Source organism: Tessaracoccus zhenghani, from assembly GCF_054552775.1.
On record NZ_CM137275.1, the window covers coordinates 2047792 to 2272144 of the forward strand.

At 68.6% G+C, this 224353-nt stretch carries 211 protein-coding genes, 2 tRNA genes and 1 pseudogene (2 of these 214 running past the window's edge); 113 read left to right on the plus strand and 101 right to left on the minus strand.

Annotation, left to right across the window (positions count from 1 at the left end; translation table 11 throughout):
• The 6 genes from ACX1DX_RS09720 to ACX1DX_RS09745 form a co-directional block, all read left to right on the plus strand.
• Positions 1-141, plus strand: partial view of an ABC transporter substrate-binding protein gene (locus ACX1DX_RS09720; RefSeq protein ID WP_459396442.1) — the end only. It extends 1152 nt beyond the left edge of the window; 141 of the gene's 1293 nt are visible here — the last part of the coding sequence; the start codon falls outside the window, past its left edge; it ends in the stop codon at positions 139-141.
• A gap of 73 nt (positions 142-214) precedes the next feature.
• Complete coding sequence (locus ACX1DX_RS09725) at positions 215-1153, plus strand: carbohydrate ABC transporter permease (RefSeq protein ID WP_459396443.1); 939 nt, start codon at positions 215-217, stop codon at positions 1151-1153.
• Positions 1150-1962, plus strand: coding sequence for a carbohydrate ABC transporter permease (locus tag ACX1DX_RS09730; protein ID WP_459396444.1), 813 nt, complete (start codon positions 1150-1152; stop codon positions 1960-1962). The genes ACX1DX_RS09725 and ACX1DX_RS09730 overlap by 4 nt, the downstream gene beginning before the upstream one ends.
• 2 nt (positions 1963-1964) lie before the next feature.
• On the plus strand, positions 1965-3116 hold the full coding sequence (dgoD, locus tag ACX1DX_RS09735) for a galactonate dehydratase (protein WP_459396445.1): 1152 nt from the start codon (positions 1965-1967) through the stop codon (positions 3114-3116).
• 5 nt (positions 3117-3121) lie between these two features.
• A complete protein-coding gene (locus ACX1DX_RS09740; RefSeq protein WP_459396446.1) occupies positions 3122-3751 on the plus strand; it encodes a bifunctional 4-hydroxy-2-oxoglutarate aldolase/2-dehydro-3-deoxy-phosphogluconate aldolase in 630 nt (209 codons plus the stop codon).
• Positions 3748-4668, plus strand: a complete 921-nt coding sequence (locus ACX1DX_RS09745) for a sugar kinase (protein ID WP_459396447.1) — start codon at positions 3748-3750, stop codon at positions 4666-4668. The genes ACX1DX_RS09740 and ACX1DX_RS09745 overlap by 4 nt, the downstream gene beginning before the upstream one ends.
• Before the next feature lie 15 nt (positions 4669-4683).
• On the opposite strand, the gene araA is transcribed toward ACX1DX_RS09745, so the two are convergent.
• The 5 genes from araA to ACX1DX_RS09770 form a co-directional block, all read right to left on the minus strand.
• Positions 4684-6201 carry an L-arabinose isomerase gene (gene araA / locus ACX1DX_RS09750; protein WP_459396448.1) on the minus strand — a complete coding sequence of 506 codons (1518 nt, stop codon included), beginning with the start codon at positions 6199-6201 and terminating at the stop codon, positions 4684-4686.
• Positions 6202-6259: 58 nt separating this feature from the next.
• Complete coding sequence (locus ACX1DX_RS09755; RefSeq protein ID WP_459396449.1) at positions 6260-6970, minus strand: L-ribulose-5-phosphate 4-epimerase; 711 nt, start codon at positions 6968-6970, stop codon at positions 6260-6262.
• Between the two features lie 62 nt (positions 6971-7032).
• Positions 7033-8052: a LacI family DNA-binding transcriptional regulator gene (locus ACX1DX_RS09760; protein WP_459396450.1), complete on the minus strand. Its 1020-nt coding sequence runs from the start codon at positions 8050-8052 to the stop codon at positions 7033-7035.
• Between the two features lie 19 nt (positions 8053-8071).
• The gene (locus ACX1DX_RS09765) at positions 8072-8443 is read right to left on the minus strand and encodes an FKBP-type peptidyl-prolyl cis-trans isomerase (RefSeq protein ID WP_459398204.1); all 372 of its coding nucleotides are present in this window, start codon (positions 8441-8443) and stop codon (positions 8072-8074) included.
• 19 nt (positions 8444-8462) lie between these two features.
• On the minus strand, positions 8463-9716 hold the full coding sequence (locus ACX1DX_RS09770) for a glycosyltransferase 87 family protein (RefSeq protein ID WP_459396451.1): 1254 nt from the start codon (positions 9714-9716) through the stop codon (positions 8463-8465).
• A 54-nt stretch (positions 9717-9770) separates the two neighbouring features.
• Between ACX1DX_RS09770 and ACX1DX_RS09775 the strand changes: the two genes are divergently transcribed.
• From ACX1DX_RS09775 to ACX1DX_RS09785, 3 genes are read left to right on the plus strand one after another with little or no spacing between them, the layout of a single operon-like run.
• Entirely contained in the window at positions 9771-10898 is a 1128-nt protein-coding gene (locus ACX1DX_RS09775; protein ID WP_459396452.1) for a lipid II:glycine glycyltransferase FemX, read from the plus strand.
• A 1-nt stretch (position 10899) separates the two neighbouring features.
• Positions 10900-11925: an alanine racemase gene (locus tag ACX1DX_RS09780; protein ID WP_459396453.1), complete on the plus strand. Its 1026-nt coding sequence runs from the start codon at positions 10900-10902 to the stop codon at positions 11923-11925.
• A 32-nt stretch (positions 11926-11957) separates the two neighbouring features.
• A complete protein-coding gene (locus tag ACX1DX_RS09785; protein WP_459396454.1) occupies positions 11958-12740 on the plus strand; it encodes an NAD-dependent epimerase/dehydratase family protein in 783 nt (260 codons plus the stop codon).
• Positions 12741-12743: 3 nt separating this feature from the next.
• On the opposite strand, the gene ACX1DX_RS09790 is transcribed toward ACX1DX_RS09785, so the two are convergent.
• The 3 genes from ACX1DX_RS09790 to ACX1DX_RS09800 all read right to left on the minus strand — a co-directional run bounded on the left by ACX1DX_RS09790 (position 12744) and on the right by ACX1DX_RS09800 (position 17517).
• Positions 12744-14099 (minus strand): glycosyltransferase 87 family protein, encoded by a 1356-nt coding sequence (locus ACX1DX_RS09790; protein WP_459396455.1) that lies wholly within the window; start codon positions 14097-14099, stop codon positions 12744-12746.
• A 25-nt stretch (positions 14100-14124) separates the two neighbouring features.
• Positions 14125-16458, minus strand: a complete 2334-nt coding sequence (locus ACX1DX_RS09795) for a transglycosylase domain-containing protein (protein WP_182763218.1) — start codon at positions 16456-16458, stop codon at positions 14125-14127.
• Between the two features lie 183 nt (positions 16459-16641).
• Positions 16642-17517: a mechanosensitive ion channel family protein gene (locus ACX1DX_RS09800; protein ID WP_459396456.1), complete on the minus strand. Its 876-nt coding sequence runs from the start codon at positions 17515-17517 to the stop codon at positions 16642-16644.
• Positions 17518-17592: 75 nt separating this feature from the next.
• Here ACX1DX_RS09800 and ACX1DX_RS09805 point away from each other — a divergent pair, with 75 nt between their 5' ends.
• The 3 genes from ACX1DX_RS09805 to ACX1DX_RS09815 all read left to right on the plus strand — a co-directional run bounded on the left by ACX1DX_RS09805 (position 17593) and on the right by ACX1DX_RS09815 (position 21313).
• On the plus strand, positions 17593-19002 hold the full coding sequence (locus ACX1DX_RS09805) for a CCA tRNA nucleotidyltransferase (protein WP_459398205.1): 1410 nt from the start codon (positions 17593-17595) through the stop codon (positions 19000-19002).
• A 178-nt stretch (positions 19003-19180) separates the two neighbouring features.
• A complete protein-coding gene (locus tag ACX1DX_RS09810) occupies positions 19181-20629 on the plus strand; it encodes an HNH endonuclease (RefSeq protein ID WP_459396457.1) in 1449 nt (482 codons plus the stop codon).
• A 24-nt stretch (positions 20630-20653) separates the two neighbouring features.
• Positions 20654-21313: a (4Fe-4S)-binding protein gene (locus ACX1DX_RS09815; protein ID WP_459396458.1), complete on the plus strand. Its 660-nt coding sequence runs from the start codon at positions 20654-20656 to the stop codon at positions 21311-21313.
• Positions 21314-21433: 120 nt separating this feature from the next.
• Here the strand turns inward: ACX1DX_RS09815 and ACX1DX_RS09820 are convergent, their stop codons facing one another.
• The 4 genes from ACX1DX_RS09820 to ACX1DX_RS09835 form a co-directional block, all read right to left on the minus strand.
• Positions 21434-21805 (minus strand): hypothetical protein, encoded by a 372-nt coding sequence (locus ACX1DX_RS09820; RefSeq protein ID WP_459396459.1) that lies wholly within the window; start codon positions 21803-21805, stop codon positions 21434-21436.
• Complete coding sequence (locus ACX1DX_RS09825; RefSeq protein WP_459396460.1) at positions 21802-22209, minus strand: hypothetical protein; 408 nt, start codon at positions 22207-22209, stop codon at positions 21802-21804. The genes ACX1DX_RS09820 and ACX1DX_RS09825 overlap by 4 nt, the downstream gene beginning before the upstream one ends.
• 52 nt (positions 22210-22261) lie before the next feature.
• Positions 22262-23548, minus strand: coding sequence for a citrate synthase (locus tag ACX1DX_RS09830; protein ID WP_182763212.1), 1287 nt, complete (start codon positions 23546-23548; stop codon positions 22262-22264).
• A gap of 181 nt (positions 23549-23729) precedes the next feature.
• On the minus strand, positions 23730-23972 hold the full coding sequence (locus ACX1DX_RS09835) for a DUF6458 family protein (protein WP_182763211.1): 243 nt from the start codon (positions 23970-23972) through the stop codon (positions 23730-23732).
• Between the two features lie 150 nt (positions 23973-24122).
• Between ACX1DX_RS09835 and ACX1DX_RS09840 the strand changes: the two genes are divergently transcribed.
• From ACX1DX_RS09840 to ACX1DX_RS09855, 4 genes are all read left to right on the plus strand, one after another.
• The gene (locus tag ACX1DX_RS09840; protein WP_182763210.1) at positions 24123-25499 is read left to right on the plus strand and encodes an MFS transporter; all 1377 of its coding nucleotides are present in this window, start codon (positions 24123-24125) and stop codon (positions 25497-25499) included.
• A 45-nt stretch (positions 25500-25544) separates the two neighbouring features.
• The gene (locus ACX1DX_RS09845; protein WP_459396461.1) at positions 25545-27080 is read left to right on the plus strand and encodes an alpha/beta hydrolase; all 1536 of its coding nucleotides are present in this window, start codon (positions 25545-25547) and stop codon (positions 27078-27080) included.
• Between the two features lie 174 nt (positions 27081-27254).
• A complete protein-coding gene (locus tag ACX1DX_RS09850; RefSeq protein ID WP_459396462.1) occupies positions 27255-27857 on the plus strand; it encodes a TetR/AcrR family transcriptional regulator in 603 nt (200 codons plus the stop codon).
• A 133-nt stretch (positions 27858-27990) separates the two neighbouring features.
• Positions 27991-28485 carry a hypothetical protein gene (locus ACX1DX_RS09855; RefSeq protein ID WP_459396463.1) on the plus strand — a complete coding sequence of 165 codons (495 nt, stop codon included), beginning with the start codon at positions 27991-27993 and terminating at the stop codon, positions 28483-28485.
• 250 nt (positions 28486-28735) lie between these two features.
• Here the strand turns inward: ACX1DX_RS09855 and ACX1DX_RS09860 are convergent, their stop codons facing one another.
• Genes ACX1DX_RS09860 through ACX1DX_RS09880 form a run of 5 tightly spaced genes read right to left on the minus strand, consistent with a single transcriptional unit; the run spans position 28736 to position 33911 of the window.
• Positions 28736-29905 (minus strand): TIGR04053 family radical SAM/SPASM domain-containing protein, encoded by a 1170-nt coding sequence (locus ACX1DX_RS09860; RefSeq protein WP_459396464.1) that lies wholly within the window; start codon positions 29903-29905, stop codon positions 28736-28738.
• A 49-nt stretch (positions 29906-29954) separates the two neighbouring features.
• Positions 29955-31025, minus strand: a complete 1071-nt coding sequence (locus ACX1DX_RS09865) for an ABC transporter ATP-binding protein (protein WP_459396465.1) — start codon at positions 31023-31025, stop codon at positions 29955-29957.
• The gene (locus ACX1DX_RS09870; protein ID WP_459396466.1) at positions 31022-31840 is read right to left on the minus strand and encodes an ABC transporter permease; all 819 of its coding nucleotides are present in this window, start codon (positions 31838-31840) and stop codon (positions 31022-31024) included. The genes ACX1DX_RS09865 and ACX1DX_RS09870 overlap by 4 nt, the downstream gene beginning before the upstream one ends.
• Positions 31837-32724: an ABC transporter permease gene (locus ACX1DX_RS09875; protein WP_459396467.1), complete on the minus strand. Its 888-nt coding sequence runs from the start codon at positions 32722-32724 to the stop codon at positions 31837-31839. Before ACX1DX_RS09875 ends, ACX1DX_RS09870 begins: the two co-directional genes overlap by 4 nt.
• On the minus strand, positions 32724-33911 hold the full coding sequence (locus ACX1DX_RS09880) for an ABC transporter substrate-binding protein (RefSeq protein ID WP_459396468.1): 1188 nt from the start codon (positions 33909-33911) through the stop codon (positions 32724-32726). The genes ACX1DX_RS09875 and ACX1DX_RS09880 overlap by 1 nt, the downstream gene beginning before the upstream one ends.
• Positions 33912-34113: 202 nt before the next feature.
• Here ACX1DX_RS09880 and ACX1DX_RS09885 point away from each other — a divergent pair, with 202 nt between their 5' ends.
• Positions 34114-35094, plus strand: a complete 981-nt coding sequence (locus ACX1DX_RS09885) for a ribose-phosphate diphosphokinase (protein ID WP_459396469.1) — start codon at positions 34114-34116, stop codon at positions 35092-35094.
• A gap of 16 nt (positions 35095-35110) precedes the next feature.
• Here ACX1DX_RS09885 and ACX1DX_RS09890 read toward each other — a convergent pair whose 3' ends face one another.
• Both ACX1DX_RS09890 and ACX1DX_RS09895 read right to left on the minus strand, forming a co-directional pair.
• Complete coding sequence (locus ACX1DX_RS09890; RefSeq protein WP_459396470.1) at positions 35111-36424, minus strand: MFS transporter; 1314 nt, start codon at positions 36422-36424, stop codon at positions 35111-35113.
• A 23-nt stretch (positions 36425-36447) separates the two neighbouring features.
• Positions 36448-36891, minus strand: a complete 444-nt coding sequence (locus ACX1DX_RS09895; protein ID WP_459396471.1) for an SRPBCC family protein — start codon at positions 36889-36891, stop codon at positions 36448-36450.
• Positions 36892-37083: 192 nt separating this feature from the next.
• Between ACX1DX_RS09895 and rocD the strand changes: the two genes are divergently transcribed.
• Positions 37084-39177, plus strand: a complete 2094-nt coding sequence (gene rocD, locus ACX1DX_RS09900; protein WP_459396472.1) for an ornithine--oxo-acid transaminase — start codon at positions 37084-37086, stop codon at positions 39175-39177.
• 7 nt (positions 39178-39184) lie between these two features.
• On the opposite strand, the gene ACX1DX_RS09905 is transcribed toward rocD, so the two are convergent.
• Positions 39185-40246 (minus strand): NAD(P)-dependent alcohol dehydrogenase, encoded by a 1062-nt coding sequence (locus ACX1DX_RS09905; RefSeq protein WP_076061531.1) that lies wholly within the window; start codon positions 40244-40246, stop codon positions 39185-39187.
• Positions 40247-40256: 10 nt separating this feature from the next.
• Positions 40257-41090, minus strand: a complete 834-nt coding sequence (locus tag ACX1DX_RS09910) for a hypothetical protein (protein WP_459396473.1) — start codon at positions 41088-41090, stop codon at positions 40257-40259.
• 205 nt (positions 41091-41295) lie between these two features.
• Here ACX1DX_RS09910 and ACX1DX_RS09915 point away from each other — a divergent pair, with 205 nt between their 5' ends.
• The 7 genes from ACX1DX_RS09915 to ACX1DX_RS09945 all read left to right on the plus strand — a co-directional run bounded on the left by ACX1DX_RS09915 (position 41296) and on the right by ACX1DX_RS09945 (position 48893).
• Positions 41296-41940 (plus strand): SAF domain-containing protein, encoded by a 645-nt coding sequence (locus ACX1DX_RS09915; RefSeq protein WP_459396474.1) that lies wholly within the window; start codon positions 41296-41298, stop codon positions 41938-41940.
• Entirely contained in the window at positions 41940-42740 is an 801-nt protein-coding gene (locus tag ACX1DX_RS09920; protein ID WP_459396475.1) for a P-loop NTPase family protein, read from the plus strand. The genes ACX1DX_RS09915 and ACX1DX_RS09920 overlap by 1 nt, the downstream gene beginning before the upstream one ends.
• The gene (locus tag ACX1DX_RS09925) at positions 42737-44188 is read left to right on the plus strand and encodes a TadA family conjugal transfer-associated ATPase (protein WP_459396476.1); all 1452 of its coding nucleotides are present in this window, start codon (positions 42737-42739) and stop codon (positions 44186-44188) included. Before ACX1DX_RS09920 ends, ACX1DX_RS09925 begins: the two co-directional genes overlap by 4 nt.
• 188 nt (positions 44189-44376) lie before the next feature.
• Positions 44377-45036: a type II secretion system F family protein gene (locus ACX1DX_RS09930; RefSeq protein WP_245244033.1), complete on the plus strand. Its 660-nt coding sequence runs from the start codon at positions 44377-44379 to the stop codon at positions 45034-45036.
• Complete coding sequence (locus ACX1DX_RS09935) at positions 45033-45908, plus strand: type II secretion system F family protein (RefSeq protein WP_459396477.1); 876 nt, start codon at positions 45033-45035, stop codon at positions 45906-45908. Before ACX1DX_RS09930 ends, ACX1DX_RS09935 begins: the two co-directional genes overlap by 4 nt.
• Before the next feature lie 110 nt (positions 45909-46018).
• Positions 46019-46201 (plus strand): hypothetical protein, encoded by a 183-nt coding sequence (locus ACX1DX_RS09940; protein ID WP_182763397.1) that lies wholly within the window; start codon positions 46019-46021, stop codon positions 46199-46201.
• 1 nt (position 46202) lies between these two features.
• On the plus strand, positions 46203-48893 hold the full coding sequence (locus tag ACX1DX_RS09945; RefSeq protein ID WP_459396478.1) for an AfsR/SARP family transcriptional regulator: 2691 nt from the start codon (positions 46203-46205) through the stop codon (positions 48891-48893).
• 54 nt (positions 48894-48947) lie between these two features.
• On the opposite strand, the gene ACX1DX_RS09950 is transcribed toward ACX1DX_RS09945, so the two are convergent.
• From ACX1DX_RS09950 to ACX1DX_RS09970, 5 genes are all read right to left on the minus strand, one after another.
• The gene (locus ACX1DX_RS09950; RefSeq protein WP_459396479.1) at positions 48948-52433 is read right to left on the minus strand and encodes a PIG-L family deacetylase; all 3486 of its coding nucleotides are present in this window, start codon (positions 52431-52433) and stop codon (positions 48948-48950) included.
• 117 nt (positions 52434-52550) lie between these two features.
• Positions 52551-53717, minus strand: coding sequence for a carbohydrate kinase family protein (locus tag ACX1DX_RS09955; RefSeq protein ID WP_459396480.1), 1167 nt, complete (start codon positions 53715-53717; stop codon positions 52551-52553).
• On the minus strand, positions 53714-54523 hold the full coding sequence (locus ACX1DX_RS09960; protein WP_459396481.1) for a carbohydrate ABC transporter permease: 810 nt from the start codon (positions 54521-54523) through the stop codon (positions 53714-53716). The genes ACX1DX_RS09955 and ACX1DX_RS09960 overlap by 4 nt, the downstream gene beginning before the upstream one ends.
• The gene (locus tag ACX1DX_RS09965) at positions 54520-55434 is read right to left on the minus strand and encodes a carbohydrate ABC transporter permease (protein WP_459396482.1); all 915 of its coding nucleotides are present in this window, start codon (positions 55432-55434) and stop codon (positions 54520-54522) included. The genes ACX1DX_RS09960 and ACX1DX_RS09965 overlap by 4 nt, the downstream gene beginning before the upstream one ends.
• 3 nt (positions 55435-55437) lie before the next feature.
• On the minus strand, positions 55438-56820 hold the full coding sequence (locus ACX1DX_RS09970) for an ABC transporter substrate-binding protein (protein WP_076061561.1): 1383 nt from the start codon (positions 56818-56820) through the stop codon (positions 55438-55440).
• A gap of 104 nt (positions 56821-56924) precedes the next feature.
• Between ACX1DX_RS09970 and ACX1DX_RS09975 the strand changes: the two genes are divergently transcribed.
• Together ACX1DX_RS09975 and ACX1DX_RS09980 are read left to right on the plus strand one after the other, a co-directional pair.
• Positions 56925-57692 (plus strand): DeoR/GlpR family DNA-binding transcription regulator, encoded by a 768-nt coding sequence (locus ACX1DX_RS09975; protein ID WP_459396483.1) that lies wholly within the window; start codon positions 56925-56927, stop codon positions 57690-57692.
• Positions 57689-59056, plus strand: a complete 1368-nt coding sequence (locus tag ACX1DX_RS09980) for a family 4 glycosyl hydrolase (RefSeq protein ID WP_459396484.1) — start codon at positions 57689-57691, stop codon at positions 59054-59056. Before ACX1DX_RS09975 ends, ACX1DX_RS09980 begins: the two co-directional genes overlap by 4 nt.
• A gap of 63 nt (positions 59057-59119) precedes the next feature.
• Here the strand turns inward: ACX1DX_RS09980 and ACX1DX_RS09985 are convergent, their stop codons facing one another.
• Positions 59120-59998: a fructose bisphosphate aldolase gene (locus ACX1DX_RS09985; protein ID WP_459396485.1), complete on the minus strand. Its 879-nt coding sequence runs from the start codon at positions 59996-59998 to the stop codon at positions 59120-59122.
• Positions 59999-60096: 98 nt separating this feature from the next.
• A complete protein-coding gene (locus ACX1DX_RS09990) occupies positions 60097-60837 on the minus strand; it encodes a phosphatase PAP2 family protein (RefSeq protein ID WP_459396486.1) in 741 nt (246 codons plus the stop codon).
• 11 nt (positions 60838-60848) lie between these two features.
• On the opposite strand from ACX1DX_RS09990, the gene ACX1DX_RS09995 reads away from it, so the two are divergent.
• From ACX1DX_RS09995 to ACX1DX_RS10005, 3 genes are all read left to right on the plus strand, one after another.
• The gene (locus ACX1DX_RS09995; RefSeq protein WP_459396487.1) at positions 60849-61016 is read left to right on the plus strand and encodes a hypothetical protein; all 168 of its coding nucleotides are present in this window, start codon (positions 60849-60851) and stop codon (positions 61014-61016) included.
• A gap of 9 nt (positions 61017-61025) precedes the next feature.
• Positions 61026-61259, plus strand: coding sequence for a hypothetical protein (locus tag ACX1DX_RS10000; RefSeq protein ID WP_459396488.1), 234 nt, complete (start codon positions 61026-61028; stop codon positions 61257-61259).
• 424 nt (positions 61260-61683) lie between these two features.
• Positions 61684-62730, plus strand: a complete 1047-nt coding sequence (locus ACX1DX_RS10005; RefSeq protein WP_344677178.1) for a TerC family protein — start codon at positions 61684-61686, stop codon at positions 62728-62730.
• 501 nt (positions 62731-63231) lie between these two features.
• Here the strand turns inward: ACX1DX_RS10005 and ACX1DX_RS10010 are convergent.
• On the minus strand, positions 63232-63660 hold the full coding sequence (locus ACX1DX_RS10010; RefSeq protein WP_459396489.1) for a deaminase: 429 nt from the start codon (positions 63658-63660) through the stop codon (positions 63232-63234).
• On the minus strand, positions 63657-64262 hold the full coding sequence (locus ACX1DX_RS10015) for a hypothetical protein (protein WP_459396490.1): 606 nt from the start codon (positions 64260-64262) through the stop codon (positions 63657-63659). The genes ACX1DX_RS10010 and ACX1DX_RS10015 overlap by 4 nt, the downstream gene beginning before the upstream one ends.
• Before the next feature lie 72 nt (positions 64263-64334).
• On the opposite strand from ACX1DX_RS10015, the gene arfB reads away from it, so the two are divergent.
• Positions 64335-64775, plus strand: a complete 441-nt coding sequence (gene arfB / locus ACX1DX_RS10020; RefSeq protein WP_076061576.1) for an alternative ribosome rescue aminoacyl-tRNA hydrolase ArfB — start codon at positions 64335-64337, stop codon at positions 64773-64775.
• Between the two features lie 282 nt (positions 64776-65057).
• A complete protein-coding gene (locus tag ACX1DX_RS10025) occupies positions 65058-66329 on the plus strand; it encodes an ATP-binding protein (protein WP_459396491.1) in 1272 nt (423 codons plus the stop codon).
• Positions 66330-66683: 354 nt separating this feature from the next.
• On the opposite strand, the gene ACX1DX_RS10030 is transcribed toward ACX1DX_RS10025, so the two are convergent.
• Complete coding sequence (locus tag ACX1DX_RS10030; protein ID WP_187720191.1) at positions 66684-67436, minus strand: ATP-binding protein; 753 nt, start codon at positions 67434-67436, stop codon at positions 66684-66686.
• Positions 67433-68986, minus strand: a complete 1554-nt coding sequence (gene istA, locus ACX1DX_RS10035) for an IS21 family transposase (RefSeq protein WP_459396492.1) — start codon at positions 68984-68986, stop codon at positions 67433-67435. The genes ACX1DX_RS10030 and istA overlap by 4 nt, the downstream gene beginning before the upstream one ends.
• Before the next feature lie 301 nt (positions 68987-69287).
• On the opposite strand from istA, the gene ACX1DX_RS10040 reads away from it, so the two are divergent.
• The 6 genes from ACX1DX_RS10040 (at position 69288) to ACX1DX_RS10065 (ending at position 71939) form a co-directional block, all read left to right on the plus strand.
• Positions 69288-69635 (plus strand): type II toxin-antitoxin system HicB family antitoxin, encoded by a 348-nt coding sequence (locus ACX1DX_RS10040; RefSeq protein ID WP_076063651.1) that lies wholly within the window; start codon positions 69288-69290, stop codon positions 69633-69635.
• A 182-nt stretch (positions 69636-69817) separates the two neighbouring features.
• The gene (locus ACX1DX_RS10045; protein ID WP_076063562.1) at positions 69818-70060 is read left to right on the plus strand and encodes a type II toxin-antitoxin system Phd/YefM family antitoxin; all 243 of its coding nucleotides are present in this window, start codon (positions 69818-69820) and stop codon (positions 70058-70060) included.
• Positions 70057-70308, plus strand: a complete 252-nt coding sequence (locus tag ACX1DX_RS10050; protein WP_459396493.1) for a Txe/YoeB family addiction module toxin — start codon at positions 70057-70059, stop codon at positions 70306-70308. Before ACX1DX_RS10045 ends, ACX1DX_RS10050 begins: the two co-directional genes overlap by 4 nt.
• Before the next feature lie 99 nt (positions 70309-70407).
• Positions 70408-71328, plus strand: a complete 921-nt coding sequence (locus ACX1DX_RS10055; RefSeq protein WP_459396494.1) for a tyrosine-type recombinase/integrase — start codon at positions 70408-70410, stop codon at positions 71326-71328.
• A 58-nt stretch (positions 71329-71386) separates the two neighbouring features.
• On the plus strand, positions 71387-71710 hold the full coding sequence (locus tag ACX1DX_RS10060; RefSeq protein ID WP_459396495.1) for a hypothetical protein: 324 nt from the start codon (positions 71387-71389) through the stop codon (positions 71708-71710).
• Positions 71694-71939 carry a YlcI/YnfO family protein gene (locus ACX1DX_RS10065; RefSeq protein ID WP_143571043.1) on the plus strand — a complete coding sequence of 82 codons (246 nt, stop codon included), beginning with the start codon at positions 71694-71696 and terminating at the stop codon, positions 71937-71939. The genes ACX1DX_RS10060 and ACX1DX_RS10065 overlap by 17 nt, the downstream gene beginning before the upstream one ends.
• Before the next feature lie 661 nt (positions 71940-72600).
• Here the strand turns inward: ACX1DX_RS10065 and ACX1DX_RS10070 are convergent.
• The 4 genes from ACX1DX_RS10070 to ACX1DX_RS10085 form a co-directional block, all read right to left on the minus strand.
• The gene (locus ACX1DX_RS10070; protein ID WP_076063571.1) at positions 72601-73626 is read right to left on the minus strand and encodes a lactonase family protein; all 1026 of its coding nucleotides are present in this window, start codon (positions 73624-73626) and stop codon (positions 72601-72603) included.
• A gap of 48 nt (positions 73627-73674) precedes the next feature.
• Positions 73675-75534, minus strand: coding sequence for a N,N-dimethylformamidase beta subunit family domain-containing protein (locus ACX1DX_RS10075; protein ID WP_459396496.1), 1860 nt, complete (start codon positions 75532-75534; stop codon positions 73675-73677).
• Between the two features lie 82 nt (positions 75535-75616).
• Positions 75617-76693: a M23 family metallopeptidase gene (locus ACX1DX_RS10080; RefSeq protein ID WP_459396497.1), complete on the minus strand. Its 1077-nt coding sequence runs from the start codon at positions 76691-76693 to the stop codon at positions 75617-75619.
• Between the two features lie 117 nt (positions 76694-76810).
• On the minus strand, positions 76811-78025 hold the full coding sequence (locus ACX1DX_RS10085) for a YibE/F family protein (protein ID WP_459396498.1): 1215 nt from the start codon (positions 78023-78025) through the stop codon (positions 76811-76813).
• 37 nt (positions 78026-78062) lie between these two features.
• Here ACX1DX_RS10085 and ACX1DX_RS10090 point away from each other — a divergent pair, with 37 nt between their 5' ends.
• Together ACX1DX_RS10090 and ACX1DX_RS10095 are read left to right on the plus strand one after the other, a co-directional pair.
• Positions 78063-78254 carry a DUF6767 domain-containing protein gene (locus tag ACX1DX_RS10090; RefSeq protein ID WP_076063579.1) on the plus strand — a complete coding sequence of 64 codons (192 nt, stop codon included), beginning with the start codon at positions 78063-78065 and terminating at the stop codon, positions 78252-78254.
• A gap of 21 nt (positions 78255-78275) precedes the next feature.
• Positions 78276-79103 carry a rhomboid family intramembrane serine protease gene (locus tag ACX1DX_RS10095; RefSeq protein WP_459396499.1) on the plus strand — a complete coding sequence of 276 codons (828 nt, stop codon included), beginning with the start codon at positions 78276-78278 and terminating at the stop codon, positions 79101-79103.
• Positions 79104-79112: 9 nt separating this feature from the next.
• On the opposite strand, the gene ACX1DX_RS10100 is transcribed toward ACX1DX_RS10095, so the two are convergent.
• The 4 genes from ACX1DX_RS10100 to ACX1DX_RS10115 all read right to left on the minus strand — a co-directional run bounded on the left by ACX1DX_RS10100 (position 79113) and on the right by ACX1DX_RS10115 (position 83308).
• On the minus strand, positions 79113-80474 hold the full coding sequence (locus ACX1DX_RS10100) for a TIGR01777 family oxidoreductase (protein WP_459396500.1): 1362 nt from the start codon (positions 80472-80474) through the stop codon (positions 79113-79115).
• A gap of 37 nt (positions 80475-80511) precedes the next feature.
• The gene (locus tag ACX1DX_RS10105) at positions 80512-81075 is read right to left on the minus strand and encodes a NifU family protein (protein ID WP_459396501.1); all 564 of its coding nucleotides are present in this window, start codon (positions 81073-81075) and stop codon (positions 80512-80514) included.
• Complete coding sequence (gene feoB / locus ACX1DX_RS10110) at positions 81072-82946, minus strand: ferrous iron transporter B (protein WP_459398206.1); 1875 nt, start codon at positions 82944-82946, stop codon at positions 81072-81074. The genes ACX1DX_RS10105 and feoB overlap by 4 nt, the downstream gene beginning before the upstream one ends.
• Positions 82947-83017: 71 nt before the next feature.
• The gene (locus ACX1DX_RS10115; protein WP_083665666.1) at positions 83018-83308 is read right to left on the minus strand and encodes a FeoA family protein; all 291 of its coding nucleotides are present in this window, start codon (positions 83306-83308) and stop codon (positions 83018-83020) included.
• A gap of 109 nt (positions 83309-83417) precedes the next feature.
• Here ACX1DX_RS10115 and ACX1DX_RS10120 point away from each other — a divergent pair, with 109 nt between their 5' ends.
• The 4 genes from ACX1DX_RS10120 to ACX1DX_RS10135 all read left to right on the plus strand — a co-directional run bounded on the left by ACX1DX_RS10120 (position 83418) and on the right by ACX1DX_RS10135 (position 86084).
• Positions 83418-84158, plus strand: coding sequence for an SIR2 family NAD-dependent protein deacylase (locus ACX1DX_RS10120; protein WP_459396502.1), 741 nt, complete (start codon positions 83418-83420; stop codon positions 84156-84158).
• A gap of 53 nt (positions 84159-84211) precedes the next feature.
• Positions 84212-84553 (plus strand): MGMT family protein, encoded by a 342-nt coding sequence (locus ACX1DX_RS10125; protein WP_459396503.1) that lies wholly within the window; start codon positions 84212-84214, stop codon positions 84551-84553.
• 50 nt (positions 84554-84603) lie between these two features.
• Complete coding sequence (locus ACX1DX_RS10130; RefSeq protein WP_459396504.1) at positions 84604-84801, plus strand: hypothetical protein; 198 nt, start codon at positions 84604-84606, stop codon at positions 84799-84801.
• Between the two features lie 83 nt (positions 84802-84884).
• The gene (locus tag ACX1DX_RS10135) at positions 84885-86084 is read left to right on the plus strand and encodes an ROK family protein (protein WP_459396505.1); all 1200 of its coding nucleotides are present in this window, start codon (positions 84885-84887) and stop codon (positions 86082-86084) included.
• On the opposite strand, the gene ACX1DX_RS10140 is transcribed toward ACX1DX_RS10135, so the two are convergent.
• The gene (locus tag ACX1DX_RS10140; RefSeq protein ID WP_459396506.1) at positions 86081-86509 is read right to left on the minus strand and encodes a thiol-disulfide oxidoreductase DCC family protein; all 429 of its coding nucleotides are present in this window, start codon (positions 86507-86509) and stop codon (positions 86081-86083) included. The genes ACX1DX_RS10135 and ACX1DX_RS10140 overlap by 4 nt on opposite strands.
• A gap of 78 nt (positions 86510-86587) precedes the next feature.
• Entirely contained in the window at positions 86588-87550 is a 963-nt protein-coding gene (lgt, locus tag ACX1DX_RS10145; protein WP_459396507.1) for a prolipoprotein diacylglyceryl transferase, read from the minus strand.
• Positions 87551-87661: 111 nt separating this feature from the next.
• Between lgt and ACX1DX_RS10150 the strand changes: the two genes are divergently transcribed.
• Positions 87662-87973, plus strand: a complete 312-nt coding sequence (locus tag ACX1DX_RS10150; protein ID WP_459396508.1) for a hypothetical protein — start codon at positions 87662-87664, stop codon at positions 87971-87973.
• A 7-nt stretch (positions 87974-87980) separates the two neighbouring features.
• Here ACX1DX_RS10150 and ACX1DX_RS10155 read toward each other — a convergent pair whose 3' ends face one another.
• A complete protein-coding gene (locus ACX1DX_RS10155) occupies positions 87981-88895 on the minus strand; it encodes a MurR/RpiR family transcriptional regulator (protein ID WP_459396509.1) in 915 nt (304 codons plus the stop codon).
• Positions 88896-89157: 262 nt separating this feature from the next.
• On the opposite strand from ACX1DX_RS10155, the gene ACX1DX_RS10160 reads away from it, so the two are divergent.
• On the plus strand, positions 89158-89829 hold the full coding sequence (locus ACX1DX_RS10160) for a metal-dependent transcriptional regulator (protein WP_182763159.1): 672 nt from the start codon (positions 89158-89160) through the stop codon (positions 89827-89829).
• A gap of 1 nt (position 89830) precedes the next feature.
• Here ACX1DX_RS10160 and ACX1DX_RS10165 read toward each other — a convergent pair whose 3' ends face one another.
• Complete coding sequence (locus tag ACX1DX_RS10165; RefSeq protein WP_459396510.1) at positions 89831-91087, minus strand: Nramp family divalent metal transporter; 1257 nt, start codon at positions 91085-91087, stop codon at positions 89831-89833.
• 169 nt (positions 91088-91256) lie between these two features.
• Between ACX1DX_RS10165 and ACX1DX_RS10170 the strand changes: the two genes are divergently transcribed.
• Both ACX1DX_RS10170 and ACX1DX_RS10175 read left to right on the plus strand, forming a co-directional pair.
• Positions 91257-92039: a GNAT family N-acetyltransferase gene (locus ACX1DX_RS10170; RefSeq protein ID WP_459396511.1), complete on the plus strand. Its 783-nt coding sequence runs from the start codon at positions 91257-91259 to the stop codon at positions 92037-92039.
• A gap of 24 nt (positions 92040-92063) precedes the next feature.
• Positions 92064-92690, plus strand: a complete 627-nt coding sequence (locus ACX1DX_RS10175; RefSeq protein ID WP_459396512.1) for a GNAT family N-acetyltransferase — start codon at positions 92064-92066, stop codon at positions 92688-92690.
• Here ACX1DX_RS10175 and ACX1DX_RS10180 read toward each other — a convergent pair.
• Positions 92687-94108 carry a phage tail sheath family protein gene (locus tag ACX1DX_RS10180; protein ID WP_459396513.1) on the minus strand — a complete coding sequence of 474 codons (1422 nt, stop codon included), beginning with the start codon at positions 94106-94108 and terminating at the stop codon, positions 92687-92689. The two genes, ACX1DX_RS10175 and ACX1DX_RS10180, sit on opposite strands and share 4 nt — an antisense overlap.
• A gap of 113 nt (positions 94109-94221) precedes the next feature.
• Between ACX1DX_RS10180 and ACX1DX_RS10185 the strand changes: the two genes are divergently transcribed.
• The 3 genes from ACX1DX_RS10185 to ACX1DX_RS10195 all read left to right on the plus strand — a co-directional run bounded on the left by ACX1DX_RS10185 (position 94222) and on the right by ACX1DX_RS10195 (position 97496).
• A complete protein-coding gene (locus tag ACX1DX_RS10185; RefSeq protein ID WP_459396514.1) occupies positions 94222-95196 on the plus strand; it encodes an aldo/keto reductase in 975 nt (324 codons plus the stop codon).
• The gene (locus ACX1DX_RS10190) at positions 95193-96437 is read left to right on the plus strand and encodes a ferredoxin reductase domain-containing protein (protein ID WP_459396515.1); all 1245 of its coding nucleotides are present in this window, start codon (positions 95193-95195) and stop codon (positions 96435-96437) included. The genes ACX1DX_RS10185 and ACX1DX_RS10190 overlap by 4 nt, the downstream gene beginning before the upstream one ends.
• Before the next feature lie 72 nt (positions 96438-96509).
• Complete coding sequence (locus ACX1DX_RS10195) at positions 96510-97496, plus strand: aldo/keto reductase (RefSeq protein ID WP_459396516.1); 987 nt, start codon at positions 96510-96512, stop codon at positions 97494-97496.
• A gap of 13 nt (positions 97497-97509) precedes the next feature.
• Here the strand turns inward: ACX1DX_RS10195 and ACX1DX_RS10200 are convergent, their stop codons facing one another.
• Genes ACX1DX_RS10200 through ACX1DX_RS10215 form a run of 4 tightly spaced genes read right to left on the minus strand, consistent with a single transcriptional unit; the run spans position 97510 to position 103742 of the window.
• Positions 97510-98580 carry an ABC transporter ATP-binding protein gene (locus ACX1DX_RS10200; RefSeq protein WP_459396517.1) on the minus strand — a complete coding sequence of 357 codons (1071 nt, stop codon included), beginning with the start codon at positions 98578-98580 and terminating at the stop codon, positions 97510-97512.
• Entirely contained in the window at positions 98577-100112 is a 1536-nt protein-coding gene (locus ACX1DX_RS10205; RefSeq protein ID WP_459396518.1) for an ABC transporter permease, read from the minus strand. Before ACX1DX_RS10205 ends, ACX1DX_RS10200 begins: the two co-directional genes overlap by 4 nt.
• Positions 100096-101133 (minus strand): extracellular solute-binding protein, encoded by a 1038-nt coding sequence (locus ACX1DX_RS10210; protein ID WP_459396519.1) that lies wholly within the window; start codon positions 101131-101133, stop codon positions 100096-100098. Before ACX1DX_RS10210 ends, ACX1DX_RS10205 begins: the two co-directional genes overlap by 17 nt.
• Positions 101130-103742: an AMP-binding protein gene (locus ACX1DX_RS10215; RefSeq protein ID WP_459396520.1), complete on the minus strand. Its 2613-nt coding sequence runs from the start codon at positions 103740-103742 to the stop codon at positions 101130-101132. The genes ACX1DX_RS10210 and ACX1DX_RS10215 overlap by 4 nt, the downstream gene beginning before the upstream one ends.
• Before the next feature lie 61 nt (positions 103743-103803).
• On the opposite strand from ACX1DX_RS10215, the gene ACX1DX_RS10220 reads away from it, so the two are divergent.
• On the plus strand, positions 103804-104310 hold the full coding sequence (locus ACX1DX_RS10220; protein WP_459396521.1) for a 4'-phosphopantetheinyl transferase family protein: 507 nt from the start codon (positions 103804-103806) through the stop codon (positions 104308-104310).
• Between the two features lie 138 nt (positions 104311-104448).
• Here ACX1DX_RS10220 and ACX1DX_RS10225 read toward each other — a convergent pair whose 3' ends face one another.
• From ACX1DX_RS10225 to ACX1DX_RS10255, 7 genes are all read right to left on the minus strand, one after another.
• Entirely contained in the window at positions 104449-105255 is an 807-nt protein-coding gene (locus ACX1DX_RS10225) for an LmeA family phospholipid-binding protein (protein WP_459396522.1), read from the minus strand.
• Positions 105242-107482, minus strand: a complete 2241-nt coding sequence (locus ACX1DX_RS10230; protein WP_459396523.1) for an MMPL family transporter — start codon at positions 107480-107482, stop codon at positions 105242-105244. Before ACX1DX_RS10230 ends, ACX1DX_RS10225 begins: the two co-directional genes overlap by 14 nt.
• Complete coding sequence (locus tag ACX1DX_RS10235; protein WP_459396524.1) at positions 107479-107886, minus strand: hypothetical protein; 408 nt, start codon at positions 107884-107886, stop codon at positions 107479-107481. The genes ACX1DX_RS10230 and ACX1DX_RS10235 overlap by 4 nt, the downstream gene beginning before the upstream one ends.
• Positions 107887-108063: 177 nt before the next feature.
• Positions 108064-108774 (minus strand): MgtC/SapB family protein, encoded by a 711-nt coding sequence (locus tag ACX1DX_RS10240; RefSeq protein WP_076063644.1) that lies wholly within the window; start codon positions 108772-108774, stop codon positions 108064-108066.
• Positions 108761-110035: a glycoside hydrolase family 125 protein gene (locus tag ACX1DX_RS10245; protein ID WP_459396525.1), complete on the minus strand. Its 1275-nt coding sequence runs from the start codon at positions 110033-110035 to the stop codon at positions 108761-108763. Before ACX1DX_RS10245 ends, ACX1DX_RS10240 begins: the two co-directional genes overlap by 14 nt.
• A gap of 10 nt (positions 110036-110045) precedes the next feature.
• On the minus strand, positions 110046-111584 hold the full coding sequence (locus ACX1DX_RS10250; protein WP_459398207.1) for a beta-N-acetylhexosaminidase: 1539 nt from the start codon (positions 111582-111584) through the stop codon (positions 110046-110048).
• The gene (locus ACX1DX_RS10255) at positions 111581-112204 is read right to left on the minus strand and encodes an HAD family hydrolase (protein ID WP_255362929.1); all 624 of its coding nucleotides are present in this window, start codon (positions 112202-112204) and stop codon (positions 111581-111583) included. Before ACX1DX_RS10255 ends, ACX1DX_RS10250 begins: the two co-directional genes overlap by 4 nt.
• A gap of 149 nt (positions 112205-112353) precedes the next feature.
• On the opposite strand from ACX1DX_RS10255, the gene ACX1DX_RS10260 reads away from it, so the two are divergent.
• Entirely contained in the window at positions 112354-113316 is a 963-nt protein-coding gene (locus tag ACX1DX_RS10260) for a carbohydrate kinase family protein (RefSeq protein WP_459396526.1), read from the plus strand.
• On the plus strand, positions 113313-114698 hold the full coding sequence (locus ACX1DX_RS10265) for a metallophosphoesterase (protein WP_459396527.1): 1386 nt from the start codon (positions 113313-113315) through the stop codon (positions 114696-114698). The genes ACX1DX_RS10260 and ACX1DX_RS10265 overlap by 4 nt, the downstream gene beginning before the upstream one ends.
• A gap of 7 nt (positions 114699-114705) precedes the next feature.
• Here the strand turns inward: ACX1DX_RS10265 and ACX1DX_RS10270 are convergent, their stop codons facing one another.
• Genes ACX1DX_RS10270 through ACX1DX_RS10285 form a run of 4 tightly spaced genes read right to left on the minus strand, consistent with a single transcriptional unit; the run spans position 114706 to position 120975 of the window.
• Positions 114706-115722 (minus strand): alkaline phosphatase family protein, encoded by a 1017-nt coding sequence (locus ACX1DX_RS10270; RefSeq protein ID WP_459396528.1) that lies wholly within the window; start codon positions 115720-115722, stop codon positions 114706-114708.
• Positions 115719-118835, minus strand: a complete 3117-nt coding sequence (locus ACX1DX_RS10275; RefSeq protein WP_459396529.1) for an alpha-mannosidase — start codon at positions 118833-118835, stop codon at positions 115719-115721. Before ACX1DX_RS10275 ends, ACX1DX_RS10270 begins: the two co-directional genes overlap by 4 nt.
• A complete protein-coding gene (locus ACX1DX_RS10280; RefSeq protein ID WP_459396530.1) occupies positions 118835-120223 on the minus strand; it encodes a 6-phospho-beta-glucosidase in 1389 nt (462 codons plus the stop codon). The genes ACX1DX_RS10275 and ACX1DX_RS10280 overlap by 1 nt, the downstream gene beginning before the upstream one ends.
• The gene (locus ACX1DX_RS10285) at positions 120220-120975 is read right to left on the minus strand and encodes a DeoR/GlpR family DNA-binding transcription regulator (protein WP_459396531.1); all 756 of its coding nucleotides are present in this window, start codon (positions 120973-120975) and stop codon (positions 120220-120222) included. Before ACX1DX_RS10285 ends, ACX1DX_RS10280 begins: the two co-directional genes overlap by 4 nt.
• A gap of 317 nt (positions 120976-121292) precedes the next feature.
• Between ACX1DX_RS10285 and ACX1DX_RS10290 the strand changes: the two genes are divergently transcribed.
• Genes ACX1DX_RS10290 through ACX1DX_RS10300 form a run of 3 tightly spaced genes read left to right on the plus strand, consistent with a single transcriptional unit; the run spans position 121293 to position 124491 of the window.
• Positions 121293-122615, plus strand: a complete 1323-nt coding sequence (locus tag ACX1DX_RS10290) for an extracellular solute-binding protein (RefSeq protein WP_076061799.1) — start codon at positions 121293-121295, stop codon at positions 122613-122615.
• Positions 122612-123592, plus strand: coding sequence for a carbohydrate ABC transporter permease (locus ACX1DX_RS10295; RefSeq protein ID WP_459396532.1), 981 nt, complete (start codon positions 122612-122614; stop codon positions 123590-123592). The genes ACX1DX_RS10290 and ACX1DX_RS10295 overlap by 4 nt, the downstream gene beginning before the upstream one ends.
• Entirely contained in the window at positions 123589-124491 is a 903-nt protein-coding gene (locus ACX1DX_RS10300) for a carbohydrate ABC transporter permease (protein WP_459396533.1), read from the plus strand. The genes ACX1DX_RS10295 and ACX1DX_RS10300 overlap by 4 nt, the downstream gene beginning before the upstream one ends.
• Positions 124492-124551: 60 nt before the next feature.
• Here ACX1DX_RS10300 and ACX1DX_RS10305 read toward each other — a convergent pair whose 3' ends face one another.
• From ACX1DX_RS10305 to ACX1DX_RS10320, 4 genes are all read right to left on the minus strand, one after another.
• Positions 124552-126486 (minus strand): acyl-CoA dehydrogenase family protein, encoded by a 1935-nt coding sequence (locus ACX1DX_RS10305; RefSeq protein ID WP_459396534.1) that lies wholly within the window; start codon positions 126484-126486, stop codon positions 124552-124554.
• Between the two features lie 193 nt (positions 126487-126679).
• Positions 126680-127900: a tryptophan synthase subunit beta gene (gene trpB, locus ACX1DX_RS10310; protein ID WP_459396535.1), complete on the minus strand. Its 1221-nt coding sequence runs from the start codon at positions 127898-127900 to the stop codon at positions 126680-126682.
• Positions 127901-127971: 71 nt separating this feature from the next.
• A complete protein-coding gene (locus ACX1DX_RS10315; protein ID WP_459396536.1) occupies positions 127972-128235 on the minus strand; it encodes a serine hydrolase domain-containing protein in 264 nt (87 codons plus the stop codon).
• A gap of 504 nt (positions 128236-128739) precedes the next feature.
• On the minus strand, positions 128740-129672 hold the full coding sequence (locus ACX1DX_RS10320; RefSeq protein WP_459396537.1) for an AEC family transporter: 933 nt from the start codon (positions 129670-129672) through the stop codon (positions 128740-128742).
• Positions 129673-129773: 101 nt separating this feature from the next.
• Here ACX1DX_RS10320 and ACX1DX_RS10325 point away from each other — a divergent pair, with 101 nt between their 5' ends.
• From ACX1DX_RS10325 to ACX1DX_RS10335, 3 genes are all read left to right on the plus strand, one after another.
• Positions 129774-130535, plus strand: coding sequence for a nucleotidyltransferase family protein (locus tag ACX1DX_RS10325; protein WP_459396538.1), 762 nt, complete (start codon positions 129774-129776; stop codon positions 130533-130535).
• 173 nt (positions 130536-130708) lie between these two features.
• A complete protein-coding gene (locus ACX1DX_RS10330) occupies positions 130709-131293 on the plus strand; it encodes a phosphatase PAP2-related protein (protein WP_459396539.1) in 585 nt (194 codons plus the stop codon).
• Between the two features lie 43 nt (positions 131294-131336).
• A complete protein-coding gene (locus tag ACX1DX_RS10335) occupies positions 131337-132215 on the plus strand; it encodes a 2-oxo acid dehydrogenase subunit E2 (RefSeq protein WP_459396540.1) in 879 nt (292 codons plus the stop codon).
• Positions 132216-132322: 107 nt separating this feature from the next.
• Here the strand turns inward: ACX1DX_RS10335 and ACX1DX_RS10340 are convergent, their stop codons facing one another.
• Positions 132323-133726, minus strand: coding sequence for a glycoside hydrolase family 15 protein (locus tag ACX1DX_RS10340; RefSeq protein WP_459396541.1), 1404 nt, complete (start codon positions 133724-133726; stop codon positions 132323-132325).
• A 483-nt stretch (positions 133727-134209) separates the two neighbouring features.
• Between ACX1DX_RS10340 and ACX1DX_RS10345 the strand changes: the two genes are divergently transcribed.
• The 6 genes from ACX1DX_RS10345 (at position 134210) to ACX1DX_RS10370 (ending at position 138747) form a co-directional block, all read left to right on the plus strand.
• Entirely contained in the window at positions 134210-134653 is a 444-nt protein-coding gene (locus ACX1DX_RS10345; RefSeq protein WP_459396542.1) for an aldo/keto reductase, read from the plus strand.
• A 35-nt stretch (positions 134654-134688) separates the two neighbouring features.
• Positions 134689-135177, plus strand: a complete 489-nt coding sequence (locus tag ACX1DX_RS10350) for an aldo/keto reductase (RefSeq protein WP_459396543.1) — start codon at positions 134689-134691, stop codon at positions 135175-135177.
• Between the two features lie 145 nt (positions 135178-135322).
• Complete coding sequence (locus ACX1DX_RS10355) at positions 135323-136399, plus strand: oxidoreductase (protein WP_459396544.1); 1077 nt, start codon at positions 135323-135325, stop codon at positions 136397-136399.
• Positions 136400-136516: 117 nt separating this feature from the next.
• Positions 136517-137221: a hypothetical protein gene (locus ACX1DX_RS10360; RefSeq protein WP_459396545.1), complete on the plus strand. Its 705-nt coding sequence runs from the start codon at positions 136517-136519 to the stop codon at positions 137219-137221.
• 114 nt (positions 137222-137335) lie between these two features.
• Entirely contained in the window at positions 137336-137893 is a 558-nt protein-coding gene (locus tag ACX1DX_RS10365) for a type IV toxin-antitoxin system AbiEi family antitoxin domain-containing protein (protein ID WP_459396546.1), read from the plus strand.
• Positions 137890-138747: a nucleotidyl transferase AbiEii/AbiGii toxin family protein gene (locus ACX1DX_RS10370; protein WP_459396547.1), complete on the plus strand. Its 858-nt coding sequence runs from the start codon at positions 137890-137892 to the stop codon at positions 138745-138747. The genes ACX1DX_RS10365 and ACX1DX_RS10370 overlap by 4 nt, the downstream gene beginning before the upstream one ends.
• A 37-nt stretch (positions 138748-138784) precedes the next feature.
• Here the strand turns inward: ACX1DX_RS10370 and ACX1DX_RS10375 are convergent, their stop codons facing one another.
• The 4 genes from ACX1DX_RS10375 to ACX1DX_RS10390 all read right to left on the minus strand — a co-directional run bounded on the left by ACX1DX_RS10375 (position 138785) and on the right by ACX1DX_RS10390 (position 142420).
• A complete protein-coding gene (locus tag ACX1DX_RS10375; RefSeq protein ID WP_459396548.1) occupies positions 138785-139015 on the minus strand; it encodes a helix-turn-helix domain-containing protein in 231 nt (76 codons plus the stop codon).
• 71 nt (positions 139016-139086) lie between these two features.
• Positions 139087-140289: a site-specific integrase gene (locus ACX1DX_RS10380; protein WP_527252158.1), complete on the minus strand. Its 1203-nt coding sequence runs from the start codon at positions 140287-140289 to the stop codon at positions 139087-139089.
• A 147-nt stretch (positions 140290-140436) separates the two neighbouring features.
• Positions 140437-140509: transfer RNA gene (locus ACX1DX_RS10385), tRNA-Ala, on the minus strand.
• A gap of 201 nt (positions 140510-140710) precedes the next feature.
• The gene (locus ACX1DX_RS10390) at positions 140711-142420 is read right to left on the minus strand and encodes a glycerol-3-phosphate dehydrogenase/oxidase (RefSeq protein WP_459396550.1); all 1710 of its coding nucleotides are present in this window, start codon (positions 142418-142420) and stop codon (positions 140711-140713) included.
• A 141-nt stretch (positions 142421-142561) separates the two neighbouring features.
• On the opposite strand from ACX1DX_RS10390, the gene ACX1DX_RS10395 reads away from it, so the two are divergent.
• Both ACX1DX_RS10395 and ACX1DX_RS10400 read left to right on the plus strand, forming a co-directional pair.
• A complete protein-coding gene (locus ACX1DX_RS10395; protein WP_459396551.1) occupies positions 142562-143536 on the plus strand; it encodes a sugar-binding transcriptional regulator in 975 nt (324 codons plus the stop codon).
• A 69-nt stretch (positions 143537-143605) separates the two neighbouring features.
• On the plus strand, positions 143606-144541 hold the full coding sequence (locus tag ACX1DX_RS10400) for an enoyl-CoA hydratase/isomerase family protein (RefSeq protein ID WP_459396552.1): 936 nt from the start codon (positions 143606-143608) through the stop codon (positions 144539-144541).
• A gap of 55 nt (positions 144542-144596) precedes the next feature.
• Here ACX1DX_RS10400 and ACX1DX_RS10405 read toward each other — a convergent pair whose 3' ends face one another.
• The gene (locus ACX1DX_RS10405) at positions 144597-144938 is read right to left on the minus strand and encodes a hypothetical protein (protein WP_076061672.1); all 342 of its coding nucleotides are present in this window, start codon (positions 144936-144938) and stop codon (positions 144597-144599) included.
• 156 nt (positions 144939-145094) lie between these two features.
• Between ACX1DX_RS10405 and trxB the strand changes: the two genes are divergently transcribed.
• From trxB to ACX1DX_RS10435, 6 genes are all read left to right on the plus strand, one after another.
• Positions 145095-146039 carry a thioredoxin-disulfide reductase gene (gene trxB / locus ACX1DX_RS10410; RefSeq protein ID WP_076061670.1) on the plus strand — a complete coding sequence of 315 codons (945 nt, stop codon included), beginning with the start codon at positions 145095-145097 and terminating at the stop codon, positions 146037-146039.
• Positions 146040-146129: 90 nt separating this feature from the next.
• Entirely contained in the window at positions 146130-146447 is a 318-nt protein-coding gene (gene trxA, locus ACX1DX_RS10415) for a thioredoxin (RefSeq protein WP_459396553.1), read from the plus strand.
• Between the two features lie 80 nt (positions 146448-146527).
• On the plus strand, positions 146528-147034 hold the full coding sequence (locus tag ACX1DX_RS10420) for a hypothetical protein (protein WP_076061666.1): 507 nt from the start codon (positions 146528-146530) through the stop codon (positions 147032-147034).
• Positions 147031-148335 (plus strand): aminotransferase-like domain-containing protein, encoded by a 1305-nt coding sequence (locus ACX1DX_RS10425; RefSeq protein ID WP_459396554.1) that lies wholly within the window; start codon positions 147031-147033, stop codon positions 148333-148335. Before ACX1DX_RS10420 ends, ACX1DX_RS10425 begins: the two co-directional genes overlap by 4 nt.
• Positions 148336-148349: 14 nt before the next feature.
• Entirely contained in the window at positions 148350-149282 is a 933-nt protein-coding gene (locus tag ACX1DX_RS10430; RefSeq protein WP_459396555.1) for a D-alanine--D-alanine ligase family protein, read from the plus strand.
• Positions 149279-149962 carry an SURF1 family protein gene (locus ACX1DX_RS10435; protein WP_459396556.1) on the plus strand — a complete coding sequence of 228 codons (684 nt, stop codon included), beginning with the start codon at positions 149279-149281 and terminating at the stop codon, positions 149960-149962. Before ACX1DX_RS10430 ends, ACX1DX_RS10435 begins: the two co-directional genes overlap by 4 nt.
• Before the next feature lie 19 nt (positions 149963-149981).
• Here ACX1DX_RS10435 and ACX1DX_RS10440 read toward each other — a convergent pair whose 3' ends face one another.
• From ACX1DX_RS10440 to rpmH, 9 genes and pseudogenes are all read right to left on the minus strand, one after another.
• Positions 149982-150371, minus strand: coding sequence for a DUF3817 domain-containing protein (locus tag ACX1DX_RS10440; protein ID WP_459396557.1), 390 nt, complete (start codon positions 150369-150371; stop codon positions 149982-149984).
• Positions 150372-150425: 54 nt separating this feature from the next.
• On the minus strand, positions 150426-151313 hold the full coding sequence (locus ACX1DX_RS10445; protein WP_459396558.1) for a ParB/RepB/Spo0J family partition protein: 888 nt from the start codon (positions 151311-151313) through the stop codon (positions 150426-150428).
• A complete protein-coding gene (locus ACX1DX_RS10450; protein WP_459396559.1) occupies positions 151313-152296 on the minus strand; it encodes a ParA family protein in 984 nt (327 codons plus the stop codon). Before ACX1DX_RS10450 ends, ACX1DX_RS10445 begins: the two co-directional genes overlap by 1 nt.
• A gap of 155 nt (positions 152297-152451) precedes the next feature.
• Positions 152452-153096 (minus strand): 16S rRNA (guanine(527)-N(7))-methyltransferase RsmG, encoded by a 645-nt coding sequence (gene rsmG, locus ACX1DX_RS10455; RefSeq protein ID WP_459398208.1) that lies wholly within the window; start codon positions 153094-153096, stop codon positions 152452-152454.
• Between the two features lie 92 nt (positions 153097-153188).
• A complete protein-coding gene (locus ACX1DX_RS10460; protein ID WP_182763099.1) occupies positions 153189-153662 on the minus strand; it encodes a Jag family protein in 474 nt (157 codons plus the stop codon).
• Between the two features lie 73 nt (positions 153663-153735).
• Entirely contained in the window at positions 153736-154845 is a 1110-nt protein-coding gene (gene yidC, locus ACX1DX_RS10465; protein ID WP_459396560.1) for a membrane protein insertase YidC, read from the minus strand.
• Between the two features lie 56 nt (positions 154846-154901).
• Positions 154902-155129: pseudogene (yidD, locus tag ACX1DX_RS10470) on the minus strand (membrane protein insertion efficiency factor YidD); the annotation flags it as partial.
• Between the two features lie 5 nt (positions 155130-155134).
• Positions 155135-155482, minus strand: a complete 348-nt coding sequence (rnpA, locus tag ACX1DX_RS10475; RefSeq protein WP_459396561.1) for a ribonuclease P protein component — start codon at positions 155480-155482, stop codon at positions 155135-155137.
• A 4-nt stretch (positions 155483-155486) separates the two neighbouring features.
• Complete coding sequence (gene rpmH, locus ACX1DX_RS10480) at positions 155487-155624, minus strand: 50S ribosomal protein L34 (RefSeq protein ID WP_076061646.1); 138 nt, start codon at positions 155622-155624, stop codon at positions 155487-155489.
• Positions 155625-155979: 355 nt separating this feature from the next.
• Here rpmH and dnaA point away from each other — a divergent pair, with 355 nt between their 5' ends.
• Both dnaA and ACX1DX_RS10490 read left to right on the plus strand, forming a co-directional pair.
• Positions 155980-157335 carry a chromosomal replication initiator protein DnaA gene (gene dnaA, locus ACX1DX_RS10485; RefSeq protein ID WP_370585835.1) on the plus strand — a complete coding sequence of 452 codons (1356 nt, stop codon included), beginning with the start codon at positions 155980-155982 and terminating at the stop codon, positions 157333-157335.
• A gap of 38 nt (positions 157336-157373) precedes the next feature.
• Positions 157374-157649, plus strand: a complete 276-nt coding sequence (locus ACX1DX_RS10490; RefSeq protein WP_459396562.1) for a metal-sensitive transcriptional regulator — start codon at positions 157374-157376, stop codon at positions 157647-157649.
• Positions 157650-157715: 66 nt separating this feature from the next.
• Here the strand turns inward: ACX1DX_RS10490 and ACX1DX_RS10495 are convergent, their stop codons facing one another.
• Positions 157716-159317 carry an FAD-dependent oxidoreductase gene (locus ACX1DX_RS10495; RefSeq protein WP_459398209.1) on the minus strand — a complete coding sequence of 534 codons (1602 nt, stop codon included), beginning with the start codon at positions 159315-159317 and terminating at the stop codon, positions 157716-157718.
• 127 nt (positions 159318-159444) lie between these two features.
• On the opposite strand from ACX1DX_RS10495, the gene ACX1DX_RS10500 reads away from it, so the two are divergent.
• From ACX1DX_RS10500 to ACX1DX_RS10555, 12 genes are all read left to right on the plus strand, one after another.
• Positions 159445-159609, plus strand: coding sequence for a DUF8730 family Cys-rich protein (locus ACX1DX_RS10500; RefSeq protein ID WP_459396563.1), 165 nt, complete (start codon positions 159445-159447; stop codon positions 159607-159609).
• Between the two features lie 330 nt (positions 159610-159939).
• On the plus strand, positions 159940-160290 hold the full coding sequence (locus ACX1DX_RS10505; RefSeq protein ID WP_182763092.1) for a hypothetical protein: 351 nt from the start codon (positions 159940-159942) through the stop codon (positions 160288-160290).
• A complete protein-coding gene (locus ACX1DX_RS10510; protein ID WP_459396564.1) occupies positions 160287-161453 on the plus strand; it encodes a glycosyltransferase family 4 protein in 1167 nt (388 codons plus the stop codon). Before ACX1DX_RS10505 ends, ACX1DX_RS10510 begins: the two co-directional genes overlap by 4 nt.
• Positions 161450-162523, plus strand: a complete 1074-nt coding sequence (locus ACX1DX_RS10515; protein ID WP_459396565.1) for a hypothetical protein — start codon at positions 161450-161452, stop codon at positions 162521-162523. Before ACX1DX_RS10510 ends, ACX1DX_RS10515 begins: the two co-directional genes overlap by 4 nt.
• A 6-nt stretch (positions 162524-162529) precedes the next feature.
• Positions 162530-163396 carry an ABC transporter ATP-binding protein gene (locus ACX1DX_RS10520; protein WP_459396566.1) on the plus strand — a complete coding sequence of 289 codons (867 nt, stop codon included), beginning with the start codon at positions 162530-162532 and terminating at the stop codon, positions 163394-163396.
• A 3-nt stretch (positions 163397-163399) separates the two neighbouring features.
• Positions 163400-165964 carry an ABC transporter permease gene (locus tag ACX1DX_RS10525; protein ID WP_459396567.1) on the plus strand — a complete coding sequence of 855 codons (2565 nt, stop codon included), beginning with the start codon at positions 163400-163402 and terminating at the stop codon, positions 165962-165964.
• 73 nt (positions 165965-166037) lie between these two features.
• On the plus strand, positions 166038-167198 hold the full coding sequence (gene dnaN / locus ACX1DX_RS10530) for a DNA polymerase III subunit beta (protein WP_182763087.1): 1161 nt from the start codon (positions 166038-166040) through the stop codon (positions 167196-167198).
• A 1-nt stretch (position 167199) separates the two neighbouring features.
• Positions 167200-168393, plus strand: coding sequence for a DNA replication/repair protein RecF (recF, locus tag ACX1DX_RS10535; RefSeq protein WP_459396568.1), 1194 nt, complete (start codon positions 167200-167202; stop codon positions 168391-168393).
• A 63-nt stretch (positions 168394-168456) separates the two neighbouring features.
• Positions 168457-168909 carry a NanQ anomerase/TabA/YiaL family protein gene (locus tag ACX1DX_RS10540; RefSeq protein ID WP_459396569.1) on the plus strand — a complete coding sequence of 151 codons (453 nt, stop codon included), beginning with the start codon at positions 168457-168459 and terminating at the stop codon, positions 168907-168909.
• Positions 168910-168969: 60 nt separating this feature from the next.
• Entirely contained in the window at positions 168970-169221 is a 252-nt protein-coding gene (locus tag ACX1DX_RS10545; RefSeq protein ID WP_459396570.1) for a hypothetical protein, read from the plus strand.
• A 31-nt stretch (positions 169222-169252) separates the two neighbouring features.
• Positions 169253-170653, plus strand: coding sequence for a serine hydrolase (locus ACX1DX_RS10550; RefSeq protein ID WP_459396571.1), 1401 nt, complete (start codon positions 169253-169255; stop codon positions 170651-170653).
• A 41-nt stretch (positions 170654-170694) separates the two neighbouring features.
• Complete coding sequence (locus tag ACX1DX_RS10555; RefSeq protein WP_459396572.1) at positions 170695-171219, plus strand: DciA family protein; 525 nt, start codon at positions 170695-170697, stop codon at positions 171217-171219.
• On the opposite strand, the gene ACX1DX_RS10560 is transcribed toward ACX1DX_RS10555, so the two are convergent.
• Positions 171210-171737: a metallophosphoesterase family protein gene (locus ACX1DX_RS10560; protein ID WP_459396573.1), complete on the minus strand. Its 528-nt coding sequence runs from the start codon at positions 171735-171737 to the stop codon at positions 171210-171212. The genes ACX1DX_RS10555 and ACX1DX_RS10560 overlap by 10 nt on opposite strands.
• A 46-nt stretch (positions 171738-171783) precedes the next feature.
• On the opposite strand from ACX1DX_RS10560, the gene ACX1DX_RS10565 reads away from it, so the two are divergent.
• Positions 171784-172407: an SIMPL domain-containing protein gene (locus ACX1DX_RS10565; protein WP_182763080.1), complete on the plus strand. Its 624-nt coding sequence runs from the start codon at positions 171784-171786 to the stop codon at positions 172405-172407.
• A gap of 160 nt (positions 172408-172567) precedes the next feature.
• A complete protein-coding gene (locus ACX1DX_RS10570) occupies positions 172568-173932 on the plus strand; it encodes a M23 family metallopeptidase (RefSeq protein ID WP_459396574.1) in 1365 nt (454 codons plus the stop codon).
• Between the two features lie 18 nt (positions 173933-173950).
• Here ACX1DX_RS10570 and ACX1DX_RS10575 read toward each other — a convergent pair whose 3' ends face one another.
• Positions 173951-174568, minus strand: coding sequence for a DUF2461 domain-containing protein (locus ACX1DX_RS10575; protein WP_459396575.1), 618 nt, complete (start codon positions 174566-174568; stop codon positions 173951-173953).
• 167 nt (positions 174569-174735) lie between these two features.
• Here ACX1DX_RS10575 and gyrB point away from each other — a divergent pair, with 167 nt between their 5' ends.
• The 6 genes from gyrB (at position 174736) to ACX1DX_RS10605 (ending at position 183938) form a co-directional block, all read left to right on the plus strand.
• Positions 174736-176871, plus strand: a complete 2136-nt coding sequence (gene gyrB / locus ACX1DX_RS10580) for a DNA topoisomerase (ATP-hydrolyzing) subunit B (RefSeq protein ID WP_459396576.1) — start codon at positions 174736-174738, stop codon at positions 176869-176871.
• Positions 176872-177024: 153 nt separating this feature from the next.
• Positions 177025-179625 (plus strand): DNA gyrase subunit A, encoded by a 2601-nt coding sequence (gene gyrA, locus ACX1DX_RS10585; protein WP_182763077.1) that lies wholly within the window; start codon positions 177025-177027, stop codon positions 179623-179625.
• Positions 179618-180496 carry a DUF3566 domain-containing protein gene (locus ACX1DX_RS10590; protein ID WP_459396577.1) on the plus strand — a complete coding sequence of 293 codons (879 nt, stop codon included), beginning with the start codon at positions 179618-179620 and terminating at the stop codon, positions 180494-180496. The genes gyrA and ACX1DX_RS10590 overlap by 8 nt, the downstream gene beginning before the upstream one ends.
• Positions 180497-180673: 177 nt before the next feature.
• Positions 180674-180750 (plus strand) — tRNA-Ile (locus tag ACX1DX_RS10595).
• Positions 180751-181454: 704 nt separating this feature from the next.
• The gene (locus ACX1DX_RS10600; protein WP_459396578.1) at positions 181455-182693 is read left to right on the plus strand and encodes an IS256 family transposase; all 1239 of its coding nucleotides are present in this window, start codon (positions 181455-181457) and stop codon (positions 182691-182693) included.
• Between the two features lie 75 nt (positions 182694-182768).
• Complete coding sequence (locus ACX1DX_RS10605) at positions 182769-183938, plus strand: site-specific integrase (protein WP_459396579.1); 1170 nt, start codon at positions 182769-182771, stop codon at positions 183936-183938.
• Between the two features lie 88 nt (positions 183939-184026).
• Here the strand turns inward: ACX1DX_RS10605 and ACX1DX_RS10610 are convergent, their stop codons facing one another.
• On the minus strand, positions 184027-185514 hold the full coding sequence (locus tag ACX1DX_RS10610) for a multicopper oxidase family protein (RefSeq protein WP_459396580.1): 1488 nt from the start codon (positions 185512-185514) through the stop codon (positions 184027-184029).
• Between the two features lie 181 nt (positions 185515-185695).
• Between ACX1DX_RS10610 and ACX1DX_RS10615 the strand changes: the two genes are divergently transcribed.
• Positions 185696-186889, plus strand: a complete 1194-nt coding sequence (locus ACX1DX_RS10615) for a YVTN family beta-propeller repeat protein (RefSeq protein ID WP_459396581.1) — start codon at positions 185696-185698, stop codon at positions 186887-186889.
• A 101-nt stretch (positions 186890-186990) separates the two neighbouring features.
• Here ACX1DX_RS10615 and ACX1DX_RS10620 read toward each other — a convergent pair whose 3' ends face one another.
• The 3 genes from ACX1DX_RS10620 to ACX1DX_RS10630 form a co-directional block, all read right to left on the minus strand.
• The gene (locus ACX1DX_RS10620) at positions 186991-187422 is read right to left on the minus strand and encodes a hypothetical protein (RefSeq protein ID WP_028705558.1); all 432 of its coding nucleotides are present in this window, start codon (positions 187420-187422) and stop codon (positions 186991-186993) included.
• Between the two features lie 9 nt (positions 187423-187431).
• Positions 187432-187644, minus strand: a complete 213-nt coding sequence (locus tag ACX1DX_RS10625) for a hypothetical protein (RefSeq protein ID WP_076061689.1) — start codon at positions 187642-187644, stop codon at positions 187432-187434.
• A 114-nt stretch (positions 187645-187758) separates the two neighbouring features.
• Positions 187759-188610, minus strand: a complete 852-nt coding sequence (locus ACX1DX_RS10630) for a prolipoprotein diacylglyceryl transferase (RefSeq protein WP_459396582.1) — start codon at positions 188608-188610, stop codon at positions 187759-187761.
• A 212-nt stretch (positions 188611-188822) separates the two neighbouring features.
• Here ACX1DX_RS10630 and ACX1DX_RS10635 point away from each other — a divergent pair, with 212 nt between their 5' ends.
• From ACX1DX_RS10635 to ACX1DX_RS10660, 6 genes are all read left to right on the plus strand, one after another.
• The gene (locus tag ACX1DX_RS10635) at positions 188823-191615 is read left to right on the plus strand and encodes a heavy metal translocating P-type ATPase (protein WP_459396583.1); all 2793 of its coding nucleotides are present in this window, start codon (positions 188823-188825) and stop codon (positions 191613-191615) included.
• 22 nt (positions 191616-191637) lie between these two features.
• Positions 191638-191934 carry a metal-sensitive transcriptional regulator gene (locus ACX1DX_RS10640; RefSeq protein WP_233120764.1) on the plus strand — a complete coding sequence of 99 codons (297 nt, stop codon included), beginning with the start codon at positions 191638-191640 and terminating at the stop codon, positions 191932-191934.
• Positions 191935-192084: 150 nt separating this feature from the next.
• Complete coding sequence (locus ACX1DX_RS10645; RefSeq protein WP_459396584.1) at positions 192085-193140, plus strand: type II glyceraldehyde-3-phosphate dehydrogenase; 1056 nt, start codon at positions 192085-192087, stop codon at positions 193138-193140.
• Positions 193141-193219: 79 nt separating this feature from the next.
• On the plus strand, positions 193220-195631 hold the full coding sequence (locus tag ACX1DX_RS10650; RefSeq protein WP_459396585.1) for a heavy metal translocating P-type ATPase: 2412 nt from the start codon (positions 193220-193222) through the stop codon (positions 195629-195631).
• Between the two features lie 10 nt (positions 195632-195641).
• Complete coding sequence (locus tag ACX1DX_RS10655; protein ID WP_459396586.1) at positions 195642-196565, plus strand: DMT family transporter; 924 nt, start codon at positions 195642-195644, stop codon at positions 196563-196565.
• Positions 196566-197753: 1188 nt separating this feature from the next.
• Complete coding sequence (locus tag ACX1DX_RS10660) at positions 197754-198353, plus strand: DUF305 domain-containing protein (RefSeq protein WP_459396587.1); 600 nt, start codon at positions 197754-197756, stop codon at positions 198351-198353.
• Between the two features lie 156 nt (positions 198354-198509).
• Here the strand turns inward: ACX1DX_RS10660 and ACX1DX_RS10665 are convergent, their stop codons facing one another.
• Genes ACX1DX_RS10665 through ACX1DX_RS10675 form a run of 3 tightly spaced genes read right to left on the minus strand, consistent with a single transcriptional unit; the run spans position 198510 to position 200429 of the window.
• On the minus strand, positions 198510-199148 hold the full coding sequence (locus ACX1DX_RS10665; RefSeq protein WP_459396588.1) for a peroxiredoxin family protein: 639 nt from the start codon (positions 199146-199148) through the stop codon (positions 198510-198512).
• Positions 199145-200122, minus strand: a complete 978-nt coding sequence (locus ACX1DX_RS10670) for a cytochrome c biogenesis CcdA family protein (RefSeq protein WP_459396589.1) — start codon at positions 200120-200122, stop codon at positions 199145-199147. The genes ACX1DX_RS10665 and ACX1DX_RS10670 overlap by 4 nt, the downstream gene beginning before the upstream one ends.
• A 1-nt stretch (position 200123) precedes the next feature.
• Positions 200124-200429: a glutaredoxin gene (locus tag ACX1DX_RS10675; protein WP_459396590.1), complete on the minus strand. Its 306-nt coding sequence runs from the start codon at positions 200427-200429 to the stop codon at positions 200124-200126.
• A gap of 122 nt (positions 200430-200551) precedes the next feature.
• On the opposite strand from ACX1DX_RS10675, the gene ACX1DX_RS10680 reads away from it, so the two are divergent.
• The 3 genes from ACX1DX_RS10680 to ACX1DX_RS10690 all read left to right on the plus strand — a co-directional run bounded on the left by ACX1DX_RS10680 (position 200552) and on the right by ACX1DX_RS10690 (position 203098).
• Positions 200552-201256: a response regulator transcription factor gene (locus tag ACX1DX_RS10680; protein WP_459396591.1), complete on the plus strand. Its 705-nt coding sequence runs from the start codon at positions 200552-200554 to the stop codon at positions 201254-201256.
• Entirely contained in the window at positions 201256-202383 is a 1128-nt protein-coding gene (locus ACX1DX_RS10685; protein WP_459396592.1) for a sensor histidine kinase, read from the plus strand. Before ACX1DX_RS10680 ends, ACX1DX_RS10685 begins: the two co-directional genes overlap by 1 nt.
• 94 nt (positions 202384-202477) lie before the next feature.
• Positions 202478-203098, plus strand: a complete 621-nt coding sequence (locus ACX1DX_RS10690; RefSeq protein ID WP_459396593.1) for a DUF305 domain-containing protein — start codon at positions 202478-202480, stop codon at positions 203096-203098.
• Positions 203099-203274: 176 nt separating this feature from the next.
• On the opposite strand, the gene ACX1DX_RS10695 is transcribed toward ACX1DX_RS10690, so the two are convergent.
• The 3 genes from ACX1DX_RS10695 to ACX1DX_RS10705 are packed head-to-tail and all read right to left on the minus strand — an operon-like array spanning position 203275 to position 206587.
• On the minus strand, positions 203275-204189 hold the full coding sequence (locus tag ACX1DX_RS10695) for a cation diffusion facilitator family transporter (RefSeq protein WP_459396594.1): 915 nt from the start codon (positions 204187-204189) through the stop codon (positions 203275-203277).
• The gene (locus tag ACX1DX_RS10700; RefSeq protein ID WP_459396595.1) at positions 204186-206174 is read right to left on the minus strand and encodes a heavy metal translocating P-type ATPase; all 1989 of its coding nucleotides are present in this window, start codon (positions 206172-206174) and stop codon (positions 204186-204188) included. Before ACX1DX_RS10700 ends, ACX1DX_RS10695 begins: the two co-directional genes overlap by 4 nt.
• The gene (locus ACX1DX_RS10705) at positions 206171-206587 is read right to left on the minus strand and encodes an ArsR/SmtB family transcription factor (protein WP_459396596.1); all 417 of its coding nucleotides are present in this window, start codon (positions 206585-206587) and stop codon (positions 206171-206173) included. Before ACX1DX_RS10705 ends, ACX1DX_RS10700 begins: the two co-directional genes overlap by 4 nt.
• A 458-nt stretch (positions 206588-207045) precedes the next feature.
• Between ACX1DX_RS10705 and ACX1DX_RS10710 the strand changes: the two genes are divergently transcribed.
• Positions 207046-207273 carry a hypothetical protein gene (locus ACX1DX_RS10710; RefSeq protein WP_459396597.1) on the plus strand — a complete coding sequence of 76 codons (228 nt, stop codon included), beginning with the start codon at positions 207046-207048 and terminating at the stop codon, positions 207271-207273.
• Between the two features lie 756 nt (positions 207274-208029).
• Here ACX1DX_RS10710 and ACX1DX_RS10715 read toward each other — a convergent pair.
• A complete protein-coding gene (locus ACX1DX_RS10715; RefSeq protein ID WP_459396598.1) occupies positions 208030-208263 on the minus strand; it encodes a hypothetical protein in 234 nt (77 codons plus the stop codon).
• A gap of 60 nt (positions 208264-208323) precedes the next feature.
• Here ACX1DX_RS10715 and ACX1DX_RS10720 point away from each other — a divergent pair, with 60 nt between their 5' ends.
• A complete protein-coding gene (locus ACX1DX_RS10720) occupies positions 208324-208488 on the plus strand; it encodes a YHS domain-containing protein (RefSeq protein ID WP_459398210.1) in 165 nt (54 codons plus the stop codon).
• 409 nt (positions 208489-208897) lie between these two features.
• On the opposite strand, the gene ACX1DX_RS10725 is transcribed toward ACX1DX_RS10720, so the two are convergent.
• The 8 genes from ACX1DX_RS10725 to ACX1DX_RS10760 all read right to left on the minus strand — a co-directional run bounded on the left by ACX1DX_RS10725 (position 208898) and on the right by ACX1DX_RS10760 (position 218502).
• On the minus strand, positions 208898-209191 hold the full coding sequence (locus ACX1DX_RS10725; protein WP_459396599.1) for a hypothetical protein: 294 nt from the start codon (positions 209189-209191) through the stop codon (positions 208898-208900).
• A 20-nt stretch (positions 209192-209211) separates the two neighbouring features.
• Complete coding sequence (locus ACX1DX_RS10730; RefSeq protein WP_459396600.1) at positions 209212-209637, minus strand: hypothetical protein; 426 nt, start codon at positions 209635-209637, stop codon at positions 209212-209214.
• A gap of 4 nt (positions 209638-209641) precedes the next feature.
• Positions 209642-210502, minus strand: coding sequence for a prolipoprotein diacylglyceryl transferase (locus ACX1DX_RS10735; protein ID WP_459396601.1), 861 nt, complete (start codon positions 210500-210502; stop codon positions 209642-209644).
• Between the two features lie 281 nt (positions 210503-210783).
• Positions 210784-212817: a heavy metal translocating P-type ATPase gene (locus ACX1DX_RS10740; RefSeq protein ID WP_459396602.1), complete on the minus strand. Its 2034-nt coding sequence runs from the start codon at positions 212815-212817 to the stop codon at positions 210784-210786.
• Positions 212818-213764: 947 nt separating this feature from the next.
• Complete coding sequence (locus ACX1DX_RS10745) at positions 213765-214010, minus strand: metal-sensitive transcriptional regulator (RefSeq protein WP_459396603.1); 246 nt, start codon at positions 214008-214010, stop codon at positions 213765-213767.
• Between the two features lie 168 nt (positions 214011-214178).
• Positions 214179-215570, minus strand: a complete 1392-nt coding sequence (locus ACX1DX_RS10750) for an IS1380 family transposase (protein ID WP_459396604.1) — start codon at positions 215568-215570, stop codon at positions 214179-214181.
• 293 nt (positions 215571-215863) lie between these two features.
• Positions 215864-217360 (minus strand): arabinosylfuranosidase ArfA, encoded by a 1497-nt coding sequence (gene arfA, locus ACX1DX_RS10755; protein WP_182763072.1) that lies wholly within the window; start codon positions 217358-217360, stop codon positions 215864-215866.
• A gap of 110 nt (positions 217361-217470) precedes the next feature.
• Positions 217471-218502, minus strand: coding sequence for a LacI family DNA-binding transcriptional regulator (locus tag ACX1DX_RS10760; protein WP_182763071.1), 1032 nt, complete (start codon positions 218500-218502; stop codon positions 217471-217473).
• Positions 218503-218725: 223 nt separating this feature from the next.
• Here ACX1DX_RS10760 and ACX1DX_RS10765 point away from each other — a divergent pair, with 223 nt between their 5' ends.
• The 5 genes in view from ACX1DX_RS10765 to ACX1DX_RS10785 are tightly spaced (at most 15 nt apart) and all read left to right on the plus strand, a layout consistent with a single transcriptional unit that may run on beyond the window.
• Positions 218726-219643, plus strand: coding sequence for a sugar phosphate isomerase/epimerase family protein (locus tag ACX1DX_RS10765; protein ID WP_459396605.1), 918 nt, complete (start codon positions 218726-218728; stop codon positions 219641-219643).
• On the plus strand, positions 219640-220527 hold the full coding sequence (locus ACX1DX_RS10770) for an NAD(P)-dependent oxidoreductase (protein ID WP_459396606.1): 888 nt from the start codon (positions 219640-219642) through the stop codon (positions 220525-220527). Before ACX1DX_RS10765 ends, ACX1DX_RS10770 begins: the two co-directional genes overlap by 4 nt.
• A gap of 15 nt (positions 220528-220542) precedes the next feature.
• Positions 220543-222483, plus strand: coding sequence for a right-handed parallel beta-helix repeat-containing protein (locus ACX1DX_RS10775; RefSeq protein ID WP_459396607.1), 1941 nt, complete (start codon positions 220543-220545; stop codon positions 222481-222483).
• Positions 222480-224198 (plus strand): dihydroxyacetone kinase family protein, encoded by a 1719-nt coding sequence (locus ACX1DX_RS10780; RefSeq protein WP_459396608.1) that lies wholly within the window; start codon positions 222480-222482, stop codon positions 224196-224198. Before ACX1DX_RS10775 ends, ACX1DX_RS10780 begins: the two co-directional genes overlap by 4 nt.
• An 11-nt stretch (positions 224199-224209) precedes the next feature.
• Positions 224210-224353 carry the 5' end (the start) of a ribose-5-phosphate isomerase gene (locus ACX1DX_RS10785; protein WP_459396609.1) on the plus strand. It continues 327 nt past the right edge of the window, so only the first 144 of its 471 coding nucleotides appear in the window; its start codon is at positions 224210-224212; the stop codon falls past the right edge of the window.

A 224353-nucleotide genomic window follows, 5' to 3' on the forward strand; every position in this document is an offset into this window, starting at 1 on the left:
CCGCTGGTCATCCAGGTCGCCAAGGCCCGCGAGATGGTGGGCCAGCCCATCGTCGACGGGATCACCGGTAAGGACCTGGAGGCGTCGATCACCAAGGCCCAGGAGGACTTCCAGAAGTTCCTGGACGACGAGAACGCCTGACCCTGACCCTGTCCTGAGTGTGGAGGGCCGCCCCTGCGGTCCTCCACACGGCTCGTCCTGAATCGAGGCATCCATGACACACGCTGCTGCCGACACCGGCTACCGCGCCGCGATGAAGCCGACCTCCCCGGCCTACAGATGGGCCAACAAGCACCGCAAGTGGCTGTTCGCCGCCCCCGCGATGGTGTTCGTGGCCGCCATGATCATCTTCCCCCTGGCCTGGACGGCGTACCTGAGCCTCACCAACGCCAGCGGCTCCGTGCAGGCCAGCCGCGACTTCATCGGCGTGCGGAACTTCACCGAGATGCTCACCGACACGGACAGGTTCTGGCCAGCCGTGTGGCGCACCGTGCTGTTCACTGCGGTGGTGCTGATCGTCGAGGTGGTCCTCGGCATGATCATCGCGCTCCTGCTGCGCCGCCCCTTCCGCGGCGAGCGCTGGGTGCGGGTGGCGATCCTGCTGCCGCTCGTGGCGACCCCCGTCGCCGTCGGCATGATGTGGCGTCTCATCTTCGACCCGAACATCGGCGTGGTCAACACCATGTTGGGCTGGGTAGGCATCCCGCCGCAGCCCTGGCTCGCGGGCGAGTCGACAGCCCTGTGGACCACGATGTTCATCGACATCTGGCAGTGGACGCCCATGGTGGCGCTGATCCTGCTGGCCGGGTTGTCGTCGCTCTCCGACGAGCCGGACGAGGCGGCGCAGATCGACGGGGCCAGCGCCTGGCAGCGGTTCTGGCACATCACCCTGCCGCTGATGCGCTCGACGGTGATCGTCGCCATCCTGCTGCGCGGCATCGACGCGCTGAAGACCTTCGACATCCTCTACGCGACGAAGGGCCGGGGCGGCGGTTCGTTCAACGAGGTGGAGACCCTCAACGTCTACGCCTACGGCCTCAGCTTCGACTACAACGAGTACGGCCTCGCGTCGGCAGTCCTGATCTTCTTCTTCCTGCTGATCGTGATCCTGATGTTCTTCCTCTCCCGCGGTAACAAGAAGGTGACCTCATGACCTCTCGTGGCTACAAGATCTTCAGGGTCGTCGCCCTGGTCCTCATCATCTTCTTCCTGCTGGCCCCCCTCGCCTGGATGGTCATGGCGTCGTTCAAGACGACCGTCCAGATCTTCGACACGGCCAACATCTTCAACTTCGCCCCCACGCTGGAGAACTACGAGCGGGTCTTCGCGCAGGCCAACTATGGCGAGTTCATCTGGAACAGCTTCGTGGTGGCGGCCGTGTCGACGCTCCTGTCGCTGATCATCGGCATCCCGGCCGCCTACGCGATGAGCCGGTTCACCATGAACAAGTCGTCCATCGTGGTGCTGATGGCCCGGATCATCCCGGGCGTCTCGCTTCTGGTGCCGTGGTACTACGTGTTCAGCATCATGGGGCTGGTGGGCGGCTACTCGGTGCTGATCCTGTCGCACATGTTCGTCTCGCTGCCGTTGATCGTCTACATCATGATGGGCTTCTTCGACGGCCTCCCCACGGAGATCGAGGAGTCCGGCGAGGTGGACGGCCTGACCCCCATCGGCGCCTTCTGGCACCTGACGCTCCCGCTCTCGACCCCCGGCATCGCGACGGCGGCGATCCTGTCGTTCATCTTCAGCTGGAACAACTTCATGTTCGCCCTGGTGCTGTCCGACACCGACACCAAGACGCTGCCCGTGGCCATCTTCGACTTCATCGGCTACGCCAGCATCGACTGGGGCGGCCTGATGGCGGCCACCACCGTCGTCACCGTGCCCATCATGGTGGGCTCGCTCTTCGTCCAGAAATACATCGTCAGCGGCCTCACCGCCGGCGCGACGAAGGGCTGACGATGGCGGACGTGATCGAGCGGATCGAGACGTTCCTCGTGGCGCCGCGCTGGCTCTTCGTCCGGGTCGAAACCCGCGACGGGGTCGTCGGCTGGGGCGAGGCCACCTGCGAGGGCCGCTCGGAGACGGTCCGCACCGCAGTGGAGCAGTTGGCCGAGATCGCCGTCGGTTGGGACCCGGGCCGCATCGAGGACCTGTGGCAGCGGCTCACGAACGGCTCGTTCTACCGCGGCGGGCCCATCCTGGCCAGCGCAGTCTCGGGGATCGACCAGGCGTTGTGGGACATCCTCGGCAAGCGGCTGGGGGCACCCGTGCACCAGTTACTCGGCGGGGCGGTCCGCGAGCGGGTCCGGGTGTACGGCTGGATCGGTGGAGACCAGCCGGACGCCGTGCGTGATTCGGCGGAACGCGCCAGGGCCAACGGCCTCACCGCGGTGAAGATGAACGCCACTCCGGCCTTCGGCAAGCTCGCCACCCGCGCGGAGATGCTGGCCGCGGTGGAGCGGGCCGAGGTGGTGCGCGAGGTGATGGGGGACGACGGCGACCTGGCCATCGACTTCCACGGCCGGGTGTCGTTCCCCGCCGCCCGCCGCCTGATCCACCTGCTCGAGGACGTCGGCCCGATGTTCATCGAGGAGCCGGTGGTGCCGGAGAACTCGCACCTGTTCGCGGATCTCGTCTCGCACACCACCCTGCCCATCGCCACCGGCGAGCGGCTCTACAGCCGGCAGGAGTTCCTCCCCGTGCTGAGGGCCGGCATCGCGGTGGTCCAACCGGACCTCTCGCACGCGGGTGGCATCACCGAGACCCGGAAAATCGCCTCGCTCGCCGAGGCACACGGCGCCCTGCTGGCGCCCCACTGCCCGCTGGGGCCCATCGCCCTGGCCGCCTGCCTGCAGGTGGGTTTCGCCACCAGCAACCACATCATCCAGGAGCAGAGCCTCGACATCCACTACAACGTGGGCGCGGATCTGCTCGACATGCTGCTGGACCCGAGCCCCCTCACCAGCACCGACGGCCACATCGCCCTGTGGAACGCGCCGGGCCTGGGCATCGACTTGGACGAGGCGGCCATCCGGCGCGCGGATCAGGAGCCGCACGCCTGGCGCGGCCCCATCTGGAACCATCCCGACGGTTCGTTCGCGGAGTGGTGAGCCGCATGGATCAGGAGCGCTTCCTCGCAGAACTGAAGCAGAGCGGCCTGTGCGCCATCATCCGCTGCCGGGAGGCCGGCTTCGCGGAACCGATCGCCCGCCGGCTCATCGAGGCCGGCGTGCGCATGCTGGAGGTCACACTCACCACGCCGGACGCCGAGGAGACCATCCGGGCGCTTGCCGCCGAGGCGCCGGCCGAGGTCTGGGTGGGCGCCGGCACCGTCATCAGCGCTGAGGATGGGGAGCGGGCCCGAGCGTCCGGTTCGCGGTTCATCGTCACCCCGGGGCTCTGCCCGGCCATCGAGGCCGCCGCCTCCACCGGGCTCCCCAGCCTGGGCGGGGCCTGGACGGCCAGCGAGGTGATGGAGGCCCACCGCCGGGGCGCGACAGCGGTGAAGATCTTCCCCGCCAGTTCGGGCGGCCCAGCGCACCTGAAGGCGCTGCGGGACCCGCTCCCCCACATCCCGCTCGTGGCCGTCGGTGGCGTGGGGCTCGACGACATCGCGCCTTACCGCGCGGTCGGGGCGATCGGCTTCGGCATCGGCGGGCCCCTCATCGGCGACGCCGCCCGGGGCGGCTCGCTGGACGCGCTGGGCGAGCGCGCCGAGGAGTTCGTGAGGGCCTGCCGCTCATGACCGACGTCTGGACCTTCGGCGAGACGATGGTCAGCCTCCGCACGACCGCGGTGCTCAGCCCCGGCGTCACCTGGAGCACCCATGTGGCCGGCGCCGAATCCACCGTCGCGATCGGGCTGGCGCGCCTCGGGCACTCGGTCACCTGGTGCAGCCGGCTGGGCGACGACGCGTTCGGCCACCTGGTGACGCGGGAACTGCGGGCCGAGGGGGTCGCCGTCGACTGCGCGCTGGATCCGGAGCGGCCCACCGGTTTCATGTTCCTGCGGCCCACCGCGTTCGCCGCCGAGGTCGCCTATCACCGGGCCGGCTCCGCGGCGTCTGCGCTGGGCGTCGAGGTGGTCGATTCGCTGGTGGCGACAGCGCCCCGCGTCGTGGTGCTGTCGGGGATCACTCCGGCCCTGGGCCCGGGCCCGGCGGAGGCGACAGCGAGGGCCGTGGAATCTGCCCACGCGCTGGGCGCGACGGTGGTCCTCGACGTCAATCACCGCTCCAGGCTGTGGTCGCGCGACGCCGCGGCCCGGTTCCTCCGGCGGATCATCCCCGGGGTGGACCTGGTGGTCGGCTCGCCCGAGGAGTTGGAGCTTCTGGCTTCGACACCGCAGCGGTTGCTGGAGCTGGGGCCGTCGCAGGTGGTCGTGAAACTCGGCGCCCAGGGGGCACGCCTGCACACAGACGGCTCGGTCGTCGACGGCCCGACGACGCCCGTACCGGTGCTTGATCCCGTGGGTGCCGGCGACGCGTTCACCGCGGGTTACGTCTCGGCGCTGCTCGAGGGCGCTGGGTCAGCGGCCCGGCTGCGCCGCGGCAACGTCATGGGCGCGGCCGCCGTCCGCCATCGCGGTGACTACGAGGGCCTGCCCCTGAGGGACGAGCTGCTCGCATGGGAACGCGAGGGCGGAGCGGACGTGCTGCGCTGAGGGCGAACCCTCCGGTCAGAGGCCCTGGGCCAGGCGGTAGTAGGCCTGGTTCCAGCGGACCAGCTGCTGGAACTCCGGCAGCGTCGTGGCGTCGTCGATCACCAGGAGCTCCACCTGGGCCATGTCCGCGAAGTCGCGGAACGCCTCAATGCCCACGGCCGTCGACATCACGGTGTGGTGCGCGGCGCCGGCGGTGAGCCACGCGGCGGCGCTGGTCCTGAAGTCCGGCTGCGGCTTCCAGACGGCGCGGCCCACCGGCAGCTTGGGCAGCGCGGCGCGGGGCTCGACGTTCTCGACGACGTTGGCGGTGAGGCGGAAGCGGTCGCGCATGTCGCTCAACGCGACGACCACGGCGGGCCCCGGGTCTGCCGTGAAGACCAGGCGCACCGGGTCCTCCTTGCCGCCGATGCCGAGCGGATGGATCTCCAGGGTGGGCTTCGCGGTGGTCAGCGACGGCGACACCTCCAGCATGTGCGCCCCGAGGATGAGTTCGTCACCCGGCGTCATGTCGTAGGTGTAGTCCTCCATCAGGCTCGCCCCGCCGGGCAGGCCGGCGCCCATGACGTTGGCGATCCGCACCAGGATGGCGGTCTTCCAGTCGCCCTCGGCACCGAAGCCGTAGCCCTCGGCCATGAGGCGCTGCACCGCCAGCCCCGGCAGCTGCTTGAGGGCTCCGAGGTCTTCGAAGCTGGTGGTGAAGGCGCCGAAGCCGCCCTCCTCGAGGAAGGAACGCAGCCCGAGTTCGATCGCCGCGCCGTCGCGGAGCGACTGGTGCCGCTCCCCTCCCTTACGCAGTTCCGGAGCGACCTCGTACAGCTCCTCGTACTCGGCGACCAGCGCATCGACGGCATCCTCGGACACCGCGGCCACGGCGTCGGCCAGTTCATTGACGCCCCAGGTGTTCACCTGGACGCCGAAGCGCAGCTCGGCCTCGGTCTTGTCACCCTCGGTGACGGCGACGAAGCGCATGTTGTCGCCGAAGCGGGCGAGCTTCAGGCTGCGGGAGGCGGCGAGGCCGGCGGCCGCGCGCTGCCAGGTGCCCAGCTCGCGCTGGACCTGCGGGTCGGAGGCGTGCCCGACGATCGTCTTGCGCGGCACGCCCAGCCGGGTCTGGATGTAGCCGAACTCACGGTCGCCGTGCGCGGCCTGGTTGAGGTTCATGAAGTCGAAGTCGATGTCCGCCCAGGGCAGCTCGACGTTGGCCTGGGTGTGGAGGTGGGCCAGCGGCTTCTGCAGCGCGTCGAGGCCGGCGATCCACATCTTCGCGGGGCTGAACGTGTGCATCCAGGCGATCAGGCCGATCACCCGGTCGTCGGCGTTCGCCTCGAGAGCGACGCGCTTGATCGCGGCGGAGTCCGTGAGCACGGGCTTCCAGACGATCGAGACCGGAACGTCCCCCGCCTCGTCGAGTACCCGGGCGATCTCCTTGGACTGCTCCGCCACCTGGGCGAGCGTTTCGGGCCCGTACAGGTGCTGGCTTCCGGTGAGGAACCAGACCTCGTAGCCGTCGAGGGAAGTGGTGAGCTTGGGCATGCGGATGGACCTTTCGGTGGCTGAGGGCTGCGTCGGTGCGCGGTGGTGGGGTGGGGTGTCAGCGGCGAGCGTCGGTGCTCTGGCCGTAGACGTTCTGGTAGCGGTCGAAGAGGCTGTCGATCGCCTCCTGCGGGATGGGGACGAGCGGTCCGGCCTCGCGCGCGTAGTGCACGGTGCGGGCGACGTCCTCCACCATGATCGCGGCCTTGACGGCGTCCTTCGCGTCCACGCCGATGGTGAAGGGGCCGTGGTTCTGCATGAGCACGGCGCGGCTGCGGTGGCCCCGGAGGGTCTCAACGATGCCGCGGCCGATGGAGTCGTCGCCGATGATGGCGAACGGGCCCACGGGGATGGGGCCGCCGAACTCGTCCGCCATGGCCGTGATGACGCAGGGGATCTCCTCGCCGCGCGCCGCCCAGGCGACGGCGAACGTGGAGTGGGTGTGCACGACGCCGCCGACGTCGGGCATGTTGCGGTAGACGTAGGCGTGCGCCGCGGTGTCGCTCGACGGCGAGCGCTCGCTGCCCTCGGAGCCGGCGATGACGTTGCCGTCCAGATCACACAGGATCATGTTCTGAGGGGTCAGGTCGTCGTAGCTGACGCCGGACGGCTTGATGACGAACAGGTCCGCCCCGGGCACCCGGCCGGAGACGTTGCCGCCCGTCCAGACGATCAGGTTGTAGCGCACGAGTTCGCCGTGCAGCCGGGCGACATCAGCCCGGACGCTGCTGATGGCGGCTTGGACCTCGGCGGAGAAGGGTGTGCTCACGGGTGACCTCCCAGAGTCGACTGTGACCGGTCACACAAGCGTATCCCCAACAGCGCCGTAGGTCAAGGACCCAGGCGGTCAGCGATGGGGCGGGCGACCGACGCGCGCGGGATCAACACCGGCGCGACGGGTTCCAGTGCGGGCGCCGCCGCATCCGGACCCGCGATGAAGGCTTCAACGGCCCGGCGGCCGAGTTCCTCGAAGTCCTGGCGCACCGTGGTGAGCTGCGGCCAGTAGTACGCCGCGTCGGGGATGTCGTCGAAGCCGACGACGCTGATGTCGCCCGGCACGGTGACCCCCGCCTCGTGCAGCCCGCCGATGAGACCGAGCGCCATCTGGTCGTTGGCGGTGAAGACGCCGGTGGCACCGGATTCGAGCACCGCCGCGGCCGCCTCGTAGCCGGAGCGCGCCGTCCAGTCGCCCAGGTGGAGGACGACGCCGTCGAGGCCCCGGGCCTGCGTCTCTGCGGTGAAGCCGGCGGCCCGAGCCTCGGCCTCCAGCCAACTCGCCGGCCCGGCGAGGTGGGCGATGCGCACGTGCCCGGCATCCGCCAGCGCGTCCACCGCCAGGCGGGCGCCCTCGGCCTGGTCCACGGAGAGCCAGGGCGCGCCGTGCCCGGCCGAGTGCAGGGTGAGGACACGAACGCCCGTCGCCAGCGCGTCGATGGTGCGCAGCGTCTGTTCGTGGGGGGCCACGACGACGATGCCCTCCACCCCCTGAGCCACGAGGTGCTCGATGGCGGCGGCCACGGCGGTGTCGTCGTCGGCCTGCGCGAACGCGGCGCTGATCCAGTAGCCCGCCACCCGCGCCGACGCCTCGATGGCGGCGACCGAGCGGGAGGGGCCGTACAGCAGCGCGTCGGAGGCGAGGATCCCGAGCGTGCGGGAGCGGCGCGTGCCCAGGGCGCGGGCGGCGTTGTTCATCCGGTAGCCGAGCTCCTCCATCGCCCGGACGACGCGGGCCTTGGTGGCCTCCGCGACGTCGGGGTTGTTGTTGAGGACCCTCGACACCGTCTGACGCGACACGCCCGCGAGGGTGGCGACGTCGCGTACGCCGACCACCCGCTTGCCCCCGGGAGTCACTTCGCCCAGCCGTGGGTGATCAGTTGACGCCGATGAGGTCGCAGACGAAGATCAGCGTCTCGCCCGGGGCGATGACGCCACCTGCGCCACGCTCGCCGTAGGCCAGGTGCGACGGGATGACCAGCTGACGGCGGCCGCCGACCTTCATGCCCTGGATGCCCTTGTCCCAGCCCTGGATGACCTGGCCGATCCCGAGCCGGAACGAGAGCGGCTCGCCGCGGTTCCAGGAGGAGTCGAACTCCTCGCCGGAGCTGAAGGCGACACCCACGTAGTGCACGTGCGCGACGTCGCCGGCCGCGGCCACCGCGCCGTCGCCCTCCACGATGTCCGTGATGTCCAGATCTGCCGGGGGCTCGCCACCGGGGAAGTCGATCTCGGGCTTCTCATTCATGTTTGCCATGGTGTCGACCCTACAAGCTCGACGGCCTGCTGCGTGGGCTGCGGCGGTGGACGAACGCCGCGAGGCCCAGGACGACGAGCGCGCCGAGGACCCACCAGAAGTAGGCGCCGCCCACCACCTGCTGGAAGGGCGTCCAGTTGGGGTTCTGCTCGGGCGGGTGCGGGAAGTCCCAGTGGGGTGAGTGGCGGAAGACCCAGAGCCCGGCGGCCCCGGTCAGGGCCGTCAGCCAGGCCGCCCACACCGGGCCGAGCCGCCACGCCCATGCCGTGACGACGACCAGGGCGGGGGCCGCCCAGACGAAGTGGTGGCTCCACGACACCGGGGAGGCCACCAGCGCATAGAGCCCCAGCACGACGGCGGGGGTCACGTCGTCGCCCTGCGCGAAGAGGACACGGACGAGCGCCAGGCAGGCCAGGCCGATCAGCACGCAGGCCACGAACCAGATCCAGGTGGCGGCGTCCCCGCTGAGCGCGCGGTGCACCATGCCGTTGAGGGACTGGTTGGCCGGGTAGGCCGGCTCGCCGATGCGCTCGGAATCCGGCAGCACCCGCGTCCAGTAGGCGATGGAATCGCGCGGCCGCAGCGCAAACCCGATCCCCGTGTACAGCAGCGCGGAACCCACCCCGACGATGAGCGGGCGCCAGTCCCGCCGCATCAGGAACCAGGCGAGGAACACCACCGGCGTCAGCTTCACCGCGAACGCGAGCCCCACCAGCGAGCCCTGCCACCACCTGCCCCTCCCGGCCAGCAGGTCGACCATCACCAGCGCCATCAGGACGGCGTTGATCTGGCCGAACTCGACCGTCTCGGCCAGCGGGTCGAGGTGCAGCGCGAGGCAGCCCAGCGCGACGGTGAGCCACAGCGCGTCGCGTCGGTTGCTGCCCAGTTCGCGCACCACCAGGTACAACACGCCGAGCATCGCCGCCACCGTCAGCGCGGACAGCGTCACCGAGCCCACCCGCCAGGAGACGAACGTGAAGGCGGAGAAGATCGCCGCCGCGATCGGCGGGTAGGTGAACGGGAGGTTCGCACCGATGATCGTGTCCGGCATGCGGCCGTAGAGGTCGCCGCCGTCGCGGAACACCTGGCCGCCGATGCGGTAGACGTCGAAGTCGATGCGGTACGGGATGAAGTCCTCGCCCGGGAAGCCGTAGAGCCAGCTGTAGGTGAGGTAGCCCAGCCACCCCAGCGCCAGTAGGCGCAGCACCCAGGAATGCAGATAGGTGTCGACGGCTCGTAGGACAAGGGTACGGACGTCGGGCATGGAGAGATCCTACGGTGGCACGGTCTGCGGGCCGACTTGGGTAGCCTGTGGTTCGTGAGCATCGAGTGTCGTCCCATCCCGGCCGAGGAGCACCTCGCCTTCATCGAGGCGCGCGGTTCCGCGTCGTTCCTCCAGACCCCGGCGTGGGGGAAGGTGAAGCCGGAGTGGCGCTCCGAGTCCGTCGGGTTCTTCGCCGACGGCGAGCTGACGGGAGTTGGCCTCATCCTCTACCGGCAGCTGCCGAAGGTGAAGCGCTACCTCGCCTACCTCCCCGAGGGGCCCGTCCTCGACTGGGCCCGCCCGGACGTCGACGAGCACATGGACGCCCTGGTCAGGCACGCGAAGCAGCGCAAGGCGTTCGCGGTGCGGATCGGGCCGTGGCTCACGCACCGGCGCTGGGTGGCGCAGACCATCAAGGACGCCGTCGCAGACGACAACGTCACGCTCCTCTCCCAGCAGGAGCCGGACGAGACCAGCCTGGTGGGCACCCGGGTGCGCAACGCCCTGCTGCACGCCGGCTGGGTCACCGACGAGAAGGGCGAGGGCTTCGCGGCCGGGCAGCCCACGTTCAACTTCCACCTCCCGCTGCGCCACGGGGACGGCACGCAGAAGAGCGACGACGAGCTGCTGAAGGGCATGAACCAGCAGTGGCGCCGCAACATCAAGAAGGCCGACAAGGAGGGCGTCACCGTCCGCACCGGCACCCGTGCTGACCTGGCGGCGTTCCACCGGATCTACCTCGAGACGGCGCAGCGCGACGGCTTCACCGGCCGCGGCCTCTCCTACTTCGAGGTGATGTGGGACGCGCTCAACGCGGAGGCCCCTGAGCGCATGAAGGTCTACCTGGCAGAGCACGACGGCGACCTCGTCGCCGCCACCACCATGGTCACCGTCGGCGAGCACGCCTGGTACTCCTACGGCGCCTCCACCACCGCCAAGCGTGAGGTGCGCGGCTCCAACGCCGTCCAGTGGCAGATGATCCGCGACGCGAACGCCGCGGGCTGCGCCGTCTATGACATGCGCGGCATCGTCGAGGGCGTGGGCGCGGACCATCCCGAGATCGGCCTGATCCAGTTCAAGGTGGGCACCGGCGGCGAGGCCGTGGCGTACCTGGGCGAATGGGACTACGCCATCAACAAGCCCATCCACTGGGCGTTCAACCAGTACCTCAAGAGGCGATGACATGACGCTGACGCTGAACATCGACGCGCACCGCTGGCGCGCACACCTCGACGGCTTCCAGCGGCAGGTGGGCGGGCTCGTCCCCGTGGCGAAGGGCAACGGCTACGGTTTCGGCCTCGGCACGCTGGCCGCGGAGGCCAAACGGCTGGGCACGCAGACGCTTGCCGTCGGCATCGCCCAGGAGGTCGCAGCCGTGCGGGCGGGCGGCTGGGACGACGACATCGTGGTGCTCAACCCCTGGCGTCCCTTCGACGCGGCGGCCACCGCCCTGTTGAACGACCCGAAGGTCATCACCACCGTCTCGCGCGCCGAGGATCTCCGCGCGCTGACCCAGTCGCATCCGAAGGCCAGGGTCATCGTCGAGATCGAGACCGCGATGCACCGCCACGGGCTGGATCCGCGCCAACTGACAGCAGACGCGTTCGGCGACCTCTGGTTCGAGGGCTGGGCCGTCCACCTCCCGGCCGACGGCTCGCTCGCGGAGGCGAACCGCCTCGCGCAGACGAGTCTGGCCACCCGCACCGGCCCCGTGTGGCTGTCGCACCTCAGCGTCGACAACTACCGCACCTTCGCGGCGAGCGTGAGCGTGCCCACCTATCTGCGCGTCGGCACCCGCCTCTGGCTCGGCGACACGCAGGCCTACCGGACCACCGCCACCGTGCTCGACGTGCACCGCATCAAGAAGGGGCAGGTGCTGGGCTACCACGGAGTGCCCGCGCCGAAGGACGGGTGGATCGTCATCGTCTCCGGCGGCACCGCCCACGGCGTGGCCATGGCGGCTCCCGTGCCCCAGCGCTCCTTGAAGCAGCGCGGCGTGACGCTCGCTCAGGGCCTGCTGGACGCCGTCGGTCGCACGCTGTCGCCGTATGAGATCGGCGGGAAGAAGCGGAGTTTCGCCGAACCCCCGCACATGCACTCGTCGATGGTCTTCGTGCCCGGCGAGTACCCGCTCACGAAGGTCGGCGACGAGGTGCCGGTCACCACGCGCATGACGACGGCGACCCCGGACGAGATCTTCTGGACCTGAGCGGTTGGCCCGGTCATTTGTGAAGATGGATCATGGCTGACAACAAGCGCAGGATTCTCATCACCGGTGCCACCGGCGGGATCGGGCTGCTCCTCGAGGAGCGCCTCATGCCGGATTACGACGTCGTCTCCCACGGCCGCACCCCCGCCAACGACGAGCAGGCCAAGCGCCTCCGCACGGCGGACCTCGAGAACTACGACGAGGTGCGCGCGCTCATGGACGGGGTCGAGGTGGTCCTCCACCTCGCCGGTCAGGCCTCCCCCGAGGCCGAGTGGGACGAGGTGGTGGGCCCCAACATCATCGGTTTCCGCAACGTCCTGGAGGCGGCCCGCGACGCGGGCGTGCGCCGGTTCGTGTTCGCCTCGTCCAACCACGCGATGGGCATGTACGACCGCGACGAGGACTGGCCGGTCTACCCCCACCACCTCCCGCGGCCTGATTCGCTGTACGGCGTGTCCAAGGTCTTCGGCGAGGCGCTGGGCCGGTACTACCACGACAAGTACGGCATCGAGTTCATCTCGCTGCGCATCGGCTGGTCCACGGAGGACCCGCTGGCGGCAGAGGAGGAACTGCTCCACGCCATGTGGCTGAGCAGCGACGACACTGAGCGGGTGTTCCGGCGCGCCATCGAGGCGGAGAACGTCGGCTACGGCCTCTACTACGCCATCTCGGACAACCCGAACCGCCGCTGGGACCTCACCAACACCATGCTGGAGCTGGGCTACCGGCCCGAGGATTCCGTCGCGAACCTGAAGAAGGAGGATGTGGTGGAGGGCGGACGGGAGTCGCCGGACAACTGGCCCGAGGGGAGCTGAGGCTCAGACCGTCGCGGCGGCGGTGGGGCGCTCGAAGCCGGCGAGGTAGTCCTTCTCGTCGGGGAGCACCGGGTCGCGGAGCGGATCGCGGGAAGGGCGCACGATGTCGGCAACCACCTCGGCCAAGATCCACACCTCCACCGCGACGTGCAGGAGGATGGCCGCCCAGTAGAGCATGAACGGGCCGTTCTGGTTGGTGGTCAGCCACCCGCCGAGCCACCCCCAGATGGCGATGTAGTAGGCCACCTGGGTGATGGACAGGGCGATCAGTTCAGGCTTGTACGGGCGGGCCAGCACGAGCGCCAGCAGCAGCCAGAGGGCGGACTGCGGCGGGAACGCGGGGCCCATCAGCAGCGTGGCGAAGACCACCACCGCCACCATCGAACCCACCCGCGGCCGCTTCCGAGCCACGTACAGGTAGGCGATGAAGGCGCCCAGCGCCAGAAGCAGCACCACGAAGAGCAGCGGCCCGGACTCCCGCAGCTGCAGGCCGAACATCAGCTCGAGGACGTACCAGAGCGAGCCGTAGCTGGTGCCCTTGTTGATCTCGCCGTGGTAGTACAGGTAGACGCGGTCGAAGTTCTGGAGCAGCAGCGGCAGGTGCACGGCGAAGAACGTGACCAGGGCCGGCGCGATGAACGCGGTGGCCCTGCGCCAGCCTCCCCGAAGGCCCAGGCTGACGAGTACCGCCAGGATCACGCCGATCGGCATCGTGCCGGCTGAGGCGGCCAGGCCGAGCACGATGCCCGCCTCCAGCAGCCGCCCGCGGGCCACCTGCACCAGGCCGAGCGCGGTGAACGCCACCGGGACCAGGTCCCAGTTGACGAGCCCCACGGCCAGCACCACCGGCGAGGCGGCCACGATCAGGGCGTCCCAGGACGGGCGTCCGGGCCGGCGACGACCCAGCCAGGCGACACACGCCACCAGGATCAGGAAACAGACGAAGAGCCCCAGCACCGTCAGGCCGAAGAAGACGACGCTGGAGTCCACCTCGTCGGCGAGGCTGGCGCTGCGGCGGATGGGCGCATCGAACAGCACCGTCGCCGTCTTGCGCGTGACCAGGATGGCTGCGGCGATCAGCGGCGCGAACAGCATCGTCGCGCTGCCCAGTGGCGAGTTGCCCCGCCCGAAGCCCTGCCCCAGCCACGACGACTGGATGTCGGTGTAACAGAGCACCTTGTACATGTCGATCTGCTGGTGCGCCGTGGTCTGGACGCACGGCACGTGACGCACGAACAGCACCAGGAACACGGCCGTTGCCAGCAGGAAGGCCCACGGCAACGGGTTGAACCAGATACCCCGCGGGTTGGCATGACGGCCCATGGGGCCCCCGAGGCCGGGCAGCAGCGCGTTCTTCACGCGCTCACTGTAGCCGCCCCGACGTTTACGGCTCCGTCGTCACCGCGTCCTGCACAGCCGCGGTGACCGTCGGCGACGGCGCCACCGTCGGCTCCGCGGTGGGTTCCGGCGCCACGGTGGGGGCCGGCTGTTCGGTCTCCTCCTTGGTGGGCTTGGGCTTCGGCTTCGGTTTCGGAGCCTGCGTGGTGGCCGGGGGCGTCGTCGCCGGCGCCTCCGTGGTCTCCGCGACGGTGGGCGTGGGCGACGGCGTGGGCTCCACCGTCGGCTCCTCCGAAGGGGTCGGCGACGGCGTGGGGGTGGGGGACGGCGTCGGCGACGGGGTGGGTGACGGCGAGGGCTCCTCGCTGGCCGGCGGCTCGGACTCGTCGGTCGTCTCGCCCTTGTCCGCCTTGATGTCCTTGGGCTCGTCGAACTCCTCCACCGGCATGCCCTCGGTGGCGCGGGCCATGTAGGACACCCAGGTCATGAGCGGATAGCTGGAGCCGAAGAACGTCCGGTCCTGGGGGCGCTTGTAAGGCTCGAGGTCCTCGTTGCCCCCGTCGCCGGCGACGTACATCACCGCCGTCGAGATCTGCTTGGTGTAGCCCACGAACCAGGCCGACGTGATGGCGTCCTCGACGCCGTTGGTGCCGGTCTTGCCCGCTACCGGGCGGCCCAACTCCTGGGCGCGACGACCCGTGCCCTCCTGGACGACGGAGCGCAGGGAGTCCGTCACGTTGGCGGCCACGTTGGCGTCGATGGTCTGTTCGTTGGCGGGCTTGGCCTCGTAGACCACCTGCCCGTCGCGGTCCAGGACCTGCTTCACGATGTGGGTGGCGTTGCGCTGGCCGGAGTTGGCGAGCGTGGCGTAGGAGTTGGCCATGTCGACGGGGCTGACCTCGCCGAAGCCCAGCGCGATGCGGTTGCCGGACTCCTCCCAGGCGGGCCCGGTGGGGGCACCCGCGTCGTTGGCGGCCTTGATCACTTCCTGCTGGCCGTTCTCCATCTGCTCGGTGAGGTCGACGAACGCGGTGTTGATCGAGTCCGCCGTCGCCTTGCGCAGCGTGACCGGGCCGTACTGGTTGCTGAACTCGTTGCGGACGGGCTGGGTGTCGCCGCGGGGGGTGAAGGTGTCGCCCTTGAGGATGGACTGCAGGGAGAACCCGTTGCGCAGGCCCGCGATGGTGGCGAACGGCTTGAAGGTCGACGCGGCGGGGCGCTTGGTCAGCGACCAGTTGCGGGAGCTCTTCACGTAGTCGGCGCCGCCGTAGAGCGACAGCACGCCGCCGCTGGCCGTGTCGACGGAGGAGATGGCCACGTGCAGCTTCGACGGGTCAGGCGTGCCCTCCGCGTCGGCCGCGGCCTGAGCGGTGTAGCGCTGGGCCTCCTGGATGGCGGCCTCCTGCATGGGTTTGCTGAGCGTGGTGACGATCCTGAGGCCGCCGCCCTGGATCTCCCCCTCGGAGAAGCCGTTGGCGAGCAGTTCGTCCTCGACCATCTTGATCAGGAAGCCCTTGGGGCCGCCGTAGCGGTCGTTGACCGGCACCTCGGGGAACGTGGGCAGCGCGGGGCGCGCCGCGTCGTGCTCGGCCTGCGAGATGGCGCCCATCTCGAGCATGCCGTCCAGCACGTACTGGTAGCGACCCAGCAGCCTGTCGAGCTTCTCCTGGCCGCCCGAGGGGTTGAACCCGGCGGGGTTGTTCAGGATGGCCGCGAGGGCGGCGGACTCGCCGACGGTGAGGTCCTTCGAGTCCTTGAGGAAGTAGGACTTCGCGGCGGCCTGGATGCCGTACGCGCCGCGGCCGAAGTAGATGGTGTTGAGGTAGCCCTCGAGGATCTCCTCCTTGGGCATCTCACGGCCCATCTTGGTGGCCAGGAACAGCTCGCGCACCTTGCGCGACATCGTCCGGCTGGAATCGAGGTAGAGGATCTTGATGTACTGCTGCGTGATGGTGGAGCCGCCCTGCACCTCGCCGCCGCGGGCGATCGACCAGGCGCCGCGCAGCATGCCGGGCACCGAGAATCCCGGGTCCTCCCAGAAGGACCGGTTCTCCGCCGCGATGACGGCGTCCTTCATCAACTGCGGCATCTCGTCGTAGGGGATGGTGACGCGGTTCTGCACCGCGAGCGACCCCAGCTGGTTGGCGCCGTCCTGGTAGTAGAGGAACGTCGTGTTGGTGGTGAAATCCGAGTTCGGGTCCGGCAGGTCCGTGGTGTTGTAGAGGTACGCGAAGCCGCCGATACCCACGAGGCCACCGATGATGAACAGCACCAGGGCGGTGATGCCGATGCGCCCCCAGATCTTCCGGGCGCGCGATTTCTGCGCACCCTTCTTACCTGCAGTACGCTTCGCCGCAGCCTTCTTGCCAGTCGTGGCCATGTGTCCCTCTCACCGTTGACAACCACGCCGACCCCGCAGAGCCGACCCTTTCCAGGGTAAGTGTCGCGCTCAAGCAGACCGAATCGGGGCTTTGGGCCGAGCCGCGGGTCAGGCAGAGTGAAGTTGTGCAGCGGAGTCGATGCACAACTCAGATATGCCTCGGCATGCCTGGCGGGTGGCCCGTCAGAGCGACGGCGGCTTCATCCCGCCGGGCAGGATCGGGCCGCGGATCCCGGCCTCCGCCAACGCCCGTTGGGCGCGGGCCCGCACGGCTCGCATAGGCGCCCACTGCTGGTTGGGGCCGGTCTTGATCAGCACCTGCACCGTCATGGTGCCGCCCTCCATGGCCCCCACGCCCAGCACCGTCGGCGCCTCGAGCAACTGCTCGGCGAACTCCGGCTCCTCGTCCATCCGTCCGACGGCGGCGCGCAGCAGGTCCTGCACCTTCTCCGGGTCCTCGTCGATGGCCACCGGCACGTCGATGGTGGCGGTGGAGAAGCCCTGCGACACGTTGCCCAGCGTCAGCACCTCGCCGTTGCGCACGTACCAGACGGTGCCCGTCGCGTCCCGCAGCTTCGTCACGCGGAGGGTGACCTCCTGGACGGTGCCGGTGAGGTCGCCGACGCGGATGAGGTCGCCGACCCCGAACTGGTCCTCGGCCAGCATGAACACACCGGAGAGGTAGTCCTTCACCAACGACTGGGCGCCAAAGCCGAGCGCCACGCCGCCGACGCCGGCCGAGGCGATCAGGGGCCCCATCGGCACGCCGAACGTGGCCAACACGGTGAGGAGGACGACCACCAGCAGCACGATGTCGACGACGTTGCGCAGCAGCGAGCCGAGCGTCTCGACCCGCTGGCGATGCCTCTCGGCGCTGACTCCGCTGGCGCGGGCGAGGATGCGCCGGGCCCGGGTGCCCAGGTCGTCACCCACGGCACGCTCGCGCGAGGCGAGGCTCTTGACCGTGCGGCCGATGGCGAACATCAGGACGAGGCGCAGGATGAGCGCCACCGTGATCACGATGCCGGCCAACAGCAGCTTCTCCCAGAAATCAGGCATGGCCACATTCTGCCCTGCGCGCGAAGGGTAGAATCGACGCCCGTGCCCAGCTTGACCGCCGCCCAGACCAACGCGATGCAGGAACTCCTGCGCATCGCGCCCGTCATCGATGACCTGGGCAGGCTGTTCCGCAACGCCGGCCACGAGTTGTACCTCGTCGGCGGCTCGGTGCGCGACGCGCTGCTCGGCCAACTGGGTCACGACCTCGACTTCACCACCTCCGCCCGCCCGGACCAGACGCACGCGCTGCTGAAGAAGTTCACCCCGTCGACGTGGGACATCGGCCGCGACTTCGGCACCATCGGCGCCCACAAGAAGACCGCCGACAGCGAGTGGCAGATCGAGATCACCACGTTCCGGGCCGACATCTACCGCAGCGAGTCCCGTAAACCCGAGGTCAACTTCGGTGACGACATCGACGGCGACCTCGTGCGCCGCGACTTCACCATCAACGCCATGGCCATCAACGTGGCCACGCGGCAGTTCGTGGACCCGTACGGAGGCCTCGAGGACCTCGCCGACGGCCTCATCCGCACCCCCGGCACACCCGAGGCCAGCTTCTCCGACGACCCGCTGCGGATGATGCGCGCCGCCCGGTTCGCCGCCCGGCTGGGCTTCACCGTCGCGCCCGAGGTGGTGCAGGCGATGAAGGACATGGCGGAGCGGATCGGGATCGTCTCGGCCGAGCGCATCCAGGCCGAGCTGACCGGCCTGCTGCTGACCGACCAGCCCCGCGAGGGCATCGACCTGCTGGTACGCACCGGGGTGGCGGAGATCATCCTGCCGGAGCTGCCCGCGCTGCAACTCGAGATCGACGAGCACTCCCGGCACAAGGACGTCTACGAGCATTCGCTGACCGTGCTGGACCAGGCGATCGAGCTCGAGAAGGCCCGAGGCCACGAGCCGGACATCGTCAACCGCCTGGCCGCGTTGCTGCACGACATCGGTAAGCCGCCCACCCGCCGCTTCGAGGCGTCGAAGGTGACGTTCCACCACCACGACGTCGTCGGGGCGAAGATGGCCACCAAGCGGCTCAAGGCCCTGATGTACCCGAACACGGTGGTGAAGTCCGTGGCCAAGCTGATCGACCTCCACCTCCGCTTCCACGGGTACGCCGACGGCGAGTGGAGTGACTCCGCGGTGCGCCGGTACGTGCGCGACGCGGGCGACGAGCTCGAGCACCTGCACATCCTGACCCGGGCGGACTGCACCACCCGCAACGTGCGCAAGGCCACCAAGCTGCGCCGGGCCTACGAGGAGTTGGAGTGGCGCATCGACGAGCTCGCCGAGCAGGAGGAGCTCAGCGCGCTGCGTCCCCACCTGGACGGCACGCAGATCATGGAGATCCTGGACATCAAGCCGGGCCGCGAGGTGGGCGCCGCCTACGCGTTCCTGCTCGAACACCGCACGGAGAACGGGCCCCTGGATCACGACGACGCCGTCGAGCTGCTGAAAAGCTGGTGGGCCGAGCGCAACGCTGGTTGAGCCCGTCAGCGTGCGACGGGTCCCGGCCTGTACCTGAGCCATCGCACCTTGACTCGTGCGACGTGGCTCCTATCGTTGGCGCTCGCTCGTGCGCGCAGCATCCACGGCCCCTCGAGGATTTCTCCCATTGGGCCGTTCCGGCACAGTTTTGTCAGTGCTGACTATTTTAATAGTGCGTATGGACGACATGCGTGATCTGGGGCAGCGGTACATCGCCGCGCTCTGGGACGCCGTGCCCTCGTTCGGAACCGGCCACGACACGGCGGATCGGCTCGCCGGCATGGTGGCCGCGGTGGCCGAGGCCGAAGCCCAGCTGGCCGGGCTGCGGCTGCACCTCATCCATGAGGCCAGGCTCGCCGCCGCCGCTCCCGTCATCGACCAGGTGCGCCACTCGGTGCGCACCACCACCGGCCAGGCGGTCGCCTCCCTGAAACTCGCCACAGACCTCGCGGAAAGGTTCCCACTGATCGCCGCCGCCCTCCACGAAGGCGCCATCTCCCTCGCCCAGGCCGAGGGCATCATCGACGGCCTGCGGAAACTCCCCCGCTCCCTCACCCGCGCAGACCTGGCGAAGTGCCAGGAAACCATCCTCGAACACGCCGACACCCTCGGCCCGGCCGAACTGCGCGCCCTCGCCACCCGCCTCCACGAACTGGTAGACCCCGACGGCGCAGACGCCGCCGCGCAACAACGCCTCGACGCCCAAGACCGCGCCGCCATGCGCAACCGGTACCTGCGCCTCACCCCAGACCACCACGGCGGCACCAGAGTCACCGCGCTGCTGCCCACCGCCCACGCACACCTGCTCGAGGCGCAACTCGACGCCATCGAGCCGCCCCTGTCCTCCTACCGCGAGGCAGGAGAACTGCCCAGCCGGGAGGTCCGCCGCGCCGATGCCCTGGTGCTGCTGGTCCAGGCAGCCGCCGCCACCGGGCAACTGCCCGCCCACGGCGGGGACAGGCCGCAGGTCACCGTCACCCTGAACTACGACACCCTGCTCACCGGGCTCGGCAGGGCCGGCATCGTGGGCGCCGACGATCTCGACGGGCTCTCCGCCGGCGACGCCCGCCGGTTGGCCTGCGACGCAGACCTCATCCCCGCCGTCCTCGGCGGGAACTCCCGCCCTCTCGACGTCGGGCGGAGGCATCGACTGTTCACGCCTGCCATCCGCACCGCGCTCGTCCTCCGCGACGGAGGCTGCGCGTTCCCCGGCTGCACCGTCCGCCCCGCCTCCTGCGAAGCGCACCACATCATCCCGTGGTGGGCCGGCGGTGAATCCTCGATAGTCAACGCAGTCCTGCTGTGTCCACACCACCACCGCCTCGTCGAGCCAGACCCGCAACAATCAGCCGAATCGCAGTGGCAAGTGCACCTGGATCCGGACACAGGGATGCCGTGGTTCACCCCACCCCGGCACATCGACCCAGCCCGCACACCACGACAACATCCACGCCACCTACTACGCGAACTCACCCCGCCACCCAAGGCACCACCCTGCCCTGATGAAGCACATTGTGACCCGCCGAGCCTGGAAGAACTCCTCTCGCGCAGCGCGGAGGTATGGCATGCGGCTGGAGGCGGGTTTTCTCCCGGTTCCCTGGACTTATCCGCGCCGGTTGCTGAATGATGGGGCGCGAGATCAGGAGGGCACATGATCAACTGGACCGCCGCCGACGGTGCGCTGAGCGCAGAGGTCGCGGGCTGGGCGCTGGACAGCGCCACGGACGCCATCATCGTGATCGACGAGGACGGCCTGGTGCGCGCCTGGAACCGGGCGTGCGTGGACCTGTTCGGCTGGTCGAAGGAGTACGCGCTGGGGCGCGACGTCGACTTCATGATCCCGCTGAAGCTGCGCGAGGCGCACCACCGGGGCTTCTCGTCCGCGATGCTGCGCGGCGCGCTGGCGTCGGACGGCCAAGCCCGCCGCACCAAGTCGCTGCGGGAGGACGGCGGGAGCGTCTACATCGACATGACGTTCGCTGCGCTGCGCAACGACCAGGGCGAGATGGTGGGCGCGGTCGCCGTGGCCAGGCCCGCGTCGGAGCGCGACATCCCCACGCACGGCCGCAAGCGCTACACCGGCCCGCTGGTGGACGTGACGTTCGACTCCGCGCTGTGCAACCACAACGGCCAGTGCGTGCGCACCATGCCCGAGGTGTTCAACACGGCCAACCGTCCGTGGATCAACCCGTCGGCCGCCGATGACGCCGAACGCGAAGAGCGCCTCCGCACCACCGTGCGCAACTGCCCGACGGGGGCACTGCAGCTCGCCGAGGTCGGCTCCCCGGACGAGGACCCCGCGGCCGGCTGACTGGAACGCCTCCATGAGTGGGGACCCCGGAGTCCTTCAACTCCGGAGTCCTCATTCAGGTGTCAGATCGGCTTCGGGGGTCCTTCGTGAGCGCTGCGCTCGTTCCTCGCTTGCCGGTTTTCAAGAACCGGCCGAGTACAACTTCGGGCCGTCGCTGTCGCCCGAGTTCGGCTCAGAGCCGGTACGCAACATCACGATGTTGTTGAAGACCCACTGGTTCGACTGGCTGAAGGCGTAGCCCCCGCCCGGCTTGGCGGTGGCCGCGTACACCGTCGTCCACGTGTAGCTGCGGCACGCGCCGCGGCCCGTGGCCGCGGTGTCGCCGAGCGGGTTGCCCTCCCACGCCGCCCGCGTCATGTACGGCAGGTAGGTCAGGTTGTTGAAAGCCCAGGCGTTCTCGCGGACGTACTCGCCACCCCGGACCCGCACGATCGTGGCCCAGATCTCCGTGCGGCACCGCTCGGTCTGCGAGTAGGGCTCGCAGGTGGTCATCCACTGGCGGCCGTTGAGCTCGAAGATGCCGGGCGCCGTGTACGGCGGCTTCGGCTCGAAGCGCCCCGGAGTGCTCGGCGTGGCCCGTCGACGATCCGCTCGATGGCGTTGGTCTGGTACTGGCCCAGTCTGGCGGACCGCGTGGGCGTGCCCGGCAACGTCTCCGACCCGTAGGGCTCCGCGCCCAGCCACGTCAGGTAGCGGCCATAGGTCTCCTGGAGGAAGGTGTCGAAGCGGGTGTCGCCCACCTTCGGGATGTACCTGTCAGCCACCGGGGTCAGGCTGTTGAGCCCGTCCACGCGGTAGGTGGTGGTGGCCTTCTTGCGCTCGGCCGCCGAGGCGAGGAACGACGCAGCCGCACCCGATCCGTCGTCGGCCGCCAGCTCTTCGAGCCCAACGGACACAAAACAAGGGCCCTGGAATACCAGGGCCCTTGTCAGAGGCGGTTCGACGGGATCAGCGCTCGTTGATCGGCCGGTAGTCGCGTTCCTTCTCACCGACGTAGATCTGGCGCGGGCGGCCGATCTTGCGGTGCGGGTCCGCATGCTGCTCACGCCACTGCGCGATCCAGCCTGGTAGCCGGCCGAGAGCGAACAGAGCGGTGAAGTGCGATGCGGGGAAGCCCATCGCCTCGTAGATCAGGCCCGTGTAGAAGTCGACGTTCGGGTACAGCTTGCGCTCGATGAAGTACTCGTCGTTCAGCGCCGTCTCCTCCAACTCCAGGGCCATGTCGAGGAGGTGGTTGTTCTTGTCAGTGCTGCGCAGGAGCGTGTCTGCGTGGCCCTTGATGATCTTGGCCCGCGGGTCGTAGTTCTTGTACACGCGGTGGCCGAAGCCCATCAGCTTCACGCCGGACTTCTTGTCCTTCACCTGGGACACGAAGTCCTTGATGTTGAGGCCTTCGGCGCTGATCTCACGCAGCATCTCGAGGACCGCCTGGTTGGCGCCGCCGTGCAGCGGGCCGGACAGGGCCGCCACACCGGAGCTCATGGAGGCGTAGATGTTGGCGTCTGCAGAGCCGACGAGGCGCACCGTCGAGGTGGAGGCGTTCTGCTCGTGGTCTGCGTGGAGGATGAACAGCGTCTCGAAGGCACGTACGACGTCGGGGTCGATCTCGTACTCCTCCGACGGCGTGCCGAAGGAGAGGCGGAGGTAGTTCTCGACGTAGCCCAGCTTGGTCTGGGGGTAGAGGAACGGCGCGCCGATGGACGACTTGTAGGCGTAGGCCGCCAGCGTCGGCATGGAGCCGAGGAGCCTGAGCGACGACTCCTCCACGTGCTCCGGGTTGTGCACGTCGAGGTGTTCGCGGTGGAACGCACCCAACGCGGTGACACCGGCAGCGAGCACCTGCATGGGGTGGGCCCCCCGCGGGAAGCTGCGGTACAGCTCACGGAGTCGCTCGTCGAGGGTCATGCGGCGGGAGATCTTGCCGTAGAACTCGTCGAGTTCTGCCTGGGTGGGCAGTTCGCCGTAGATCAGCAGGTAAGCCACTTCGATGAAGGTGGCTTTCTCTGCGAGCTGTTCGATGGGGTACCCGCGGTACTGCAGGATCCCCTTGTCGCCGTCGATGAATGTGATGGCCGAAGTGCACGACGCTGTGTTAACGAAGCCAGGGTCCAGGGTGGTGAGCCCCGTGCTCGACAGCAGTTTGCTGACGTCGAAACCGTTGTTCCCCTGTGTGGCCTCCACGATCGGCAGATCGAGCTCGAGATCCCCGTATTTGAGGACTCCGTTGTCGGTCATGCGTATGCCTTTCCTTCTACTCCCGTGCGACCGTCGTGGGCGCCGGTGTGGGTTCCTTTGGCTGCGCCCCCACCTTACAACTTGGATCGAGTCCACAAAATCGATCGTCCAAGTCTGGAGGGGTCCCACCAAAACGAAGGGTCCGCCCCCGAAGGAGCGGACCCTTATTGTTGAGTTCTAATCAGAGACCGTCGTGCGATTCAGCGCGGTGCACCGTCTCGCCCGTGTTGGGATCCTGGACGGTGCGGGCCTCGGTGACGCGGGTGCGCTGCGAGGCCAGAAGTGCCCAGATGAGCCCGATGACGCCGGCGGCGATCAGGATGTAGCCGATCATGTCGAGGCTGACGTAAGGCACCTCAGCATCGACGGCCCACACCAGGATGGCGCCGATGGCCATGAGGATGATGCCAGAACCGATTCGCATGGTTCCTCCTTGTTTCAGTTTCGCGTGGACGGCAGCCCACATAATCACCGTAACGCCTTTCCACCGGCAGGTATATGGGTTTCTCTCATACGTTTGGGTGTGTTGGCATGGGTTCACCGAAAGTTAACTCGCGCGCGTTAATCTGCGCTGGTGAGCACATCCGCAATTCCAGACATCACGCCGTCGCCCGAGACGACCGGTGCCCTTTCCTCGGCGCAGGCCAGTAAGGGCAAGGTCTTTTCGTGGGCACTGTGGGATTGGGGAACACAGCCTTTCGCCACGGTCATCACCACCTTCGTCTTCGCGGTCTACCTGACCAGTTCGGCCTTCGGCCCGAAGGACGAGGTCACGATGAAGCTGGCCTGGGCCACGGGGATCGCCGGGCTGTTCATCGCCCTGTTGGCCCCGGTGCTGGGCCAGGGATCTGACCGTTCCGGCAAGCGGATGTTTCACCTCAGGTGGCAGACCTGGTTGCTGGCCGCCATCTGCGCCGCGATGTACTTCGTGGCGCCCGCCCCCGAGTACTTCCTCCTGGGCGCCATCCTCCTGGGCGCGGGCAACGTCGTCTCCGAGATCGCCAACGTCAACTACTACGCGGCCATCGACCAGGTGTCGACCCCGCGCAACGTGGGCCGCGTCTCCGGCCTCGGATGGGGCCTCGGCTACCTGGGCGGCATCTCCATCCTGCTGCTCATCATCGCGCTCATGGGCTCCGGCTTCGACGCGGACCAGGTGCGCCTGTCGATGCTGCTGTGTGGCGCCTGGACGCTGGTCTTCTCCATCCCGATCTTCATCGCGATCAAGGACCGTCGGCCGGCGCATCCCGCGCCGTCGCTGGGCATCGTCGGCTCCTACCGGGCCCTCTTCAGCTCCATCAAGCGGCTGTCCCGCACCGCGCCCAACACGCTGTTCTTCCTGATCGCCGCGGCACTCTTCCGCGACGGGCTGGCCGGCGTCTTCACCTTCGGTGGTGTGCTTGCGGCCGGCACCTTCGGGTTCGAATTCAGCGAGGTGGTGATCTTCGGCGTCGCCGCCAACGTCGTCGCCGGCGTCTCGACGATCCTCTTCGGCCTGCTCGACGACCGCCTCGGCCCCAAGAGCGTGATCATCGGCTCGCTCGTCGCGCTGGTGCTGCTCGGGCTGGGGGTGTTCGTGTTCCACGACGGCGGCAAGCCCGTGTTCTGGGGCCTCGGCCTGGCCATGTGCCTGTTCGTGGGCCCGGCGCAGTCCGCCAGCCGTTCCTTCCTCGCCCGCCTCATCCCCAAGGGCATGAGCGGCGAGATGTTCGGCCTCTACGCGACGACGGGCCGGGCCGTGAGCTTCCTGGCCCCGCTCATGTTCGGCCTGGCGATCGCGCTCGGGCTCGCGGTGACGGGCGCCGGCGACGAGGAGTCCGCGCAGCACTGGGGAATCCTCGGCATCGTCCTGGTGCTGCTGATCGGCCTGATCGTGGCGCTGTTCGTGAAGGAGCCGCCGAAGCACACGCTGCCTCCCGAGGACGAGCTCGTTGCCGCCCGCGTGGGCTGACCCAGGACGGGGCCGCGCGCCCCGTCGGGTGATTACGCTGGGGCGATGCACCTGACGAGCACCTCGATCGACGTGGACGGCTTCCATCTGCAGGCCCTCACGTCCACCGGTGACCACGCTCGCACCCTCGTGCTCGTGCACGGGCTGGGGGTGGCGTCCAGCTACTTCGAGCCGTTGGCCGAGGCGCTGGGGCGCAGCGGCCGGCTGGTGCTGCTCAACCTGCCCGGCTTCGGGCCCACCCCGGAGCCGGACCAGACGCTGCGGATCGCCGAGTTCGCCACGCTGGCCCGCCGCGCGGTGGCCGAGTTGGGCGTCGAGGGGGCCGTGTGGATCGGGCACTCGATGGGCGCCCAGGTGGTCGTCGAGGCGGAGGCCCAGCAACCCGGGCTCTGTTCCCGCATGGTGCTGCTGTCGCCCGTGGTCGACCGCACCAGCCGCCGGGCGCGCACCATCGTGCGCCAGTTCAGCCAGTCGGCGCTGAAGGAGAAGCCCAGCTCCGCCGCCGCGTCGGTCCGGGCCTTCCTCAGCTGCGGGCCGAAGTGGATGTGGCAGATCTTCCCCGCGATGCTGAACTACCCCATCGAGGACCGGATCTCCCTGACCCACGTCGAGACGCTGCTGGTGGCCGGCGAACTCGACCTGATGGCGCCGCGCCGCTGGCTGGAGGAACTGGCTGATCGGGCCGGTGGCCGCGCCCAGGTCGCCGTGGTGCCGGGCGCGCACCAGGCGATGCACACCCACGCCGAGAGGGTGGCCGAGCTGATCCTGGCCCCGTCCGGGCCGTACCACCCCACATCTGGATCCGGGGTCCGGGACGACGCCGCATCTGGATCCGGCGGGGCTGGGCCCCACCCGCCCGTCTCGGCCTGGTCGGTACTCCGCAACCCCCGGTCGGTCCGGGTCGCCGCCCAGGACTGGGCGGTGGCGCTGCGCGACCAGTACCTCTCGCTCCGCGCCCGCAGGGACGAGACTTCCGGCACCCCAGGCGACTGCACCGGCCCCGCCGTCGTCCTCATCCCCGGCATCCTGGAAAACCCGCGCTACCTGGCGCCGCTGCAGCAGTGGCTCGTCTCGCACGGGCACACCGTCCACCAACTGCCCGCGCTCGGCTGGAACCTGCGGGGGCTCACCGCCTCCGTCACCCAGGGCCTCGACGCGCTGGAGTCGCTCGAGGTGCGCGACGCCGTCGTCGTCGCCCACTCCAAGGGCGGGCTCATCGGCAAGGCCATGCTGCTCAGCCCCAGATCTGACGGCGTGCTGACCGGCATGGTGGCCGTGGCGACGCCGTTCAGTGGCTCGCAACTCTGGAACCGCGTGCAGCGGATGTTCCTGCTGCGGCGCTCACCCCTCGGGCTGTTCCACCCGGAGCACCCGGAGCTGGCCGCGCTCGTCGCCGAGCGCGAGGTCAACCGTCGGATCGTGTCCCTGGCCCCCGCGTTCGACCAGATGATCCCCGGCGGCTCGCATCTCGACGACGCCACGAACGTCACCCTGAGCGTCGAGGGCCACTTCCGCCCCGTGAGTGACCCGGCGGTGTGGGAGGTCATCCATGACCACCTGCACCAACTGACCGCGCAGTAGCGCGGGCGTCCCCGCGACGGCGATCCCGCGGCGCCCGTCGTGATCGAAACGTGGAAGGAACCCCATGCGGACAAAGAAGCCCGTACTCGCAGCCGTAGCTGTGGGCATGTCAATGATGCTGGCCGCCTGCGCGCCCAGCACCACTCCCGCTCCGGCCGAAACCTCAAGTCGCCGATGACGACCACCACCCCCCGCACCGCCCGAGGTGAACGCACCAAGGCGAAGATCCTGGATTCGGCGCGCACCGCGTTCGCCACCCACGGGTACCACGAGGCGTCGATCGGGAAGATCACGGAGGGCGCGGACGTGGCCATGGGCACCTTCTACCTCTACTTCCCCGGCAAGGCTGAGCTCTACCACGAGGTGGTCGTCGACCTGAACCGTCAGCTGCGCAACGCCATGCGCCAGGGCAGCGACGGTGCCGCCAACCGGCTCGAGGCGGAGCGCGGCGGGTTCCGCGCCTACTTCGACTTCCTCGCCGAGCACCCCGAGGTCTACCCCCTCATCCGCGAGGCCTGGTTCGTGGCCCCCGAAGCGATGCGCACCCACTACACCCGCATCTTCGAGGGCTACGCCGAGGCGTTGGCCGAGGCGGCAGGGCGGGCTGAGATCTCGGTGGCGAACACGGAGGTGGCTGCGTGGGCGCTGATGGGCGTCGGCGAAGTGGTGGGCATGCGCTACCTCAGCTGGGACGCCGGCCATCCGGCGGCCAAGATCCCCGACGACGTGTTCGAGGCCGTCATGGACTTCGTCACCAACGCGCTGCAACCTCGATGAGGACACGCATGAGCACCCCACTGAGCGGCCGGAAGGCGCTCGTCACCGGCGCCGGCATCCAGCGGGGCTCCCCCATCGAGGAGTTCGACCCGGCCGCGTTCCGGCTGCTGTAACGCATCATGCTGGAGGCGCCGTGCTCATCCGCGCTGCGCTGCCGCACATGTACGCGCAGGGGTTCGGCCGCATCATCAACATCTCGTCGGTGCACGGCCTGGTGGCCTCGCCGCTGGAGGGCGGCGCGCACGGCGTCACCTCCGTGCGTCAACCCGGGCTACGTGCCCACCCCGCTCGTCGAGGGCCAGGTGGCGGACCAGACCAGGACGCACGGCATCTCGGAGGCCGAGGTGATCGAGAAGGTGATGCTGGTGCAGGGCGCGCTGGTGTCGTTCCTCGCCGGCCCTACGGCACCAACCCCGCGGCGTCGCTGCAGGGGCTTGGCTACCCGTGGGAGAAGACGAACCTGCACGGCGGTGCCCTCGCGCTGGGCCACCCCGTCGGGGCGTCCGGGGCCAGGTTGGCGTTGCACGCGGCGATGGAGTTGCATCGTCGGGGCGCCGGGCGCGCGGGTGTCGCCTTGTGTGGAGGTGGAGGCCAGGGCGAAGCGCTGTTGCTCTCCGCCGACTCTTGACCGGTCCGCGAGTCGTGTCGCGCGGGCCCGTCCATAGGCGCCCACAGGAACCATCCGGCACAGCATGCGTTTAGCCGTGGGCAAGGGGGCGCCCTTCGCGGTAGGTCGGGCGTTGGGGGTGCCCGCCGATGACTGGCTCGGTGGAGACCACATCTCCGGCGGGTGGGGTCCCACATGGGCGAGAAGGGCGCCCCCTTGCCCACGGCGATCCGGCCCCAGGCGACCCGTCGACCACCTGAAGGATGTGCGGTCAGGCCCCCTGAGGCTGGTAGATGCAGGTGGGGTCCGACGCCAGCGGGTCGCCCAGCATGGCGTGGGCCCGCGCGCGGCTGCCGCCGCAGATCCAGTTGAACTCGCACACGCCGCACTTGCCGGAGTACGACGACGGCTCCCGCAGCGCCTTCATCATCGGCGCCTCCGCGTAGATCTCGCGGAACGACTGCTCCTTCACCGAGCCGCACTTGTGGGGCAGGAAGCCTGACGGGTAGACGTCCCCGATGTGGTCCACGAACGCGAACCCCCGCCCGCTGTTGACCCCGATCGGCGGCCGCGGCGTGCGGCGTTCGACAACGCTGCCCAGCAGCCGCTCGGTCTCCTCCGTCAACCACGCGTGGAGCTCACCGCGCTCCGGCATGGGCTGGCCCGCTGCGCGGAGGTCGTCGCGCTGGATGGCGACCCGACGGTAATTGGGCGCCTCGGTGACCTTGACGGCGACCCGGTCCGAGACGTCGTGCAGCCAGTGCAGCACGTCCTCCATCTCCTCCGGGTCGAGCGGTTCGAGGTTGGAGCCGCGCCCCATCGGCACGAGGAACAGCACGTACCACATGTGCGCCTTCATGCTCATGGTGGTGGCGAGCAATTGCGGCAGTTCCCGCAGGTTGTTGCGGCAGATGGTGGTGTTCACCTGGAACCGGAACCCGTGCTTGACCACGAGTTCCGCGGCCTTCATGGTGTCGTCGAACGTGCCGTCGATGCCGCGGAACGAGTCGTGCGTCTCTGCCGTGGCGCCGTCGAGCGACAGCGAGAACGCCTTCACCCCGGCCTCGCGGACCGAGGCGAGCCGCTCGTCGGTCAACAGCGGGGTGACCGACGGCGACAGCGCGATGGGCAGCCCGATGGAGGTGCCGTAGGCGATGAGCTCCTCCAGGTCGGGGCGCTCGAAAGCATCGCCGCCGGAGAAGATGACGATGGGCTTGGGGGTGCCGTAGCCGGCGAAGTCGTCGAGCAGCGCCTTGCCCTGCTCGGTGGTCAACTGACGCGGATCCGCCCGCGTGAACGCGTCGGCACGGCAGTGCCGGCACGCCAGCTGGCACGCCCGGGTGACCTCCCACACCAGGACGTGGGGTCGATCGCCGGCGTCGTGGTGCAGGGTACGCACCACACCCTTCGACTGCGGGTGGTGCATCGGGTGCTGGGACATGACCGCGATCCTACAGGCAGTAGTACGTGGCCGGGGACCTCGTCGCAGCTCAGGCCGCCACCAGAACCGGCACCGGGTCGAGGCCCACCAACACGTCGGTGCCCTCGGACAGCGCCGCCGTTTCGCGGGCGGTCACGAAGGCGGTGATCTCGTGGTCCGACTCCGCCATCGCCAGGTGCACGACGGCGTGGTCACCCTGGAACGACAACTGCCGCACCGTGGCCATCCTGCCCTCCCCGCCGTCGGCCCGGTCCTCGCAGGGGGTGACGGTGATCCGCTCGGGGCGCACCAACGCGGTGCCGCGGCCCTCCGTGATGGAGCCGGGGAGCGCGGGCAGCCACTGGTCCATCACGAGCACGTTCCCGGCCGAAACGACCCCCGGCAGCTCGTTGGTCTGGCCGATGAAGCGGGCCACGAAACCGGTGGCGGGACGCTCGTAGAGTTCGCGGGGCGAGGTGAGCTGCTCCAGCCTGCCCGCCTGCATGACGCCCACCCGGTCCGCCATGGCGAGGGCCTCGCCCTGGTCGTGGGTGACGAACAGCGTGGTGGTGCCGAGCTCCTGCTGGATCCGGCGGATCTCATCACGCAACTGCACGCGCACCTTGGCGTCGAGGGCTGAGAGGGGCTCGTCGAGGAGCAGCACGTCCGGGTTCGAGGCCAGCGCCCGGGCCAGCGCCACCCGCTGCTGCTGGCCGCCTGACATCTCGTGCGGGAAGCGGTTGCGCTGGGCGATGAGCCCCACCAGCTCGAGGTGGTGGTCGATGATGGCCTGGCGCTTCCGCCCGGGCACCTTCCGCATGGAGAGGGCGAAGTCGATGTTGCCGGCGACCGTGAGGTGGGGGAACAACGAGTAGCTCTGGAAGACCATCGCCATGTTGCGCCTGTTCGGCGGGGTCTGGGTGATGTCGCGGCCGCCCACCGACACGGCGCCGGAGTCGAGGTCCTCCAAGCCGGAGAGCACGCGCAGCGCGGTGGTCTTGCCGCAGCCGGAGGGGCCCAGCAGCGCGACGAGTTCGCCGGGGCGGATGTCCAGGTCGAAGTCGTCCAGGGCCTTCACTGCGCCGAAGCTGCGGCGCAGGCCGCGCATCTCGACGCCCACCGCGGAACTGCTCGTGCTCATGATGTGACCTTCCTCTTGCGCTGGCGCGACGTGATGTAGCTGAGCCCGACCAGCAGCGTGATGCCGAACAGCAGAGTGAGCAGGGACACGGCCGCCGCCACCTGGGGCGCGGCCTGGTTGACCAGCATGACGCCGGTCTGGAGGTTCTCGCGGGCGAGCATGCGGGCGATGGTGAACTCGCCCAGCACGACGGCGATCGAGATGAACGCGGCCGACGCCACAGCGTTGCTCAGGTTGGGCAGGATCACCCGCAGCAGTACCGTCGGCCAGGAGGCGCCCATGGAGCGCGCGGCGGCAGTGAGGGTGCGCACGTCGATGGCGCTGAGGCCGGAGTCGAGCGCCCGGTAGGCGAACGGCAACACGAGGATGACGTAGGCGAACGCCAGCCAGATGGCGTGGGTGTCGAGCACCCGCGTGGCGATGAAGCGGTACACCGGCACGAGGCCCACCACCAGCACGATGGCCGGCAGCGTCAACGGCAGGAGGACGACGAACTCGACGACCCTCGTCAGGCTGGGCAGCCGCAGCCGCACCCACACCATCGTCGGCAGGAGCAGCACGAACATGATCACCAGCGTCAGGGCGGCGATGACCAGCGAGTTCTGCAGCCCGGTGTAGAGCGGGCCGAGGCGTGCGGCGTCGCCCGCCCCGATGAGACGCCCCCAGGCGTCCCACGAGTAGGCGCCCGTCAGGGGGAAGCGGATGGAGAACTCGAACAGCGCGTAGAGCGGGTAGGCCAGGAACAGGCCGACGAGACCGAGGACCACCCAGCGGAAGACGGCCCGCCTGCGCGCCGACGTGGCGGCCCGGCTCATCGGGTCCACCGCGCGGTGCGCTTCTGCAGGAGGGCGTAGAGGCCCATCACCACGGCGATCACCACGATCATGCCGGCGGCGAGCGCCTGGGCGTAGGAATCCATGTCGGTGTTGTTCTCGTTGCGGATGGCCCCCTCGATCGCCATCGGCACGATGATCGTCTTCTGCGAGATCAGCGCCGCTGCCGTCGCGTAGGCCGAGAACGCGTTGGCGAACAGCAGCAGGAAACTGCCGAGGAAGCTGGGCGCGAGGATGGGCCCCGCCACGCGCGTCCAGAAGGTCCAGCCGGAGCCGCCCAGGTTCTCGGTGGCGTCGCGCCACTCCTGGCGCAGGCCGGCGACAGCAGGCAGGAACACGATGATCATCAGCGGGATCTGGAAGTAGCAGTACACGACGATGAGTCCCGGGATGGAGGTGAGGAAGTCGCCGGGGAGCGTCACGCCGAACGAGTCCGCCATGAGCCGCGTGAAGTTGCCGTTCTTGCCCAGCACGGAGATGAAGGCGAACGCGAGCATGACGCCGCCGAACTGCGCCAGCACCGACGAGACGGCGGTGTAGACGCGGTGCAGCGGCGACGTCGTGGGCACGGTCGCCAGCGCATAGGCCGCGACCCCGCCGACCACCGCCCCGATGAGGGCCGACGCGAACGCCAGCCAGGCGGTGGTGGTGAAGATCTGGACGGTAGCGGGCGTGAACAGCTTGGCCACGCCGTCGAGGGTGAACTCCCCGGCCCGGTTCCGGAACGCGCCGATGATCACGATGATCGTGGGCAGGAACAGGAAGATCACGAGATAGCCGAAGAAGGGGAGGGTCACCGCCGCGTCGCGGACCTGCCGCGCGACGCGTGATCTGGGGGCTGTCACGCCCGCTGCCGTCTGGAACATCAGGAGATCGTCTTGTCCCAGTTCTCCTGCAGGAACGCGGTGATGGCGTCGGACTGCTCGGAGGTGGGCGACACGAGGCTCTCCACCTGCGGTGCCGCTGCCTTGGCCTCGTCGGAGAACTCGTCGGCGAAGAGGACGTTCAGCACCGGCACGGCGCCGCCCTCGGCCCAGAGGTTCTGCGCGGGGGCCGAGAACAGGAACTCCTGCCACAGGCGCGCCGCGGCCGGGTTGGGGGCGTCGACGTTGATGGCCTGCTTGTAGTAGGACCCCAGCGTGATGTCCTCCGGGAGGAAGGTGGCCCACTCGACGCCCTGCGCCTCAAGCTTCTCGGTGACGGGCACCATGTTGTAGGACCAGTCGAAGACGACGCCGTGCTCACCGGATTCGATGGTGCCTGGGGTCACGTCGGTGAGGTTGAGGGTCTTTGCCTCGTTGAGCTTGATGAAGTAGTCCATGCCGGGCTGGGTGTCCTCCATGGAGCCGCCGTTGGCGAGGTTCGCCAACAGGAAGCCGTTGAAGGCCGCGCCGGCCTCGGCGGGCTTGCCGTTGAGGGCGACGGTGCCAGCGAACTTCTCGTCGGTCAGTTCGTCGAGCGAGGTGATCTCGCCGAAGAGCGTCTTGTTGTAGCCCACCACCATGACGCCGGTGTAGTCGGAGACCCAGAGGCCGGTCTCCTCCTTCTGGTCTGCGGGGATGTCGTCGAACTTCTCCACCTTGTAGGGCGCGAAGTGGTCGGTGGACGAGAGGGCGACGTTGGTGCCCAGGTCGAACACGTCCGGGGCCTTGTCGGTGCCCTTGTTGGCCTCGGCGGCGGCGATCTCTTCCTTCGAGGAGGCGTCGGGGGCCTGCTCGTTGATGGTGATGCCGTAGGTGTTCTTGAAGCAGTCGATGATGCGGCCGTAGTTGGCCCAGTCGTGCGGGAGGGCGATGGTGTTGAGCTGACCCTCGGCCTTCGCGGCGGCGATGAGGCCGTCGAGGCCACCGAAGTCGGCGGCGGAGGTGGCGGTGGCGGCGTCGATCTCGGCGGCCTTGGCCTCGATGTCGACGGGGGCGCAGGCGTCGCCGGCAGCCGTGGCGTCAGCGGCGGCGGCGTTCTCGCCGTCGGCCGGGGTGGTGTCGGCGCCGCAGGCGGTGAGGGTCACCAACGCGGCCAGGCCGACGAAAGCGGCGGTACGGATTGCACGCATGAGCGTTCCTTTTCTTCAGGGGCGGCCATCTGGCCACCGCCGTGGAAAGCTATGCCCCCGACCTGAACGGCGCGCACGTCCTGGCTGAACGCCGGGTGAACAGCAGGAAACGTGGCTGTCGCCGGCCGGTCGGTGAACCGCTGGCCATGGATCCTGCGCGGCTCGCTAGGCTGAGGCCAGTCCAACAAGATAGGGGCGGCCGGTGAAGGGCATCGTCGTGTTCTCCGGGTCGGCGCATCATGAGCTGGCCGACGAGATCTGTGACCACCTGGGGATGAGGCGCTCCGGCGTCAAGATCTCCCGCTTCAGCAACGACTGCCTCCAGGCCCAGTTGCTGGAAAACTGCCGCCAACGCGACGTCTACATCGTGCAGCCGCTCGTGCCTCCCACCCAGGAGCACCTGATGGAGCTGCTCCTGATGATCGACGCCGCCCGCGGCGCGTCGGCCGGTCAGATCACCGCCGTCATCCCCCACTACGCCTACGCCCGGTCCGACAAGAAGGACGCCTCCCGCATCTCCATCGGCGGCAAGCTGGTGGCGGACATGCTCGCGACGGCGGGCGTCGACCGCGTGCTGACCATGGCCCTGCACGCTCCGCAGGTGCACGGCTTCTTCTCGGTGCCGGTGGACCACCTCACCGCGTTGGGCGTCATCGCCGACCACTACCGCGAGCGGGATCTCACTGACTGCGTCGTCGTCTCCCCGGACCTGGGCAACGCCAAGCAGGCCACGCTCCTGTCGCGGCTGCTCAATCTCCCCGTCGCCGCGGGCTCGAAGCAGCGGCTGGCCGACGACCAGGTGGTCATCGACGCCATCGTCGGCGACGTCCGGGGCAAGCGCGCCATCGTGCTCGACGACGAGATCGCCACCGGCGGATCGATCGTGGAGATCGTGCGCGCGCTGCAGGCCTTCGGCGCTGCGGAGGTGAGTGTCGCCTGCACGCACGGGCTGTTCACGGGCAACGCGGTGGAGAAGCTGCTGGCCGTGGACGCCATCAAGGAGATCGTGTCCACCAACACGGTGCCGGCACCGGAGAACTTCCCGGGCCTCACGTGCCTGAGTGTCGCCCAGTTGTTCGCCAGCGCCATCGACCGGATCCACAACGGCCGCTCCGTCTCGAAGCTGTTCAACGACGTGGATCCGTCGCACGCCCCGCCGCCCCAGCCGGATGGTCTTTTCTGACGGACCCCGTGGCGGGTCAGTTGCCCCGGCGGCGACGCAGCCTCTCGAGCACCTCGCGCCAACTCGGCACGACGACCCCCTGGGCTTCCATCAGCGTGCGGAGCTTCCGGCGGCTGAGCAGAATCCCGCCGATGCCGACGATGAAGAACGGCGCCTGCAGCGCCCACGCCAGGCGCAGGTGCTCCGGCGTGTAGGCGTCGCCGCCCGCGATCCAGTCGAGGAACACGCCCATCAGCAGGATGAGCAGGGTGCCGCCGGTGAACGCTCCAGTGATGACGATGCCGTTGGCCGCCCCCAGCCGCGTCGTCGGCAACGACGTGCGGGGGAAGTCGAAGCCGATGCCGGTGCCCGGCCCACCCACCGCGAGGACCAGCACCAGCAGGAACAGCAGGGCACCCGGGGCGCGCCCCGGCCAGAGCAGCACCGCGGCCCACACCACAATCAACGAGCACACCACGATGAGCGCCAGCGTGCTGCGGCGCAGCGGATGTCGGGCGGTGAGGGCGCCGATGACCGGCCCCGCGAACATCGCCGCGACGGACAGCACCGTGAACAGCCCAGACGCCTGGAGCTGCGACAGTCCTTGGGCAACGATCAGGTACGGCATGCCCCACATGAAGAGGAAGGCGTTCATCGAGAAGCCGGAGGTGAAGTGCACCCAGAATCCGAGCTGCGTCGCCGGATGCCGCGTCACGTCGGCGATCCGCCCCGGGATCTCGCGCAGCGGGTCGACGACCATGCCCGCGTCCTCCCCCGGCGGCGCGTTGCGCACCCACCCGATGACTGCCAGCACCGCCAGCGCGCTGGCGCCGGATACGGTGAGGAGCCCCAGTCGCCAGCCGAGCAACTGGATCACCGGCAGCACGATGACCACCGACGCGATCTGGCCGAAGCCGGCGAACATGCCGGTGATCTGGGTGAGCACCGGGATCCGACGCGGTTCGAACCAGCGTGGCAGGAGTTTGAGGATGCCGTTGAAGATGCAGGCGTCGCCGACGCCCAGCAGGATCCGGGCGACATAGGCCAGGGGCAGCTCGGTGGCCAGCGCGAGCACCATCTGGCCCCCGACGATCACCAGGATGCCGCCGGTCAGCACGAGGCGGGATCCGTACCGGTCGAGCAGCAGCCCGACGGGCACCTGGGCCAGCGCGTAGACCGCGAGCTGCAGCACCACGAAGGTAGAGATGATGCCCGGTGTGGTGCCGAAATGCTGGGCGGCCTCGAGCCCGGCCACGCCGAGCGAGGTGCGGTGCATGACGGCGACCGCGTAGGCGAGGAGGGCGACCCCCCACACCACCCAGGCCGCTCGGCCGTACCCGCTTGTACTCACAAAACGAACCCTACTCGTGTCGGTTACGGAGCCAGTGATTCGGAAAGCAAGCGCTGGAGGACCCGGCGGTAGCCGGCCCGCAGCACCGGCACGGCGAGCCAGTGGAGCCTGCGTGGCCACCACGGCAGGTGCACCGCCTGCCGCCAGATGACGGTGGCCCCGCCGTCGTCGGGCAGGCACTCCACGCGGATCAGCCCACGGATGGCGCGCCCCTGCTTGCGCAGCCGGGCCGAGCAGCGGCCGGGACCCGCGTCGATGTGTTCGACGACCATGGGGTCGTCGAAGCCGAACGGCCCGATCGCGGTGCGGGCGACGAACCGCACACCGGTCTCCAGTTCGGCGAACGACGGCGCCGGGGTCAGCGTGGTGAACGGGATGTGCCTGCTGTGGGCTCGGAGGTCGAGCACGCGGCTGAGCGCTTCGGGAGGCGGACAATCGGCGTGCAGCGTGACCGTGAAGCGGCTCATGGCCCCAGCCTACGAGGTCGCGACCGGCTCACCGCGACCCCCGAAATGGGGGTGGTAAACCGCGGGGACGGATGCCAGAATGAAATTGGCGTGCCCGTGTCGCATCTTCCCCGCCCGCTCCTGATGGGCGGCGGGTGGAAGTTCCGCCGGGCCCTGGGACAGCGTCCGCCTCGTCTATTCCCGAGGAGCATCATGTCCACGACGGAAACGGCCCCAGCCCCCACCCCCATCCGCGCGATGGAGCGACGCACCGCCCAGCACCGTCGCTACCTGATGTGCCGGCCGGAGCATTTCACGGTCACCTACGCGATCAATCCCTGGATGGAGCCGGGCAGGCCCACCGACACCGCCCGCGCCATCGCGCAGTGGCAGAAGCTGCACGACCTGTATCTGAGCCTGGGCCACGAGGTGGAGCTGATCGAACCGGTCCCCGGCTATCCCGACATGGTCTACACGGCCAACGGCGGCTTCCTCATCGACGGCCGCGCCTACCTGCCGAAGTGCCTCTTCGAGGAGCGGGCCGGGGAGGCCCCGGCGTTCGCCGAGTGGTTCCGCACCCACGGCTTCGACACAGTGGAGCCGACGGAGGTCAACGAGGGCGAGGGAGATTTCCTCCTCGTCGGCAACACCATCCTGGCCGGCACCGGGTTCCGCTCCACGGACGACAGCCACCGCGAAGTGGGGGCCATCTTCGGCCGCGACGTGGTCTCGCTGAACCTCATCGACGCGCGCTACTACCACCTCGACACAGCCATCGCCGTGCTCGACCCCGTCCAGGGCACGGAGCACGGGGCGCCGGCCAGGGCCACCATCGCGTACCAGCCCGGGGCCTTCGACGCGGCCAGCCGCGCCATCCTCGAGGATCGCTACCCCGACGCCATCCGCGTGTCGGACGAGGACGGCGCCGTGTTCGGGCTGAACTGCGTGAGCGACGGCTACAACGTCGTCATCGCGCCCGGGGCCGAGGACTTCGCGAACCAGCTGCGCGCACGCGGCTACAACCCCATCCCGCTCGACCTGTCTGAGCTGCTGCTCGGGGGCGGCGGCATCAAGTGCTGCACCCTGGAGCTGCGCGGCAGCCACATGGCGACGGCGGGCCCGCACCCCGAAGGTGCGGAGGCGCACGTCGCCCACAACTACCACCCGCTGCCGGTGACGATCGCGTCCGCCGAGGGCGTCTGGATGACCGACGTGGACGGGAGGCGCTATCTCGACCTTCTCGCCGCCTACTCGGCGGTGAACTTCGGCCACCGCCATCCGGCACTCGTCGACGCCGCCACCCGCCAACTGGAGCGGGTCACGCTCACGAGCCGCGCCTTCATGACCGACCGCCTCGAGCCGTTCGCCGAGGCGCTCGCGAGGCTCTGCGGCAAGGACATGGTGCTGCCCATGAACACCGGCGCTGAGGCCGTCGAGACCGGCATCAAGGTGGCCCGCGCCTGGGGCTACCGCGTCAAGGGCATCCCCGCGGACAAGGCGCGCATCATCGTGGCCGCGGGCAACTTCCACGGCCGCACCACCACCATCATCAGCTTCAGCGACGACCCCGTGGCGCACAACGACTTCGGCCCGTTCACGCCCGGTTTCGACGAGGTGCCCTACGGGGACGCCGACGCCATCGCCGCCGCCATCACGGAGGAGACCGCGGCGGTGCTCATCGAGCCGATCCAGGGTGAGGCGGGCGTGATCATCCCGCCCCGGGGCTACCTGCGGCGAATCCGCGAGATCTGCGACGAGCGCAACGTGCTGTTCATCGCCGACGAGATCCAGTCAGGACTGGGCCGTGTCGGCGAGACCTTCGCCTGCGACAGGGAGGGCGTCGCGCCCGATCTCTACCTACTGGGCAAGGCGCTCGGCGGAGGCATCCTGCCCGTCTCCGCCGTCGTCGGGGACCGCGCGGTGCTCGGCGTGCTGCGGCCCGGGGAACACGGCTCCACCTTCGGCGGCAACCCGCTGGCGGCGGCGGTGGGGTTGCGCGTGGTGGAGATGCTGGAGACCGGCGAGTTCCAAGAGCGTGCGCGCAGGCTCGGCGAGCATCTCGCCCAGGGGCTCGGCAGGCTGCTCGGGCACGGCGTCACGGCCATCCGCGTAGCGGGCCTGTGGGCGGGCGTCGACATCGATCCCCCGCTCGGCACCGGGCGCGAGATCAGCGAGAAGCTGATGGCGCGCGGCGTCCTCGTCAAGGACACGCACGGGCAGACCATCCGCATCGCGCCGCCGCTGGTGATCGGCGAGACGGAGATCGACTGGGCGCTGGAGCAACTCCGCCTGGTGCTGGAGAGCTGAGGCGCGCTCAGTCTGCCAGCGTCGAGGCGTCGATCACGTAGCGGTAGCGCACCTTCGAGGCCACCACGTTGTCGTAGGCCTCGTTGATCTGGCTGGCCGGGATCACCTCGATGATGGGCCGGACGTCGTAGTCGGCGCAGAAGTCGAGCATCTCCTGGGTCTCGCGGATGCCGCCGATGTTGGAGCCGGCGATGACGCGGTTGCCGCTGATGAGGCGGCCCAGGCCGACGGTGGCGTTGCCGTCCGACGGGAGGCCCACGTTGACGACGACACCGTGGGGCCTGGTGAGGCCGACGAGGACGTTGAGGTCCACGCCGTCTGAGATGGTCGACAGCACGATGTCGAAGGAGGCGCGCATCTTCTTCATGGCGTCGCGGTCCTGGGTGGAGACATAATCCGACGCGCCGAGCTTCAGCCCGTCGTCGCGCTTGGCGAGCGTGCGCCCGAACACGGTGACGTCTGCGCCCATCTTGGCGGCGAACTGCACGGCGACGTGGCCGAGCCCGCCCATGCCGATGACGGCGACCCGCTTGCCCGGGCCTGCACCCCAGTGCTTCAGCGGGCTGTAGGTGGTGATGCCGGCGCACATGAGCGGCGCCGCGTGCTCGAGCGACATCTCGTCCGGCACGCGCATGAGGTAGTCCTGCTCGACGGTGATGCCCTGCGAGTAGCCGCCGGCGGTGGGTTCGCCGTCGCGTCCGCGGTCGTTGTAGGTGCCGACGGTGCGCTGGCCGGCGGGCGCGGTGCAGAACTGCTCCTCACCGTCCCTGCACATCTCGCATTCGCCGCAGGAGTCCACGAAGCAGCCCACGCCGACGCGGTCGCCGACGGCGAACTTGGTGACCTCTGAGCCCACCTTCGTGACCACGCCTGCGATCTCGTGACCCGCGACGAGCGGGTAGATGGTGTCGCCCCATTCGGAGCGCGCGGTGTGGATGTCGGAGTGACAGATGCCCGCGTAGGCGATCTCGAAGTAGACCTCTGTGGGGCCGGGTTCCCGGCGGGTGATGGTGGTCTTCTCGTACCGGCCGGTGGGCGAGTCGATGGCGTAGGCGATGACCTCAGGCATGAACCCGAGGTTACTCGCCGCCCAAACCGACGAGCCATTCGGCGTCGGACTCCGGCCCGGGCATGGGCGCCTCGGCGCTGGCGTCCGGCACGGTGCAGTTCATGGGCTCGCCCGGCGGCGGGCCGAATTCCTTGCCGCCGAAGATGACGTCCTTGGCGTAGGCGTAGTACGCGTCGTGTTCGCCCGTGTCGTACGGGTTGTCGAGCGCGCAGCGGCCCACGTAGTAGCCGATGACGTCCGCCCAGACCTCGGTGACCTTGCTGCCGGCGTACTCCGAGAAGCGGCCTTCCTTGGCGTACAGCTTCTTGAAATCGGTCCAGTAGGCCGGCTCCGAGTAGCGGTCCGAGTTGAGCACGTGGGCCAACTCGTGGGCGACGAGGCGGGTCAGGCGTCCCTCGTCACCGGAATCCAGCGCGCGCTGGAACTTGGCGAAATCCAGGGAGACGTAGCCGCTCCTGGTGAGGCTCCAGTCGCCCCACGCGTAGCCGCGGATGTTGGTGGTGTTGATGCCGACGGTGCCCGTGACCTTGCTCTGCAGGTCTTTGCGGTAGGAGGTGCACTCCATGGCGTCGAGCGTCTCCCAGAGGATCTTGATCGACGGGCGGCGCGCCTCCGTCCACTGCGAGCCGGCCAGCTTGAAGCCGAAGTTGGCGGCGAGCTGCGCCTGAATGTCCTCGATGGACGCGCCGTCGGGGAACGGGAAGGTGGAGGCGCAGGGGCTGGGGATGCCGGTGACCGGTACGACCGGCTCAGGGGCGATCGGAAGCGCATCCGCGGTGGTGGCGGCGATCGAGCCAACCGCTACAGCAGCCAGCGCTGCGAGCGAGGCGATCAGTTTGCGCACGTGTTGTCTCCCGATGATCTTCGTCGATTCCGACAGGACAAGAGTTCCTTAGAATTCTCAGGAAATCAAGCCGGGCCAATGCTACCGGTTGCCATCACTCACGGCGGCTGATTGCCGATGCCCGCCCGAGTTATCCACAGCCCTCGCGCTGAGTGCAGGAAGTGACCCCTTCGCGGCCTAGATTCGCGTTCGCAGGAGGGGGCCAATGCTCAACACGGACAGACCGACGAAACCAGACGTGACACCGCCCTCGGCGCCGCGGCCCGAGGCGGTCCAACTCCGAGCCCGGCGCAGCCCGAAGCTCATCGCGCTGGGCGTGCTGCTCGTGACGCTGGGTGGCATAGGCGCCGCGCTGCTCTACACGATGAACGCGGACCAACGGGCCGTCGTGGCCATGGCGGTCGACGTGGCCAGGGGCGACGTGGTGGACCGCGACGACCTCATGGTGCTCGAAGTGCCCGGTTCGCTGGCAGTCGCGGCGGAGGGTGCCGAATCGCTGGAGTCCCTCGTCGGGCAGGTCGCGCGCACAGATCTGCCTCAGGGGTCCTTCCCCCTGCGTCGCCATGTGGGCGAGGAACCACTCCCCGCAGGACAGACCCTCGTGGGCCTGCGGTTGGCGCTCGGCAAGCTGCCGGCCAGCGACCTGCCGCCCGGCACCACGGTGCGCCTGGTCGGGCTGCTCGACGGCGCCGACACCGCCGTCGATGCTCTGGTGGCCACCCGTCCGCAACTGCTCGACGACGGCGCCAGCTACGCACTCGACGTCCAGGTGGCAGACGGGGAGGCCGACACCGTCGCCAGGCTGTCGGCAGCGGATCAGGTGGCCCTCGTCGTGACGACGGAGGGCTGATGGCGGTCATCCTCCTCACCTCCGCCACGGGCGCCCCCGGCGTGACGACGGCGTCGCTCGGCTTCGCGCTCACCTGGCCGCGCCACGTGCTCCTGGCGGATTGCGACCGCGAGCCCGGTCAGTCGGTGCAGGCCGGTTACCTGCGGGGCATGGACCACGGGGGCCGGGGCCTCATGAGCCTCGCGCACCTCAACCGGGAGGGCAGCCCGTTGGCCCCAGAGCTGTGGCGCCAGACCCTCCCCCTCGTCGACGGCGGCGACGTGCAGCGGCGGTTCCTCCCGGGGTTCACGTCCCCTGGCGCGTCCCGGCTCTTCGAGCACGTGTGGCCGGTCCTCGGCGAGGCACTCGAGTCGCTCGACGGTCAGGGCGTCGACGTGCTGATCGACGCGGGTCGCCTCTCGACGAGCGGCCTGCCGCTGGGTCTCCTCAGCGCCGCAGACGTGGTGCTACTGACCGTCCGTTCGTCACTTCGCTCCCTGGCGGGGGCGCGGATCCACCTGCCCACGCTGAATGATCAGGTGGCGGCGCTTTCACGGCAGCCCGCCGTGGGGCTGGTGGTGGTGGGCGGCGGGCGGCCGTACTCGGCCTCGGAGATCGCGGCCCAGTTCGCCGTGCCCGTCTGGGCCGAGGTGCCGTGGGAGCAGAAGTCCGCCGACGTCCTCAGCGATGGCGAGCGCGAGCCGCGCCGGTTCTTCGAAGGATCGTTCATGGGCCGGTTGAGGGCGGACGCGAAGGCGGTCTCAGAGCGACTCAGCCGGGCGCGGCAGGCAGCGACGCTGGTGAGCGGAGGAATCAGATGAGCGTGCACGAACTCCCACCGTTGTCGGGAGCGCTCGGCCGGCTCGGCGCCTCCCCGGCCGGGGCCATGCTGCCGACGCGTGCCGCGCGGGCTGCCAGCTCGCCCGCCACGCCGCCGCGCATGCCTGGGCCGCCGTCGACCGTGGACTGGCAGCTGGTGGTGACACTCCGCCGGGAGGCGGCCGAGGCGATTTCCCTCGCCGGTTCCGAATGGCTCAACGGCCACGGCCAGCCCATGCCTGAGGCCGACAGGCGCGTCCAGGGCCGCTCCGTCATCCGGCGCGTGGTCCATGCTCACGCCCAGGCGCTCGGCGACTCCGGCGAGGCGCTGTGGCCCATGGAACTCGAGACGCGCTACGCCGACGCCGTGGAGAGCGCCATCTTCGGGTACGGGCGGCTCCAACCGCTCTTCGAGATCCCGGAGGCCGAGAACATCGAAATCCACGGCTGCGACTCGGTGATGATCCAGTACGGCGACGGCAGGCGGGTGGCCCACCCCGCCGTCGCGGATTCCGACGAGGAGCTCGTCGACGCGATCCGCTTCCTGGGCGAAACCGCCTCGCCGCCGCGCCCCTTCGACGACCTCCATCCGACGATGACCCTCGCCCTCGGGAGCCGCTTCCGGTTGCACGCGATCGGCTTCGGCCTGTCGTACCGGCCGAGCGTCGTCATCCGTCAGCACCGGCTCACCGACGTGACGCTGTCAGACCTGGCCGAAACCGGCATGTTGCCGCCGTACGTCGCCAGGCTGCTGCAGTCGGCGGTGCTCGCCAGGAAGTCCGTGGTGATCTCGGGAGACCAGGGAGCGGGCAAGACCACCCTCCTGCGGGCACTGATTGCCGCCATCCACCCCAACGAACGATTCGGCACCCTGGAGACGGACTACGAACTCCTGACCCACCTGCTGCACAACCGTCGCAACGTCCTCGCCCTCCAGGCCCGCGTGGGGATGGGCGAGACCTCCGGCGGCGTCGGGGTCGGCGACTACACCGTCGCGGACCTCATCCCCGAGGCGCTGCGGCAGAACCTCACCCGGCTGGTCGTCGGAGAGGTGCGTGGCGCAGAGGCTGGCGCCATGTTTGAGGCCCTGCAATCGGGCGCGGGGGTGCTGAGTACCACGCACTCCCACTCGGCCACCTCCACCATCGACCGTCTGGCCGCGCGGGTGGCGCAGGGACGCGTGCTCAGCATCGAGGACGCGATGAACCAGATCGCGCACCACATTGACTTCCTCGTGCACGTGCAACTCACCGACGACACGTGGCGCGGCGGTCAGCGTCGCCGCTTCGTCTCGGAGGTGCGCCAACTCACCGGGTCCGTCGAAGCCGGCCGCCCCGCCACGCACCTCGTCTACCGGGCGGCAACCGCCTCCCAGCAGGAGTGGTTCCAGCCTGAGGCCGCCATGTCCGCGGAACTCGCGGAGTTCGACGGGGCGTCGCTGTGGGGGTGATGGTGGCGGCCGCCATGGGGTGCGCGGTCGGGTTGGGCCTCACCCTGCTGGTGGCTGGTCTACGCCGCGCCCACCCCCTGTCCACAGCTTCATCCACAGGCCTGTGGACAAGACTCAGGCAGTGGTGGACAAGCCTCACGCCGCGTCGCAGAGCGTGGTTCGGAGGCGCCCTGGGCGCCGGCGTTCTGGTGACCGTCATCACGGGGTGGCTGCCCGCCCTGCTGTTGGTGCCCGGTGCGGCGATCATCGTGCCACTGCTGCTCATGGCCCCGCCGAACCGGGAGATCGAGGTGATCGCGGCGCTGGACAGGTGGGTCAGGCTGCTCGCCACCGCGCTCTCCTCGGGCAAGTCCATCCGTGATGCCATCTTCGCCACCCGGCAACAAGTGCCGCCAGTCCTCACCGAGCCGGTCGTCCGGCTGTGCGTGCGCCTCGATCAGCGGTGGACGATGCGTGATGCGCTTTTCGCGCTCGCAGATGAACTGCGCTCAGCAGATGCCGACGCGGTGGTCGCCGCCCTGGTGATCGCCGCAGGCCGTGGTGGGGCCGGTGCCCGTGCCACCCTCGCGGCGCTCTCGGACACCAGCCAGGACCGGCTGCGCGCATTGCGGGAAGTGGCGGCCGAGCGCGCGAAGCCCAGGGCGGTCGTCCGGCAGGTCACCTACATCACCTTGGCCGTGCTGGGCGCGGCCCTGCTCTTCAACGGCGAGTTCTTCGCGCCCTACCGCTCCCCGCTGGGGCAACTGCTCGCCGTCACCCTGGCCTGCGCCTACCTGGGCTGCCTGGTGGTGCTGCGGCGCCAGACCGTGCCGCCCATGGCGCCGCGCTTCCTGAGGAGCCGGTCGTGATGATGGGGCTGGCGATCGCCCTCGGCATGCTCACGGGCTTCGGGTCGTTGCTGGTGATCCGCGGGGCACTCACTGCGCCCGTCCGGCTGGACGACGCGCTGGCGCTGCTCGACCGGCGACAGACCCCGGCCGAACCAGCCGGTTCCGTGGGAGTCGACAACTGGGGTGAGCGCCTCCACCGTCGGCTCAGCTTGCCGCTCACCGCCCGGCAACAGCGGCTGCTGCTCATGCAGGACCGCACCGTCGGCGACTTCTTCGTGGAGAAGCTCGTCTGGACGGTCACTGGATTCTTCCTCCCCGCCCTCTGGGGCGGGCTGCAGTTCGCGATGGGACGCCCGGTCGGCCTCACTCCCTTCCTGGTGGCGCTGGCCGGAGCGACCGCCGGCTACTTCATCGCGGATCTCCGGCTGCGCTCCGGCTCCGAGGAACAGAAGCGCTCAGCGGTCGACGGGATCCACACGTTCTTCGACCTGGCCGTGCTGGAACGCCTCGCCAACGCCTCGGCCGCGCAGGCTGCGGCGAACGCGGCCGCCATCTCCGACGCCGCGCTGTTCAGGCGGATCTCCGCCGGCCTCGAGCGGGCGCGGATGGAGCAGGTGCAACCGTGGCCGGAGCTCCGGCGCATCGCGGCGGAGTGGGGCATTCCGGAACTGGCAGACTTCAGCGACGTCATGCAACTCGAAGAGCAGGGCGCCGGTGTCGCCGACGCCCTCCGCGCCCGCGTGCGCGAACTGCGCGACGCGCACCTCAGCCAGCAGAAGGCGAAGGCGCAGGAGGCCAGCGAGGCGATGACCCTCTGGATGACCATCCCCGCGCTCCTGCTCGGCGTCGCCCTGGTCGCCCCGGCGCTCCTCACCCTGATCGGGGGTTGATGTCAAGCCTTTCTCCCCTTGTGGACAACTTTTCCGACTTTCCTGCCAGACCTGTTGATAACAGGTGTACCGAGCTCCCCATCAACCAGAGTGTCCTTTGAGGAGGAACCATGTCAGCAATCCACCAGACCGTAGAACTCATCGTCCGCACCCTCGTTCCGGCCCCGCGGCGCGACGAGCGTGGCCTCAGCCAGAGCACCGAGAACGCCATCCTGCTCGCGGGAGCGGCCGGCATCGCCGTCATCATCATCACGGTCATCACCGCCTACGTGACCGACAACCTGCCGGGCTGACGTGAGGACTCTCGGCATCCGGTTGGCCTCGGCGGGCTCGGCGATCCTCGCCTTGGGCGCGCTGCTCGTCGGCGTGCCGTGGTTCCTGTACCGGTTCACCGACGCCACCCACCTGCTGGGGGTCGACTGGGTCGCGGCCCTCACCCTGGGGGCAGATTCCCGGCTCATCCTGGGGCTCTTCAGCGTCGTGGCCTGGGCCGCGTGGGCGGTCGTGGCGCTCACGGTGCTGCTGGAGCTGATTGCGGTCCTCAGCAGGCAGCGGATCCGCGTGACGCTGCCGGGCACCGGCTGGCTACGTCCGGCCGTCGGCGCCCTCGTGATGGCGGCGGTGGCCTCCCCCACCCTCGCCATGGCAGATGGCGGCACCGCCCCACTTGTCGCAGAGCCACCACGCGCTTCTGCCGCCGCGGGGATGGACGCGACGGCGCCCGCCGCCTCGTCAACCGCCCCAGCCGGGCGTGGCTATACGGTGCAGCCCGGTGACGAGCTCTGGGCCATCGCAGAGCGGGAGTTGGGTTCGGGAGAGCGCTGGCGGGAGATCGTGGCGCTGAACGAGGGCGTCTCGGACGTCTCGCGTCTCCACCCGGGCGCCATCCTCACCCTGCCCGAAGACGCCGCAGAACCTCCGCACACCGTGGTGGTTCAGGAAGGCGACACCCTCTGGCACATCGCCGGCGCCGAACTGGGAGATCCCAGCCGCTGGCCTGAGCTGCACCGCGCCAACGCCGACACGGTGGCAGACCCGGACCTGATCGAGGTGGGGTGGGAACTCCGCCTGCCTGAGGGCGCTGCAGGCGCCGTCGCTCCCGTCGCAGAACCGGCCCCCGAGGCAGTCGCCGAGCCGACGACTCCCCCCACCGTCGAGCAGGCCGAGTCGCCCACCACGTCCCCACCAAGGTCACCCGAGGAGGCGGTTGCTGAGGCCTTCGGCCGGGGGTACCCCATCGACGCGGCGCCACCGGAGCACCCTCAGGATCCCCCTGCCGCGGCTGGCCAGGAGGCCACAGAGACAGACGAAGCTGCGGACGCCGACGATCAGGACACCGGATCAGCGGAGGACTTCTCCGGGATGCTCGAACCAGTGGGCGCGGCGCTGGCCAGTTCCGTGCTGCTCGGCGTGGCGACGCGGCGTCGGGCACAGGTGCTCGCCCGGGCGCTGGGCCGGCGCCTGATCCCCGTGCCCCGGGAGGTCTCGCAGTTCTGGACGGCGTTGGCGCACAGATCCGAGGCGACGGTGGCCGGGGCCCCAGCTTCCGGACCCACCGCCGTGGTGCTCGGGTGGGACGGCGAGGAAGCCGTCAACGCGGACCTCGAGGCCGAGCGAGCCGTCCTGTTCGACGGCGACGAGGCCGTGTCGGCGCTCGGTGCCATCGTGACGGAATTGTCCTGCAACCCGTCGGCGAGCAGCGTGTCGCTGGTCGTGGTGGGCGGCGACGACTGGGTGCGGGCCATCGACGACCCACGCGTCAGCAGCGAGAACGATACGGCGGCGGGCCTTCACAGGCTGGCACGCCTCTGTTCCGAGCGCCGACTCGCGATGCGCCAGGGCACGCTGGCCGCGATGCGCGCAGACGACGACCTGCGCGATGCCTTCGCGCCCACCGTCGTCGTCTTCCTGGAACGTCTGGAGCCTGCTCACCTCGACGCGGTGGGCGATGCCCTCGCGCTGGGCGAGGTGGGCGTCTCAGTGGTGGCGCCGACGGTGGGCCCATCCCCCCTGCGCTTCGCCCAGGTGCTCGTCAGCGAGGAGCAGGGTCTGTTCCGGGGTCGCACGTTCACCCCTCAGCTCGTCACCGCCCCGGCCCGCCGGGCGCTCGTCGAACTGTTCGCCACCACCGGCCGGCTGGACACGGAGCCTGCTCCTTGGTGGAAGGGCGACGACGATCTCCCACCCAACGTTCTCCCCCTCCCCCGGCTGGACCGCCCCGAGGAGCGACCCATGACCACCAGGCTCAGCTCACCGCCCCATCCCGTACTCTCCCTCCTCGGGCCGGTGGAACTCGGCGGGACCACCGGCATCGCTCCCACCCGAGCGCTGGGGCAGTGCCTGGAGTACTGTGCCTGGCTGCTCCAGAACCCCGGTGCCACGCCCAGCCGGATGCTGCGCGACCTCCAGGTGGCGGATGCCACCCGCCGCTCGAACATGAGCCGGCTGCGCACCTGGTTGGGTGCGGACCCAGCCGGCCAGCCCTACCTACCGGACGCCTACACCGGAAGGATCGCGCTCGACGAACGCGTCACCTCGGATTGGGAGCAGTTCGTCGCCCTGCTCAGCGGCGGCGTGAATATGGCGGGTAGCCACGCCCTCCGGGACGCCCTCGCCATGGTCCGCGGCGAGCCGCTCGGCACCTTCGGGTTCCAGTGGCAATGGGCCCAGCAACTGCGCGCCGACATGATCGCGATGATCGTCGACGCCGCCTGCGTCCTGGCGGACCGCTCGCTGGACCAGGGAGACCTCGAGACCGCCATGTGGGCCATCGCCCGGGGTCGGCTCGGCTCGCCCTCAGACGACGCGCTCGCCGTGCGGGAGATCGAGGCCCTCCTCAGGGCCGGGAGTCAGGCCGACGCGGAGCACGCGGTCGTCCGGCTCAACCGGGCGCTGCGGGCTGAAGGCCGTGACCTCGAGCCGGCACTCGCCATCCGGGTCCAGGACGCGATGCAGACGCCCGCCCGGCGGGCCCTGTCCGAATGAGGAGGGGCGGGTGGCAACCGCCACCCGCCCCGCTTCACATCAACCGCTCAGGGATCAGACGCGCTCCTTGAACAGCACGATGTTGTTGAACACCCACTCGTTGCTCTGGGTGAACGTGTACCCACCGGTGGGCTTCGCATGCGCCTGGTACACCGTCACCTTCGCGTAGGAGCGGCAGCCGCCCCGGCCGGTGGCAGCCGTGTCGCACTCGGTGCGCCACATGCGGCCGTCGGTCGCGGTCCATGCCCCCGTGAACCCCAGCGGGTTCTTCGCCCAGTCGGCGCGGGTCATGTACGGCAGGTATGTGAGGTTGTTGAACGCCCAGCCCGTGGTGCGCACGAACTTTCCGTCGTCCACCTTGATGGTCGTGGCCCAGATGTAGGTCCAGCAACGCTCGGTCTGCGAGTACGCCTCACACGTGGTCTGCCACTTACGGCCGTTGAGGTCGTGGTAACCCGGCAGCGTGTAAGGAGGCGTGCGCACGAAGTCCGGCTTGCCGGGCGACGTGACGGGCGGCGTGACCGGCGGCTTCGTCGGCTCCACCTCGCGCAGCACCACGGGGTAGGCCCAGGCGTTGACCGCGCTGGTGGCGCTCTCCTGGAACGAGATCAGGATGGTGCCGTCCTCGCCCATCAGCGTCTCCAGGTCTGCTGCGTCCAACGCCAACCGGACGGTGGAGGCACCTGTGCTGATGGCCTTCTCCACGGAGCCGAGCAGCCGCCCACCCATGTCATCGCCCCACGGCGCGGCCGCGGTGTCGGTGGCGAGGTCACAGGTGGAGAAACCCCACTCGTCGCCCTCACAGCTGGAGACCCAGACCGGGATGGCGGCGGGGTTGCCGTTCCAGGCGAAGGCACGCAGCGTGCCGGCCTTGGCGCTGGCGACGGAGATGGTGGCCCCGTCGTCGTCGAACGAGACGTCCTGGACGGTGAGCGCACGGCTCGCATTCAGACCGGCGATGGTCACGCCCCGGGCGGCGGACTGGTAGATGGTCTGAGGCGACTCGACGCCGAGCAACGCCTGATCGGGGATCTGCGGCGTGTCCGGAGTGGTTGAACGACCCTCAGGCGCCGCGTAGCCGTCGAGGTAGGCGTGGCCCCAGCGGTACGGCTCGGACTGCTGGCTCCCGAACGGCGACCACGCGGTGCGCGTCTTGCCAATGAAGGTAGCCACGTCGGAGTCGTACGGCGTCACGTTGAGGCCCAGGTAATCCGGGTCCACCACGTTGGTCGCCTGGGCGCCCGTGGGGGCGGTGCTGGTCACCACTGCCGCAGGCAGGTTCTCCAGCGGGATCTTCACCTCGACGGTGAACCCGCCGTCGACGTAGGTGCCATCCTCGTTGAGGTCGAAGTCGACAGCCACTTCCTGGCCGGGCGAGTTGGGCCCGCCCTCAACGGTGGTGGCCAAAGGACCGGACGAGAAGCCCTGGTGGTTGTCGGCGTCGCGGCTCCAGCACGGCCCGTTGGGGCCCTGACCCGCGGCACCCGAGGCGTCGTCCGTGAACGGCATGATGCCGGTCTTGAACGTCGTCGACGTGTCGCGCGACCCGCCGAGGGGATCGAGGAGCACCTCCACCGAATCCACCAGCCAGTGGCCGAAGCAACGCTCAGGCGTGGCGGCGGCGCTGGCGATGTTGTCCACCACGAACGCCTGGGCGTAGAGGGCGTCGCCGTGCCAGGCGAGCCTCACGGTGCTGCCCACGCCACAGTCGGTGCCGTCGGGATCACAGGCCGCCCCCTCCCAGCGGCGGCCGATGTCGAGGGCGGGGCCGTAGAAGTCATCGGCGACACCGTCAACCACGGGCGCCACCTCAGCCTCGGGGATCACCGTGGTGGGCACCACGTACAGCCGCAGCGTCTCGGTGCTCGTCGAGCCGAGCGCGGTGGCCGTCGTCACGATCTGCACCTCCGCGATCCGCCCGCCCGGATCTGCCGGGTCAGTATGGGTGACGACGAAGTCGACCGTCGTCTGGGCGCCGGCGGCCAGCGCCGTGTACGGCTTGGTCACCTCGTCGACGGTGAACCCGGCCGGAACGGTGACCGAGACGTTGCCGCTCTGGGGCACGGTGGTGCGGTTGCTGACGATCACGGGGATCGTCACCGACTCGCCGGCACCGATCTGGCGCTCAGCCGCGGAGCGACCCGACACGCGGGTGAACTCGTCGGCCCACGCTTCGTAGGAGGCGAAGTTGCCCCACCGCTCGAACTGGCCCTCGACACCGGCGACGAGCTGGACGCGGGAGTCGTTGTACGCGGTCACGGAACCGTTGCTGAAGCGGGCCTCGATCTTGTAGCGGGCCAGGGCGGCGTCGTCAGACGGCGTCACTGTGAGCGTGACGCTGGATTCAGCGTCGGCGCTGATGGGGCCGAGCTGGGGGTCACCGGTGATCGTCCAGCCTTCGGGCAGCCCGAGGGTGACGTCGCCGGCGGCGATCGTGCCTTCACCCGACTGCGCGGTGACGGTCACGTCGAACGGCACGCCGGGGGCCTGGAAGTAGTCGCCGACGTCGATCGTGTAGGTCGAACCCAACGGCATGCCGCCGGGATCAGCGACGAGGGTGCCGAAGAGAATGGCGTCGTCGCGCGCGTTCGCGGCGGTGCCGTTGGGCTGGAACGGCACCAGCGACTGCGCGATGCCGTAGCGCTGACAGAACGGCTCGAACACACCGGTGTGCTTGGTGCGCGCCTGGGTGGGGTGCGCCCGGTTGCCCTCGCGGCCAACCTGCGCCCACGTCATCGGGGTGCCCGGCTCCATGCCCTGCACGTTGCCCTCGAGCCACGTGTACGGCGACTCGAACCCGGTCCACGTCCCCACGACGGTGAATTGGTTGTTGTCGGCCGGCACGAAGCCCGCGTTGCATTCAGCGGCGAGCTGTCCGCCCGTGCCGTTGGTGGCTGCGCCGGAGGTGACCACCTTCACCTGCCACGGCTCCACCGCGTCGGGGCCGGTGAGCTGCTCGGGGAAGGCGTTGGGATCCGCGGCCATTTGCACCGCCTCCCAGTTCACCCGGCCCGAGTACTGGTGGTGGCCGTGCCCAGCGGGGCTGGGGGCCCATCCCATCAGGATCTCCGGCTGGGTCTGGCGGATGACGTGCACCACCTGGCGCTGGATGCGCTCGGAGCCCCAGACGTCCTCAGTGAGGGCGGCGCTGGTGTTGTACCAGAAGTCCACTGCGTCGATGTTGTAGATGTCGTACACGCCCGAGCGGTAGAAGGAGGTGCGGTCCTCGTTCTCGCGGCGCAGGCCGAGATCCGGGCCGGCCTCGTCGCCGACCGAGTTCGAGCCGCCCTCACCACGCGTGAGCATGACGACGCCGCACTTGACGTCGTAGCGGTCAGTCCAGACGCCACAGGGGGTGGTGAAACCGGCGTCATCATCGGGATGGGCCCAGATGCCGAGCACATCGATCTTGTTGGGATTGACCTCGGTGGTCACGGACGGCTCGCCCACGGCGAGCTCAACGTCCTGCGCCCAGGCTGGGACTTGTAGACCGAAACCGACGGCCAATGCGCCGACCAGGGCTAGCAACTTGCGTCTCATCAGGGAACCTCCAATGGCAACGACGGCGTTGCCCTAGTTGGATGAGGATGATGGTCATACTAGGCACGACCTGTGTGCATTTGCGAGAGTCTGCGTGAAGTTGATTGGAAGTGGCTGTCAGCCCGCCGGCTCGGCGTCAGGAACGGGGCGCGCGAGGGGCGAGTCCGCATCCGAGGCCAGCGCGAACGTGCCCTCAGCCCGGCGCACGCCGTGCACCGGGTGCGTGGGGATGAGGTCTGCGAGGAACGCGTACTCCCGGCCGATGTGGGCCGCGCGGAGGTCTCCCTCCTCGCGGAGTTTCTCGAGGTTGCGCCACCAGTCGGCAAGGTCGCCCCAGCCGGGGGCGGCCAGCGAGCCGCCGAACTGCCGCACCGCCAGCGATGAGCTGAGCGAGGCGAACTGCAGCCGCTGCTCCAGGCTCCAGCCGGAGATGGTGCCCAGGATGATGGCGGCGGCGAACACGTCACCGGCCCCCGTCGGGTCGATGGCGTCGACGGCGACACTGGGGCAGTAGGCCTCCTCCCCCGTCGTGTTGTCGATGGCGTACGAGCCCCGCACGCCGTCGGTCACCACCGCCAGCGGCACGAGGTTGGCGAGCGCCCGGACGGCGTGGCTCGGCCGGTCCGTGCGCGTGTAGCCCATCGCCTCCACGGCGTTGGGGGTGAAGGCGTGGCACTGGCTGAGCGGCGCGAGGTGCGCCTTGTCCCAACGCCCCGTCTCGTCGAAGCCGACGTCGGCGAACATCAGCGTGTTGTCGTGGCGGAGCTTGTCCCACCAGAGGCCGGGCCGCTTCAGGTCGACGGCTGCGGCGCGGGCGGCGGGGGCGGTGAGCAGAAGGTCGTCGAGGGGTTCGGGGAGGACGTGTTCGTGGGTGACCATGCCGCGGTCGCCCCTGAAGGCCATGGACACGGTGATGGCCGAGTGGAAGTTCTGGAAGCGCCGCGAGCAGGACAGGTCGATGTGCTCCTGGTTGGCCAGCGTGTCCCACATCCAGTCGGCGTAGGCGTCGTCGCCGAAGCCGGCGACCAGACCGGTGCGCAGGCCCAGCCGGGCCGTCGCCGTCGACAGGTTCGCGATGCCGCCCGGGCACGAGCCCATGCCGGTGCTGAACAGTTCCTCGCCGGGCTCCGGGAGCCGGGGGAGACCCGTGAAGATCAGGTCGAAGAAGAGCGGGCCGGTGGTCACCACGTCCAGCGGCGGGTCCTCGTCGGAGCGCAGGTCCGCGAGCGGATCCCAGTCCCAGCAGTCGTAACAGACGGGTTCCTGGTGCTGATGCTGGTTCATTCCTTCGACGCTCCTTCCAGCATGCCGCTGATGAAGTAGCGCTGGAGCAGCAGGAACACCAGGATGATGGGTGCCGCGATGATCACGCCCGCAGCGGCGAGCAGCGCGTGATCAGAGGTGTACTGGCCCTTGAAGATGGCCAGGCCGAGCGGCGCGGTGCGCCACTGCCCGCCGGGGCTCATGATCAGCGGGATGAGGAACTCGTTCCAGGTCCACATGAACATCAGCACGGCCACCGTCGCGATGGACGGCAGCGACGGCGGCACGATGATGCGCCACAGCGCGGCCATGCCGGAGGTGCCGTCGATGGCGGCCGCCTCGATGAGGTTGCGGGGCAGGGCGCGGAACTGGGCGCGCATCCAGAACGTGCCGAAGGCCACCGACTGCGCGATCTGCGGCAGCGCGATCGCCCAGATCGTGTCCGTCAGCCCCAGGTTGCGCAGGTCGAAGAACAGCGGGATGACGATGGCCTCGGCGGGCACCATCAGGCCCAGGAGGAACAGGTAGAACAGCACCGTGGACCCGCGGAACTGCATCGTGCCGAACGCGTAGCCGGCCAGGATCGACAGGACCAGCGCCACACTCACCACGAGGAGCGCCACCAGCAGCGAGTTGGTCAGCGCCGTGCCGAAGCGGCCCAGCTCCCACGCCGTGACGAAGTTCTCCCAGTGGAACGCTCCTCCCACGACGCCGATCTGCGGGCGCAGCGAGGTGAGGAGGATCGTGATGATGGGGAACAGCGCGAAGAGCGCGAAGAGGCTGAGGATGAGGTAGTTCATCAGCTTCTCGCCGGCCGAAACCTTCACCGTCGCACCTCCTTCTCTTCACCGATGCGCGACACGAACACGTTGATGATGAACACCAGCAGCGTCAGCACGATCGCAACGGCCGACGCCGAGCCCACCTGCTTGAGGTTGAACGCGCGGTTGTAGACCTCATAGCTGGGCACCGTCGTCGCCGTGCCGGGCCCGCCGGAGGTGGTGACGTAGACCAGGTCGAACGTCTTCAGCGCGGCGATGATGGTGAGCACGAGGGCGGTGGTGATCTCGGCGCGGACGCTGGGCAGCGTGATGGCGAAGAACTCGCGCACCGGGCCGGCGCCGTCGAGGCGGGCCGCCTCAAAGAGGTCGTTGGGGATCCGGCTCATGCCGGCCAGGAGCAGCAGCATGACCAGGCCGGTGGACAACCAGAAGCCGATCATGCCGACGGCGGGCAGCGCGAAGTCCGGGTCGCCCAGCCAGCCGCGCGCGAAATCGCCCAGCCCGACGAGCTCAAGCACCGCGTTGAGCAGGCCGCGCGGCGAGTAGATCTGGTACCAGGCGACGGCGACCACGACCAGCGCGATCACCTGCGGCATGAAGATCACGACGCGGAAGAACCCGAGGCCACGGACCTGACCGCGCCGCAGCACGGCGGCGAGCACGAGGCCCACGACCAGGGGAAGGATCGAGTAGAAGAAGATCAGGACCAGCGCGTGGCTGACGGCGGCGAGGAAGCGACGGTCGCCGAGCAGGGCTGCGTAGTTGTCCAGGCCCACGAAGGTGGAGGGGCCGAAGCCCGGCCAGTCGTACAGCGAGAACTGGCCGGCCCTCAGCAGCGGATAGAGCAGGAAGGCGGCGTAGACGAGAAAGGCGGGCAGCAGGTACAGATAGGGCGTCGCCCGCCCGCGGATCACCGCGGACGGGTTGCCCTTCCCCCGCCTACCTCGTCCTGCCATGGGTCACTCGCCCGTGAAGCCCTTGTAGTCGTCCTCGAACGCCTGGAGCACCTCGTCGGCCGAGCGCTGGCCGCCGAGGACCTCCTGGAGGCCCTGGCCGGCGGTGTCGGAGAACGTGGGCGTGGCGTAGTCGAGGTACGGCAGCAGCGTGCCCTCCTGGGAGACCTTGTCGAACGCCTCGAAGATCTCCTTCTGGACGCCGGATTCAGGCGCCAGGTCGGCGGCGCCGAGCACCGGGAAGCCGCCGTTCTCAGCGATCAGTTTCATGGCCTCGTCGCTGGTGATGTAGTCGATGTAGGCCACGGCCGCGTCCTTGTTCTCGGCGTTGGCCGGGATGGAGAACGGGATGCCGGTGCCACCGGTGGTGGCGAGTTCGCCGTTGACTGCGGGCGGCGGGGCCATGAAGCCGAGGTCCTCGCCCATCACGCCCTCCATGTCGGTGCCCAACCAGGAGCCGCCGGGCAGGAAGACGCCGGTGCCCTTGGTGAAGTCGTTCCACGCGGCGTCGTAGTCGGTGCCGTTGGGCGAGGTGCCGAAATAGCCCTCCGCGCCCCACTTGGCGAACTGTTCCATGGCGGCCTTGTTGCCGTCGGAGACCCAGCTGGCGCCGGCGTTGCCCATGCCCAGCTTCACGGCCTCTTCGGGCTCAATGTAGTTGGCCATCAGCGGGCCGAAGACGTGGATGGCGGGCCAGCCCTCGATGTTGCCGAGGATCATCGGCTGCTCGCCGGCCTCCTTCGCCTGGTCCAGGATGGCGAAGTACTCGTCCCAGGTGGTGGGCAGTTCCGCGCCCAGTTCCTCGAGCTTCTTCTTCGAGTAGAAGATGCCGACGATCTCACCGGTCTGCGGGAGCCCGTACAGGTTGCCTTCACCGAACGTCGTGCCGTCGGCGGAGTACCGCACCTTCGAGAGCACCGAGGCCGGGAAACGGTCCTCCCAGCCGTACTGCGCCGCGTACGGCGACAGGTCGGTGAGCTGACCGGCCGTGACGAACTGGCCCATGTCGCCGCGGGCGTTGTTGACCTGGACGACATCGGGCACGTCGTTGCCGCTCAGCGCCAGGGAGACCTGCGCCTTGAGGTCGTCGAAGGACTGGCTCTGGCGGTCGATGGTGATGTTGGGGTACTTCTCCATGAACGCTTCGTTGAGGGCGACGAGCGCGTCGTTCTGGCTGCCGCGGACCTCCTGGTCCCACACGGTGAGCGTGATGTCGCCCAGGCTGCCCGGGTCGACGCTGGGCTCAGCCGCGGCGCTCGACCCGCCGTCGGCAGGGGCGGCGGTCTCATCCGGGGCGTCAGATCCGGGGGCGCAGGCTGCGAGCATGCTCAACGACGCAGCGGCCGCAACGGCCGCCTTGAGCAGCCGGCTGATGGGACTGGGCGACATGGGGGTCCTCCTTGACGGTCTGTGGCTCTGAGTCTGCCACGTTCTGTTTGGTGATGATCGATGTTTAGCGATAATGATTGGACATCGCGGCTAGGGTCAGTGTCATGCTGACAGATGTGCGCCTCCGCAGGGTGGCGGAGTTCGTGCACGCGAAGGGCTCCGCGTCGGTGCCCGAACTCGCCAGCACGCTGGGTGTGTCCGAGGCTACCGTCCGCCGCGACCTCCAACAGCTCTCCGACGCGGGCCTCGTCGAGCGGGTGCGCGGTGGCGCCTGCCGGCCGCACAGCATCCGACCGGAAGCCGACCACGCCGCCTTCGACGTGGTGGCCGGGCAGGAGACCCACGAGAAGCGCAGGATCGCCAAGGCGGCCGCCGAGTTGATCAACGACGGCGACGTCGTGGCGCTCGACATCGGCACCACCGTGTTCGCCATGTGCCCCTACCTGCGGTCACGGTCGATCACCGTGGTCACGGCGTCGCTGGCGGTGGTGGCGAAACTCAGCGACGCCCCGCACGTCGACCTCGTGGTGATGGGCGGCGTGCTCAGGCCCAACTACCAGTCTCTGGTGGGGGTGCTGACCGAGTCGTGCCTGCGTCAGGTCCGCGTCGACGTGGCGTTCCTGGGCGCCGCCGGCATCCGGCCCGACGGGGCGGTCCTCGATTCGACGCCCAGCGAGGTGCCCGTCAAGCGGGCCATGATCGAGGTGTCCACCCGTTCCTGGCTGTTGGCCGACCACGCCAAGTTCCCCGGCGCCGGATTCCTCGAGATCGCCCCCATCACGGCCTTCACCGGACTCGTCACCGACAGCCCAGCGGGGCCGGAGTCGCTGCACCTTCCCCCTGAAACGAATCTGGAGGTTCGCTACGCATGAAACTCGTGATCCTCGGCGGCGGCGGCTTCCGCGTGCCCCTCGTCTACGAAGCGGTGGCCACAGATCCGGTGGCCATGTCGGACGGCCGGCCCTTCATCGAGGAGGTCGTGCTCTACGACACCTCCCAGGAAAGGCTCGATGGCATCGAGCGGGTCATCCGCGCGCGGGCGGCGCGGCTGGAGAATCCGCCGACGCTGCGGACCGGCACGGACCTGCGCACCGCGCTGGCGGGCGCCGACTTCATCTTCTCCGCGATCCGGGTGGGCGGGCCCGCGGGCCGGGTGAAGGACGAGCGGGTGGCGCTCGATCTCGGGCTGCTCGGTCAGGAGACGATCGGCCCCGGCGGGCTGGCCTACGCGCTGCGGACCATCCCGGTGATGCACGAGGTCGCCACGGCCATCGCCGAGGTGGCGCCCGAAGCTTGGACCATCAACTTCACCAACCCGGCCGGCATCGTGACGCAGTCCATGCGCCGGGTGCTCGGCGAGCGCGTCGTCGGCATCTGCGACACCCCCATCGGGCTGGTGCGGAGGGTGTCGCGGCTGCTGGGCGTCTCGCTCGAACACGACCAGGACCGCGTGGACTACGACTACCTGGGGCTCAACCACATGGGTTTCCTCCGGTCGGTCAGCGTCGACGGCGTGGACAGGCTGCCGGAGATCCTCGCGGACGACGCCCGGCTCGACACCATCGAAGAGGCCCGGCTGATCGGCAAGGACTTCGTGCGCGCGCTCGGCGCCCTGCCGAACGAATACCTCTACTACTACTGGCACACAGACTCCGCCGTCGGACGGATCGGGCAGAACGAGCAGACCCGCGGCCAGTACCTGGCGGCGCAGCAGGGCCAGTTCTATGAGAATGTCGCCGGGGCCGCCGATCCGCTGCGCCTGTGGCACGAGGTGCTGCACGAGCGTGAGGCCACCTACATGGCCGAGGCCCGCGACGAGGAGCGCCGCGAGGAGGACATGGGCGGTGGCTACCAGGAGGTCGCGCTGCGGATGATGCGGGCGCTGGCCACGGGGCAGCCCGAGCGGATGATCCTCGACGCCGCGAACCTGTCGGACGGCCGGCGCGTGGTGCCGGAGTTGCCCGACGACGTGGTGGTGGAGGTCGCCTGTGTCGTCGACGGCGACGGGGTGCACCCACTGCCCGTCGGGCCCGTGAGCCTCCTCGAACTGGGCCTGATGGCTCGGCTCCGCGGCGCCGAGCAAGCCATTGCCGAGGCCGCCCTCACCCGTGATGCGGACAAGGCCTGGGAGGGCTTCGCCTCGCACCCGCTGGTCAACTCGCCGGAGCTGGGCCGCAAACTGCTCGACGGCTACATCGCCGCGCACGAGGAGATCGCCGCGCTGTTCGCCCGTTGAGCCGGGTGGCCGGAATGTGGAGGGCCCCGCCGAGGCCCGCCGCCCACATCTGCGCAACTCCGCTCAGGTGTTCGACGCGGCGTAGATGCTGCCGATCGACTCGTCGAGCAGCGCGTCGAACTCCTCCTGGGTCTGGCTCCGCATGAGCCCTTCGGTGAGGGCGCGTGAGAAGCTGGCCACGACCCCGTGCTGACGTGCGAGGCGCTCGTTGGATTCGGCGCGCGTGTAGCCGCCGGAGAGTGCGAACACCCTGAGCACCCGCGGGTGGTCGACGACGTCGCGGTACAGGTCGTCCACCTCCGGCAGCGTCAGTTTGAGCATGACCCATTCGTCGTCTGGGAGGGAGTCGAGGCCCTCCATCAGGAAGTCGTGGAGCTGCTGTTCGGCGTCCGCCTTGAGCGGGCTCTTGATGTCGACCTCGGGCTCGAGGATGGGCACCAGGCCGGCGGCGAAGATGTGCCGACCGATGTCGAACTGCTGATCGACGGCGGCCTTCAAGCCGGCACCGGGGGTCATGACGACCGAGCGCATCTTGGTGCCGAACACCTTGTTGTCCCGCGCCTCCGCGAGCACGTCGTCGAGTTGCGGCATGTCCTTCATCAGGCGGGCGCCGGACTCCTCCTCCCGTAGGCCCTTGTCCACCTTCAGGATGGGCACCACTCCCTTGACCTTCCACAGGTACTCGGCGGTGGGTTGTCCCTCCACCTGTCGGCGCATGGTGTCCTCGAAGAGGATGGCGCCGAGGATCCGGTCGCCGTCGAAGCTGGCGCTGGTCATGATCCGGGTCCGCATCTCGTGGACGCGGTCGAACATCTCGGTTTCATCGGCCCAGGACTCGATGCCGTAACGCTTCAGTGCGCCAGGCGTGCTGCCACCGCTCTGGTCGAGCGCGGCGATGAAGCCGGGTGCGCTCTGCATCTTTTCGAAGTGGTTCTCAAACATGGGGCGCCCTTCCCTTCTACGCGTGGCCGCGCCGGGCGGGCGGGCGACGCCGCCCGGCTCCATTGACACTTCCATTGTTCCACCATTGACTGGGGGTTTCAGGCGGGAGCGCGTTCCTCCTCCACCGACCCGGGCTCCGTCCGGGACCGCACGGCGTGCCAGATGCGGTGGCAACCGATGACGACGGCGAGCCACGCCAGACCGATGGCCCAGGCGCCGAACACATCGGTCAACCAGTGGTGCCCCAAGAAGACCCGGGAGAGGCCCATCGAGATGGCGTAGAGCGCCGCCAGACCGGCGATGAGCCAGGTGAGCCCCCGTTTCCGGTTCCAGACATGGCGGATCAGCAGGTAGGCGAGGATGCCTGCGATGACCAGCGCATTGAGGCTGTGTCCGCTGGGGAAGCTCATCGACGACTCGTACGGCGGCACCGCCTCCGCGATGGGGGGCCGGGCCCGGCCGATGTAGTTCTTGCCCAGGACGGTGATGAGCAGCGAGCCACCCACCGCGATGACGTTGAGGATGAGGGGGGTGATGTCGCGCCAACGCCAGCACAGGAATGCGACGACGACCCCTGTGATGATCGGCTGCCAGAGGGGGCCGCCGGTGTTCGAGTACCAGGCGACGAACGAGGTGAGCCCCGGGGTGCGTGCGGCGAGGGCCCAGTCGGGTGCAGGGCGGTCCCAGGCCGCGACACCGTCCCTGTCGCCGACCGACTCGAGGATCTCTCCGAACAACTCGGTCAGGCCGATGGCCGCCAGCAGGGCGACGACGAGGGTGGTGCCGAGGAGGGCGGACGCCTTGGCTTTGGGCGTCGTGAGAGCAGAGACAGTGATCACAGGAGGACACCATGGCTCACCTCATCACCATCGTTGATCGGGCATGGGAGCTGCGCCAGCGCGTCGAAGCCGCCAGGGAAGCAGCCACCGCAGCGAAGCGTCACTACGAACAGGCCCAACAAGAATGGGATGCCGCCCGCCGGGATCTCGATGCCTATCTCCAAACCACCAACCGTTAGAAGGCCAGGATGATTCATCCCCCCACCCTCATCCGCCGGCCCGGCATTCAGGGCGACGCCGACTGGATCGACTGGATCACCGATCTGGAAAACACCATCGGCCACGACCTCGACGGTGACCAAAGCTACGACGGCTACAGCCTCGACTGGGTCTACCAGCTGTGGAAGGAAGGCCACAGCGTCGACGGGGCCCTGGCGCTAGTCAACGACTCCAAACGAGAACAGCCCTGCTACCCGGCCTGATCCACCTTGGAGATCCGGGCGCCGGAGATCCACTCCCTGTGAACCTTCCCAGCCGATACGAACACCACCAGGCCCTCCCACACCTCGGACCCCCAAACCCGGCAGCAGTGGGCGAAGGTTCTGCTACTCACGGTGAAGGGGGCTGCAGCCGGCCTGCAGAACACCGGCTGAGGCTTCCCGAACGTCCGGGGCAAACCGGCAACGCACCGGCCGACGAGGGCGTCGACGCTGCGGGTGTCCTGTGACAGGTCTTCTCAGCGGCCCCGACCTGGCTGACTTGACGTGGAGGCACTCTTCCTGTCTCATTGGACCCGAAGGGGAGTAATCCTCGCTCCGCATCGTCAATACGGTCCCGCTGCGGGACCCGGTGCGCAGGGCCCTGAGGGCCGATGAGACCTTCACGATATTCGTGGAGGTTTTTGTCATGACTGTTCCTCTCTGGGCCTGGTTCGCCGTCCTGGGTGTGATCCTGGTGATGCTCGTCGTCGACCTCATCGCCCACCGCACGGCCCACGTGATCGGGGTTCGGGAAGCCGCCGCCTGGTCGATCGTGTGGGTGACGATCGGTGTCGCGTTCGGTGTGCTGGTGTGGACGCTGTGGGGCGCGGAATTCGGGCAGCAGTACTTCGCCGGTTATCTGATCGAGAAATCCCTCGCCGTCGACAACGTGTTCATCTGGGCGATCATCTTCGCCGCCTTCGCGGTCCCCCGCGAGCTTCAACACCGGGTGCTGTTCCTCGGCGTCCTCGGTGCGCTGGTCTTCCGCGGGATCTTCATCGCCGCCGGCGCCGCGCTGATCGAGAACTTCTCGTGGGTCCTTTATGTCTTCGCGGCGTTCCTGATCTACACCGGCTGGCGGATGTTCCGCTCACGCAACGAGCACGTCCATCCTGAGAAGTCCCGCATCCTCAAGGTGTTCCGCAGGTTCGTGCCGATGACAGACGCGTACCACGGGCAGAAGTTCCTGGTCCGCAAGGCGGGGCTTGTGGTGGCGACGCCGCTACTAGCGGTGCTGGTGCTGGTGGAGATCACTGACATCATCTTCGCCGTCGACTCGATCCCGGCGATCTTCGCCGTGACGAGCGAACCGTTCCTCGTCTTCACCGCCAACGCGTTCGCGATCCTCGGCCTGCGAGCCATGTACTTCCTCCTCGCTGACCTGATCCACCGGTTCGTCTACCTCAAGATCGGGCTCTCGTTCGTCCTGATCTGGGTGGGCATCAAGATGCTGCTGCTGGACGTGCTCTACATCCCGACCACGATCAGCCTCGCCGTCGTCGCCAGCATCATCACCGTGTCCATCGTCGCCAGTCTCCGCGCCACCCGCGGTCAAGGTCGACGCGAAGTACAGGCCGAGTCGGCAGGGGCCTTCCGGATCGCCACCGACGAGGAGCTCGCTGCGGTCGAGCCCGTCTTCGGCCGTCGCTCACCTGTGCCCGCGGGGACGGGGAACGGTCGCTCCGGCGGCTGACAGGTACACCTGCCGACCGCGATAGAGGAGCCACCCCAACGGCGACGGACAACCCGTCCGTCGGCCGTTCCGACGCTGTGGTCCGCCGGGGCGAGAACGGGTCGGAAGGCCTTTCGACGACCGTCCGCCGCCCACCGGACTGAGCCTGGAGCGCACACCCGGCGGACCCGCCACGCTCTGATCAGTACCACCGCACACCCCGAAGGGAACGCTCATGAACCTGTTCGACCGCCTCAGCGGCCTGGCCTACAAGGCCCTCAACAACAAGACCGCCGCCCCGGCGAAGACCGCTGGCGGCCAGACTCCGGATTGGACGAGCGCCCTGCGGGGCACGGTCGAGGGGCTCACACGCCCGTCCGCCGCGCCCCCGGCAGCAGCCTCGCGACCGGTGGGACCGACCCCCCCCCGTCGGAGGACGACCCGGCCGCCAGTGCGGCAGTGGCCCGCTCAGGCAGTTGCATCCGACAATGCTCGCACGGACGCCGGCCACTGGCCGCGGACTCAGCCAGCTAGTTCGACGCTGAGCCCGCCGTCGCGCAGGATCTGGGCCCCGGACGGGAGGCCCACTTCGGAGCGCACCACTTCCGTGTAGCCGGTCTCGTAGACGACCCGTGTCACGCGGCGCGAGTTGATGATCAACCGGGCGCACGTGGCGCACGGCTCGTGGGTGACGAACAGGGTGTGGCCCTCGCCGTTCCAGTTCGCGGCCAGGAGGGCGTTGACCTCCGCGTGGATGAACCCGCTCTGGCCCTGGGCCATGGACTCGCGTTCGTTGGGCTCGCCGGCGGCCCGGCCGTTGTACCCGACCCCCACCACACGGTGCCACCGGTCCAGCAGGCAGGCGCCCACCTGGACCTTCGCGTCGGCGCTGCGGGTGGCCCAGAGGCGTGCGGTGGCGAGGCCGAGTTCGTCGAACGAGGGGCGCGTCATGCGGCTGAGTCTAGAACCCGCACAGCCCTGCCCCCTCGGCGCAGCGCGGCAACGAGACCTGCGCCGCCGAGGACCAGCAGCGTCGCCCCGCACAGGACGCTGGACAGCATCCCGGGCCAGGGCGTCGCGCCGGGGAGGTCGAACATGCCGCAGTAGAACGGTTCGACGACGGCTCCGGCCGGGACCGCGAGCCGAGCAGCGGCTCCCCAACCGCCGGGGCGGCCCGCGGCCGCCCCGATGAGGCCCAGCGGTGCGCCGATGGCGCCTGTGAGCAGGAACCAGTTGAGGTTCTCCGCCCAGATGTCGCCGGTGTAGACGCCGAGGACCTGCCCCAGCCCGTAGTGGGCACCCAGCAGGAGCCACCCGCTCAGGACTCCCGCAGCAGCCGCTTGGCGCGGGCGGCGCACCAGGCGGCCGGCGAGGATCAGGACGCCCGCCCAGACGGTGCCGGTGTTGAGCAACTTCGTGAGGGTGAGGCGCGTGGCGAGCAGCCCGTTGGCGTCGCCGTTCAGCTCGGCATGGGTTGCGAGTCCGCTCACCAGCGACACCACCGCCAACGCGAGGGCCACCGCCAGCACCCATCCCCAGGATCTCCGCACCATGCCTGGCAGCCTATTGCGGCACAGCAGGCGCGGGGATCCACCTGGGGTACTGATCCTCGTAGACTCCGGGGCATGAGCGAGTTGACCGTCGACCCGGGCCCGGGGATTCCCGACGGCCTGGTCATCCCGGCCGGCGAACTGCGGGAGCGGTTCGCCCGCTCGTCCGGCCCCGGCGGTCAGGGGGTCAACACCACCGACAGCAAGGTGCAGCTCTCGTTCGACGTCCGTGCCTCGACCACGCTCACGGAGGCGCAGCGTCGGCGGGTGCTGCACCGTCTGCGGCACAGACTGGTCGACGGGGTGCTCACCGTCGAAGCCTCGGAGGAGCGCTCGCAACTCCGCAACCGCTCCGCCGCCCGCCAGCGGCTGGCTGCGATGCTTCGCGAGGCGCTCGCCCCGCCCCCACCGAAGCGGCGGGCCACCCGCCCGACGAGGGGATCGGTGGAACGCCGGTTGCGGTCCAAGAAGCACAGGGCGGAGCTGAAGAGCGCGCGCCGTCGCCCGGGCGAATGAGCGGGCCCTCCTTCGGAGCGACGCATTGCCGAGCCGCGCTTCAGTCTGCGGGCTGTGCTCGGCAGTTGGTAGATCGGGACGTTTGGCCGGGGTTCGTCAAGAGCACCAAGAAGCTTGCTGCGCTGCGGTGGCGGCCCCCGGTCTGCACATCCTGGCTCCAGAGAGGGACGACAGCGATGGCCTTGCGATTTAGCGCTCATGCCGATGCGCGAGCCTGCAATCTGTCTGATTCATGCCGTGCTAATTGACTGATTCAAATTCTGCTTCTTGTATGGTTCATGCATGGAGTATGCGCGCCGGATTCTGGATGACGAGTTGGATGAGCTGTTCGGGCAGGTTCCGGCGATCGCGGTTGACGGGCCCAAAGGGGTAGGGAAGACCACGACCGCTGAGCAGCGGGTTGCCGGAGTGGTGCGGTTGGACTCGAGGGCTATTCGTGAGTCCATCGCCGCGGAGCCGGAGCAGGTGTTGGGGCGTGGGCGTTCGCTGTTGATTGACGAGTGGCAGAAGGTCCCTGAGGTGTGGGACGTGGTGCGCCGTGCGGTGGATGCTGATCCGACGGGCGGGCAGTTCCTGCTGGTCGGCAGCGCCTCCCCGGCCCCGGGGGCCACGGCGCATTCCGGGGCTGGTCGGATCGGTCGGTTGCGGATGCGTCCGATGACCTTGTCCGAGCGGGGAGTGACGCAGCCCACGGTCAGCTTGCGGGGTCTGCTGGGTGGAGATCGCGGGCCGCTGGCCGGTTCGTGCTCGCTGAATTTGAGCGACTACGTGGAGGAGATCGTTGCGTCGGGTTTCCCGGCGATGCGGCCATTGGTGGGGAGGTCGCGGCGGTTCCAGCTCGACTCCTACCTGCACAACGCGGTGGATCGTGACGTCCCGGAACAGGGGCTGGCGGTGCGGAAGCCTGAGGCGATGTTGGCGTGGTTGCGTGCCTATGCTGCGGCGACGGCGACCACTGCGAGCTACGCGCAGATCCTGGATGCCGCCACGCCAGGGCAGGGCGATAAGCCGGCCCGCTCCACGTCGATCGCCTACCGTGACGTGTTGTCCAGTTTGTGGCTGCTGGACCCGGTGCCGGCGTGGGCGCCGACCGGGAGTCTGTTGACCCGGCTGGGGCAGACGCCTAAGCATCATCTGGCAGACCCGGCGCTTGCCGCCCGTCTCCTCGGCCTCAGCCGCGACGCTCTGCTCGATGGCGTTGGCACGTCGGTGGGTCCGCAGTCAGGCAGCGTTCTGGGTCACCTGTTCGAGTCGTTGGTGACCTTGTGTGTCCGGGTCCCGGCGCAGGCGGCGGAGGCCGCCGTCGGTCACCTGCGTACCCGCAATGGCGACCACGAAGTCGATCTGGTCGTCGTCCGCGACGACGGCCGAGTCCTAGCGGTCGAGGTCAAACTGGCCAACACCGTCACCGACCAGGACACCAAGCACCTCGATTGGCTGGCCGACCGTATGGGCGACAAGCTGCTGGACGCAGTCGTGATCAACACCGGGCCAAACGCCTACCGGCGTCCCGACGGCATCGCTGTGGTCCCCCTCGGACTCCTCGCGCCGTGACTGGCCGACATCCGACTCTGCCGCACGCCGGACGTGTCTGGGCATCTCGTACATAGCGCGGGCTGAAAGGTGCCGTCTGACCGCGCAGTGCTTGACCGTGGTACTGCCCGCGGTACCATAGAGGTGTGGCGACCGTGGAAAAGCTCGTAGCAGCAATGCGAAAGAATCCACAGAACGTGCGCTATGACGACCTCCATAAGGTCTGCGAACACTACTTCGGTCCGCCCCGTAGAACCGGTTGAGTATTTGACGCTGTGGGAGCCGGTGGTTCGTGCGGTCCAGCGCCGGGGTTGGTGCGGGTGAGCGCCGGTGGTGACGTGGCTGGGAGCCACCACCGGCGCTGACCCTGCGGGGTTAGGTCTGCGCGGCGGTGTGCTCGCGCATGTTGTAGGTGCCGGTCTCGATCCAGAGGGTGTTGTGGACGATGCGGTCCATGATGGCGTCGGCGTGGACGCCGGCGCCGAGGCGCTGGTGCCAGTCCTTCTGCTGATACTGGGTGCAGAATACCGTTGAGGTTTCGCCATAGCGGCGTTCCATCAGTTCCAGCAGCATCCCTCGCATCGATTCGGTGGGACGATCCAGAAGCCATTCATCGATCACCAGCAGCGTGAAGGCTGCGTACTTGCGGAGGAACTTCCCGGCTCCACCGGTCTGTTCCTGGGCCGCGGTCCAGGCCTCCTCGAGGTCGGGCATCCGGATGTAATGGGCCCGGATCCGGTGTTCGCAGGCCCGTTTCGCCAGCGCGCATCCCAGATACGACTTCCCGGATCCGGTGAAGCCTTGGAACACGACGTTCTGCTGGCGGGTGACGAACTGGCAGGAGCCCAGATGGGACAGCAGGCTGCGGTCCAGCCCTCGTTCCTCAAGCAGGTCGATCCGGCGCAGGTCAGCGTTCGGGTAACGCAAACCGGCGCGTCGGATCAGGCCGGTGACCTTGGAGTGGGTGAACGACGAGTAGGCCTCATCGACAGCCATCCGGAGCCTGTCCTCGAACGCCAACCCGGCCGAGACCACTGGGTCTTGGGTGTCGATCGCAGTCAGCAGGTCGGTGGCGTTCATCTCCCGCAGCTTGCGTTTGGTCTCGATGTCCAGCAGCGAGGCGCTCATCGGGTCCCTCCGGCGTAGTAGTCGCTGCCGCGGACATAGCCGCCAACCTCGTCGGCGGTCTCGACGCTCTGGCCGGTCTTGTCCTGTCCGGTGTCGAGGATCGGTCTCAGATGGGCGTAGCGGATGTTGCGCACCGGTCCCCGCAGCGCCAGCTGGCAGGCTGCCTCCACCCGGGCCGGGGAGAATCGTCTGGTCAGGCGCAGGATCGCCAACGCAGGGTCATGGGCCTGTTCGTCGACCTGGACCGACTCGAAGACCCGGTCGGTCACCGTCTTGGTGGCTGGCCCCACCCTGGCCGCCCAGGCGTCGATGCGTGTCCTGTCCCACGGTTGCCAACCCCGACCCTCGGGCAAGTCAGCATCGTTGGTGCGGTACTTGTTCGAGGTGTTTGAGGGCAGCAGCAAGTGACTGGCCAGGCGTTCATCGCCGCGGTAAATCTCGATCATGGACTGCGTGATCCGCAGGTCGACCTTCGCCCCAATATGGGCGAACGGGACCGAGTAGTAATTCTTCGACCAGACGACATGGCCGTTGCGGCCCACCTTGCGGCCATAGACCCACTGGCTGATCTCGAACGGCGCCGCCGGCAACGTCCCGAGCAGCGGCCGTTCCTCGGATGCGAAGACGCTGCGGCGGGACCCTTCCCGCTTCTGGAACGGTGTGGTGTTGTAGGCATCCACGCGTTCCCGGATCCGGGCCTGCAACCCGGACAAGGTGGTGAACGTCTCGCTCCGCAGCCCCGCGATCACCCACGTCGCCACGTGCGCCACCGTGTTCTCGACACTGGCCTTGTCCTTGGGGTGCCTGACACGGCCCGGCAGCACCGCCGCCGAGTAGTGCCCAGCCAGCTCACGATAGGCGTCATTGAGGACGACCTCCCCCTCACGGGGATGGGAGATCACACCGGTCTTCAAGTTGTCCGGCACGATCCTGGGGACCGTGCCGCCGAAGAACTCGAACATCGCCACGTGCGCCCGCAACCACGACTCCTGCCGCATATCCAACGAGGCGTGCACGAACGCGAACCTGCTGAACGGCAGACACGCCACGAACAAATACACCTTCGACACCTCGCCGGTGGTCGGATCCAGCAGCTCCATCGTCGGCCCTGACCAGTCGACCTCGACGCTGCGGCCAGCCTTGTGACCCACCCTCGACGAAGCACCCAGGACGGCCGCGTAGTCGGCATACAACCGGCAGAACCGGTCGTAACTCATCACCGGCTGCCGGTCCCGCACCGCCGCGTCCTGATACTCCTGATGAAGCAGCCGAAGCGTCACCCCGACCCGGGCGAGTTCCCGATGCACCCGCCCCCAGTCAGGCTGGGCGAAGACGCTCTCCCGGACACCGCGGCCCGGGAACAACACCTCGTAGACCTGCCCGTCAGACATGCCCTCCGCCCGGTCCCAGCCCAGCCCGGCCTCCTCGGCAGCGTCGATGACCGCCTGCACGCTGTGCCTGGACATGCCCTGCCCGGCAGCAATCGCTCTGCCCGACAACCCTTGCGAACGAAGCTGCAACACCAACTTCGCCTTGATCCTGCGTACCATTACCGGTACTCCTTCCCGCCCACGTGGCCCTCACATAGGCGGGAAGGAGCCTAGAAGCAGGTGGCGCTCAACCACACCAACCCCGGCGCTCAACCACACGATTCGGCACCCGGGCCGGTGGCGCTCAACCGCACCACACCCGGCCCCCAGGACCGCCAATACTCACCGGTGGATCACACGCGGTGTTCAAGACCCCCTGGCCTGGCGACCCGCGAGTAAACATCCAGAACAGCAACGGTCAGGCCAAGTCGTATCAGGTGCGACAGGTGATGGCTGCTATCGACAAGAAGGAGGCAAAGTGATGTCTCAGACCCCAACTGTGGACGCGTCCCTTTACACCTACCGCGTGACGTGGTCGGTCGAAGATCACGAGTTCGTCGCCAGTTGTGCGGAGTTCCCCTCGCTGTCATGGCTCGCTGACTCTCAATTGGCCGCCCTGCAGGGCTTGGTTGATCTGGTTGCCGAGACCGTGTCCGATCTCGCAGCGGAGGGTGAAGTCATCCCCGAACCTCTGGCGAAGCGGAACTACTCGGGCAAGTTCAATCTCCGGGTCGGGGAGGGTCTGCACCGTAGGCTCGCGATCCAAGCGGCTGAGGAGCACCTCAGCCTCAACCAGTATCTCGTCCGGCGTCTCTCTGAGGCGAGCTGAGCCACCTCCGCGACATCCGCAACTGCCGCTCCGGGTGTGGTCTGGAGGGTGAAGATCGACGCCATCGGCTTGAAGGTGGCACTGCCCGCGACCGACCACGTCACTCGGTCGAGCTTCCCCGCTTCTGGCCATCCTTGGTTGAGCGTACGTCATGACGTACGCTTGGGGCGGAGGTGGTTTCCATGACTGCTGTGAGCGCAACGTCTGCCCGAGCGAATCTGTACCGGTTGATCGATCAGGTCAACGAGGAGTCCGAGCCGTTGACCATCACCGGGCAGCGTGGCAATGCTGTGCTTGTCGGTGAGGAGGACTGGCTGGCCATTCAGGAGACGCTGTTCCTGGAGTCGGTGCCTGGGTTGGCTGAGTCGATCCGTCGTGCCCGCGCGGAGGGTGTCGATGCGGGCTCGACTGAGCTGGACTGGTGAGTCCCTGGACTCTGGTGTATTCGCGCCAGGCCCAGAGGGACGCCAAGAAGCTGGCCTCCTCGGGGCTGAAGACGAAGGCGCAGCACCTGCTGGAGGTCCTGGCTCAGGATCCGTTCACCACTACACCTAAGTACGAGAAGTTGGTCGGCGACCTCGTGGGCTGCTACTCGAGACGCATCAATATCCAGCACCGACTTGTCTATGAGGTGCTCCCTGAGCGACACGTCGTCCATATCCTGAGGATGTAGACGCACTACGAGTAGAACTTCACCGACGGACGCTCATGCCGCAGCCAGTTCGAAGATGATGCCTCTGGCGTTGTGGTCGGGGTGAGCGCAGCATCATGTATGACCAGTCTTGAGCCCATCTTGTTCCCTGTCCTCCTCGATGCTGCGACCGATCCTCTGGTGAGGGCAGTCGCCGCCTACCTCGCCCGCTACCGTGGGCAGAGCCGCGTCCACACCGAGTCTGACCTGCGTAGCTTCCTGGTGTGGTGCCGAGAACGGGGTGTCGACCCCCTGCAGGCGAGCCGCGCCCAGGCCGAGTTGTACGTGCGCTGGATGCAAGAAGTCCGTCACTTCCAGCCCTCGACCGTGAGCCGTCGTGTCTCTGTGATGGCGGGCTTCTACCGCACCTGCGTCATTGACCAAGTGATCGCTGCCTCACCGGCGGACTATGTGCGGTGCCCGAACGTGTCGGCTGAGTCCCCGACCCTGGGCTTGTCCCATCTCCAGTTCGAAGCCTTGTTGACCGCGGCGAGGTCGTCTGCGAATGTCAACGACTTCGCGCTGGTCACGATGCTGGGGTTGCTGGGGTTGCGGATCTTCGAAGCATGCGGCGCCAACATCGAGGACCTGGGAGAGGAGCATGGCCATCGCGTGCTGAAGGTCCACGGTAAAGGCGGCAAAGTCGTCCTGACACCCTTGCCGCCTTCGGTCCAGCGCGCGATCGAGCGAGCCGTGGCAGGCCGGGCTGAGGGCCCGGTTCTGCGCAATCTTCGGGGGGTGAGGATGGAACGGCACGCGGCCACCCGCCGGCTGAAGCGCCTCGCCGACACTGCTGGTGTCCGCCTGCCGTGGATGCATCCACACATGATGCGGCACACGTTCGTCACCACGATGCTGGAAGCCGGCGTGGACCTGCGTGACGTCCAGATCGCTGCCCGACACGCCGATCCGAGGACGACGATGCGCTACGACCGGGCACGTAAGAACCTCGACCGGCACCCTAACTACATCCTCGCCGCCTACATGGCCTCCGGCACCTGACATGCTACGAACCCGGTTTCGTACTACATTGTCCGACGCGGAAGGTATACTGGGTGACGTGGGAGAGGAACTCAACTGGGACGACGAGTCCGTGGCGTACATCCGGAGTCGCGGCGACCGTTACCCCGGCGGGGGTGGCGTCGAACCGAGCTGGGCGCAGGAGGTGATGGATGATCCGGACCTCGCGGCGTTCGAGCCGGACCCGAAGTCAAGGATGGGTGCTTCTCGCTTCATCGGCTTCTCCACGGCTGCTGGCAGAGTGCTGGTCGTCATCGCGTTCCGAGACGCTGATGGGGATCTGCACGGGATCAATGCGTGGCCGGCAACGGGTGCCGATCTGAGGTTCTATCGAGAGGGGACTAGACATGGCAAAGACAATTGACCCTGCGCTGGCGGCTCGCCTGCGAGATGAGTCCGAGAGAACCCTCGAGGGCGACTATCCAGAGGGTGCGCGACCGTCCCGCCCGAACCGGACGAAGGTGTACTCGATCCGGCTCAGCGAAGACGAGCAGGCCCGGGTGCAGCAGGCCGCCGACGCCCAGCACCTCCCACCGTCGACCCTGGTGCGTTCCTGGATCCTCGACCGACTCAACCAGGACAAGACCGCCTGAAGCCATCCGGATCTGCCGCGCCTTATGCCTTAGCGAGCGGTCGTGGCTTCGCGCTGGCCCTTCAGCCCAGCCTAGGTCTTTCGTTCCATGCGGCGGTGGCAACCGTTACCCCGCACGACCTGGCCACCGCCTTCGACTTCCACATCAACCTCGCTGAGCGTGGATCCATGAAGGCGTCAGCTCACCACTAGACCCTCGCGCTACGTCCAGGCCCCCTTCCGCTGTATCCGCGGAAGGGGGCCTCATCGGTCCCATCCTCACGAGCCTTGTCCCGGCGCTCGCCGGACGTCCGGTTCTGCCGCGTCTGGCGCATCACATCGCAGTGATGGATGATGTCGCGCATGAGTATCGAAGCGTGGTGGCCGAAGCTTCGTCAGCAGTCCCGTGACTATTTGATGGAAACAACGGTGACCAGGTCCCGACCGACCTTGTCGAAGAAATCACTGAGGCAGGCGGCATCGTCAGCACCGACGCATGGTGGGTAGGCCAGAGCGGTCCAGCCGGGCTATACCTGTCGGACGAGGCGAACGACTGGATCGACGAGGTCGCCAACGGCGAGACCCCTGAACCTCGCGCGGAGGACGGCGCTCCAACATCCTGACATGATGGAAACACAGCCGTGTGATTTATCCCCGGGTGTGGGTAACCCTGTGGACAACCGTCACAGGAAGCGGACCCAGTTGGGGCCCTCGCCCGTCTCGCTCTGGCTCTGCAGCACCAGGTGGCCGTCGTCGTAGATCCGATACAGCGAGGCGTGCCCGCTGCGCTCCCCCACCACGACGACATGCTCACCCTCAGGCGACACCGTCAGCCCGCGCGGCTGCGTCTCCGTATCGGTGATCACGGCCGGGCCGCGTAGCGTGCCGTCCGCTTCGACGGCGATCGCGCCCACCGTCGACTCCGTGCGCTCAGTGCACAGCAGCCACCGGCCCCCGGCGGCCAGCGCCAGGTCCGCGCCCCACACCAGGTGACCCGCCATGGGGTCCACCCCGAACGACGACGTGTGCAGCCCCCGCGTCACGTCGAAGGCCGGGACCTCCTCGCGACGGGTCAGCCGGCCGGATTCGCCGCGTTCGAAGTGGATGGCCTCACCGGTGAACTCGGTCAGGAGGTACGCGTGGTTGCTGTCCGGCGAGAAGATGAGGTGCCGCGGCCCCGTCCCGGGCGTGGCGTGGATGAACGGTTCAGACAGTTCGGAGAGCCCGCCGTCGACGGTGGTGGCGAACTGGGCGATGCGGTCGTCGCCCAGCGACACGAAGTAGGCATTGTGGCCGCTCGGGTCGAAGAGTGCTGCGTGCATGTTCCGGCTCTCCAGGCGTGCCGACTGATCGCCCACCACGCCGTCGACAATGCGGTACGACGCGCCCCAGCCGCCGTGGTAGGAGGCGGCCAGCAGCATGTGGCCCTTCGGCGACACGTCCAGGTAGGCCAACGGATCCTCCACCGGGCGGCGCGCCACCTCCTGATGCCGGCCGTTCTCCCGATCGATGCGCAGCGTCAGGATCGCAGGCGCCGGCTCCGAGGTGGCGACATACAGCAGGCCTCGGGCATGGTCGACGGCGAACGTACTGCACCCCGCGCCGACGGCGACGTCGCTCACCCGGATCAGCTGCTCGTCGCTGATCCGCAGGGTGGTGAGTGTGCCGCCCTTGGAGTTTCCGACCAGGACCATCGCGTCATTGCTCATGGCGCAAGCTTAGGCACAGGGCCGTGCACCCGGGAGGTGTTGGCCACGTCACGCGGGCTTGAACGACACCATCGAGTTGAACGTCCACTGATTGCGCCAGGCGTAGCTGCCCGTCCCGTCGGCGCCCACCGAGTAGGCGATCACCGAGGCCACCAGGTAGCTGCGGCAGCCGCCCCGGCCCGTGGCGGCCGTGTCGCATTCGGTGCGCCACCGCCGGCCGTTGCTCGTCCATTCGCCAGTTACGGCCAGGGGGTTCCCGGCCCAGACCGAACGCGGCGTGGGCTTGTAGGTGAGGTTGTTGAACAGCCAGCCGGTGCTCTGCACGAACCGGCCGCCAGCCTGGCTGACCACCGTGCCCCAGATCTCCGTGCGGCAGCGCTCGGTCACCGAGTACGGCTCGCACGAGGTGCGCCAGCGCCGCCCGTTGACCAGGTGCTCGCCGGGCGTCACGTAGAGCAGTTGCGGGTTCTTCACGAAATCCGGAGGGGGCTCGACGCTGGGGTGGCGCAGCCCCAGCGGACCCTTCGCCGCTTCCGTCACCAGGTTGCGCACGAGCCCGCGCGCGAACGCCTGCGACCTGGCCGGTGCGGATTCCATCCACGGCGACACCGCCCACGCGAACGCGAACGACCCCAGGTTCACCACCCCGGCCCCGGACGGCGCCGAGTAGTACGTGATGTCCGAGAAGGCGTTGGCGTCGTTGGTGCACCGCAACGGGCTGTGCGCCACCACGACGGTGGAGTCAGGCGACTGCTTCGCCAACCGGTCGATCTCATGACCGACGAGCCCCGGGTACTGAGCGCCGGCGGTCGCGCCGAGGCCCGCGAACCCCCAGAACGTCGGATCCGTGACCACCAGTGGCGCCGTTTCCCGGAAGCGCGACGCGCACGTGTACTGCGAACCCAGCAGCGAAGCCTCGGGATCGGCGCCGGGGCTGCGACGCCACAGGTCCGTGGTCGTCGGCCCCTGTACCGGGTCGAGGCTGGCGTCCTTGTAGCTGGTCACGATGGTGCCGTCGGCGTTCCACCGGATGCGCCAGTAGGCGGTGTTCGCGCCGAGGAAGAGCAGGTTGGTGCCGGAGTCGCGCAACGCCTCGGCGGCGCGTCGCATCTCCAGGCTCCAGTACTCGTCGTGCCCGAGGAACACCATGGCCGGCGAGCCTGCGTACTGCGCCGCCCCCTGGTGCAGCGCGAAGTTGGTGGTGTAGGACAGCGGCACCCCCAGGGATTCGAGCTGCTGGATGAGTCCCACTTCGTACTCCTGCACCTTGAGGGTGCGGTTTCCCTCGAACGCCTGGGGGCGCATGAACGAGACGCGGTGCGCCCGGTACTCGAAAGCAGAGCGCCCGTCCTGGTAGCCCTGGTACAGGTTGAAGTTGCCCATCGGGTTGTACGCCTGGTGGGTGGCTGTCGCCGACATCACCGTCACCGTGCCGCGGTGCGACTTCGAGCGCAGGATCACCGGCACCGTCTTCGACTTCCCCGACGCGTGGCGCAGGTTCACGTAGTACATGCCCGGCAGCCAGCCGGTGGTGTCGAACGTGTGTGTGACCTTCCACCCGGAGCAGTCCACCATGTTGCCCTCTTCGAGCGTGCAGGGCTGCTGCGCGACGCCGGGTTGGGCGGGCAGCTGCGCCACCCTGAGCCCGCCGCGGCCGCCATAGTCGCCGATGCGGTACACGTCAACGGCCACGGCCTGGGAGGGGCTGTGCACCCGCAGTTCCATGGGCTGGCCGGGGAGGAGGCTCTCGGCGCCGACGAACCCCCTGAGTTCCGTGTCGGTCGCCTGCTGGGCGAGGGGGACCCGCCAGTTGTGGAGGCCGTCGTCGGCCGTCGCCACGGAGGGCGTGAAAACGCTCCACACCAGGACGATGGCGAGGAGCAGAGCTGAAGAACGCCGGAGGGCCACGTCCCCACGATAGGAGAATCCCTGCCCCCGGTGCGGTCGGGGCAGGGATTCGTGGGAAGTGGATGCCGCGAGGGGCGGAGTGTCAGTCGCTGAAGCGCACCAGGTTGTTGAAGACCTCGGCGCCGCCGGCGGACGACTTCACGTAGGTGCGGCAGGCGCCGCGACCCGTCGCGGCGGTGTCGCACTCGGTGCGCCACTGCCGGCCCTGCGCGTCGTTCCAACTGCCGGTGGTGCCCAGGTCGTTGCCTACCCAGAGTTCGCGCTTGGCGGGCTTGTAGGTGAGGTTGTTGAACACCCAGCCCTCGGTGTGCAGCTCATAGCCCGCCACGTTCTCGACCATGGAGGCCCAGATCTCGGTGCGGCACCGTTCGGTCTGTGAGTACGGCTCGCAGGTGGTGCGCCAGGCGCGGCCGCCGACGGTGTGCTGACCCTCGGTCACGTAGAGCGCGACGGCGTCGATGGTGTCCGCCGCGGCGATCACGGGACGCTGGACGTCGCGCGAGGCGGCAACCTCCGACGCGCGGTGCAGCGCGGAGGCGGGCAACAGCGTGTTGCTCAGGGCGGGCACGGCGTAGCAGGAGCGGCGCGCGTCGGCGACGACGGCGCCGTCGGAGTTGCGCGTCCAGTAGCCGCAGTAGGCGCCGCCGCTGCCGTGGATGGCGTAGCCACCCAGCTGCAGGCCGTCGATGGGCATCTCTTGGCCGGCCTTCATCAGGGTGAAGTGCACATGGCGGAAGGTGCCGCGCCCACAGGTCTCGGAGCCCGGCATGCCGGTCATACCCAGCTTGGTGCCGGCCGTCACCTGCTGACCGGCCGCGAGGCCGGCCGGGATGGCGCGTAGGTGGTAGTACTTCGTCTGCCAGCCGCCCTCGTGGGTGATGATGACCTCGCAGTTGGCCTTGACGGTGGTGATCACGCCATCGGCGGCGGCGACCACGTCGACCGACGCATTGCCGGCAGCGCCGAGATCCACGGAGCTACGCACGCCGGAGGTGAAGGTGTGGGTGCCGCCACCCTGGACGGTGAGGCCCCAGCCCACGGGCAGCAGCATGGGGAAATCCGGAAGGGTGGCTGCTGCCTCGGCCCTCGGAGTGGTGGCGACGCTGAACACGCCAGCCAGGAGCGCCACTACCAGGGCTCCGACAAAAGACTTTCGCACGCAGATATCCTTCAGCAAATTCTCAGGGTTTCTCAGGATGAGGAGACCACCCACGCGGTGATCCCTGAGAACTGTACGATTTTCCTGAGAGTTTCCCAAATCCTTCCTGAGAATTGCTCAGCTTTCTGCTATAGGTTTGCCTGCGGCCGGGACCTCCCCCTTCGCCGGGCCGACGGTGAGGGCGGCGATACCGGTGGTCAGGGGCACGCTCAACACCAGGCCGATGGCCGAGCCGAGGGTGCGGACGGCCTCCCCGGCGAACATCTCGACGCCGAGCAGGTCCAGCGGCGCCCGGGAGGTGAAGTACAGGAGGAGCAGCACCGTCAGGGCTGCGCCGGCGTAGGCGAAGACGATGGTGTAGATGGTGGAGGCGATATGGTCGCGGCCGATCCGCATCCCCGCCGCGAAAACGCGGGTCCGCGACCACTGCGGCGCTGCGCCGCGCAGCTCCCAGACGGCCGAGGCCTGGGTTATCGTCACGTCGTTGAGGACGCCGAGCCCGCCCACGATGATGCCCACCATCAGCAGGTCCTGGAAGTTGATGGCGGGCGCGAGTTGGGCGAGGTCGTACTCGTTCTCGTCGGAGAAGCCGGACAGCCGGGCCGCCACGACGGCCACCGCGCCCAACCCCGTGGTGACCGCGAGCCCGAGCAGCGTCCCGGCCAGCGCGGCGGAGGTGCGCACCGAGACCCCGTGCGCCACGTAGAGCACGATGAACATGATCACCGTCGACCCCGCCAGCGCCACGGCCATGCCGGACTTGCCGACGATGACGGCCGGAAGCATGAACCCCAGCAGTACGTAGGCGGCGATGCCCAGCGCCACCAGCGCCATCAGCCCCCGCCACCTGGCGACGGCGACCACCGCAGCCACGAACAGCGCCAGCATGATCCCGATCACCGGCAGCCGGTTCACACCGCTGAACGCGTAGTGGAAGCCGTCCTCGGTGGGGATGCGGGCGACCTCGATGGAGTCGCCCGCCCTCAAGCCTGCGTGCACCTGGGGTCCGGACAGTTCGACGGCGACCTCCGCCCCCTCGTCGGCCCCGCTGTCCACGACGACGCTGGCGGTCAGGCAGGCGGGCCCCTGGACGGGGCCGACGTCGGCCGATTCGCACCCCTCGACGACCTCCGTGATGGTGGCGTCCTCATACGTGACGCCGGGCACCTCGTCGACGATGGTGAGGGCGCCGTCGAGCTCGGCGCCGCTGGGCCACAGCCAGATCATGCCCGCCACGGCGAGGATGCCCACGACGGCGAGGAAGCCGACGAGGAGAGCCCGGGCGCGCTGACCCACTTCTACTGGTGCGTGTTCGCCGTGCGAGTGACCCATGCGGGCCAACGTACACGGCGGATGTACACTCGAAAACGTGTCGACGAACGCGGAAACCAGGCGGAAGCGGCGCCCGGACGCGAAGTGCCCGCTGCGCCCCGGGGATCCGTGCACCCTCTGCCAGATCAACGTGACCGGACCGCACGACTGCGGCCTCGTCTATCTCATCATGGACGACCCGGAATCCCGCGAGGCCTGGGCTGAGAGCCGCCGGAAACAGCACCAGTAGGCGCGCGGGTACGCTCGTCCCATGGAAATGGCCGCGCCCGTCTGCTATCGGCACCCGAACGAACCCACCCGCATCTCGTGCCAGCGCTGCGGCCGCCCCATCTGCCCCCAGTGCATGGTGCCGGGCTCGGTGGGGTTCCAGTGCCCCGAATGCGTGCAGCAGGGGATGCAGCAGACACGGCAACACGCGCTCCCGTACGGCGGCGAGCGCACCTCCAACCCCAAGACGACCTCGATGGTCCTGGTCGGCATCAACGCCGCCATCTGGATCCTGCTGCTGCTGACCGGCGGCTACGACGGCGAGCCGATGGGCTACGTGGCGCTCACCCCCGCCATCGCCGCGTACTACGGCGAATGGTGGCAACTGCTCACCTCGGGTTTCGCGCATGTGGAGTTGTGGCACTTCGGCTTCAACATGCTGGTGTTGTACCTGCTGGGCCCCAACGTCGAGCAGATCGTGGGCCGCTGGAAGTTCCTGGCCATCTACCTCATCTCGTTGCTCGGCGGTTCTGCCAGCGTGATGCTGTTCTCCAACCCGCTGGGCTCCACGCTGGGCGCGTCGGGCGCGATCTACGGTCTCCTCGGCGCCGTGCTGCTGCTCGCCATCAAGCACAAGGGCGACGTGCGCGGCATCCTCACCTGGATCGGCATCAACGTGGCGGTGTCGTTCCTGTGGGCCAACGTGTCATGGCAGGGGCACCTGGGCGGCCTGGTGGGCGGCGTGGTGGCCACGGCCGTCGTCCTGTACCTGCCCAAGTCGGCGCGGAAATGGCAGTGGCCGCTGCTCGCCGTGCTGGCGGTCGCCTTCGTGGCCGTCAGCCTCTTCCGGGGCCTCCAGCTCGCCGGATAGCGCCGCCTGTCACCGCCAGAGCGTGTGCTTCAGCGCCTCCTCGACGGTGGGCTCAGAGAACCTGAACCCCGCGGTCTGGAGCTTGGCCGAGGAGACCCGCTGGTCGGTGTCGATCAGCTGGTCGTAGCCCTCGGACCCCAGGAGGGCCTTGGGGCCCACCGAGGGCACCGGCAGCCAGGACCGTTTCCCGATCACCCGGGCCAGCGTCTCGGCGAACTCCCCGTTGGTGACCGGAGCGGGCCCCACCATGTTGACCGGTCCCTGCACCGACGGCGCCACCACGGCATACGTGTACGCGCGGGCCACGTCGTCGATCCCGATCCAGCTGTTCATGCCCTCCTTCGGCGACACCGGGCCACCCAGCCCCAGGAAGAACAGCGGGAGCTGCGGCAGGAGGGCCCCGCCGCCCTGGCTCAACGCGATCCCGGTGCGCATGAAGGCGGTGCGGGCCCCAGCGTCCGACGCGGCGCCGGCGGCCCCCTCCCACTGACGCACGACGTCGGCGAGGAACCCGTCGCCGGGTGCCGACTCCTCCGTGAGGAGTTCGCCCGGGCGTCGCGCGCCGTAGATGCCGATGCCCGACGCCTGGATGAGCGCGGTCGACGGGTGCTGGGCGACGGCGTCGGCCAGCGTGTGCGTGGCGTCGAGGCGTGACTGCAGGATCTTCTGCTTGTTGTTCGCAGTGAACCGGCCACCGATGGAGTGCCCGGCGAGGTTGATCACCGCGTCGACGGCATCGAGGACGCCGGGGGGCAGGTGTCGCCCGGCGGGGTCCCACTGGATGGCGGTGCCGGGCGCGTAGCCCCGGTCCGGCGAGCGGACCAGCCGTCCGACGTGCTGCCCGGCGTTGGCGAGAAGCGCGACCAGTTGCGTGCCGATGAGGCCCGAGGCACCCGAGACGAGGATCCGGCGACTCCGCCCGTCGAGGAGCCGGTGGAGCATGAGGTCGCCCTTCATCTGGCGCGCCCTGAACCGGAAGTCGCGATTGTGTTCCACGTCGGTGTCGAACTTCAGCCTGGGGGCGTCGAACGTGATGCGGTCGAACATCCTGGTGCCGCCGTCGGGCAGGTCGCTGAGGAACGACTCGTGGCGCCAACTGTTGAAGATGCCGCTGTCCACCATGTCGACGACCTGCACGTCGTCGCTCAGCGCCATGTAGCGGTAGGTGGCCTTCGGCTTCGGATAGGGCCGGTAGGGCAGGTGGACGCTCACGGTGAACTGGTTGCCCACGCGGTAGTCGTCCGGGTTGCCCTCGAGGACGGTCAGGCCGCCCCCGGGGATGAAGCGCACCAGCCCACCGGGGCCGTACAGCATCCGGCGGACGAGGTCGCGCGGATGCGCGAAGTCGGTGACGTGCTCGTAGACCTGCATACGGGTCATCCTGTCAGGCACGCGGGAGTTTCAGGGGCTATCGGCCCCGACCGGGCGCCGGCAGGCCGAGCCACCCGGCGCCGGGATGGTGCCCGCCGGCGCGCTTCACGTCCGCGAGGAGCGGATAGCGTTCCCGAACCGATGCCTCCACCCGGTCATGTAGCGTCGACGCGGCCGCGGGGCAGTCCTCGCAGGCGCCGCCGAAGTTGAGCTTCAGCGTCGTGACCGTCGCATCGGCGACTGTGATGTGGCCGCCGTGGCTCGACACGTAGCCGGCCAGCTCACCCTCCAGCACCTCGCGCGCCAGCATTCCCAGCAGTTCCCCGGAGCCCTCGGTGACCTGCCAGCCGTCGAGGTCGACGGCGGCCGCCACCGCGTCGCGGATCCGCGGGCCGTGCTCGGTCCAGGTGCGGTCCTCGGCCAACCACGTCCAGACACCGCGTCGTTCCACCATTGCCTTGGTCAACACGCCGTACTCGAGCAGCGGGCCGAGCGTGCCGGGCGCGTGCAGAACCTGGCCGACGGGGAGGTCGACGTCGGTGACCCAGCGCACGGCGCGCGGCTCGCCCGGGATCGACTGGGGGTGGATGGCGCGTGTCATGTGAGCACTCCCACGATCTGATGGGCCAGGAAGGCCATGAGCCAGGCGGTGAGGCCCAGGTAGCCGAAGGCGATGAGCGGCCACCGCCAGGTGCCGGTCTCGCGACGCATCACGGCCAGCGTGGACATGCACTGCAGCGCGTAGACGAAGAACACCAGCAGCGCGGCGATGGTGGGAGGCGTGAAGACCTCCTCGCCCTCGCGCGGCCCGTCCTGGTGCCGCATTTCCGCCAACGCTCTGGCCGGGTTCTCGGGATCCGAGGCGGACGCCACCTGGCCGAGCGTCGCGACGAAGACCTCGCGCGCGGCCAGCGACGAGATCACGCCCACGTTGACGCGCCAGTCGAAGCCCAGCGGCTCGAACACCGGTTGCACCGCGCGGCCGAGGCCGGCCGCCACCGAATGGTCCAGCGTGTAGGCGGTCACGGCCACCTCGTCGGCGGGGTCCACCCCTGCCGCCACCAGGTCGTCAGCCGAGCGCATCGGCAGGCTCAACAGCGCCCAGAGGACCACCGTCGTGACCAGGATGATCGACGTGACCTTCCGCAGGAACGCCTTGCAGGCATCCCACACCGAGATCAGCACCGTCCTGAGCTTCGGCAGCCGGTAGGACGGCATCTCCATGTAGAACGGCAGCCCCACGCCCGACCGCCCCACGACCCGCTTCCAGAACCACGCCGACGCCATGGCCGACGCGGCCCCCAGCACGTAGAGGCCGAACATGATGGCGCCCTGTGCGCGCACCGGGCCCCAGCCCAGCTCGGGCGGCACGAGCATCCCGATCAGCAGCACATACACGGGCAGCCGGGCGGAGCAGGTCATCAGCGGAGCGGCCATCATGGTGGCCAGCCGGTCCTTGGCCGAGGGCAGCGTGCGCGTGGCCATGATGCCCGGGATGGCGCAGGCCAGCGACGAGAGGAGCGCGACGAACGCGCGGCCCTCCAGGCCCGCCGTCGACATCACGCGGTCCATCAGGTAGGCGGCGCGCGACAGGTAGCCGGAACCCTCGAGCAACGAGATGAGGATGAAGAGCAGAGCGATCTGCGGCAGGAACACCAGCACGCCGCCCACACCGGCCAGTAGCGCGTCGGCGGTGAAGGAGGCCAACCAGCCCACCGGGATGGCGCCGCGCGCCCAGTCGCCGAGCCACGCGAACGCCGCCTCGATCCAGCCCTGCAGGGGGGCGGCCACCACGAAGATGGTCTGGAAGAACACGAACATGGTGAGGAAGAAGATGAGGCTGCCCCAGAGGGGGTGCAGCAGCACGCGGTCGAACCTGGCGGTGCGCGAATCCGGATCCGGCGCGGCGAAGTGCGCCGCGGTGAGGACGGACTGCGTCCAGCCGACGACGGCCTCGGGTTCCGTGGGAGGCACCAGCATCGGCGCGGGCCACTGGGCGGGCGCGGCGAGGATCTGGCGGAGGGCCTCGACCCCCCGTCGTTCACCCGCCACCACGGGCAGCACCTTGAGCCCGAGCGCCCGGGACAACGCCTCGGGATCGACCTTGCCGCCGCGGTGCAGCAACTCGTCGACGAACGTCAGCACGATCGCGGTGGGCAGACCGGCCTGCTGCACCTGGGCGACGAAGCCGAGCCCGCGCCTCAGGTTCGTCGCGTCGACGACGACGAGCAGCCCGGCCAGCGAGCCCGCCTCTTCCAGGACGGCGGCGACGATCTCCTCGTCCGGGCTGATCGGGTCGAGGGAGTAGGTGCCGGGGAGGTCTTCAACGACGACCGGACCGTCGGTGGTTTCGATCAGGCCCTCGTACCTCGCGACGGTGACGCCGGGGTAGTTGCCCGTCTTGGCGCGCAGGCCGGTGAGCCCGTTGAACAGCGTGGTCTTACCGGCGTTGGGGCTCCCGACGAGCGCCACCCGCGGGAGCACCTCCCCGGTGGCCGAAGGCTGCGGCGTGGCCGAAGGGCCTCCGTGATGGTGGGCGTGGCTCACGCCGCGACCAGGATGCGGCTCGCCTGCGCCCTGCGCAGCACGATCTCCACCCCGCCCACCCGGAACATCAGGGGCCCACCGAGCGGGGCCTGCCGCAGGCGCACGACACTCTCCCCCGGCGTGAAGCCCAGGTCGAACAGACGGCGCACCACCACGTCGTCGTCATCGAAGCCGACGACGGTGCGCACCTCGCCCAGCGGTATGGAGTCCAGGGTGCACGTTGACTTGGCGGCGAACGCCCGCGCTGTGGTGCATCGCCGAGCGGCGAACAGTTCCACGAGACTCATGCGCATTAAGTTAGCACCGCCTTACCTAATTGCCCGGCAGGGGGGTCGGTTAGCGCTACCTCCGGCGGAAGCAACGCTGCCCACACGGGCTGTCGGGCAGACTGGGGACATGGCCGTGTCACGTCTCTCTGATGCCAACCGCATCGTCATCCTCTCCGGCGCAGGGCTGTCCACCGCCGCCGGCATCCCGGACTTCCGCGGCCCCGAGGGCCTGTGGACCCGGGACCCCTACGCCGAACTGGTGTCCACCCTCTCCTGGTACCTCAGCGACGAGGACGTCCGGAAGGCCGCCTGGCGCCGCCGAGCCATGCCCGAGGCGTGGAACGCCCGGCCCACGAAGGCGCACCACGCCATCGCCGACCTGGAGAAGCAGGGCCGGCTGCGGGCGATCATCACGCAGAACACCGACGGCCTCCACCAGCTGGCCGGCTCCAGCCCCGAACTGGTGCACGAGGTCCACGGCAGCATGCGCACCTGGCGCTGCGAGATGTGCGGGAAGACCGGCCCGATGGAGGAGATGGTCGCCCGCGTCAACGCCGGCGACCCGGATCCCCGCTGCCCGGAGTGCGGCGGCATCACCCGCGCCACCGTCATCCTCTTCGAGGAGGTCCTGGAGCCCGACGTCATGGAGGCCTCGCTGCAGGCGGTCGAAGACTGCGACGCGATCGTCGCCGTGGGCACGTCGCTCGGCGTCTACCCCGTGGCTGGGTTGTTCCCCACCGCCATCTCCCACGGCGCGTACGGCGTGATCGTCAACGCCTCCGAGACCCCCATGGACGACGTCGCACACCAAGTCGTCCGGGGCCGGCTCGACGACGTCCTGCCCGATCTGCTGACCACCGAGCCCTGAACCCCGACGCGTATTAGGGTTGCTCAATCACTCTGACCCGAAGGGGGCCTGAGATGGCGCAGCAGGCGGAGGTCACCGTCGAACTGGTTCTGCGAGCCGTCGAACAGGTTCCGCGGGGGTCCGTCGTGTCGTACGGCGACATCGCGGAACTCGTCGGCACCTCCGCGCGCAGGGTCGGCACCATCATGGCCACCCGCGGCGGCGAGGTGAGCTGGTGGCGGGTCACCAACCGCGACGGGGAACTCCCCGTCCACCTGCTGCCCCTGGCCCGCAAGCGGTGGGCGCGTGAGGGGATCAGCAGCGAGCCCCGCCGCTGCCGCATCGACCGGCACCGGGCCGACCTGATGCAGTTGGCCTGTGCCTACGCAGATGCGGCGGCCGAACTCATCGTCTGATCCCCTCACCGTCACGTCCGGGCGCGGAGCGCGCGTGGGATGATGGGCGCATGCTGATTCCGCTGGACGTCCAGCTCCTTGAGACCGAGGGAGCGATGCCTCTCTGGCCGCTCATCCTGCTGGGCGCGGCGGCGGTTCTGGTGATCTTCTTCATCATCGTGGAGCTCGCGCGCATCCTGCGGCGCCGGCCCCCGGTCGATGATCCACGGCAGGATGCCGACGATGCGTCGCCCGACGATCGCTCATAGCTCACCCCCGCGTGCGGCCTTTCACCGAGTTGTCGGGGAGAATGGACGAAGGTCTGATCAGTACCGGCCTGCCAGGAGGGGCGATGTTCAACTCTGAGACACCAGTCACCGCGGGGATGACGCAGGCATCCGTCCGCACGGGCAACCTCGCGCTCGTGCTGGGCGAAGTGCTGGCGAACAGCGGAGCCGTCTCCCGCGCCGACATCGCCGGCCGGTTGGGGATGACGCGCTCCACGGTGTCCAGGCTGGTTGACGACCTCATCATCGGCGAACTCGTCAAGGAGGGCGAGGCCGTCGGTGGCTCGCGGGGCCGCCCGGCCGTCCCGCTCAAGATCCGCCCCGGTACTGTCTTCGCCCTCGGTCTCGAGGTCAACGTCGAGCGCATGGTCGCCACCCTCGTCGACCTGACCGGTGAGGTGCAGGCGGAGCGCTACATCGACATCGACGTGGAGTCGTTCAGCGTCGAGGAGGGCATGGCCCGGCTCTGCGACATCGCCAGGGAAACACTCAAGGACGTGCCCGAAGGAGCCCGGGTCTCCGGCGCGCTCCTCGCCATCCCGGGTCTGGTCGACAGGGAGGGCCAACGCGTGCTGCGCGCCCCCAACCTCGCGTGGGAAGGGGTCGAGCCCGGCCTCCACTGGGACGTGGAGGTGGCCGGCAGCAGGCTGGGGCTCACCGTGCGCAACGACGTCGACTGTTCCGCGCTCACCGTGCTGCGGGAGAACCCGGGGTCGTCGTTCCTCTACGTCACCGGCGAGGTGGGCATCGGCGCGTCCATCTCGCTGGATGGTCAGTTGATGAGCGGCCGGCACGGCTGGGCAAGCGAGCTGGGCCACATCTGCGTGGATCCCGACGGCGAGCTCTGTGGTTGCGGCGCGCGCGGGTGCCTCGAGACGGTGGCCGGCGCCCATGCCGTGTCCAGCCTTGCCGGGCAGCCGGACATCGACGGCGTGGTTGCCGCGCTCGCGGAGGGTGACGCCGTTGCTCAGGCGGCCATCGACACGCTGGCGTCGGCGTTGGGCATCGCTATCGGCGCGGCCTTGAACCTGCTCGATCTCACCACCGTGCGGTTGGGCGGGCACCTCGCCAGTGTCGGCGAGTGGCTCCGCGAGCCGCTCCAGCGCGAGCTCACCACGCGCGTGCTGTGGGCGCCACACTCGGGCATCGAGCTGGAACTGGTGGACCACACGCCCCGCCGCGCCGCGATGGGCGCAGGTCTGGCCGCGCTCGGCCCCGTGGTCAGCGGCCCGGCTGCCTGGGTGGACCCGCTCCTCGAGCGCTAATCCAGCCGGCACGCGGCCGTGCCGCCGGGCAACCGGTAGCGGTTGCGCGCCACGATCGCGTACACCTTCTGCGCCACCCAGCGGATCCCAGGCAGGCGCAGGACGCCCCCCACCAGCGGCCAGGGGAACCGCGACTCGCGGAACACGACGGCGACAGCGTCACTGCCCACATGCGCGCTGCCGTCGATATCCACGACGTGAAGACTCTCCGCACACTTGTCCACAGTGAGGTTGTGGACAGCGAGATCCACGCGCTGAAAAGCCGTCACAGTGACCTGCGCGCGGAACCACGGCGTCTGCGTGGCGAGGGCTGATGTGGTACAGAAGCCACAGTCCTCGTCGTAGAGGACCAGTGGCCGGGTCGGCCGGGGGTTGTCCACGGAGTTATCCCCAGCCTGTGCCGACTCGTTCAGATGCTCATCCATGCTTGTCCTGCCCGTTTGAGTACGAACTGCCGTGAGTCTCCACTGTACGTGGCAACGGACCTGTGGATAAGCCCCTCGTCAGTTGTCCCGGGGGTTGCCGTGGGTGTCTTCGCGCCTGTCGCTGGGCGTGTCGTCGTCTGGTGTCGAGCCTTCGGACGCCGAATCGGCGGCGGCCTCACCGTGGGAGTTGTCCCCCGAGTTGTCCACAGGCTCTTCGCGGTCGTCGACGCGGCGCTGGCGCGCCCACCACCACAACCCCGCCCCGATGAGGATCATCGGCAGGGATAGCCACTGGCCCATGCTGAGACCCAGCCCGAGGATGCCCAGTTGCGCATCCGGCTCGCGCCAGAATTCGGCGATGAACCGGAAGCTGCCGTAGCCGGCGAGGAAGGCGGCCGTGACCTGGCCGCGGAAGCGCGGCTTGCGGGCGTAGAACCACAGCAGGACGAAGAGGAGGAGCCCTTCGAGGAGCATCTGGTAGAGCTGCGACGGGTGCCTGGGCACGTCTCCGCCCGTGGGGAAGATCATGGCCCACGGCAGCGATTCGGGGGCCGGCCTGCCCCACAGTTCACCGTTGATGAAGTTGCCGAAACGCCCAGCCGCGAGGCCGATGGGCACGGACGGCGCGAGGAAGTCGCCCACCTGGAGGAAGGGCCGCTTCTTGCGCCACGCGTACCAGGCCAGACCGAGGACGACGCCGATCGCGCCGCCGTGGAAGCTCATGCCGCCGTCCCACACCCTGATGATCTCCAACGGGTTCTGTAGGTGGTAGCCGTTCGTGTAGAAGAGGGAGTAGCCCAGGCGGCCGCCCACGATGACGCCGATGATCGACGCGAGGAGGATGTCCTCGATGTCGGCCGACGACCACGGCTGGGGCTTCGTGATGGAGCGGTAGGGCTCGTGCGCCAGACGACGCCGCATCAGCCCATACGCCATGGCGAACGCGAGTAGGTACATGATCGCGTACCAGTGGATCTTGAGGCCGAAGAGGTTGAGGGCCACGGGATCGAAATCCGGGAACGTCAGCACGAGGGGGTTCACGCGCCAAGCTTCGCATATCCGCCAAGGCGAGCCCGCCGCGCAGCCGACCCTCGCGACCGGTCCCCTGTGCGCGCGAGAGAAATGTCGGAGGCGAGCGGCAAAGTAGTTCACATGAACGAATTGATCACCGACACCGGTATCTCAGACCTGCTGCTGATCTTCTCCGTCAAATCGCATCTCATCGCGATGCGTCCCGAGCTGGATGGGCAGATCACCGTTGACGACGACCGGCCGAGGCTGTCGTTCGTCACGCCCGGGGGCGCCGTCGTCGTCGCCAAGAGCGAATGCACCCGCGGGGGCACGTGGACGGTCAGCGGGCCGGGCATCGGCGTGAAGTCGCCTCGCCCGTCACCGGCGGAGTTGTCCGCGGCAGCCCTCGTGTCCTACGAACGCGCCAGGAGCGGCGCACCGCGAGCGGCCTGATCGGGGCTCAGAGGGCGCCGACGGCCTTGAAGGTGCTGTCCAGCGCGGAGCGCACGGGCTGAGCCTGACGCATCGCGATGCCACCCAGCAGGAAGTCGATGACACTCAGCTGAGCGATCCGGCTGGCCATCGCACCCAGGCGGAAGGCCGGCTCCTTGGAGCGGTACGTGAGCACGGTGTCGGCGAGCAGACCCAACGGAGACTGGTCGTCGCTGGTGATCGCAACCACCTTCACGCCACGGGAAGCAGCCATCCGGAGAGGCTCCACCACGTCGGCGGTGTGGCCGGTGTGCGAGATGCCCACCACCACGTCGCCGCGGCCACGCAGCGCCAGGGCTGTCACCGCCGCGTGCCTGTCTGCCTGCACCCAGGCGTTGTAGCCGAATCGCTGCAGCTTGTGGACCAGGTCGGCCCCGATCAGCCCGCTTCCCGCGATACCCACGACGTCGATCTTCTCAGCGCTGGAAAGGGTGCGGACTGCAGACTTGAGCGCGTTGAGGTCGAGCGCGGAGAGGGTCTCTTCGATCGAGTTGGCGTGCGCGTGGGCCACCTTGGCGGCGATGTCGCACAAGGAGTCGTCCTCACCCACGATGCCCGCGGTCATTGGCCGTCCGGTGCGGCCGGCCTCGGCGCCGGCAGCCATCGCCAGACCGACGCGGAGCTGGGGGTAACCAGCCAGGCCCACGCGCTTGGAGAAGCGGACGACTGTGGGTGCAGACACGCCGCAGCGCTCGGCGAGTGCGGAGATCGACTCCCGCGCCACGGCGGCCGGATCCGTCAGCACCGCCTCAGCGACACGTCGTTCGGCGGGGCGCAGATTGGGCAACATTGTCTCAATCCGTGCCACCAGCCCAGAGGGGGAGTTCACGTCGGGGGAAGGCATGGCGCAATAGTAGCCCTCACGGGCATATGTCAAGTACATACCGACCTCGGCGCGCCTGACAGGATTTACCGCCGGCCCACCACATTTCAACGCTCTGCAACGGCCCCCGCGGCCCCTGAGAGGCCCGCCGGCCAGGCCACGTACCTAGTCATCAGCACCTGCCAGGCTGGCACCCGGACATGAAACTTTTTGTGACGCCACGCGGGCCCGCTGAGAAAAATGAGCCTCCTTACTTAGACGCTCCTGGTATGCCAAACTGAAGTTCGTCAGGGCGAAGATACGAGTTTGTTAACATCTCAGCATGTCCGTGTCGGCGCTCTCGACGAGCAATCAGAACTACCTCAAGGCCATCTGGAGCCTGGGCGAATGGTCTGATGACCCCGTCACCACCTCTGCCGTAGCGGCCCGCGTCGGCGTGCGGATGTCCACGGCCTCCGATGCGGTGCGTCGGCTAGGCGAACTCGGCCTGGTCGAGCACACTCCCTACGGGTCGATGACCCTCACGGACGAGGGCCGCACGCATGCGGTGGCCATGGTCAGGCGACACCGTCTCATTGAGACGTTCCTCGTGGAAGTACTCGCCTACCGCTGGGATCAGGTGCACGAGGAGGCAGACCACCTCGAGCACGCCGTCTCGGATTTCATGGTGGAACGCATCGCGGAGCACCTGGGACACCCCGACCGTGACCCGCACGGCGACCCCATTCCCAACGCCGACGGCAGCATCCTGCAACTGGACGCCGTCGCCCTCACCGACCTCGGCACCGGCCACCCCGCCCGGGTGGAGCGGATCTCCGACGACGACCCCGCCCTGCTGCAGTTCTTCGCCGAGCACGGCATCGGGGTGGGCACCGTGCTGGAGGCCAGGCCCGGCCTCCCCTATTCGGGCGGCATCGAGATCATCGTCGACAGCGCCGACGAGACGCTGACTCTCGGCCGGGCCGCGACGGATTCCGTCTGGGTCACGCCCTAGGTCAACCGACCAGCCCGAGCTGCATCGCCAACAGGGCCACGTTGAGCGCGACGATCGCCCCCGCCACCAGCCAGCCCGCAGCGGTCAGGGCCGTCGTATTGCGGTAGGCGCCCATGAGTTTCCTGCGCGAGGTGAGCCACACCAGCGGCACCACGGCGAAGGGGATCCCGAAGGACAGCACCACCTGGCTCAGCACCAGCGCCGCCGTGGGATCGACACCGGCCGCCAGCACCAGAACTGCCGGGATCATCGTCAGCAGCCGACGGGTGAGGAGGCTGAGCCTGGTGCGGAAGAGGCCGCCGAGGATGTCACTTCCGGCGTAGGAGCCCACCGCCGTGGAGGCCAAGCCCGAGGCCAAGAGCGCGATGGCGAACATGGAACCGGCAGTGGCCCCCAGCGCGTTCTGGATAGCGAGGTGCGCGCCTTCCAAGCTGTCGGTGCCGGGGACGCCCGGCAGCACGGTCGCGGCCACCAGGAGCATCACCAGATTGACCGAACCGGCGATGCTCAGCGCGATGGTGACGTCGACGCGGGTGGCGCGGATCAGCCGGCGCGCGGGGATCTCGGTGTGGGCGAACCGGTCGCGCGCCAGCGACGAGTGCGCGTAGATCGCGTGCGGCATGACGGTGGCGCCCATGATGCTGGCGGCCAGCAGGACCGACTGGGTACCGTCGAACCTCGGTAACAGCCCTCCCGCGACCTGCGCAGCCTCGGGCGGCGAGATCACCAAGCCGTAACAGAAGCCGATCACGATGATGGCCATCAGAGCGATGATGCTGAACTCGAAGGCCTTGGCCCCGCGTTCCGACTGGACGAGGAGGAGCACCGTCGAGACCGCTCCGGTGATGACGGCCCCGGCCACCAGGGGGATGTCGAAGAGGATCCAGAGCGCAACGGCCCCACCGATGATCTCGGCGATGTCGGTGGCCACGGCGACGAACTGGGCCTGAATGCCGTAGAGGAGCCTGCCGGTGCGGGTGCCGATCCGCTCGCCGAGGAGTTCGGCCATGCTGTGGCCCGTGGCGAGCCCGAGTTTGGCTGACATGTACTGCACCAGCCACGCCGCGACGTTGGCCACCACCAGCACCCACACCAACAGGTACCCGAACTGGGCTCCTGCCGACATGTTGACGGCGACATTGCCGGGGTCGAGGTAGGCCACACCCGCGACGAGCGCCGGGCCGAGCAGCCACGCCCCCTTGGGCGGCCTCGTCGGCGCGACGGTGGCGCCCACCTTCTCATCGACCTCAGCACTCATGCGATCTCCCGAATGGATAAGTTCGTCCACCCGAAGTTTAAGGCATGGGTGCACTGAATGTGGGGGTCGGCCGCGCGCTCGGCCGAACGGTCCGGCGATGTGGCGCTGCGGAGGGCCACCGAACGCGTCGATTTGCATCCCTGCCGCGGGGCGGCCCTACTCTTCTCCCATGGTCGCGCTGCCGCCCTCAACAGAGCCATTGACCGGGCGGTTCGTCCGGCTTGAGCCGTTCAAAGAATCCGACGCCGACGAGCTGGCCACCCTCCTGCTCGACCCGGCCCTCTACACCAACGGATACGTCATGTATCCCACCCCGTCGACCCACGATGAAGCGGTGGAGCGGGTCTGGACGTGGTGGGCCAACCGCACCCGCGCGGGCGGCGCAGACCGCCTCAGCTACGCCGTCCGGCTGACCGGCGACGGCGGGCTGGGCACCCCCGGAACCCTCGTGGGCACCACCTCGCTGGGGCCGTTCGACACCGGCAACCAGGCGACCTTCCTCGGCTTCACCATCTACGGCCGTCGCTGGTGGGGTGCTCCGGTGAACCCCGAGGGCAAGTACCTCTTGCTGCGCCAGGCGTTCGAGGTCCTCAGCTACAGCCGCGTCCAGATCCAGACCGACGTGCGCAACGTCCGCAGCCAGGCCGCGATCGAGAAGCTGGGGGCCGTGCGCGAGGGCGTCCTGCGTCGGCACAAGATCCGCGCCGACGGCAGCTCCAGGGATTCGGTCTTCTACTCGATCATCACGGAGGACTGGCCGCGGGTGAAGGCAGGCCTTGAGGCCCGCCTCGGCGGGTGGACCCCGGTCCTGGACGCCCACGGCACCAGCGACCTCCCAGCCCTCCCTGCCGCAGCGGAGGACACCGACGAGGTGCGCAATGCGCTGGTCAACCTCACCGCCCAGCTCACCGTGCTCCAGCAGGCCCATGAATCATTGGGACTCCAATCCTGATGGCGTCCGGTGTAGCGTTTTTCCATGGTCGCGACACCGCCTGAGCCCAAGACGCTGAGCGGCCGGCTCGTCCGCCTGGAGCCGTTCCGCGCCTCAGACGCAGACGAGTTGGCCGAACTCGTGCTTGATCCGCGCCTGCACGAGCATGGTTTCGTCATGTACCCGCCGCCCAGGAGCTACGCCGAGGCCCTCCGGCGCGTCTATTCCGCCTGGGCCGCGACACCCGCCGCACATGCGTCCCGCGTGACGTGGGTGGTGCGCCTCACGGTCGACGGCGACCTCGGCCCGGCGGGAACGCTCGTCGGCGCCTCGTCCCTGGGAGAGGCTGAGCCGGAGAACGAGGCGGTGCACCTCGGCTGGACGGTCTACGGACGCCGCTGGTGGGGCTCCCTGGTGAACGCGGAGACGAAGTACCTGCTCCTCAGGGAGGCGTTCGAGAACCTGGGGTTCGGCCGGGTGCGGCTCCAGACCGACGCCCTCAACCTCCGCAGCCAGGCGGCCATCGAGAAGCTGGGCGCGACGAAGGAGGGAGTGCTGAGGCGACACAGGGTGCGCGCCGACGGCACCTTCCGCGACACCGTCGTCTATTCCATCCTCCGCGACGAGTGGCCGGCCGTGAAGACCGGGTTGGAGCGTCGGCTGAACGTCTAGCCCGAGTCCATCACCTGGGCGAAACGCACGACGATGAACTCAGCCGGGCGCACCACGGCCAATCCCACGTCCACGACCATCCGGCCCTCGGCGATGTCCCCCGCCGTCATCGTGTCCCCCAAACCCACCCGGACGGAGAAAGCACGTTCGGGCTTGTCGCCCTGCAAGGCGCCCGCCCCCCACAGGCCGGCTAGGAAGTCGCCGATACTGGCCCGCGCCCTCATCCATGTGCCGGCATTGTTCGGCTCGAAGGCGAACTGGCCCAACGCCCTCCTCAGCGACACCTCGACGAAGGTGACGAAGCGGCGCACCGCGACGTAGCGCCACTCGTTGCCGCTGCCGGCCAGTGTGCGGGCGCCCCACACGACGGTGCCCCTGCCCGCGAAGGTGCAGATGGCGTTCACCGGCCTCCCGCCGGCAGGGATCGCCACCGCGTCCCTGACTGCCCTCGTGAGCTCGACGACCGGCCCCTCGACGCCGAGGAGCGCCACGTTCGCCGGCGACTTCCACACGCCGCGGGCTTCGTCGGTGGCGGCGTAGAGACCGGCGACCGCTCCGGACGGCGGCAACGTCAACGGGAGCGCGCGGATGGCGCGGCGGGCAGTGCCCTGGAACTGCCGGCTGCGGCCCGACAGGGATTCAGCCGCCCCTCTGACACCGTCGAGGGTGTGTACCACCTGCACCTGCAGTTCATCGACGGCGAAGTCCAGGTCGGTGATCAGGTTCGGCGCGTAGGCGGCGCCGTACATCAGGTGGCTTCCCAGGGCTGCGTCCTGCAGGCGGTCGACGGCGCCGCGCAGTTCGGGGTCCGGAGGGTCGGCGGCCCCGGTGCCGCCGCGGAGGTCCAGGATGGTGAACCGGTCGCCGAGGTCGCCGCACTGGTCCAGCGCGGCGGTGAGCACGGACGAATACCCGGACTCGCTGAGCGACTGTGCCTCCGGAACCGCGATGAGCAGGGGCCCCTCCACTGAATCGAGCGCCTCAACCCCTGCCACCAACTCGCTCGCTGCCAGGTCAGTGGCGACGGGCTTGAAGCCTCCCACCGACACGACGTAGGCGCTCCCACCCCCGTTCGCGTAGAACAGCTGAAGGGCGTAGTGGAGCACGTGTTTCGAGCGGGCAGCCTCCGGCAGGCGGGCAACGCCCTGGACGCCCGGCGGCAGCCCGCGTCGGGCCACCGTGGTCTCGACGAGGTCGACGGTGATGCCGGTCTCCGGCTGCGGACCGCCGAAGTGACGCTCGAACTCGGCCATGGACCCGATGCCTGTGGGGGTGAGGCGCAGGTCGTCGGCCGCGTCCCCCGTCGCCCGCTCCGTGTAGCCCACGAAGGCGGCGATGGCGGGAGCGGCCGGGACGACGCCGGCCGCGCCCCCGGGAATCTCCTCGATGTAGACGCCGGGCGCGACGTAGGTGGCCATGGCCTCTGCTTTCGTCCGAGGGGCGGCTCCACGCTAAGCGGCGGTTGGGATGGGGGTCAAGGGATGACAGAGCTAGAGTCGCAGTCAGGCACGATCGCTGAAGGGAATCACCCATGCACACCACGCACCTCGGCCGCTCCGGTCTCCAGGTCTCCCGTCTCGTCCTCGGCACCATGAACTTCGGGCCACACACGTCGGAGGAGGACGCGCACGCCATCATGGACCGCGCCCTCGACGCAGGCATCAACTTCTTCGACACCGCCAACGGCTACGGCGGCAAGGGTCACCGCGGACGCACCGAGGAGATCGTCGGGCGCTGGTTCAAGAAGTCCGGCCGCCGCGACGAGGTGATCCTCGCCACCAAGTGCTACGGCTCCACCCTGGACGAGGACCGGCCCAACTTCTCCAAGCTCTCGGCGGTGAACGTCCGGCGTTCGGCGATCGCGTCGCTCCAGCGCCTGCAGACGGACCACATCGACCTCTACCAGATGCACCACGTGGACCGCGCCACGTCCTGGGAGGAGATCTGGCAGTCCATGGACCGTCTGGTGGCAGCGGGCGACATCGTCTACGTCGGGTCCTCGAACTTCGCCGGCTGGCACATCGCGGCTGCGGTCGAGGCCGCGAAGGCGCGCCACAGCCTGGGCCTGGTGAGCGAGCAGTCCCTTTACAACCTGGCCGCGCGCACCGTCGAGCTCGAGGTGTTGCCCGCCGCCCGGCACTACGGGCTGGGCGTCATCCCGTGGTCGCCGCTCGGGGGCGGCCTGCTGGGCGGTGTCCTGCAGAAGATCGAATCCGGCCGCCGCGCCGACGAGCAGATGCTGCGGCGCGTCGAGGAGAAGCGAGACCAGTTGGAGGCGTGGGAGTCGTTCTGCCGCGAACTGGGCGAGCAGCCGGCCGACGTGGCCCTCGCGTGGCTGCTGCACCAGGACGGCGTCACTGGCCCGATCATCGGCCCCCGCACCATGGAGCAGCTCGACGGCGCACTCCACGCCCTGGACATCAGCCTGGACGAGTCCGCACTGGCACGCCTCGACGAGATCTTCCCCGGCCCCGGCGGACCGGCCCCGGAGGCCTACGCCTGGTGACCGGCCCGGAAGAGGAGAGCGCCCGGCTGCGGGACGCCCCGCGGTCTGATGAGGTGTTCCACGTCCTTGCCCAGCGCTACCACGTGGCGCCCATGCCGGTGCTCGAGGCACGCGACCTGGTGGACACCAGCCACCCCCTAGGAGAACCCAAACGGTTCCTGCGGGTCCAGCTGCCGCCGGACATGACCTACCGCACGGGCGACCACCTCGCCCTCCTCCCCCGCAACCCGGAGGCCCTGGTCAGGCGCGTAGCCGCCCGCCTCGGCCTGGAGCTGACGCACACCGTCACGCTGGAGAAGGGGCGACGGGGGCTCCCCGTCGGCGTCCCGCTGACGGTGCATCAACTCCTCACCGAGTTCGTCGAGCTGCGCTTCCCGCCCAGCGCCATCAGCGTCGCGAAGCTTGCCGACCACGCGTCAGACGACGGGGAGCGGCACCAGCTCGCTGCTCTCGCGGCCCTGGGCCGCGAGGAGTTCCGCGAGCAGGTCACCGAGCGGGAGCGGACCGTCCTGGACCTCCTCGAGGAGTTCCCCTCCTGCGCCCTCACCCTCGACGCGTACCTGGACCTCGTGCGCCCCATCCGGCTCCGCAGCTACTCGATCTCCAGCTCTCCCCTGGACCGGCCGCACGAGGCAGAACTGCTGGTCTCCTTCCTGGACGAACCGCATCGCGCGGGCCTCGGCACCTACACCGGGGTGGCCTCCGCCTTCCTCTGGGGCGTGGAGGCCGGCGACGTGCTCCACGCCAGGACGGTCTCCTGCCAGGAGGCCTTCCGGCTGCCCGACGACCCGTCGATCCCCGTCATCCTGATCAGCGCCGGCACCGGGCTGGCCCCGTTCCGCGCCGCCATCGCGGATCGCCGGCATGCCCCGGGCGGCACCGTGCTGTGTTACTTCGGCTGCCGGCACCCGGACGTCGATTTCCTCCACCGCGAGGAGTTGGAGGCGGCTGACGCGGCCGGCGTGATCAGCCTGCGTCCCGTCTTCTCCCGCGCGGCCGAGGACGGCGTGCGGTACGTCCAGCACCGGATCGCGCGCGAGGGCGACGAGGTGTGGCGGCTGCTCGAGCAGGGCGCGCACGTGCGGGTCTGCGGCGACGGCCGATACATGGCCCCCGACGTGCGCGCCGGCTTCCGGCAGCTGTTCCGAGACCACACCTGCGGGTCCGAGGAGGACGCCGAGGCGTGGCTGCACGAGGTGATGATCAGCGGCCGCTACGTCGAGGACGTCTGGGCCGGATGAAGAACCCTCTTCCGCGGTCAGCGAAGGGCGGCCACGTCGGCGCCCCGTCGGCGGCTGTGCCAAGGTGGAGGCATGCAGAAGTCAACATTGGGTAAGACCGGCCGCGACATCGGTGTCGTCGGCCAGGGGTGCTGGCAGTTCGGTGGCGATTGGGGCGACGTCGGCGACGACGCGGCCATGGCCGTCCTCCACACGGCGGCCGACGAGGGCGTCACCTTCTTCGACACAGCCGACGTCTACGGCGACGGCCACAGCGAGGAACTCGTCGGCCGGTTCCTGAAGGAGCGCGCCGACGACTCGATCATGGTCGCGACGAAGCTCGGCCGCCGCGCCGATCCGCACGTACCCGAGTCGTTCACCCGCGAGAACCTGCGCGCCTGGAACGACCGCTCCCGGGTGCTCCTCGGGTTGGACACCATCGACCTGGTGCAGCTGCACTGCCCCCCGACGCCCGTCTACTCCGACGACCGGGTCTTCGACGTGCTCGACGAGATGGTCGAGGAGGGGCGGATCCGCAATTACGGCGTGTCCGTCGAAACGGTCGACGAGGCGATGACGGCGCTCACCCGCCCAGGCGTGGCGAGCATCCAGATCATCCTCAACGTCTTCCGCCGCAAGCCACTGGAGAAGGTCCTGCCCACGGCGATGGAGGCCGGCGTCGGCATCATCGCCAGGGTCCCGCTCGCCAGCGGCCTGCTGACCGGCAGGTTCACCGAATCCACCACCTTCGCGCCGCAGGACCACCGGACGTACAACCGGCACGGCGAATCCTTCGACCAGGGCGAGACGTTCAGCGGCGTGCCCTACGACGTCGGGGTCGCGGCCGCCCGCGAGTTCGTGTCGCTCGTGCCGCAGGGCGTCACCCCGGCCCAGTTCGCGCTGCGCTGGATCATCGACCAGCCAGGCGTCTCCGTCGTGATTCCCGGCGCCAGCCGGCCGGACCAGGCGAAGGCCAACGCGGCCGCCGGCTCCCTGCTGCCCCTTACCCGGGAACAGCTGGACGCCTGCGAACGGATCTACGACGAGTACATCAGGAGCCACGTCCACGACCGCTGGTGACGGCGTGCAGGCCTCAGTGCTTGAACACCCGCACCGGACCGACGACCCGCAGGCCCACCCGGGCACCGAGCACCGGAGTCTCGTTCCCGTGCACGCGCGCCCGCACAGACAGCGGCCCGCCGGCCCAGCCCTGCACGTCTCCGGCGACATCCAGGTCGACCACCGCGTCGTGACCGAAGAAGCGCACGGTGGTGACGACGCCGGTGACTGCTCCCTGCTCGGGGGGCGTGAGCCGGATCTGTTCCGGCCGCAGCAGCACGTCGACGGGTCCGCGCGGCACGAACCCGACCACCGAGAGCATTCCGAGGCCTGAACGCACCTCTGGGCCGACGCCCTCACCGCGCACCATGACGGCGTCGCCCATGAACGACGCCACCTGGGGGTCGATCGGCTCGCCGTAGACGATGCGGGGGGCGGCCACCTGGAGCACATGGCCCCCACGGAGCACCGCCACCTCGTCTGCGAAGGACAGCGCCTCCCCCTGGTCATGGGTGACGAGGATGACCGTGGCGCCGGCGGCACGGAGGGCGCGCGCGGTCGCTTCCCGCGTCGCGTGCCGCAGGGTGGTGTCGAGGGAGGAGAACGGCTCGTCGAGCAGCACGACGCTGGGCTGCGGCGCCAGCGCCCTGGCCAACGCGACGCGTTGCTGCTGTCCACCCGAGAGCTGCGCGGGGTAACGGCCGGCGATCTCCGACGGCAGTTCCACGAGCTCCAGGAGTTCGGCGACCCTCTCCCGGTTGGCCCGCTCGCGGCCCCGGAGGCCGGCACGGGGCAGGCCGAAGGCGACGTTCCCCGCCACGCTGAGGTGCGGGAACAGCGCCCCCTCCTGACGGACGTAGCCGACGCCCCGTCGCTCGGGCGCCACCCAGGTGCGCGGGCCGGCGACGACGCGGCCCCCCACGCTGATCTCCCCCGCCGTCGGCCGGAGGAAGCCGGCGATGGCGCGCAGCAGCGTCGTCTTGCCGGAGCCGGAGTCGCCGAGGATCGCGGTGGTCGCGCCTTCCTTGACGCGCAGGCTCACCCCGTGGAGGATCTCGCTGGCCCCGTAGCCTGCGCGCAGTTCGCGCACGAGGACCTCGCTCATTTCGTGGCCCTTCTGTCGTGGGTGATCTGGCGCCGGAGCACCACCGTCAGCGGCACCGACAGCACGATCATCATCGCCGCGTACGGCGCGGCGGCCGCGTAGTCGAGTTCGTCGCTGGCCGCCCAGAACGACAGCGCCAGCGTGTCGGCGCCGGTGGGGGCGAGCAGCAGCGTCGCGGTGAGTTCGGTGGAGATCGCCAGTGCCACCAGCACGAAACCGGCCAACACCGACGGCGCCGCCAGTGGCAGCACCACCCTCCGGAACACGCCCGCGCCGCCTTGTCCCAGCGAGCGCGCGGCCTCCGCCAGTTCCGGTGGGGCCGCCGCCAGCCCCGAGCGGAGGGAGACCATCGCGCGGGGCAGGAAGAGCACTGCGTACGCCACCACCACCAGGGCCACGGTCTGGTAGAGCCCTGGCGCCCAGGTCACGGCGAGACCGACGAGCGCCAGCGCCACGACCACGCCGGGCAGCGCGCTACCGACGAAGGTGGCGCGCTCGAGGAGTGTGGCGACCCAGCCGCCGCCCCTGCTGAGGAGCAGCGCTCCGGGCAATGCCACCACCACGGCCGTGAGGCCACCCAGGACGGCCAGCCCCAGCGTCGACGCGGTGACGCGGAGGAGGTCGTCGGCCACGGCCCCGGACTGGCTGGTTCCGGTGAGGAGCCACCGCAGCACCAGCACCACCGGTACCGCCGTGGACAGCGCGGTCAGGAGCGTGAGCCCGGCGAGCGCTGGCCACGTCCACCTGCCCAGCGGCACCCGCGACGGCGGCCGCATGCTGCCCGCCCCGATCCTGGCGACGCGACGCGAACCGCGGCCAACCACCTCGAGCGTCAGGAGGCCGAGGCAGAGCAGGAGGAGGACGGAGGCCAGGAGCGAGCCCTGGGCGTCGCTGAAGCCGACGGCGTACTGCTGCAGGATCGCCGTGGTGAAGGTCTGGTAGCGCATCATGGCCAGCACGCCGTATTCGGCGAGGAGGTGGAGGGCCACCAGCAGGGCCCCGCCGCTCAGGGCGGGGCGGAGGCGAGGGAGGACGGCCCGACGGAAGGCCGCGAAGGGGCCCAGCCCGAGGGAGCGCGCAGCCTCCTCCTCTCCCTCGTCGAGCGCCCGCAGCAGCGCGGCCACCGGCAGGAAGACGAACGGGAAGTACGCCAGCGTGGTGACCAGCGCGGCACCGCCCAGGCCGACGAGGGCCGGCTGCCAGGAGATCCAGGCGTAGCTGGCCACGAAGGCGGGCACGGCGAGGGGCGCCAGCATCAGGGCGCGCCAGACGCCGGCGCCGGGGAGGTCGGTGCGCTCCACCAGCCAGGCCGCCCCCGTGCCGATCGCGACCGCGAGCGGCAAAGTGATGGCCATGAGAGCGGCCGTGTTGGTCAGCAGCATCCCGATCCGCGGCCGGAAGAGGTAGGCGGCCGCCTCTGACCAGCCCACCCCGAACCCGCTGGCCACCGTGACGACGATGGGGAGCAGGACGATCGCCGCGACGAGGGCGGCGGCCACCTGGAGCCAGGGGCGGCTAGAGGATGCCGGCATCAGTCATCAGCTTGGTGACCTCATCCGAGTTCAACGTGAACGGGTCCACCGGCGGATTGTCCAGGCTCTCCAGCGGCGGGAGCGCGGGGTCCGAGGCGACGCCCACGCCCACCGCGTACTCCATCGACTTGGAGTCGACGAGCACCTTCTGGCCCTCGGGGGAGGTGATGTAGGCCAGGAACTGTTGGGCCTGCTCGGCCTTGTCGCTGCTGGCGAGCACGCCGCCGGCCGACAAGGAGACGAAGGCGCCCGGGTCCTGGTGGCCGAAGAAGTGCAGCTGGGTGTTGCCCGAGCCCTCCTTGTTGCCGGCCTGGTCGCGGTACCAGTAGTAGTGGTACATGACGCCCACCGGCACCTCGCCCGCGTTGACGGCCTTCATCGTGGCGATGTTGTTCTGGTAGGCGTTGGCACCCCTCTGCAGGGCGACGAGCCAGGCGGCGGTCTCATCCTCGCCGCGGTCGGCGAGCATGCCCGCGACGATGGCCTGGAAGTCGGCGCCGCCGGGCGCGCAGCCCCAGCGGCCGTCCCAGGCGGGATCCGCCAGGTCCATCATCGATTTCGGCAGCTCCGCCTCGCTGATCTCGGAGGTGTTCCAGCACAGCACCGTCGAGCGGGCGGCGATCGCGATCCAGTCGGTGCTGGACGGCGCCATGGTGCTCGGCACCTGCTCCAGCGTGGTGGCGACGACGGGCGCGAGGAGACCGGCGCGCTGCACCACCGTCATGGCCGGGGAGTTCTCCGTGAGGAACACGTCGGCGGGGCTGCGGTCCCCCTCCTGCACGATCTGGTGGCCCATGGACGAATCGGAGCCTCGACGCACCTGCGTCTTCACCCCGGTGGCCGCCGTGAAGGCCTCGGCCCACGCGGCCGTCACGTTCTCGTGCTGCGAGGAGTAGATGAGGAGCGCCTCGGGGTCCGCGACGAACTCCTCACCGCCGTCGTCGCGGCTGCACGCTGCAACCGCGATCGGGGTGAGGGCGAACGCGGTGAGGAGGAGGCGTCGGCTGAGATGGGGGGTCACGAGGTGGTCCTCTCGGGGGTGGGGGAGGTACGGCGGAGGGGGACGAGGAGGTCTTGGAGGCGGGCGATCGGCGTGGCGGTGACACGCCAGAGCAGCACGCCCACGACGAGGGCGGCGACGGTGCGCACCAACCCGTGGTCGGTGAGGGTCCGCGAGACCAACGTCAGGACGTGGAACTGGATGAGGTAGATGTGCAGGCTGGCGGCGGCCAGCACCGTGACAACGGGGACGACCAGCCGGGGCAGCGGGACGCTGCGCACCAGCGCCAGGGCGATGATGCCGCCCGCGATCACCAGGTTGCGCGCGGTGTCGTCCGGGAAGTAGCCGAGGGTGCCCAGGAGCGCCATCGCCAGCGTCAGTTCCGTGCGACGGCGGGTGCGGGCGACGGCCAGCGCCATCCCGGCGGCGAACAGCCAGAAGACGGTGGGCAGCACGCCACGCATCGGGCCGTCGTACTCGAAGCTGAGGATGATGAAGCGCGCCACCAGCCCGACGAGGAGCAGCCCCATCGCCACCCGCCACGGGTCGTCGGTCCAGCGCCGGGCGATGGCCGGCCACGACAGCAGTGCGGTCACCACCAGCACCGCCAACACCAGGACGTCGACGAACCACAACTCGTTGCGGCCGCGCGTGGAGATGTTGCCGGTGGCCCAGTTCACCAGGAAGACGTTGCCCCAGCCGTAGCGGCCGTAGGCCATGCCGATGAGGGCGGTGACGACGGTGGGCACTGCCACGCCGATGAGCAGCCTGGCGCCGGCGCGCCAGCGGGCGACGGCTCCGGCTGCCGAGAGGCCGAACATCGCCGTGCTGTAACCGGCGACGGCCATGAGGGTGTGGGCACCGCCGAGGACACGGAACAGCTCGGCGTGCGAGCCGCAGATGATGATCGCGGCGATGGCGCGCAGGACCACGGACACCTCGACGCGCTGCCAGCGCCGGTGCGACGCCGGCGGGGCGTCGCCCGGGGCGGCGGAATCGACCAGGCTGCGCACGGGGCGGTGGTGCCAGTCCGCAGGGAGGTCGCCGAGCAGCGAGCTGAGCCGGGCAGAGGCCTGCACGTGGGTGAGGGAGTCGCCGCCCAACGCGACGAAGGAACGGTCCAGGTCGACGTCGGGCAGGCCCAGCACATCGCGCAGCACCCCGGCGACACGGACGGCGACACCGGGGGCGTCGATCCGCTGCCGCGAATCTGCGCACTCCTCCGGGTCTGTGGCCCGGACGAGGGCGTCGCAGCCGGCGCGGTCCACCTTGCCATTGGTCAGGCGGGCCAGCGGGAGGACGCCCACCCGGATGTGGCCCACCCCGACGCCGGCGGCGTGGCCGGCGAGGCGACGGACCCGGCTCGCCGTGTCGCCCGCGTCCTCCCCGGGCACGGGTTCGACGGCGACACGCAGGCCGGTGTCGTCCCCGGTGACGCACACCACCAGCCCGTCGTGCTCGAGGGTGGTCTCGACGCGGGCCAGGTCGATGCGCAGCCCCAGCACCTTCACGAACCCGGAGCGCCGCCCGACGATGCGCAGCAGGCCGCCGTCGAGCACGCCGAGGTCGCCCGTCCGCAGCTCGGTGACCATGCGGCCGAGGGCGAGGTCGTCGGGGTGTTGCGCGTAGCCGAGCATCACGCCCGGCCCGGTCACGACGATCTCGCCGCTGGTGCCGTCAGATTCGGGCACCGCACGGTCGAGACGCACCTCGGTGCCGGGGACAGGCCTGCCCACGGTGCCCGGCGATTTCGCCGTGGCGTCAGGCGACTGGATGGCGATGCGCGCGGTGGCCTCGCTCTGGCCGTACATGACGGCGACCCCCCAGCCGTGGCGCGCGCCCAGCTGTGCGGTGCGTCGCACCCGGTCCTCCCCCATGCGGCCACCGGCCTGCGTGATGAGCCGGAGCGACGGGTGCGGGCGCTCGAGGACCCCGGTGGTCTCCATGAGTTCCACCATGTGGGGGACGACGGCCAGCGTCGAGACGCCCGCGTCGACGGCGGTCCAGAAGTCGTCGTCGAGCACGGAGCCGCACGTCAGGGCGACCGACGCCCCGACGGCGAGGTGGCTGTGCAGCACGGACAGCCCGAAGCAGTAGTGCAGCGGGAGGCTCGTCGCGCCCCGGTCGTGTGCAGTGAGGCCGAGCGCCGCCGCGATGGCGTGGGCGTTGGAGGTGAGGTTGGCGTGCGACAGCCGCACGAGCTTGGGGGAACCAGTGCTGCCGGACGTGCTCAGCAGCAGCGCGAGATCCGGGTGGAGGAGGTGTCGCGGCTCCGGATCCTCGTGGAGGAAGTCGATGTCACCGTCGACCAGCTGCAGGTCGGCCGGCCAGGCCCGCCGCACGGCCTCTGCGGCGTGACCCTCGGGAAGGAGCAGCACGACATGGTCGGCCTCGAGCAGGGCCAGGTAGCCGACGATGTCGTCGACGGTGGGGCGCAACTGGACGTGGGCGAGACGTCGGTCGCCCGTGCGGAGGCGGGCCGAAAGTTCGTCCACCCGCCGACGCAGCGTGGCGTGGTCGACGACCTCCCCGTCGCCGGCGATGAGCGCCGGGGCCGTGCCGGAGACGCGCTCGATCGCCGGGAGAGGGCTCAGGGCCCGACCCTTGGTCAGCGTCCACGCTTCTTGCACGGGGTTAGGGTAACCTCAGCAAAATCTAATTGACAAGACGAGGCTATCGAAATTGGCTGCGGTGGACATCTGGTGGGACGACCTCCGCTCTGCGGACGTGGGTCGGGCAGCGGCCCTCCCGGACGCCGAGCGCGCCCGCCTCGAGGAACTGGACGAGCCCGCGGACAGGGGCCGGCGCCTGCTGGGTGCACTGCTGCTCCAGGAGGCGCTGCGGACCACGCGCGGCCTGCCGCCGGGGGCAACCGTGGAGCTCGACAGGACGTGTGAGACCTGCGGCGGTCCCCATGGGCGGCCGAGAGCCGCCGACGGCATGGGACCCTACCTCTCCGTCAGCCACTCGGGGCTCCTCGTCGCGGTCGCCGCCAGCTACCAGGCTGCTGTCGGCGTCGACGTGCAGCGCACAGCGGCTGCCGGGAAGACGTGGGACTGGGTGGTGGCGGAGGCGCGGTTCAAGGCGGGCCTTCCCGAGGGGGCGGGCGTCGTGCTGCGGCTCGATCCCCCGCTCGCCGGCTACACGGCCGCCCTTGCGGTCGCGGCGGACGAGGCGCAGGTCGTCCATCACCGCTAGCTTCGCCCCCACGTCCGCCCCTGGTCGCGATTCGGACACTCACGAGCAATTGGATGGGGTCACGGGTTCGGTAACAGCGTTTGTCGGCGTGTCGCGTCCGTGACCCCATCCAATTGCTCACGGAACCCGGCCGCCGGCTCACTGCACGAGCCGCACGTCGTCCCCAGTGAGGTTGGCGCGGAAGCCGCCGCCGACCACCTTCACGCTCCGCAGCACCACCCCCTCGGGCAGGCCCTCAATGGCGTACTCGAACGTGATCAGTTCCCGCACCGCATCTCCGAGGAGCTCGGAAATGAACCGGGGTCCTCCGAGGTCGATCGAGGTCGGCACCATCACCAGTTTGCCGCCCACGACATCGACGGTGCCGGTGGCCGCCACGGGGAGGCTCCGTCCCAGGGCCTCCACCGTGGTGTCGACGCGCGCCTCACCCCCACCGGCCGCGCTCAGCGTGGTGTTCGGGTTGATCTGCGCGGCCACGACATGGAACGGCACCGTTGCCGTCAGGTCGAGGTGCCGCGCGACGAGCCCGTCCGGCCCGGAGATGACGTCGGTGCCGGTGCCGACGACGTCCTGGAGCGGTGTGCCCGCGGCGAAGACCGAACCGGCGTTCAGGGAGATGTCACCGAGCCACACCTCGTTCTCCTCGAGGTCCGTGGGCGGGGTGGCCTCGGGTACTGGTCCGGCCGTCGTCGACGTGTCGTCGCTCGGCGGGGCGCCGGTGGGGTCGACCGGGCGCGAGATCGACAACCAGAACAGCAGCAGTGCGAGCAGCAGGATGCCGAGCATCGCGAGGGCGCCGATGGCCCAGTCGAGCACGCGGGAGCGCAGCCGGCGCCGTGGAGCGGGAACCAGGTGGCTCCCTCCCCCGAACGGCTCATTCGTGACAGCGCCGGGCGAGTAGGCGTGGCTGCCGTGCGACTGTGGCGGCCCGTCAGGAAACTGCACGTGCTTTCCTGACGCGCGGGCGCCTCTCGCGCAGGATGTCCGACGGCCAACTGCTGAAGGTCCCCACCAGCGTGATCAGTGACGGGACGAGCAGCGCCCGGACGATGAACACGTCGATCAGGATTCCCACCCCGAGCAGGAAGCCCAGCTCGTGGAAGGGCCCCAGCGGGACGAGCGCGAGGAGCCCGAAGCTGGCGGCCAGCGCGAGGCCCGCGGAGGTGATCGCACGGGTCGATTCCGGGGTGGCGACGAGGAGGGCGTCCCTCATCGACCGGTTGCGGGCCTCCTGCCAGATGTGGCCCACAGCGAAGATGTTGTAGTCGGAGCCAAGGGACAGCAGGAGCACCGACGCGGCGAAGGGGACGTAGAAGGTGAGGTCGTCGTGCCCGAGGAAGTCCTGGAAGAACAGCACTGACAGGCCCAGCGTCGCCCCGAGCGCCAGGACGCTGGAGGCGAGAAGGTACAGCGGGGCGATCAGGGCACGCAGGAAGATGACCAGCAGGAGCAGGTTGACGGCGAGCGCGACGATGGCGATCCGGAAGAGGTCGTTGGTGGTGTCCACGATGACACCTGAAGCCAGCGCGGTGTCGCCGCCGACGTGCGTGGTGACCTCGCCCAGCCCCGCACCAGCGGCGAGCTGCGGAAGGGCGGCTTCCACGCGCCCCAGCGTGTCGATCGCCGTCGCCTCCAGTGGCGTGCTGTCGAGGATGACCAGGAAGCGCACGGCGTCACCCGACTTCGCGGTGAAGGCGCCGACGTCGTCCGCGGCCGGGAGGTCGCCGGGTCCGATCACGCCGGCCACTCCCGGTTGGGTCTTGAGGGCCTCACCGAACTTGGCCACCTCGTCGGCCTTCTCCCCCACGCCGGGTGACTCCACCACGATCTCGGTCGGGGACACGATGCCCGGGGCGAATCCCTTGCCCGCCGCGTCTGCTGCCTGCTGCGCGCTGGTGGTCTCCGGCAGGGATTGGACGAATCCGAGGCCGAGGTCGAGGTTGCGCGCCTGGTAGGCGGCGGCACCCAGGCCGGCCACGCACACCAGCACCAGGACGAACGCGGAGCCGCGGCGCGCGACTGCCCGGGTCAGGAGCGAGGGCCGATCGCGCGACTTCGCGGGTGTGGCCGCCAGGGTTCGCGGCCAGAACGCGCCGCGACCGAGGATGGCCAGCAGGGCGGGCACGAGGGTGACGGCCACCACGAGCCCGGTCAGCACGGTGAGCGCGAGCGCGGGCCCGAACCCCCGGAAGAGGGGGGACTGGGCGACGAGGAGCGAGGCTGTTCCCGCCGCGACAGTGATGCCGGCCACAGCGACGATCGGCGTGACGGAAGCGGTGGCCAGGCGGGCCGCCTCGAGGCGTTCGTGGCCCTCCCGGAGCCTGCTCCGCAGGCCGGAGAGGTAGAAGATGCAGTAGTCGGTGACGATGCCGAGGAGCAGCGCGACGATCAACGGCCGCAGGTCTGCCGGGATCGACACGTCCATCATGGTGGCGGCCCAGCCCGAGACGCCGAGTGTGACGAACACCGCAGCCCCCACCGAGACCAGCGTCAGGGCAGGCGCTGCCAGCGAGCCGAACGTCAGCGCCACGATCGTCAACACCGCGAGGACGGTCACCGCCTCGACGATGTGGACGTAGGAGTTCAGGACGAGGCCCTGGGCCGCGCGCGCCGGAATGGAACCGGTGACGCCCACGTACCCGTCGGATGGGTCCGTCAGTTGCTCGGCCGCGAAGTCCTCGACGATCCGGGTCTGCTCGAAGAAGTTCAGCGCGGGGTCAGCGAAGACGTAGGTGAGGACTGTCGTGTTCTTCTCTGCGGCACCGGGGAAGGCTCCCTCGGCGTTGGGGACCGGGATCGCGCCCAGCAGCTGGGTGTCGTACTTGCCCTGGTTGATGGCGATGCCGCGCATGACGGCCTCGGCCTGGACCACGGGGGGCAGGCCCTCCGGGTTGCGCTGCACGATCGCCGCCCGCGCGAGAAGGGGGAACTCGAACAACTCCAGGGACCGCTGTTCGGCCGCGAAGCTGTCGTCGTCGGCGCCGAGCGCCTCGATGTCGCTGGCGGTGCCCTGCATCGGGGGAAGGAGCAGTGTCGCCGCAGCAGCCGCCGCCACCCAGCCGATGACGATCACCCAGCGCAGGGCGACGATCGCCTGGGCGTAGCCGTACCAGACAGCGGCCATGAAGCCGCGGCGGGGCTCCGTCTCGGGCGGCGCAGGTGCCTGGCTCATGGGGTCTCGCTGGGGCTGGGCGACGGAGAGCCGGACTCGCTGGCCTGCGGCGACTTCCCGGCCTGCTCGAGGCATTCCTCTGACGCTCCGTCGGCCACCTCGCGCGCGTCCTGGAGACGGTCAAGGGCCTCCTGCAGGGCGCGTGCGTCCTGTGACTCGGCGCCCTTGGCGAGATCCTCGACGGCCTGGTCGACCTCGACGTTGTACTCGGCCGCCCGCACGCACGCCTCAGAGACGTCGACCGACCCGGTGGAGGCATCCGCGGTGGGAGATGCCGACGGGGTGGGGCTTGCGCTGATCACGGACTGTGCCTCCAGTGGGGTGGCCCAACCGATCCCCAGGAGGACGACGCCGGCGGCTGCGGCCAGCGCGATCCCTGCCAGGAGCCCGATCAGGAGCATCACCCAACCGCTCAATGGATTGCCACTCCGGCGCGACGCGCTCCGGTGCTCGCCAACTGTCATCGATCCTCCTGGTGGTGTGATCGTCATCGGCCCGTTGGGGCGTCACAGTACTGCGATGGTACGGGTCAGACGCGCGTTGCATGAGGCTTTTGCGAAGGATGTGGCGACATGCCATCACTACCCATCGCGCGGGTTGTACATCTCGATGTCGACCACACCGGGCACCTCGGCGAGTTGCGCCATCACGTCGCGCAGCGGGGGGCCGGCCCGGAACCTCATCTGCGCGGTGATGAGGCGGCGACCTCCGGATTCCTTGCCCCGCGTGGACACCAGGGTGGTCTCGCAGCCGAGCGCCGCCACCTCGGCCAGCACACTGCGCATCACCCCGCGCCCGTCCTCGTAGGTCAGTTCCATGATCGAGCGTTCCCCCGAGCGGGGCAAAAGCCGCCCCAGGGGCGCCACGACGAGCACGGCCACGAAATGCAACAGGGTGGCGAACGCGGCCAGCGGCAGCAGCCCGGCGCCGCACGCCATCCCGATGGCAGCGGCCAGCCAGATCGACGCCGCGGTGGTGAGACCCCGCACCACGTCGCGGTTCACGAAGATGACGCCGGCGCCCAGAAAGCCGACACCGGAGACGATCTGGGCCGCGATGCGGGAGGGGTCGCGCGTCACCTGGTACTCCGCCATGTAGACGAACCCCTCCACCGAGATGAGGGTGAACACGGAACTGCCGAGGCCCACCAGCGCGTGGGTGCGGATGCCGGCGGCCTTGTGGAAGAACTGCCGTTCCCACCCGATCAGGGTGCAGAGCACGAAGGCGAGCCCGACCAGGCCCATCTGGTGCGGCACCTGCGCCCAGTCGAAGAGCGCCTCAAGCGGCAACATTGCTGCCGCCCACGAGCGTCATCATCAACTCACAGGCCATCGAATTCGACCAGCTGAACCAGGGACGGGTGAACCGGTTCGGGTCGTCGACGTCGAATCCCTCGTGCGTCCATCCCGTGCCGCCGTCGGTCGCGAGGATGGTCTCGAGGCAGGCCCGGGCCTCGTCCGGAGTTCCGGTGAGGCCCTGAACTGCCAGGGCGATGTGCCACACGTGGCGCGGGGGGGTGTGGGGACTGCCGATGCCCGCCGCGTGCCGTCCCGAGTAGTAGAACGGGTTGCTTTCGCTGAGCACCCAGGCCCGAGTCGCCTGGTAACGGGCATCGTCGCGTGCGACGTCCGAGGTCAACGGCAGCGACAGCAGCGACGGCATGTTGGCGTCGTCCATGAACAGCTGCCCGCCCCGCCCGTCGACCTCGTAGGCGAAGCGCCCGTCGACACAGCCATGCTGCTCCACTCCCCCGGCGATCTCAGCCGCGAGCGAGGCGGCATCGATGTCCAGTTGGCCGTCGCCCCACTGGCGCGCGAACTCGAGGATCTGCCGCAACGCCCTCAGGGCCATCAACTGGGCGGGCACGTTGTAGCCGAAGGTGCAGGCATCGTCAGAGGGGCGGAACCCGCTCCAGGTCATGCCGGTCCAGGCGACCGGCGTGCCACGCCCGTCCGGCCCCAGGGTGTCGCCGGGCTCAGAGTCGCGGACGTGGCGGTAGGTGGATTCCTCGAAGTGCCGCTGTTCGGTGCGCCACTGCGCGACGATGGCCCGGCACCCGGCGCCGACGGCCTCGTCCAGGTGACGCGCGTCCCCGGTGGCCCGCCAGAGGCGGGCGGCGAGGTCGACGGCGAAGGCGAGCGAGTCGATCTCGTACTTGCGCTCCCACACCCCCGGGTCGAGCTCCAGGTCCTCGGCGTCGAAGTGCGCGCCCGTCGGCCCGTCGTTGAAAGCGTTGGCGTAGGGGTCGAGCGCGATGCACGCCCACTGACGGGCGACGACCCCCCGCAGGACGGCCGCCACCTCCGGGACGTGCGCCAGGCGCAGGAACGGCAGCACCTGGGCCGAGGAGTCGCGCAGCCACATGGCGGGGATGTCGCCGGTGATCACGAAGACGCCTTGGGGGCCACACGTCATGGTGGTGCCCCAGGTGTCGAGCATCATCGCCTGGAAGCGCTCCGCCGCAACGGCGCCGAGGGAGCCCTCGATGCGGCTGGCCCAGTCGCGGATCTCCGCGACGAGGAGGTCGCCTGGTGGGTTGGTGATGGGACGCATGATCTTCCGTTCAGGGTGAGGTGGTGACGGTGGGTTCGCGGCACCAGTTGACTTCCATGGCGGTCAGCCGCTGGAGATGCCGACCCAGACCCTCGAGGCTCCCGGAATCCCCGGCGGTGCCGGCCCAGAGCTGTTGGGCCAGGGCGCTGCCACGCGGCCACAGCAGGTTCTCGGCCCGACCCCAGGTGCGCACGTACTCCGTCCACAGTTGGAACTGGCCGCCGAGCAGATGCCGCTGGGAGGGTCCGTCGAGCCGGAGTTCCCCGGCGAAGCCCGCCACGTCCCCCAACGTGGTGGGTCCTGCGATGGTCAGCGGCTGGTCCGGGCCCTCGTACTGCCCGTAGTCCAGGTACGTGTACTGACTGGGTGCGGCGATGACGTCGAAGCCTCGGGCGGCGGCCTCGGCGATCGCCTGCCGGTCTCGCCACACCATGACGGTGACTCCCTCGGGCGCGCCGAGCTCCAGCACTTCGTCCCACGCCACCGGCCGCCGTCCGGCAGCCAGCACGTGCCCACAGATCCGGCGCTCGAACCACGCCTGCGCCTCGGCCCCGGTCGTGATGCCCTGCTCGGCCATCAACGACAGGGAGGCGGGGTGCGTGAACCACTCCTCGGAGGGGCACTCGTCCCCACCGATGTGGATGGGCGAGCCCGGGAACAACTCCATCACGGCGTCCAACACGTCGAAGCAGAAGCGCACCGACTCCTCGGTCAGCGCCAGCACGTGGTGCGACACTCCGAAGCATGTCCGCGGGTGGCTCACGTGGTCGCAGGCGCCCAGGGCCGGATAGGCGGCGATGGCCGCCTCCATGTGCCCCGGCATGTCGATCTCCGGCACGATGGTGATGCCGAGTTCGGCGGCCCTGGCCACCAGGCGGCCGATCTCCTCCACGGAGTAGTGGCCCCCGTGCGGGCGACCATCGTGCTGGGGGAAGTCGTCGCGGTCGTCGGCGTCCGGGGGCGGTTGGTGTCCGGGCAACGTGCCGGGGCGCCACGCGCCCTCCTCCGTCAGGCGCGGATACTTCGCCACAGGCACCCGCCAGCCCTGATCGTCGGTGAGGTGCAGGTGGAGGACGTTCAGCTTGTGGGCGGCCATCACCTCCAGATGCTTGAGCAGCCCGTCGAACGGGAGGAAGTGCCGCGCCACGTCGATCATCGAACCGCGCCACGCGAAGGCGGGTTCGTCCGCCACCTCCAGGCAGGGCACCACGAGGTCGCCAGGCTCCATGGGGCCGGGCCCGTGCACCTGGGGCGGGAGCAGCTGCAGCAGGGTCTGCACCGCCCACCCCTCGCCGGCGTCATCGCCGGAATGGATCGTCACCCCGTCGGAGGTGACGACGACGAGGTACGCCTCGGGGGCGAGTTCCCCGTCGCGGTGGAAGTCGACGCCGATGCCGTCGCCCGTGATGACGGAGACGCCGGCCGCCGTGCCGAGGCGCTCGGCGAGCAGGCGAGCACCCGGTCCGCCGCCCCGCACGGGCAGCGGATCCGGGAGTTGCAGGGCACCGTCGTGCGCGGCCAGGTGGCGGGGAGTAGGCAGCAGGATCATGAGCGGACCTCCGGTTCCCACGCCGTGATCCTGGGGTCGGTGAGGTCCGGCACATTCACGTCGCCGAGGTGCCGGGTCTCGGGGCCGATGGTGACGACGAAGGCGCCCGAGGCGCGCGCGGCCGTGGCACCCATGGGCGAGTCCTCGAACACCACGCAGTCCTCGATCGACACGCCGCAACGGGCGGCCGCCGCCAGGTAGAGGTCCGGGGCGGGTTTGGGCCGCTCGACGTCCTCGGTGCCCAGCGCCGCGGTGAACAGGTCACCCCACCCGAGCGCCGAGACCACGTGCTCGACGATGGCGGTGGGCGAGTTCGACGCGATGGTGATCGGCATCGTCGCGCTCAGACGCTCGATCAGCGCGAGGGCCCCGGGCGTCGGGCGCACGCCACCCGCGAGGTTGGCCATGATCAAATTCGTCATCCGCTCCGACAGTTCGGTTCGATCGGCGTCGGGGTACTCGCGCAGGAAGTCGTCGACGACATCGCTCACCGTGCCGCCCAGGACCCCCTTGCCCGTGGCATCGCCGCCCACCTCCTCCCAGAGTTTCCGGGTCGCGGCGAACCAGGCGTCCTCCGAAGCCACCAGTGTGTTGTCCATGTCGAACAGGACGGCAGCCACGCGTTGGGGCAGCCGTTTTCCGGTGGTCGTCGTGGCGATCAATGGTCCTCCAGGAGTCGTGGATCCCCCAGCATAGCCAGAGATGATTATGTTTGAACATTTCGAGCGAGTTTGCTCAATTCGGGCGACCGAAGGGTAGATTCCCTGCCATGCTGGCCTCTCCCACCGTCGACCTGCTCACTGTCGGCCTGTCGTACCGCGACCTCATCTTCACCGGCGTCCAGACCCTGCCCGCCCCCGGCGAGGAGCGCTACGCGGAGGGCCTGCACGAGATGTGGGGCGGCATCGCCACCATGGCCCGCGTGGGCGCGGCGCTCGGCATGAAGACCGCACTCGCGACCGCCGTCGGCTCAGACGACGCCAGCGTGCGGCTGCTCAGCGACGCGCAGGCCGCCGGCATCGACACGAGCCTGACGGCCCGGCACGACGGATGGCGGCTGCCTGTGACCGTCGCCATGTCGCTGCCCCACGATCGGGCCATGCTCACCGTCGAGGACGCGCCCCCCGCCGACGTGGCCGCTCATCTGGAGGCGGAGACCTTCCGGGTGCCGGCCATCATCGTCGACCTCCGCGACCCCGCCGCCCCGTGGCTGCAGCGGTCCCGCGCCGCCGGCTCCACGGTGTTCGCCTCCCGCGGCTTCGATGCCACCGGGCAATGGGGCGACGACGAACTCAGCGGCCTGGCCGGCACCGACGTGTGGATGCTCAACGACATGGAAGCCACCGCCTTCACCGGGCTGACCGACCCCGTGGCGGCAGCGCGCCACCTCTCCCGGCGCGTGCCGCTCGTGGTGGTCACCCGGGGCGCGGCGGGCATGGTGGCCGTCGATGCCCGCACCGGCGCAGAGGCATCCGTGCCGGCCTTCCCAGTGTCCCCGCTCAGCACCATCGGCGCCGGCGACACCACGCTGGCGGCCCTCGCCTTCGCGCACACCCTCCCCGGCACCGGCCTGGAGGATCATCTGAACCTCGCGGCCTTCATCACCAGTTCGGTGCTCGCCTCCCCGGAGGGGGCCGCGACCCCGCCCACCCTCCGGCAGTTGCGGGCGCGATTGGCGCAGAACGCGGATCCCCGGGCCGGGCGCCTGCGCGAAGTGCTGGACGCGAGGTGAGCTCCGCGTTCTCGCTGTTGGTGCTCGGCGACACCCAGTACCTCTTCGACGGGCAACGCCGCCGGCCGGAGTTCCTGGCGGAAACCTTCCACCACGTGCACGCGCTCGTCGACCGCGGCACCGTCGCCCCCGTCCGGCACATCGTCCACGTAGGTGACGTGACCGAGCACGGCTGGCCCGAGGAGGTCGACGCCGCGCAGTCCGCCCTCGCGGACGGGGCCGCCCTGTTCGGGCGACCGGGCATGACCATCGCGACGGGCAACCACGACGTGGCCCACCATTCCGACGACACTCGCGGGCCCACGCCCTTCTTGGACGCGTTCGGCGCAGGCTCCGCACTGCTGCCTGGCACCCACGCGCACGCGCTCCTCCACGGGCCGGGTGGTTACTCCTCGTGGCGGGTGGTCAGGGCAGCCGACGACATCGAGCTGGGCGTCCTGGCCCTGGACTGGCGCCCGTCGGAGGACGGATGGCGCTGGGCCGACGACGTGCTGGCGGTGCACGCCCACCTGCCGACGGTGGTGGTGAGCCACGAGGCCGCCTCGCGGGGGGCGCTGACCACCCACGGCGACCGGGTCCAGGCCTTGCTCGCGCACCATCCCCAGGCGTTCCTCGTGCTCGGCGGCCACGAGTGGCCCAGCACCCGCGTGACCGTCCCCGGGCGCGAGTACCACGCCGTCAACTACCAGGAGCTTCCGTTCGGCGGGGCGGGGGCGGCGCGCATCTACGAGTTCGACCCGCGCCGCGGCGTGTGCCAGGTGGTCTCGTTGTGCCCCGCGGCCGGCCTGCCCGCCATCGGGCGCTCGGTGGAGGCGCGCCGACGCCTGGCCCTCAGCGGCGCCGAGGACCAGTTCTGCTTCGCGCTCCCGGAGGCCCTCGGCGGGCGTGAGACACCGTGGCAGTCCGACGGCCTGCGCCTCGTGGCCGATCTGCGGCCGGACGGCGAGACGGAGTTCGACCTGACCCTGCCCGGACGCTTCGTGCTGCAGGTCGACGCGACGCTCCCCGCCGCGATGCAGGACGGCTGGCAGGTGCTGCTGGCCCGGCTGGGCGAGGCTCCTGGGGGCTCGGCCGAGCCCCTCGCGGCCATGAGCCTCTCATCGGAGAACTTCCTCGGGTGGATGGCCTTCACGCGCTGCGGCGAGACCTGGGCGAACTCACACGAGTACGCACCGGGGGCCCAGGTGAGCATCGTCGTGGCCAACGGGCCGGAGCCCGGGATGTGGGTCGACGGTGACGCGGTAGGGCGGGTGGATGCCCACCTCGGAGAACCGCTGGCTCAGGGCACCTGGCGGTGGCGCATCGGCGCCGGAGAATACGACGGCCAGTGGGCCGACCCCTTCCGCGGCGAGGTGCGCCGCGTGCGGGCGTGGGCCGCCTGAGGCCACCTCACCACTCGAAGGACAGATCCCGGCTGGGGCCCAGGGCCTCGATGCCACGCTGAACACCAACCCCCTCCGCATCCCACGAGCCCTGGCGGATGCCCAGCGCCTCGAGCAGCAGCCACATGACGTCCTCGCTCCGCAACACCGACGGGGCCGCCAGGACCTCGGGCAGGCGCCCGCCCACCCGGTGCGTGATGAGGAAGCTGCGGCGCACCTCCACCTCGTCTTCTCCGTGGCCGCCCTGCGGCTTGTGGCCGTGGTCGGTGGTGACCGCGATCAGCCAGTCCTCGCCCAACTGTTCATGGCGTTCCGACACCGCCTTCACGAGATGCCGCGTCCATTCGTCGGCGTGGCGCAAGGCTGCACGGTACTCGTGCGAGTCTGCACCGTGTGCGTGCCCGGCCGCGTCCACGCCCTCGAAGTACACCACCGAGGCGTCCGGACCTTCGTGCAACAGGCGCCACGCCGCCCAACTGGCCACCGCCGCGTCGGCTGCGGCGATCCCCTCCTGGGTCCCGGGGTGGAACACCTGGTGCTGCCCGGTGCGCTGCTGGTCTGCGCGGGCCTGGAGGATGGGGCCGGGGGACTTCACGAACGCGTCCCAGGTGGCGGCAGCCATGGTGCGGGCCGCCGGGTTGGCGAAGTAGATCCTGGAGAGGATGTCGGGCCGGCGGGCGAGGTCGTGGCCGACGAACTCGTTCCACCAGACGTTGCACTGTTCGTGCGTGGAGCCTGTCAGGATCGAGGCCCAGCCCGGTCCGGAATCCGTTGGCGGGGTCATCCACATGGGCAGGATGCGCCCCTGCGAGTGGCCCGCATCCGCCATGAGGCGCGCCAGCGTCGGCATGAGCGGCCCCTCGGCGGCGGCCGCACTGACATCGGTCGTGTTGTCCTCGCCGCCGGTGCTGAAGCGGTCCTCGGAGGGATGGTCGGGAGCGGCGAAGCCCGGGTCCCCCGCGACGGCGCCCGGAAGTGCGAGGTCGACTCGGACGCCGTCGATGCAGATCAGGAGCAGCTTCATGCGCTCGTCCGAACCCGGAGGGTGAGGATCTGGAACGGGTGCAGCCGCAGCGTGACCGGGTCGGCCGCCGCACCGGCGGGAAGTTGCTGGGTCGCCTCTTCGACGGGTGCCTCCAGCAGGTCGACTTCGGTGATGGTCGCCGCGGGCAGCGCGAGATCCAGCGTCAGCCTGCTGCGGGCGCCCGCCGCCTCGTGCAGCCGCACGATGATGTCGCCTGAGCCGTCGAAGGCGGGCTTGATCGCGTCGAGCACCGCCCACGACTGGTCGTCGGTGGGCGTCAGCGCCACCAGTGGGGGCAGCTCGACGGACCCGTCGAGCACCCTCAGCGGCTGGTTGAGGCGAGTCCCTGCGTGATGCGACGCCGCAAGATCCGTCCCGACGGTGAGGCTGTAACGCAGCGTGTGCCGGCCCGCGTCCGCCGCCGGGTCAGGCGAGTTGGGCGCCCGCAGGAGACTGAGTCGGGCCTCGACGCCGGCCGTGGGGGCATGCTCCGAGCCGCCGGCGGGGACGACGTCGTGACCGTAGCCGCCGTTGGTGCTGAGGGTGACGCCGTAGCCCGGCTCACGGAGCCACAGCCACCGATGACCCACCGTCTCGAACCTCGCGTGGTCCCAGGAGGTGTTGACGTGGATGGGGCGTTCGATGTGACCGAACTGGATCTCCGCCGCGGAATGGGTGGCGCGCACGTCGAGCGGGAACGCCACCTTGAGCAGCTTCTCCCGCTCGCGCCAGTCCACATCGGCGACGAAGTCGACTGCGGCCGAACCGGCATCCAGCGAGATCGCCTGCGTGACCCGGGACCCGCCGAAGCGACGCGTCACGTGCACCGTGGCACGCAGCGCGGAATCGGCGACGACCTCGATGGTCTCCACCGCGGTGAGGTCCTGCGACGACCGCAGGTACTGCGCCTCCAACTCCCAGGCGTCGAAGCAGCTGGGGTGGTCAGGGTGCAGGCGCAGCACGTTGGCCCGCTGGCCGGCCGGCAGCACCTCTCGCTCGGCGCCCAGGTCGAGCACGGAACTCAGGGTCCCATCCGGTTCGATGACGACGCGGACCAGCCCGTTGCCCAGCACAATCCGTCCCTGCTCGTGGGTCACGGTCACCGGAGCCACCTGCTCAGGGAGGCCGACGTCCGGGGCCAGCACGCTGGCCGAGAGCGGCGCCACCGAGACCAGCCGAAGCTCGTCGCCCACCGCCACCACTTCCGTACGGCTCACGTCGGAGGGGTTGACGACAGAGCGTCCGCCCTCGCCGCGGAGGTGCGCCCATGCGGCGTGGAGCAGTTCGTCGATCTCCGCCAGGATGGCGTCGTATTCGGCGATGGCTTCGCGGTTGACCCAGCCCGTGCTGCTGCCGGGCAGGATGTCGTGGAACTGGAGCACCAGGACGCGGCGCCACAGCTCCTCGAGCTTCTCATGCGGGTAGTCGTGCCCCGAGCGTGCGGCGAGGGTCGCCAGCCATTCGGTCGCCTGGAGCGCGGCTTCACTGCGGCGGTTGCCCTGCTTGAGGGCCATCAGCGACGTGAAGATGCCCCGATGGAACTCGAGGTACAGCTCGCCGGACCAGACAGCAGGGTCGTACTCGGCCCGGGCCGCCTGTGCGAACTCGTCCGGGGAGCCGTGGGACACGACGGGGGCTCCTTCGAGATCGGCGAAGCGGCGGACCCGCTCGACCATCTCGCGCACCGGCCCTCCCCCACCGTCCCCGTAGCCGTACGGGAGCATGGAATGCGTCGCGCGGCCCTTCTCCTTGAAGTTGCGCTCCGCCCCCAGCACCTCCTCGGCGCTGACGATTGAGTCGTACGAGTCGCACGGCGGGAAATGCGTCCAGATGCGGGTGCCGTCGATGCCTTCCCACCAGAAGGTGTGATGGGGCAGCTTGTTCGTACGGTTCCAGGACAGCTTCTGGGTGAAGAACCACCGCATGCCCGCAAGGCGCGCGATCTGGGGCAGTTGCCCGTTGTAACCGAACGAATCCGGCAGCCAGAGGCAGTCGGTGGTCACGCCGAATTCGTCCTTCATGAACCGCAGACCGGAGGTGAACTGGCGCACCAAAGACTCGCCGCTGGGCATCATGGCGTCGGGCTCGACCCACATCCCGCCGACGAAATGCCATTGGCCGCGGTCGATGGCGTCGCGGACGCGCCCGTACACCTCCGGCGAATCCTCCTTCACCCAGGCGTGGTGCTGGGGCGCGGAGTTCGCGAAGTGGAAGTCCGGGTACTCGTCGGCCAGCGCGACGACGTTGCTGAAGGTGCGCACGATCTTGCGCCGGGTCTCGCGGATGGGCCAGAGCCAGGCGGTGTCGATGTGGGCGTGACCGATGGCGGTCATGTGCTGGGCCGAGCCTGCGGCCCCGCTCGTCAGCAGGGGTTTCAGGATCTCCCGCGCCCGGCTGGCGCCGGCGGCCACCCCGTCCGCGTCGACGACGTCCGCGGCCTCCTCGAGACCCCGCAGGAGCACGGCGCGCCAGGTGGAATCCACCGGCAACTGCCGCATCAGGCCGTCGAGCACGTCGAGGTCGAGGTGGAGACCCCACACCTCGTCGTCGCGTTCGACCACCTCGGCGCCGCCGAACCGCCACACGGGTCGGTCAGAGCGGGTCAGGATGTCCCCCTCCTGCGTCGACTGGCCGAGCTTGAGCGTCATGTCCGGGTTCGAGGCAGCCTCGACCATGAGTTCCAGGGTTCCGTCGTCACCGACGAGGTTCCTCTGCTCCGCGAGCGAGCCGAAGGTGAGGGGCACCGTGCGGTTCATGGGGTTGACCGCCTTCAACGGCCAGCCGTCCGTCGTGTAGACCATGCCCTCGGACTGGTTGCCTGCCCAGTCGCCGACGAACCCCAGGTCGATGCGCAGTTCGAGCCGCCCCTTGGCGTCGTCGGCGGGCACAGCGCCGCGGACCTTCAACCACCAGGTGGACCAGGCCGGCCCCCAGAGGGTGTCGACAGGGAACGGCTCGTACTGCGCCCCGGCCGCCTCCTCGAAGGGCACCGGTTCGCCCGGGACCCGCCACGCCGTGACGTCCAGCGGGGCGACGACGCGGTAGACGCCGCCGGCGACCCGCTCGCGCAGGCGCTCCAGGCGTTCCTCGACCAGCTCGCGGTTGTCGTGCATCAGGCGTTCTCCTTGAGGTAGGACAGGTCGTCGAAGTTGGCAACGAGGTCGTCGAGGAGCTCCTCCGCCACGCGGAACGAATCCACCAGGGGGTGGTGGGTGAGCGCCAGCAACGCATCAGGGCGTGACTTGTTGACGGCGGCGTCGATGGTGCGCTGCTCCACGTACTTCGCGTTGACCACCATGCCGCGGCCGTGCTCGGGCACCATCGCGCCCGGCAGCGGCACGACGCCGTTACCGTCCACCCGACAGGGGATCTCGATGACTGACGAGTCGCTCAGGTCAGGGAGGATGCCGTTGTTGGCGACGTTGAGGATCAGCTCGGCCGGCACGTCGTTGGCGATCGCGTGCATGATGGCCAGCGCCACCTTGTCGTACCCCCCGGTCTCGAGATCGGCGTCATCGCGCTCGAAGTTTCCTGCGGCTTCCCGGTTGGTCGCCATGTAGGTGACCTCCCGTTCGAGGCGGGTGCGTTCCCACAGGTCGTAGGCGCTCGACTGCTCGATGCCCAGCGACTCGTAGAACCCTCGCTGCTGCTTCATCAGGAAACGTCCCCGGGTCTGGTCCGTGCCGCTGTCGATGGTGAGGTCTTCCCGGGAGAAGTAGTAGTAGTGCAGGTACTCGTTCGGCACGGCGCGCAGCGCCTGGACGAGTTCCGCGCCGAAGAGGCGGCCCTCCTCGAAGCTCTCGATCAGGTCGGGGCGTTCGAACAGCCGAGGCAGCACATCCACGCCGTCGACCTCGAGACCGGTCAGCCACCCCAGGTGGTTCAGCCCGGCATAACGGATCTTGATCCTGTCGCTCCCGGTATTCATGAGGGCCACGTCGGGCGCCACGAGACCGGCGCGCTTCAGGACGTCGATGATCCTGCGGACCATGCCCACCGGCGAGTCGCAGATCCCGATGACGCGCTCCCCGAGGTGCCGCTGCATGACCTCCGTGATCACGCCGGCCGGATTGGTGAAGTTGATCACCCAGGCCTCCGGCGCCAACTGTTGGATGGCACTGACGATCTCCAGCACCGCAGGGATGCCCCGCAGCGCATAGGAGATGCCGCCGGCACCCACCGTTTCCTGGCCGATCACCCCGTGGCTGAGGGAGATCTGTTCGTCGAGGGCGCGGCCCGCCGTGCCGCCCACCCGGACGGCCGAGAAGATGAAGTCCGTGTCGCTGATGGCCTCGCGCAGGTCCGTCGTGCTGACCACCTCAGGCGCAGCGTCGGACGCCTCGGAAAGCTCGCGGAGCACGCGCGTGATGGCCTGCAGCCGGGCGGCGTCGGTGTCGTAGAGGCGCAGTTGCGTGACGCGCTCCGGCGAATCGTCCGCCAGAAGGGCCTTGTAGACCAGCGGCACGCGGAAACCGCCGCCGCCGAGGATGGTGAGCTTCATACTGTCCTGATCTCGATGTTGTGGGATGAGCACCGTTCCATCAGGGACGGCGCGAGCTGGTGGGCGTCGGTGATGAGCCCGTCGAGCTCATCGATGTCGAAGGGGGAGCTGCCGCCCTTGCCGGGGAACTTGTCCGCATCGGCGAGGAGGTAGGCCTTCGAGGACGCGACCCTGATGGCACGCTTCACGTCGCTCTGCGCGTACGAGGTGTCGCGGATCCTGCCGGAGTCGGCGATGCCGGAGCACCCGAGGAAGGCGAGGTCGGCGTGCTGGCGCGCGAGGGCGTCGGAGACCTGGACACCGGTCAGGCACTGGTACTGCTCGGACCACCGCCCACCGAGCAGGATGATGTCGGCCTTCTGGGTGGCGCGGAAGTGCTCGAACGTGGGCAGCGAGGCGGTGAGCACCGTCACGTCCTTGGCCTCCATGGCCAGCGCCACGTAGTGCGCCGTCGTGCCGATGTCGAGGATGACGGTCGCCCCGTCCGGGATGAGTGCAGCCGCTGCGGCCCCGATGCGCTGCTTGCTGGCGCCGCGCCTGCCCAGCGCCTCCTGGAACGGATCGTCGATCTCGCGCTGGAGCTGGACCCCTCCCCAGGTGCGCTCCACCAGGCCCTGTTCCTCCATCTCCGCGATGTCTCGCCGGACGGTGGCCGGGCTCGCGCCCAGATGTCCGGCGACCTCTGTCACCGCGACCGGGCCGCGGGCATGGAGGAGGCGGAGCAGGGCGTCATGGCGGGCAGATTTCAGCACAGCGACAACCTACCCCAGAACTCGCCAACTTGCTCGTTTATGAACATTTTGATCAGGATTCTTCACACGCTGCCTTTTTGTTGTACATTGGGGCGCACAACGACGGTCGAGGAAGATCAACGATGTGCAGAATCCCTAGTCAAAACCATATGTCCGTGTACTACTCCGATGAGCAGCCGGCTCACCACGGGTGCGAGGCGACGCTTCGGGACCCACGGGACACGGGCGTCCGCCTTGATCCACCTGCACATATTTGATCGACTTCACCGCACGTGGCTGGGCCACCAGCGATCCCCCATCACGAAGTAGGAGAGACCATGACGGTTTCACGACGATCCATCCTCCAGGGTGGAGCGGCAGGATTCGGATTCCTGGCACTCGGCGGCCTCGTCGGCTGCTCGACGGCCGCGCCGCAGACCGGTTCCACCCCGACCAGCGGCGGATCCGCCGCAGCGGAGACCACCAACCTGATCCTCTGGACCTGGCCCGAGGGCTTCGGCGAGAAGGCCCTGGCGGCAGTGGCTTCAGAGTTCCCCCAGTACAAGCTCCGGCAGGACGTCATCGGCGGCGACTTCAAGCAGAAGCTCACCACCACCTTCACCGCCGGCTCCGGCCTGCCGGACATCACCGGCGTCAAGGGTGAGGACATCGCGTTCTTCAAGAGCCAGGCCAAGTTCTTCGTCGACCTCAACACCGTGGGTGCGGCCGACATCAAGGGCGACTACCTCGAATACAAGTGGAACCAGGCCACCGCCGCGGACGGCAAGCAGCTCGGCATCCCGATCGACGTCGGACCCACCGCCCTGTTCTACCGCTTCGACATCTTCGAGGAGGCCGGCCTGCCGTCGGACCCGGAGGAGCTCGCCGCCTCGATCCGCACCTGGGACGAGTACATCGAACTCGGCAAGAAGCTGCTGGCCGCCAAGCCCGACACCTACCTCATCCGCAACGCGGGCGGCCTCTTCGACGTCGCGTGGGCGCAGACCGGGAAGGGCTTCATCGACGAGGCCGGCGTCTTCATCGGCGACCAGGAGCACATCCGCAACGCCTGGGACACTGCGGTGAAGGCGCTCGACGCCGGCATCGTGGCCACCTTGCAGTCGAACAGCGCCGATACCGCTGCAGCCGTCAACGAGGGCCGCCTGCCCGCCGACTTCGGCGCGTCCTGGCACCTGTCCGACCTCATGGTCGACGCCCCGGAGACCGCTGGCAAGTGGCACGTGTGCGAGCACCCGGGCGAGGCCTACAACAACGGCGGTTCCTTCCTCGCCATTCCCGAGGGGGCGGCTGATCCGGCGAAGTCGTTCGAGGTCATCAAGTTCCTCCTCAACGCGCAGAACCAGGCCTACGAGTTCGAGGACAAGGGCAACTTCCCGGCCACCCCGGCGTCCTTCGAGATGCCCGAGGTCGCCGGCCCCGTCGAGTTCCTCGGTGGCCAGGTTGCCGCGGAGGTCTTCGGCAAGGCGGCAGAGACCATCCTGCCCCGCTTCGAGGATCCCAACGAGGGCACCGTCAACGCCCCGTTCTACGCCGAGATGGACCTCGTCGAGTCCTCCGGCAAGGATCCGAACAAGGCGTGGGACGACGCCGTGACCGCTGCCAAGCGCCTCGCGCAGCAGGTGGGCCTGACGGTGAAATGAGCGTGACTGCGGCTCGGCGGGGAGATGCCCAGGTCTCCCCGCCGGTCGACAGCTATCGCTCGTTGTCGACCTGGCAGCGCGTCAAGAAGTCGCTGCCTCAATATGGTGCGGTATCCCCATACTTCATCCTGTTCCTCCTGTTCGGGGCCATGCCCATGGTGTTCACCATGGCCCTGGCCTTCACCAACTGGTCCGGTCTAGGAGACCTCCACTTCATCGGCCTCGAGAACTTCCGCTATCTGATCTCGGACCCCCTCTTCTACAAGGCGCTCGGTAACACCGTCGTGCTCTGGATCATGGGCACGGTGCCCACGCTGACGATCGCCACGATCGTCGCGCTCATGCTGAACTCGACGCTGCGCTTCTCCACGACGTACCGCGTGATCTACCTGATCCCGAACGTGACGTCCATGGTGGCGATGGGCATCCTGTTCAGCTCGCTGTTCTCCAGCCAGTTCGGGCTCGCCAACGCGGTGGTCAACCTGTTCGGCTTCGAGAACGTCGCCTGGCTCCAGAACGAGTGGGGCATCAAGATCGCCATCTCGGCGCTGACCACGTGGTCGTTCGTCGGGTACAACGCGCTGCTGATCCTCGCCGGCCTCCAAGCCATCGACAAGACGCAGTACGAGTCTGCAGCCATCGACGGCGCCAACGGTTGGCGCACGTTCTTCCACATCACGCTGCCGCAACTGAGGTCGATCGTCTTGTTCATCACGCTGATGTCGACGATCGGCTCCCTCCAGAGCTTTACCGAGGCACAGGTCCTGACGTCGTCGATGTCCTCCGGTGCCGCCTCCGCCGGCGGCGTGGGCAACTCGGGTCTGACCATGGTCCTGTACTTCTACTCCGTCGCGTTCCAGGAGAACCGCTACGGCTACGGCGCCACCATCGCCTGGGGAGTCCTTGTCGTGGTGATGTTCTTCTCTGCCATCAACTGGCTCGTCACCCGCGAGCGCAAGGTGAGGGGTGTGCGATGAGTTCCATGAACGAACGCGCCGTGCCCGCCGCCCTGGCGGGTGCAGCGATCGAAACCGGTCGACGGCGCCGCCGGCCTCTGTCGCGGCGCGGCGCCGTGCTGCGGCACCTCGCGCTCCTCGCGGGCGCCCTGGTTTCGCTGTTCCCCTTCTACTGGATGTTCGTCCTGTCGACGAACGAGTCGGCCGTGATCTACCAGTACCCGCCGGTGATGACGCCGGGCGACAAGCTCGCCACGAACTACGGGTCGATCATGGAGCGCATCAACATCTGGGGCGCCATGTCGAACACGCTGGTGGTGGCCACGAGCGTGACCGTGCTGGTGCTGCTGGTCTCATCGCTGGCCGCCTTCGCCTTCGCCAAGTTCAGCTTCCCAGGGAGGAACGCGCTGTTCGCCATCGTGCTGGCGACGTTCCTGCTGCCCTCCCAACTGGCGACCATCCCCCAGTTCCTCTTCATGAGCAAGCTGGGCTGGGTTGGCGACCTCAAGGCCCTGATCTTCCCGTCTCTTGCCAGCGCGTTCGGCGTCTTCTGGTTGCGGCAGTACACCGTCAATGCGGTGCCGTCGGAACTCCTCGAGGCCGCCACGCTCGACGGGACGGGGTTCCTGCGGCAGTACTGGCACGTGTGCCTCCCCACCATCCGTCCCGCACTGGCCTTCCTGGGCATGTTCACCTTCATCGGTTCCTGGAACGACTTCATGTGGCCGCTGATCGTGCTGAACGACCCCAGCAAGTTGACGCTCCAAGTGGCCCTCAGCCAACTGAAGACCGCCCACGGCACCGATTACGGCATGCTCATGGCCTCGTCGCTGATAGCGGTGGTGCCCCTGCTGCTGATCTTCGCGCTGGGCGCCAAGCAGTTCATGGCCGGCATCACCGAGGGCGCAGTCAAGGGCTGACCCTCTCCACAGACGCGACGGCGTGTCCACCCTGGGCGGTGGGCGCGCCGTCGTCCCGTTTCAGGGACGGCCCGGGATCCGTCTGCGGACGTCGGGCACCGCGGCCGGCCCCGGCTCCCATGCCGCGACCCATGGAAGGTCGTCGGCCACATGCACGACGCCGTCCTCCAGACCCGTGTGGTGCCCGTCGAGCACACGGCGGGCGAGGTGACGGTCGCTGCGGTCGGAGTTGTGCCACAGCGCGCCGAACAACGCGTCCACCCGCACCCGCGCCTGCTCACAGAATGCCCCGGCGAGTTCGACGCCCTCGGGGTTGTTCTCCTTCTCGGCCGTGGCGCGCACGCAGGAGGCGGACATGGCGAACAGTTCTGCACCGATGTCGACGATCCGGCCCAGGTAGGCCTGCCGATGCTCCAACCTTCCCTGCCAGCGCGCCATCCCGGCGAAGACCCCCCGGGCGAGGCGCCTGGCGGCTCGCTCCACATAGCGTAGGTGTTCGGCCAACGGCCCGTGCTCACGGAAGGAGCCGGGAACGGTGCCCGCACCGACGACAAGCATCGGCAGCCACTTGGCATAGAACGCCGACGCTCGCGCCAGCGCCTCCGCGCGGGCACGCGTCGAAGCCTCGGGGTCGATGATCTCGCCTGCCACCTCGAGGTGGACGTCGACGGCCTCGCGGGCGATGAGGAGGTGCATGATCTCGGTGGAACCCTCGAAGATCCGGTTGATGCGGATGTCGCGCATGAGCTGCTCCACCGCGGCGGGGCGCTCGCCGCGAGCCGCCAACGAGTCGGCCGTCTCGTAGCCGCGGCCGCCGCGGATCTGGACGAGGTCGTCGATGATGCGCCAGGCCATCTCGGACGCGTAGAGCTTGACCAGCGCGGCCTCGATCCTGATGTCGTTGGAGTCGTCGTCGGCCATCATGCTGGCAAGGTCCAGCATCGACTCCATGCCATAGGTGCTGGCGGCGATGAACGCGATCTTGGTGGCGACGGCCTCGTGGTCGCCCACCCGGCTGCCCCATTGGACACGCTCCCCGGCCCAACCGCGTGCCACGTGGAGCGACCACTTCGCCGCGCCCACGCACATTGCCGGCAGCGACAAGCGGCCGGTGTTGAGCGTGGCCAGGGCGATCTTCAGGCCCTTGCCCACCTGGCCCACGACGTTGGCGGCAGGCACCCGCACCTGGTGGAACCGGATGAGCGCGTTCTCTATGCCGCGGAGCCCGACGAAGGCGTTGCGGCGCTCGACGGTGATCCCCGGTGAGTCCGCCTCTACGACGAAGGCCGTGATGCCGCCCCTGCTACCGGGGGTTGCCGGGACGCGGGCCAGCACGATGAACAGGCTGGCGATCGTGCCGTTGGTGGCCCACAGCTTCAGCCCGTCGAGGACGTAGGAGTCGCCGTCGGGCGTCGCCGTCGTGGCAAGCCGCGCGGGATCCGATCCGACGTCGGGCTCAGTCAGGAGGAATGCGGAAACCTCACCCGCCGCCACCCGCGGCAGGTACGCCTCCTGTTGGGAGGCGGTGCCGAACATCTTGACCGGCTGCGGTACCCCGATGGATTGGTGGGCTGAGAGCATCGCGGACACTGCGGGGCTGGCCGAGCCGATGAGCGTCAGCGCCTTGTTGAAGTAGTACTGCGTGAGACCCTGACCGCCGTGCGACTCCGGGACCTTCATCCCGAAGGCACCGATCTCGGCCAGCTCGGCGAAGGTCTCGTCTGGGACGCGTGCCTCGCGCTCGATCCGGGCTCCGTCGATGCGGCGGCACACCTCATCGACTCGGGTGAGGTAGCTCTCGCCCTTCGCGCGGGCCGCCGCGCTGGGCGTGGGCCAGGGCTCGATGAGGTCGAGCCGCAGCCTACCGAGGAAGAGCTCCTTGCCGAAGCTGGGTTTGGTCCACTCGGTCTGTCGTGCCGCCTCCGCGACGGTGCGGGCCTCGCGTGCGCTGGGGCCTTGGGCGGGCGCGGTTGTGGGGTGAGTCGTGGTGCTCATGATGCCCTCCAGGAACGTCCTCCCACGATACGCCCGGGCGGTCATTCCCGTGGGTGGTCGAACTGATGCGTGCGCGAGCCGGCGGAGCCGCGCAGGGAGGTGGAAGCCTGGACATTCGCCGGAGGCTGGAAGATGGGACCACCGGGAGCCAGACCCGCATCGTCACCGGCCCCCGGTTTCCCCCGCGCTCCGCTCAGGCTTCTAGTGTGGACTCCAGTCCAGCGTCGTTCGCGCGCTCCGCCAGTCTCTCGGCGACGTAGTCGATGTCCTTGTCGCCACGCCCGGACAGGTTCACCAGGATGATCTGGTCGGCACCCATCGACGGGGCGATGCGGATGGCGTGCGCGAGCGCGTGGCTCGACTCCAGCGCGGGGATGATGCCCTCCGTGCGGCACAGGAGCTTGAAGGCCTCCAACGTCTCGTCGTCGGAGGCATGCACGTAGTCGACCCGGCCGGTCTGCCGGAGGTGGGCGTGCTCCGGTCCGACGCCCGGGTAGTCGAGGCCGGAGGCAATCGAGTGCACCGCCGTCGGTTCGCCGGCCTCATCCTGCAGGATCACGGTCTTCATGCCGTGCAGCATGCCGTCTGACCCCAGGGTCATGGTGGCGGCGTGCTCCCCGACAGTACCCAGATCGCGGCCCGCGGGCTCGACGCCGTAGATGCGCACGTCCGTGTCGTCGAGGAAGCCGCTGAAGATCCCGATGGCATTGGACCCGCCGCCCACGCACGCGATCACGGCGTCGGGCAGGCGGCCCTCCTTCGCCAGGATCTGCTCCCGGGCCTCGCGCCCGACGATCGACTGGAAGTCGCGCACCATGGTCGGGTACGGGTGGGGGCCCACGACGGATCCGATGGCGAAGAAGGTGTCGTGGTAGTCCGCGGCGAAGACTCCGAAGGCCGAGTCGACGGCGTCCTTCAGGCACGCCCCGCCGCTGGTGACAGGAACCACCTTGGCGCCGAGCAGCTCCATCCGCACGACGTTGGGGTGCTGCTTGGCGATGTCGATGGACCCCATGTGGATCTCGCACTCAAGCCCGACCAGCGCCGCGGCGGTCGCCAGGGCAACCCCATGCTGGCCTGCGCCCGTTTCGGCGAGGAGCTTCTTCTTGCCCATCCGCTTGGCGAGGAGCGCCTCGCCGAGGCAATGGTTGATCTTGTGGGCGCCGGTGTGGTTGAGGTCCTCGCGCTTGAGGTAGATGGCGGCCCCACCCAGTTCCTCGCTGAGGCGCTGCGCCTTGAACAACGGGGACGGCCGGCCGACGTAGTCCGTCAATAGGGCCTCGTATTCGGCGAGGAAGGCCGGGTCGTTGATGGCCTCCTGGTACGCCTCGGCCACCTCGGCGAGGGGGGTTTCGAGCTGGGGTGGCACGAACCGTCCACCGTACTGACCAAAGAATCCATCTGAGCTACTCACACGGTCGACCTTAGTGCCGTGCTCCCAACGAGAACCGCCCGGCACGCCAGTGAAGGGGCGTGCCGGGCGGCTCACGAGGTCAGGCCTGCTGCTTCGATCGCGGCGTTCATGACCCCGATCACCGGCCACCCACCTTCGGAGCTGTTGCCCAGAATGCTGACGGTTGTCTGGCTCGCGATGATGTGCGTCGACCGGAAGGAGGCGCCGGCGTCATAGCCCTCGAGGATGGGCGCCGGGTGAGACCGGTGCAGCCAGAAGCCCATGCCGTAGCGCATCTCTTCCTCCGGCACGTCGTGGCGGGGACGCAGCATCTCGTCGACGGTGTCCCGCCGCACTATCCTGCCGTCGATCAGCGCGCGCCAGAACCGATGCAGGTCGTCTGCCCCAGCTGCACGGCGCCGTCCTCGACGAGCCGCACCACCGCCAGAGCGTGAAACTCTTGCTCCCGCTGGCGATGGCTATCCGCGCTCGGGGTGTCATCGGCACGTCGAGAGCCCGGTTGAGGAAACCCTCGCAGCGCTCGAAGACCCGTTGGTCGCCGACGTCGACCGTCACGACGCCGGTGAACGACTGGCGGGTGACGGCGGCGTCGAATGCGGTGGGATCAATCACCATGCTTGATCCTTTCAGAGTCGGACCCTCGGTGGAAACCCTCGGACCCGCCTGCCATGTCCGGGTGCGTCGTTACGAATGCCACCTGCCACGAGGTGGTCAAGCCGATGCCGGACGCACGGATCTCGAGGTACCGCGACCTCGACGTGTCGGGCCACTGGCGGGCCCGGCCGGCCTTCGGCGACTGGGATTCTTACGGCGAGACACCGGAGCCGGGGGCTCCGGCTCTACACCACCAGGACGCTGAAGGCCGAGACGGTCACGAGCGCCAAGAGCGTCGAGACCGCCACGACGGCGGCGACCAGGTGCCCGTCGCCGTCGAACTCCTGCGACAGGGTGAACGTGGTCGCGCCGGTGGGCATGGCGGCGAGCAGCACCAAGACCGCGGTGAGCAGGCCGGTGGGGTCTGGAACGAACAGCTTGGCCGCCGCCCACGTCAGGAGCGGCAGGACCAGGAGCTTCGCCATGGCGATCGACACGATCGCCACCAGGGACGAACCACGGGTCCACACCTGCTTGACGGCCGGGCCGAGCGACAGGCCGATGGCGAAGAGTGCGACCGGGATCACGGCCTGCGCCAGCAGCGTGACCGGGACGGCCACCATCTCGGGCAGTTCCAGCCCGAGGCCGCGCACGATGAGCGCGGCCACCACGGAGATGACCGCGGGGTTGAGCGGGCCCGCCTTCAGCAGCGCCCGCCGCAGCCGCCCCGGCTGGGGTTTCCCCGCCGTCGCCAACGCCGGGTAACCCACCATGAAGATCAGGTTGTGCACCGTGGACGTCAACGCCATCGGCAGCGCGGCCCGCGGCCCGAGGACGCTCAGGATGAGTGGGAAGGCGAAGTAGCCCACGTTGCCGTAGCCCGCCGCCAGCGACAGCCTGCCCGCGATCGGCCGGAGCCCGGCCAAACGCGAGGCGAGGTAGACCAGGGCCGAGAACCCGAGGGTGACGACGAACGCCACCAGGAACAGGGAAACGGGAAGCCCGGCGCCCGACGGGGCCTCCACGATCGCGTCGAACAGGAACGCCGGCAGCGCGAACCAGTACACGAAGGAGTTCAGGCCGACGTCGGCCTTCCCGAACGCCTTGGCCCTGCTGGCCAGCAGCCCCAGCAGGATCAGCACGTACAGCGGCACGACAACCGCCAGCACCTCCGCCATGCTCCTCCCTTCGCTCCCCGCAAACCGCGACTGCCCGGCTCGTGTGGACCTTACCTTCCCCATCCTGGCGGCTCGTCTCGGCGGCGGGCAGAATGGCCGGCGTGACGAAGCGTGAACTGCTGGGTGTGGTGCTGGCCGCTGGCGAGGGGCGCCGGCTCCGGCCGCTCACCGACCTGCGGCCCAAGCCGCTGTGCCCGGTGGGGAACCGGCCCCTGCTCGACTGGGCGCTCGACCGGGTGCGCCCCCACGTCTCCCGGACGGCCGTCAACGCCTACCACCTCGCCGGCCAGATCGACTCCCACCTGCAAGGCACGGGGGTCACCGTGTCGCACGAGGCGGAGTTGCTCGGCAGCGCCGGCGCGCTGGGCCACCTGGCCGGCTGGGTCGGGGACGCCGACGTACTGCTGCACAACTCCGACAGCTGGCTCACCGACGACCTGTCCGAGCTCGTTGCCGGCTGGTCGGGCGAGTACCCGAGGCTCCTGGTGGCGGAGGCCGGCGACGGCCCGGCGGACTTCGGGCCGTGGCGCTTCGTCGGAGTCAGCCTGCTGCCCCACCGCTACGTGGCGGCCCTGCCGGATCGCTTCGCGGCCCTGTACCCCCTGGTGTGGGGGCCGGCGTTCGAGCGCGGCGAACTCGAGTTCGTGCGCGTGCGCGGCGACGTCGTCGACTGCGGCACACCGGCCGACTACCTCCGGGCGAACCTGCTGGCCAACGGCGGCCGCAGCGTGGTGGGCGACGGGGCCGTCGTTGAGGGCACGCTGATCGACAGCGTCGTCTGGCCGGCTTGCACGGTGGGGGCCGACGAGGTGCTGCGGCAGGCCGTCCGCGCCGACGGTGGGCTCACGGTGGACTGCCGATGACGGGGTTGTCGAGGCCCTCGCGGGACGCTGGGGGACCGGCGCCCGACCCGGCGGGAAACCCCGACGCTCTGACCCGACCGACCCGAACCGGGGGGCGGAGCCATCCTCGCAGGGCGGAGCCGTCGTCGCAGACTCGCGAGCCGCTTTCGCCGGCAACGGCCTGGGCGATTGCCGTGAGCCTGGGCGCGCTGGCCGCCGTCGCGAGTTGGCTGGCCAACCAAGTCATCGTCGGGTCCTTCGCCGACGCGCCGCGCCCCGACGACCTACTGTTCGGACTGCTGCCGTACGTGCGCCCCGCGCGCTGGCTCACCGTGGTGGCGCTGGTGGCGGGGCCGGCGGTGTTCCTCTGGGCGATCCTCCGCGCCGCCCCTTCGAGGCTGCCAGAGGTGCTGGCGGCCATTGCCCTGATGTATCTCCTCAGGGCCGGCATGATCGTCCTGACCCCCTTGGCTCCCGCCCAGGGCGAGGGTGTCTTCGTCTTCCCACCGCAGCAGTACGGCATGTTCCCCTCCGGCCATACGACTCTGCTCGCGCTGTTGGCGCTGCTGGTTCCGGAGGGCCCGGTCTGGGTGCGGTGGTTCCTGTGGTCGATGACCGCGGTCATGATCGCCGGTCTCCTCCTGGCGCGTGGCCACTACTCGATCGACGTCGCGGGCGGCCTGCTTCTGGCGTACTTCGTTGCCACTGCATGTGGACCGGGTCGGCTGTTCGCGCTGTTTGGGCGGTTCACTCGGCGTCGAACCACCCCCCTCCCCTAGGGTGAGGGCAACGGTCGAACGCCGTTGAAAAGGAGAGGAAGTCATGGTCTCCACCGGGGCACGACCCTTCAAGGGGCGGCGCGACGGCCGCTTGATCGAGGACCTTCCCGCCACTCGTCGAGTGGTTCCGCACCTCATGCCGACGCGGCTCGACGCGACCGTCTACTACCCGCAGCACCTCGACGTGGAACGGGTGATGACGTGGCTGGAAGAGGTCAACCGTGACCGCTCCCAACACGAGCGGATCCGGTTCTTCCACGTCATGCTCGCCTCCCTGGCGCGGTTGTTCCACCAACGCCCGGAGCTGAACAGGTTCATCTCCGGCCGCCGCACCTACGAGCACCGCGACATCTCCTTCGCGTTCACCGTCAAGAAGGCCTACACGGACGAGGCCGACGAGGTGCAGGCGAGAGTGACCTTCACCGGTGTCGAGACGGTGGAGGAGGTTCGCCTCAAGGTGGACGCAGCGCTGGGGCGGGCCCGCAACCACACGCGCAACGAGAGCGACATCCTGGTGTCGCAACTCGTCCGGCTACCAGGGCCGCTGCTCGCCGCCGTGGCGCAGGCCGTCTGGGCGCTCGATTCCGTCAACCTGCTCCCCAAGGTGTTGCAGGAGGCCATCCCCACCTACGCCAGCGCCTACCTGGTGAACATGGGCTCGCTCAACGCAGAGGCCCCGTTCCACCACCTGTATCGACGGGGAACCGCGGGCGTGTTCGTCTCCATCGGCACCATTCGCCCAGAGCCGGTGGTCGACGCGGACGGGGCCATCGTCGCTCGCAGACGCGTGGACGTCGTCTACACCGTCGACGAGCGGGTCACCGACGGCTTCTACCTGGTGCGGTCCGCCCACGTGTTGCAGCAGATGCTCGACGACCCGGCCGCGCTCTTGCGCCCAGCGGGCTCCCAACCGGCGCCTTGACCGTTGCTGGAGACCGGTCCCTGAGCCTGCCCCCGCGAGCTTGCGAGCCAGGCGGGTCGAAGGGCGGGTGAGCGCGTTCCGCCGCTCGACCCCGTCACTCCTTCGAATCAGGCAGGGAGGACGAAGACGTACATCAAGAGGAAATGCAGGAGCGCCGCTAAGGCTCCTCGCCGGCCGTCGAATCCCTTGGCGCAGACCTGCGAGTGGATCTGCTGACGCACCACCCGCCACCGGTCCACTGGACCCTCCATTCCGAAGCGTTCCACCGCCTGGACAGCCCGGTCCAGGCCTGCCCAGGCCATGACCTTGGAGTGGACGAATTGCCGACGTCCGCCGCGCATCTCCCACAGGGAGTCGTCCGGCTTCTGCCAGTGGTCCTCGAGATAGTCCAGCAGCGCCCGCTGCAGCTCCCACGCTTCCTCGACACCCGTCAGTCCGGCCAGTCGGGCCACGTGCAACCCGTCGAGAACCTCCCCCCACACATCGAGCTGGAACTGCTTCACAGCGGCATTGCCGATCCTCACCGGCGCCGAGCCCTCGTAGCCGGCCAGCCAGTCCAACCGGAGCTCAGTCAACCGACGGGTGCCATCGATGCCATACATGATCTGCAGATCCGCGGGGTCCCCGGCGACCGCCCGTAGCAGCCAGTCACGCCAGGCCCCGGCCTCCTTGACATATCCAGTGCCCAACAGGGCCTGGAGGGTGAAGGTCGCGTCCCGCAACCAGCAGTATCGGTAGTCCCAATTCCGCACCCCACCGATCTGCTCGGGCAACGACGTCGTCGCCGCCGCCATGATCCCACCGGTCGGGGCGTAGGTCAGGGCCTTGAGCAGCACCAGGGACCGGGTGACCGCCTCCGACCACCGCCCCTCGTAGTTGCTCTGGGCCGCCCAGTCCGTCCAGAACCGCTCGGTGTCCTTGATCCCGCGCAGAGCGTCGAGGCGGGCGGGGCGATTCTGGTGGGACGGATGGTAGGTCAGCACGAAGGGCACTCGGTCGCCGGCGGCCACCTCGAACTCGGCGACCGTGGACAGGTGCTCTCCATGCACTGGGACGGGGGTGTCCAGCCACACCGCGTCCGGGCCGGCGATGGCCGAGAGCAGGTGACCGTGGCGGGTCACCCACGGGACGATATGGCCATAGTCGAACCGCAGGCGGAGGTCCATGCGCATCGACACCCTCCCCCGGACTCCCTCCACCACGCGGACCACGTCCGTGACCCGGTCACGCAAAAGCATCGCGTCCACCACCCGGACCGTCCCCTCGGGGGTGCCCCACTCCGTCTCCAACACCAGGGTGTCACCCCGGTAACGCCGCCGGAGGCACGATCCGCCACCCGCAGGCGCGATCTGCCAGAAGCCGGCCTCCTCGTCCCCCAGTAACCGAGCGAAGCACACCGGCGAATCGAACCGCGGCATGCAGAGCCAGTCGATCGACCCGTTACGGCCCACCAGCGCCATGGTATGGAGGTCGCCGATGACCCCGTAATCTTCAATGCGCTGGACCGTCATCGTCTACCCCCATGGACGCGCCCGGCATCCGACAGGGTCCGCGGCGCGGGCGATGGGCACGCCGGTGCGCACTCGATGCAGGTAAGGACCAGCATGACGGAAGTACGGTCTCCACCGCGCGAGGACTCCCGGTCTGTCCCGCCGCAGAGGCCAACGGGCAGCCCGAGGCTGAATGCGGCCTTCACCGCTGCGCCCGCCCAACCAGATCGTCCTTCACCGTCACGATGACTTGCCCTCCCGCCGTACCGAGGCCCCGGCCACTCACGCTGGTCAGTGTCAGCGCCACACAACCCACGGTCGCTTGGGCTCAGTGTCCCAGCCCCAACCGGGCGCCACAAGGGCTTCCCTCCCCGGGGATGCCGCTGTCATCCTCGCGTTGGGGCGCCTGATCCAGCCTTGACCTGGGGGTCGCCGTCGGGCGGCTCACGGTCGAGGGCTGGCCAGTGACGAGCCACTAGATTTGGCAGCGAGGAGGCGGACGCTATGGACTACACGCGTTTGGGTCGCACCGGGTTGCGGGTGAGCAGGGTAGGGCTCGGCTGCATGAGCTACGGCAAAGCCGGGGCAGGGATGCATCAGTGGACGCTGGATGAGGACGCCGCTGCGCCGTTCTTCAGGCAGGCGGTCGAGCTCGGGGTCACATTCTGGGACACGGCCAACGTCTACCAAGGGGGCACCTCCGAGGAGTTCGTCGGCCGAGCCATCAAGAGATACTCCCGACGCGAGGACATCGTGCTGGCCACCAAGGTGTGGGGCAAGATGCACGACGGACCCGGCGGCAGCGGCCTGTCCCGCACAGCAATCCTCGAACAGGTCGACGCCTCCCTGCGCAGGCTCGACACCGACTACATCGACGTCTACTACATCCACCGGTTCGACGACGAGGTGCCCGTCGACGAGACGATGGAAGCACTGCACGACGTCTGAGAGCGGGCAAGGTCCGCTACCTCGGCGCCTCCTCGATGTGGGCCTGGCAGTTCGCCAAACTCCAGGAGGCAGCCCGCCGCCATGGCTGGACCGCGTTCGCCGCGATGGAGGACCAGTACAACCTCCTCAAGCGCGAAGAAGAACGGGACATGATCCCCATGTGCCTCGACCAAGGGGTCGGACTCACCCCCTACTCGCCGCTGGCAAAGGGACGCGCCGCACGTCCCTGGGGGGAACAGACCGCCCGGTCAGCCTCCGACACGGTCGCTTCCGCATTCGACCGGGACACGGACGTGGCCGTGGTGGACGCCATCGAGAGCGTCGCGCGCGGCCGTGGCGTGCCCATGGCTCAAGTCGCGCTGGCATGGGTGCTGTCCAAACCTGTGGTTGCCTGCCCCATCGTCGGGGCCACCAAACCGCACCACCTGACAGACGCAGTCGCTGCCCTCGACGTGAAGCTCACCACGGACGAGGCCAACGCCCTCGAAGACCCATACCGCCCCCAGGACAACTACTGGTGGTGAGCACGCCCAGAGCATCTCAGCACCTTAGATGTCGCGGCGGTGGCCGACGGTAACAGCCATGCCACCCAGGATGACTGCTGCAACAGCCGAAACGCACAACTCAGCTGGGAGAAGGACCCGGCCCAGACGAAGTACCCTCGTGTGCGTGACAGAGCTCTCCGATCCCCTCGTCTTTCCGCACGGGCCCGCTTGGCGCAACCGACTGGCGCTGGCCCCCCTGACGAACAAGCAGTCCCATCCCGACGGCACCCTCTCGGACGACGAGATCCGGTGGCTGCTCGCGCGCGGGAGGCACGGCTTCGGCATGACGATGACCGCCGCGGCCTACGTCGCGCTCGCCGGGAAGGCGTGGCAGGGGCAGTTGGGGATCAGCGACGACGCGCATCTCCCCGGCCTCACCCGGCTGGCTGATGGCCTCCGCGATACGGGGACCGTCGCGATTGTCCAGCTCCATCACGGCGGTACACAGGCCAACCCCTCAGCCTCCGGTGAGGAGCGCGTCGGACCCTACGCAGACGCCGACCACGGCGCGCGTGCACTGACCACCGACGAGGTGCGACGAGCCGTCGACGACTTCGCCGCCGCCGCCGTCCGCGCCGAACGCGCCGGCTTCCACGGGGTGCAACTCCACGGCGCCCATGGCTACCTGCTCTGCGAGTTCCTGAGTTCACGCAACGTCCGCGACGACGGTTATGGCGGTGACCTGGAGGGAAAGGCGCGCATCATCCGTGAGGCCATCGCCGCGATCCGGGCGGCCACGTCGTCAGACTTCCACTTAGGGCTGCGGATCTCCACCGAACGACTAGGTCTCGACACCGACGAGATGGCGGAGCTCAGCGCCCAACTCATGTCCGAGGGCAACCTGGACCACCTGGAACTGTCCCTGTGGGACGTCACGAAGCTCCCCGAGGATGCCGAGCCAGGGGCGGCGCCCTTGCTCAGCCACTTCATCGATCTCCCCCGCGGCTCCACCCGTCTGGGGGTCGCCGGCAAAGTGGGCAGCGGACCGGCTGCCGTGGCGGCGCTGGCCACGGGCGCCGATTTCGTCACCATCGGCCGGGCGGCTGTGGCCGACCAGCGGATCGCGGAGCGGATCCTGGCGGACCCCGACTACCCCGGACCCGCCTTCCCGGTGACCAAGGACGTCCTCCGCGACAACTGCGTGGGCGAGGCGTTCGTCGACTACTTCTCGACCGGGTGGCCGCACCTGGTCGCGGGCTGAATCAGGGCATAGCGGAGGCCACCCCGGCCGAGCTGAGGCGCTGAACCTCACCCCGTCACCCCGGCCGACACGCCGCACGGGTTACCATCGATGGTGGGGCCTCCGAAGGGGGACGCGGTGATAACTGAACATGGCAGTGCGACGGCGCTTGGCCGCGCCCACGCGGAGGTCCTGACCACCACGCGCAGGGGCAGTCCTGTCAACCTGCCGGCCCGTTTCCCCGAACTCCTTCGGACGCTACGCGCGGCCCGATCGGCGCTCTCCAGCGATGGGGCGAAGACGCCCTCGTCGGGGTCGGAGTGGTTCCTCGACAACTACTACCTGATCGAACAGGCCCTCGGCCAGGTGCGGCAGGACCTGCCTGCGGTGTATTACCGGGAGCTGCCGTGGCTGGCCAGGGGAGGTGGCGCAACGTGCCCCCCGAGGACCCTCGCACTGGCCGAGGCCCTCCTCGGCGCCGACGAGCTCCAGCTCGATCCGGAGCAGCTGTTCGGCTTCGTGGATCTATATCAGCAGCACAGCGTCCTGACCCAGGGGGACGTGTGGGCGTTGCCCACCATGCTGCGGGTGGTGCTGCTGCAGGCGATCATCGGGGCCGCATCGCGGCTCGCAGGGCTCCCCGCGGCGAGGAACGCGCCACCCGTCGCAGATCCGCCCCGAGGCGAGGACGACGACGACATCATGGCCACCGCGGTGGTCAGCCTGCGCAAGCTCGACAGGTGGGGGTCGAGCCAGGCGCAGATCAGCCATCATCCCGGCCGCGACCCGAACACCTACGCAGTCCATCACGAGACACCGGAAGTCCCCGGCGATGACCACTAAGGCCCGTCAGAGCGCCCACACTTCGCCGTGGGCACCCCGGGACGTGGTGAAACAAACCGTCCTCAGATAGACTTATCGGGATACATTTTGTTTTAGACAAGGAGGGCACCGGGCATGGCACTACTCACACCCGCCACCGCGCGGCAGCAGGGGATGTCCCGAAGCACCCTCCACCGTGCCGCCCGCGACGGCAAACTGGAACGCATCGCACGTGGAATCTACCTGCCCGCCGACGCCAACACCGCGGACTGGGAATGGATCGAAGCCGCCAGCCGGCGCCCAGAAGCCACGATCTGCCTCACCTCCGCCCTGGCCCTCCACGACCTCACCGACGAAATCCCCGCCACGCTCAACGTGGCCATATACCGAGAAGCGCGCATCCCAGCTGGCACCTCAGCAATCAGCTGGCACCGCTTCCACACGGCAACCTTCGATCTGGGACGAGAAGAGGTCCCGATCCCCGGCACAGACCAGAGGATCGGGCTCTACACCCCCGAGCGATCCATCGTCGACGCTTTCCGGCTGAGAGGCACGATCGGCTACGAACTCCCCCTGGAAGCCCTCAAAGAGTGGCTCCGCCGCGGAGGCAAGCCCAACCGCCTCATCGCACTCGCAAGGCAACTCCCCCGCTCGCAGGGTCCCCTCATCGCCGCCTTGGAGACGCTGACATGACCACCGGCCAAGACGTGCTGCGGAAGCTGAGAGCTGCAGCTCGTTCGACGGCGGACAAGACTGGCCAGCCAGCGTCCACGCAGGAGCTTCTGACTCGGCATCTCCTTGAATCATTCCTCGACAGGCTCAGCCGGACCGAGCACGCCCCAGACTTCATCCTGAAGGGCGGCATCCTGCTCACCGCCTATGGAGCGCGCCGCCCCACCAAGGACATCGACGCCAACGCGGTGGGCGCCGACGTCACAGCAGAGCACCTGTCCACCGTCGTCAGGGACGCCGCGGCCGCTGACGCGCCCGACGGAGTCGAGATCCACCCCGACACGATCACGATCCAGGAGATCCGCGAAGAGGGCGACTACCCCGGCTTCCGCCTCCGAACCCAAGCATCTATCGCAACCTGGGCTGGAACCCTCACCTGGGACGTGTCCACAGGCGACCCGGTGGTTCCCCCACCTCAGCTCGTTAAGATCCCCCGCGTCATCGGCGAACCCATCGAAGTGCTGGGATACGCGGCCGAGACATCCATCGCAGAGAAGGGCGTGACCATTCTCGAGCGAGGCATCACCAGCACTCGTTGGCGCGACTACATCGACATTGTGCAACTCGCTCAGGCCGGCGTCGATGTGGCCGCACTGCGCAGGGCGGCGGAAGCCGTCGCCCAGTACCGCAAGGTCACCCTGGAGCCCATCAGCCGTCACCTCGAGGGCTACGGCGCTGTCGGCCAGGTCAAATGGGCCGCCTGGCGACGCAGCCAGCGCCTCGAAGCGGTCTCGGAGGCGCTGCTCGACGATCAGGTCGCCTTGGTCGCAGCACTCCTTGACCCTATCTTCGGCACCGAGCCGCCCTCGATCTGACCGGTCTGTGCCACGAAGCCGAGTCCCGCAATTCCGGTCAACCGGCCAGGGTCTTGAGGCCGCCGGCGCTAGCAAGCACGAGCTCGTCCAGCTCATCCAGGTCCACCATCACCCGGCGTCCCACCCGGTACCGAATCAGCGAACCGTCGCTGAAGCGGCGGGTCAGGGTCTTGGGATGGACGCTGATGTACTCGGCAGCCTCCTTCAGCGAGGCCCAACGCCGGGCCCCGGCCTTCGACGTGCGGGCAGAGCTGTTACGGGTGCTCATCTAAGGATCCTCTCGCTCATACCCCTATGAACCCCAGCCGGGCGCGCCCACCGCGAGGATTCGGCCCCATCTCATGCCACGACCACGGTGAGGCCCTTGAGGGCTTCGTCCTGCTTGGTGCCAACGCTCTCCACTCGGCGTGGAAAGACGCGGCTGTAGACCTCGAGCGCCATGCGGGAATCGCTCCAACCGAGCAGGAGCATGACTTCCGCGATCGTGTACCCCTCGCTGAAGAGCCACGCGGCGTACGAAGCACGAAGGTCGTGCAGCGTGATGTGGTCCTCCTTCGGCACCGGAAGACCCTTCCGCCACAACCGGCGCCGCTCCGCCTCCGGGGTCCGCAGCCCCATATTGGCCAGTGCCCTGTTATGACGCCGGTCGGCCTCGGCAGGCCCCATCGGCTTGCCATTTCCGACGGTGAACACGAGCTGCTCAGGCGACCGTGGGTGCAACGCCAGGTGATCCTGCAGGATCGTCACCAAGGTGGTCGACATGGGCAGCGAGCGGATGCCAGCCGACGTCTTGGGAACTTTCACACCCACGCGGTAAGCATCGCCGTCCTTGCCGTACTCGACGGCTTGGCGAATGTAGATGCGCTGCCCCTCCAGATCGAGATCCATTCGACGCAGACCTCGGACCTCGCCCGATCTCAACCCGCCTAACGCCACCGTCGCCAGCATCGCCACGTGCTGAGGCTCGGCGGCCTGGAGGTAGCGTCGTACGTCGTCCAGATCGAACACGTGACGCTGCTCCATCGCTTTCGTCTGGCGCGGGATACTCACGCCGGCGGCCGGGTTCTTCTCGATCCAGCCCCAGTGCGTGGCCTTGGTCAGCAACTCGTTGAAGAGGGCCAGGCTGGATCGGTCGCGACGCCGCTCCCCGCTGAGCGGCCCCTGACGCCACTGCCACACGTCATCATGGGTGATGGTCTTCACGTCACGCTCGGCCCCCCAGTGGGGCACGATCCGCAAACGCCAATCCTGCTCATACGCGGTGAGCGTGGACAGAGCCAACGGCCGCGGGCGCTGGGCCAGGAACCGGTCATAGGTCTCCTGAAGGGTTCGCTCCTTCGGCCGCCGAGCCACCTCCTCTTCAGGCGACAACCATTCGCCTCGCTCGATGGCCCGCTCCTGCATCCTGAGCCAATGCTCCGCGTCGCTCTTGTGCGAGAAGGTCACTGGTGCCGTCACACGTCTACCCCGGTCATGGGGATGCACGAACGACGCCTGATACCGCTGGCTTGGCAGCTTCCGGACTAGTCCAAAACGTCTCATGGCTTCAGGAACCCGCCCCTGACACCCCCAGCGCGTGCATCGAACGTGCAATCTGAAAGCTCTCTTGTGTCCCTCTGAGGGCACTTGAGTCCGAGGTGAAACATACAAACTCCCTAGTCAAGGGCGTTTGACTAGGGAGTTCAGCTGTGGAGCATAGGGGACTCGAACCCCTAACTTCCACCTTGCAAAGGTGGCACTCTACCAATTGAGTTAATGCCCCGAAGTGCGCGTGGCAAGTATAGGGGCACTTCCGGCCGACAACCAAAGCTGCGACGGCGGGGCCACCGGCTGGTGGAGAGGCCACCCATCCCGGCCACGCCGGATCCAGATCTGAGGTGGAGGACGGCCCCAGATCTAGATTTGGGGCCACCTAGATTTGAGGCCACCCGGCCTCAGGAGCCAGGGCCCAGGGGCAGAAGCGTCAGACGATGTCCTCGGCCTTCTCCCGCTCCGCAGATGCGGCCTCGTCGGTGCTCTGCTCTTCCGCAGCGAGCTCGGCCGCGATCCGCGCCCGGTAGTTCGCCTTCTCGGCCTCGGTCTTCTCGGCGTCCCAGCCCAGAGCGGCAGCCGCGACCTCGGCGACCTCGTCGACGGCCGCGCCACCGCGGTCACGCGCCTCGGAATTGAGGCGCACCCGGGCGATGAAGATGTCCTCCAGGTGCAGCGCGCCCTCGACGGTGCAGGCGCGGTGCACCTCGGCGCGCAAGAACTGCGGCGCCGCCGCGAGGGGCTCACCCAAGGTGGGGTCGTCGTCGATGGTGGCCAGGAGTTCCGGCAGCTCAGAGCCGTAGCGCGACAAGAGGTGCTGCAACCGGTCCGCGTCGAACCCGTACTTGGCGCCCAGGCGCCCCGCCTGGTTGCGCACGGCGTCGAGACCGTCGGCACCCAGCAGCGGGAGGTCGAACGTCACCGACCGACGGGTCTTGGCGTCGGACTCCCCCAGAGCGAAGTCCACGGCGTCCTCAGCCATCACGCGGTAGGTGGTCAACTTGCCACCGGCGATGGTGACCATGCCCGGGATGACCTCGGTGACGGTGTGTTCGCGGGAGACCTTCGTCGACTTCGACTCGTCCAGCACCTTCGGCTGCAGCAACGGCCGGAGGCCGGCGTAGGTGCCGATGATGTCGTCGCGGGTCAGCGGGCGGGCCAACACCTCGTTGGCGTGGGCCAGCACGTAGTCGATGTCGGCCGAGGTCGGCACCGGGTGCTTCAACTGCTCGTGCCAGGCGGTGTCGGTGGTGCCGATCACCCAGTAGTGCTGCCACGGGATGATGAACAGCACAGACTTCTCGGTGCGCAGGAACATGCCGGCCTTCGCCTTGATCCGCTCGCGCGGGATCACGATGTGGATGCCCTTGGACGCCAGCACCTTCAGGCCGCCGGTGCCTCCGGCCATGTCCTGGGTCTCTTCGGTCCACACGCCGGTGGCGTTGATGATGCGCTTGGCCTTGATGGTCAGCTCGTCGCCGTTCTCCAGGTCCACCGCCTTCACACCGCTGGCGTGGCCCCGGTCATCCTTGAGGATGTCGGTGACCCGGACGCGGCTTGCAGCCTCGGCGCCGAACTTGGCGGCGGTGCGGATCAGCGTGATGACCAGGCGCGCGTCGTCGACCCGGGCGTCGTAGAACTCGATGGCGCCGGTGAGCGCCGACGGCTTGATGTCGGGGAAGTGGCGCATGGCGCCCTTCTTGGAGAGGTGCTTCTGCAACGGCACGGTCTTCTTGAACCCGGCACCGATGACGGCCAGCGCGTCATACATCCCCACGCCGACGGCGGAGTAGGCCCGCTCGATCACCGGCGTCTTCAGCGGCCACAGGAACGGCTGGGCCTCGACGAGGTGCGGAGCGATCACGGTGAGCAGTCGGCCGCGCTCCTTAAGCGCCTCCGCCACCAGCTTGAAGTCCAGGTTGTAGAGGTAGCGCAGGCCGCCGTGCACCAACCGCGACGACCGCGATGACGTGCCCGAGGCCCAGTCCTGTCCCTCGATGACGGCGGTGCGCAGGCCTCGCGCGGCTGCGTCCAGCGCGATACCTGCACCCGTCACACCGCCGCCGATCACAAGGACGTCGAAGGTTTCTGACGACATGGCCGACAACGAGGCGGCACGCTGTTGGGGGGTCAAGACAGTCATGAGGGCTCCTTTGCTCCTGCCCAGCTTCACCCGGCTGCACGATGTTTGCAACATCGGTGCACGTTTGTGCACGCAGCGCTCTAGGATGGGGGAGGGGTTGCACCACTGTCGTCGGCAAACCCCGCTGAGGAGGGGGAACGCATGGCGGAGGCAACAACCGAGACGTTGCTCAGGGTGGCGCAGATGTACTACGTCCAATCAGAGACGATGGACGCCATCGCCCACCTGATGGGCGTGTCACGCTCCACCGTCTCCCGGCTCCTGAAGGAGGCCCGCGACCGTGGCCTGGTGCGCATCTCCATCACGGATCCCAACCGCCCGCTGAGCCGGATCGCAGAGCTCTTCCGCAAGCACCTCAACGTCGACGCCCACCTGGTGCAGGTCCGTTCCGGGGCGAGCAACATCTTCCGCCTCGACCAGGTCGCCCGGCTGGCCGCCAGCGTCGTCAGCGATGCGGTGACCGACGGCGACATCGTCGGCGTGGCCTGGGGCACCACCACCTCGGCGATCGCGGCCCACCTGAAGCCCCTGGAAGTGAGCGGCGTCACCGTGATCGGGCTCAACGGCGGCGCCAACTCCCAGACCACCGGGCTGCCCTACGTCGGCAATATCCTCCACCGGTTCGCCAACGCGTTCCGTGCACAGGAGCAACTGATGGCACTCCCCGCCTTCTTCGACGACCCGCGCACCCGCGAGGCGATGTGGCGCGAGCGCTCAACCCGCCACATCCTCGCGGTGCGCGCCGAGTGCAGCGTCGCGCTCTTCGGCGTCGGGGGCCTCGACGCCGAACTGCAGAGCCACGTCTACGCCTCCAACTACCTCAGCAGGGAAGACCTCGACTCCCTGGTGCGCGACGGGGTGGTCGGCGACATCTGCACCGTCATGCTGCGCGAGGACGGGTCCTACCGTGACCTGGAGATCAACCGTCGTGCCACCGGCATGACCCCGGTCGAGCTGCAGCGCATTCCCCGTCGGATCTGTGTCGTCAGTGGCCTGGCGAAGGCGGCCCCCGTGCTGGGAGCCTTGCGCGCGGGCGTGGCCACCGACCTGGTCATCGACGAGGACACCGCCCGGGCCGTACTGCACAGGATGAACCCCTCGCTCAGGCTGACATGAACAGGACATGGGCGGTGTGAAACCCTCCGCTTTTCTTCTGCATGCCACGACGGCGTTACCCTGTGCAGCATGTCCGATTTCATCCTCACCGACGTGACCGATGGCATCGCCCGCATCACCCTGAACCGTCCGAAGGCGATCAACGCCCTGACGGCCGAGATGATGACGGCGATGTACGAGGCGCTCACGCAGTGGCACCACGACGACGACGTGACCGCCGTCGAGATCGCCGGGGCCGGCGACCGCGGCTTCTGCGCCGGCGCTGACGTGCGCGCACTGTCCGCCGTCGTGGCACAGGGCGGGTCCTTCCTGACCTTCCTTGAGACCGAGTACGCCCTCGACATGCTCATCGCCAACTACCCCAAGCCCGTGACCAGCTTCATGCGCGGCATCACCATGGGTGGTGGCCTGGGCCTCGGTGGTCACGCGGATCGTCGCATCGTCTACGCCGACACGGTCATGGCCATGCCGGAAACCAAGATCGGCTTCTTCCCCGACGTCGGCATGATGCTGCACCTGGCGCGCGCACGGGCGGTGGGCCGCCACGTCGCTCTCACGGCCGCCACGTTCACCGGCGGCGACGCTCTCCTGCTGAACCTCGCCGACGAATCAGCCGACGGCCCGCTGCCCGCCCCGTTGTTCGACGCCGCGTGGATCCAGGAGTGCTACGAATCCGACGATCCGGTGCAGATCGCGCGCATGCTGGAGTCGCATCCGGACGAGGCCGCCCAGCAGGCCGCACGCGAACTGCGCGCCCGCTCCCCCTTCGCCGTGCACGTGGCCATGCGGGCGTTGCTCCGCGCCGAGCGGCTCGGGCTCAGCGAGGTCCTCGACCAGGATCTCCGTCTGGCCGAGTCGGTGCTCACCGTTGACTTCGTCGAAGGTGTCCGCGCGCTGCTGGTCGACAAGGACAACAACCCGCAGTGGAGATGGAAGACTCTCGAAGAGGTGCCTCAAGAGGCGGTCGACGCCGTCTTCGCGTACCGCTCCAGCTGGAACTACTGACCCCCTGACAGAGAAACGGCCCGTCGCGTGACGGGCCGTTTCTCTCGCTTTTTGGTCAGGGGCGCGGCCTGCGGAGCGCCATGGCGACATTGACGAGTACGATGCCCGTCCACACGAGCAGCATGCCGAGGAAGCCCGACATCGATCCTGAGATTGCAGTCAGCGGAATGGCCATGACCAGGGACACGATGCCCACGGCGATCCGTCCGCTCTGACCAGCCCTGGCAGCTTCGGCCTCCTGCCGGCTGGCCACCATCTCCGCCTGGAAGCGCCGCTCCACGGTGGCCTCGATCTTGCGGGCCAGCGAATCCACGAGGGCCGGCTCGATGTCGGCCCCCATCTCCTTGCGGACCCCGAGCGCGGCGTGCAGGTCTTCGCGAGACAGTTCTTCAGACATGCTCCGACCCTAGTCCTGCGGCGACCGGCTGGGTATAGGGCGCAACCCTTACCGCGCCCTTGTCCCCGGGGGTATCGCAACGCCCCTGAACGGAAGCGGCGATCTTGGCGGCAGCGCCTAGGATGGGGCCGATCCCTCCACCTCCAGGAAGTGTGCATGTCCGAGATCCACGACGTCATCATCATCGGTTCCGGCCCCGCTGGTTACACCGCCGCCATCTACGCGGCCCGCGCCAACCTCAAGCCGGTCATCTTCGAAGGCGCGCTGGATTCCGGCGGCGCACTGATGAACACCACCGAGGTGGAGAACTACCCGGGATTCGCGGAGGGCATCGACGGCCCGGACCTGATGATCGAGATGAGGAAGCAGGCCGAGCGCTTCGGCGCCCAGCTGATCACCGACGACGTGACCGCCGTCGACCTGACCGGTGAGATCAAGATCGTCAAGGACTCCGACGACACCGAGTACCGGGCCAAGACCGTGATCCTGGCCATGGGGTCGGGCTACCGTCGTCTCGGGCTGCCGGACGAGGACCGCCTCTCCGGCCGGGGCGTGTCCTGGTGCGCCACCTGCGACGGCGCCTTCTTCCGCGACAAGCCCATCGCCGTCATCGGCGGCGGCGACTCCGCCATGGAGGAGGCCACCTTCCTGTCGCGCTTCGGCTCCAGCGTCGTCGTCGTCCACCGCCGCGACGAGCTGCGCGCCTCGAAGATCATGGCCGAACGCGCCATGCGCGACCCGAAGATCTCCTTCGCGTGGAACAGCCACATCAAGTCCATCAACGGCGACACCTCCGTGCAGTCGATCACCCTCACGGACAAGAACACCGGCGTGGACCGCGACCTCCAGGTCAACGGCGTCTTCATCGCCATCGGCCACGACCCGCGCTCCCAGCTGGTCAACGGCCAGGTGCACCTCGACGCCGAGGGCTACGTCCTCGTCGAGGGTCGCGGCACGGCCACCAACCTGCCCGGCGTCTTCGCGTGCGGAGACCTGGTGGACCACACGTACCGTCAGGCGATCACCGCCGCCGGCTCCGGATGCGCCGCCGCCCTCGACGCGGAGCGCTACCTCCAGGAACTCGCAGACGCTCAGGCGTAAGCTGCACTGCAGCCTGCTCTGTAGAATGACGGGGTTTTCGACTCCGCCGGCAGAGCAGGCGGCGCTCAACCAACGTGCAAGGAGAATTCCGTGGCAGTGACCGACGTGACGGAGAATACGTTCGCCGACGAGGTGCTGATGGCTGACAGCCTGGTGATCGTCGACTACTGGGCCGACTGGTGTGCGCCCTGCAAGCAGATGTCGCCCATCCTCGACGAGCTGGCCGCGCAGTACACCGAAGTGAAGTTCGTGAAGGTCGACACCAACACGAACCCCAACCTCGCCGCGCAGCAGGGCGTGCTGTCCCTGCCCACGCTGCAGTTCTTCCAGAAGGGCCGCGTCGTCAACTCGCTCTCGGGCGCCAAGACGAAGAAGGCACTCACGAAGGCCATCGACGAGCTGCTCTGATGAGCTCCGGCGGTCACCCTGGACCCACCGAAAGCTGGACGGCGGTATCGCCTGAGCCTCCGGTGGGTTCGAGGCCGCCCATGCCCGCCTGGGTCAAGCCGGCGCTCGCCGGCGGGGTGGGTGTGCTTCTGCTCGCCGGTGGGTTGATCGGCGGCAGTCTCGCGGATCGCCCCGGGCAGACACCTTCCCCCTCAGCGAGCCCCTCGCCCGCGTTCCCCCTGGACACCCCACTGATGGTGGATGATCTGGTGCGCGGCGAGTCGAGCGAAAGCACCGGTCCCGGACCGGCCAACCAGCGCATCGTGCAGGCCGACTACACCGACGGTGAGAACACCGTCGTGTTCATCCTGTCGTGGCCGGAGCCGGATGTTGCGGAGTTCGTGGCCAACGCGGGCATCGAGATCGATGCTCAGACCCCATCCCCCACCGGAGGCTCTCGATACTGTGGGGTCTCCGAGGACACCGGCGAATCGGCGTGCGGTGAGGTGATCGACGAAGTGGGCGTGCTGCTCGTGTCAGTCACCGAACAGAGCGAAACCGCGGTCGCCGAAACCCTGGACCGCTTCAAGGAGGCGATCGGCCAGTGACCGAGAACACCCGTCACGACACCCGGCTGGACCGGTTTGTCGACAACTACGCAGAGCGCACCAACGGCATGCGCGTCTCAGCCGTGCGCGCGCTGTTCGCCGTCGCCAACCGGCCGGAAATCGTCTCGCTCGCCGGTGGCATGCCCAACATCGCCGACCTCCCGCTGCTCGACATCGCGGATTCGATGGCGGAGATGGTGCGCACCCGCGGCATGCAGATCATGCAGTACGGCTCCGGCCAGGGTGAGCCGGAGTTCCGCGAGCAGATCCTGGACGTCATGGCACTCGAGGGCATCACGGCCCATCCGGACGACATCGCCATCACCGCGGGTTCGCAGCAGGGCCTTGACCTGGTCACGCGCATCTTCTGCAACCCCGGCGACGTTGTGCTGGCGGAGTCGCCGTCGTACGTGGGTGCCCTGGGTACCTTCCTCAGCTACCAGGCCGAGGTGGTGCACGTCCCGTGTGACGACGAGGGGCTCAACCCGACGGCGCTGCGGGAGACCATCGCGCGCCTCACCGCCGAGGGCAAGCGCATCAAGTTCCTCTACACCATCCCCAACTTCAACAACCCCTCCGGCGTGACGCAGCCGCTGGCCCGCCGTCGCGAGATCCTCGAAGTCTGCCGCTCGGGTGGGGTGCTGGTGGTCGAGGACAACCCCTACGGGCTGCTGTCGCTGGACGCTGATCCCATCCCGGCCATGCGCTCCATCGACGAGGACGTCATCTACCTGGGTTCCTTCTCCAAGACCTTCGCCCCCGGTTTCCGGGTGGGGTGGGTGCTGGCCCCGCACGCGGTGCGGGAGAAGTTGGTGCTGGCCCAGGAGTCGGCGACGCTGTGCCCGCCCGTGTTCAGCCAGTTCGCCATCGGCAACTACTTGAAGAACCACGACTGGAAGCGTCAGGTGGTGGTGTTCCGCGACATGTACCGCGACCGTCGCGACGCCATGCTCAGCACGCTCCACGAGACGATGCCCACAGGCACCTCCTGGACCCAGCCCGCCGGTGGCTTCTTCGTGTGGGTGACCCTGCCCGAGGGTCTTGACTCGCAGGCCATGCTGCCCCGCGGTGTGAACGCACGGGTGGCGTTCGTCCCTGGCTCCGCCTTCTACGCCGACGGTCAGGGCGCGCGCAACGCCCGCCTCTCCTTCTGCTTCCCGCCGGCCGAGCGCATCCAGCTGGGCGTCAAGCGATTCGCCGACGTCGTGCGGCGCGAACTCGAGGTGATGGCCACGTTCGGCGTGCACACCTCCCCCGTCGAACGACGCATGCCCGCCGGGCCGGCGCCAGACCTGAGCTGACAAGGAGTGATGTTGTGACCGTCATCGTGATTGCAGGGGGCCTCAGCCATGAGCGGGACGTGTCGCTGCGGTCCGGCCGACGCGTGGCGCAGGCTTTGCGCGACGCAGGCCGGGTCGTCGTGGAGACCGACGTCAACGCCGATCTGGTGGAACTCATGCGCCGCAACGAGGACGCCGTCGTGGTGCCCATGCTGCACGGCGGCTTGGGCGAGGACGGCGCGCTGCGCGAGGTGCTGGAGGTGCTGGGCGTACCGTTCGTCGGCCCCACTGGCGCCGCTTCCCGGCTGACCTTCGACAAGTCTGTGGCCACCTCCGTCGTGAGGGCGGCCGGGCTCGCTGCCCCGCGCCAGATTGCGCTGCCCCACGACATCTTCCGCGAACTAGGCGCCCCGGTCCTCATGGCGGCCATCGGGCAGCAGCTCGGCTACCCGCTCATGGTCAAGCCCGCGCGGTCGGGCTCTGCGCTGGGAGTGACGAAGGTCGACGACGCGGCTGCGCTGCCGTCGGCTCTGGTGGCTGCCTACGCCTACGGGGCCGTTGCGGTCATCGAGCAGTACCTCAGCGGGACCGAGGTCGCCGTGACCGTCCTCGACGAGGGCAACGGCCCCGTCGCCCTCCCGCCGGTGGAGATCCGGCCAGAGTCCGGCGTCTATGACTACGAGTCCCGCTACACCGCCGGTGCCACCCGCTTCGTGACACCGGCCCAGCTCGACGACGACGTGCTCACCGCTGCGCAGGAGCTGGCGGTCGCCGTCCACCGGGCGCTCGGGCTGCGTCACCTGTCGCGCGTCGACATGATGGTCACCGCTGAGGGGCCCGTGTTCTTCGAGGGCAACGTGGCACCCGGTATGACGGAGACGTCGCTGGCGCCGCTGGCGTTCGAGGCAGCAGGCCGTGAACTGGGAGAAGTCTTCGCCTCGCTGGTGGACCAGGCGACGCTGCGGTGAGCACCCGCCTGAAGCAGGCCCTCGCCATCGTGGCAGGCATCGTCGTGGCGCTCGTCATGATGTGGCTGGGGGTCTGGCAGATGGCGTCCTACCAGGAGTCCACCCGCGACGTCTCGGCCGAGCGAGCCGCGGAGCCCCCCACACCGTTGTCCGAGGCGGTTGCCCCCGACGGTGAGGTGCAGGACATCTACGGCAAGCGGGTCACGTTCATGGGGGTCTACCTGCCGGAGTACGAGGCGACCGTCGGCACCGGGTCGCCTTGGCGGGTCCTTACGCTCATGGAGACGGCCGACAGCAGGTACATCGCCGTCGTTCGGGGCTCGGTGGACGCCGCGGACGCCAGCGAGGGTATTCCGGCACCTCCTGAGGGCACGCAGAGCGTCGAGGGCATCTTCCTCGCTCCGGATCTTCCCGAGGCCAGCGGTAGCGCACAGGCGGACTATCCTTCGGTCCGCATCCAGGAGCTCGCCCAGAAGTGGCCGTCCCCGTTGATCGCCGGCTACGTCACCCTGCCCGAGGCCGAGTCCGAGGCCCAGGGCCTCGAGGAGGCCCGTTTGGTGCTCCCCACGGCCGACGGCTCCCCCACGCACCGCGGCTACGCGTTGCAGTGGTGGGTGTTCGCCGCGGGGGCCATCGTCTTCGGGCTCTACTCGGCCCGCCAGCTCGGCAAAGCCAGCTGAACCCAGGCGGCCCGAGCTATCAGGGCCGCTCAGAGGCGCGCAGGGTCGCCCTCACGTTCTTCGTGGCGAAGTGCTCCGCCACGAAGCTCAGGAAGGGCACGGTGCCCGCCGCCATGATGGCGAGGAACCACTTGATCGACCACTTCACCCTGCGCCCCAGGTCGTACGCGGTGATGAGGAGCACGGCGTACAGCCAGCCGTGCGGGATGCCCGTCAAGCGGACCACCCTGTCGTCGTCCCAGATGTACTTCAGCGGCATCCCCACGCACACCAGGACGACGAGCAGGATTCCCACCACCCAGGCCATGACCCTGTAGCGGGTCAGCGCGCTCTTCACTCCCTGCACGTCTTCTGCGTCGAGGACGAACTCCCGGGAGTTGTTGGACGCGCTCTCCTCATTGACCGTCATACGGGTTTCCATCCTTATCGTTTTGTCGATATACCGCTATAACGCTTGCGCGCTTTATATTTTGCGTCCGTCCATGATCGCCATGATTCGGTCGAGATCCTCCCCCGAGGCGAACTCGATGGTGATGCGGCCCTTGTTCCGCCCGATGTTGACCTTCACCCGCGTGTCGAAGTGGTCGCTGAGATGGCCCGAGATCTCGCGCTCGCGTTCGCTCGGCAGTTGCGGCCCGCGAGGGGTCGACTGCCGCGGGGTGGCCTTGTTGCGCCCTAGTGCCACGATCTCCTCTGTGGACCGTACTGACAACCCCTCGGCGATGATCCGATCCGCGAGGCGCTCCTGCGCCTCCGCGTCAACCAGGCCGAGCAGCGCCCGAGCGTGGCCTGCGGAGATGGTCCCCGCCGCCACCTTCAGCTGCACTCGTTCCGGCAGGCCCAGCAGGCGAAGCGTGTTGGAGATCTGCGGCCGGCTACGGTGGATGCGCTGCGAAAGCTCTTCCTGGGTGCAGTCGAAGTCGTCGAGGAGCTGCCCGTAGGCGCGCGCCTCCTCGATCGGATTCAGATTGGCGCGGTGGAGGTTCTCCAGCAGCGCGTCTCGCAGGAGCGCCTGGTCGTCAGTGCCGCGGATGATGGCTGGGATGGTCTTGCGCTTGGCCAGCTTGCTCGCGCGGAGGCGCCGCTCCCCCATGATCAACTCGAAGCCGTCTCCGACGCGACGCACGACGACGGGCTGAAGGACACCGAACTCGCGGATGGATGCAGCCAGTTCCGCCAGGTCGTCCTCGTCGAACACCGTGCGGGGCTGCTGGGGGTTCGGCCCGATCTTCTGAAGCGGGATCTCCTCGTAGACGGAACCGTCCTTGAGTTGCTCCGGTGCAGATTCACCATCCGTGCGGGCGAACAGGTCCCCGAGGCCCCTACCGAGCCCCGTGTTCTTAACTGCCATCAGGCGTCAGCCCTTTCTGCGCGGTTGGCGATTTCTTCGGCCGCTTCCTGGTAGGCGAGGGCGCCCACGTTCTTCGGCTGGTACGTCATGACTGTCTGACCGAAACTCGGCGCTTCCGCGATCTTCACCGAACGCGGAATCTCCACCTCGAGCGTCTCGTTGGGGAAGTGGCGCCGCACCTCCTCCGCGACGTCGCGCGAGAGGTTGGTGCGCGGGTCGTACATGGTCAACAGGATGGTGCTGAGCTGCAGGTCGTCGTTCAGGTTTCCCTTGACACGATTGATGGTGTGCATCAGGTGCGAGACGCCCTCGAGCGCGTAGTACTCCGTCTGGATGGGCACCAGGATCTCGGTGGCGGCCACGAGCGCGTTCAACGTGAGGAGGCCCAGCGACGGGGGGCAGTCGAAGAAGATGTAGTCGACCCCGGATTCGTCGATGTAGGTACGGATCGCGTCACGCATCCGCATCTCGCGGCCGCGTTCGTTCACCAGCTCCAGCTCGGCCATGGCCAGATCGATGGCGGCCGGCAGAACGTGCAGGTTGGGGGAGTGCGGGGACGGCTGAGCGTGCTCGATGATGCCGATCTGTTCGGTCAACACCTCGTAGGTGCCCTTCGTGCCGGACTTGTGATCCACGCCCAGCGCGGTTGACGCGTTGCCCTGGGGGTCGATGTCGATGACCAGGACGTTGAGGCCGCCGAGGGCGAGCGCCATTGCGACGTTGACCGTCGTGGTGGTCTTGCCCACCCCGCCCTTCTGGTTCGCCACGACGAACACGCGGGGCTCAGCGGGGCGGGGGAGTGTGGGCGTCGGCGCCGCATACTCGACCATTTCATCCCCGTACTCTTCCTCCAGGGTGGCCGTCGCGGCGTTGCTCAGCGCTCGGCGGGGTTGTGGGGGTGTTTCACGTGAAACATTGCTGTGGTCCTTCCACAACTCGTTCTCGTCCGTCACCTGCTTGCGCTTGCGGAAGAACAACGCCATTGAGTGGCCTCCTTGGGGATTCGTGAGAACTCTACCCAAGCGGCTGGTCGAACACGATTCGGCGAGGCCGTTTCACGTGAAACATTCAGTTTCGATGCCTGCATCCCTCCGTGAGCTGGCTCCCGCCGGCGGGAGTGGGCGAGAGGGCCCAGGCATCAGGCGCCTGCGCGCGTCACGCGGATGGCGCGCGTCCCCTCCACACCTGGAGCCGCCTGCAACTCCAGAACGTCCGCCCTCAGCCGGTTGTTCTTCAGCAGGTTCGCGGCAGTGCGGATCTCCTCTTCAGCCGAGGCGCCCTTGAGCGCCAGCAACATGCCGTCAGGCGAGAACAGGGGTGTGGTCCAGCGCAGGAGCTTTTCCAAGGGAGCGACGGCCCGACACGTGACCACGTCGAAGCGCTCCTTGACCTCCTCAGCTCGGCCGCGACGCACCTCCACCCGATCACCGAGCCCCAGCTCTTGGACCGCGAGCTCCAGGAATTCACACCGCCGCAGGAGTGACTCGATCAGCGTGATGCGGAGGTCCGGACGGACGATGGCGAGCGGAATCCCAGGCAGCCCGGCTCCGCTCCCGATATCGGCGACATCCAGCCCGTGCGGGATGGCGTCCACGATCGCGAGCGAGTTGGCGACGTGTCGCTGCCATAGTTTGTCGCCCTCGCGGGGGCCCATGAGACCCCACTCCATGCCGCGCGACGCCAATATATCGACATATTGCCTTAGCTGTTTCTCGCTTTGCGGGTACGTACTGGACAAGCGCACAGCGATCGTCTGCTCGAGTTCCGAGGGGTCGTGTTCCATGGGCTCCATATGCCTAACAATGCCAAAAACGAATCGACGGCGGACCCGGCACTCAGCCGAGCCCGCCGTCGAACCAGGACGGGAAGGTCTGGTCAGGCCTTCTGGACCACGACGCGACGGTTGGGGGCTTCGCCCTCAGACTCGCTCACGAGGCCGGCGGCTGCCACCTCGTCGTGGACGATCTTGCGCTCGTACGCGTTCATGGGCGCGAGGCGCGCAGGCTCTCCGGTCTCCTGCACCGCGGCGATCGCGTCCTTTGCCAGCACGATGAGTTCCGCGCGGCGGCGGTCGCGGAACCCGGCCACATCGACCATCAGGCGGGACCGGTTCCCGGTTTCGGTCATGACCACCAGGCGCGCCAACTCCTGGAGGGCTTCGAGGACCTCGCCGTCCTTGCCCACGAGCTGCTCGGAATCGGTGTCGATGGCCACGTAGGCGCGGCCCTCCTGCACCGAGTTCTCGATGTCGCCATCCAGGTCTGCGATGTCGAGGAGCTCTTCGAGGTAATCGGCGACCAGGTCGCCCTCGGCCATCAGATCGGTGTCTTTGTCGGACATTGCGTCCATCCTTATCTCTCAGGTCGGAGGCCCCGCGCCGGCCGTGGCGTACACAGCCGCGGCCGACGGGGGTCCGGAGGGTCTACTTCTTCTTGCGGTTGGAGCGGGCCTGCTGCCGCGGCTGCTGCCGCTGCACGACCCGACGTCCGTCTTCGGAGGTCCGCACCGTCTGACGCGTGACCTGCTGGCGCGACACCTTCGGCGCGTCCTCGGCCACCTGGTCGTCCGTCGCGGCGTCAGCGGTCGCCTTGCCGACGACACGGGAGGTCGCAACGGGCTTGGTCTTGCGGCGCTTGTCCGCTCGCTGACGCACGACCTCGTCCGGATCCAGGCCCTTGGCCTTCATGCGGTCTTCCCAGTCGATGTAGGCGGGGGTATTGGGCGCGGGGTTGTTGTGAATGAGGATGGCCTGCTGCACCATCGTCCAGAGGTTGGACGTCAGCCAGTAGACCAGCACACCGATCGGGATGAACGTTGCCGACATGGCGTACACGACGGGGAAGAAGTACAGCATCATCTTCTGCATCTGCGCGGCCTGGCCGGTCTGCGACTCCGGCGGCATGTTCTTGCGCATCAACTGGAGCTGCGTGACGAAGAAGACCGCCACCATGGCCACCACGAGGAAGATGCCGATGACCTGCGTGGCGCCGAAGTTCTCGATGGGGAAGATGCGCTCGGCCAGACCGGCACCCCAGATGTTCGACTGCTGCAGCGAATCCACCAGATCCGGCCGGCTGGTGAACCAGTAGCCACGCGGGGTGTCGTCGGCCACACCCTGCAGCACGCGGAACAGCGCCAGGAAGATCGGCATCTGCAGTAGGAGCGGGAGGCAGGACGCCATGGGATTGACGCCTTCCTCCTTGTAGAGCTTCATCGTCTCCTGGCCGAGGCGCTCACGATCGTGCCCGAACTTCTTCTGCAGTTCGGCCACCTTGGGCTGCATCAGCTGCATGTTGCGGGCAGAGTTGATCTGCTTGACGAACAGCGGGATGAGAAGCGTGCGGATCAGCACGGTGAGCATCACGATGGCAAGGGTCCACGTTACGCCGGAGTTGGCACCGAACACGGGGCTCAGCACCTGGTGGAAGAACACCACGATGCCGGACACCGCCCAGTACAGCGGCTGCATCATCGCCGAGAGCAGGCCGTAGAAACTGTCCCAGATGTTCAGCGAGACGAACAGATCGAGCATTAAGCCACCTCAGCTATGTGTGACGCCTGGTCAGGCGTCGTGTTACGCGAATTCTCTTGTTCCCAGGCGGCAGCCTGCGGCGTGCCGGGAACGTAGTCGACCCCGCCCTGCGACCACGGGTGGCAGCGGGCGATCCGACCGATGGTCAGCACGGAGCCCTTGAGAGCCCCGTGGTTCTCCAACGCGGTCAGCCCATAGGCCGAACACGTGGGATGGAACTTGCAGACATCTCCGTACATGGGGGAGATGAACCGGCGCCAGCCCTTGACGAACCAGATGAGCGGGTACTTCAGCATGCACCGGCCTTCCGGAACGCGCGCCGCCAGGCGTCGGCGAGATCAGACCCGAGCCGTGCCTCGTCGACGGCGGACCCGGGCAGCGCCCGAACCACGACGTCGGTGGGGAACGGGCTTGTCAGCTCCGTGGCAAGGTGACGGAGGCGACGCTTGACGCGGTTACGGGTCACGGCGTTGCCCACCTTCTTGGAGACAACAAAACCCACCCGGGTGTACTCGGGTGGATTCTGCTGAGGGTGCCTCACGTGCACCACTACTGTCGGCGTTGCCGCTCTCGAGCCGTGCCTGACGGTGATGCCAAAGTCGCCGGGCCTCTTCAGGCGCTGCGATTTCGGCAGCACAGAGTCAGGCCGACAGCTCGATGCGACCCTTACGACGACGGGCGCTCAGGATGGCGCGGCCGGCGCGGGTACGCATGCGGGCGCGGAAACCGTGGTTGCGGCTCCGACGACGGTTGCTCGGCTGGAACGTGCGCTTGGTCATGGGATTACTCCCTCAAGATCGAAGGTTGAACGCTGCCCGTGGCCCGGGCAGGGGGAAGTGGCCGCCGAGATGGCGACTGGTCAACGATACGTGGATAACCCCTCGTTAGCCAAACCGGCGCAGTTCAGCCAGTCAACTAAACAAACTACACGATTGTAGTCCAGCCGACACTCCGGCAACACGCCGATTCTCCTTGCAGGATCGTTCCACGGGGACTAGTTTTGTATGGTCTGTCTCCGGTTATCCACAGGCGAGGCAGCATTGGGCTTAGCTCGGGATCAGTTATACCCTCTTGTGGACAAGTCTGTGGACGAGTGCGATGTGAGGCGGAAGAACCGCCCGGGAAGTGGGTGAGGTGACTCAATCACCGACGCCGGACCTGGCGGTGCTGTGGGAGGACGTGATCACGTCCGCGGATTTCCCTACTCGCGCCTGGCTACGCCGAACCCGGCCCGTGGACATGCACGGCTCGACGCTGATGCTCGCCGTCGGGGATGAACCCACCCGCGAACGCCTGGAGACGAAACTCCGTCCACAGATCGAGGACCGGCTCAGCGAGTTGTTCGGCCAACCCACCCACCTCGCAGTGATGATCAGCCCCGAACTGGTGCCCGACGAGCCCGCCCCGGCCGCGCCGATGCCGGAGGAACTACCTCCGCAGCCCATGCTGCCGCGTTCGAAGCCCCAGGAGGTGCGGCTGAATCCCCGCTACACCTTCGAGTCCTTCGTCGCCGGCTCGTCGAACCGCTTCGCGCACGCCGCAGCCGCCGCCGTCGCGGAGACCCCCGGCAAGTCCTACAACCCGCTGATGATCTACGGGCCCTCCGGCCTGGGCAAGACGCACCTCCTGCACGCCATCGGCCACTACGTCACCAGCTACTATGAGAACCTCCGCGTGAAGTACGTCTCCACGGAGGAGCTCACCAACGACTTCATCAACGCCATCTCCAACAACCGCACCGCGGAGTTCCGCTCGTCGTACCGCGACGTGGACGTGCTGCTGGTCGACGACATCCAGTTCCTGGAGTCGAAGATCCAGACGCAGGAGGAGTTCTTCCACACGTTCAACACTCTGCACAACGCCCAGAAGCAGATCGTGATGACGTCGGACCGGCCGCCGAAGCTGCTGGAGGCGCTGGAACCCCGGCTGCGCTCGCGCTTCGAATGGGGTCTCATGACCGACATCCAGCCGCCGGACCTCGAGACCCGCATCGCCATCCTCCGCAAGAAGGTCGCCCAACAGCGGCTGACCGCGGGCACCCAGGTGCTGGAACTCATCGCCTCGCGCATCCCCACCAACATCCGCGAGCTCGAAGGCGCCCTCACCCGCGTCGCCGCCCTGGCCAGCCTGAACGCGCAGGAGATCACCGAGGACCTCACGCAGCAGGTCCTCAACGACCTCATGCCCGAGGACGCGGCCCCTGTGGACGCGCAGACGATCATGGCGGCCACGGCCGGCTACTACGGCATCAGCCACGATGACCTGACAGGCGCCAGCCGCGTGGCCACCATCGCCGCGGCCCGCCAAGTGGCGATGTACCTCTGTCGTGAGATGACCGAGTTGTCGCTGCCGAAGATCGGCTCGAAGTTCGGGGGCCGGGACCACTCCACGGTGCTGCATGCCGTGCGGAAGATCACAGAGAAGATCGGCGTGGACAGGGACCTCTACAATCAGGTCACCGAGCTCACGAACCAGATCAAGCAGGCGTGATGGCTGGTCCTCTATACCTCTAGGGGTATAGTCTCAGTGTGAACCAGGAGGCCCCCATGCAGTTGAACCCCGGAGAGATGGAATCCGTCGTCCGCAGACTCAAGCGCGCCCAGGGCCAGCTGGGCGGCATCATCAAGATGATCGAGGACGGTCGCGACTGTGACGACATCGTCACGCAACTGGCCGCCGTGTCCAAGGCCGTCGACCGGGCCGGCTTCTCGACGATCGCCGTCGGTCTGAAGCAGTGCCTCGAGCACCCCGACCAGGGGATGGACCAGGCGAAGATGGAGAAGCTCTTCCTTTCGCTGGCCTGACGGCCCAGCTTGTTTCTGAGCGGCCGCCCCTCAAAGGGGGCGGCCGTTCAGCAACCGCTTTCAGACTCAGCCCCCGGTGCCGGCCTTCCACGTCGTGTACCCGCCGTCGAGGTTCAGCACCCGCCGGTTCCCGAGGATGAACACCGCGGCATGGCTGCGGATACCCACCCCGCAGTGCACGATGAGGTCACCGTCGGGGATCTCATCCATCCGGTCCCGCAGTTCGTCCAGGGGCACATTCACCGCGCCGGTGATGGCGCCGCGCTCGAATTCGCCCCGTGTCCGCACGTCGACGACGGTGGCGCCGGCCTCCTGCGCAGCCTCCACCTCGTGCCACTGGATCGAGTTCTCCAGGCCGCTGAGGCGGTTCTCCGCCACGTACCCCAGCATGTTGACCGCATCCTTGGCAGAACCGAACTGCGGCGCATAGGCCAGCTCCAACTCCGCCAGCTCCGGGGCCTTCAGACCGCCGGCCATCGCGGTCGCGATCACATCGATGCGTTTGTCGACGCCGGATTCCCCCACGCCCTGGGCGCCCAGGATCCGTCCGTCGGTGGGATCCACCAGCAGCTTGAGCGCCATCGTCGCCGCGCCGGGGTAGTAAGTGGCGTGCGAAGCGGGGTGCGTGTGGATGACGAGGTGCTCCTTGCCCACGGCCCTGAGCCGCTTCTCGCTCCAGCCGACGGAGGCCACCTGCAGGCCGAGGAGCCCGACGATCGCCGTGCCCATGACGGGCCGGGCGGGAACGCCGCGGCCCGCGATGTCGTCGGCCACGCGCCTGCCCTGGAGGTTGGCGGTGTTCGCCAGCGGCACCAGCACCGCGTCGTCGTTCAGGGCGTCGTCCTTCTGGACAGCGTCACCGACTGCGTAGATCGAGGAATCCGAGGTCAGGTTGCGGGAGTCGACGACGATGCCACCGAGCGAACCGATGTGCAGCCCGGCGGCCCGGGCCAGTTCGACATCGGGGCGCACGCCGATGGCGGCCACCACGATGTCGGCCGGCAGGTTCGAGCCGTCGGCCAGCGTGACGTCGGACTCGCCGATCGCGGTGACCGCGGAGCCGAGCCGCAGGTCCACACCGTGTTCGCGCAACCGGTCGTGCACCGGGGCCACCATCTCAGGGTCGAGCGGGGCCATCACCTGGTCGAGCGCCTCCACCAGCGCAACCTTCATGCCGCGGTGCAACAGGTTCTCCGTGACCTCCAGGCCGATGAAGCCGCCACCGATGACGACGGCGGTCCCGGCACCCTGCACCGCGGCCACCATGGCGTCGGTGTCCTCGACGTTGCGCAGGGTCAGCGCGCGACCGATGCCCGGGATGGGCGGCTGCACGGGGCGGGCGCCGGGGGAGAGCACGAGCTTGTCATAGCCGAGTTCGGACTCCTCTCCGGTGGCCAGGTCGCGCACGACGACCACCTTGCGCGCCCGATCGATCCGCACGGCCTCCGTGCCCACACGCACGTCGATCCGGAACCGCTCCCACAGCGATTCCGGCGTCTGCAACAGCAGGGCCGACCGCTCCTCGATGATGCCGCTCACGTGGTACGGCAGCCCGCAATTCGCAAACGACACATATCCACTCCGCTCGAGGACCACAATCTCCATGTCCTCGTCGAGTCGTCGCAACCTCGTCGCCGCGCTCATTCCGCCGGCGACTCCTCCAACCATCACTGTTCTCACAGGGAAACACTATACCCCCCGGGGTAGATACCCCCAGGGGTATCGTGCTATTGTTCAGGTGTAGCGACCGTCTGCACCTGGCAGGCGCTCAGATTTCGTCGAAAGGACCTCATCCATGTGCCGACCTGTCAACTGCAAAGTTTGCGGCAAGACCACCTGGGCCGGCTGCGGCCAGCACATCTCCGACGTCAAGCGCGGGGTGCCCGCTGCCCAGTGGTGCGACGGGCAGCATCCCGGTGAACAGAAGGTCGGCCTCCTGGGCCGCTTCCTCGGCCGCTGATCCGCACTGTTCCCGGGGTCCGTGCGGCCTGGGGACAACATGTTGACGGCACGCTGTCCCAAGCTGTGGATGGGGGTGTGGATAACTCCACACCCCCCTTTTCATCCCCAAATACTCCACGTGTAGTTTCGATCTACCCACACACCGTCCACAAGCGCCTCACGGGCCTGACAAGCCACGATGCGGGTTATCCCCAGCCTCCACAGGCGCTATGAATACATCTGGAATGTAACTACAGAAAGATCATCAAAGCACCGGGTGTGGACAGAGGCTCAGGCCAGTACGCAGAACACCACAAACAAACAGGCACCCGCAGTTACACTCACCTGCGTGACCGACGACGACCGTAGCCGCATTGACGACCACCTCCACCGGGGCATGGAGGCCGAACTGGCCAGCACCCGCGAAGAGCTGACGAAGGCTGCCGCGCACGCTGCCCGCATGGAGGGCGAACTCTTCGCCGTCGCCCAGCGCCTCACGGCCAAGGAGGCCGAACACGAGGCGGCCCTCAAGGCCCTGGCCAAGATGCGCGACGAACTGTTCGAGGCCCGCTCCAAGGTGGAGGAGGCCGAAGGGGAGATCGTCGAACTGAAGAACCGACTCGCCGCAAGCCCTGCGTCGCCGAAGCCGAATCTCGCCGAGCGCGCTGTCCGCAAGGTCGTGCGCACGGTGAAGCGATGACCGACCTCGAGGGCCAGCTCGCCGCGGCCGACTACGTGCTGCTCACGCCGTCGTATCCCAGGCCATGGCGCAGCGGCCGCGAATTCGTCAGGACGCGCGCCAGGGCCTACCAGGAGGCTGGGCTCCACGGCGTCGTTGTGGATTCATCGCTGCGGGCGGGCAGCACCCCCGAGCCCGGCACGGACGGCGAACTGGCGGTGTGGTCGGTGCCGCCGGAGGATCTTCCCCGCGTCCTCGACGCCGCGGCCGGCGCCGAGCGGCCGGTGCTCGCGCATTCCCCGGAGCCGAGCACCATCCACGCGCTGCTCGACCGGGTTCCCGCGCAACGCCTGGCCGTCTGGTTCCACGGCTACGAGGTGCGCGACTACCGGCGGCTGGCCGGGAACCACGACAGCCGGGAGCTCGCATCCATCCGCACCGCAAGGGATGAGCTGAACCGCGCCCGGTTCGAGGCGGCCGCCAGGCTCTTCACCGACCCTGCGGCCACAGTTCTGTTCGTCTCGGATTTCCAGCGCCAACTGGCCGCACAGGACGTCGGGGTCGCGGCGCTCAACACCCGGGTGATTCCCAACCACATCGACGGCGACACCTTTGTGGCCCGGGTGCGGCAACCCGAAGAGGCCGCCCAGCTGCTGCTGCTGCGCAGCTTCGCGGAGCGCAACTACGGCAACGACATCGCACTGCGTGCCCTCGAGCTGCTGGCGGAGGAACCCGGCTTCGCTGAGCTCACCGTCACGGTGCGCGGCTTCGGCCGCCATTTCCGCGACGAGACGGCCGGCTTGCGTCGTCACCGCAACGTGACCGTGGAGGAGCGTTACTCCTCGCCCATCGAGATGGCCGCCGCGCATCAACGGCACGGGGTGTTCCTGTGCCCGACGCGCTTCGACACCCAAGGCGTGATGCTCGGCGAGGCGATGGCCAGCGGCATGGTCACCATCACCAACCCGGTGGCCGCCATCCCCGAATTCACCGACGAGGCCTCGAGCCTGCTGCCGCGCGCTGAGGACCCGTGGGCCTTCGCCGACGCGATCCGCCACCTGCTGGTCAACCGCCACCTGATGCCCGAACTGTCCGTGGCCGCCGCCGAACGTGTGCGCGCCCAGTGCGGGCGCGCCGCCACCATTGACCGCGAAATCGACCTCATCGGAGGCCTGTCCGCATGACGCACCGCACCCCGGTCCTGATCTCCGACGACCCGGTCGCCGCCCACATCGCCGGCGCCCGTGGCTGGAAGGTCCTGAAGCGCGACGGCCAGCTCCTGCGCTTCGCCGGGCTGGACCCGGCCCAGACGCTGGCCCTGCCGCCGCTGCCGTTCAGCGTCCACGACGGATCCCTCGACGCTGCCACCGTCGGTGGGTGGGACAACGTGCTCAACTGGCTCCAGAAGCACATTCACGAGCCGATGCCCGTCGTCGCGCCGGACGAATGGGCGGCTGAGCTGGCCCTCTGGGCGGCCGCCTCGCGCGGTTGGCCGTTCGGCGTCTGGATCGACGGGGCACCGCCGCTGCACACGCCCGCTGCCGCGGCTTGCATGTTGGCCAGCGAGGGCCTGTTCGCGCCCAAACCGGAGGCGCTCACGGACCTGGCGAAGAGGTGGAAGGAACCGTTCACGGAACTGCCCGCCACGCCGCTCATCGACGTGGACGAGAAGCCCACCCCGCGCGAGGAGCCCCGCGATCCGGGGGTCACCCGCGTGCTGGTCGTCAGCCACCACGACGAACCCGCGCTCCCGACGACGCCCGGCCTCGCCGTCGACCTCGTCACCGCGGTGCGTCGGCCCGGGGCCGGTGAACGCACCCACTACGTGCCGGACCTCGGCGCCCCCGGCCTGACGAGCTCGCCCGGCGCGCTGCCGGCGTGGGCGGCCATCGCGTTGGCCGGCGACCGCGAGCGGCCCGTGGCCGCCTCGGACCACATCGGTGGCTACTGGCGCTGGCAGTTGGAGAAGTACTTCGACGCGAGGGCGGACCACTACGACGTGGTCTACCTCACCGGCGAGCAGTACGTGGCAGCGGATTTCGCGGTGTACGCCAAGCGGCGCTGGTATGCCCGGATCATCGACGGCACCACCGCCACCCAGCGGTACTCGTCGGAGGCCGAGCAGGAGCAGGTCGCCTACGACTCCGCCGGGTGGGCGATGCAGGTCGACGCGGTGCTGGGCGGGGAGGAGTCGCCCAAGGAGATCGCCGCCCTGGCGCTCAGCCTCGGTGAGCACGCTTTCCCGACCCGCTAGTCTCGAATGGTGAGCATCGCAGCGCGGGCCGAGGGCCTCACCAAGATCTACGGGACCGGCTCTGCCGTCGTGACGGCACTGTCCTCCGTGGATTTCGAGATCCGCGCGGGCGAATTCACCGCCATCATGGGCCCGTCGGGGTCCGGCAAATCCACCCTGATGCACCTGATGGCCGCTCTGGACACGCCCACCGCGGGTGAGGTCTGGATCGGCGACACCGCCGTCGGCCCGCTCGGCGACACCCCGCTGACGGAGCTGCGCCGAGACCGCATCGGCTTCATCTTCCAGGCGTTCAACCTGGTGCCCACGCTCACGGCCCGCGAGAACATCTTGCTGCCGCTGGCGATCGCCGGCAAGAAGGTCGATCAGGAGTGGTTCGACCGCATCGTCGACGTACTGGGCCTGGCGGACCGGCTCACGCACAAGCCCTCGGAGCTCTCCGGCGGCCAGCAACAGCGGGTGGCGTGCGCCCGGGCCCTGATGAACCGCCCGGACATCGTGTTCGGCGATGAGCCCACCGGCAACCTGGATTCCACGTCGGCCGCGGAGGTGCTGGGCTTCCTCCGGCGCTCCGTGGACGAGTTCGGCCAGACGGTGGTCATGGTCACCCACGACGCCCACGCCGCCAGCTACGCAGACCGCACCGTGTTCCTCTCTGACGGCCGCATCGTCCACGAGATGCGCGGCGCCACGCAGGATCAGCTGCTCAGCGCGATGGCCACGCTGTACCCCCGCCACGACCAGCCCGCCGCGGCCGGCCCGGTGGTGTACCGGGACGGAACGGCCGCCTCCATGAACGCTCCGGTCGGTGACGAGGTCGTGGAAGAATCCACCGTCGAACGCTCCATCGCCCGCCGCGCCCTGCTGGACTGACCCATGCTGCGGGCCACACTGAAATCCGTCTGGGCGCGCAAGGTGCGCCTGATCATGAGCGCCCTGTCGATCGTGCTCGGAGTTGCGTTCGTCGCCGGGTCGCTCATGTTCACCAACATGCTGTCTTCCAGCTTCGACTCCCTCGTCAAAGGGTCGCTGGCAGACGTCAACGTCTCGTTCGAGGCCACCGGCATCTCGGGGTTCGAGAACAACCCCGGCGTCCCGCCCGCGTTGTTGACGGACGAGGATGTCGCCGCCGTCGAGGCGATCGACGGGGTGGTGCGCGTCGAGCCCATGGTGTCGAACACGCAGGTGTACCCCCTTGACGAAGACGGCCGCGTGCTGGCCTTCTCGGGTGCCCCCGGGCTGGGCATGAACTGGCAGGACGCCACGTCCTCCGACGGTGCGGCCGGCGCCAGGATCATCGACGGCCGTGCCCCCACCGCCGATGACGAGGTGGTCCTCGACCCCGCCACCGCGGCACGCGGGGGGTACGTGATCGGCGAGACGCTCGATGTCGCCACTCCGCGCACCGGGATCCGCTCCTACACGCTGGTCGGCACCGGCACTTACGGCGCGGGCAGCACCGTCGGCGCGAGCTACCTGTTCTTCACCCTCCCCGAGATCCAGGAGATCGCACAGGACGGGCGGCCCGGTTCCTACGCCATGTGGGTCGAGACCACCCCGGAGGCCGATGCCGCCGCCGTGGCAGAGTCGGTCCAGGAGGTGCTCCCCGACGGATTCGTCGCGGAGACGGGGGATGAGCTGGCCGAGGGCATCGAGGAGCAACTCAACGTCGGCCTGGGGTTCGTCAACGTCTTCCTGCTGGTCTTCGCGGGGATCGCCCTGCTCGTGGCGGCGCTGCTGATCCTCAACACGTTCTCGATCCTGGTGGCGCAGCGGGCGCGCGAACTGGCCCTGTACCGCGCCATCGGCGCCACCCGCCGCCAGGTGAGCGGGACGGTGCTGATCGAGGCGCTGTTCATCGGCCTGATCGGTGCCACCCTGGGACTGGCCGTCGGCTACGGCCTCGCCTGGGGCATCCTCGGCCTGATGCGCGCCTTCGGCATCGACCCCGGGGACATCACGCCGACGATCACCTCCTCGGCCGTCATCGCGTCCTACGCCATCGGCGTGGTCATCACGCTCATCGCCGCCTACCTCCCCGCCCGCCGCGCGTCGCAGACCCGCCCAGTGGAAGCCATGACCAGCGCCGCCCAGTCCGGGCCCGAGCGCCTCGGCGGCCTCCCACTGCTCGGGGTGGCTCTGATCGAGCTGGGCGTGGCGGCCATGGTGATCGCGCTGTGGCTCGACGTGCCCCAGCCGCTCATCTGGTTCGGCGCCGGGGCCGCCGCGCTGCTGATCGGCATGGTGATCGCCGCGGCCGTCATCGGGGCGCCGCTGATCTGGCTGTTCGGCAGGGGGTTCCGTCTGCTGTTCGGCGAGGTGGGCAAGCTGGCGCAGCTGAACTCCGTGCGCCAGCCCCGCCGCACCGCGGCCACCGCCGCGACCCTGATGATCGGCCTGGCGCTGGTGTCCACCGTCGCCATCCTGGCCGCCAGCACCACCACGTCGCTGCGCAACCAGCTCACCGAAGACCAGCGCGGCGACTTCGTCATCGCGCCGCTCGCCTACCAGCCCTTCGACGCGAAGCTCTTCGACGCCGCCAAGGAGGTCGACGGCGTGGCCGAGGTGTACGCCGGCTACCGGGGTGCGGCGCAGGTCGAAGGGGTCGACGAGCCGACCAGCCTGTTCGGCCTGACCCCTGAGGGCCTGGAGCGGGGCACCAGCCTCGACGTGACCGTCGGGGCGCTGAGTGAGCAGGGGGGCGAGGCGCCCGTCGTGCTGTCGGCGGACTACGCCAACGAGCACGGCTTCACGCTCGGCGAGGTCATCGACCTGGTGGGCCCCAAGGGGACCGCCGCGGTGCTGGTCACCGGATTGCACGAGGAGGGCGCGGCGCTGCCCATTGGCGACATCGTGGTGACCCCGGACACGTTCGCCGAGGTCGCGGATGCGTCGATGGTCCAGCAACTGGTGATCTTCGTCGACGACGGCGCGGACCCGGCCGCCGTCAGGGCCGGGCTCGAGGAGGTCACCGACGAGGTACCCACCGTCGTGGTGTCCGACGTGCAGGAGTTCGTGGAGAGCCGCGTGGCCCAGTTCGACCAGATCTTCGCCACGCTGTACGCGCTGCTCGCACTAGCCGTGGTGATCTCCGTGCTGGGGATCGTCAACACCCTCGGCCTGTCCGTCATGGAACGTGTGCGCGAGGTGGGGCTCCTCAGGGCCGTCGGCATGACCCGGCCGCAGGTGCGGCTGATGGTCACGCTCGAGGCCGTGCTCGTGGCAACGCTGGGCGCCGTCCTGGGGGTTGTCCTGGGGGTGACGTTCGGCGCGGCACTCGTGACGCTCCTGCGCGACCAGGGCATCGGCACGTTAGTCATCCCCTGGGTCCAGTTGCTGGTCTTCGTAGTGGTCGCCGCCGCCGTGGGCGTCCTGGCCGCCATCGCCCCCGCCCGCCGGGCCAGCCGGCTGGCCATCCTCGACTCCATCGCCGTCGACTGACGACGCGTTCAACCAACGTCTGGGTATGATGCTGGCGACGAGCTTTTTGGGTAGAACGACAAAGGTGTGAGACGTGAAGATTCGAGTTGAACGCGAGGCGCTTGCCGACGCCGTGGCCTGGGTGGCGCGCAGCCTGCCCAACCGCCCCACCGCTCCCATCCTGGCAGGCATGCTGCTGGAGGCGGACGGCGACGGCCTGACGTTGAGCAGTTTTGACTCCACCACGTCGGCCAAGGTCACGCTCCCGGCCCAGGTGAGCGACGAGGGCCAGGTGCTGGTCTCCGGCCGCCTGCTCTCGGACATCGCGCGTTCGTTGCCGAACAAGCCGGTGGACCTCAACGCGGACCACACCAAGGTGGAGCTGACCTGCGGTTCCGCCCGGTTTACGCTGCAGACGCTGCCCGTCGACGAGTACCCCACCCTCCCGGACATGCCCACGCAGACCGGCACCGTGGACGCGGCCGTGTTCGAGAAGGCCGTCGGCCAGGTGTTCGTGGCGGCGGGCCGCGACGAGCTCCTCAACGTGTTCACCGGCGTGAAGATGGAGATCGACGGCGAGAACCTGTCGCTGCTCGCCACAGACCGCTACCGCATGGCGCTGAAGGAACTCACCTGGAACCCCACCAGCCCGGGCCTCGAGGGCAACGTGCTGGTGCCGGGCAAGGTGCTCGCTGACACCGCCAAGTCCATGACCTCCGGGGACACCGTCACCATCTCGCTGTCCACCACGGAGGCAGAGGGCGAAGGCCTCGCCGGCTTCGTCGGCGAGGGCTCGAAGGGTTCGCGTCAGGCCACCACGCGCCTGCTGAGCCAGGCGTTCCCCAAGGTGCGCCACCTCATGGACGTCTCCGCCACGGTCAGCGTCCGCATCGACACCGCAGACCTGCTGGCCGCGGTCAAGCGTGTCGCCCTCGTCGCGGAACGCAACACGCCGCTGCGCATGCGCATCAACGAGGACCACATCACGCTCGAGGCCGCCACGGGGGACCAGGCGCAGGCCGTCGAGGCCATCGACGCGCAGATCGAGGTCGTCGGCGACGAGCAGTCCATCACGGATGCGGGCTTCAACCCGCACTACCTGCTGGACGCGCTCACCGCGCTCGACGCCCCCTTCGCGCACTTCTCGTTCACGCTGCCCGGCAAGCCCTGCCTGATCATGGGCCTGCCCAGCATCGATGCGGACCCGTTGGGCGATTACCGCCACGTCATCATGCTGATGCGCCTGCCCAGCTGACGTGTTCGTCACTGAGCTCGCGCTTGCTGATTTCCGGAACTACCACGAGGCCCACCTCGAGCTGACCTCCGGCGTCACGGTCTTCGTCGGCGCTAACGGCCAGGGCAAGACGAACCTGGTCGAAGCCATCGAGTATCTGTCCACCATGTCGTCGCACCGCGTTTCGACGACGGGCCCGTTGATCCGCGCCGGCGCGTCGTCGGCGATCATCAGGGCCAGGGTGCAGGCAGCCCGCGATGACGACCGGTTGATCTGGCTCGAGCTCGAAGTGGTGCCCGGCAAGTCGAACGTGGCCCGGCTCAACCGGGCGCCCTTGCAGCGCCCGCGCGAGTTGGTGGGGGCGCTGCGCACCGTCGTGTTCTCCCCGATGGACATCGCCATCGTGCGGGGAGACCCGTCAGACCGGCGCGGGTGGCTCGACTCGCTCGTCGTGACCCGGTGGCCGCGCATGGCCGGCGTGAAGCAGGATTTCGACAGGGTGCTGCGGCAACGCAACGCGCTGCTGAAGTCCATGTCCGGTCGCTCCCAGGTGTCGCAGGGCGGGGACGAGGACATCACGCTCGCCGTGTGGAACGAGCAGCTCGCGGCGCTGGGCGCCGAGCTCCTGCACGCCCGGCTCGACACGCTCGCCGACGTGCTGCCGTACGCCCAGCGCGCGTACGAGACCATCGCCCCGAAGAACAACCAGATCGACGCGGTCTACAAGAGCGGTCTCGACCTGGCCGATGTCGCCGCGGCCGAGGACGTGCGGGCGGAGCTGCAGCGCAGGCTGCTCGAGGCCATGGACCGCCTGCGCGGCGATGAACTGCACCGCGGCATGACGCTGGTGGGACCGCAGCGCGACGACGTGGAGCTGTCCATCGGAGAACTGCCCGCGAAGGGGTACGCGTCGCACGGCGAATCCTGGTCGCTGGCCCTGTCCCTGCGGCTGGGTGGCTTCTCCCTGGTGCGCGACGACGGCACGGAGCCGGTGCTGGTGCTCGATGACGTGTTCGCCGAACTCGACGTGGCCCGACGCGAACGGCTGGGCGCCGCCATCGCCGACGCCGAGCAGGTGCTGATCACCGCCGCCGTCGGCGCCGACGTGCCGGACTTCCCGGCCGAGCGCCGGTTCACCGTGAACGCCGGCACCGTCGCCCCGTTCCAGGATGCGCAGTCCGGATTGTCCGATCACCCTGAGGAATCGCGGGGCTGAAAGGGCCGGGGGTACCGTGATCTGGTTGACGTTGGGCAGGGGCCCGGCGGGAAGGTACCCGGCATGATCATCGACACCCTCAACCACAGGTCGCGCTACGCGGACATTCCCGGATTGGCGCAGATCCTCGACACCATCGTGGGCCTCGGCACCGATGTCGAGCCCGGCACCATCGAGCTCGCCGAGGAGATCGGCGCGGTCAACATCTTCTCGTACGACGCTGCCGACCCCGAGGTGAAGACCCAGTTCGAGGCCCACCGCAGCTACGCCGACGTGCACGTGGTCCTCGCAGGCGAGGAGACCGTCAAGCTGGCGGCGCTCGACGCGCTCACCCCTGCCACCGAGTTCGACGAGGCCACCGACTTCGGCCTGCATGAGGGTGACGCCACCGTCTCCGTCACGCTGAAGCCCGGCTGGTTCGTGGTGGCGTTCCCGAACGACGCCCATCTCCCCGGTGTCTGGACCGACGGCCCCAGCCGCGTGCTGAAGGCAGTGGGCAAACTCCGCGTCGCCTGACCCCCCAAAGCGGCACCCTCCGTCCTGCCGGGGACTAACCTGGCAGGTAGGAGGCGTGACATGGCGAAGAAGCGTGACATGGCGAAGAAGAAGTTCGAGGAGCTCCCTGGATGGGTGCGGGCGCTGGTGGGGCTCAGCGGAACGGCCGACGTGGTCCTGCGCATCGCGGCCATGATCGATGTCGCCAGGCGCGACAAGGACGAGGTCAACGGCCCCAAGGCCGTCTGGCTGCCCGCGCTGGGCGCCGTCAGCTCCATGGGCCTGCTGCCGCTGGCGTACTTCCGCTGGGGTCGCCGGGGGCCCGCGGAGTAGCAGGGCGGAAGGGCATGGTATTCATGTCCCCATGCCTCGCTCCCGCCTCGCCCTCGCCGCCGTCGTCGCGCTTGCCCTGAGCGCCTGTTCCGGCGCGACGGAACCTCCAGCGCCGGAACCCACCACCGCCTCCGCAGAGGCCTCGGCCACCGCGTCGCCCACCCCGGAGGCCGTGCCGGTGGAGCTGCCGGACACCCCCGTCGGCGAAGCGGCACAGTGGGTGCTCGACCTGCTTGCGGCCGACGCCGGGCCCACCGCCGAGGAGGCGGAGGAGCGGCTGGGCGACCAGTTCCTCGGCCAGGTGCCCGCAGACCAGGTCGGGCAGGTGTTCGCGCAGCTCCGCGAGGAGGGCCCCTTCACTCTGGTCGGCTGGGACGGCACCGACACCCAGGGCACGGCTGAACTCGATTCGCCGGCCACGCCGGTGTTGATGATGATCGCGCTCAAGGACGGCAAGATCGACGGCCTCATGTTCGTGCCCAACGAGAAGGCGCCGGAGATCCAGACCCCGGCGGAGGCGTCCCAGCTGCTGCTCGACAAGGCGCCCACCTCGTCGTTCCTGCTCGCGGAGGTCACCCGCACCGGCGATACCCCGGAGTGCACGCCCATCGAACAGCGCGACGCCGACACGGTGTTGCCCATCGCCTCGATGTTCAAGCTCTACGTGCTGGGCGCCGTTGCCACCGCCGTCGAGGACGGCACGTTGACCTGGGAACAGGAGTTGACGCTCACCGAGGGCCTCAAGTCGCTGCCCACCGGCAGCCTGCGCAACGAACCGGCCGGCACGAAGGTCACCGTCGAGAAGGCCGCGCTGGAGATGATCTCCAACAGCGACAACACCGCCGCAGACCTCCTCATCGACGCCGTGGGGCGCGAGGCCGTGGAGGCCGAGCTGGAGACGATGGGGCACCACGCGCCGGAGCTCAACCGGCCGTTCCTCACCACCCGCGAGGCCTTCCAGATGGCCGGCGACCAGGGCATCCGCGCCAAGTGGGCGGCCGCCTCCAACGGCTACGCCGACGCCACCGTGGCGGTCTCCGAGGCCCAACGCGCTGTCCTCTCCGGCCTGCCGGAGTGGGACCTCACCTACGACGAGACCACCATGGGCAGCCCGTTCTGGGACGAGGGGATCGACTGGTACGCCACCGCCGCGGACCTCTGCGCGGCCCACGTCAACCTCCAGCAGCGCGCCGCCACGGAGGCGGGCAAGCCCGTGCGAGACATCCTGGCCGCCTACCCGGGCATCGAGGTGCCCGGCGCGGCCTACATCGGATTCAAGGGCGGGTCGGTGCCCGGTGCGCTCGGCCTGTCGTTCTACGTGGAGGGGCCGGAGAAGATCCGGGTCCTGGTGCTGCAGAGCGCCGGCGACACCCCGGAATCGGTGCCGCAGCCCAACTGGATGGCCAGCCTCGCCGAGAACACCCTGGGATAGGTCCCGCCCGGGAACGTCAATGCGGAGACTAGGCTGGACCCATGTCCGAGCCGCACGATCCCACGGGGCTCGAGTTGGCGTCGGAGATCGCCCGAGCCACCGTCGAGGCCTCTGAATACGGCGTCGTGCTGCCCGAACCCGCCCCGCCGCGCACCCCGCGGCGCACGAGGCGGGTGTTCGAGCAGGAGCGCAGCGGCGCGCACCGGGACGACCGAGACCCCAAGCTCGTCGGTGATGTGCTGAACGAGGTGGTGCGCAAGCGGGGATGGAAGCCGCGGATCAACCTGTCGACCGTGTTGCGCCGCTGGCCGGAGCTGGTGGGCGAGTCGAACGCCGCGCACTCCAAGCCGGTGAACTATGACGCGGGGGTGCTGATCGTCGACTGCGACTCGACGGCGTGGGCCACCGCCATGCGGTACGCCGCGTCCCAGTTGGTGGCCAAGCTCAACGCGGCGCTGGGCGAGCAGACGGTCCTGCGCGTCGAGTTCCGCGGCCCGAAGGCACCCAGCTGGAAGAAGGGGCTGCGGTCCGTCCAAGGCCGGGGCCCGCGCGACACCTACGGCTGAGCCGCCGTCCGCCACGCCGGGTCGACGGGGACCAGGGTCACGTCGGAGAGCTTCCCCGCATCGACGGTGGCGGTCATGAAGGTGCCCACCGGCTGTCTGCGACGGTCGGTGGGGGAGCCGGGGTTCAGCAGGCGCATCCCCGCTGGCGTCACGGTGTCCCAGGGGATGTGGGAGTGGCCGAAGACCAGGATGTCGGTGTCCGGGAAGGCGGCGTCCATCCGCTTCTCGCGCCCGGCCGCCGGCCCCGTCTCGTGGACGACGGCGAACCGGACGCCGTCGATGACCGTCCGGGCGACCTCGGGGAGTCGCTGACGCAGGACCGCGCCGTCGTTGTTGCCGTGGACGCCGACGTGACGCCCGCCGGCCCGGCGCTCCACCTCGTCGAGGAGCGCCGGCTCAACCCAGTCGCCCGCGTGGAGCGTGACGTCGGCGGCCTCGATGGCTGCCCAGAGCTCCGGCGGAAGGTTGCGGGCACGCTTGGGCAGGTGCGTGTCGGCAAGGATCACCAGCTTGTGCATGTCGCCATCGTAAGTGGGCGCACGGAAGCAGTGCTGTACTGGTCAGATGAAGATCACGGTCACCGGAAGCAGCCGGATCAAGGTGCGCGCCGAGTGCGCACGGGTGTCCTTCTCCGTCGCACGACGGGGTGCGGCGCACGACGTCGTGATCGGCGAGGTCTCGGCCGTGGCCAAGCAGGTCCGGACGCTCCTCGACGAACTGACTCCTGAGGATGACGGCGATCAGGCCCACCTGTCGGGCCTCCGCACGTGGACCGACTTCTCGGGCGCGGGCGAGCCCGTGCATGTCGCCCAACTGGACGGCTCCGTGATCGTCTGGGAGCTTGACGACCTCGGCGACTTCCTCGGCCGCTTCGCCGCTGTGGATGGCGTCACCGTCGACAACGTCGAGTGGAGACTCACCCAGGACACCCGGGACGCCATCGAACCCGAGGCCATCCGCGACGCCTTCCAGGATGCGCGGCAGCGGGCCAGGTGGATCGCCGAGGCGGCCGGACGGCGGGCTCCGGAGCCGGTTGCCATCACCGACGGTGGCGCACCGCCGTCGCTGCACTACAAGCAGGCGCTCCTGCGGGCCGACGGCACCGCCGCCCTCGACCTGGATCTCGACCCCGTCGACGTGGAGATCAGCGTCGCGCTCACCGTCGAGTTCGAGGCCGCCGAGGGCTGATTCCCGGGATCTGCGGGCATTATCGCCACCTTTCCCCTCCTGGCACTGCGATTGAGCTGAATTACACGCCGTGGATTCCCAGTTGACCTTCCAATTGGTCCCAGAAGGTGATTCGATGGTTCGAGGAGTCATTGATGACGGCTTGGGGGCTGGGAACAAAATGAAACTGCGAGGCACCACCTCAGTGTTGGCCGCCGCTGTTGCAGTGGGTCTGGTTGCGCTGGTCGGTGCAAGCAGCGAAGAGCAGGTCATCGAAGCAGTGCCCGCCCCCGCCGCGATCATCCAGAGCCCACCGGCACCCGCTCCCGGCATCGGCCACGCGCGTGCCAGCGTCCAGGAAGTGTTCGGCGAAGAGTTCACGGACCCGCTGGGCGTCTACGCCGTCGAGGGCGGCTATGAGACCTGGCGGGTGCCCGGCGGGGAAGACCTCGGCTTCGATCCGTACAGCGCGCCCACGCCTGAGGTCATCCAGCCCGACGGGGTGAAGGAACTCGATCCCGTCATCGTGCCCCTGCCCGTTGCCCCGGCCACCATCCCCGTCACGACGGTGGAGTCCGTCGGCACGCAGAAGGCGGGCGCGCTCCTCTCGCCGCCGGTGCGCGGGCGCTCGTCCTCGAAGTTCGGCATGCGGTTCCACCCCGTGCTGCGCGTGTACAAGCTGCACACGGGCCACGACTGGGCCGCACCCTGTGGCACCCCGGTGGGTGCCGCGGACGCCGGCACCGTCGTCGGCACCGGTTGGGCCGGCGGTAACGGCGTGCAGGTCAAGATCGACCACGGCAGGTTGGGCGGCTACCGCGTGGCGACCACCTACAACCACCTGTCGTCCATCGGCGTGAAGGTGGGGCAGAAGGTCTCGGCCCTGCAGGGCGTGGGCCGCGTCGGCAGCACCGGGTACTCCACGGGTTGTCACCTGCACTTCGAGGTGATCGTGAACGGGCAGTTCACTGATCCCATCCCGTGGCTCAACGGCAAGCCCGGCGTCGTGGACCTCTCGGTCATGATGACGCTGGCCCCCGGAACGCCCTCGTCGAGCGCGTCGCCGTCGCCGTCACCGTCTCCGTCGCCGAGCCCGTCCCTGTCGCCGTCGGTGACCGGGCAGCCCTCGGTGAGTGCCACCTCGGAGCCGCCGCCCGCGCCTGAGCCCGGTGACACATCGGCCGCCGGGCCGAAGCCCTCCACCCCGGCACCGGGTAACACGTCGAACCCGCCCAGCACCTCCGCTCCGGGGACGACACCGGCACCCACGCCCACCACGACGTCTGCGGCACCGAAGCCCAGCCCCTCGGCCAGTGCGACGACGAAGTCGCCTGAGCCGAGCCCCGTCACCTCGTCGCCGGCCCCGCCACCCCCGCCGCCCCCACCGCCGCCTCCGTCGTCAACGCCGCCGGCACCTTCGCCCGAGCCCTCCCCGACGCCGGTGCCGAGCCAGACGGTGACGGAGTCTCTGAGTGAAGTTCCGTCGACGCCGGCCGCTCCCTCCCCGACCGTGGTTGAGAGCGTGACGGCGAGCGCTGAGGCGTAGCCCCAGACGGTCCCGGGCTCAGTCGTTGAGCCGGGCGGCCATCCAGTCCACCAGCGGGGCGGACCCTCGCCAGATCTCGCGGACCTGCTCGGCGAACGCCTCCACCCCCGTGGCCGTGACCTCTCGCATCGCGCTCAGCGACCGGTGCCGCAGCAGCCTGATCCGGGGATGCGCCTTCGTGAAGCCCCGCGGCGCGGTGGCGAGGGTCTGCCCCGTGATCAGCCACCCGTCGCGCTCGAGGCCCTCAATCATCGCCTGGAGCTGGCCGCCCGAGCGCTCGTCGTCGATCGCGGCGCGGAAGCGGGCCAGCGCCTCCGGCTCCGCGCGGTAGAAGCCGCCCCCGGCGAAGGCCTCCTCGGCGTTGACCTCGACGTAGAAACCGCAGGCGGGCGCCATCGCCACGTACGCGCCCTGATGGGTCTTGTAGAGCGACTTGTCCTTGGCGAACCGCACGTCCTTGTAGGGGCGGTACACCTTGGCCTCCCCGAACTCCTCGGCCAGCGCGGCCACCACCCGGGTCAACGGGCCGCGCACCTCGTTGTCGTAGCGCGCCTTGTTGGCGAGCCAGAAGTCACGGGTGTTGTCGAACTGGAGTTCGCGGTAGAACTCGGCGGCAGGGAGGGGAAACTCATCCATGTCCTAGATTCTGCACCCAGGCCGGGCGACGGCGCCCCCTTGGCGGTTCGATCCCGCGCCGATCTGCGGCCCTGCGGCCCCCAGAGGGATAGGGGACCACGTCTCAGCCCCCATCGGAACGCCCAAACGCGCAACAAGTGCGAATGAACGCGCATCGTGCGTCGTTAATGCGTGGTTTTGCGCGCCCTCGCGGTAGTATTGGCACGTTCAACGGCGCTGGGGCAATCCCGGCGCCACTTTGTGTGGACAGGAGCAATGTGTCGGACGACGTGACCATGGATGAGGACCTCACCCCCCAAGCGCGGATGGAGGGACTCCAAGATTCAGCAGACATCACTGTCTCCGGATCTTACGACGCCGACCAGATCTCCGTCCTCGAAGGCCTTGAGGCGGTGCGCAAGCGCCCCGGCATGTACATCGGTTCCACCGGTGAACGCGGCCTCCACCACCTCGTCTACGAGATCGTCGACAACTCCGTCGACGAGGCCCTCGCCGGGTACTGCGACTCCATCGAGGTTGAACTCCTCGACGGCGGCGGCGTCCGCGTCAAGGACAACGGCCGTGGCATCCCGGTCAAGGAACACCCCGTCGAGAAGATCCCCACGGTCACGCTCGTGCTGACCGTCCTGCACGCCGGCGGCAAGTTCGGCGACGGGGGTTACAAGGTCTCCGGCGGCCTCCACGGCGTGGGTTCCTCCGTCGTGAACGCGCTGTCGGAGCGCATGATCGTCGACGTGCGTCGCGACGGGTACCGCTGGCACCAGGAGTTCGAGTACGGCACGCCCGTCACGGAGCTGGAGCGGATGGAGGCCACGGACGAGACCGGCACCACCATCGCGTTCTACCCCGGCCACGACATCTTCGAGACCACGTCCTACAACTATGAGACGTTGTCCACCCGTTTCCGCGAGATGGCTTTTCTGACGAAGGGGCTGCGCCTCTCCCTGCTGGACCTGCGCGCCGAGCGCCAGGTAGCCACGGGGGATGACGGCGAAGTCGACACCCCCTACGACGAGTTCCTCTACAACGACGGCCTCATCGACTACGTGAAGTACCTCTCCGGCAGCAAAGAGGCCATCCACCCCACCGTCATCGACGTCGAGGCCCACGCCCCCGAGGCGGGCATGGGCGTCGAGATCGCGATGCAGTGGAACACCTCCTACGCGAGCAGCGTCTACACCTTCGCCAACACCATCAACACGCATGAGGGCGGTACCCACGAAGAGGGCTTCCGCGCCGCGCTGACCGGCACGGTGAACCGCTGGGGTGAGACCTGGGGCCTCATCAAGAAGCGCGAGGACCGCGTCTCCGGCGACGACATCCGCGAAGGCCTCACCGCCATCCTGTCGATCAAGGTCTCGGAGCCGCAGTTCGAGGGCCAGACCAAGACCAAGTTGGGCAACACCGAGGCCCGCACCTTCGTGCAGCGTGTCCTCAACGACCGCTTGGGCGACTGGTTCGAGCGCAACCCCGCCGAAGGCAAGGACATCGTCCGCAAGTCGCAGGCTGCGGCGGCGGCCCGCATCGCCGCCCGCAAGGCCCGCGACATGGCCCGCTCTCGCAAGGGCCTGCTGGGTGGCTCCGGCCTGCCCGGCAAACTGGTGGACTGCCAGTCGACGGACCCCTCCGAGTGCGAACTGTTCATCGTCGAGGGCGACTCCGCAGGCGGTTCGGCCCGCGGTGGCCGTGACCCCCGCACGCAGGCGATCCTCCCCATCCGAGGCAAGATCCTCAACGTGGAGAAGGCCCGCATCGACCGCATCCTTGCTAACAAGGAGGTCGAGGCCATCATCAACGCCCTCGGCGCGGGCATGCAGGAGGATTTCGACCTCAACAAGCTGCGCTACCACAAGCTGATCCTGATGGCTGATGCCGACGTCGACGGCGCCCACATCCGCACGCTGCTGCTGACGCTGTTGTTCCGCTTCCTGCGTCCCATGATCGAGGCCGGGCACGTCTTCCTCGCGCAGCCGCCGCTGTTCCGGATCCGCTGGACGAACTCGGCGCATGAACTGGCCTACAACGACGCGGAGCGTGACGCGCTGCGTGAGGAAGGGCTGGCGCAGGGCAAGAAGCTGCCGCAGGTCAACCCCATCCAGCGGTACAAGGGCCTCGGCGAGATGAATGCCGACGACCTGTGGGATACCACGATGGACCCGGAGAACCGGATCCTGCTGCAGGTCACGCTCGACGACGCCGCCATGGCGGATCAGATGTTCTCGATCCTCATGGGAGAAGACGTCGAACAGCGCCGCACGTTCATCCAGCGCAACGCCAAGGACGTCCGCTTCCTCGACATCTAGCACTGGGGCTTGCCCCAGACCCCGCGGAGTTCGCTTCGCTCACACAACTTCAAAATCCAAACAACAGGCTCGCTTTGCTCGCGTTGTTTGGGCTCGCTTCGCGAGCGGGGTGACCAGCCTCGCTCGGCTCCAACCCGGAAGGTTCACTGACGCATGGCTGACGACGTCGACAAGGACGAACTCAAGGCACCCGCGCTGGGCCGCATCGATCCCATCGACCTGCAGGTCGAGATCCAGAACTCCTACCTCGACTACGCGATGAGCGTCATCGTCGGGCGTGCGCTGCCCGACGTGCGCGACGGGCTGAAGCCCGTCCACCGCCGCGTGCTCTACGCCATGTGGGACGGCGGCTACCGCCCTGACCGCGGGTGGAACAAGTGCTCCCGCGTCGTCGGTGAGGTGATGGGTCTGTACCACCCGCACGGTGACTCCGCGATCTACGACGCCCTCGTGCGTCTCGCGCAGCCGTGGGCCATGCGCCTGCCGCTCGTGGCGGGTCAGGGCAACTTCGGCAGCCAGGGCAACGACAAGGCCGCAGCCATGCGGTACACCGAGACCAAGATGGCCAACCCCGCCGTCGAGATGGTGCGCGAGATCGAGCAGAATACCGTCGATTTCCGTCCGAACTACGACAACCGCGAGCTGGAGCCGACGGTGTTACCGGCCCGGTTCCCGAACCTGCTGGTCAACGGCTCCACGGGTATCGCGGTGGGCATGGCCACCAACATCCCCAGCCACAACCTGCGTGAGGTCAACGACGCGGTGCAGTGGGCGCTGGCCAACCCCGACGCGTCGCGCGAGGAACTGCTCGAAGCCGCCATCCAGCGCATCCAAGGGCCAGACTTCCCCGGCGGCGCACTGATCGTCGGGCGCTCGGGCATCGAAGAGGCATACCGCACCGGGCGCGGCTCGGTGACGATGCGCGCGGTCATCGGCATGGAGGAGGACCGCAACGGTCGCCAGCTCCTCGTCATCACGGAGCTGCCCTACATGGCCAACCCCGACACGCTGGCGCTGCGCATCGCAGACCTCGTCAACTCGGGCCGCCTGACGGGCATCGCCGACATCCGCGACGACACGTCGGCGCGCACCGGCCAGCGTCTGGTGATCGTGCTCAAGCGCGACGCCCAGCCGCGTGTCGTGATGAACAACCTGTACAAGCACACGTCGCTGCAGGACACGTTCGGCTGCAACATGCTGGCCATCGTCGAGGAGGTGCCCCGCACCCTTCGCCTCGACCAGTTCATCTCGCTGTGGATCAAGCACCAGCTCGAGGTCATCCGGCGCCGCACGCAGTGGCAGTTGGATGAGGCCGAGCGCGCCGCCCACCTCGACCGCGGCCTGGTCAAGGCACTCAACATGCTCGACGAGGTCATCGCCCTCATCCGCGCCAGCGCCACCGCTGATGCGGCCAACCAGGGCCTGCAGGAGCTGCTCGACATCGACGAAGTGCAGGCGCGCTTCATCCTGGACACCCAGCTGCGCCGCCTGGCGTCGATGGAGATCCAGAAGATCGTCGACCGCTTGGCCGAGCTGGAGCGTCGGATTGCCGACCTGAAGGACATCCTTGGCGACGAGGCCCGGCAGCGTCGGATCATCGCAAGCGAGTTGCAGGAGATCGTCGACAAGTACGGCGACGAGCGCCGCACCCGGATCGTCGCGGCTGATGGGGATTTTTCCGATGAGGATTTCATCCCCAACGACGACGTCGTGGTCACCATCACGCACGGCGGCTACGCCAAGCGCACCCGCGCGGATCTGTACCGCGTGCAGAAGCGCGGCGGCAGGGGCGTGCGCGGTGCGTCGCTGCGTGCCGACGACGAGGTGGCGCATCTCTTCACCACCACCAACCACCAGTGGATCTTGTTCTTCACCAACTTCGGCCGCGTATATCGCAGCAAGGTGTGGCAGTTGCCGGAGGCTGGTCGGGACGCGAAGGGCGGCCATGTCGCCGGGTTGATGAGCTTTCTGCCCGACGAGCGGATCGCCCAGGTGTTGACCATCGACTCCTATGAGGATGCGCCGTACCTGCTGCTGGCCACGAAGAACGGCCTGGTCAAGAAGACGGACCTGAAGGCCTACGACTCGCCGCGCCAGGCCGGCGTCATCGCGATCAACTTCCGCGAGCAGGGCGACGAGTTGATCGGTGCGTCGCTGGTTTCCGAGTACGACGACGTCCTGCTGATCTCGCGCAAGGGCCAGGCCATCCGCTTTCGGGCAGACGACGAGCAGTTGCGTCCGATGGGGCGCGCCACGTCCGGTGTGACGGGCATGAAGTTCCGCTCGGGCGACGAGTTGCTGTCGATGGCTGTGCTCCGCGCCGATGAGGATCAGTCTGAACAGTACGTGTTCACGGTCACCGACGGTGGCTACGGCAAGCGCACCTCTGTCAGCGAGTACCGCGTCCAGGGCCGTGGCGGCCTCGGCATCAAGGCCATGAAGCTGAACGAGGACCGCGGCAAGCTCGTCGGTGGCCTGATCGTCGGCGAGCATGACGAGGTCATCGCGATCAAGGTCTCCGGCCAGGTCACCCGCTCCGCCGTCTCCGACGTGCCTGCGAAGGGCCGCGACACCATGGGCGTGAAGTTCGTCGGTGTCCGCGGTGAGGACGAGGTCAGCGTGATCGCGCTGTACCCCGAAACTGAGGTCACCGAAGACGAGCTGGCTACCGAGGAGCCGGCAGACGGTACCGTAGGGGAAACCGTGGTCGAGGAGGCTACGGAAGTGAGCCCGGAGGAGACCGTCGATGAGTGATGCGCCGCGCTGGCCCGGGGCCGACGGACGCCCCGGTCTTGACTTCTCGCCCTACCGGTCGGACAAGCCGGCTGAGCCGGCGAAGTCGTCGCAGTCGGCTCCTGAGCCGGACACCCGCGCACAGCGCCCCGTGGGGGCGCCGTCGGAGCAGGGCAAGCCCGCCGACGACGGGAAGTCCTCGTCGGTGGCGCCGCGGGTCGCCGAGCGCGCGGCCCGTGCCGCCCAGGAGTGGGCGTCGATGCCGGTGACGCCGGCATTCGGTTCCGCGCCGACGGCCCGCACGGCACCGGTGCCGCCGCCCGGCGCCAAGCAGCCCCCCATGCAGGGTCGCCCCGGCGGCCCCGCGCCCCTCGGCGCCCCGACGCGGGGTGGCGCCACCGTCGTGCCTCCGGGCCGTCGTAGCGCGAGTGAAGCCGAGGACGCGGATCCGCTGCCGCTGGCTGAGGTCGCCGAGCCGAAGGTTGAGAAGGGCGCAGAGCCGGTTCGCACCACGCGTCGCCCACGCCGCACCCGCAAGGCTCGCCTGCGGCTGGCACGGATCGACCCGTGGTCCGTCATGAAGACGACGTTCCTGTTCGCGATCGCCTTCGGCATCATGCTCGTGGTGGCCACGTTCGTGATCTGGTCCGTGCTGGCAGGGGCCGGCACGCTGGAGTACGTCAACACGCTGCTCAACCAGCTGCTGGGGGACCAGGACACCGCGTTCGACGTGACCCAGATCCTGAGCGTGAACCGCGTCCTCGGGTTCTCCTCGATCGTCGCGGCCATCAACGTGGTGATCATCACCGCGTTGGCCACTCTGTTTGCCTTCCTGTACAACTTGGCGGCCACCGTGATGGGCGGCCTCGAGGTCACCCTCGCCGAAGACTGATCGCTGGTCCCTCTGGGGCCTCCTAGCCGCTACCCGGCCGTGAGCAATTGGATAGGCTCACGGCCGGTTTTGCGTCGTTTTGTCGGCGTGTCGCGCCGTGACCCCATCCAATTGCTCACGGCTGGCCTGAGTTTGCAGGGAGCGGAAGTCATCCGCTACAGTTGGGCGTCGGTAAGCGGGCCTATAGCTCAGGCGGTTAGAGCGCATCCCTGATAAGGATGAGGTCGCTGGTTCAAGTCCAGCTAGGCCCACCAATGAACCCCTAGGCGACTAGGGGTTTCGTTATTTTCACTTGAAGTTGTACCGGATTTGTACCGGATGCGTCGCGGGAAATGGTCCGCGCGCGAGCCTATGACAGCCGCGTAGGCGCTCGGGTTCGCAAGCCCAACCGCCGGCACCGAGTACGAGACCATCTCCGCGGCCTGTAGCGCACTACAGCTGGATCCCCCGCCTAGGCCTCGGGGCCCACCGACGATACCCACGACGCGATCGCGTCTAAGGCCTTCGGGCCATGACTGCCGAGCTGGGCCGCGCCGAAGCGAGCCAACCACAACGTGAAGACGCTGCTGCCCTGCCTGGTCCGAGCGCGTGAACTGGACGCGACGACAGCGCGAGATATGAACGTTTCTCGCGCTGCAGGTGTCTCGATGGGGTTCCTAAAGTTATGAGCGACACACAGACAGCCCCAGTCACGGGTGCCCACTCATCGACAGATGACGATCTCGCAGACGCGGAGGGCCAGGGGCGGCATTCCCTCTTCGACCTTCTGTACTGGGTCCGGGTGGAGTGTCCTCTGTGCGGCGGGGCACACGGGCTACCGCTGTACAGGGAGACGACAGTAGAGCCGCTTAGAGTGGTGTAGCGCCCAGGGTGGCCGGGGTCGTCTGGGACGACGAGGCGGTCACCGTGGGATCCTTCGAGTTCACCTACCAAAGCTCTCTCAAAGGAATCAACCACGATGACCGCTCCTCACATTGTCGACCCTGCCCACGTGCTCAGCAACCTCCTCACCGAGGCGTCCCCGGACATGATGCGCAGCCTGCTGCAGACCATGATCAACCAGCTCCTCTCCGCCGACGCCGATCTGGTGTGCGGCGCCGAATGGGGCCAACCCTCGGCAGCACGGACAGCGCAACGCAACGGCTACCGCCACCGCCCGTTGGACACGCGCGTCGGCACGATCGACGTCGCCGTCCCCAAACTGCGCTCCGGAACCTATTTCCCCGAGTGGCTGCTGGAGCGCCGCAAACGGGCCGAGGCGGCGCTGATCACCGTGATCGCCGACTGTTACCTCGCCGGCGTCTCCACGCGCCGCATGGACAAGCTCGTCAAAAGCCTCGGGATCGACGGGTTGTCGAAGTCCCAGGTGTCCCGGATGGCGGCCGACCTCGACGAACACGTCCACCAGTTCCGCCACCGCCCCCTCTCGGAAGCGGGGCCGTTCACGTTCGTCGCCGCCGACGCGCTCACCATGAAAGTGCGCGAGGGGGGCCGGGTCATCAACGCGGTCGTCCTCGTCGCGACCGGGGTCAACGGCGACGGCCACCGCGAAGTCCTGGGTCTGCAGGTCGCCACCAGCGAGACCAGGAGCGCCTGGAACACGTTCTTCGCCGACCTCGTCGCCCGCGGCCTGGGCGGGGTCCGCCTCGTGACCTCCGACGCCCACGCCGGCCTGGTCGAAGCGATCGCGGCGAACCTGCCCGGCGCGAGCTGGCAACGCTGCAGAACCCACTACGCCGCCAACCTCATGGCCGTCACCCCGAAGAGCCTCTGGCCTGCGGTCAAGGCGATGCTGCACTCGGTCTACGACCAACCCGACCAAGCATCCGTGGAGGCCCAGTTCGACCGGCTCCTGGACTACACGAGCGAGAAACTCCCCGAAGTCGCGGAGCACCTCGAGCAGGCCCGCGCCGACGTGCTCGCGTTCACCAGCTTCCCCAAAGACGTCTGGACCCAGATCTGGTCCAACAACCCCGCCGAACGCCTCAACCGCGAGATCCGACGCCGCACCGACGCCGTCGGGATCTTCCCGAACCGCGAAGCCATCATCCGGCTCGTCGGCGCCGTCCTGGCCGAACAAACCGACGAATGGGCAGAAGGCCGCCGCTACCTCGGCCTCGACGTCCTGGCACGCTGCCGACTCACCACCATCACCAACCCCCAGGAGGTATCCGAACCCCTCGCCCTCACCGCCTAGACGAAGGAACCGCTACCCCACTCTGCGGGACTTGACCCGGATTGGACCCGGAAAACCGGGGGAGGGAGCCCGAACATGGCGCGTGCACCCCGCAGACTTCCGCCCGGAATCCTGCTCCTTCCGAGCGGGAACTACCGGGTTCGCTACCTCGGCCCCGACGGGAAGCGGTATTCCAAGACCTTCACCCACCTGCAGGACGCGAGGTATTGGCAGGCGTCCGAGCAGCGCCTCATCGATCAAGACGGCTGGACCCTGCCGGAGGTACGTCAGCGCCGACAGGACTCTGCAGCGCTCACCGTGGCCGAGTGGGCCGAGCAGCGCATCCTGGCATGGTCCACCCGATCGAGGTCGCCCATCGTCGGCAGCACCGTCGAGGACTACCGACGGTGCCTGCGTCTCCGGATCGACGGCTGGCTCGGGGACACACCCCTCACACTCGTCACTGCCGCGATCGTGCGCAAGTGGCACGAGGCTCTCCCGGACACACCGACCATGAACGGGAAGGCCTACGATCTCCTCAAGCACCTCATGAACGACGCCGTCAACGACGAGCTGATCGCGGCCAACCCGTGCCGCATCGTCGGAGCCGGCAAACCACGAGCCAAGGGGGCAGCTGAGGCGCTCAGCGCAAGCGATATTGGGCCGTACCTCGAAGCGGTGGAGGAATATTACCGCCCAGCCCTGGCAGTGGCCGTCCTGGGTGGCCTCCGATCTGGGGAGGTACGTGGCCTGCGTCGGCGCGATCTCGACGTGGAACAGGGCTTCATCCGAGTCGCCGGGGCCATCCGACGGGAACAGGTGGCCGAGGGCGAGTACAAGCGCGACTACACAGACACCAAGACTCCGGCTGGGAAGCGCGTCATCTACCTACCCGCCGCAGTGCTGGACTACCTCCGGCCTTGGGTCCAGAACCACAATTTCGCACCCGACGAGCTGCTCTTCCCGGCCCGCCGTACAGGCAAGATCATGAACGAGACGGTGCTGGCAGCAGCGCACCGGCGCGCTGCCAGGCAGATCGGCCGTCCGACGCTCACCCTGCACAATCTCCGGGCAACCGCTGCCACTCTCGCAAAGCAAGCAGGCATGACTGACCGTGAGGTGCAACGCCGCTTTGGTCACACAACGGCGGCAATGGCTAACCTGTACCAAGTACCCGAGCTTGAGCGAGACAAGTCGGGTGCTGCCATGATCGATTCTCTGCTCCAGTCACGTGGGCATCAAGCCCGGCTCCCCAGTGGCGGCTGATTCCTCTGCGCGAGCTCTTACGCTCACGGGCTTCTGATTCAGCTTTCCTGCCTACTACGGGCCGCGGAGATGCGCGGTTGATCGATCGTCAGGCGTAGCGCATCGTCGTCATCATCCCGACTTCCGCGTGGTAGATGTTGTGGCAGTGCAGCATCCACTCGCCGGGGTTGTCGGTGATGAGGTCGAGTTCGAGGGTCTGCATGGGGGTCAGGAGCACGGTGTCTTTGCGGAGGCCTCCGCTGCCCGGGAGTCCCCAGGTGTGGCCGTGGATGTGCATGGGGTGGGCCATCATGGTCATGTTGGTCATCCGCATCCGGACGCGCCGGTCGGGGCTCACCTCGAGTGGTTCGTGGTCGCCGAACTTGCGGCCGTTGATGCCCCAGCCGTAGGGGTCCATCTGGCCGTTGAGTTCCACGTCGAAGGTGTCGTCGGGCTCGCCGTCGGGAAGGCGCGCACCCGCTGCGGCGCGCAGTTGCGTACCGAGCAGGGCGTCGCCGTCGAGTTCAGGGACCGGGGCATCCGTCGAGGGCGCGTCGCCCGAGGCCGTGCGAACGACTGCGCGGGCGGTCCCGGTCTTGCCCTCGGGCCGTGCCGCGAGCGGGAAGGTCCCGTCGCGCAGGGTGACCGTCACGTCGTAGCGCTCTCCCATTGCGATGTACAGGGCTGCGGTATCGACGGGTTCGACGGGGAATCCGTCGGAGTGTGTGACGGTCATGAAATGGCCCCCCAGCGCCAGCTTGAAGATGGTGTCCGAGGCGGCGTTGATGATCCTGATGCGGATGCGCTGTCCCGGCTTGGCTTCGAAGGTTGCGGGGGCTTCGGGTACGCGTCCGTTGATGAGGTAGTGCGGGTATTCGACGTCCCCGGCATCCCCCAGGGGCGAGGATGCCCCGTGCCCCATGTCGCGCATGTTCCCGTGGCCCATGCCCGTCGAGACCGGGCCGTTCTCCGCGGCGAACTCCTCGAAGATCTCGTCCGGGCCCCGGCCCACGCCGTCGGTCCAGTCGTCGAGGACCACGATCCACTCGTCGTCATAGGCCCCCGGTTCGTCGGGGTCGTCGATGATCAGGGGTGCATACAGGGCGCGGTCGAGTTGGACGCCGGAGTGCGGATGGAAGAAGTAGGTGCCGGGGTCCGGTGCCACGAACTCGTAGGTGAAGCTCGTGCCGGGCTCGATGGGGTCCTGCGTCACCCCCGGCACGCCGTCGGCGGCGTGGTGCAGCCGGATGCCGTGCCAGTGCACGCTGGTCGATGCGGGCAGCTGGTTGTCGACCGTGATCCTGAACAGGTCTCCGGCAGTGCCGCGAAGCACACCCATGCTCGAATCGTCGTACGCCCAGGTCTTCGCAGTCACGCCGCCGAGGTCGAGCGTGACCGGCCGTGGTGTCAACGTCTTCTGTACGACGGAGCGTCCCGGCGCCGGAGCGAGCGAAGGGGCCGGGTACGACGGAGAGGCACCCGTGCCGGGCGCTGGTGTGCCGGGCTTGTTCGAGGGGCTCGTGCAGGCGGACAGGAGTCCGGCCCCGGCGATGCCCGTGGCGCCGAGGAGCAGGTGGCGGCGGTTCAAAGCGGTCATGGGCCAATACTCCTCCGGGTATCGTCCTGATCCAAGCCTGGAATGTTCAGGAACGGTCAAGGTTCCGTGGGTAGGGACATGCCAGGATCTTGACGGGATCTTCACCGAATCCGCACCCGGGCCAGAGCCCGTGGGCGCACAGTGATCGCGGGAGTTTTCACGAAGAACAAGGAGAAAGTCAGTGATTCGCACCACCAAACGGAGCTGGCGCAGACCAGCGACCCTCACCGTCCTCGCCACTGTGGCCCTGGCGTTGAGCGCCTGCGGCCAAGGCGAGGGCACCGACCCGAACCCCGGCACGACAACACCGGGGCGAGCGGCGACAGACGATGGCGCAACCGTGGCGACTGAGGATGCAACCGCCTCGGGGTCGACGCCGGAGATCGCGTTCGTCGACGGCACCGTATGGGTCGCCAACGAGGACGGGGACTCGCTCAGCGCGCTGGACGCCGCCACCGGCGAGGTCGTCACGACCGTGACAGGAATCGAGAGCCCGCACAACGTGCAGGTGAGCCCCGATGGCAGCACCGTTTGGGCCGTCAGCGGACACAACAACGCACTCGTGGCCCTGGATGCGGAGACCTACGAACTGCGGGGGACGGCACCCACCGGCACGAGTCCCGCACACGTGATCGTCACACCGGACGGCGAGACTGTGTATGTCACCAACGCCGGCGACGACACAATGAGCGTCTACGAGGCGGACTCGCTCGAGTTGCGTGCCACCATCGACCTGAGCGCCGGCCCGCACGGGCTGCGGGCCAGTCCCGACGGGTCAACCGTGGTCGTCGCCAACACCACGGCCGGCGCGATCGACGTCGTCGATACTGCTACGAACGCGGTGGCGGCCAGCATCCCCGTGGGCGACTCGCCACCGCAGGTGGCGGTCAGCGCCGACGGAAGATATGTCTACGTGACCCTCATCGGGTCCAGCTCGGTGGTGAAGGTCGACCTCGTGGAACAGCAGGTCATCGGATCGGTTGCGGTCCCGGCGCCCCCGGTGCAGCTGTACCTCACCGCCGACGGGACGCGGCTGCTCTCGGCGGACCAAGGTACCGACGACACTCCCGGCACCACTGTGACCATGATCGACCCCGAGTCCATGACCGTCGAGTCCACGGTGCAAGCCGGGTCCGGGCCGCACGGTGTCGTCATCGAGCCCACCGGGCAGCGAGCTTGGGTCACCAACCTCTACGACGACACGGTCTCGGTCATCGACCTCACCGCGAAGGCCACCATGGCGACGGTGACCGTGGGCGACAAGCCCAACGGGATCAGCTACAGCCCGCTGCCGCCGGCCCCCGGGCCGGGCACCGTCGAGATCACCGTGCCGGAATACGCTACCGCGACCGGAGCCGGCCACGACGAGCACTGACGGATCCCCGATCGCTCGGTAGCTCGGGCAACGTGGAACCGCACCCCCAGCCATTCGCCGGGGGTGCGGTTCGCTTGTGTTGGAGTGCCCGAAACGGCTGATCACTCGTGGTGACCGTCGTGTTCCTCCGCTGCTGGCGTCGCTGAAGGCGCCGGGGCGTCAGGCTCCTCCCCGCTCCCGGGGTCAGGGTTGAACAGGGGGCCGAGGACGAACGTCGAGAAGGCGAACAACACCGAGAAGATCACGACACCGATCGCGGGCGCCTTCCAGGTCCCGAAGCGTCGGCGGAGGCGGCGGAGGAGGGGAATGCTCAACAGCAACCCCGCCACGTACAACACCGCGTTGCCCAGGAACCCTGTGAGGATCGCGGCACCGGCCAGGAAGCCGATGTGGTGCATCACGTGGGGGGCGAGCCCCATGAGCGCGCCGACGGCGGCGCGGGCCCCAGCCCAGATCGTGCCGAGGAGACTGCGCGCGCCACCACCTGCGGGCTCAGCCGGAGCCATCACTTCCCCGGAGGTTTCGACCATCATGGGTGTGTCCTAGCTGTTGTGGTGGGCGTCCCAGCCCGCGAACCCCTGATGCATGACGCCAGGGTTGTGGGTGCCGCTGAAGCCCGTCTCGGAGGCGTGCATCCGGACGTGCTCGGCGAAGTGGCGCCCGCTGGGCTCCCCGGCGCCCGCCGGCACAGCGGTCACTGCGAGCAGTGCGGCAGCCGCTGCGACGAGGGCGGCGATCCTCTTCGTGGGGGTCATGTGGGGTCTCCTTTTGGTCATCGGCGGCACGAGAGCCACCACGACCACTTTCCCGCCGGCAGGTATAGATTCGGTGAAGCCTCGACCCGGCTTCCGTCAAGGATCGGCGGCGCGTCAAGCCCGGGGTGTCGTGGACGCGGCGACGACAGGCTCGTCGGGCGCGGCCTGCGCCGGCTCCTCGTGCGGTGGGGTGTGCCCGTGCCTGGCCTCCCGAACGATCAAAGCGGTGCCGACGAGGATGCTGACGATGCCGAACACTTGCGCCTCGGTGAGGCCAAGCAGGATGGGGTTGTTGATCCGGACGAACTCGACGACCAACCTAGCCGTCCCGCTCAGGGCGAGATAGGCGCCGAACACGGTGAGCGGGCCGACGCGTCGTCCCAACGCCCACAAGATGCCCGCGATCAAGAACGCCCCGACCGCCTCATACAGCTGTGCTGGGTGGACCGGGACGTCGACCGGGACCGCGCCGTTGGGGAAGGCCATCCCCCACGGCAGATCCGTCGGTTTGCCGTAGGTGCCGTCGCCCGCAAGGAAACAGCCGATCCGGCCGATGCCGTAGGCCGCCGACAACGGTGCCGCCATCGCCCCGGCGACCTTCGGCAGCGACAGCTGGTGTCGCCGGGTCATGACGACCACCGCGATCGTCCCGCCGATCAGGCCGCCGTACCAGACGAAGCCGGAACCGCCGAGCATGTGCCAGGACAGGTGCTGGAAATTGGCGATGAGGAAGTACACCTTGGCGCCGACGAAGCCCCAGAGAGTGGCCCACAGCGCGATCGACTGACCCACCTCTTTGTCGTAGCCGACCCGCTGGAAAGAACGGCCCAGAAGGTACGCGCCCACCAGGAGCGCGAGCGCCTTGCTGAGTCCATAGGACTGGACCCCCACACCGAACACCGAAAACAGCTCAGGCCACACAGTCGACTCCCGTCGTCGAATCACGAGGGCGCACAGCTGCGCCATCGACTCCACGCTGTCCGACCGGCGTCAAGCGCCTGCCCGGAATCGGCAAAGATTCCGTCAAGATCGACCTGCGCGGCCTGAACCCTCCGGACCCAGTGCACGGATCTTGATCGAACCTTGATCGGATGCCGTTGCGATTCGCATACTCCAGCCATAGTCTCGGTCCATACCCTTACCCCCCTAGGGTATGGATTCTCGAGTGAGGTGGCGTGATGGTTTGGGTTGTTCTGGTCGGCGCGGTAGTGCTGACTGCATTGCTTGTGTGGTTCTTCTTCGGTCCCAAGAAGGCTGGGAGCGTGCGCGTCGAGGACGGGGTGCAGGTGGTGGAGGTCACCGTCGATGGTGGCTACAGTCCCGGCGTGATCGAGGGGGTCCGTCCCGGCATGCCGGTGCGGATCCTGTTCGACCGCAAGGAGGGGGGTGAGTGCACATCGCGGGTGGTGATGCCCGACTTCAAGATCAACGCTAGCCTGCCGGCATTCCGGACCACGGCGGTGGAGTTTACCCCGGAGGCTGCCGGCGAATACCGGTTCGCCTGTGGGATGAACATGGTCTCGGGCCTCATCCGGGTCGCCGGTGCTGTGCCGGAGACTCCACCTGCCCTCGCACAGCCCGACGCAGCGGCATCGGAAGCGGCCACGCCGGGCACCGTGGCGAACGCGTCGCCGCTCGTCGCCGACGATGACGATGAGGAGTCGGAGCGGGCCGCCGAGATCCGGGATTTGACCCGGCGCGTCTCCATCGGCGCGTTGCTCACTCTACCCGTCCTCGTCGCGGTGATGGGTGTCGAACTGTTCGGAGTGACCTGGGTTCCGGAGTTCCTGATGAACCCTTGGCTGCAGCTGGCGCTGATCGCGCCGGTGATGTTGTGGTCCGGTTGGCCGATCCACCGCGTCGGGTGGCGGGCGCTGTCGCACCGCACCGCCGATATGAACTCGCTGATCACACTCGGCACGGTGGCGGCATTCGGCTACAGCCTGGTGGTGACGTTCGCGCCGCAGATCCTCCCTCCGGAGTTGCAGCAGGTGTACTACGAGGCCGTCGGCGTGATCATCACCCTCATCCTGCTGGGCCGCCTGCTGGAGACGAAGGCGAAGGCGGGCACGGGCGAGGCGATCCGCAAGCTCATCGGTCTCCAGCCGCGTACCGCCCGGGTCCTGCGCCTCGGCACTGAGGTGGAGATCCCGATCGAGGAGGTTGAGGTCGGCGATGTGGTGCTCATTCGGCCCGGCGAGAAGATCCCCGTCGACGGCGAGGTGATCGCCGGGACGTCGGCCGTCGACGAGTCCATGGTGACCGGGGAGTCGATCCCGGTGACCAAGACCGTGGGCGATCCGGTGATCGGCGCGACGATCAACTCCACCGGCGCGCTGCGCTACCAGGCCACCCGCGTCGGGGCCGACACGATGCTCGCCCAGATCATCAAGCTGGTCCGCGAGGCACAGGGTTCGAAGGCCCCCATCCAGCGGCTGGTGGACAAGGTCTCCAGCTACTTCGTCCCCGTCGTCATCATCATCGCCGTCTGGACGCTGGCGATCTGGCTCCTGGTCGGCCCCCCGCCCGCGTTCGTGTTCGCGCTCGTCGCCGCGGTCTCGGTGCTGATCATCGCCTGCCCCTGCGCGCTCGGCCTGGCAACTCCGATGTCGATCACTGTCGGCACCGGCAAGGGCGCCGAGCACGGCATCCTGATCCGATCCGCCGAGGCACTTGAAACCGCGCACAAGCTCGACGCCATCATCCTCGACAAGACCGGCACCATCACCAAGGGCATTCCCATCCTCACCGACGTCGCCGCTGCCGGTGGCCACGACGAAAACCAGCTGCTCGGCTGGGTCGCCGCCGTGGAGAAGAGCTCCGAGCACCCACTCGCCGCAGCGATCGTCGCCGGCGCCGTCGAGCGCGGCATCACGGTGCTCGACACCGACGACTTCGACTCGATCACCGGGCAAGGCGTGCGCGGCCGGGTCGACGGACACGACATCCTCGTCGGCAACCGCCGGTTGCTCGCCGCAGGCGGAGTGATCGACGAGGCACTGCTCCCCCTGCACGACGCGCTCGCCGCCGACGGCAAGACCCCGATGCTGGTCGCGGTCGACGGCCGCGCCGCCGGGGTGGTAGCCGTCGCCGACACCATCAAGGAAGGATCCCCCGCCGCGGTCGCGGCCCTCCAAGCCCGCGGCATCGAAGTGATCATGATGACCGGCGACAACAGGGCCACGGCGGCCGCGATCGCCGCCCAGGTCGGGATCCGCCGCGTCGTCGCCGAGGTGATGCCCGAACACAAGGCCGCCGAGGTCCGCCGCCTCCAGGAGGAGGGCAAGGTCGTGGGCATGGTCGGCGACGGCATCAACGACGCCCCCGCACTGGCGCAAGCCGACGTCGGCTCCGCGATCGGCACCGGCACTGACGTGGCCATCGAATCCTCCGACATCACCCTCATCTCCGGCGCCCTCTCGGGTGTCGTCACGGCGGTGGACCTGTCCCGCGCCACGATGCGCAACATCAAACAGAACCTCGTGTTCGCGTTCCTCTACAACACCCTCGGCATCCCCATCGCGGCCGGCCTGCTGTACCCGTTCTTCGGGATCCTGCTCAGCCCGATGATCGCCGCCGGCGCCATGGCGCTCTCGTCCCTTTCCGTCGTCGCCAACGCCAACCGCCTGCGAGGCTGGACGCCCCGCCCCATCCCGGAGCCCGGCCCGACCGGGCACGCCACGACGCCCGTCGTGGAAATCGGCGGCACCGTATCCGCCACCACCACCACCACCACAGAAAAGGACACCACCATGTTCGGCAAGAAGAAGACCCCCACCCACATCGACCCCGTCTGCGGGATGAAGGTACAGCCCGCGAAGGCCGCCGCCACCCGCGAGCACGACGGCAACACGTTCTACTTCTGCTCCACGCACTGCGCAGCGACGTTCGACGCGGACCCCCACCGCTACGGACACCCGGAACCCGAAACGGCCCCCCACGGCCCGCACTCCGGCCACCACGACCACTAGCCGAGCGCAGAGCATGCGGGAGATGGGATCGATCGACATGGCCAGCACCGACGACAAGAACGCGCTCATCAACCGGCTCAGCCGGATCGAGGGCCAGATCCGTGGCATCTCCCGCATGGTCGATCAGGATACGTACTGCATACAGACCCTCACGCAGATCTCGGCCGCCTCCAGCGCGCTACGGTCGCTGGCACTGGTACTCATCCAGAACCACCTGCAGCACTGCCTCGCCGAGGCGGTCGAGTCCGGCGACCAAGAGCTGCAAGACGCCAAAGTCCAGGAGGCGTCCGCAGCGATCGGGCGCCTCCTGCGCAGCTGAGGAGACCGCCACCCTCCGCTTCGCCCCAGTCCTCGGCGGCAGGCGGAGAGCCCAAAGAAGAGCACGCGGAGCAACCCGCCGATCGAACCGACCGACGAGCGCCACAGATTCAGAGAAACACACGATACGAAACAAGCATTGGAGACTGATATGGAGATAAAGGTTGCCGTCAACGGCTACGGAGTGATCGGAAAGAGGGTCGCGGACGCCGTCCGGGCCATGCCGGACATGGTCCTCGTCGGGGTGGCCGACGTCGCCACGGACTGGCACGTGCGCACTGCCGTAGGGCTCGGACTCGACGTGTTCGCCGCCAACGAAGATGCGCGCACCGCGATGCAGTCGGCCGGGGTGCCCCTGGCGGGCACCCTGTCCGATCTGCTCGAACGGGTGGACGTGGTCGTGGATACCACCCCGAAGAAGGTCGCCGCCACCAACCTGCAGGCCTACCGGGCCGCCCAAGTCAAGGCCGTATTCCAGGGTGGGGAGTCCCACGCGACCACCGGGCATTCCTTTGTCGCCCAGGCCAACTACGCCACCGCGCTCGGCCGGGACACCACGCGGGTGGTGTCGTGCAACACCACCAGCATCGTGCGCGTCCTCGGCGCGTTGCGGGACGCAGACCTCCTCGCCCGCGCCCGAGGGGTGCTCATCCGTCGGGCCACCGACCCGGGCGAGTCCCATCAGGGCGGCATCATGAACACCATGGTCCCCGAGGGCGCCATCCCGTCCCACCAGGGCCCGGACGCCCGCACAGTGCTGCCCGACCTGGACGTGGTCACCATGGCCGCGAAGGCGGCGCACACCCAGACCCACAACCATTACTGGACCCTCCAGCTGACCCGGCCCGCCAGCCGCGGGGAGGTCCTTGATGCCCTGCGTGCGGCCCCCAGAATCGCGTTCATCCGCATGGCCGACGGCCTCACAGCCCTGAACACCACCGTCGAGCTCATGCGCGACATCGGCCGGCCCCGCGGGGACATGTGGGAGGTCGCCATGTGGGAAGACGTCCTGACGGTCGAGGGGGATGAAGCCTTCCTGACCTACCAGGTCTTCAACGAGGCCATCGTCGTCCCCGAGACCATCGACGCCATCCGCGCGCTGGCCGGCACCGTTACCGAGGGCGCCACCTCGATCGAAATGACAGACGAGGCACTGGGGATGCGCCGGGAGTTCCTTCCCGCCCCAGTCCGGGCGACCACGAACTGAGACCCGACGGGCGAGCCGGCATCTGCCGAACCCGCCGACGCAAGACCTATCGGCTAAGCGGCCGGAAAAGGAACCGATCATGAAGAATCAAACCACGGTCCTGGAGGCCGGTGGCCTGCACTGGGCCACCTCCGAATCGGTGATCAAGAAGACGTTACTGGGGCTGCCCGGCGTGCTGGCCGTCGAGGCCAGCGCCGTCTCCCAGACCGCAACGGTCACCTACGACCCGGACAGGACCTCGGTCACCCAGCTGGTCGGCTGGGTCAACGACTGCGGCTACCACTGCACCGGACAGTCGGTACCGGGCCACATCTGCCATCCCATGGAAGAACCGGGCCCCACCGACGCCCACGCCGGGCACGATGGCCACGCGGGGCACACCGGCCACGGGGGCGGTGAGGATGAGGCTGACGGGTCCGCGCAGGCAGCGATGGGCCACGGCGGTCATGGTGGGTCGATGGAGGACATGGCCAGGGACATGCGCAACCGGTTCCTGGTTGCCTTGATCCTGGCGATCCCCATCACGATCTGGTCCCCGCTCGGGCGTGACGTGCTGGGGTTGAACCCGCCGCTGGCGTTCGGGCTGCGCGACGACGTCTTCACCTTGATCCTGTCGCTGCCGGTGGTGTTCTACTCGGCGTGGATCTTCTTCGACGGCGCCTTCCGGGCGCTACGGGCCAGGACGTTGGACATGATGGTCCTGGTAGCGGTCGCCGTGGGGGCCGGTTGGCTCTACAGCCTGGTGGTCACCCTCACTGGCGGTGGTGAGGTCTTCTACGAGGCGGCCACCGTGTTGACGACGTTCGTGCTGCTGGGGCACTGGCTGGAGATGCGAGCCCGGGGCGGCGCGAACGACGCAGTGCGCACGCTGCTGCAGCTGGCCCCCTCCCAAGCCGTGGTGATTCGTGACGGCCAACCCGTGGAGGTCCCCACCGCCGAGGTCGTCGTCGGCGATCTGCTGCTGGTACGGCCAGGCTCGAAGATCCCCACCGACGCAGTCGTGGAGGAGGGCGAGTCCGAGGTCGATGAGTCGATGGTGACCGGAGAGTCCATGCCGGTCGAGAAGGCGCCCGGAGCGGAGGTGATCGGCGCCTCGATCAACACCACAGGCACCTTGCGGGCACGGGCCACGAAGGTCGGCGCGGACACTGCGCTAGCGCAGATCGTGAAGATGGTCCAAGAGGCACAGAACTCCAAGGCCCCCGGGCAACGCCTCGCCGACCGGGCCGCGTTCTGGTTGGTGTTCGTCGCCCTCATCGGCGGCACCGTGACCTTCACCGTGTGGATGCTCGCCGGGGCCGGGGTCCCTGTCGCGATGCTGTTCGCGATCACCGTCGTGGTGGTCACCTGCCCCGACGCGCTGGGGCTGGCCACACCGATGGCGATCATGGTCGGCACAGGGCTCGGCGCCAAGCGGGGGGTGCTGTTCAAGAACGCCACCGCGCTGGAGGGCACGGCGAGGATCGACACGGTGGTGATGGACAAGACCGGCACCCTGACCAAGGGCGAGCCGGAGGTCACCGAAATCATCACCGCCGGCATGAGCGAGCAGGAGATGCTGGCCCTCGTCGCCGCCGTCGAACGCGAGTCTGAACACCCACTCGCCCGTGCGATCGACAACTACGCCGCCGAGCGCGGCGTGCCCGAACTGGCCGCAAGCGAGTTCCTCAACGTCCCGGGCCACGGTGCCACGGCCACGGTTGACGGGCGCCGAGTCCTGGTGGGAAACCTGCGCCTCATGATCGCGGAGAACGTCGACCTGGGGCACCTGGCCGAGCGGCGGAACGAGTTGGCCGCGTCCGGGCGCACCGCGGTGCTGGCGGCGGTGGGCGGGCGCGCGGTGGGTGTCATCGCGCTGGCCGACGCGGCTCGAGACACAGCCGCCGCGGCCGTCGTGGCCCTGCACGAGACCGGGATCGAAGTCGTCATGCTCACCGGCGACAACGAGGCCACCGCACTGCGCATCGCCGAGCAGCTCGGCATCGACACCGTCATCGCTGAGGTCCTGCCCGGGGACAAGGCCGACAAGATCGCCGAGCTCCAGCAGGCAGGGAAGTCGGTGGCGATGGTGGGTGACGGCGTCAACGATGCCCCGGCGCTGGCCAAGGCCGACATCGGCATCGCGATCGGAGCCGGCACGGATGTGGCGATCGAGACCGCCGACCTCGTCCTGATGCGCTCCGATCCTTTGGACGTCCCCATCGCGCTGCGCATCGGCAAGGGCACCGTACGGAAGGAACGCCAGAACCTGGCCTGGGCGATCGGGTACAACGCCATCGCGCTGCCCATCGCTGCAGGGGTGTTCTACCCCGCCTTCGGCCTAATGCTGCGTCCGGAGATCGCGGCCCTGACGATGTCGGGTTCCACGGTCATAGTCACGCTCAACGCCCTGCTGCTCAAGCGGCTCAGGTTGCCCGCGCAACAAACCCCGGGCGCGCCCCAGCGCGCGGTCCAAGAGCCGATCATACCGGTCCCGGCCGGGACCCGCTGACGGGGATGGCGTGGACGTCCCTGTTGGCACCACCGCTGCGCCGGCCGGAGCGGTGGCCCGGGGACCGAAGCCGTTGCGGATGCTGTGGATCACCGCCGCCTGGGGGGCGTGCTTCGTCGTGATCGAATGGGGGCTGCGCGACGCCCCGCTGCTGTGGTACGCCGCACTGCGTGCCCTCGTGGCCGGCCTCGCCCTGCTGGCCCTGGGCTCCATCCAGCACCGCCCGCCCCCGCGCGGCGCACGTGCCTGGGGCCTGGTCACGGTCCTCGGGCTGGTCAACGTCACCCTCGCCTTCGCCACCATGTTCGCCGGGGTCGCTGGTGGCGCGACCGGCACCGCCGCGGTGCTCGCCAACGCCCAACCCCTCCTGATCCTCCTACCGGCCTGGCGGCTCTACGGCGAGCGGCTCTCCACCCGGACGACGGCCGCCCTCGTCGTCGGCTTCGCCGGACTCGTCCTGGTCGCGGTACCCGGCGGCGGGGGTAGCGGCGCGACCCTATCGCTGCTCTCGGCGGCGGCCGTGACCGCCGGCACGCTGCTGTCCCGCCGCCTGGCCGGGCTGGACCTGGTCACGGCAACCGCGTGGCACCTACTGATCGGCGGAGCCGGGCTGGTGGTGTTGGCAGCGGCCGCAGAGGGCGCACCGGTGATCGCCTGGACCCCCCGCTTCGTCCTGTCGCTGGCGTTCCTCGCGCTGGTGGGCACCGCGGCGACCACGGTGGCGTGGTTCGCCGAGGCCCGCCACAGCCGCCTGGACACCCTGACCACTTGGACCTTCCTCACCCCCATCCTGGGCATCGTCCTGGCCGCCGCCCTGCTCGGTGAACGCCCGCGCGGGTGGACCGCGCTCGGGCTCCTCGCCGTGCTGGCGGCGATGTGGATCACCCTACGACCGCCACACCCCACCACCACCGAGCCGCACAGCGCCCTCTGAAGGCGCCTCGCCTCCCGGAACCCCCACCACCACGGCGGTCCGCGCCGAAGCGGATCCTTCAACCATGGACTGGGTGGTGACCGACTCCACCACGTCGACCGATGTTAGGGAGGACGGCCGGCCGCGTCTCGTCGCTGTGACGCGGTAACAACACTCCCGGAACACCCCGTATCGCCCGTCCCGCCGTGCCCGAACGCTGCACCGGCTGCCGACGGCACCGGCTCACCCCCAACGGAGGGGCACAACGCGGCCGACCCGCCAAGTGGGCAGGCGCGGCGGGAAGGGAGAACGAGCCAGCAGGCGCAGCGAGCGCCAGTCTTGTCGCGAACTTGATCCCAGCCATACCAAGTCTCAACACCGCCGGTTGATCATGGGAACTAGCAGACGAGTTGGAGTGTGGACATGACGAACAGGAACCAGACCACCTACGGGGTACGCGGACTCACCTGCAACCGCTGCCTGGTAAGTGCGCTCGAGGCCGTCCGGGCCTTGCCCGGCATCCGGCGCGTCAAGATGAGTCTCATCCCATCCGGCGAATCACTCCTTACCGTCACGCCGGCTGACGCCGCGACCGGTTCAGAGCTGCGCGCGCGGCTGGGGAACGTGGGCTTCGAACTCACAATGAGGCACCCTGCGCAGCCCCCTCCCGCCCGACGAAGTCCTCGAGTGCGCACCGGAGCGCAACTGCCCGTCCACCCCTGAGTCTTCCATGAAAGGACCCAACCCATGACACACCATGGCTACCCGCACACCGATACCGCCGACCAGCATCCTCATCCGACCGGCAGCGACGCCGAGCCCGGCCAATCCCCATCGCGCCACCGCGGGCACCACTGGCACATGCTCCTGATGTGCCTCCCCTTGGTGGCACTGGGCCTATGGTCACTGACCCGCGGTGCGGGAGGCGGCACCCTGATCGTGGGCTTGGTCTGCATGGGCATGATGCTGTTCATGCATCGCATGCCCGGCTCCCGCCACCGCCACTGAACCGTCAAACGGAAGGGGTTCAGCAATCACCGCTCCGAGAGCACCCCTGACACATCGCCCGGACGCCTTGGCCTCCCCCCTCAGTTCGACGGACTAGCAACTGGGATGCTCCCCCACCGGGCCGCCACTTAGCGGCAGGATCCCGACCGAACCTTTCCAGGTCTAGAGTGCTGAGCGAGACGACGGGAAGGATCGCTCAGCATGTCCCCCAAACGCGACGAACGACAGAACAACGACGTCAACCACGATTCGAAATCCCACCACGAGAAGAAGATGTATCTCCGGTTCGGGGCCATGATCCTGACCGGCATGGTGGTGATGTACTTCACCATGTTCGTCGGCTCGTGGGAGTGGAGCCACATCAGGTTCAGCCAGAGCCGCATCTTCATGGCACTCACCATGGGCGGCGCGATGGGGTTGGTCATGCTCGCCTGGATGCTCAACATGTACAAGAACGCCAAGGCGAACATCATCATCGTGGTGGTGAGCCTGCTGCTGCTCGGAGGCGGTGCCTTCCTCGACCGCAGTCAGATGACAGTCGACGACCAGGCCTTCATGCGCGGCATGATTCCCCACCACTCGCTCGCGATCACACGGTCGGAGCGGGCCGGGATCGAAGATGCCCGGGTCTGCGAGCTCGCCGTCGAGATCAGCGAGGCGCAACGTCGCGAGATCTTCGAGATGGACTGGCTGATCAAGGACATCGAGGAGAACGGCATCGCCGCCACCGTCGAGGAGGCCGCCGCTCGCCCCGTGCCGGGGTACGAGGAGCCAGCACAACGGAGATGTCCAGAGGGCTGAGCGCGGCGGCCTGACCGCGTCGCTGCCCCAATGATTCTCCTGTCGGTGGCCGCACAGGGCCTCTGGTGCGTCTGTGAGCGCGAGACCAGGGCGAGGTTGAGGCGGGACCGGCCTCTCGACGCTTTGCTGGCGGTCTCCGTGCAACGATAGGTGTCTTCATTTGAGGAGGTTGAGACGCCGCTCCGCCTCATCCAGGAGCGCACTCGGCTCCAGCCACATCGACGGATAATCGCCCGACCAACGCTGCACTCCTTCAGGATCGATGAGGACGAACCCGTGTCCCGGTAGACCCTCGTGCATGCCCTTACCGAGCACGTCATAGGCAGCCGAGACGGTGCCGTCGTCGAGCAGATACGGTGTGGTGACGCCGAAGTACTCCAGATCCGGGCGGATCTGTTCGGCGGTATTCATGACGATCGGCAGCACCGTGATGCCGGCCTCCTCGATCCCGGCAAACTTCTCGATTTCCCGCATCTGCGCGGTGCACGACGCGCAGCCGGCGCCTTCGTTGAAGTAGAGGATGACCGGCCCACCCCGCAATGCGCTCAGGCTGACGGTTTGGCCGTCGGTTGTTGGGAGGGTGAAGTCCGGTGCCACCACGTCGGTGGCGTCTTCCACGGGTCGCGCGGACCAGAGTCCATAGCCGGTGACACCGAGGATCACCACGAGCACCAGTGCGCCAAGGGCGCGTCGGATCGTCCGGTTGCGTTTGGCCCGCACCTGGTCCTGTTGCTGCTCAGCGCGCACGCGCGCCCGTGCGGAGAGGCCATCTGGGCGATGTTTCGTCTGCGTCATTTCGGTTCTTTCGGGATCGCGGTGCCGGCGGGCACCTCGGTGTGGTGGCCATCGGAGTCGGTGCTGCAGCATTCGTTGCCACCTTCACCAGTGGAAGTGACCGACTTGGGGCCACGAGTCTTGTCCCGGAGCGTCACCAGGACGAAGACCGCGACCAGTGCGAGCAGAGCGATACCGAGTACGAATTCGGGGATCGGGGCAGTCACAACGAGCAGCCAGGCGAAGACCTCGCCCAGCCAGGCGCCCATGCCGACGAGCGGGGCATCGGCACCGGTCATCTCGGTCGCGCCGGCCTGCGCGATGACCGCGATGCCCATGATGACGAAGCCGACGGCGACGACCAGGTTGACGGTGTTCGTCGCGAGGGTGAAGCGGCCAAGTCGGAACCGGACCGGCCTGGCCCGGAGGGCTCCGCGCATCCCATCGGGCCGCTTGTCCCACAGCAGCGCCATCACGAACAGCGGGATAACCATGCCGAAGACGTAAGCGAGGCCGAGGACCAAGCCGCCGACCGCGGAGCCGGAGAGCGCGGACAGCGTCATCACGCCGACGAGCACCGGCGCGCAACAACTCGACGCGATACCCGAGAACACGCCGAGGCTGAAGAACGTTGCGGTGTCGTTACGCGCGGTGTCCGGCGCCCTGAGGAACGACGGCATGGACCACATCGCCCCCGACAGCGCCAGCAGCCCGAGCCCGATCATCAGAAGCCCACCGGCCCAGTAGAGAACGACGTGGTACTTCGCGATCGCGCCGGCGATCAAGCTCACGCCCATCGTGATCGGAACGAGGACGAGCGCGAGACCCGCGGCAAACACGAACGTCAGCGGCAGCAGCCGCCAGCGACGGTTCTTGGCGGCGGCCGCAAGATAGCTGGGGGCAAGGAACACGATGCAGCACGGCGCGAACAACGCCACGCCGCCAGCGAGGAACGCCGCGAGCACGCCACCGGCGCTCAGCAGGTCGGCACCCATATCAGGAGGCTTCCAGCTGCTGGACGAGTCGGGCCAGCTTGCCGCGCGGCAGCCGCCCGTCGTGGAAGTAGTTGCCGTCCAGAATCATGAGGGGGAACATGCCGGGGCGGTGTTTCCCGATGAGCGCCTGCCCGTCGGGGGACTCCGCCGCGACGAGCGTGAGGGTGAGGAGGCCGCGGCTCTCAAGTACGCCGAGTCGCTCGTGGGCGTCCTCACAGAAGTGGCAGGCGGGCGCGGTGACCAGGGTCATCCGTGGTCGGGTCGTCGTCGGGCTGCCGACGAGGGCAGTCTGGAGGGTCTCGTTCACGATTGCCAGACTCTCGCCCTTGTGTTCAGACGAGATCCAACACCGGTCAAGATTCGGCCAAGAATTCCGCTACCGCACCACCAGTGTCCGGTACGACTACGACGTGCGGCAATACTGGCCGCATGACAGACACCGCACCGGCGAAGGCCCTGATCATCGACGACGAACGCCCCCTGGCGGGCATCGTCGCGTCCTACCTCCGACAGGCGCAGTTCCAGACGGCCGAGGCCTACGCCGGGCCCGACGGGGTCCGCCTCGCCGAGGAACTGGACCCGGAGGTGGTGATCCTCGACCTCGGGCTGCCCGGCATGGACGGCGTCGAGGTCTGTCGCCGGATCAGGACCTTCTCCGACTGCTACATCATTATGCTGACCGCGCGCGTGGATGAGATGGACAAAGTGATCGGCCTGTCCGTTGGCGCCGACGACTACATCACCAAACCCTTCAGCCCGCGGGAACTGGTCGCGCGGGTGCAGGCGATGTTGCGCCGTCCCCGTCGCCGGACGCATCCCCCCGCGGTGCACGCCGCGCGCGAGGTCGGGCTGCTGCGCATCGACGCCGGCGGCCGCGATGCGTGGCTGGGCGACGAACCAGTCGTCCTCACGCGCACAGAGTTCGACATCCTCGACGCGCTGTCCGCCAGCCCCAACCTCGCGCTCAGCCGTCGCCAGATCATCGACGAGGTGTGGGGACCGGGCTGGGTGGGCGACGAGCACGTCGTCGATGTCCACGTCGCCAACCTCCGCAAGAAGCTCGACGATCCCCCAGCCGAGCCGCGCTACATCCTCACCGTGCGTGGTGTGGGTTACCGGATGGGACAGGGCTGATGGCCGCCGCGGAGCGTCGCGGCATCGCGTGGGGAACGCGAACCTTCCTAGCGTTCGCGCTGGTCGTCGCCGCCAGTGTGCTGTCTGCGGGGATCGTCGCGCTCGTCGTCGGCCCGCCGCTCTTCCACGAGCACCTGCTGGAACTCGGCCATACCGGCGGCTCGGCCGAGATGGCGCACGTCGAACAGGCGTTCCTCGATGCGGGCGTCCGCTCGCTGGGCGCGGGACTCGTCGTCGCGGTCGGTCTGGCGACGCTGCTTGCCTGGTGGGAGACACGACGGCTCCGGCGGCCCCTCGACGAACTGACCTCGGCAGCCAGACGTCTGGAGTCCGGCGCCTACGTCGCGAGGGTGCCGGTGGGCACGGGAAGTCCCGAATTCGACGCCGTCGCGGAAGCCTTCAACGGCATGGCGCAGCGGCTCGACGCAACCGAAGAGAGCCGAAGAAGACTGCTGTCCGACGTCGCCCACGAACTGCGCACACCACTGTCGACCCTGACCGCCGAACTCGAGGCCATCGGTGACGGACTCGTCCCCTGGGACCGCGAGGGCCACGAACTGTTGGCCCAACAGGCGGCACGGCTGCAGCGGATCGCCAACGACCTCAACGACGTCTCCCGCGCCGAGGAAGGCCGGTTCGAGCTCGACCGGCATCCCGTGCCCGTAGCGCTGCTCGTCGAGCAGGCGGTCGCCACGTTCCGGCCCCGCTACACGGCGAAGGATGTGGAACTCGCGGGCACGGCCGACGGCGGCATCGTCGTCGCCGACACCCAACGCGTTGGCCAGATACTCGGCAACCTCCTCGAGAACGCGCTGCGACATACCCCCGCCGGGGGGCGCGTCGCGGTCGACGCGCAGACGGTGCGCGCCGAGACCCGGATCACGGTCACGGACACGGGGGACGGACTGACGGCCGATCAACGCGACCAGGTATTCGACAGGTTCTACCGCACCGACACGTCCCGAGCCTGGGACGCCGGCGGCTCCGGCATCGGCCTCACCATCTCCCGCAGCCTGGCCCGAGCGCACGGGGGTTCGCTCACCGTCACAAGCCCCGGGCCCGGAGGAGGAACCACCTTCACGCTCGTCCTGCCCGCCACGGCCGGACCGGACCGGCCGCTGTCTTGACCGTTTCTTGACCATTTCTGAACGGTTCCTTCGCCCGCACCTTCCTACCTTGGACATCGCGGGTTTCCCAGCCCCGCGGAAACGGAGATCGACCATGTCACGCAAAAAGCTCCTCGCCACGACGCTCGGCGCGCTGCTCGCGGCCGCTTCCCTCGCAGGCTGCGCGGAATCGGAGACCGAACCCACCACCGCGTCGGCGACCCCGGCGGCCACGGCGCCCGCCACCACCGATGCGCAAGCCTCCGAGGCCCACAACGACGCCGACACCACCTTCGCCGAGATGATGATCGTTCACCACGAGGGCGCCATCGAAATGGCCGAACTGGCCATCGACAAGGCCGAGAACCCCGACGTCGTCGAGCTCGCCGAGCGGATCGCGCAGGCGCAGGGCCCCGAGATCGAGAAGATGACCGCCTGGCTGGAGGTGTGGGGCGTGGACGTTGAACCGATGGATCACGGTGGCATGGACATGGATGGCATGGACATGAACGGCATGAGCCAAGAGGAGATGATGACGCATCTCGAGGGCCTTTCCGGCGAGGAGTTCGACGCCGCCTTCCTCGAGGGCATGATCGCCCACCACCAAGGCGCGGTGGAGATGGCCGAGGCCGAACTCGCCGACGGTGAGAATCCCGAAGCTCTCGCCCTCGCCGAGAAGATCATCTCCGATCAGGAGGCCGAGATCACCGAGATGCAGGAGATGCTCGCCGGCTGACGGTCCCGCCAGAGGGGCTGGTCTCTACGAACGCGAGACTTCGAAGGACCGCACTAAAGAGGTCCCGCAATCCAAGTCGACCCCGCCCGTAACTTCCAACGGGAACAAACGGTCCATACATTCGGCTGTCACCTGCGTGCGCAGCAGACCCCTGGGTTCGCGGCGCGATAGTGGCGTCAGCCGTGGGTTGCGTACTCGTGCGCGGAGTGGGTCACGGCCTCGAATTGGATGGTGGTGTGCTCGATGGCGAAGGCTTCTCGAAGTTCGGTTTGGACTTGGTCGAGCATCTGCATGAGGTGGCCGTCGTGGAAGCAGGAGTCGTCGACTACCACGTGCGCGGTGAGCACGGGAACCCCTGTGGCGATCTGGGTGGCGTGCAGGTCGTGGACGTCATGCACGTGGGCCAGGCCTTGGATGCTGGTTCGTACCGCAGCCAGGTCCACCCCTGGCGGGGTCGATTCCAGCAGCACATGGAGTGCGTCCCGGCCGATGCGGACGGTCCGGGGAACGATCAGCGCAACCACGATCAGCGAGGCGATGGCGTCAGCACGCTCGAAGCCTGTCGTGGCTATCACGACCGCGGCTGCCAGGACGGCCACCGATCCGAGTGCATCGTTGACGACCTCGAGGAAGGCGGCTCGCATATTCAGGTTCGTCTGCCGCGATCGGTACAGGATCAGGATCCCCATGATGTTGCCGCCGAGTCCGATCAACCCGAACACGATCATTCCAGTCGTCGCCACTCCCGGAGGTTCGAGCAGGCGACGTACCGCCTCGATGAGGATGAATATCCCCACGCCGAATAGCAGCAAGGCTTGCGCTGCCGCGCTGAGAATCTCCACCCGCAGAAACCCCCATGTTCGGCTCGGCGTGGGTGGTCGACGGCTCAGGGCTGCCGCTACCAGCGCCATCGTGAGCCCGGCCACGTCGGTCAGCATGTGGCCGGCATCGGCGAGCAGGGCCAAGCTCCCCGTGACGGCCGCCCCGACGACTTCCACCAGCATCACCGTGACAGTGATCCCGAGGACTACGGCCAGTGGCTTCCTGTGATCCGGACCGAGGTTATGGCTGTGGTCGTGGCCCCCGCTCATACCGAAACCGCCTCAGTCGCAGGAGTTCGGCGTGGGGCTACGAGCGGTGGGAAAGCGGTGCCGCGACTAGCGCGCATGCCATTGCCGATGACGATGACCTCGGCCAGTTCGTGGACGAGGACGACGGCCGCCAGACCGAGGACCCCGAACAATGCCAAGGGAATGAGGATAGCGATCAGCGCGATCGACAGGATGACGTTTTGCAGCATGATCCGGCGGGTCCGACGAGCGTGATCGAAGGCTTGCGGGAGGAGCCGCAGGTCATCGCCCATGAGGGCGACGTCCGCGGTCTCGATGGCCACGTCGGTGCCCATCGCTCCCATCGCCACCCCGAGATCAGCCGTGGCCAACGCGGGGGCGTCGTTGACGCCATCGCCGACCATTGCCGTGGCCTGACCCGAGCGGCCGAGACGCTCGATGGCGGCCGACTTGTCCTCGGGCCGCAGCTCGGCATGCACCTGCCCGATTCCCGCCTCGCGGGCCAGCGCACGGGCGGTGAGTTCGTTGTCACCGGTGAGCATCGCGACCGTGTATCCAGCGGATCGCAACTGCGCCATCACCTCGGACGCCTCGGGTCGCAGCTCATCGCGCACGGCGATCGCCCCCACCACGCGTCCCTCGACCTCGACCAGTACGGCCGTCGCTCCCGCCTGCTGCATCCGCGCCACGTCGTCGGACACCGGCTCGGGATCAATCCAACCGGGACGACCCAACCGCACCTCACGGCCATCGACCCTGCCGGTCAGCCCTGCCCCAACCTCAGCGGAGACCTCCTCCGCGACTCCCACGTCGTCGACCTCGGCGAGGATCGCCCGAGCCAGCGGATGCTCGCTCCGAGCCTCAAGCGCGGCCGCGCGCTTCAGGACATCGCCCCGGGAGTAGCCGGGGACGGCGACGACGTCGATCACGGCCGGCTGGTTGCGGGTGAGGGTGCCGGTCTTGTCCAGGGCGACGGTCCGCACCCGGCCGAGGGTCTCCATGGCCGCTCCGCCCTTGACCAGGATGCCGCGCCGGCTCGCGGCACCGATGGAGGCCACCACCGTTACAGGAACGGAGATCGCCAACGCACACGGCGAGGCGGCCACCACCATCACCAACGCCCGCGCAAGCCACACGGAAGGATCCCCCAGCAAGGAACCGATCACGGCGGTGAGTGTCGCAGCGACCAGGATGCCGGGCACCAGTGGCTTGGCGATCCGGTCAGCCAAGCGTTGGGTGTCACCCTTGCGGGACTGTTCCGCCTCGACGATGTGCACGATCCGTGCCAGCGAATTGTCCCGCGCATCGGCGGTGACTTCCACCTCCAGCGCACCCGAGCCGTTGATCGAACCGGCAAACACTTCCCGGCCTGGCCCCACCTCGACCGGCATCGACTCGCCAGTGATCACCGACGTGTCCAACGCCGTGCGGCCCGCGCGGACTGTCCCGTCCGTGGCGAGCCGCTCGCCCGGCTTCACGATCAGCAGGTCACCGACCACCAGGTCGCCGACACCGACCACAACATCGCGCCCCCCACGCCGGACCGTAGCTTCGCGCGGGACGAGGTCGAGCAGGGCGCGTAGCCCATGACGGGTCTTGGCGAACGAGTAGTCCTCCAGGCCCTCGGCCAGCGAGAACAGGAAGGCCAGCATGGCCGCCTCCTCGACCTGCCCCAGCAGCGTCGCGCCGACCGCACCGATCGTCATCAGGAGACCGACACCGACCTTGCCCCGAACAAGCTTCCTCATCGCCCCCGGGACGAACGTGGACGCCCCCACCACCAACGCGACAACGCTCAGGATCAGCGCAACGGTTTCCCAGCCGAACTGGCTGCACAAGAACCCGGCCAACAGGAAAGCCCCCGAGACCAACCCGAACTGGATATCCCGGATCTGCCACCACCGCTCCACACCCTCGCCAGCACCACCACTTCCGGGCTTGGCAGGCGCCGGCGACTCACAACCGCAGGCGCTCTCGAGCAAAGCGTGATCCTCACGGTCGGTCATCGCGCGACCCCCTGAGCGTCATGGCTCTTCAACTGCCCGACACTCGGAGTGGTCACGGTGCCCACGCCGTAGTTCGGGCACAACGCCACCCCTTGACCGGTAGCCTCCAGCAGACGCTCCGCCGCCGCCAGCACACCCAAGACCTCCGGCGCGTTCGTCAACGAGAACACCGAAGCTCTCCCTTCCGGCCTCGACTCCACCAAACCGCACTCCCGCAAACACGCCAAATGCCCACTGACAGTCGACTGCGCCAACCCCAGATGCTCAGTCAAGTCACGCACCCGATGCTCTCCCAGCGTCAGGTGCTGCAAAATAGCCAACCTCGACGGATCAGACAAACCGTGGAACAACGCCGCCGCAACCGGCAGCCCATCGACCAAAGACCCATCCGCGGATCCCGTTAACATCGTCATGCGACGATGCTAGCATCGAGAATGATCGAGCAAGAGGGGGACCCCGATGACCATCGATACGGCCGCCGCCGTCGTGGCACTGTCCCTTTTACCTAACCGGACTGGTGACTGCGTTCGGGGTGCGCTCCTGGCTCCACCATCGTCGCACTGGAACTACCGGCTTTCCAGGACCCGACCGGCGCGGCAGGATCGGCTGAGCGGTGGGGTGGAATCCTCTTTGCCGCGGCCCTTGTGTTCGGCGCCGCAGCTCACACGCTTGCTCTGACCGCCACCACCGCCGCAATGGCTCTGCCCACCGGTATTCGCTGGACCGGTCCGGCCGGCCGTCGCCGCCGTCGGCATCCTGGCTGCTCAGGCTGGCATGGGCGCCTCGTGGAGGATCGGCGTTGACGCCAACGAGCACACCGGCTCGTCACCTCAGGCGCATTCGCTGTGGTCCGCACCCGATCTTCGCCGCCATGCTGATCGCGCTCCTGGACCTAGCGCTCTTTGCTCCGACGGTCTCGGCCGCGGCTTTCCTGGTTCTGCCCCTCGCCGTCGAAATCCAAGTGCGCCTCCTCGAAGAGCCCTACCCGCGCGTCACTCAAGGCCGCGCCTACATCAGCGACGCCCAAACGGTGGGCTGGTTCTTGCCCGGCCTAGGCCGACTCATTCCCACCGACGCCTCCGCCACGAAGCACCGATAGAGCCCCGCCCGCCGACTCAAGTTGACGTCGCAAGCCACACTGGTGAAGCAGGCCGGCATGATCGATCGAGAGGTGCAACGCCGTTTCGGCCACGCCACTGCCGCGATGGGGAACCTCTACCAGGTGCCCGAGTTGCAACGGGACAAGTCTGTGCGCGGCGATGATCGATTCCCTGCTCGTACACCACGGAGAACGCCACTGACCAGGGATCAGCTCCTATCAAGAGGCGTCCCAAGCGATCGCCCGTCTCGTCAGTCTTGGTGGAGGGATACTCGGGGGCATGGTCAGCGGCGCGCTGACGGAGAGTCTGCGCTTGCCCGTCGCGGTTCGCCTCGCCAGGCCACGCGCGTCATCACTAGGCCCATCACTCCCAGTACGGCGAGTATCGCCGCTGCGGGGCGCGAGCCCGAACAGGACCAAAACTGTCGGGCCCCACTGGTGAGGCGATCCACAAACGGCGAGGCGGGCGGTGGTTCGATGCAAGGTAGCGTGCTGACAGCGACCAGGGAGGCGGAGCCGATGAACCGTACAACCGTGCCCACGAAGATGTTCTGGTAGCCGAGGACCGCCAGCAGCGCAGCGGCGACCATCGGGCTGACGAGAGCCTCCATGCCGTGAGCCAACCGCGCCAGCGAGAGTGCCCGAGTGTACTCATGTTCGCCGGGGAGCACGGACGGGATGAGCGCCTTGAATGCTGGTGTGAACGTTGCGGATGCTGCCTGCAGAAGGAAGATGAGGAGGTAGATCTGCCATGGTTCACTGACGAATGGCAGGAAGGGCGACGGCGGCGCGCACCAGATCGGCCGTGATGAGCAGGGGTTTGCGCGGCACGCGGGCCAGGACGGCCGAGGCGAGCAGCACGACCCCGGCGTAGGCGACCATCTTGATGGTCATCACCAGTCCCATCACCGCTCCGGCGTCGTCCTGCGCGATATCGAAGGCCACCAGGCCGAGGGCCACGGTTAACCGGCCAGTACCGAACGGACTCATCGGTCAGGCGTAACGTTGGGTGGACAACCGAGTCCCCGACAACCGGAAGGAACATCCGTGATGATGGACACCAACCCCAAAGCCGTCGACCTCGTCTGTGGAATGAGCGTGCAAGTTGGATCCGAAGCCGCCTCCATGGAGTACGAAGGTAACCACTACTACTTCTGCTCGCAACAGTGCGCCGTCACCTTCAAATCTGACCCAACCAAATACGTCACTGCATGAGCAGGTGAAGAAAATGGCCCGTCCCCGCACAGGGGACGGGCCGCTTTCGGTTGCCCTCTTTCACCTATCGCCTCTATGACCACGATGTTCGACAGCAGCCGGGGGCTCGCTCAAGGACGCAGCCCTGTCGTCGAGAGCCTTGAACCGTGTTGAAGTTCCAGGTTCGGTCGGAAGTTGGGTACACGGCGCCGTCGGTGGTGTTCGCGACAACAAAGGCCGCGCTGTCTGGAGGCGGCCGCGAACCGCGCGGTCCGGCTGAGACCTACTCGTGCAAATCAGCTCGAGGTGTGCCGCGTCAAAAGGCTCGCGTGGCCGCTGACAACTCTTCAGTTGAGCGACCTACACGGAGGACCGGGGCCCGCCTCCTGGCGAGACGGGCCTTGCGGTGATGGAGCGGTGCCGGGTTTCCTCAGTGGACTCGGTAGGCACCGGCGGCCTGATAGGCGTTGGGATCGCCGTCGAACAGTTCCGCGCAATGATCGCAACAGAAGTAGTACCGCCGGTCGGCGTGATCCCGGAACAGCCCCGCGTCCTCTGCCGCGGAACGCGGCGTCTGGTTCCCCCGGACCGCGCAGATCACCACTTCGTCCCCGGGTCCCGTGACCACGCCGCCATGGTGGTCGTGGGCAGCCCCTTGGTTGTGATGGCTGCCGTGGTGGCCGCAGCAGCCGCCGCTGCCGCTCCCGTGTGGTTGGTTGTTCATTCTCGTTCCTCTCCTAGTGGTTATCCGTGGTGTCCGGTGTGATCGCCCGTGCCCTCGGCTCCTGCCGGCACGACCCGGGCCTCGACCGACACGGTCGGGTTGAATAGTGGTCCAATGACGAATGCCGAGACCGCGAACAGCGAAGTGAAAGCGACCACCCCGATGGCAGGTGCTTTCCAGGTGCCGAAGCGTCGGCCGAGTCGACGCAACATCGGGATGCTGAGCAGGAGGCCCGCGGCATACAGGACCGTGTTTCCGAGGAAGCCGGTCAGTAGCGCGGCGCCCGCGAGGAAGCCGATGTGATGTAGCACATGCGGCGCGAGCCCCATGAGTGCGCCGGAGGTAGCTCTCGTGCCCGCCCAGATGGTGCCCCATCTCCCGCGAGCGGTCTGCCTGCACGCCGTTGTGACAGCGGCGGAGACGTGATCGACCGTCGTGTCGGTCATCCGTTCACCGTCCAACCGGCTCGAGCGGCACGTCTACCGGTGCCTCGACTGTCGTGTCGGTTGCGGGCATTGCTGGCTGTGGACGCGTGAGCGAGCGGCCGATGAGCAGCGTCCCACCGACGACACTCAGGATGCCGAACAGCTGCGCCTCCGTGAGTCCGAACAGGACGCGCTCGTTGATGCGAACGATCTCCATCAGGGATCTCGCCGCGCCGCTCAGTGTCAGGTAGAGGCCGAACACCGCAAGCGGCTCGAAACGCCGCCGCAGCGACCAGAGGATCCAGGCAATCACGAATGCGCCGAGCGCCTCGTACAACGGGACCGGGTGCACAGGCACGTCGATGGGTATTGCGCCGTTGGGGAACGCCATGCCCCACGGCAGGTCCGTGGGTTTGCCGTACGTGCCATCACCTGCGAGGAAGCAGCCGATCCGGCCGATGCCGTAGGCCACCGACAACGGTGCGGCCATCGCGCCCGCTACGCGCGACAGCGACAACTTGTGTCGCCGCGTCATCACGATCACAGCGACCGTTCCGCCGATGAGGCCGCCGTACCAGACGAAGCCGGAACCGCCGAGCATGTGCCACGACAGGTGCTCGAGGTTGGCCAGGATGAAATACACCTTGGCGCCGACGAAGCCCCATACTGTGGCCCACAGTGCGAGGGAGTGGGCGACTTCCTTGTCGTAGCCGATCCGGGCGAAGGCGCGGCCGAGCAGGTACGCACCAACCAGGAGCGCGAGTGCCTTGCTGAGTCCGTAGGACTGGATACCCACACCGAACACGGAAAACAATTCAGGCCACACAGTCGACTCCCATCGTCGAATCGAAGGGCGCGCAGTCGCGCGACCGATTCCTAGTCTCACCGGGCCGCATCAAGTCTCAGGCCGCGCACGGCCAAGTTTCGATCAAGATCGACCCGCCGATACGCGTTGCCCGCGAGCCGGATCAGGTGGTGAACGGATCGACTTCCGCCTCGTGCCGTCGCGAGGCCGCACGCACGCGTGCGACAGCGCCCGACCTCCCGTGCCTCAACAGCCGGGAAGATCGGGCGCTCGCGCAACACCTGTACGCAAGGTGGGGTGTCTGGCGCACTCGTGACGGCCATGGAGGCCCCCATAGGTGCCGCCCGCTCGCCACGGCTGAGTCAGTGGCGGTGCGCTGCGGCCACGGCCTCACCTCGCTCAGGGGCGGCGTCACCGGCAGAGGGGACCGTGGGGGCGCCGTGCGCGGCGGCGGTGCTGGCCTCGGGGCTGAGGTCCAGGCGGCGCAGTAGCTGGGCGTTGAGCGCCACCACGATGGTCGACAGGGACATCAGGATGGCCCCCACCGACATCGGCAGGATGAACCCGATCGGCGCCAACACTCCTGCGGCCAACGGGACGGCGGCGATGTTGTACCCCGCGGCCCACCACAGGTTCTGCTTCATCTTCCGGTAGCTGGCGCGCGAGAGTTGGATCACCGACAGCACCGAGCGGGGGTCGTCCGACACCAGGATGACGCCGGCCGAGCCGATGGCCACGTCGGTGCCAGCCCCGATGGCTATCCCCACGTCGGCCTGGGCCAACGCCGGGGCGTCGTTGACGCCATCGCCGACCATCGCCACGATGCGCCCATGGTGCTGCAGCTCAAGGACCTTGTCGCTCTTGTCCTCGGGTCGGACCTGGGCGAAGACTTGGTCGATGCCCAAGTCGGCAGCCACCGTACGGGCCACCGGCTCGGCGTCACCGGTGATCATCACGACCCGGATACCCAGCTGGTGCAGGGCCTCGACCGCCTGGCGGGACTCTTCGCGGATCTCGTCGGCCAGCGCCACCGCCCCGGCCATCTTTCCGTCGATCAGGACGTGCAGGACGGTAGCGCCGGCCTCCGACCACGGCGAGCTGGCCCGCAACGGCTCAGCGGACTGCTGGGCGAGCAGGGCGGGGCCACCAACCTGGACCTCGTGACCCTCGACGGTAGCGCGCACCCCGACAGCCGTTGCGGCACGGAAGTCGGTGGCCGGGGGCACCTGCAGTCCTCGGTCCTCGGCCGCGGCCACGATCGCACGCGCCAGCGGGTGCTCGCTCTCGGTCTCCGCAGCGGCCGCGAGACGCAACAGGTCGTCGACCTCGTACCCACCGGTGGCGGTGATGTCGGTGAGTGCGGGCTCGCCCTTGGTCAGCGTGCCGGTCTTGTCGAACAGCACGGTGTCCACCACGCGCATGCGCTCCATCGCGGCGCGGTCCTTGATCAGCACTCCGCCGCGGGCGGCGCGCTCGGTGGAGATGGACACGACCAGCGGGATCGCCAGGCCCAAGGCGTGGGGGCAGGCGATGACCAAGACGGTGATCGCCCGCACGAGGGCACTCTCGGGCACCCCCAGCCACACCCACACGAGCGCGGTGATGATCGCGGCGATCACCGCGTACCAGAACAGCCAGCCCGCGGCCTTGTCCGCCAGAAGCTGGGCCCGGCTGGTGGAGGCCTGCGCCTCGGCGACCAGACGCTGGATACCGGCCAGAGCGGTGTCTTCACCAACGGCGGACACCCGCACCCGTAGTGCGTTGTCCGTGGCCACGGTACCGGCCACGACGTGGTCGCCGACGGCGCGCAGCACCGGCTTGGACTCACCGGTGATCATCGACTCATCAACATCCGCGCCGCCGTCGACGACCTCACCGTCGGCGGGCACACGCCCGCCCGGACGGACGATGACGACGTCACCTAGACGAAGGTCAGCGGGGGCGACGGTGACAATCTGGTCACCCTCCATGCGCTCGGCCTCGTCGGGCAGGAGCGCGGCGAGGGAGTCGAGCGCGGAGGTGGTCTGCGCGAGGGAGCGCATCTCCAGCCAGTGCCCGAGCAGCATGATGACGACCAAGAGCGCGAGCTCCCACCAAAAGTCGAGCTCGTGGGAGAAGATCCCCAGGCTCGCCCCGAGTGAGGCGACGAACGCTACCGTGATCGCCATCCCGATCAGCAGCATCATGCCCGGCTGGCGGGCGCGCAGTTCGTCGACGGCCCCGGTGAGGAAGGGACGCCCGCCCCACACGTAGATCACGGTGCCGAGGACCGGGGAGACCCACGCGATCCACGGGATGTCAGGCAGTGAGTAGCCGAGCAGGTCGGCGAACATGCCGTTGAGCAGTACCGTGGGCACCGCCAAGGCCAGCATGATCCAGAACAGGCGCCTAAACATCGCCACATGGTCGCCATGGCCTCCGTGACCTCCATGCCCATCATGAGCGCCGTGTCCGGCGTGAGGCTCATGGCTGCCGGCATCGGAGTGGTCGTGCTCGTGCCCATGGTCGCTGGCAGCGGTCAGCGGGTCAGTAACCTGTCCGCCCCCGGCCGACATCGCTTGCCCGTGGGTGGTCTGGCTGGCGTGGGCGGCGTGGTGGTCAGCGGGGTCGCTTCCATCTGGCTTCGCCCCGCCGTGCCCCTTATGGTGCTCTGGCGTGCTCATAGCTTCCTCTCGTTGACAATCATCAGTCATAACCTCTACCCGGTGTCCGTTCCGGGGTCAAGGGGGGGTTCGGATCTCCCTCCCGAGCTAGGGCCCCCTTTGCCGGCTGATCCCACGGCTTGTTCGCGAAGGGTCGATTGATCGACCTCGGCCCGGACGGCCGGCGGCCTTCAGGGAGTGATCCGATACCAACGTGGAAGAGGGCCCTGTGCAGGCACAAAAGAGCCCGACCGAGGTGGCCATACTCCAGGCGCCTGCGCACCGCTGGCGTGAAGACGCAGCTGCGGGGTCATGCTGCGGCGGCGCGCATGGTTCGCCGATGTTGACACGAGCTACCCGGCCTGTCGGTAGATGGTCTTGCGCGAACAGCATGTCCGCGTCATTGTGCACGTCCGCGGTCTTTCTTGCGTGCTTCGATGCGCTGTCGGTCGCCTGCTCCGCTGCGGGTCGCCACGCGGCCGGGCACTCAAACCGTCGGACGGTGCACAAGGTGTTGCGCCGCGATGACTGGGCGGGTCGACGCCTTTGGGAATAGACCTATGCAGGGCCCGACATCCGAGGCTGACGATTCGATTTGACGCCTGGCCGCATCACTACAGCACCGAGGCCACACCTTCACTGAAGTGGGCACCCTCAGCCAGAGCAGTGGGCGCGGCCGACAAGGAGTGGCCCGGGTGCGGTCAGCTACGCACTAGCCGGGCGATGGCGTCGGAGGCCTCCTTCAGTTTTGTCTCCTCCTCCTCGCCGCCGGCGCGGGCGGCCTCCACCAAGCAGTGGGCCATGTGCTCATCGAGCAGTCGCAGCGCGAAGGACTGCAGGGCGCGGGAAGCGGCCGAGACCTGCGTGAGGATATCGATGCAGTACTTGTCCTCCTCGACCATCTTCGCGATCCCTCGGACCTGCCCCTCGACGCGGCGCAACCGCACTAGCCTCGATCCTTCATGACCGTCCTGTGTGGGGCTGGTCGGCGCCGGTGGCGTCGAGGTTGTTCTGATTCTTGCAGGTGGGTGTGACAAGACCCCGCGTGACGTCTGCGGTGCGGGGTTCCAGGCCGAGAGCTTCGAGATTCGGTGGGACGTGTGGAGGCCCGAGGGTCAGGTGGCGGGTGCCGGTAGGTTTCGGAGTCGGCCGATGCTGTCGACGATCAGCTCGGCCCAAGGGGATTGCTCGGTGAGGTGGAGGACGACGCGGCGGGCTCTTCTGGCGAGCGTCGCGGGGATGGTGTAGAGCCGGTAGCGCAGCCGTTTCGGCTCCCAACGGCGGGCTTCATGGCCGGCGAGCGCGAGCATCCCGCTCCAGGCCTGCAACTCGGAGGCGAGTGCGACGATCTGGCACCAGATCCGATTCTGGTCGAACCCATGCAGGGGCAGGTTGGCCAGTCCTGTGTCTTTCGCGATCCGGATGCGGTCTTCGCAGCGGGCGCGGCGACGATGCCGCAACTCGAGCTGCTGCAGGGTGCCGGTGGTGGTGTTGGTGACGAAGGCGGTGAGTCGGTAGCCGTCGACGTCATCGAAGCGCAGCTGAGCGCCGGGGTGAGGGCGTTCGCGGCGGACGATGACCCGCATCCCGGTAGGCCAGCCGTCGAGGTTGAGCAGGCCGGTGAAGTCGGCTAGATCGGCCCCTTCCCGTGCCTGGTTGTCGGTGTCGAGGGCGGGGACCCAGACCCAGTCGGGGACCTGCTGGTAGAGGGCGGGGGTGTCGAGTGGGAGCGTGAATCCCACCGAATACGACACCCGATGCTGAGCGAGCCAGGCGGTGAAGTCCTTCGTGCCGCCGGCGCCGTCCGCGCGGACCAGGACCCTGCGCCCCGGGCGAGGGCTGCGGTCGGGGAGCTGCGCCAACGCCTGCTTGGTGACGGTGATGTGATCGGTGGCGGTGTTCGAGCCGGCGTTACCGGGCCGGAGGTGGATCACGAGGGCTTCACCGGTGCCTTCGGGGCCGTGGTCGGCGAACGCCATCAAGGGGTGGAACCCGAATCCTCGTTTGAACGTGGGCGCCGCCTGCTGTTTCTCCGAGTGTGCGGTGATCAGGGACGCGTCGAGATCGACCACCACAGGATCCTCGGCAGTCGCCACATGGTCGGGGGCATGGTGACCGGCCAGGGTCCAGACCTTGGCGCGGGCCTGTTGCCTGGCTCCGGCGATCGCCTTGATGGCCTTGTCCGCGTCCTCGGCCAAGGCGGCGATGAGGCGGGACACGGTCGGGTCCGATGCCACCGGGCCGTAGATCCCCGGTTCGGCGCGGAGAGTAGCGAGGTCGCTCAACGCTTCACCGCCGAGCACCAGCGACATCGCCAAGTCGCAGATGATCTTGCCCGGGTCATGGACAGCCAACGGCTTCCGCCACCGGGACAGCGCCTCCGACAGGGCGTGGTCGAGGCCGGCCGCCCTGATGGTTTCGGTCAGCAGGATCCCGCCGGCCTGGCCGACCGCGGTGACCTTGGCGGTGTCGACATGGACCCTGGGATAGGAGCCGGTACTCTTCACCTCGAAGGTGCTCCTCTTCTTGGTCGATGTTTCTCTAGACAAGTCACATCATCCCAAGTCAGGGGCACTTTCGCCATCTCAGGCCGCTACAGTCCACCCACCGTCATGAAAGCACGAGGTTAGGGCCGCCGGCGCGTGACAACACTGTCCACGTGACCCTATTTGTTTTGAATGACAACTAACTGTTCAGAGGCTAACCGTCGCCACTGTGACCGGTCAACCATTTGCGGCGAAAAGTTCCTGGATTGTTACTGAAACTTTCGGGGGGCCCGGGGTTGCCGGGCCCGAGGTGCTCAGTTGGTGGAGAGGGTGATCATCGTCCAGGAGATGGGTGGGAGCGTGACGGTGAGCGTCGATCCCTCCAGCTGGGCGGTGTCGTTCGACGTGACGCCCACGCTCGAATCGTCCTCCGCGCTGGCCTTCCAGTTGTGATCCTCATGGTGCAGGGTCACGGCCTCCTTGATGGTGCAGCCTGCGGGGATCTCGATCTCGGCCGGCACCGATTCGGTGGTGTGCCGGTTGACGACGAAGATGGCCGCATTGTCGTCGGCCCAGGTGGCGACGGCGTCCACAGCCTGAACGGTGCCGAACTGCTCGCTCTCGATGATGGGGCCGTCGATGATCACGCGGAGGACGTCACCCTTGGCGTGGGCCGAGGTCAGGGCGAAGGGGTGGAAGGTGGTCTGCTTCCAGACCGGTCCTCCCGGCTCCGCCATGATCGGGGCGATGACGTTGACCAACTGCGCCTGGTTGGCGGACCAGACCCGGTCGGTGTGGCGCAGGAGCGAGATCAACAGGTTGCCCACCACCACGGCATCGGCCACGGAGTAGTTGTCCTCCAGCAGCCGCGGAGCGACGGGCCAGTCGTCTCCCGACGGCGGCTTCGACGGATCCCTGTCGAGGTACCAGACGTTCCACTCGTCGAAGGAGATCCCGATCTTCTTGTCGGTCTTCTTGGCCGTGGCGACCGAATCGATGGTGGCGCCCACCTGGTTGATGAAACGGTCCATGTCCTCGGCGCTCACCAGGAACTCCTGGAGCCCGGAGTCCTTCTCCCAGTAGTAGGCGTGGGCGGAGATCATGTCCACCTGGTCGTACGCCTCGGTGAGGACCGTGCGTTCCCATTCGCCGAACGTTGGCATGCTGCGGCTCGAGGATCCGCAGGCCACCAGTTCCAGGTCGGGATCGATCATGCGCATGGCGCGCGCGGCCTCGGCGGCGATACGGCCGTACTCGTGCGCCGTCTTGTGGCCCATCTGCCACGGGCCGTCCATCTCGTTGCCGAGGCACCACATCTTGACCCGGTACGGATCCTCGGCGCCGTTGGCCCTGCGCTGTTCAGCCCAGTCAGAGCCGCCCGGCACGTTGCAGTACTCGAGGACGTCCATCGCCTCGAGGACGCCACGGGTGCCGAGGTTGATCGCCATCATGGGCTCGATCTCGGCCTTCTTCGCCCAGGACATGAACTCGTCGGTCCCGACCTCGTTGGGCTCAAGGCTGTGCCAGGCGAGATCCAACCTCTTGGGGCGGTCCTCGACCGGGCCGATGCCGTCCTCCCAGCGGTACCCGGAGACGAAGTTCCCGCCGGGGTAGCGCACGGTGGACACGCCCATCTCACGGACGAGCTCCAGCACGTCGCCGCGGAAGCCCTCGTCGTCCGCCGTGGGGTGACCGGGCTCGTAGATTCCCGTGTAGACGCAGCGCCCGAGGTGCTCGACGAAGGAGCCGAAGGTGCGCCGGCGCACCGGTCCCACCGTGAACGCGGGATCGATCTTCAACGTGGCTTTCATGACCCTCCATTGCTTTTGTTGTGTCGATATACAAAGACTGCCACAGCAGGTACCGCGTGTCCGGGTGATGCGGAAACTTTCGGGGGCCACCAGAAATTTGCGGGACGGGTTCAGGGGGCGCGGCCGGTCGACTGGCGGACGATCAACCTCGTCGCCAACTCGATGTGCCGCGATTCAGGCACCTGGCCACGGTGGATGAGGTGTGCCGTCTCCACGGCGCGTCGGCCGATATCGGCGAGCGGCTGGCGCACCGCGGTGAGCGCGGGGGTCGCCCAGGTGGCCAGTGGCGTGTCGTCGTACCCGATGATGCTCAGCTCGTCGGGGATCCGCAGCCCCGCCGCATGCGCCGCGCTGAGCACTCCCATGGCCTGCAGGTCGCTGCCGGTCATGATGGCGCTGGGTGGCTCGTCGTCGGAGAACCACCGGGCCGCGATCTCGGCGGCCTCCTGGGCGTCGAAGGCGCAGCGTCGCAGCCAGCGATCGGGCACCGTCGCCCCGGCGTTGCTGCAGGTGGAGAGGAAGCCGTCCAGCCTGGCGGTCGCGCTCATGGACCGGACGGGCCCGCAGATGGCGGCGATCCTCGAATGGCCGAGGCTGAGCAAGTGTTCCGCCGCCGAGCGGCCGCCGAGCCAGTTGGTGGCCCCCACGGACACGACGTCCGGGCGGTCGGAGTCGAGTGGGTCGATGACCACCATGGGGAGCCTCGCGCCCAGGACGGTGGAGTAGACATCGCCGCCGACGCCCGCAGTGAGCAGCACCGCACCGATCCTGTTCGCGGCCAACAGGCGCTGGGTCAGCGCCGCGCTGCTCAGGAGCCCTTCAGGGTCCGTCTGCCGATGCGCCCGCTCGACGACGAGGTCGATCCCCAGCTCCTCGGCGGCTCGCACCGCCCCGCCCAACACCTCCATCGCGTAGGTGCTGGTGATCACGTCGGCGAGGAAGGCGATGGAGGGGCGCGCGGCCGACGGGGTGCGCCGATTGGTCTCGTAGCCCAGTTCCAGGATGGCGCGTTCGACGCGGATCCGGGTGCCGTCGGCCACGTCCGGTCTCCCGTTGGCCACCTTGGAGGCGGTCGCGAGGGACACTCCGGCCCTGGTTGCGACGGCTGCCAGCGTGGGCTTGGCAACGGAACTCGAGGTCATCTCACTCCTCAGGCTGTCGGAGCGGGGCTCGGCGGCGAGCCCGGCTGTGCGGCGTGAAAGATGGCTGGCGGCCTTGCCAGGAATTGTATTGAAATAAAACAATACCCTTGCCGGGGCCACCATCCGGTGTTAACGTCGAAGAAAGTTTCGTTGAGCGCAGGAAACTTCACGTCGGGTTCTCCGCGCCCCAATGGTCCGCACGACGTCCAGGCAAAGGAGCCGAATGCCGTCCCACACCTCAGCCAACTGGCCCATCGCCGCGGCGATGCTGCCCTTCCCGGACTCCCAGGATGCGCCCGCCGCGGTGTGGCGCAACCAACTCGACCAGGTGCTCCGCGAGGGCTTCACCGAGGTCGACCTCACCGACAACTGGGTGCGCATCGGCGACCTCGACGCCGCCCGCCTCGACGAGCTCCGCGCTGTCCTGGGCGACCTGGGCCTCAACCCGGTCGCCGTGTCCGCCATCCGGCGCAGCGTGATCGACCCGGAGGCCGGCGACGCCAACCTCGAATACTCGCACCGGGTGCTGGAGGCCGCCGGGGTCGTCGGCTCGAAGGTCGTCTCCTTCGGCCTGCACCGCCCCCTCACCCCCGAGCAGCGCGAAGCGTTCTGGTTCTGGACGGCGCCCGGTCCCGTCGATGCCACCGACGCCGCGACGTGGGGCCTGGCCGTCGCTCGGCTGCGCGAACTCGGCCTGCATGCGGCGGGGCTCGGGCTGGAGATGTCACTGGAGATGTACGAGGACACGCTGCTCGGCTCCTCGGAATCCGCGGTGCGCCTCGTGCGCGACATCGGCCTGGCCAACGTCGGCCTCAACCCGGACCTGGGCAACCTCTACCGGCTGCACCGCCCCGTCGAGGATTTCCTGACCGCCGTCGAGCGCTGCCTGCCGCACGCCAACTACTGGCACGTGAAGAACTACTTCCGCAGTGAGGAGGCGGCGGGCAACGTCGTCAGCCTCCCGGCCCCCATGGCCCACGGGAGCGCCAACTACCGGCGCGCCATCCAGATCGCCGTCGAGGCGGGGTTCGACGGGCCCTTCTGCGTGGAGCACTACGGCGGGGACGGTCTCACTGTCTCCGCGGAGAACCGCGACTACATCCGCCGCATGCTGGCGGTGGCGCTGAAGGAGCCGAAGTGACTGACGTGATCGCCGTCCTTGGCCTCGGCGCCATGGGGCTGCCCATCGCCGCCCGGCTGGCGGAGCGCTGGGAGGTGCGGGGGTTCGACGTGTCGGCCCAGCGCCGCGACCTTGCCGCCGCCGACGGGGTGCGCCCCGTCGCCACCGTCCGTGCGGCCGTCGCCGGAGCCACCCATGTGGTCGTCGCCGTTCGGGACGGCGCCCAACTGGAAGCGGCCCTCTTCGGCGGCGACGGAGCAGGCGACTCCCTCGCCCCCGGCGCCGCCGTCATCATCACCTCGACGGTGGGCTCCGCCGTCGTCAACGACGTGGCCGCGCGGCTCGGGGAGAGGGGCGTCGGCACCGTCGATGCCCCCGTCTCGGGCGGCGCCGTGCGCGCCCGGGCAGGCGACCTGCTCATCACCGCGGGCGGCAGTCATGAGGTGCTGGAACGCTGCGACGCGGTGCTGCACGCCATGGCGTCGACCGTCGTGGTGATGGGCGGCGTGGGCGACGGGCAGAACATGAAGGCCGTCAACCAGTTGCTGTGCGGAATCCACACAGCCGCCGCGGCCGAGGCGCTGGCCATGGCCGACGCGATGGGCCTGGATCTCGACCTCTGCGTCGACACCCTGAACAGGGGGGCAGCCGCGTCGTTCATGCTGGCCGACCGCGGCCCGCGCATGGTCCAGCAGCTCCGCGGGGAGAAGCCCGAGCTTCGTTCCCGCGTCGACGTCATCGCCAAGGACATGGGCATCGTCGGCGAGCTCACCCGCGGCCACCAACTCCCTACCGCGGTCGCTCAGGCCGCCGAAAACCTGTACCGCATGGCGAAGAAGGCAGGGCTCGACGCCGAGGACGACTCGGCCATCGCCACCTTCCTGGCCAACGGGCCCATCCACTGAGGAGAACTCACGTCCATGGACATCCACGTCTCGAAGCGCGGCGCCGACTCCAACGAAGGCACCCCTGAATCCCCCCTCGCCACCCTCAACAGGGCCGCCGCGCTCGCCCGCCCCGGCGACACCGTGGTGGTGCACGAAGGCATCTACCGGGAGTGGGTCAAGCCCCCGCATGGCGGCCTCAGCAACAACCGGCGCATCACCTTCACCGCGGCCCCCGGCGAGCACGTCGTGCTCACCGGCTCCGAGGAGGTCACCGGCTGGGAGCCCGTCGGCGACGGTGTCTGGCGCACCGTCGTCGACAACGCACTCTTCGGGGAGTTCAACCCGTACGCGGAGGTGATCGCGGGCGACTGGCTGGTGCGACCCTCCCAGGACGAACCCGAGCTGCATCTGGGGGAGGTCTACCTGGGTGGCAGGGCCCTCCTCGAGGTGCCCTCGCTGGACGACGTCCGGCACCCGGGCCCACAGGAGACCATCGTCGACGACTGGACCGGCATTCCCCAGGCCGGCACCGAAGCGCCGAGTCGCCTGGTCTGGCATGCCGAGGTCGACGATGACCACACCACCATCCACGCCCACTTCGGCGACGCGGACCCCCGCAACGAAACCGTCGAGATCAACGTGCGCCGCTCGGTCTTCTACCCCGAGGCCAACCACGTCGACTACATCACGCTGCGCGGCTTCGAGATCCGCCACGCAGCCACCCCCTGGGTGCCCCCGACCGCTGACCAGCCCGGCATGGTGGGCCCCAACTGGGCGAAGGGCTGGATCATCGAGGACAACGTGCTGCACGACTCCAAGTGCTCCGCGATCTCGCTGGGCAAGGAGGGCAGCACCGGCCAGAACTTCGCCACGGTGCGCAGGGACAAGCCCGGCTACCAGTACCAGCTCGAGTCGGTCTTCGTCGCCGAGGACTACGGCTGGAGCCGGGAACGGATCGGGTCGCACGTGGTGCGCCGCAACACCATCTACGACTGCGGCCAGAACGGGGTCGTCGGTCACCTGGGGTGCGTGTTCTCCACCATCGAGGACAACCACATCTACAACATCGGCATCCGCCGCCAGTTCTACGGGCATGAGATCGGCGGCATCAAGCTCCACGCGCCGATCGACGTGCAGTTGATCGGCAACCACATCCACGACTGCTCGCTCGGCCTGTGGCTGGACTGGCAGACCCAGGGCACCCGCATCTCCGGCAACGTGTTGCATTCCAACAGCCGCGACTTCTTCGTCGAAGTCAGCCACGGGCCCTACATCGTGGACCACAACGTGTTCGGCTCCCCCGTCTCGCTGGAGAACTTCAGCCAGGGCGGCGCCTACGTCGGCAACCTGTTCCTCGGCAGCCTGCGGATCGAGCCCGTCCTCGACCGTGCGACGCCGTACCACCGGCCGCACAGCACCCGCGTCTCCGGCTACGCCGTCATCGTCGGGGGCGACGACCGGTTCATCGGCAACGTCTTCGGCGGCGATCCGGAGCGCGAGAACTATCGCATCGAACTGCCCGAGGCGGCGGAGGCGGGCTACGGCACGGCTGTCTACGACGGCCACCCGGCCAGCTTCGAGGAATTCCTGGAGCGCACCGGAGTGCGATCCGGCGACCACCGCCGCTTCACCGGCATCAAGCAGGCCGTCGTGGCCCGCGACAACGTCTACCTCGGCGCCGCGCGGCCCTTCGACGGCGAGACGGACCCGGTGCAGCTCGACGGTGGCCGGATCGACCTCCGGGTGGAGAACGACGGTGCGGTCACCGTCGTCTCGGACCTCCCGGACGAGGCCAGCCGGACTGAGGTGGTCACCAGTTCCGAGTTGGGCCGCGTCCGCTTCGTCGATGCAGATTTCGAGGCACCCGACGGCTCCGAACTCGTGCTCGGACCCGACGCCGGGAGCGTCGTGGCGTCGCTGCCCTCTGGTCACCACACCGCTGTCGTCTGGCCCCGGAAGGAGTCACTGTCATGACCACCATCTACAACGATCCCGCGGAGTTCACCGACGATGCGGTGGCAGGGTTCGTGGACCTCTACTCAGATCGGGTCCGGGCCGTCGTCGGAGGGGTGGTGCGCGCCCAGCGCCCGGCCAAGGCCAAGGTCGCCGTCCTGGTGGGCGGCGGCTCCGGCCATTACCCGGCCTTCGCCGGCGTGGTCGGCCCCGGTTTCGCCGACGGGGCGATCATCGGCAACCTGTTCACCTCGCCGTCGGCCTCCCATGCCTACTCGGTGGGCCGGGCCGCCAACTCGGGCGCCGGGGTCATCTACACCTACGGCAATTACGCCGGCGACGTGATGAACTTCAGCGCGGCGGGCGAGCGACTCCAGGCTGAGGGCATCGACGCGCGCCAGGTCATCGTCACCGACGACGTGGCCAGCGCCAGCGCCCACGAGAAGGACAAGCGCCGCGGGATCGCGGGCGACTTCGTGGTGTTCAAGGTGATGGGCGCCGCTGCGGAGCGCGGACACGACATCGACGAGGTGGAGCGGCTCGGCAACCATGCGAACGAGCTGACCTTCAGCATCGGGCTCGCCTTCTCCGGGTGCACCTTCCCGGGCGCGGACCATCCCCACTTCACCGTCCCCGAGGGAAAGATGGGCTTCGGGCTGGGCATCCACGGCGAGCCGGGGCTCAGAGACGTGGACTGGCTGCCGGCCAACGATTTGGCGGACCTCATGGTGGACCGGCTCCTCGAGGAGCGACCCGCCGGTGCTTCCGGCAGGGTGGCTCCCATCCTCAACGGCCTGGGCTCCACCAAGTACGAGGAGCTGTTCCTCCTCTGGGGCATCGTGGCCGCGCGGCTCCGCGACCACGGGCTCGAACTGGTGGGCCCCGAGGTGGGCGAACTGGTCACCAGCCTCGACATGGGCGGGGTGTCCCTGACGGTGTGCTGGCTGGACGACGAGCTCGAGGAGCTCTGGCTGGATCCGGCCGACACCCCGGCGTGGAAGCGCGGCAGTCTCGCGGCCGAACGGGTGGCCGCGGGCGATGCACCGGCGGCCGAGGAGGCCGATGCCGTGGAGGTGCCGGTGGTGGGCTCCGACGCCTCGCGTGGGGTGGCCGAGACCGCCGTCGCCGCGCTCGAGAGCATGAAGCGCGTCCTCCACGAGGCCGAGGAGGAGTTGGCACGCATCGATTCCGTTGCCGGTGACGGCGACCACGGCCGCGGCATGGTGCGCGGGATCGGGTTCGCCACCGACGCTGCGCGCACGGCCCTGACCGACGGATGGGGCGCCGCCGGAGTCCTCGCCGCAGCAGGCGACGCCTGGGCGGACAACGCCGGTGGCGCCTCGGGCGTGCTGTGGGGGGCTGCGCTGCGGGCCTTCGGCGCGGCGTTCGGCAACGAGGATCCGGTGGATGCGCGCAGGCTCGCGGCGGCCATCGGGGCTTATGTCGAGGCCATGACCGCCCTGGGCAAGGCCGAAGTGGGGGACAAGACCATCATCGACGCGGCTGTACCCTTCCGCGACTCGCTGGCCGCCGCTGCCGAACAAGGCAGGGACGCGGCCGACGCCTGGGCGGAGGCCACCGCGGTGGCCAAGGAGGCCGCGGACGCGACCGTTTCGCTGACCCCCCGGAAGGGCCGTGCGAGGCCGCTGGCTGAGCGCAGCGTCGGCCATCCCGACCCGGGAGCCGTCTCGTTCGCCCTGTGCGCGCAGGCCGTCTCCGCTGTGCTCACGAAGTAGGAGGCGAAATCATGGGGTACAGAATCGTGCTGGCGGCAGACCAGGCCGGGGTGGGTTACAAGGACGCCATTGCGGCCCTGCTCGCCACGGACGACCGGGTGGACGCGGTCATCGACGTCGGCGTGAAGGCCGACACGGACCCGACCGCCTATCCG

What these genes read in the sequence shown, in the direction of transcription:
- ACX1DX_RS09725 (WP_459396443.1), top strand. Translation starts at nt 215, where the DNA reads ATGACACACGCTGCTGCCGACACCGGCTACCGCGCCGCGATGAAGCCG.
- ACX1DX_RS09730 (WP_459396444.1), top strand. Translation starts at nt 1,150, where the DNA reads ATGACCTCTCGTGGCTACAAGATCTTCAGGGTCGTCGCCCTGGTCCTC.
- dgoD (WP_459396445.1), top strand. Translation starts at nt 1,965, where the DNA reads ATGGCGGACGTGATCGAGCGGATCGAGACGTTCCTCGTGGCGCCGCGC.
- ACX1DX_RS09740 (WP_459396446.1), top strand. Translation starts at nt 3,122, where the DNA reads ATGGATCAGGAGCGCTTCCTCGCAGAACTGAAGCAGAGCGGCCTGTGC.
- ACX1DX_RS09745 (WP_459396447.1), top strand. Translation starts at nt 3,748, where the DNA reads ATGACCGACGTCTGGACCTTCGGCGAGACGATGGTCAGCCTCCGCACG.
- araA (WP_459396448.1), bottom strand. Translation starts at nt 6,201, where the DNA reads ATGCCCAAGCTCACCACTTCCCTCGACGGCTACGAGGTCTGGTTCCTC.
- ACX1DX_RS09765 (WP_459398204.1), bottom strand. Translation starts at nt 8,443, where the DNA reads ATGAATGAGAAGCCCGAGATCGACTTCCCCGGTGGCGAGCCCCCGGCA.
- ACX1DX_RS09770 (WP_459396451.1), bottom strand. Translation starts at nt 9,716, where the DNA reads ATGCCCGACGTCCGTACCCTTGTCCTACGAGCCGTCGACACCTATCTG.
- ACX1DX_RS09780 (WP_459396453.1), top strand. Translation starts at nt 10,900, where the DNA reads ATGACGCTGACGCTGAACATCGACGCGCACCGCTGGCGCGCACACCTC.
- ACX1DX_RS09785 (WP_459396454.1), top strand. Translation starts at nt 11,958, where the DNA reads ATGGCTGACAACAAGCGCAGGATTCTCATCACCGGTGCCACCGGCGGG.
- ACX1DX_RS09795 (WP_182763218.1), bottom strand. Translation starts at nt 16,458, where the DNA reads ATGGCCACGACTGGCAAGAAGGCTGCGGCGAAGCGTACTGCAGGTAAG.
- ACX1DX_RS09800 (WP_459396456.1), bottom strand. Translation starts at nt 17,517, where the DNA reads ATGCCTGATTTCTGGGAGAAGCTGCTGTTGGCCGGCATCGTGATCACG.
- ACX1DX_RS09805 (WP_459398205.1), top strand. Translation starts at nt 17,593, where the DNA reads ATGCAGGAACTCCTGCGCATCGCGCCCGTCATCGATGACCTGGGCAGG.
- ACX1DX_RS09810 (WP_459396457.1), top strand. Translation starts at nt 19,181, where the DNA reads ATGGACGACATGCGTGATCTGGGGCAGCGGTACATCGCCGCGCTCTGG.
- ACX1DX_RS09815 (WP_459396458.1), top strand. Translation starts at nt 20,654, where the DNA reads ATGATCAACTGGACCGCCGCCGACGGTGCGCTGAGCGCAGAGGTCGCG.
- ACX1DX_RS09820 (WP_459396459.1), bottom strand. Translation starts at nt 21,805, where the DNA reads ATGACCACCTGCGAGCCCTACTCGCAGACCGAGCGGTGCCGCACGGAG.
- ACX1DX_RS09830 (WP_182763212.1), bottom strand. Translation starts at nt 23,548, where the DNA reads ATGACCGACAACGGAGTCCTCAAATACGGGGATCTCGAGCTCGATCTG.
- ACX1DX_RS09835 (WP_182763211.1), bottom strand. Translation starts at nt 23,972, where the DNA reads ATGCGAATCGGTTCTGGCATCATCCTCATGGCCATCGGCGCCATCCTG.
- ACX1DX_RS09845 (WP_459396461.1), top strand. Translation starts at nt 25,545, where the DNA reads ATGCACCTGACGAGCACCTCGATCGACGTGGACGGCTTCCATCTGCAG.
- ACX1DX_RS09850 (WP_459396462.1), top strand. Translation starts at nt 27,255, where the DNA reads ATGACGACCACCACCCCCCGCACCGCCCGAGGTGAACGCACCAAGGCG.
- ACX1DX_RS09860 (WP_459396464.1), bottom strand. Translation starts at nt 29,905, where the DNA reads ATGTCCCAGCACCCGATGCACCACCCGCAGTCGAAGGGTGTGGTGCGT.
- ACX1DX_RS09865 (WP_459396465.1), bottom strand. Translation starts at nt 31,025, where the DNA reads ATGAGCACGAGCAGTTCCGCGGTGGGCGTCGAGATGCGCGGCCTGCGC.
- ACX1DX_RS09870 (WP_459396466.1), bottom strand. Translation starts at nt 31,840, where the DNA reads ATGAGCCGGGCCGCCACGTCGGCGCGCAGGCGGGCCGTCTTCCGCTGG.
- ACX1DX_RS09875 (WP_459396467.1), bottom strand. Translation starts at nt 32,724, where the DNA reads ATGTTCCAGACGGCAGCGGGCGTGACAGCCCCCAGATCACGCGTCGCG.
- ACX1DX_RS09880 (WP_459396468.1), bottom strand. Translation starts at nt 33,911, where the DNA reads ATGCGTGCAATCCGTACCGCCGCTTTCGTCGGCCTGGCCGCGTTGGTG.
- ACX1DX_RS09895 (WP_459396471.1), bottom strand. Translation starts at nt 36,891, where the DNA reads ATGAGCCGCTTCACGGTCACGCTGCACGCCGATTGTCCGCCTCCCGAA.
- rocD (WP_459396472.1), top strand. Translation starts at nt 37,084, where the DNA reads ATGTCCACGACGGAAACGGCCCCAGCCCCCACCCCCATCCGCGCGATG.
- ACX1DX_RS09905 (WP_076061531.1), bottom strand. Translation starts at nt 40,246, where the DNA reads ATGCCTGAGGTCATCGCCTACGCCATCGACTCGCCCACCGGCCGGTAC.
- ACX1DX_RS09915 (WP_459396474.1), top strand. Translation starts at nt 41,296, where the DNA reads ATGCTCAACACGGACAGACCGACGAAACCAGACGTGACACCGCCCTCG.
- ACX1DX_RS09920 (WP_459396475.1), top strand. Translation starts at nt 41,940, where the DNA reads ATGGCGGTCATCCTCCTCACCTCCGCCACGGGCGCCCCCGGCGTGACG.
- ACX1DX_RS09925 (WP_459396476.1), top strand. Translation starts at nt 42,737, where the DNA reads ATGAGCGTGCACGAACTCCCACCGTTGTCGGGAGCGCTCGGCCGGCTC.
- ACX1DX_RS09940 (WP_182763397.1), top strand. Translation starts at nt 46,019, where the DNA reads ATGTCAGCAATCCACCAGACCGTAGAACTCATCGTCCGCACCCTCGTT.
- ACX1DX_RS09950 (WP_459396479.1), bottom strand. Translation starts at nt 52,433, where the DNA reads ATGAGACGCAAGTTGCTAGCCCTGGTCGGCGCATTGGCCGTCGGTTTC.
- ACX1DX_RS09955 (WP_459396480.1), bottom strand. Translation starts at nt 53,717, where the DNA reads ATGAACCAGCATCAGCACCAGGAACCCGTCTGTTACGACTGCTGGGAC.
- ACX1DX_RS09965 (WP_459396482.1), bottom strand. Translation starts at nt 55,434, where the DNA reads ATGGCAGGACGAGGTAGGCGGGGGAAGGGCAACCCGTCCGCGGTGATC.
- ACX1DX_RS09970 (WP_076061561.1), bottom strand. Translation starts at nt 56,820, where the DNA reads ATGTCGCCCAGTCCCATCAGCCGGCTGCTCAAGGCGGCCGTTGCGGCC.
- ACX1DX_RS09975 (WP_459396483.1), top strand. Translation starts at nt 56,925, where the DNA reads ATGCTGACAGATGTGCGCCTCCGCAGGGTGGCGGAGTTCGTGCACGCG.
- ACX1DX_RS09980 (WP_459396484.1), top strand. Translation starts at nt 57,689, where the DNA reads ATGAAACTCGTGATCCTCGGCGGCGGCGGCTTCCGCGTGCCCCTCGTC.
- ACX1DX_RS09985 (WP_459396485.1), bottom strand. Translation starts at nt 59,998, where the DNA reads ATGTTTGAGAACCACTTCGAAAAGATGCAGAGCGCACCCGGCTTCATC.
- ACX1DX_RS09995 (WP_459396487.1), top strand. Translation starts at nt 60,849, where the DNA reads ATGGCTCACCTCATCACCATCGTTGATCGGGCATGGGAGCTGCGCCAG.
- ACX1DX_RS10000 (WP_459396488.1), top strand. Translation starts at nt 61,026, where the DNA reads ATGATTCATCCCCCCACCCTCATCCGCCGGCCCGGCATTCAGGGCGAC.
- ACX1DX_RS10005 (WP_344677178.1), top strand. Translation starts at nt 61,684, where the DNA reads ATGACTGTTCCTCTCTGGGCCTGGTTCGCCGTCCTGGGTGTGATCCTG.
- ACX1DX_RS10010 (WP_459396489.1), bottom strand. Translation starts at nt 63,660, where the DNA reads ATGACGCGCCCCTCGTTCGACGAACTCGGCCTCGCCACCGCACGCCTC.
- ACX1DX_RS10015 (WP_459396490.1), bottom strand. Translation starts at nt 64,262, where the DNA reads ATGGTGCGGAGATCCTGGGGATGGGTGCTGGCGGTGGCCCTCGCGTTG.
- arfB (WP_076061576.1), top strand. Translation starts at nt 64,335, where the DNA reads ATGAGCGAGTTGACCGTCGACCCGGGCCCGGGGATTCCCGACGGCCTG.
- ACX1DX_RS10025 (WP_459396491.1), top strand. Translation starts at nt 65,058, where the DNA reads ATGGAGTATGCGCGCCGGATTCTGGATGACGAGTTGGATGAGCTGTTC.
- ACX1DX_RS10030 (WP_187720191.1), bottom strand. Translation starts at nt 67,436, where the DNA reads ATGAGCGCCTCGCTGCTGGACATCGAGACCAAACGCAAGCTGCGGGAG.
- istA (WP_459396492.1), bottom strand. Translation starts at nt 68,986, where the DNA reads ATGGTACGCAGGATCAAGGCGAAGTTGGTGTTGCAGCTTCGTTCGCAA.
- ACX1DX_RS10040 (WP_076063651.1), top strand. Translation starts at nt 69,288, where the DNA reads ATGTCTCAGACCCCAACTGTGGACGCGTCCCTTTACACCTACCGCGTG.
- ACX1DX_RS10045 (WP_076063562.1), top strand. Translation starts at nt 69,818, where the DNA reads ATGACTGCTGTGAGCGCAACGTCTGCCCGAGCGAATCTGTACCGGTTG.
- ACX1DX_RS10055 (WP_459396494.1), top strand. Translation starts at nt 70,408, where the DNA reads ATGACCAGTCTTGAGCCCATCTTGTTCCCTGTCCTCCTCGATGCTGCG.
- ACX1DX_RS10065 (WP_143571043.1), top strand. Translation starts at nt 71,694, where the DNA reads ATGGCAAAGACAATTGACCCTGCGCTGGCGGCTCGCCTGCGAGATGAG.
- ACX1DX_RS10070 (WP_076063571.1), bottom strand. Translation starts at nt 73,626, where the DNA reads ATGAGCAATGACGCGATGGTCCTGGTCGGAAACTCCAAGGGCGGCACA.
- ACX1DX_RS10085 (WP_459396498.1), bottom strand. Translation starts at nt 78,025, where the DNA reads ATGGGTCACTCGCACGGCGAACACGCACCAGTAGAAGTGGGTCAGCGC.
- ACX1DX_RS10095 (WP_459396499.1), top strand. Translation starts at nt 78,276, where the DNA reads ATGGAAATGGCCGCGCCCGTCTGCTATCGGCACCCGAACGAACCCACC.
- ACX1DX_RS10100 (WP_459396500.1), bottom strand. Translation starts at nt 80,474, where the DNA reads ATGCAGGTCTACGAGCACGTCACCGACTTCGCGCATCCGCGCGACCTC.
- ACX1DX_RS10105 (WP_459396501.1), bottom strand. Translation starts at nt 81,075, where the DNA reads ATGACACGCGCCATCCACCCCCAGTCGATCCCGGGCGAGCCGCGCGCC.
- ACX1DX_RS10115 (WP_083665666.1), bottom strand. Translation starts at nt 83,308, where the DNA reads ATGAGTCTCGTGGAACTGTTCGCCGCTCGGCGATGCACCACAGCGCGG.
- ACX1DX_RS10120 (WP_459396502.1), top strand. Translation starts at nt 83,418, where the DNA reads ATGGCCGTGTCACGTCTCTCTGATGCCAACCGCATCGTCATCCTCTCC.
- ACX1DX_RS10125 (WP_459396503.1), top strand. Translation starts at nt 84,212, where the DNA reads ATGGCGCAGCAGGCGGAGGTCACCGTCGAACTGGTTCTGCGAGCCGTC.
- ACX1DX_RS10130 (WP_459396504.1), top strand. Translation starts at nt 84,604, where the DNA reads ATGCTGATTCCGCTGGACGTCCAGCTCCTTGAGACCGAGGGAGCGATG.
- ACX1DX_RS10135 (WP_459396505.1), top strand. Translation starts at nt 84,885, where the DNA reads ATGTTCAACTCTGAGACACCAGTCACCGCGGGGATGACGCAGGCATCC.
- ACX1DX_RS10140 (WP_459396506.1), bottom strand. Translation starts at nt 86,509, where the DNA reads ATGGATGAGCATCTGAACGAGTCGGCACAGGCTGGGGATAACTCCGTG.
- ACX1DX_RS10150 (WP_459396508.1), top strand. Translation starts at nt 87,662, where the DNA reads ATGAACGAATTGATCACCGACACCGGTATCTCAGACCTGCTGCTGATC.
- ACX1DX_RS10155 (WP_459396509.1), bottom strand. Translation starts at nt 88,895, where the DNA reads ATGTACTTGACATATGCCCGTGAGGGCTACTATTGCGCCATGCCTTCC.
- ACX1DX_RS10160 (WP_182763159.1), top strand. Translation starts at nt 89,158, where the DNA reads ATGTCCGTGTCGGCGCTCTCGACGAGCAATCAGAACTACCTCAAGGCC.
- ACX1DX_RS10165 (WP_459396510.1), bottom strand. Translation starts at nt 91,087, where the DNA reads ATGAGTGCTGAGGTCGATGAGAAGGTGGGCGCCACCGTCGCGCCGACG.
- ACX1DX_RS10170 (WP_459396511.1), top strand. Translation starts at nt 91,257, where the DNA reads ATGGTCGCGCTGCCGCCCTCAACAGAGCCATTGACCGGGCGGTTCGTC.
- ACX1DX_RS10175 (WP_459396512.1), top strand. Translation starts at nt 92,064, where the DNA reads ATGGTCGCGACACCGCCTGAGCCCAAGACGCTGAGCGGCCGGCTCGTC.
- ACX1DX_RS10180 (WP_459396513.1), bottom strand. Translation starts at nt 94,108, where the DNA reads ATGGCCACCTACGTCGCGCCCGGCGTCTACATCGAGGAGATTCCCGGG.
- ACX1DX_RS10185 (WP_459396514.1), top strand. Translation starts at nt 94,222, where the DNA reads ATGCACACCACGCACCTCGGCCGCTCCGGTCTCCAGGTCTCCCGTCTC.
- ACX1DX_RS10195 (WP_459396516.1), top strand. Translation starts at nt 96,510, where the DNA reads ATGCAGAAGTCAACATTGGGTAAGACCGGCCGCGACATCGGTGTCGTC.
- ACX1DX_RS10200 (WP_459396517.1), bottom strand. Translation starts at nt 98,580, where the DNA reads ATGAGCGAGGTCCTCGTGCGCGAACTGCGCGCAGGCTACGGGGCCAGC.
- ACX1DX_RS10205 (WP_459396518.1), bottom strand. Translation starts at nt 100,112, where the DNA reads ATGCCGGCATCCTCTAGCCGCCCCTGGCTCCAGGTGGCCGCCGCCCTC.
- ACX1DX_RS10230 (WP_459396523.1), bottom strand. Translation starts at nt 107,482, where the DNA reads ATGAGCCAGGCACCTGCGCCGCCCGAGACGGAGCCCCGCCGCGGCTTC.
- ACX1DX_RS10240 (WP_076063644.1), bottom strand. Translation starts at nt 108,774, where the DNA reads ATGTTGCCGCTTGAGGCGCTCTTCGACTGGGCGCAGGTGCCGCACCAG.
- ACX1DX_RS10245 (WP_459396525.1), bottom strand. Translation starts at nt 110,035, where the DNA reads ATGCGTCCCATCACCAACCCACCAGGCGACCTCCTCGTCGCGGAGATC.
- ACX1DX_RS10250 (WP_459398207.1), bottom strand. Translation starts at nt 111,584, where the DNA reads ATGATCCTGCTGCCTACTCCCCGCCACCTGGCCGCGCACGACGGTGCC.
- ACX1DX_RS10260 (WP_459396526.1), top strand. Translation starts at nt 112,354, where the DNA reads ATGCTGGCCTCTCCCACCGTCGACCTGCTCACTGTCGGCCTGTCGTAC.
- ACX1DX_RS10270 (WP_459396528.1), bottom strand. Translation starts at nt 115,722, where the DNA reads ATGAAGCTGCTCCTGATCTGCATCGACGGCGTCCGAGTCGACCTCGCA.
- ACX1DX_RS10275 (WP_459396529.1), bottom strand. Translation starts at nt 118,835, where the DNA reads ATGCACGACAACCGCGAGCTGGTCGAGGAACGCCTGGAGCGCCTGCGC.
- ACX1DX_RS10280 (WP_459396530.1), bottom strand. Translation starts at nt 120,223, where the DNA reads ATGAAGCTCACCATCCTCGGCGGCGGCGGTTTCCGCGTGCCGCTGGTC.
- ACX1DX_RS10290 (WP_076061799.1), top strand. Translation starts at nt 121,293, where the DNA reads ATGACGGTTTCACGACGATCCATCCTCCAGGGTGGAGCGGCAGGATTC.
- ACX1DX_RS10295 (WP_459396532.1), top strand. Translation starts at nt 122,612, where the DNA reads ATGAGCGTGACTGCGGCTCGGCGGGGAGATGCCCAGGTCTCCCCGCCG.
- ACX1DX_RS10300 (WP_459396533.1), top strand. Translation starts at nt 123,589, where the DNA reads ATGAGTTCCATGAACGAACGCGCCGTGCCCGCCGCCCTGGCGGGTGCA.
- ACX1DX_RS10305 (WP_459396534.1), bottom strand. Translation starts at nt 126,486, where the DNA reads ATGAGCACCACGACTCACCCCACAACCGCGCCCGCCCAAGGCCCCAGC.
- ACX1DX_RS10320 (WP_459396537.1), bottom strand. Translation starts at nt 129,672, where the DNA reads ATGGCGGAGGTGCTGGCGGTTGTCGTGCCGCTGTACGTGCTGATCCTG.
- ACX1DX_RS10335 (WP_459396540.1), top strand. Translation starts at nt 131,337, where the DNA reads ATGGTCTCCACCGGGGCACGACCCTTCAAGGGGCGGCGCGACGGCCGC.
- ACX1DX_RS10340 (WP_459396541.1), bottom strand. Translation starts at nt 133,726, where the DNA reads ATGACGGTCCAGCGCATTGAAGATTACGGGGTCATCGGCGACCTCCAT.
- ACX1DX_RS10345 (WP_459396542.1), top strand. Translation starts at nt 134,210, where the DNA reads ATGGACTACACGCGTTTGGGTCGCACCGGGTTGCGGGTGAGCAGGGTA.
- ACX1DX_RS10350 (WP_459396543.1), top strand. Translation starts at nt 134,689, where the DNA reads ATGTGGGCCTGGCAGTTCGCCAAACTCCAGGAGGCAGCCCGCCGCCAT.
- ACX1DX_RS10365 (WP_459396546.1), top strand. Translation starts at nt 137,336, where the DNA reads ATGGCACTACTCACACCCGCCACCGCGCGGCAGCAGGGGATGTCCCGA.
- ACX1DX_RS10370 (WP_459396547.1), top strand. Translation starts at nt 137,890, where the DNA reads ATGACCACCGGCCAAGACGTGCTGCGGAAGCTGAGAGCTGCAGCTCGT.
- ACX1DX_RS10375 (WP_459396548.1), bottom strand. Translation starts at nt 139,015, where the DNA reads ATGAGCACCCGTAACAGCTCTGCCCGCACGTCGAAGGCCGGGGCCCGG.
- ACX1DX_RS10380 (WP_527252158.1), bottom strand. Translation starts at nt 140,289, where the DNA reads ATGAGACGTTTTGGACTAGTCCGGAAGCTGCCAAGCCAGCGGTATCAG.
- ACX1DX_RS10390 (WP_459396550.1), bottom strand. Translation starts at nt 142,420, where the DNA reads ATGACTGTCTTGACCCCCCAACAGCGTGCCGCCTCGTTGTCGGCCATG.
- ACX1DX_RS10395 (WP_459396551.1), top strand. Translation starts at nt 142,562, where the DNA reads ATGGCGGAGGCAACAACCGAGACGTTGCTCAGGGTGGCGCAGATGTAC.
- ACX1DX_RS10400 (WP_459396552.1), top strand. Translation starts at nt 143,606, where the DNA reads ATGTCCGATTTCATCCTCACCGACGTGACCGATGGCATCGCCCGCATC.
- ACX1DX_RS10405 (WP_076061672.1), bottom strand. Translation starts at nt 144,938, where the DNA reads ATGTCTGAAGAACTGTCTCGCGAAGACCTGCACGCCGCGCTCGGGGTC.
- trxB (WP_076061670.1), top strand. Translation starts at nt 145,095, where the DNA reads ATGTCCGAGATCCACGACGTCATCATCATCGGTTCCGGCCCCGCTGGT.
- ACX1DX_RS10420 (WP_076061666.1), top strand. Translation starts at nt 146,528, where the DNA reads ATGCCCGCCTGGGTCAAGCCGGCGCTCGCCGGCGGGGTGGGTGTGCTT.
- ACX1DX_RS10440 (WP_459396557.1), bottom strand. Translation starts at nt 150,371, where the DNA reads ATGACGGTCAATGAGGAGAGCGCGTCCAACAACTCCCGGGAGTTCGTC.
- ACX1DX_RS10445 (WP_459396558.1), bottom strand. Translation starts at nt 151,313, where the DNA reads ATGGCAGTTAAGAACACGGGGCTCGGTAGGGGCCTCGGGGACCTGTTC.
- ACX1DX_RS10450 (WP_459396559.1), bottom strand. Translation starts at nt 152,296, where the DNA reads ATGGCGTTGTTCTTCCGCAAGCGCAAGCAGGTGACGGACGAGAACGAG.
- rsmG (WP_459398208.1), bottom strand. Translation starts at nt 153,096, where the DNA reads ATGGAACACGACCCCTCGGAACTCGAGCAGACGATCGCTGTGCGCTTG.
- ACX1DX_RS10460 (WP_182763099.1), bottom strand. Translation starts at nt 153,662, where the DNA reads ATGGACGCAATGTCCGACAAAGACACCGATCTGATGGCCGAGGGCGAC.
- yidC (WP_459396560.1), bottom strand. Translation starts at nt 154,845, where the DNA reads ATGCTCGATCTGTTCGTCTCGCTGAACATCTGGGACAGTTTCTACGGC.
- rpmH (WP_076061646.1), bottom strand. Translation starts at nt 155,624, where the DNA reads ATGACCAAGCGCACGTTCCAGCCGAGCAACCGTCGTCGGAGCCGCAAC.
- ACX1DX_RS10495 (WP_459398209.1), bottom strand. Translation starts at nt 159,317, where the DNA reads ATGGTTGGAGGAGTCGCCGGCGGAATGAGCGCGGCGACGAGGTTGCGA.
- ACX1DX_RS10500 (WP_459396563.1), top strand. Translation starts at nt 159,445, where the DNA reads ATGTGCCGACCTGTCAACTGCAAAGTTTGCGGCAAGACCACCTGGGCC.
- ACX1DX_RS10510 (WP_459396564.1), top strand. Translation starts at nt 160,287, where the DNA reads ATGACCGACCTCGAGGGCCAGCTCGCCGCGGCCGACTACGTGCTGCTC.
- ACX1DX_RS10515 (WP_459396565.1), top strand. Translation starts at nt 161,450, where the DNA reads ATGACGCACCGCACCCCGGTCCTGATCTCCGACGACCCGGTCGCCGCC.
- ACX1DX_RS10520 (WP_459396566.1), top strand. Translation starts at nt 162,530, where the DNA reads ATGGTGAGCATCGCAGCGCGGGCCGAGGGCCTCACCAAGATCTACGGG.
- ACX1DX_RS10525 (WP_459396567.1), top strand. Translation starts at nt 163,400, where the DNA reads ATGCTGCGGGCCACACTGAAATCCGTCTGGGCGCGCAAGGTGCGCCTG.
- ACX1DX_RS10540 (WP_459396569.1), top strand. Translation starts at nt 168,457, where the DNA reads ATGATCATCGACACCCTCAACCACAGGTCGCGCTACGCGGACATTCCC.
- ACX1DX_RS10545 (WP_459396570.1), top strand. Translation starts at nt 168,970, where the DNA reads ATGGCGAAGAAGCGTGACATGGCGAAGAAGAAGTTCGAGGAGCTCCCT.
- ACX1DX_RS10550 (WP_459396571.1), top strand. Translation starts at nt 169,253, where the DNA reads ATGCCTCGCTCCCGCCTCGCCCTCGCCGCCGTCGTCGCGCTTGCCCTG.
- ACX1DX_RS10555 (WP_459396572.1), top strand. Translation starts at nt 170,695, where the DNA reads ATGTCCGAGCCGCACGATCCCACGGGGCTCGAGTTGGCGTCGGAGATC.
- ACX1DX_RS10560 (WP_459396573.1), bottom strand. Translation starts at nt 171,737, where the DNA reads ATGCACAAGCTGGTGATCCTTGCCGACACGCACCTGCCCAAGCGTGCC.
- ACX1DX_RS10565 (WP_182763080.1), top strand. Translation starts at nt 171,784, where the DNA reads ATGAAGATCACGGTCACCGGAAGCAGCCGGATCAAGGTGCGCGCCGAG.
- ACX1DX_RS10570 (WP_459396574.1), top strand. Translation starts at nt 172,568, where the DNA reads ATGAAACTGCGAGGCACCACCTCAGTGTTGGCCGCCGCTGTTGCAGTG.
- ACX1DX_RS10575 (WP_459396575.1), bottom strand. Translation starts at nt 174,568, where the DNA reads ATGGATGAGTTTCCCCTCCCTGCCGCCGAGTTCTACCGCGAACTCCAG.
- gyrB (WP_459396576.1), top strand. Translation starts at nt 174,736, where the DNA reads ATGCGTGGTTTTGCGCGCCCTCGCGGTAGTATTGGCACGTTCAACGGC.
- gyrA (WP_182763077.1), top strand. Translation starts at nt 177,025, where the DNA reads ATGGCTGACGACGTCGACAAGGACGAACTCAAGGCACCCGCGCTGGGC.
- ACX1DX_RS10590 (WP_459396577.1), top strand. Translation starts at nt 179,618, where the DNA reads ATGAGTGATGCGCCGCGCTGGCCCGGGGCCGACGGACGCCCCGGTCTT.
- ACX1DX_RS10600 (WP_459396578.1), top strand. Translation starts at nt 181,455, where the DNA reads ATGACCGCTCCTCACATTGTCGACCCTGCCCACGTGCTCAGCAACCTC.
- ACX1DX_RS10605 (WP_459396579.1), top strand. Translation starts at nt 182,769, where the DNA reads ATGGCGCGTGCACCCCGCAGACTTCCGCCCGGAATCCTGCTCCTTCCG.
- ACX1DX_RS10610 (WP_459396580.1), bottom strand. Translation starts at nt 185,514, where the DNA reads ATGACCGCTTTGAACCGCCGCCACCTGCTCCTCGGCGCCACGGGCATC.
- ACX1DX_RS10620 (WP_028705558.1), bottom strand. Translation starts at nt 187,422, where the DNA reads ATGATGGTCGAAACCTCCGGGGAAGTGATGGCTCCGGCTGAGCCCGCA.
- ACX1DX_RS10625 (WP_076061689.1), bottom strand. Translation starts at nt 187,644, where the DNA reads ATGACCCCCACGAAGAGGATCGCCGCCCTCGTCGCAGCGGCTGCCGCA.
- ACX1DX_RS10630 (WP_459396582.1), bottom strand. Translation starts at nt 188,610, where the DNA reads ATGGCGCAGCTGTGCGCCCTCGTGATTCGACGACGGGAGTCGACTGTG.
- ACX1DX_RS10635 (WP_459396583.1), top strand. Translation starts at nt 188,823, where the DNA reads ATGGTTTGGGTTGTTCTGGTCGGCGCGGTAGTGCTGACTGCATTGCTT.
- ACX1DX_RS10640 (WP_233120764.1), top strand. Translation starts at nt 191,638, where the DNA reads ATGGGATCGATCGACATGGCCAGCACCGACGACAAGAACGCGCTCATC.
- ACX1DX_RS10645 (WP_459396584.1), top strand. Translation starts at nt 192,085, where the DNA reads ATGGAGATAAAGGTTGCCGTCAACGGCTACGGAGTGATCGGAAAGAGG.
- ACX1DX_RS10650 (WP_459396585.1), top strand. Translation starts at nt 193,220, where the DNA reads ATGAAGAATCAAACCACGGTCCTGGAGGCCGGTGGCCTGCACTGGGCC.
- ACX1DX_RS10660 (WP_459396587.1), top strand. Translation starts at nt 197,754, where the DNA reads ATGTCCCCCAAACGCGACGAACGACAGAACAACGACGTCAACCACGAT.
- ACX1DX_RS10665 (WP_459396588.1), bottom strand. Translation starts at nt 199,148, where the DNA reads ATGACGCAGACGAAACATCGCCCAGATGGCCTCTCCGCACGGGCGCGC.
- ACX1DX_RS10670 (WP_459396589.1), bottom strand. Translation starts at nt 200,122, where the DNA reads ATGGGTGCCGACCTGCTGAGCGCCGGTGGCGTGCTCGCGGCGTTCCTC.
- ACX1DX_RS10680 (WP_459396591.1), top strand. Translation starts at nt 200,552, where the DNA reads ATGACAGACACCGCACCGGCGAAGGCCCTGATCATCGACGACGAACGC.
- ACX1DX_RS10685 (WP_459396592.1), top strand. Translation starts at nt 201,256, where the DNA reads ATGGCCGCCGCGGAGCGTCGCGGCATCGCGTGGGGAACGCGAACCTTC.
- ACX1DX_RS10690 (WP_459396593.1), top strand. Translation starts at nt 202,478, where the DNA reads ATGTCACGCAAAAAGCTCCTCGCCACGACGCTCGGCGCGCTGCTCGCG.
- ACX1DX_RS10695 (WP_459396594.1), bottom strand. Translation starts at nt 204,189, where the DNA reads ATGAGCGGGGGCCACGACCACAGCCATAACCTCGGTCCGGATCACAGG.
- ACX1DX_RS10700 (WP_459396595.1), bottom strand. Translation starts at nt 206,174, where the DNA reads ATGACCGACCGTGAGGATCACGCTTTGCTCGAGAGCGCCTGCGGTTGT.
- ACX1DX_RS10705 (WP_459396596.1), bottom strand. Translation starts at nt 206,587, where the DNA reads ATGACGATGTTAACGGGATCCGCGGATGGGTCTTTGGTCGATGGGCTG.
- ACX1DX_RS10710 (WP_459396597.1), top strand. Translation starts at nt 207,046, where the DNA reads ATGCTGATCGCGCTCCTGGACCTAGCGCTCTTTGCTCCGACGGTCTCG.
- ACX1DX_RS10715 (WP_459396598.1), bottom strand. Translation starts at nt 208,263, where the DNA reads ATGAGTCCGTTCGGTACTGGCCGGTTAACCGTGGCCCTCGGCCTGGTG.
- ACX1DX_RS10720 (WP_459398210.1), top strand. Translation starts at nt 208,324, where the DNA reads ATGATGGACACCAACCCCAAAGCCGTCGACCTCGTCTGTGGAATGAGC.
- ACX1DX_RS10725 (WP_459396599.1), bottom strand. Translation starts at nt 209,191, where the DNA reads ATGAACAACCAACCACACGGGAGCGGCAGCGGCGGCTGCTGCGGCCAC.
- ACX1DX_RS10730 (WP_459396600.1), bottom strand. Translation starts at nt 209,637, where the DNA reads ATGACCGACACGACGGTCGATCACGTCTCCGCCGCTGTCACAACGGCG.
- ACX1DX_RS10740 (WP_459396602.1), bottom strand. Translation starts at nt 212,817, where the DNA reads ATGTTTAGGCGCCTGTTCTGGATCATGCTGGCCTTGGCGGTGCCCACG.
- arfA (WP_182763072.1), bottom strand. Translation starts at nt 217,360, where the DNA reads ATGAAAGCCACGTTGAAGATCGATCCCGCGTTCACGGTGGGACCGGTG.
- ACX1DX_RS10760 (WP_182763071.1), bottom strand. Translation starts at nt 218,502, where the DNA reads ATGACCTCGAGTTCCGTTGCCAAGCCCACGCTGGCAGCCGTCGCAACC.
- ACX1DX_RS10765 (WP_459396605.1), top strand. Translation starts at nt 218,726, where the DNA reads ATGCCGTCCCACACCTCAGCCAACTGGCCCATCGCCGCGGCGATGCTG.
- ACX1DX_RS10775 (WP_459396607.1), top strand. Translation starts at nt 220,543, where the DNA reads ATGGACATCCACGTCTCGAAGCGCGGCGCCGACTCCAACGAAGGCACC.
- ACX1DX_RS10780 (WP_459396608.1), top strand. Translation starts at nt 222,480, where the DNA reads ATGACCACCATCTACAACGATCCCGCGGAGTTCACCGACGATGCGGTG.